Raw genomic sequence first — 226,117 nt, 5'->3', positions numbered from 1 at the left:
ACAGCCTTCTAGGTTCAGTCATGGGACGCGGCCAGGCCCAGGCGGCACCGAAAAGCCGCTTTAACAACTCTTACGGCGCAAACGTCGTCATTACCGACGGCGATCTGCCGTACGATACGGCCGCCGAAGTCTATGGCGCTATGGGCGCCGCCGGCGCCGGCTTTTTCCAGATATGGCGAAAGACCGTCCTGGCACAGCGCGGTATCCGTTGGGGATCCGGCAACGCTTTAACCCCGTATAATCAAGGTTATATGTGGTTTGCTTTGCTCGACAAGACCACGGATTTCGCAACTGGCGTCGTTAGGCTTGGGATCGCGGACGCGGCCGAGCAGTACGTTTTAGTCGTCAAGGAAATGGACGACACCAACAGACTGCACACCACGACAAACACCACGATCACCACGGCACAGCCGACAGATATGGCCCAAATGATCGCTCTCCCCGAACAGATTCAAAAACCGATCGTGGGCGAGGATTCAAAAATCCATATTAAGTACGCGGCCATTTCTCGGCCAGCCGCCGAGGACTCCGCCGGCTTCTCGATCCCCGTTACCAACTACACACTCTAAGGACTGCCGGCGGGCCTGGATCCCAGGCCCGCCGGAGCCTTAATTAAGGGAAAATTTAGATTATGACAATGCTTTTTAGCAATTCGATCGCCAGGACTCAAGCCGAGCGCGAGTACCGCGCTAAAACGCGCGGCTCCCCCGATTTTACGTACACGCCAGGCGCCATAGATCCGGCGGCGATCGTCGAGATCAATATTAACAAACAATTCCCAGGCGCCCGAAAATACGAGCCGCTAGACTCGATCGAAATTATAAACAACGAGGCGGCCAATCCCGTTACAGTCTCGATCAATGATCGGCCCGCTTACGCCGATCGGACGTTTCCGATCCCCGCCAGGACTAGCCGGATCGTTGACGATGGAGTGTATATCGGAACTGTCCACGTAAGGAATGATGGCGCCGTTGCTACAACGGCCGGTAACATCGTAATCCGGCTCAAAAAGAAGCCGTACGACGCTAACGACGCGGCCAGGCGGGCGCTATGAAAACCGGCGAGACGATTCTATTGATCGGCGGCGGCGCCCTGGCCGCCTATATGCTTATTCCAAAGGCCAAAGAGGAAACGGACAAAGCGCTTTCCGGCCTGGGCGGCGGCTCGACGATGATAGATCTCTCCGGACTACTCGGCGGCCTTAACCTGGGCGGCGGCTCCGGATCCGGCGGCCTGGGCGGCTTAACCGGCGGCCTGGGCGGCGGCCTTAATGGCTTACTCGATCAGCTAACCGGCTATGTTGACGACGCCATAAAGGGCGTAACCGACGCCACAAACACGGCCCTAACCGACGCCGGCAAAGGTACCGATAATGCTTTCAAGGGCATTTTAGATCTAATCACCGGCCTAACGGATAAGGTCACTAACATTAAACTACCTGGCGGCGACGGCCCGACACAGAACGACGACGGAACGACGATCGTTAATCGAGATTGGGGATTGATCGCTAAAGATATCGGCTCCGGAGTGATCTCCGCCGGCATAGGCATAGCCGGCACATACGGCGCGATTAAGTTAATCCCGCCGATCGCAACGGGAGGCGGCGCCGTGATTAAAGCTACCGGCAATTTTGCGAGTGATCTAATTAGCGCGGCCCGAGGTCCGTTATCTACGGCAACCGAGCGCGGTTTGCTTAACCTGGGACGCGGCTTCTCGCTCGCCGGCGGCGCCCTGGGCGCTCCGGCGGCCTTTACAGTACCGACAGTATTAGCCGGCGCGGGAGCCTTTGCCGGCGGCTACGGGTTAGGCACTCTCTTTGTGGAGCATACGAGCGCCGGCCAGGCTATGACGGCATGGAGCGGGCGCCAGGGCGCGGCTACGGCCGCCGCCGTGAATAATGGTTCTGCCAACTGGCTACAAAGCACGATCGGCCGCGCGGCGGGTTGGAACGTGGCCCAGGCAACGCCGGAGGCGTACGCGATAGTAGCGAACAAGGAAAAAATGGACAATTATAACGCCGCCAATGGTACCAATTTCAATTTTGGCGGCGTAAATGTTAGTCAAATTGCTAGTACGCCCGCATTAACGCCCACGCAATCGGCACAGGTTGTAGCCGATTGGAAAAAATCACACGGCGGGAGTTTCTAATTGAGCGGAGAACTATTAGCCGCGATCATCGGCGGCTCGATCGTTGGCTTTTTGAACCTTTTAGCCTTTGCCTTTACTTACGGCAAGCTAACGCAAAAAGTTGATAACGACGATCGCCGGCTCAACCGGCTAGAATGTAAAGTTTTTGGAGAAGTGGACAAATGACGGATAAAGTAACAATCATTCCGAGTGTGCGCCAGGCGTACTATAACACCTTTGCCAATTTGCCCACGGCCGGCCTAACGGCCGGCGATTTTGGTTATGCCACGGATCGCCTAACGCTCTATCGTTGGAGCGGCTCCGCCTGGCAATCCATAAGTATTTACTCTAGCGCCGGAACCTATGCCACTATACCGGCGGCGGCGGATCTGCCGGCCGGATCCGTGTATTTTGCCACGGATCGGCTCGTTGTATATCAGCAACAGGGCGGCGCCTGGGTTGCTATTACGATCTACTCCGGATCCGGAACCTTTGCCGCAATACCGGCGGCGGCCAATCTGCCGGCCGGATCCCTTTACAAAGCCACAGACAACGGCAACCTATATCAAGTTCAAGCCGGCGCCTGGGCGGCGATCGTTAGCTCCGGAGTGAATTATCAATCCTTTACGGCTAACGGCACATGGAATAAGCCAGGCAATACAACGCTTGCCTATGTTGAAGTTATCGGCGGCGGCGGCGGTGGCGCCGGTGGTGGTAACGCGAACCCCGCTTCCGGCGGCGGTGGTGGCGGTGGCGGCGCTCGCGCCTGGCGGATTATCCCGATCTCCGTTTTAGGCGCTACGGAGTCCGTAACAGTTGGCGGAGTCGCAAACGGCGGCGCTGGAACTAGTTCAAATATGACGAGTGGCTCCCCAGGAACGGCCGGTAACTATTCCAGTTTTGGCGCCTGGCTCCGAGCTAACGGCGGCTATGGCGGATTAGGCGGATATAGCGGAGCCGTCGGCGGCGCCGGCGGCCATGTAGGAACTACGCAACCGACAAAAACGGCGGCGATCTCCCAGGCCGGCGGCCTGGGTGGCATAGCAAGCGCAACCGGCTACGGCGCGGAGTTTGGCGGCGGCGCGGGCGGAACGTCTACAACTGCAGCCGGCGTAAATGGTCAAAGTTCAGTATTCGGCGCCGGCGGCGGCGGATCCGGCGGATCCGCGACAGGCGGGCCGGCTTACACCAACGGCGGAGCCGGCGGCGGCGTAGGCGATTGGGGAAACGGCGGCGGGCCGGCGGGCGGCGCGGGCGCCGGTACAGCCGGTACGGCCGGTAATGCCTGTATCTGTGGAACGGGCGGCGCCGGCGGCGGCGGCGGTACGAATATAGGCGGCGCCGGCGGAGCGCCAGGCGGCGGCGGTGGTGGTGGTGGCGCGGGTATAGTTGCTATTAGCGGAGCCGGCGGCCAGGGCGCTCGCGGAGAGGTTAGAGTATGGTCATTCTAAATAGAGCCTTGATCGAAACGGCAACCGGCAAAGTATTAAACGTATGCGCCATAGATCCGGCCAAAGCCTGGGCGGCTCCGGCCGGCACTACTCTTTTATCGGAGTTTGACAGCGCCGGCGCGGAGATCGGCGCAACCTGGGACGGAACGAAGTTTACACGGGCCGCCGTTGTCGTAACCGACATACGGGCCGAGTTTGCCGCCCTGGGAACTGTGGCGGCTAAGATTGATTTTATCGCTAATAGGCTCGGTTTACGATGATCGCCAGGCTAAAGCTAATTGCCCAGGTTGCGATCGGCCGCGCCTATTACTGGTTTTGGCATGATCTACTCTGCCGGCAAGAGCCTTTTACTTATCAACTCGCTCGCAATATCCGGCGGAACGGCGCCTTTTTTTGGGCCGCGTTTATCCTGGCCCAATGGGCGGCCTACTGGCATTTTATGCCGGCCTGGCCCTATGCCCTGGCCTGGCTCGCTTCCGATTGTTGGCTCATTGACCATCTAATTGACTACCTAATAGATCACAGATCGGAGATCTCCGGACTATGAAACAAGATTTTAGACTCGACAACGCGGAGTATATCGAGAGCGAGGCCGGTAACATCGGCCTACGCTGTAAATGTGGCGCCGGCGCCGGCAAGGTTGTTTATATCGTAACGGCCAGGATCCCGCCGGCCCGTAATCCGATCACGCGCCGCGAGTGTGCCAGTATTGAAACGGGCGCCTATTGTTACCGATGTCTAAAGGCCGCCGTCCTGGGCGCCGGCCGGATCCCAACGCCAATGAGCGAGGATCTATACGACAAATTACGGGCGGATCTTACCGGCACGCTCTACCCTGGCCGGCCGCTAAAGACCTTGATAACGATCTAAAGCTAAATACGATTGATAAAAGCCGCGCAAGATCCCGCGCGGCTTTTTTGTTGTCCGGATCCAAAAAGCCAGGCGCTACAATGCCCAACGCGGCCCGCTCCGGCGCCCGCCTGGCATTTTACCCGAGACGATATCGGTACCGATCAGTTTAGATCTAAACATATCGGTACCGCTCCCGTTGCCGGCAACGGCTCCGGTACCGATCCGGCCGGATCCATTTGTTATTAGCCGGTTAAAAAAAGTATTGACAAGCCTTTTTAGATAGTGATAACATGATAACAGTTATGAGCGACGAAACGACAACAATGATCCGGATCCCGATCTCGATCCATAAAGCGCTAAAGGTTGCGGCCGCCGCCGCCGGCAAATCAACGGCTCAATATGTGGCGGACGTGCTAACTCCAACTCTAAAAACGTCCGCCGGCGCTCCCTATCTGCCAAACGATCGTACTAAATAGGATACCGGAGATATATGTTATGGTAATTAGGGAGTGCTCAGAGCACGGTCTTTACATAACGATAGCTGGATTTTGTCAGGAAAGGCTACCGGGATTTACTCCTGCCAACCGTGCCCCTCCAGGACGATAATTTAGAAAGACCTTTAACGAGACTGGCGTCAGAAAGGGTTAATGACAGCCTTACATAGCCTTCACCTTCGGCGCCGTAACCGGTACCCGGCGTAACAACAACGCCAACCTGGTCCAGCATTTCCGTGGCAAAACTGGCTGAAGTAAAACCCCTGGGTACTTTTGCCCATACATACAGGCTGGCTTTCGGCGTCTGCACTTCAAGTCCCATGTCCTGAAGTGTCTCAACAACCAGGTCGCGCCGCCGCTGGTAGATCGCATTATGTCGTGCAATCTCGTCCTGGGGACCTGTTAGAGCTTCGATTGCCGCAAGTTGTATCGCCTGGGGTACGCCGGAGTCGATATTAGATTTGAACCTTTTGAGCGCATCGATCATTTTGGCGTTACCAACCGCCATTCCGACGCGCCAACCCGTCATGTTGTAGCTTTTGGACAACGAATGGAACTCGATGCCGATGTCCTTGGCGCCGGCAGCCTGCAGGAAACTTGGCGGTTTGTATCCGTCATAAGACACTTCGGTGTACGGACCGTCATGGCATACCGCTATGTCGTGAGCCTTGGCAAATGCCACGACTTTATCGAAGAATCCTATATCGGCGATTGCTCCGGTGGGATTGTTCGGATAGCAGATCCACAGCAGTTTTGCCTTCTCAAGTATCTCGTGTGGAATTGAATCTAAATCTAGTAGAAAATTATTGGCTGCAGTCAATGGCATGTGATACGGAACGGCATCCGCCAGCGAGGTGCTTATACCGTACACCGGGTAAGCCGGATCGGGAATTAATGCCACATCGCCGGGGTCCAGCATGCACCAGGTAATGTGCCCGATGCCTTCCTTTGATCCGATTAGCGGCAAAACCTCCGAATCCGGGTCTAAGGTGACATCAAACCGTCGCTGGTACCAGGTTGAGATAGCTTTTCGCAATTCCGGCATGCCCTCGGATTCTGGATAACGATGGTTCGCCGGATCATGGGCGGCCAGGCACAGTTTGTCGATTACGTTTTTGGGTGTTGGAAGATCGGGATCGCCGATGCCGAAGCTGATCACCTCTTCGCCGCGTGCCCGTTTTTCAGCTATCTTTTTGCTTATGGTAACAAATAGATAAGGCGGCAGATTTTCAATTCTCCGGGCGATTTTCATAGGTTAAACCTTTCAGAGCCTTAGTTATTTAAGCCACGCGCCGGTAAACACAATTTCAGCCTCACCGGTCAAGAACACGTCTCCCTGCCCGGACCATTCGGCGGTCAATTTCCCACCGGGTAACGTTATGTCAACTGTATCACCAGTGTAGCCCATTATCCAGCTTGCGACAGCCACGGCACAGGCGCCTGAACCGCAGGCGAGCGTCTCTCCAACGCCCCGTTCCCAAACCCTCATCTCGATGGAACGACTGCTCCTAACACGTGCGACCTCGAAGTTGGTCTTCCTGGGGAAAATCGGCGCCTTTTCAACTTCCGGACCGATCTCGGCTAGGGAAAATTCATTCACCGGTTTATCCGTGAAATAAACAGCATGCGGGTTCCCCATGGAAACAAAACCGAGTTTGAGAGGTACATTTCCGGCTTGAAATGGGTAATTTACCGTCATACCGCAAACAAGGCCGCCTTTACCCAATTCGGTATTCACCGGAATTGAGTGCGGTTCAAATATCGGGGCGCCCATTCCTATGCGAATCCTTGATTTCCCGGAATCGCCCGAGATTTCAGCTTTCCTGACCCCGCCAAGAGTCTCGATTGTTAGGTTTTTGGCATCTGACACATTCTTGGCATTTATATAATGGACAAGGCAACGCAAGCCGTTGCCGCAGGCTTCAGCTTCTGAACCGTCGGTGTTGAAAATGCGCATCCGAAAATCGGCCTTGTCCGAAGGCATGAGCAGCAATAGCCCGTCGGCACCGACGCCGAAATGCCTGTTGCAGACTGCACCGGCAAGAATTGACCAATCACTCTTGGTATCAGCCGTCTCGATTAGCACAAAATCATTGCCGACGCTCTGGACCTTAGTAAAATCCATAATTCGAATCAGCCTCTTTCACAAATTCACAGACCAATCGTTTTACTTTTTCCAAATATTCAGTCCCGATATCAAACCAATGAATGCGTTCGTCGTTCAGATGAAACCAATTGTATTGGTGTCTTACCAGGCGATGGGTTTCAACCTTAATGCGTTCAACTGTTTCTCTGAGGTTAAGTTCACCCTTTAAATAGCTTACAACTTCTTTGTACCCTACGCTTCTGAACCCAGCGGCATCGGGCGCATACCCTCTGTCAAGCAGGGCTCTTACTTCCTCAACCAGGCCCATTTCTATCATTTTATCGACGCGAGCGTCAATCCTCCGGTACAGTTCCTCTCGGTCGGCCGTGAGGCCAATAACCAGAATCCGGTACGCAGGTTCCTGTTTGGTTGGCCGATCGCCAGAACTGGATGTTCCTGCTATCCTGGTCTCAAGAGCCCGAATTATCCGTCGGGTGTTCTTAGGGTCAATCCTGGAGGCTGCTTCAGGGTCCATAAGTTTAAGCCGTTTGTAAAGGACTTCATTTCCTGCGGCCTTAGCCCTGCCCTCGAGTTCTTTCCGTAAATTCATGTCCGGGGCAATCTTGGGTATCTGCCAGCCCTCCAAAACAGTCCAGACATACAGACCGCTGCCCCCGACCAATATGGGCAAACGCTTCCTGGATTGAATCTCGTCGAAGGCGGAATACGCCAGTCTTTGAAAATCAGCCAGGTTGAAATCTGTTTCGGGAGTAATTATGTCAAATAAATGACTTGGTACTCCGGCGAGATCCTCAGGTGTCTGTTTTGCGGTCCCGATGTCCAGGTATCTTAAAAGCTGGCGGCTGTCTGCGTTGACGATTTCTCCGCAGAAGGTTTTCGCCAGTTTGACGGCGAGATCGCTTTTGCCGCTTCCCGTCGGACCCACGATGGCGATGAGCTTATTCAAGCGGTTGCCACCGGGCGGTTAGGAACAGCTCAATTCGCCGGCCTGTTTCAAAATACTTAAGAATTGGTCGGCCTTAAGGCTTGCCCCGCCAACCAACGCCCCATCGACTTCCGGTTGGGATAATAGTTCGGTGATATTTGAGGCATTGACGCTCCCGCCATAAAGCAATGGAATATTCAAAGCAGCCTCGCTCCCGAAAAGCCCTTTGAGCAAATTCCGGATAAGGCCCATTATGTTGTTGGCATAGGCCGCGGTGGCCGCTTTGCCAGTTCCGATCGCCCAGATGGGTTCATAGGCTATCAATAACTCGGCAGATTCGATTCCCTTTAAACCTTCCTTGATCTGCCGGCTGATAACCGACTCAGCGTTGCTGCTCTCGTTTTCGGTCAAATTTTCTCCGACGCACATGATCGGCCTGAGCCCGTGTTTGATGGAGGCCTTCAATTTCCTGTTTACGGTCTCGTCGGTCTCGCAGAAATACATTCGCCGTTCGGAATGTCCGACAATGACATAACGGCAGAGGCCGGAAAGCATGCCCGGTGAGATTTCACCGGTATAGGCGCCAATTTCTTCGTAAAAAACATCCTGGGCGCCTAGCTCGATCGGCGTACCGGCGGTGAGTTCTTTCAATTTTGCGAGGGAAATGAACGGAGGGCAGACAATTGTTTCTACACGCCACCCCTTATCCGTCCCCTGCCCTATCTTAGTCACGAGATCTACAGCCTCAGAAAGCGTAGTATGCATCTTCCAATTGCCGGCGATTACTGGTGTCTTGTTTCCCATTTCACGCACCGTATTTTTCCAATTTCAACGCGTTGGCCATCGCCAAGGGCATAATGTGACACGCAGGTATGTGTCCCAGCCCGCCTGAGATGCAGGCGGTTTCATTGAAAGCGGATACGGTATCAGGTCTGCAGAATTTCCCGTTAACCACTACGGGTACCGCGTGCCAGCCGTGACCGCCAAGGGTCGCGGGAGTAGAGTGATCTCCGGTGACGACCATGACATCTGGTTTTAGTCCGATGATCAAAGGCAAACGCCTGTCAAAATCTTCAAGAACCGAGACTTTCCTGCCAAAATCGCCGTCCTCACCCGCGGCATCTGTGGCTTTAACATGTAAGAAGAAGAAATCGTACTTGTTGAAATTCTCTTTTAGCGTTTTAATCTCGTCGTCCAATGTTGCGCCTGTCTTTACGACGGTCATTCCGACCACTTTGGCCAATCCCCGATACATCGGATACGAAGCAATGGCGCAGGCGTCAAGTTTATATACATCCTTGAAACCTGGAAAATGGGGCATCCGCGAAAATCCTCGCAACAGCAACCCGTTTGCCGGGTGATGACCGGCGAGAATCTTGGAAGCCTGAGTAAGAAAAACGTTGGCTATCCTGGCCATTTTGGTGGAGTCATCGTTACCTGCAAAAACAGGTTGGGGCGCAAGACCAACGCGTTGAGGATCCGAATCGGTCACGGAATCGGAGAGCCCTTCTCCCCGGAATACCACTACCACCCTGTGGTCTTTGACCGCTTCTACAATCACCCTGACACCCTCGATCTCGATCCCATCCAACTGCGAAGCGATTATCCGGCTTTTTTCGGTATCGACCCTACCTGCCCGTCTATCGGTAATTATTCCTTGGTCGTCAAGAGTGCAAAGATTTCCTCTCGCTGCGACATCCCCGGGCTTCAGGTCGAAATCTATGCCGAGGGCTTCGAGAATCCCGCGACCGATCATACATTGTAACGGGTCATACCCAAACAAGGCCAGGTGCCCAGGGCCACTACCGGGGGTAATGCCGGGTAACACAGGATCAGATAGTCCGCAGATACTCTGTGAGGCTAAAGCGTCTAAATTGGGAACGTGTGCCGTTTCAAGCTCGGTTTTACCCGCATCGTTTGGCAAACCACCGAGGCCATCCAGTACCACCAAAACGATCTTCGTCTCGGTTTTCAGGCAGAGCTGGCGCATTAGACCGATCTGATCCATGCTAACCCGATTTCCCGCTCTTTTTTAGGAGGGCTTCTACCCCAGGGAGTTTTTCGCCCGAAAGAAATAACATCGATGAGCCGCCTCCGGTAGAAACGAAACTCATCTTGTCGGCCAACTTGAGTTCGGCGACTATTTCGGCGGTTGAACCGCCGCCGATAATGGTGGTGGCGTGAAGCCGGCTGATGACGTCGGCCATGGATTTCGTGCCTTCCGCAAACTGGGGCATTTCGTATATCCCCATCGGCCCGTTCCAGAAAACGGTCTTGGCCCGTTCAAGTTCTTTGGTAAACAGATTGATCGTCAGCAGCCCGATATCGACCACCCGACCCAGCGGCGGGATTTTCTCCACGGGTACGCAGATACCTCTCGCATCCGGAGTCAGATCGCCGGTGACGATGACATCTTTTGGTAGTAGGAACTTGATGTTGTACTTCTTAGCTTTGGCCATGAGTTTAACGGCGACATCGAGTTTGTCATCGACAATCGACTTGCCCACCTCGTAGTTGTCGGCTTTAAGAAAAGTCGCCGCCATGCCACCACCCACGAGGATGGTATCGACCTTATCCATGACATTTTCCAGTAATTTGACCTTGTCAGCGATTTTCGCTCCGCCGAAAAGGACGCAAAAAGGTCGCGCCGGTGTTTCGAGAATATGTCCTAGGGAGATCAGTTCTTTCTCAAGGAGCAGACCAGCTACGGCAGGAAGGTACCTTGTCACCCCCACGATAGAAGCGTGAGCCCGGTGCGCGGTGCCGAAGGCATCATCAACGAAGATTTCACCCAACCGGGCCAGTTTTTCAGCAAAGTCTGGATCGTTTGCCTCCTCTTCGGGGTGGAAACGAAGGTTCTCCAGGACGAGAATGTCACCGTCTCCAAGCCCAGCTGCCGCTTCCTCTACCTTAGGTCCGACACACTCATCGACAAAGCCAACCGGATGGCGCATCAGTTCGGCCAGCCTCTCGGCCGTAACTTTTAATGACAACGAAGGCACGACGTTACCATCAGGCCTTCCCATGTGAGACATGATGATGACTTTAGCCCCATTCTCAACCAGGTATTCAATGGTCGGAATAGCAGCTTTGATGCGCCCGTCGTCGGTGATGTGCCCGTCCGGGCCGAGAGGGACATTGAAATCGACACGTACAAGCACTTTCTTGTCCCTAACATCAATGTCGCGTACCGTCATCCTGTCCATTCAAACTCCAGCTAAGTCAGTACAAAAAAGAGCGCTTCGTGAAAGAGCACGGGATAATGGCTAACTCGAAACCAGGAATTGCTTCGAAAATTCAGCGTCTTCGGCGAATGCCGCTACCTCCCCGGCAATGCCTTCAGCATCCAGATGATAATTAGCCCTGAGCCTTGACTGGGTGCCGTGAGTAACAAATTCGTCCGGGATGCCAAGTGACTTCAATCTAACGTCGTTCAGGTCGGTTCTTTTTAGGAGGGATGCGACCCTGCTCCCCAGTCCTCCGGCGAGAACGTTCTCTTCGACCGTGACAAAACTCTTGATGTCTTTGGCGATCTCGAGTATCAAATTATCGTCCAATGGACTGATATACCGCACGTTGACAACCGTCGCCTTGATCCCCTTCGTTTCCAAGAGTTCGGCGGCTTCCAGAGCTGCGGCAACGCTGGCTCCGGCCGCTAAAACAGCCACATCGTGTCCCTGACGCACTATTTCGGCGCTACCTATCGGAATTTCTCTAAATTCGTTATCCAATTCCACACCGGTGCCTGCACCCCTGGGGTACCTTACCGCCATGGGCCTGCCGCACCTGGTAGCGGTGTAAAGCATATGTTGCAATTCGTTTTCATCTTTGGGTGCGGCGACTATAAGATCTGGAATCAGAGACAGGTATGAAAGGTCGAAGATCCCCTGGTGAGTTTTACCGTCTTCCCCAACAATACCGCCCCGGTCCAGAGCAAAAACCACCGGTAGTTTTTGCAACGCAACGTCATGGATTATCTGATCAAAAGCACGCTGTAAAAATGTTGAATAAACGGCAACGACCGGAGTCATGCCTTGTGCTGCCATTCCCGCTGCAAATGTTACCGCATGTTGTTCGCAAATGCCGACGTCAAAGATGCGGTCAGGCATCGTCGATTGCATGTGACCCAGACTGTACCCATCCGGCATCGCAGCGGTGATAACCACGATTCTTGGGTTGTCCCGGGCTATCTTTTCTACCGTCCTGGCAAAAATCTCACTATATGATGGGACTTTGTGGCTGTTACCGTTCTTTTTGGGACTGCCTTTGGGAGAAATCCCGTGGAAATTGATCGCGTCACTTTCAGCCGGTTCGTAGCCCTTGCCTTTGGTAGTCACCACATGGATCAAGGCAGGCTTGTGGGAATAGTTCTTGGCCTGTTCGAGCGCTGACATTAGGTCAGCTATATTATGGCCGTCAATTGGTCCGGTATAAGCAAACCCAAACTCTTCCCATAAAGTGGTCGGCATGATCATTTTCTTCATGCTGCCTTTTACTCGCTGACCGAGTTCCCAGATACGGTTGCCTATTCCAAATTTAGAAAGAAGCCTTTTACTGTTTTCAGAGGTCTTGTAATAGCGCTTATCGAATCGGACTTTGCCGAGCAGGCGGGACATCGCCCCGACAGTCGGTGAAATCGACATACCGTTATCGTTTAAAATAACAATCAGGCGCCTGCCAAGATGCCCTGCATTGTTGAGGGCTTCCAACGCCATACCACCCGTAATCGCGCCGTCACCGATGACGGCTATCACATTGTAATCATCATTTGCAAAATCTCTGGCGACCGCCATTCCCACCGCGGCCGAGATCGAGGTACTGGCATGACCGGCGGTAAAGGCATCGTACGGGCTCTCGTCCCTGCAGGTGAACCCTGATAACCCGCCGAATTGCCGCAGGGTCGCGAATTGCTCTCTACGGCCGGTCAACAACTTATGGGCGTAGGATTGATGCCCCACGTCCCAAACAATCTTGTCTCTTGGACAATCGAAAACCCGGTGCAGCGCAATGCTTAATTCCACCGCTCCCAGGCTTGAAGCAAGATGACCGCCGTTGGCGGTCACTCGGGAGACCATCTCTTCCCGTAATTCGACCGCCAATTTGTTCAGGTCGGCCAAAGACAGGGGTTTGAGGTCAGCTGGGGAATTAATACTGTCTAGAATTTTAGGCATGGTTGATTTTTCAGGGTCGTTTGGCACGGACTTAATACTAACAGCGGCTATCTATCGTGTCAAGGTAAAGTATTCGTAAATTACGATTGATGAATATCTGCTTTCTCCACCATGCCGAGTTCTTGACCCCTTCCGAATCACGATGCTACTATTAGCCCATGTCCCAGTAGCTCAGCTGGATAGAGCGGCTGCCTTCTAAGCAGCGGGCCGTGGGTTCGAATCCCGCCTGGGACGCTCTTCCCCCTATTGACCTCACTATCCTGTTTCTATTCATGGTGTTCAATTGTATTTCAGATACTGTGAATATCCATTGAAACAACTCGGGTTTTGCGTTCAAAACATTGGGAAAAACAACGACACGCGGAAAACAAATCCCTATTATATCCAGGGCTTCGCCCTCCCCCGACGATGCCCGGTTACCTACTCCGCGCGGGTGAGAATTTTCGGTCAATTGTATGCTGAAATTGCGATCCTGGAGTATACCGCATTGGTGAAGGCGCAACTGTCCAGTATATATCGCTTGTTATTATAGCCCTGGTGTTCTTTTGGTCGTCAAGCGAATCATGTCGCATTTGGTGTCATTTTGAAAATATATTTATGCCCCAAGGTCTAAAGCCTTTTTAGCACACTACTAGCTCAAGAGGTAATGGTTGTCTCAGCAAGCGGTGAAATTGGAGGCAACGCCGGCATTTTTGGAATTGGCGGTTGTATGGCGAGGACGATCCCGAAGCCCGGCCCGCTGGTACGCAGTTTGTTTTAGCAAGACTGAAAATATTATGTTAATTGCCGTAAACGGTTTATTTAGCGCATTTTCTACGGCAAATACCGCACCTTCAACCAAGGAGATTGAACGGCGGAGGTTTATAAGGATTACAGAAAGAAATAATGAATAAAGCGGCGGGTAAGCCGATGACTAACTCTTTTTGCGGCCTTTAAAAATGAAAAATACCAAGACAATGATTACCAGGATCAGAACAATTTCCGTAGGACCTAAGCTCACTTGATTTTACCTCGCTGACTGATGTTTTCATTGTATAGTATAAAACCCCCTGGAAGTTAATCCAGGGGGCTATCGAGCGTTTACGGGTATCTTAACTAACTGCTGTTTTGACGAGATCGGCGAAAGCTTGCGGTTGAGACACCGCCATATCCGCCAGGACTTTGCGGTCAAGTTCAATGCCCGACTTTGCCAAGCCGTCGATCAACCGACCGTAAGTCGTCCCGTTGAGACGCGCCGCGGCGTTAATCCGTGCGATCCACAACTTCCGGAAATCACCTTTCCGGTCTCTGCGGTGGGCAAAGGCATAGGCCAGGGCATGAGTCATGCTCTCATGAGCGCGGCGCCAAATATGATTGCGCTGGCCGCGATGGCCTTTAGTCAAGGCCAAGATATTTTTGTGTCTCTTATGGGTAGCTACACCACCCTTGATGCGTGCCATGTATTTTCTCCTAAATCCAGTCTAAATAAGTTGTACAAATTGAACTAAGGCGTACCGTAAGGAATGAGACGGCTGAGACGCTGGACGTCAGCCTTAGCTACCGGGATCATCTCATCGAACTGTCTCCGTGCTCTTTTCGACTTGTTGCGCCGCAAGTGGCTCTTCAGGCCTTTCATGCGCATCATCTTACCGTTACCGGTAAGCTTGAAGCGGTTCTGTGCACCTTTATGGGTTTTTAGCTTGGGCATTTTCAGGTTGACCTTCCTTTGTTTTCACTTTGGCGCCAGGCTTAGGCACCAGCATCAAATGAATTCTCGAACCCAGAAGCGTAGGCTGACCTTCAACAATCGAAACATCCGCCAACTCTTCGGCGATTCGCCTCAATATCTTAATACCCAGATCCGAATGAGTAATTTCCCGGCCACGGAACATGATGGTCACTTTTACCTTGTCCCCGGCTTCCAGTTGTTTCTGGATGCTGCGGACCTTAGCCTCGTAATCATGCTCGCCGATTTTGGGGCGAAGGCGAACCTCTTTGAGAAGCGACATCTTCTGACCTTTTTTAGCTTCTCGCTCTTTCTTGGTTTGTTCGTAGCGATATTTGCCGTAGTCCATGAGACGGCAAACAGGAGGTATTGATGTCGGGGCTACTTCAACCAGGTCGAGGCTGTTGCGACGGGCTAGTTCCTTGGCAGCCGCTACGGTCATAACACCCAGTTGTTCGGCGTTCTCACCGAGCACCCGAACTTCGCGGCCCAGGATTTTCTCGTTGACTCGGAGTTCTTTAACTATGTGCCAGCTACCTCCAGGGTAAAAATAAAGACCATCGAAAACTATATCATAATTACGTTGAAATGTTCAAATATACATACCGGAGGCAATCGATACATAATTACCACCGGTGATGATCAACAATCGTCTGTATCAGGCTAAATCCAGAACCTGCCCGCGGATGCCAATGGTCGTCTCCTGGATAGGTACACTGACCCCGGACTCAAGAGATGCCTGTCGCACCAGCTGTGTTAAACCGCCACAGCAGGGAACCTCCATGCGTAAGACGGTGACGCTTCGAGGCTGGGCATTCCGGAATATCTGGATCAGTTTATCGAGATATGCCTCGCAGTCGTCAAGCTTGGGGCAGGCAATCAGCAGGCTCTTGCCCTGGAGGAAATCCCGGTGGAAGTTGGGATAAGCAAAAGGAACGCAGTCTGCCGTCAGCAAAATATCAGCGCCCTTCAAAAAAGGGGCGTGAGGAGGCACCAGGGTCAATTGGACGGGCCAATTTGATAACATCGACCGATCGGGGGTTTCTGCCGGTCTTTTTTCGGGAGCCCCCAACGGTCGATCGAACGACATCATACGGGTTGAAGGGCAAGAATGCACCGCTTGCTTCATTGTTTTTCGGGCAGAGTGTTCGACAGCCGCCGCCTCATCAAACTCAGGAGCTTCTCTCTCCTCAATGGAAATGGCATCCATCGGGCATTCGCCCAGGCAGGCTCCAAGGCCGTCGCAGTAGGTTTCGGAAACTAATCTGGCTTTACCGTCTATAATATGGATGGCCCCTTCGACGCAGGACGGGACGCATTCGCCACAACCGTTGCATTTCTCTTCGTCGATTTTAACTATCTTTCGGACCGGCATCTAACGTAACCTCCCCTTATTGACCCTGGATTTTTTGCCATTCTTCTTCACCCACGCACTGTCTTGCCGCAGAACACCAATCGGCACACGACGGCACCTTACGCCGGTTGGTGAAAAAACCGCATCTATTGCATTTGACCCGAACCTCATCGGAGAAGATTTCCAGCTCAGATCCGCACCGTGCACAGAGCAGAATCTCCGACGTGAGTTTTCGAGAACTTTGACCCGGGCACCTGGCGTTCAAAGTGGTATCCTCAACTTTTAGGATGATTATACCAGTGCCCGTTTGCGTGGAATATGATCTATATCAATGTGTGATGAGCTTAGCTGAAGCTCAACCTTCAGCTAACACCGCAAGCTTGGGTCCGTCCCCGATCACGACCAGTCCCCGTTTAGATGTGATTATCCCCTCTTGTTTAAGCCGGCTTAAGTAGCGGACTGTCGTTTCCAGTGTTGTCCCGGACATATCAGCCAGGTCCTGCCGGGTAAACGGGAGTTCCGGACCGAGTTTCGAATACAGGCGATAAAGCGTCCTCGACAGCCTCTGTTCAACGCGTTCCCCCGCCAGGTCGTGAAGGCGGCTCTGGGCTTCCCGTAAACGCCCGGAAAGGATGCCGATCATTGCCAGTGTCACCTCCGGGTGTCTCCGGACAAAATCCCGAAATGCCTGACGGTTTATGGATAGAGCGGCCGAGGTTTCGAGAGCGACGGCTGATGCGGGATACGGCTTATCTTCGAGAACGGCTACCTCGCCGAAGATTTCTCCCGGACTAAAAAAGGCGACTGCGGTTTCCCGGCCCTGGGACCCGTGCTTGATCACCTTCACCCTGCCGGAAATGAGTAAAAAGAAGTTGTCCGGCGCGCCGCCCTCCCAGAAAAAATATTCCCCCTGGACGAATTGTTTTTCCTCAGCGCGCGCCAATAAATCCGCCAGATCTTGATCCGAAATAGATGAGAAAAGAAAACTGCTCTTGAGGGCAGACGATGCCGTTTGATAGTCCATCAGGCCGGCTCACCCGATTTTTCCAGCAACAGCCTGAGGTTTCGCGGCAATATGGAATAGAACGGGGCCAAATGAAAATAACGCAGTTTATCACGGGTGGATTGGTTCAATTTATCTAAATCAACCCCGGATAAGATGGCAAGTGTTTCCGCTTCGGAAAACTCGGCGACATTGGCTGCGCTATTGATGACGTCATGGTTCATCGGACACACCTGCTGGCACACCCGGCAGCCGATGAGAGAATTATGCCACCTTTTTTTAACCCAATCCGGGAAATCCGATGGTTCTTTGGATAATAGGGAAAGGCAGCGGCTGACGTCGTAAACTTCCTGGCTGATACATTGTGTCGGGCAAGCTTCAATGCAGAGCCCGCATTCACGGCACGAAGGCGCGACCCGGTGCTGTTCACCCCAGGTATCGTCGACAGCCGGCAAATCGGAAAAAAAGGACGTCAACCTGAAAAAGCTGCCCATCCCCTCGATATACCCCATGTTGTTGATACCATTTTGGAGTAAACCGGTATGGCTCGCCAGGACCTTCGTCGGCAGGTTTGAATCAGCAAGACGATAACCGTGAGTGCCGATAGCGTCTGTTATGATTTTGATGATCCGCGCGACAACCCGGTCGTAATCCCCGGAAAGTGGAGGGGCTTCGAACGAATGGTGAATCCCACGATAGATAAATCCCAATCTAACCGGGGTCACCGGAGCGGCTATGACGATTATCGACCGGGCGGGGAAATCAATCGGAGGAGCGAAGTCGAAGCGGTGCTGCGAAAGGTGCGGCGACCGGCGCCAGACATCCCGAGCTGTAATCATTTTATATTCGGCTTCCAGGTCAGCCAACCGCTCTATCGGAGCGATACAAGCGCGGTACCCTGCTTCGGCCAGGTTATTTATAACTTCGGTTGATGGTGTCATTCCTTGCTCAACTCCCGGCGCCATCGCTCAACCCAACAAGCGTCCATTTTGATCAAACGATTCTTCGACAAATTGTCTTTCATTATACGTCGAATGTCCGGTTCAAGCTTTACAAGCCATTTTTCCATCGCGCTCTTGCCTCGCAGGGGCACAGCAGCCACCGCGACACTCCAGCAGTATCCAAGTGCTTGCCTCAGGACCTTGAAGCTCTCCTCTCGGCGGTCGGTGGCGGTAACCATCGTGCCGGTTATCGTGTCCAGGATGTCGATTACTTTCCCGGCGACATCAGGTCGTTGAAGTAACCTCGGCTCGCAAAGAGTAGCAGCCGCCGCCCGTTGTTGGTAACGATTCCCCCCGGCCCAAACCTCCACCTTGGCAGTAAGATCATCAATGTCTCTGTCTCCATAACTCTGGAGCGCCATAGCCACAGCTTCCCGGGTCCTCCACCATGGATCACTGGCAAAAGTTTTCAGTTGCTCCCAGATGGAATCGTTAGTCTTCGAAAGATATTTCCCCAATCCATAAACTCCGCAGAAATGCAGAAATTCTCCGGGCGAATTGGCGGGCGCTTTATCCGGAGTGAATGAAAGAAAACCATCGAAAAGGGCTTCATCCCCTTCTTCAAAAACAGCGCGGGCTAGTTCAAGGTTACCGCGCGGCCCGGGTAACCCCGAATGAGCCAGGAGATACGGCTCCCAGTGCCGCAATTTTTTCAATTCTTCGCGATAAGCGCCGATCTTGGAAACAGTCATGATCGCAGGCACCTGCGAGGAAGAGGAATACTGGAAAGCAATAAGAAACTCATATATCTATGGCAAATGGTGGGGAAGCGGGGACTCGAACCCCGACGCCTTGCGGCACATGATCCTAAGTCATGCCCGTCTGCCAATTCCGGCACTCCCCCAAGGCTAGATATTCTAACACAGCAACATCACTGCCGCACCTGATATTGACAACATGCGATCCGATAAGATTATATTCATTTGTCATGGTATTCATATTTGGCAATAAAGGTTATGGCGATCCGCTGGGTTATATTGTCACCAGGTGTCAGAAATGCAAAACGGACCGCATCTTCTTCGTGCACCAGGTCCGGGAAAAACTCACCCTGTATTTTGTGCCTACCGTCCAGTACAAGGTCAAGCAGTACATGACCTGCCTCAACTGCAACGAACGGTATGAGATAGCCGACGGACTCAAGCCACAGGTCGCCGAACGGCTTATGACCGAGGAACAGTTGAAAACGACGCTGGGTGAAATTGCGGCTCAGACCATGCTGCCTCCCCTCCACTGCTCAACCTGCGCCTCCCCGATAGATCACGGCATGAAATTCTGCCCTTACTGCGGCGCAAAAACCTCATAAGATGTACCAACAAATTCGGGACAATGTGCTCCGCCTGAGGACTGAAATCCCATCTGGTGTTTCGATCCTCGCCGCCGTTAAAGGCCGCACGGTCGGGGAGATTGCCGCCGCTGCAGATGCCGGAATCACCATCCTGGGCGGGAATTACATCCAGGAAACTGAAGCCGCGAGATCTCTCCTGCCATCCCGGGGCGAGTGGCATTTTATCGGTCACCTGCAGTTGAACAAGGTGAAAAAAGCCGTTGAGCTTTTTGATCTGATACAGACGGTTGATTCTGCCGCTTTGGCGGAGTCTATCAACAGGCACGCGGGCGGCTTTAACAAGGTAATACCGTTGTTGATCGAGGTAAATATCGGCAGGGAACCTCAGAAGAATGGAGTCTTACCTGAAAATGTTATCGCCTTAGCCCGGCTTATCTCAGGACTTCCCAACCTCCGTCTTTCCGGGTTGATGACGATGGGGCCGAACATTCCGCAACCGGAACTCAGAACTTTTTTCGCGGCGACCCGTGCCATCTACGAAGATCTTAAAGCCTTGTGTCTTCCGGGCGCCGATATCCGTTTTTTATCCATGGGTATGAGCGATTCCTACCGAGTTGCTATCGGAGAAGGCGCCAATATGGTGCGACTGGGGACGGCAATTTTCGGGCCGAGGCCTTAATTCAGCTTTTCCAATCCTTCAACGATATCACGAAGATCGGAAAACGGGGTGTGCGCCAATTTTTCACGGCGGTAATAATCAAGCAAAGAATCGGTGGCAAAGGTGTGTTCCGCCAGGCGGGAGGCCGGGACGTCCGATACTCCGTTACCGGCGTAAAGCACACGGTACCCCTGGTTCAAAAACCGGCGGGTGTGATAGGCTTTGAATTCGTCGACCAGTTCGTGATTGTCGATGTCGTAATATCGCGCGTCCAGGCCGTTCGGCGTGAATAGTGTCCTTGAGGCGGCAATCTCAACTTGGCCGAAGCCATTGTGCCCAAGTAGCGTTTGGACATAGAAATCGAGACCGTTTGAAACCACCCTGAACTCGATGCCCTTCGCGCGACAATAATCGAGAAGTTCGCGCACCCCCGGACGCAGCCTGGCTTCTTTCCTGACCAGCTTTTCCAGGGTGGCCCGGTTTTGCTTGACCAGCTTGAAAGCGCGGTAATTGAACTGACCTACCGGAATTCTGCCTTCCTGGTAATCCTTGAGAATTGATTTCCAGTCTCCCTCGGCGAACCGATCGAGGATCAGAAAGCTGACATCTTCCTCGGTCAGGGTGCCGTCGAAATCACATTGAAGGAGTATCCTGGTCACTGCGAGGCAGCCAGGTCGGCGGCGGCGTCTTTAGCTTCGACTTCGACCGGTTTTTCTTTCTTGAACAGTTTATCTGGCGATTCAACCCTATCTATGAATAAAACGCCATTGAGATGATCAATTTCATGTTCGAGAGCCTGGCAGAGCAATTCCTTGCCGCGGACCCGGATTGGTTTCCCCTGGCGATCCAGGCCTTTGACAATAACGGATATCGATCGCTTAACATGGCCGCCGAGGTCAGGCACCGAAAGGCAGCCTTCCTCGATTTCACGTTCGCCGACGCGTTTGACGAACTCAGGATTGATGATGGCGAAAGGCTCTTCCTCGGGCATGCCGAGGACGATGCAGCGGAGCGACACGCCCACCTGGGGCGCCGCCAGACCGCAACCGGATCCGGCCTTCATCGTTTCGATCATATCGTCAATCAGGGTCTTGATGCTCTTATCAACGACTGGAACGGTTTTCGCTTTTTGCCGGAGGACCTGATCGGGGTATTTTATTATCGGTCTAACGCTCATCGAGCCTCACTCGTTAATAGTTATGTAAATATTATATCTAATCCACTCATTCGGGACAACCGCTTGCGATAGACTATCGTCTATGCTAACATCTTTAGGCTCATTTCGGCGGGGTGTAGCGCAGCCTGGTAGCGCACCTGAATGGGGTTCAGGTGGCCGACGGTTCAAATCCGTCCACCCCGACCACTACGATTGAAGTGGTTCTATCACCGCACCTGAATCATTAGGGCTGCAAAGGTAGGCTGGACATCGTTCAGCGCACCTGATTCGATAAATGGCGAGTCCGCACAATCGAATATGGATACCGAGCTTAAAGTGGGAGTCCCTTTGGGGCAATCGCTCAAATCACTAGCGGCCTACTTTGTCATCACCAAACAATCCGAAGGAAAAAGTCCAAAGACCGTCTCGTATTACCATGATAATTTACGCCGTTTTCTCTGGTACTGCGACCAACAACAGTTCAGCGACGACATCAGGCTCATCACCCAATGGCAAGTTAAGCAGTTCTTAGCCTATGTCGGTTCCGCTAAAGACCGCTGGGGTCTGACAGGAACTGAAAGTCAGACATCCAAACTCCCCGCTAGTCAAGCAACTGTCAGACATTATTATGTCGTATTGTCCTGTTTTTTCAACTGGGTGGTGGCTGAAGGGTTTCTTTCAGAATCACCGATGGCCAAAATCAAGGTAAACAAACCCAAGCCGAAGGTCATTACCCCCTATTCACCCGAGGAAATGAATCATATGTTGGCAGTCTGTGACCAGGATTTTGGTTGTGGAGCTAAATTCCTTGGAAGTCGCAATAGGGCACTATTGTTGGTATTTCTCGACTCTGGTATTAGGCTTTCTGAAATGGCTGGAATGCGCCTAGATGATGTGAATTCGCAAACCGGTGAATTCAAGGTGACTGGCAAGGGTGATAAACAACGCTTTTGCCATCTGGGAGTTACTGCTAGAAAAGCCTTGTGGAAATATCTAATGTTTCGCCCCGGCGTCCAATGCACGGACCTTTGGCTTACTGAAGAGAGTCAGCCCATGGCTCTCAGGGGTATTCAAAGTGCGATTGAAAGCCTCAAAAAGAGGGCTGGTGTGAAAGGTTCAGGGAACGTGCACCGCTTCCGGCATTCGTTTGCCCTGAATTTCCTCCGTGCCGACAAAAATGTTTTTAACCTTCAATATCTGCTCGGTCACTCTGACTTAGATATGGTAAGACGCTATACCTCGGCTTTGGGGATGCAAGATGCGATTGAGGCGCATCGAAAATCAAGCCCGGCAGATATGATGAAACTCAAGTGAATTTTGTGTTTGGCAAGCTCGAGCGGCCATTTCGGTAAAAGCGCCGTCGAGGGGGGTTGAAAATGGGAACTTCACAGGAAGAGCAACCAGAGCCAAAACCTGAACCTGAATATTTCTTGCCCGGTGTAAAAGAGGCTGTGGAACTTGTTGTTGAGTTAAGCGACGTGTTCGCGTGGAATCAACTATTGGAAGAAGCAGGAAAAGGGGAATTCGGAAAGAAAGCCAAGGCTTATATCGAGAACGAGGAACTTGAACTCGATAACCTGCTCAAATTCAAAAAGGTTGGCGTTTGTTTCGGGGATTATCAAGATACTTGGCTTGAAGAACTAGCGGGTATTGCTGGACCCATGATAGCTCAGATATGGGGCCTGACCGAATCATCCGGTTACGCTTTACAAATACAAATATACTGGGGAGATGAACCGGGTGAATTGCCATTTTTCTTTGTTTTCAAAAAAGGCATACCCGAACCACCACCTGATGCGAGTGTGCATACTGCGATGAACGAGAACCGGTTGTACTTGGACGTAACTGACCTCTCTTACAAGAGGTTCGTGCGAGCGTACAAGACAATCGCGGATTGCCGAAAATCTATTGGCTGGACCGGAAAAGAGTTGCTTGAAGGAACCCACCGTCACATTGATGCCGAAAAAGCGCTTGAAATGGTTGAATCCAAAATCGCGGGCATGAAAATTAAAAAAATAGCGGCCGATTATCAATTCAAAATCTACACATCCGATAATACAGCAGGTTCTTACCCACTAGCTAGATGGTATCTCAAAAAGGGTGAAGGCATATATCAAAAACTAGTGTTGCTTGAGGGTCGTATCTGGGAATGGTACAAAAACCAAATGGTAAAACAGCAGCCTGAAAGGAACTCCTGAGTAGTTCTTAGACTTACAACCAAGCCCTGGCTGCCTTTTATAATACCCTCGGGATGAAATCCGAGGGTATTTTTATGAAACCGAGAAAGTTCATGGACGTTACCGAAGCGGGTCGGCTAGGAGGCCTGAGGACGCTTGAAACAAGGGGCGTTCATCATTTCTCTGTTATTGGACGCAGAGGGCAAGAGGTTATGCGAGCCAGGCATCCGGGTCAGGCCTCTGAGTGGGGTAAGCATGGCGGACGCCCCAAGAAACCAGCACAGACGCCAATGGGCACTCTGAAAGACGGAAAGGAGAACGCGGACTCGCCGTGAGTTGCCCTGGCTCTCTGTAAATAAACCCGGGGGTTCGGTGGACAACTTGCAGCAGGCTACCGAACCCCCAGAAAGGACACAGATTGCGTCACCAATCTGTTTCCAAATCTATTATACCCCCTGAATTCAAAGAAGTTAAGGTCCGGCTTGTTCCCGATTTGGCAGCAGCGGCGCTGAAACGCGGCCAGCACAAAACATACGCCACCTGGTCAGTTTTTCGTGCTATCAGCAGCGATGGATTCGTCGATTATAAATCAGCGGTCCGTACTCTCTTGATACTCGGATTATCAAGAGCCGGGGCGTATGCTCGATTAGCACAACACCACGGATTCTGGTCTGTGATACTCAAAAACGGCAAGCGTCGTCTGTTGATTCTGGGTTTACTGCGCGTTGCGAAATTACTCGAAGCCAAAGTTACCTCCACCCGGTTCATCGAAGTTCCATTAGCTGACTTTACAATCAAATGCCAAAAAGGCGTCCTATTAGCATCGGTCATTCCCACAAACCGTTGCCAGCTCATCAGCCGCGCTACAATCGAGCAAAAAACGGGGGTTTCCCGAAGAACCCAAATCCGGCTTTTCCAGAAGGTAGGCGTCACCTCTGTCTCCCATTTATTAGTCGATGACACTGGCTTTCAGATACGCCGCCAAGTGACACCAGAGTTTTGCAAATCACAGCCCTTCTATACCGCTAGGCTTCCCAACTCTTTCAGGACTCCTAGCCAGTTTGGCGTCAAACATATGCATCGCCGATTGGTTCGCGAGTTGCGCCGAGGTGGTGGTGCTGAAAATGGGAGGGGCACCCAACCACCTCGGCGTCATTTCTTCAACAATCTGAAAGGATTATGTAAAGCTAGGGCGAAAGGCGCAACCGGTTTCATGTGCTATAAAAAATCGCCTGGGGAATTTGTGTTGTTTGACAGAGAGCGTCCAGATTTTGGCGCATATTAGGGGAGGATACGGAGGGGTTGGGAAGTGTTCCAAACAACCGACATAAACCCATTTAAGGGGGTGACGCTCGAATTTCACTGAAATAACTAGTGCGCATAAGTGTTTCCGATGACCACCGCAAACGCGGACTCTAGGTTTGCGCCACCCTGGTAGTTTTTCAGCTCTGGTTCGGAAGTTAAAAACAGAATGTATCTTAAAATAATGTTGAAGGAGTGTAACCAGATGGTCAAATGTGGAATCTGCGGCAAGGAAGTAAAAACACCTCAAGCATTAACGGGGCACCTAAGACTGGCTCATAAAATCAAAGATTCTAGTGGTGAGCACTCAGCGGTGAGTACTCAGCACTCCGGACCGCTAAACGACGATGCCGAGCTGGCTGTGCTCAAGCATGAAGTTAAGGTAGCCGAGTATCAAGCCGAACTTACAAAATTCAAAGCGGTGAATGAGAAATGGGAAGTCCGGTTTACCAAGGTCGAAAACGAACTAATGGTGTTGAAAAGCCTCATCTTATCTTCTGTTGACACCGCACTTGGGCAAGCCATGAGTCATGCCATCGGCCAAGTTGATTGGCACCATCCCGAAGGGTTCATCGCGGAATATGCAAGTTCTTTTGCTGAGAACATCGAAAAAACCGTAAGAGCAAGATACCAATAAAGTGCCATAGGAAGCGTGTTGCCATCTCCCGTGACTGGGAGCAGAAGAGGACTATTCCGGAAGCGCATCGGCTTGGCAAGGTGGCTGCAGACGGCGGCGAGCCGGGGGAGGATAACAAACCGCGAAAAGGCGGTGGCTAAAGGACCCGAGAAAATCTAGCTTCTGGCACTCAATCGTAAGGGGCTAAAAAAGAAATGACACCATTTAGCGCGGCTTCATCGGCTATGGCTGGAATACCACCATCTGCATGGGAAGCCCCGTGGAATCCGATGCTGGTGCTTCTGGGATTGTGCTTAACCGCCCTTGGCTAGTCAAACCTGTGATAGCTCCAACAAGAGCATCGATAATATCATCCTTTGCGATTTTCCAACCGGGTTGGGCAAGAGCGCAGGTAATAATGTCGTCGGCTTTAGGATAATGCCGTTTCAAGATTTCCGAACGTTCTTTGAATCCAAATTCCGTTTTCTTATTGTGTTTCATGGGCGTGGAATTGTTCAAACCCCAAAAGCATAACTCAGGATGGATTTCCAGGATTATCTCCCGCGCTTGAGTCTTCGCTTGCAGGAACTCATCAACTTCTCGGATTCTTGGCATAATGGCATACGTCTGCTTGGACATTCGCCGCCCGGTTTTACTACTGTTGATTTCACAAGCCTCCTCCCAGGAGTTGGCCATCAATGCTGCCCTACAAGGGACCTGAAATACCGAGAATTGGCGGTCTCCCAGGAGAGAGCGAGCCATCGTATCACAAGCCCGCTGCGCTCCTTCATCGATTAAACCGATGGGGATATCAACAAGAATCCATTTCGCTTCTTGGTAACTTTCCCAGAGTTCTGTGAAGGTTGGGAAAAGGTCGACGTCCCAAGATGCATCGTCAAAAAGTTGAACTGCTAACCAACGGCCTTTACTGACATCGACTCCAACCCAACTGTCCATGTGCATATTTCCTTCTACGTTTTTGGTATTCTACTGTATGCACGTTCGAGCATGGATTCCATTCCAAGGTTCAGGAATATATCGATGAAGCTGAAGGCTGCCCAAAGATAATAAAATGCCTCGCACAGGCACATCGCGCATTCATCAGCTTGCGGTTCACGGTTAAGCCGGACACCTGATTCGCTGAATTTCAGATATTTATTGGACGAGATAATATTCGAGTGACTGACGTCTGAGTAGGTTTTGTATAAAAAATCGTAGCGTTCTAGCCATCCAATCTCCTTACACATGGTTTTTAGGCTCAGACCCGACCAGTGTTCATAAGACTTGAAGCCGAATTCGTCTCCGATTTGTTTTGCTTCTTTTTTAAGGTGTTCAAACTCTTGCTCGATTCGCTGCCGGTCCTCTGCACTCAGATGGGACATGGCGTCCCATTTTTGTGAGGCATCTCGATACTTCTGTGAGTCAAACGCGAGAAAGGCCACGAATCTGGTGAGTCGCGGTGCCGGGTCTTTGGATATCCAGAGTAGGTTGGCAGTCGCTTCAAACATACTTCTCAGGATTATTCCGCCTTCGCTACCGAAGTCCCTCAAAGCGAGGACTTCGAGAGCTTCTTGGTGTCGAGCTATTTTCACAGCCAAATACAACAACGGCCAACAATGAGGAGGAAATGGGCTGGCTCGTTCCAATCCAATCTCAAGGGATTTCCGGAAGTCTCGATTTAGGTAAATTAACTCATGGACTGTCGACATCGCGTTTTACTTTATCCGAAGTTCTTTTTTGGATTCAACCTACCCGGCTAATATTTCGTTCAGCTGCTCCTAAATGTGTACTTGAGGTCTGGTCAAACGTGTCTCAGGTGTGCCAAATCGTTTTCAAAAAAGGATAACCCTTTAAGGTGCCACTGTCTAGTGGTAGAATTGCCTAACTTCTTTAACCGAGGAAAGTCCAGCTATATCGCAATGCTACGCAGGAGCTTTTGAATGAATGAGTGGGAATTTACCGGGGAAGCCGCCGGATGGTTTAACGAACGCATCCATAAAAACCCCTCGTCATTGTTTTCCGGAGTTAGAGTTGAACAGAGGGGTGAAGGTTCTTCCAAACGGCGAGACTTAACATTCCTCGATAAAAACAAAATTCCAATCCTCACTGGCGAAGTAAAGCTCCCGTACGCCAAAGATGGAAGTACTCCCTACAATGACACTGTTGTCACTGACGCTCGGGCTAAAGCACTTAAAGCCGGAGCCAGTTTCTTTTTCACCTGGAATGTTAATGAATTTGTTCTATGGGAAACTACGCCAGGTAAGACAACATCTTATGGCGAAAAGTATCGCTCATGGCTGGTCACCGCCGTTTACAAAGAGAGCAGACTTGATATTGAACCAACACGGATGGAAATCCAAACCTGGATAGACCGATTTCTTGTTGAATTCACGGATATTATCAGGGGCACAGCTCCAATCGGATTCAAACCACCAGATGAAAGGTTCATCGATTTACTTGAGTCTGCCCTGTTTACGCCAATAATGATGACGTTTGAGGTGCTACTGTCTCGTTACCCCAATCACACTTTCAAAAAAGACCTCGATGAATGGATGCGCGAAGAAGGATGGACAATCCTGGACGACCAGGAAGGAATCAATGACAACCTTGAACGCGCCTCCAAATATGCCTGTTACGCTTTGGTCAATAAACTAGTCTTCCACGAAGCCCTCTTGAAACGATACAGCTCCAGATTAACGAGGTTGGTCGTTCCTGACCACATTGACACGGGAGAACAGCTAAGACTTCACCTGGAGACTTATTTTGCGCAAGCCAAGACCATTACAGGGGATTACGAGACTGTTTTTGGTGAAGACCACAAGGCTATTGAGAATCGGATTCCTTTTTATTCTGACAGCGCCACAGTCCATTGGCGTGAACTTATCAACCAGATACACAAGTTTGATTTCTCCAAGATTGACTATGAGGTTATAGGTCGTATCTTCGAGAGACTGATATCGCCGGAAGAACGGCATAAATACGGGAAATATTATACCCGCGCCGAGGTGGTTGACCTAATAAACAGCTTTTGTATAAGAGATGGTACAGAAACGGTCATGGACCCAGCTTGTGGTGGCGGTACATTCCTAGTACGGGCTTACGCTCGTAAGAAGGAGTTAGCACCTGCTCGAAAACATGTCCAACTTCTAGCAGACCTTTTTGGTATCGATATTTCTCATTTTGCCACACACTTAACCACCATCAACCTTGCGACACGCGACCTCATCGATGAGGAAAACTATCCTCAGATTGCCCGAAGCGACTTTTTCGATGTCGCGGCGCAAAAGACTTTTATTTCGCTTCCAAAACGAGTTGAAGCAAAAACTCTCGGAAAACGTCGAGACGTTATAATACCGCCCCTTGATGCCGTCATAAGTAATCCGCCCTATGTCAGACAGGAAGACATTCCTAAAACCAAAAAAGAATCCAAAAGCGGACCACGGCCGGGGACGAAAGAGTACTACCAACAAGTCGTGAAGAACGAGGTTGGTATTACTCTTTCGGGTCGAGCCGACCTTCACTGTTATTTTTGGCCTCATTCAGCCTCTTTTCTCAAGCAAAATGGCTTCCTGTGCTTATTAACATCATCGCAATGGCTTGACGTGGAATACGGGTTCCGTCTTCAGGAATGGATACTACAGAATTTTCGCATTTTGGCAATCTTCGAGAGCCTAGATGAGCCTTGGTTTGTGGGTGCGAGAGTAGCTACGGCTATTACCTGTCTCCAAGCTGAAGTTGATGAAACCGAACGGATAAACAACTTCGTCCGTTTTATTCAGCTGCGCCGACCAATCGGTGAGATATTGGCGCATGATGGTACATCTGCAGGAGTTGTCACTAGTGTCGACCGGTTTCGCGACGAAATCATGTCTCTCACAGAAAACGGCGTAAACGAAAGATACCGCGCGAGGCTGGTAAAGCAACATGACCTTTGGAAACAAGGCGTCGAACTTGGGGCATTAATGAGTAATCTCGATTCATCCGATGGTGAAGATGAAGACGAAGAACAAAAAAACCAAGCCGGATTTTCCAACAACAAGTATTACGGCGGCAAATGGGGGATTCATGTTCGGGCACCGGATTTATGGTTCAATCTCATTGATTCTTATGGCAAACTGTTTACTCCCCTCGGTAACATGAGTACTGTACATAGAGGGATAACGAGCGGCAAAGATAGCTTCTTTTTCCCGGTCGATTGTAGCATTGATTGTCTTAAAAAATATGACAATCCACCAGAATTCATCCGAAATTACGGAGTCCCGCGTGAACGGGTGGAGTCTGGACATATACGTCTAGTTAAATGTGGTGACCATCGGGGTGAAATCCATCCCATAGAAGCACAGTATACTGAACCTGAACTCCATAATATTATGGGAGTTGAACGATTTACTATCGCCCCCACTGATTGTTCCAGACTGGTTGTATTATTAGCAAAACATAAGTCCGACTTAAAAGGAACAGCCGCTCTGAAGTACGTTCTTTGGGGGGAATCAAAGAATATTCATAAAGAACCAACTTGCGCAGGTAGAACGACTTCCGAAAGCACTTGGTATGACTTAACAAGAACAAAGCGGGCGGATATTATCTTGCCAAAAATCCAACAGTACCGACTGTTATCAATATTGAATCCCTCCCAGGTTCATATTGGTAGTTCACTTCTAGGTTTGTACAACGTACCTGCAGAACAGGTTATCCCTTTATGTGCTGTATTGAATAGCACGATATCAATTCTAAGTCGCATACTTTTTGCCCGAATTCTTGGTAACGAGGGTAATATTCAACTGGATGTTTATTCTGCAAAAATGATGCTTGTTCCCGATATCAGAGTTGCTAGCAGGAGCCAACTCCAAAGAATTAGCCAGGCGTTTGCATCTATGAAAGACCGTAAATCACTTACCTTCGTATCAGAAAAGCGGTTGCGCACTATGGCCTTTACCGGGGCGGGGAAGGTCAAGGAACTTGATAGTCTATCCGATGCAACTGAACTCGATATGCCTGACCGAAGGGACCTTGATGACGCTGTTCTTGAAATGGTGGGGGTTAAGTCGCCAAAGCAACGCGATAAGATTATTGACGAGCTATACACTTATCTTAGACACTTCTTTGAAGCTACTCGGCAAAAAGAAGAGAAAGCTATTATCAACAAGAATACCGCCCGAAGGCGAGAGCGTATCCGACCAGCCGATATTGCATCTCAAATCTATGAAGATATCTCGAAAAATGACCCGGAACTTCTCCGCCGTTATGAAGTGGATTTCCTGGATAACTCCCAACCCTTCGATTCGTATGACTTGCCTACCGAGGGGGATGCCATAAAATACTCTGACCTGCTGGTCCCCCAGGGAGTCAAATTCACGAAAGGGACCAAGTCCCAAGTTAACCTTATACCTACGCTGACTGCGTCACAAGCAGAATTAATTGTGCTACTTACTAAGACAGGCAGGCGTGGTCTAGTACGTGTTCCACACGATGACCTTGAATGCGCGAGAACACTAGCCTCCTTCCAGTCGTTTATCGAGGGGCGGGACGCAAGATTACTCGAACTTGTACAGGAACGCACCTCGGACGAAGAGACTCAAGAAAAAACGCTAGTAGCATTAGCTTCGCTGTTGAACCGTTGACAAAATAAGCGCTTCGCTAATTAGCACAGAGGATACGATTGATGGAAATAGATGCAAAAGCGTTTCAACAAACTATCACCGAGGAGTTAGACGTACTTAAAAATCGAGTTAGATTTCTCATTGGAGATGCTAATTGGGGCGAAGAGGGAAGGTATAAGGAAGCGATTCTGAGAAGTGTAATTAAACGGTTTCTGCCCGGGACGGTGGACTTGGGCACAGGTTTTGTTGTGCGTGAAGGGAACCAAGGTGCTCTTGATATCTCAAATCAGATAGATATTATAGTGTACGATAACCATTCCTCAGTCCTTTTCCGTGAAGGAGATTTTATTGTAACGACGCCAAGTAATGTGCGTGGCATCATTGAGGTCAAAACTAGCATCAACTCCTCCAATGTCCAAAATATAATTGATAAATCGTCTGAAAATGGACGCTTGCTTAAACCAGGTTCTTTTAATGGAATTTTTGTATTTGAAGAAAATAACGAGGAAGGTTTCAAATCCAGGTTAAAAACCCACTTGGAAATCAATAATGGAATCATTAACCATTTTTGTTTTGGAAGAGATACCTTTATTAAATATTGGGAGAGTCGGTGGGGAGCTGAAAATTCGTCGCCAGGATATAGGCGTTACCACTTGGAGTCCTTATCCTATTCATTCTTCATATCAAACTTATGCGATTACATTTCCGGGGTCAAAGAAGAAAATGATAGACGCTGGTTCCTATTCCCTACGGACAAAGAACGGCACGTTATCGACGCAATTATTTGTAGAAACGCCCAAGACTTCGTTTAACAGGCTTTATAGACATTCCAAGCACAAGGAGCGATAAATGGTAACTAGAAAAGAAACCATCCAAGCTGCATCACTAGAGATTATTAAAACTAATCCAGATGGAATTAGATATTCGTCGTTGGTAAATGAACTCCATAAAAAACTGCCTGAATATCCCATTAATACCATCCACGGCACTGTGTGGGACTTGGAAGTTCAGTTGCCAGATAAAATATATAAACCGGAACGGGGGGTATACAAGTTAGTAGCGTTTAGGGAAGAAATCTTACCAAGAACACCTGAAACCCAACAGCGGTGCGTTAGACCAACACAGGATGAAAGTAAGTTTTATGGACCCTTCGCAGACTGGCTCATAGGGATGGATGAGTGCAGCAGGGCAATCTCGTTGGGCGGTAAGAAATTCAAAGACAAGTGGGGCACTCCAGATGTGATTGGTATCAGGGAACCATCGAGAAGCGATATTATCAAACTGCCAACCGAGATAGTTACCGCGGAAATAAAAGTCGATACCAATGATTTAATCACAGCTTTTGGGCAGGCTTGTGCGTATAGAGTCTTCAGCCATAAAAGTTATATCGTCATACCGAAGAATTCTAGCGGAGGTGATATTAGTAGGTTAGATGCTTTGTGCATGATATTTGGACTTGGCCTTGTTTTGTTTGATAAGGCGAACATTGAAGCGCCGGAATTTGAGATAAGAACGCGACCACAAAAGCACGAACCAGATATGTTTTACGCAAATAGTTATCTCAAACTAATTGAAAAGGAGCTATTTCAATAGCCAAATCAGTCTACTATAAAATCCTCACCTCGTTCACGACGCGAGGGATTACTACTTTGTGGGGAGGTATGCCTCAGTTAAAGGCGGGTGTCTATACAGATGACTGGTAAATTCCAAGTTTACAAAGATAAATCTGGCGAGTATCGATTCCGATTAATTGCTGGTAACGGTCGCATCATCGCAGTATCTGAGGGATACGAAACTGAACCGAGTGCCATGGCTGGGATTGAAGCTGTCAGGGAGTATTCGAGCAAAGCCAATGTTTGGTTTTTAGCTGGAGAGGTTGAGAAGGAGTGTGAGTCCGAAGGAACGTATAAAATGCCCGAGAATAATTCTTCCGACCTGGATAAACTCGTCGCTTCCCTCGACGCAGACGAAGCGGAACAAGCCTACACCCATTCCATGGAATTACTAATCCATGAATTCAGGACATTAAGTGAACGGAATACCATTTTTATAGCGGTTCAGACAATCCTGGTTGGAATATCTGGAACCCTTGCTTATTTTATTTCGGGTGATACTTTGAATCCATTATTGATTTTTATCGTCAGTGGCTTCGGTCTAGCCTTCATTATGATTAACTATTATTCAGGGAAGAATGGTTCCGAACAAGCCAAGTTTTGGCGCGACTATATGAATGCTCTCGAAAATAGAATCACCTTACGCGGAAAGGGACTGCCATGGCATTCATTGTTTACCCTTTTAGCAACTGACCATAAACATCGTTTTGTCGGTAAGTGGTTATGCGGTGCGTGCCTAATTAAAAGAAACCCCTATCCATTCGCCTGGCTTTTTTATCCAATGTTGTTTTTGTTTGGTTATGCATCGGCAATAGCCGTAGTTATTTGGAACAAGTTTCATTGGGAATGGCTAATTGTGCTTGCAGGCTCCGTAATTGGAGTCTGTTTGGTAGCACTCAAAGAATGGTGGCAGAGCGACAACCGGTAAACCTTCGGGAGTAAGGCAAGGTGACTATGGTCAAATCTATCCATTACCCGATGGCAAAAGACGCCGATGGCACATGGATTCACATTGGCGAAATCACTGAAACCAACGCAAAGAATCCAGTCTTCTGCCCCGAGTGTGATGCGCGGTTTGTTCCCCGACTAGGCGATATCAATAAACATCATTTCGCACATAAATCAGGGTCCCAAGGTGTCTGCTCTGGGGAGAGCGGGTACCACGCACTTGCCAAACACCTGCTCGCTTATCACTTTGAAAAGGAAGCGAAAATTACATTACAAGCGACTTGTCAGTCTTGTCATTATACCCAAGAGGTAACTAAAACCGTCGCCCGAGTTGAGGTAGAGAAAGGCGACGTCGAACACCGGCCTGACGCCAGAATAAGGCTTGAAAACGATGAGATAATTGAATGTGAGGTCGTATATCGGAATCCTCTAGGAGATAAGTTAAAGAGGTATAAGAGGGACAAGACAGCAGCTCTTATTTGGTTCATAGGGGGTTCTATTGAAGAGGTGCCGAGTATATGTCAACCGAATTGGGACGAAGATGACTACAACGAGGCAGACCTCAAGAAATATTTCGGGGAATCTTTGATTTTACTAGCTTCGTTCGCTCCCGCTAACCATGTATGTAAGCCATGGGGGACGGCTTCGATTGGGAAATATACGTGCATTCGTTGTAAGCAGGAAACACAGGTTGCTTTGTTCTCGACATGGTTCCCATGTTGGGTTGGTTTGCAGGAGATAGGTTATGCCGAGTTTGGACTAGGTCCAATTCATAATAACATCTCGATAGCCTATATACCTGCTGGCTTCTGGCAAGAATTAAACAAGCAGCATGGCACTCATCTTGCCAACGATTTTTCCTCCACACCTTCAGGATATAAACGATTCTACATTATGAACCACTGTCATTGCGGCTGTAAGATTCCAGATGCTTTCATTAAACAAAGCATAATGGAATACGAGAGTGACCTGGATGATTTCAAGACCGTCACCGTCCATTTTGAACTTACTCATTGGGAAGAACAATCCATTAATAACGCAGTGAACAATGGGTACAAGCTCGGCTCAACACTCCACCAACTCATGCGGGACAGAAACACTAAAATTCAATGACACGTTCGTAGAAATAGGGGGATTGTATTGTATGGACATTAAACTAAGTGAGCTAATACCTATTGAGAATCCAGACGAGTACAAAGTCCATCTTGCGAGCTGGGATGGGAATGACGAACCCCTTGATGTGTTTGTCAGGAGCAAAGAGGAGTGGAAAGGCTGGAACTCTTATAGAAAAATTAATGATTGCTTTAATAGAAAGTATATTTATTCCTTGGCTAAGTTCTACCACGAACAAAATTCTTGGCTATTTGGTGGAATTTACGAAGTACTATCGAAAAACAAGAAGGGATACGAAGTTAGACTTCTTGAATATTGTGGAGGGTTGGTCGGGAGACTGAAAATCAACTTCCATCGGCCGGGTATGGCCAAGGCGATTAATCTTGAGAACTACTATGACCAGTTTATCGTTTCGGAAATTCTCAAGGAAAGTTATTCAGGGGAAGAGTTTTGTGGATACGAGAGTCTCAATCGGCCCTTCACATTCATTGAGAATATGATTGAAAACGGTAAGGCTAGTTGGAAACAAGCATTGAAGTACCAAAAGGGAGTCTACCTCATTACCGATAAGAGTAATGGGAAAAAATATATCGGTTCCGCCTATGGGAAGGTCGGAATTTGGGCACGATGGAAAAGTTATGCCGAAAATGGTCATGGGGGAAATGCTGAACTTAAAGCGGTCATCGACGAACAAGGAATCGATTATGCCAGGTCCAACTTTATTTTTACACTTCTTGAACATAATTCAATGCTAACTAACGATGATGTGATTATTGGTCGCGAAAACTACTGGAAAAGTGTCCTTTTTACCAGAGTACCGAATGGATATAACAGAAAATGAACTCCACAAGATTGAGGTGTAATGGCGTTATAGGGTTAAAGGAGGAGCCATGAAAAAAACTGACACTGATGAAATCTGGCCACAGTCTGAAGGGGGACCCAAGAAGCCATGGAATCAACGGGAGGTCTCTCCACACGAAAATAGAAGTAAGGGTCCGAGAATGCCCACACCTAATGAAGTCGGGGATTCTCCGGACCCATTGAAATTAGCTCAAAAGATTGATGAACACACATTAACTAATACTTACAAACACTCCCGCAACAAAGGTAAGGGCTTCGGGGGAATGAATCGTTTAAGTCCGTAATAACTAAACACAGGTCCCAGGCACTCGAATTAGTCGTTTCAGAGTCAAGCTGTTTCGACCCCCATTAGGAAGGTGACCAAATGGCTGGCAAATTCCAAGTCTACAAAGACAAATCTGGGGAATTTCGGTTCAGATTGGTCGCGACTAACGGTCAAGTTATTGCGATATCAGAAGGATACAAAACCAAAGCTAGTGCGTTAGCTGGGATTGAATCTGTCAAAGAAAATGCTCCCAAGGCAAAAGTGTTTTCAATAGTTGGAGAATTGGGGGCAGAGCTTGAAATAAAAGGAGACGATGCGCAAATGGAAAGCCGATGGAATATGCAAGATGGACCTTGGCTCTACACACATATGGAATTTGAGTATGTCACGGCCGGAGAGCTAGGCAACATTCTGGTCCGGTTGCAAGCGGCGCTCAGAGGTTTGATGGATTTGAAGGCTGGTCCAGATTATAGTGGACCTCATTTCATCGTAAAATCTATCCATACGGAACATTCGGTTGAATTCATCTTGGGAGTAGCTTCGCTCGTCGCCCAAGTAAGCCAACCCGTTTGGTATCCTTTTGCTGAGGTCGCATGGCGGCGGATATTATCCGCTATCTACCTTATTGCCACTGGGAAATATGTTGCCGATATTGGGGTTGTGCCGAGAGGTACGGAAGTTGAAATCACTCAAGGGAGTGAAAGTGACTTAGAGTTGAATATAAAAGAAGAATATCTGACTGAAGACAATGCGAAAAAAATACTTGCCGTAGTTAAGTCGATTCTCACAGCATCTAACACAACCACTTTAGGGAATGGGAAAGTTCAAATCTTAATTAAACGGAATCGCTGAATTAAAACCACCGACGTTCGTATTATGGCAGAACTTCAACTGCCGTTAATTTGGCGTTGTTGCCACTTGAGTGTTTTTTCGGCCAGGTTCAAAATCCCCAAACCAAAAATAACACGCATACCCCATTTTGAAGCTAATCCACCGGGTGTTATATTGTTGTCGAGAATTAGGAAACCGTTGCCCCTACCGCTCTGTTTGAAGCAACCATACGACTGACACTCTAAGAGCTTGTGCGAGCGCAATAATCTCTTTATCGTTCACCGGACGTTGCCCGTGTTCTATTTTGCTCAATGCGCTCTGTTCAAGGTTCACACCCAGAGTTTGCAGCCTAGCTATTAGGTCGGTTTGGGTAACTCTAGGCTTCGCGTTTCGCCTAGCCTCTACGACCCGACTACCAACGACGTTCTTTGCTTCCACAGCTTAATCATAAAAAATATTCCTTCAGCATATATTCCTGAGGAGAATAATTAGGTGTATAATTCCTTGAGTCACGTCAAAGTCAAGACGTTGAGCAGGTGGACAAACAATGAAACTCAGCAAGACGGACTTAGCCGAGGTCGCCGCCTATTATTCGACCTGGTTGGGAGGGCGCGGTAAAAAACGATTCGTTCGCACCGAGGATGGAGGCGCCATCCAGCTTAGATACCATCCGGATTTGCCTGATATCGATTTAACCCTCTTCACTATTGGGGAGAAACTGACAGACGAACAGATTACAAAGCTCGTTAAGAACGATTCGCTGTTCGTTGTCTTACCCTACGATAGGTTAAGCTCAGATGTGTTCGCCCTTCTCTCCAAAATATTAAGGAGATGGGACGAAGCCCACGGCAATCTGAATGATGGCAATAAACCCAATCTATTGAAAGGTTGTCAGATTTTCGTTGTGGCCGACATCGGTAAAGACCTAGTAAACGGTGAATCGCAATATGTGAGCGAGGGATTTGATGACGAAGCCGCTTTAGCAGGTGCAATACATAGGACCTTGTCCCTACCGGGGAAATTATCCAGTTTGAATCCGTACACACTACCAAGCAAAGATTTAAGAGCCGTATTGAGAGTGTATTTCCTCCAACACAAGACAGGCCATACCATTCTGGAGATAAAACAGTCTGTTCATAATGGTAAGGGAGTTGGTGGATAGGTTGGATTATTGGCGATGGTAGCAAGTGTCACCATGACCTCACGGCGCGACCCCTGAAGGTTATTACTTCACCGAGATTTTCAATCCTTGGTCGCGACGCTTTGGGAGCCGAATCTAGGGCGCAGTGAATCGATTTGGAGCCTCATCCTCTACCAAAGGCCGAATATCGCCTTCTTTGAGGCAGGTCGGCAGGTTTTGAAAATCTCCTCTGTTTTAGCTAGAATGTAACAAAGGAGGCAAGCGGCCTCCGCCTTTTATCGACCCTGAATGGGGTTCAGGTGGCCGACGGTTCAAATCCGTCCACCCCGACCAAACCCTCCCCTCCCACAATATTCGGCTACTCATCCTCCAGAAGTCATGCGGTTTCTACGTCTTGTCTCCTTAGGCATAGTTGGCATTAATGATCCTTACTCCTATTAAAACACCCTTTGACTAAACGTTATGATGAGTTTATAATCCTTAACAAATTTGCGAAGGAGGATCATTGATGGAGCTGGCCGAACTGGTAAAAAAGATCTTCAGCAGCGAGGAAACCAAGAAGGAATTTCAGGCTGATCCCGAGAAGTTCATTTCTGCGATGAATTTGACGGAGACCGAGAAACGCGCGGTTCTTTCTCTTCAGGCAAAGACCGGCTTGGTTACAGCAGATGGTGTTTCCCTGCAGTCCAGTGTGGGTCCGATGGCCGGGTGGTTTTAAACTAGAAGATAATTAAAGGCAATGGAATCATTGTCATCAAATCACGATAAGAAAACAGGTTTGCTCAGAAAGGAGCTAGAAGAGATTCTAGCTCCTTTGGTTAATATGCCAGATATGTTTATACCAATCAAGAAGGCACTTTCTACACGGTTAAACGATCTTATTATCACAACATCACAAAAACCTTGGCCGATACTGCCATTAACGGTGGCTGAATCAATTTCTGGGAAATATGAACATGTCGCGCCAGCAGCTATGGCGATTCAACTACTAATGGCTGCCGGGGATGTGTTTGACGACATTGAAGACTCTGATGCAATAGACTCAATACCGTTTACTTATGGGATCCCCCTTGCAATCAACCTAGCGACAACCATGTTGATTTTAGGCGAGACGGCATTGACCTCCTTGAAAACAAAAGGGAATGATCCTTTGGATGTATCAAAAGTAATAAAGCAAATCAACTCCTATTTTACAAAGTCCTGCATCGGCCAGCATTTTGATTTATCAAACACATCCATGGATAGCACCGAAAAAACATACTTCGATATGATAGACCTCAAGTCGGCATCTCAAATTGAATGCTGTTGCTACGCGGGTGCCGCTTTGTCCACTGCAGACGAAAGGATAATCGATTTGTTATGTCTCTTTGGGCGGAACCTGGGGATAGCAGCACAGATCAGCAACGACATAAAGGGAATAACTAATAACAATGATATTATCAAACGTAAAATTACACTTCCATTGTTATTTGCCCTGCGCCATTCTGATAAAGAATCTATCGCAACGTTGAAAAATGCGTACATCACGGAATCGTCGAACAATAGTGATTGCGAAATGATCAAGGCCATTTTATTCAATTCTGGGGCGATGCAGTATACTTCCATCCAAATGAGCTTATATCAAGAAAATGCCAAAGAAATAATTCCTAAACTCCAAAACCTCGGAATTTCAACTTCACCTCTGAGTTGTTTCATAAATTGAGGGCTCGAATGACAATTACGGCTTCAATAAATATGAATAAAAAAGTAAAGTCCAATCGTTCTTTTCATACCACTATAGTTCTGATATCTTTTATCATTCTAGCGTTGTCCCTTACTTTTTTTACGCTCTCCATCACTAAACCGTATATGGGTGTAGTTATATCGCACTCCCAAAATAAATGGGTTGTGGAGAGTGTCGATACCCATGGTGCAGCGTTTTCGGCTGGGATTAAGCCCGGAGATGTGCCCTTACAAATCAATGGTCAACCGATCCAAGCATTATCGGAAAAATACCAAGCAATAAATACACTCAGGCTTGTTGAGCAACTTCAAGTGATAAACCCGAGTGGTCAGATAATTTCCTCAAATGTAAATACAGATCCTCAGCCTGGGATATCTTATTTCGAAACCGCCACCTGGTTCGCGTTGAGCGCAGCATTTTTTGTAACCGGGATATATATTTTCGCAAAGAGTTCACGTAACAACGCGACGCTTATACTTCTTCTGTGCGGTGTCGTCCTGTCTCTGGCGCTCGGTTCAACTCTAGCCGCGGAACGTTTAATCCCATCTGCATTGCACTTCAGTGTAATCGCACCACTCGTTGGCCCATGGTTGTTACTTCACTTTTTCGTTGTTTTACCGGAAGAAAGGACTCCGATTCGTAATGACCCACGTTTGCTACTTATATATGTGATTCCATTGATTGCGATCATTGCTTACCCGTTAATTGGGTACTCTAATGGTCAGCCCCTACCCGAATTCCGAATGTTTAGGCTCTTTAGTTATGGTTTGGGTTTTCTTGGAGTTGTTGGCGTCGCAATATATAACTATGTCCGCGCTCGCCTGCCTCGGACCCGCCAACAAATGAAAATCGTGCTAATCGGCAGCATTTTTGGCTTGGTGCCTTTCATAGCCTTGAACGCGATTCCGGCAGCCGTGACGGGAGCGATAGTCCTGCCTTCAGACATTGGGTTGGCTTTCCTTTCGTTCATCCCCTTATCACTGGGTTACGCTGTGGTTGCCAAGCAATTATTGGATATCGATATCGTAATACGCCGCAGTTTCGTCTACGCTGCCGTAACCATTGCGCTGACCGTGGTGCTTTGGGGGGCTTTCGCATTAGTGTTTTCCAGAGGGGTAGCCTCGGGGGCATTTGAACGCTTCCTTTTGGCTTTAGGGCTCTCCACGCTGGCAGTGTTCTTGCTCGGCCCGACAAAGAACCTCGCCGAGAACATAATAGATAAGGCATTTTATGAAGACCGCTTCGATTATCGAAAAACGATTCAAAACCTGAGCACATCACTGAGCGCTACGAACGATAAAGAAGTAGCGTCTTCTCTGATCGTCGAAGCACCGGTGAGTGCGCTCAATCTGGCCGGGGCTTGCCTTTTCGTTGCCACCGAAAATGGTTCCTTTGAGGTCGGGGCGGCGAGGGGAATATTTTCAACTGATTCCAGCCAAAAGGAACTGCTTGGACTTATTGTGCGCCGGAACGTCGGAAAGGAATTCCCAAATCTCGGGGAAAACCCGAATCCGGAAATAGCTTTCGTGATACCGCTGGTCGCAGCCGACAAAGAAGTGGGCGTACTGTTCATTTCGGGAAAGACATCGCGCCAGGAATTCAGCGGCTCTGATTTTTACCTGATTCAAGGCTTGGCATCGGTTGCCGCCGTTTCATTACACGGCATATTAATCGCCGAGCGAGATATATCCGAGCGCAGGCGCCATGAACAGGCCATACTCAATGCAAAGCAGGAGTGGGAGAGCACCTTCGACTCTATCCCGGACTTAATCTGTATTTTAGATGCCAATCACAACATAATCAGGGTCAACCGCGCCATGGCTGACAAATTGGGATTGTCTCCGGCTCAGACCATCGGTAAAAAATGTTACGAACTGATGCACAACACCGAGGCGCCGCCGATCAACTGTCCCGGTCTTTCGGTGGGCAAAGGTTGCAGCCCCGGGAGTGAGATGGCAAGATGCGGGAGCGTATATCAGATTAACATCTCCACGCTTAACACTGACGGAAAATCGTCCGGCAGGTATGTACATATTGCCCGAGATGTCACCGCGGTCAAGAATGCCGAGGCCGAACAAAAGAGATTAAAGGAAAAGGCGGAATTGTCGAGCCGGTTGGCCGCGGTTGGGGAGATGGCCGCGGGCATCGCCCATGAAATCAACAACCCGCTCACCGGCGTTCTGGGCTACGCCGAATTGATGCTATCCGAAGACCTTCCCGATGAATTGAGGGAGGAAGTCAAAGTCATTGCCGATGGCAGTAAACGAGTAGCGGAGATCGTTAAGCGGATGTTGACGTTTGCCCGCCAGACCAAACCCTTCAAAACGAGCCTGAGCGTGACCGAACTTATCGATAATACCCTCGAACTGAGAAATTACGTCCTTCGAACAGCCGGCATAGATGTCGTCAAAAAATACCAGGCGGATCTTCCCTGGGTTGTAGCCGATCCCGGCCAACTGCAGCAGGTGCTCTTGAATTTAATCGTCAATGCCGAACATGCGATCAAGAAGACCGGGCATCCCGGGGTGATAACAATCACCGCAGAGAAAACAACGGATCATTTACGTGTTAAGGTAAGTGATAACGGGCCAGGAATCGATCCCGAACTCCTGCCCAAGCTGTTCCAGCCATTTTTCACCACCAAGGACCCCGGGGAAGGAACCGGACTGGGCCTTTCAATTTCGAGATCCATCATCCTGGAACACGGCGGGACCATCGATATTGCCAGCGAATTGGGGCACGGCGCGACATTTACCATTGAACTGCCTCTGAACGCGGAATCTGAAAACGCCCTGTTCGAATCAACAAATGCCCTCCCCCAACACGCCAGCTCGCATGCCAGGGTATTGGTTGTCGATGACGAAATTTCGATTCAACGATTATTAAGGCAGTCGCTGTCCGATCAAAACCATTATGCCGATATAGCCGGCAATTCCCAGCAGGCACTCGAACTCCTAAGGTCAAACAAATATGACATCATTCTCATGGACTTGAGGATGCCCGGTACCAGCGGCATGGCATTATATCGTGAAATTATCTCGCAACGGCCTGAATTCGAAGGCAGGGTGGTTGTCATTACCGGCGACGCGCTGGGGGATGATATCCAAACCTTCATTGACCGCCATCGTTTGAAGGTACTTGTCAAACCCTTCGATCAGGCGTCTATTCAAGGGATGATTGACCGGGTGCTTTTTCCGACTCAAAGCTAATTATCGAATTCGCGCAAATAAAACACCCGAGGGCAGTTACTCCGCCCTCGGGTGAAACAGATCAAACCAGATCAATTAGCTTTTGGCGGGCTTTTTTTCCTCAGGCTTTTTCAGGATATCGTCTATCAGACCATATTCTTTGGCGCCCTCGGGATTAAGGTAGAAGTCCCGGTCGGTGTCATGGGCGATCTTTTCAAGCGACTGTCCGGTCCGCTTGGAGAGGATGTCGCGAATGATATCCTGCATCCTGGTGATTTCCCGGGCGGCGATGACGATATCGGCGGCCTGCCCCCTCGCCCCGCCCAATGCCTGATGCATGTGAATCGTCGCGTTCGGCAGCGCGAAGCGCTTGCCCTTGGCGCCGGCGGTTAGAAGGACGGTCGCCATCGACGCCGCCATGCCGACACAAATGGTGGAGACAGCGGGTCTTATCAGTTGCATCGTATCATAAATGGCCAGACCGGCTGAGATGACCCCTCCAGGAGAATGGATGTAAAGGCTGATATCCTTGTCCGGATCCTCCCGGTCAAGGAACAACAATTGAGCGATGATAATGTTGGCAACCTGATCGTTAATCTCGGTGCCGAGGAAAACAATTCGTTCTTTCAGCAGCAGCGAGTAAATATCAAAAGCTCGCTCACCGCGGGCGCTGCTCTCGATAACCATGGGAATTATGTTGGATGGGTTCATTGTCATTGTGCAACCTCCTCTTTGTTTTCAATTTGGGTCTCGGCAGCGGGTGATTGTTCGTTGGATTCGGCAGATTGCGCCTGTCCGGATGCTATCTGTTTCAACCGTTCCATCGTTTTGCGCGACAAGAGAACCTGGACGATCTGCTCCCGTGCCTCTTTAGACGCCAGTTGCTGCTGTTGGGCGGCGCGTTGTTCTTCTGGAACAGGCTCAAGCATCCTGGCAACCTCGGCATCGACATCGGCATCGGTCACCTTGATATCTTCAGCGGAAGCAAGTTTGCCCAGGGCAAGGGATATTTTGATGCGCTCTTCAGCCATCGGCCGCAACTGCTTGGCAAGTTCCTCCGGGTTCACCCGGGCAAGCAGTTCTTCCAGTTCAGCCTCAGAGTTAACCTGGGACCTCCAGCGGTCCATCTGGTTATTGACCAGCCTTTCGTATTCCATGTCGACCAGGTTGGCTGGATATTCCACTTTGCTTATTTTAATAAGTTCGGCCACCAGGCGATTTTCGTAATCCTGGACGGCCTGCTGTTCAACGCGCTTTCGATAGTTTTCGGTAAGCCGGGTTTTCAGCGCATCGAAAGTCGGCATTTCCACATCTAAAGACATCGCAAAATCGTCGTCGGTGGGAGGGAGTTTCTCCTCCTTGACTTCATTGATTTTGATTTTGAATTCCGGTTCCTTGCCGGCCAATTCCGGTTTGCCGAAATCGTCGGGATATCTTAGTTTGAACTCCTTTGATTGACCGGAGGCAAGGCCGATGATTTCCTGGGAAAATCCGGGGGCGGGATACTTTGACTGTTCGTCGATACCGATTTGGAGACCCTTTTGATTAATAAAAGGCGCCCCATCGATGGTGCTCTCTAAATCCATGACAACCAGGTCGCCGGATTTTACCGGCCGCTCGACCAATTCCCACGTGGCTTTTTCATGTTGAAGCTGCCTGATCATGCCATCGATGATTTCGTCTTTAACTTCAACTTTTTCGGGTTCTAACCTGATGCCTAGATAGTCACCCAGTTCCACCTTGGGAGGTAGCGGTACCCTTGCTTTAAATATCAGGGGCTCGTTCTGGAGGACTTCGACGCCGGGAGTGCCGAAGCTCTGCAGTTTTTCTTCCTTGATTGCTTCGGCGCAGGCATGCGGAAGCACTTCGTCAAGGGATTCATCGATAAGCCGTTCCCGACCGACGAAATTTTCCAGAATGGCCCGAGGAGCTTTGCCCTTTCGGAATCCCGGGACATCCACCTTTTTTACCAGCCTCTGGTAGGCGTGATCAAGCGCCCCCTCCGTGGCGGCGCTGTCCATTTCTATAGTGAGCAGGGCTTCGCAGCCTTCGATCTTTTTCTCGGTAACTTTCATCAAATCCCCTATCTAAAATTATTATAGACTATTCCGGCAACTTCACCGAAATGTGTACGGCATCGATTTGGGTTTGAGTAACCTCTGAGGGCGAACCAAAAAGCAGGTCCAGCCCGGCTTGATTTTTGGGGAATGCGATTACTTCTCTGATGGTAGGTTCACCGGCCAGAATAGCAACCACACGGTCAATGCCGGGGGCCACTCCGCCGTGAGGCGGCGCGCCGTATTCAAAAGCGTCGAGTAGCTGACCGAACAAAGTTTGGATCCGTTCCTCACTGTGGCCGAGGATCCGGAACACCTGGCGCTGAAGTTCAGGTTGATGAATGCGAATACTGCCTCCGGCAATCTCGTAACCGTTCAATACCAGATCATAATGGCGTCCGTGTACCTTCCCGGGTTGTTCTATGAGGAGCGGCATATCTTCCGGCCTGGGGGCGGTAAAGGGGTGGTGCGTGGCCTGCCAGCGATTATCCTCTTCGTTCCAGGTAAAGAGCGGAAAATCGACGACGAAGGCGAAGGCTAACTCGTTAGGGTCGGCCAGATTGAGCCTGGCTCCCAGTTCATTGCGTAACTGACCGAGTACGGCGTTGGTTCGCTCGCGCTCCCCGGCGACAACCAGGATGAGGTCGCCTGCCCCGGCTCCGGTCCGCGAGGCGATCGCTTTAACCTGATCGAGGGTAAGATATTTGGCGGCTACCGATTTGACTTTGTCCATCGACAGCTGCCCAAGTTCAACGCCTTCCCCGCCCAAAGCGATCGGCACAAGCCCTGCGGCGCCCAACTTTTTGGAAAGCTCGATCAACTCTTCAATTTGACTCTTGTTGTAAGCGCCGCAACCAGGCGCGGAAATCGCCTTGACTACCCCACCCCTGGCGACGGTGTTTGAGAACACGCCGAAACCGCAGCCGGCCACGATATCCGAAATATCGGCCAATTCCATTCCGAAACGGAGATCCGGCTTATCGCAGCCATAACGATCCATGATATCGTGGAACGACAGGCGAGGGAACGGTTTGCGGAAGGTCTTTCCCGGAGTGACCGTTTCGACGAGACTGGAGAATAAACCCTCCAGAAGTTGCATCATATCGTCTTCGTCGACGAAACTCATTTCGAGATCAAGCTGGGTGAATTCCATCTGCCGGTCCGCCCGGAGGTCTTCATCCCGGAAACAGCGGGCTATCTGGTAATATTTTTCGACGCCGGCGACCATAAGAAGCTGTTTCAGCTGTTGCGGCGACTGAGCCAGGGCGTAGAACTTCCCGGGATAAAGCCTCGAAGGAACCAGGTAGTCCCGTGCCCCTTCGGGGGTGCTTTTCAACAAAATTGGCGTCTCGATTTCAAGGAATCCGCGGTCATTCAGGTATTGCCGCATAAAGGTGACTACCTTATGCCGCAGAATGATATTATCTCTCATGCGCTCGCGCCGGATATCAAGATAACGGAATTTCAGGCGCAGGCTCTCATCGACTTCTACTTCTTCATTGACGTAAAAAGGCGGGGTCTTTGACTCGTTCAAGATCTCCAGAGTCTCGGCCAGAATCTCCACCGCACCGGTCGGCATTTTTTTGTTTTCAGTGCCTTCAGGGCGAGGCATCGCCTTGCCGGTTAACCGGATAACGAATTCCGAGCGTAGAGCCTCGGCGGCATGATGGGCTTCCCTGGCGTTTTCAGGATTAAAAACAACTTGTACGATGCCTGACCGGTCGCGCACATCGATAAAGATCAAATTGCCATGATCGCGACGGCGATGTACCCACCCTGCCAGCGTGACCTTCTCTCCGACATTATTTGCCGTCAATTCTCCGCACAGGTGGTCTTTTAGCAATGATGGGCTCCTTGAATTGAAAATGTTAACATTGAATTATAGCTCAGGCGCACTGTTTGTTCAAAGAATCAGCTTTAATATCGGTGTAAACCCTGTGTCGTTTAAAAACTGAGAGGGGATTTTCACCCCTCTCAGTTAGCTCGTTTGGCGTAGCTTTGGCTCATGACTTACGTTTGTCAAAATCTTCGAGGTCTAAATTGTCGATAAAATCCCGAAAGGCACTCATCTTCTTGATTTCGTCCTCGCTGGTCTTCTTGCGTTTCTCGGAAATTTCGCCGGCCCCATCCACGCTTTCGATGATTTCGGGGCTTTCCCCTTCGCGTTCGAGGACGATGCCCGCTTTGTCTAACACCGATTCGTCGGCGTATATCGGGACCTCTACACGCACCGCCAACGCCAGCGCATCCGATGGGCGAGAATCGATTTCTATTTGGTTGCCGCCCACATTTAACAGGATTTTGGCATAGAATGTATCATTTTTTAAATCGTTGACAATGACATGTTCTACCTGGGCTCCCAGAACTTCAATCGTGGTTGCCAGAAGATCATGGGTCATCGGCCTTTGGACCTGGATGCCTTCCTGGAGCCTGATTGCGATCGCCTGCGCCTCGGCGGAACCGATCCATATCGGCAAGTAACGCAGGGTGTTCTTCTCCTTAAGCATTACCACCCGCTGATAATTCACTAAACTTACACGGATGCTTTCTATAGTCATTTCGATCATTGAGATGAGGAGCCTCCCCACTGCTGAGACATCGGCGAATGTGTTCAATTCTACCTTTATGACAACAGGGTGTCAATGAAATTAGGTACGGAAAGTAACGTATTAGACAGTGTTCAGGCTGTCTGGATGATCGTTGGCTTGTTAATCCGGATTTCTGTAAAATACTCTCATCAGCTTATTGAGGTTTTATGGAAACGAAAGGCTGCGCCGTCACCCTGGCTGCTCAGAAATACCCCTTCCCGGTCATGACCGTCGGTATCATGGGTTCCGCTGGAGGGTTCATCGCCGAGGAAATCAAAGCCAAGCTGAGGGAGTTGGGGCGTTGTGTAGCCCGGCGGGGGTACGTGCTGATAACCGGCGCCGCTCCGGGGATGCCTCATGAAACGGTGCTCGGAGCATTTGAATCTGACGGAATCGTGGTCGGCGTCTCGCCGGCGCTCAACCTGGAAGAACACGTCACCAAATACCTGTCTCCCACCAGGGGCTACCGGGCCATTGTTTTTACCGGCAGCGGTCTGATGGGCCGCGAAATAGAAAACATTCGGTCATGCGATGTCGTGATCTTCGCCGGCGGCCGTTCGGGGACGTTAGGCGAATTTTCCATCGCCTTCGATGAAGGTAAGATCATCGGTATTCTGAAAGGCACCGGCGGCATCACCGATCATCTTTCGGACATTATCCGGATGATCGACAAAAATACCGGAGCCATCGTCACATACGATACCGATCCGGAAAACCTGCTCGGTAAACTGGAAGAGCTGTATAAAGAAACGCTGCTGCCCCAGTACACCCGCCTTATGGAACAGCACAACCCCGATGGAACCCCCAACCCGGAATAGTCCCGCCCCAACCGTTACTGTATCCTGACCTTTGGCGTTATAATCAGTTTTGGCAACAATAATCTAGATCAGCCGTAAAGGAAAATCATGAATAACAGCGCGCTGGACGATCTGTCGATAAACACCATCCGTTTCCTTTCCGCCGACATGGTACAAAAGGCAGTTTCAGGTCATCCAGGCGCGCCAATGGGCGCCGCGGTCATGGCTTATGTACTGTGGCAGAAATTTCTGAAACACAACCCTGCGGACCCCGCCTGGACAAACCGGGACCGTTTCGTTCTTTCGGCCGGGCACGCATCGGCGTTGTTATATTCACTACTCCACCTCACCGGTTATGACCTTTCACTGGATGAAATCAAACAATTCCGCCAGTGGGGATCAAAAACTCCCGGACATCCGGAACATGGTTTGACACCGGGTGTCGAAGCCACCACAGGACCCTTGGGCCAGGGTTTTGGCAACGGCATAGGCATGGCCATCGCAGAACGTTGGCTGGCCGCCAGGTTCAATAAGCCGGATCACACCATTGTCGATCATTACACTTACGCTATTTGTTCCGATGGCGATCTTATGGAAGGTGTTTCCGCCGAGGCGGCGTCGTTGGCCGGGACTCTTAGACTCGGAAAAATCATCTATCTTTACGACGATAACAACATCACCATAGAGGGTAATACCTCCAATTATTTCAGCGAAGATGTCGGCACTCGCTTCCGAGCTTACGGCTGGCACGTTATCGGACCAATCAACGGTATGGAAATCAACGAGGTCGAAGCCGCATTGGCTGAAGCCCATGAAGAGACAGAAAAACCGAAACTCATTATCTGCCGGACTGTCATCGGTTACGGGGCACCGACTAAAGCCAATACGGGTGCCGCGCACGGCGAAGCGCTAGGCGAAGCCGAATTGGCCGCCGCCAAGAAAAACCTTGGCTGGCCTTACACCGAGCCGTTTTTCATTCCTGAAGAGGTCAGGCGAAACATGTCTGCTGTCGAAGCTGGAAAATCGGGGCAGGCACAATGGCAAAGTATCTTCGATGCCTACACCGCCGTCTACCCTGAGGAGGCGGTAAAGTTCAAGTCTTTCATCGACGGCAAATTGCCTGAAGGATGGAATGAGGGTGTCGAGGCAATGTTCAAACCCGCCGACAAGCCCCTGGCGACCCGTGAGGCCTCCGGTAAGGCAATGAACTTGCTTGGTAAGAAGGTTGACAACCTGATCGGAGGCTCCGGCGACCTGGCGCCGTCAACCAAAACAGTCCTTGAATTCGATACCATTTTCGGAGCCGGCAACGGTGCCGGGCGGAACCTCCAGTTCGGGGTCCGCGAGCATGCCATGGGCGCCATCTGCAACGGCCTGGCGTTACACGGCGGCGTGATCCCATACTGCGCGACTTTCCTGGCTTTTTACGATTATATGCGCCCTCCGGTGCGCCTGGCGGCTCTCCAGGGTTTGCGGGTGATCTTTGTTTACACCCACGATTCCATCGGTCTGGGAGAAGACGGGCCAACCCATCAACCGGTCGAACAAATACTGGGGCTGCGTTCAGTGCCTGGTCTGGTGACCCTGCGGCCGGCCGATGCGGCTGAAACAGCTGTTTCCTGGGAGATGGCCATAGAGCGCCGTGATGGCCCGACGGCACTCGTTCTCACAAGGCAGAAAGTACCCACCATCGATCGCTCCGGAATGAGCGATGTTGGACTCATCCGTAAAGGCGGTTACATCCTTTGGCAATCAGATGCCGATCCGAGGGTGATAATTATCGGCACAGGCTCCGAAGTCCATTTGGCTCTGGAAGCAGGCAAGAAACTCAAAGACATGGGAATATCCGCCCGGGTGGTATCGCTGCCGTCCTGGGAGGTTTTCGATTCCCAGCCAGAGGCTTATCGCAACGAGGTTTTACCGCCGCAAACCTGGCGCCGGATAACCATTGAGGCTGGCAGGTCTTTGGGTTGGGAACGTTATGCCGGTCCACGGGGCGTCATCATCGGCCTGGATCATTACGGCGCTTCGGCTCCCGGAAACATCGTTATGGAAAAACTCGGTTTTACCGCAGAACATGTTATACAAACCGCTGAGTATTTATCGAGGCAGGGCGATGGTTAACCTGGTTATTGCCGCTGATCACGGCGGATTTTCGCTCAAACAGATGCTGGTGCCCCTGCTCCAGAGCGAAGGCCACAGGGTCATCGATCTCGGCGCCAATGAATTTTTGCAGGATGACGATTACCCCGACTACGCCGAAAGAGTGGCCAGGGAAATTAACTCCGGCGGTTCGCGGCGGGGCATCCTTATTTGCGGTTCGGGCGCCGGAGCCTGTATTGCGGCAAACAAGGTTCCCGGTATACGGGCGTCTGTTTGTCATGATACCTATTCGGCTCGCCAGGCAGTCGAAGACGACAACATGAACGTCCTGTGTCTGGGAGCCAGGGTGCTGGGGCTGTCGCTGGCGCTGGAAATATCGAGGACCTTCTTGTGCGCTTCCTTCCGCGATGAGCCAAGATATCGCAGGCGCCTGGACAAGGTCATGGAGATTGAACGGGCTGCCCTTAAAAACCAGCCGGGTATTTAACGTTTTGCGGCGTTCACTAACGCTTGAAGGCGCCTCCATGAACCGGCGGGGTCGCCGCTCAGGAATATCCCCGACCCAACACAGATGTCATCGACTCCGCTGGCGGTGACTTCCAGGATGTTGGCTTCTTTTATGCCTCCATCGATGCCAATCGGGATTTCCGGTCTGATCGCCCTGATCTCGCCCACCTTGTCCAGCACTTCCGGGATGAATTTTGAGCCGTAGAATCCCGGAATGACCGACATGATCAGAACACTGTCCAGTAGCGGCAGGAAGTCCACGACGGCTGAAACCGGGGTGCCGGGATTGATCGCCATGCCCACTTCGAGATCAAGCTTAACCGCCTTCTCGATGACTGTTCTTGGATCCTCTACCGCCTCGAAATGAAAGATCACCCTCCGGGCGCGCGCTGATTTGAATCCTGAAAAATAAGACTCAGGCTCCTTGACCATGAGGTGGGCTTCCCAATCAAACGGAAGCTTGGCCGCTTTGATTTCCCGCCAGCCTATGCTCTTCGACGGAACGAACTGTCCGTCCATTATGTCAACCTGAGCCCAGGGAACCTGTCCCGAGATAGATTCAACCATTTTATTGAGAGCCTGCGCTTCATCGGTTAGCAGCGCCGGCACTACTCTTGTTTGTCGTTTCAATCTTCCCCCAAGTTCGAAATATCAGACCTCGGTCTCGCGGACGAGCAGCATCGGAAGCGTTGTTGCCGAACTCACGGTGGCGGCGACGCTACCATACACCCACCGGTCAATCCCAGTGCGGGCGTGAGTAGCCATGGCGATGACATCCGCCTTGTGTTCTTCGGCAACCCTGACGATGCTCTCGGCGATGCCTCCGAAAACCACGCTTGTTTTCGCTGTCACCCCGGCCTTTTTGCAATCAGCGGCAACGCGGCCAAGATATTCCCGGGCCTGTTCCCGCACTTCTTTCATCAGAATAAGGGCATATTCCTCCCAGCTCGGCTTGGCTGCCGGCGGGCGGTCGGACGGGATTTCCGGATAGCCATTGACCGAGAGCAGCAACACTTCGGCTCTGGTAATCTGAGCCAGGCGGATCACGTGAGGAATCGCGTTCTCGGATACGATCGAACCGTCCAGCGGCAGGAGGATTTTGGTCAACTTGGGCTGGCCGCTGCCGGGCTTCACCAAAAACAGGGAACAGCGTTCCGTTACCAGGTTCTGAAGTACTTTTTCCTCCTTGCTGAGGTCCGAATGGCCCTGCCGGCAGACGACGATCAAGTCCACGCCTTCTTTGGCGACATAGTCTTTAATCCGTTCCGCCAGGTCTCCTGGTTCCGTATGACTGACGGCCTGATATCCAGCCGCCTTGAGCGCCTCGGCCTGCAGCCCAAGGTAGGCGCTGTTAAGCCGGCACAGCCGTAATTCATCCTCAGGGCAGACGCTGAACAACACCAGGGTTGATTGACCATCGGCTAGTTTTCGCGAATATGGCAACGCCAGTTCGGCCGATTCCGAACCATCAAGGGGGATGAGGATTTTGTTATAGCCCATGATAAGCTCCAACCGTAATTAATCCTGATTATACCTGAATCAAAAGTTGCGGCAAAGGCGTTGCCGGGGTTCGATTGACACTTGCGGCTTACGCCTTTTAGAATAGCGAAAACGATATCACCATTTTAATCGAGGTTTGATGAACGCGGAACTATCTGAAATCCTGGAAACGGCTATGCTCAAGGAAGTGGCGTCAGCGGCCATGTACCGCCAGGCGGTGACCCTGGCTCCTGAACCGGCGGTGGCTACATTGCTTGAAGAGCTCGCCGAGGAAGAAGGGCATCACCTGGCGGTCCTGAAAAACCTGAACTCCGAAAACGTCAGGTACACCCCGGTTTTGCCTTCAAGAATAGTTGATCTCAAATTGACCGACCATCTTAAGGGTCCCTCCGAACTGCCCGGAGCTGAACTTACCGAAGCGCTTTTATTTGCCATCAAACGGGAAGCAGATTCTGTGGGGTTCTATACCTCCCTGATGGGACTTTTCAGCGATGAAGGCGCCAAAAACCTGTGTCAGGCCCTCGCCTGGCAGGAAATGGCCCACAAGGCCAAGCTTGAATTACTCTATGACCGCATCGTGTACACCGAGGACTGATCCGCCCATTTCCATATATTCCGCTAATCAAACGCTTAAGGAGATCACATGGCCGAAGAGCTGGGAAAAATCCAACGACCGGAAGTGTCCACCTTCAAAGGTAAACGCAAATTATACGTCGTTCCTCTGCTTTACCGGTGGCCTGAGGCGCCTAAAGAATACGTTTCCCTTTTCGATAAATACTGGAAAGATGTCGAAAGCCAGTTGAAACACCTGGAACAGCGCATCGGCGCCGTAAAACAGATTTATCACGAAGGCATCGACGACACCGGTGAAGAATCGTTTAAAGCCCTCGAAGAGTACAACCCATCGAGCTACAATTTGTCTCGCGCCTTTATCGAACGTGGCGCGGTGTTGAATTCGATCGAGGAACGGGAACTTATTTCCGAAACGATGGATTGGGAACGATGTATCATGATGGGTTTTTCCAGCGCCAAAGTGGCTAAACTGGTCACCGAACAATATCGCGAGGCGATGAAAAACCGCTATGATCATATCGTCAGGCAGATCGATGAAACCTTGGATCCCGACGAAGCTGGCGTCCTGTTCATCCGCGAAGGGCATCCTATCCAATTCCCCAGGGACATAGAGATATTCAGTGTATTCCCCCCGTCGCTCGACGAGGTTCACCGGTTCATGCGTAACCGTCCGGTCGAGGAAAACGAGGCGGCAGACACCAGGGCAGACTCCGGAGACGCGGAAGCTCAAACGGAAACAGGACAACCTGCCGGTGAAGGCTAGATCAGCGCCTGGCGCACCCCTGCAGCCAGCGCGCTGGCTTCGTACTCCGTGAGGCTCAGGTTACTTTCCAGCATCGTCAGATATTTTTCAATTTCCGGTGTCGATTGCCGAACTGCTGCGATCTTTTCCCTTTGCCGCTGGGCAGATTCAGAAACGGGCTCTAAATCAACCGGGATTGCCAGCTTGTCCCTGAGCAACGAAACTACCTTCTGAGCCCCGGTTTCGTCGGTAAAAGGCGCCAGGTAGTAAGGCACCGGCTGCCACAGGGATACCGCTTCGATGCCGCGTTGCTTCGCCTCCCATGTCAGATATGTACTGATGGGCGGTTTCTGTCCCGGGGGCGAAGAGTAATCGATTGCCGTGTTTACGGCTCCGCCTGACAACCAGTCCTTCAGAAGCGGCGTAGAAAAATTCGCCAGCATTTGGCTCGGGGTATTGTGCGAGGACATCGCGGGAAATCCTGAAACTACCACAACATGTCCTACAACGAACTTTGAGGCCAGATCGAGGATATTTTTAAGAAATTGGTGAACCTCAAACGAAGGCGCATCAGACAGCAGCGTGATCAAATGGGCGGTCTCTGAATATTTAAAACGGCAATCGGGTAAACGCGCCAGGTCTTTAGAGACTTCTACCCCTGATAACTGGAAAAAGCCAACGGGTTCGATCTCCGCCAGAGGTTGGAGATCCAGTGCTTCGTTGATGAACGACACCACTCGTTCGCCGATATTTCCAGCCTCGCCGCGCCAACCCGCTACCAGGACCGGCCGTACCAGTTGAGGGGCGGCTGCGTATTTAAGCAGCCCGGTCATTGCTGCCTCCAGCCGGCCGGAACAGGTCTTCGATATGATCGGCCATCCATTTTTTGTCTTCGTCGGTAATGGCTTCTCCGTCTTCAATCTCAGCCCTGACCTGCGCCCGCTGAGAAATTTTTTCTTTCAGTTCGTCAGGGAACTGGTTGAAGAACTGGTCTATCATGTCGCCCAATTGACGGCGCATCTCGTCGAGTTCTTTTAGATCCAGGTTCAGGCCATAAAAACGCGAGATCAGTCCAAGCACCGACTGGCTCGCCGCGGGGTAAGGCATGGGTGCCCGAGCCAGGTAGTCCGGAACTTCACCCATGAGGCAGGCCGCCGGAATACCGCGCTGGGCGGCGACGCCGATCAGCAGCCCGTTCAACCCGCTGATATTCGCCTGGGCAGCTTTTCCCTGTAATTCGCTTTCGAATCGCCTGTCGCTGGCTTCTTCAATATCCTTGAGCAGGTACGCGTCATTAGCGACCGCCCAGACCCCCGGAGTGTAGTTGTGATGGATGGGTGAAACCGCGGCGCCGGAGGTCAATACCCGGCGGCAGCCGAATTTTTGCGCCACGTCGAGTACCAGGTTGGCCATCTCGTAAGCTTTTCCGCCGGAGGCATAGGTGGAACCCGTTTCCGCGGGTTGCTCATCACCGAGGAAAAGGATCAAGTCCCGTTCAGCTGTCTTCTTGTAATAAAAGCGGCTGCCCGGGAAACTTAGTGATTCCAGTACCCCGGATTTGATGACCACGCCGGAGGGATAGAAGAAAGGTTCCGGTTCGATCTCTCCGAAATACTCGGCGCCGAGTTGTCTTCGGAGGGTTTCGACCGCCATCAGACCGACATTGCCGATGCCCGGCCAGCCGACGATGAGATCAGGCGAATTGAGCTGCGGCTCTGAAGATAAACGAAAAGGCATGGGCTAATTGTATCGTGTTGTCAGCCGCCGAACAAACGGGGGTAATTTACCCCGAGGGGCTTTTTACCAGCCTGGGTTTCAGCTATTTTCCAATTGTGATATTACCGCGCTGATGTTATTGCGGAATCCCGGTAATAACTTGAGTGCCATCCGTACTATTGGGTTGGATTCCATTTTTTGCAGGTACACGATATCGGCCAATCGTTTGACGGTGGCTTCAGAATATGTCGGGAAAACGTGCTTTATGTTATGTAATCTTGAAAGAGGTTTTCCAAGGGCTTTAAGCAATTGGAGTTCCTGCGCGGCGGCCTCCGCGCCGGGGCCGAATATGTGAGCTCCCAGCAAACAACCGTTTTGGTCACAAAGATATTTGGCAAATCCCGTGGTCTCCTGTTCCAACTGGGCTCGCCCGATGTTCTTGAATTCCTGCCGATACACCGTGTATGCGAAACCATAATCCTCTTTGACCTGCTCTTCGGTTTGTCCAACATGCGCCAAAGGTGGATTGGTAAACACGGTCCATGCTATGTCATCTAAGGTGACCGACTGCTTGAATGGCAATAATGCGTTATTGGCGGCCACCAGACCCTGGTGCTCGGCGCCGCCCACCAGATGGATGCGATCAGTCACATCGCCGGAGGCAAATATGTTCGTGGTCGAGGTATTCAGGTGTTTATTGGCGATAATACCCTGCCGGTTAAAATTAACGCCTGCTTTCTCAAGGTCAAGCCCTTCGATATTGGGTTTACGCCCCGCGGCGAGCAACACCTCTTCCGCCTGAATCACCGATTCTCCCGTTTCGCCTGAAATGCTGAGCCGCGCCAACCCTTCCACTCGTTTCAATCCCGTAACCTCGTGACCGGCGTAAATAACGATGCCCTTGTCTTTAAGAAATCCGCCACATGAGCTGCCACTTCGCGGTCTTCAGAACTCAGGATCGATTCGGCGGAATCGACGACGGTTACTTCGAGTCCCAGCAATCGTAGCGCCAGGGCAATCTCGACGCCGGTCGGACCGGCGCCGACTACCATTATCGTCTTTGGCAAATGCTCAAGGTGAAACAAGGTATCGCTGGTTAGATAACCGGCACCTGATTTTTCCAGGACATCCAGTGTTGCCGGGCGGGCGCCGGTGGCGATGATGAGCTTCCTGGCGGAGACGATCCGGTTTCCAACACTGATACGGTGACGATCGATAAAAGACGCTCGGCCGGTAATATAATCGGCGCCTAGTTGAAGCAATCTGCCTGCCTTGGTAAAAACGGTCATTTCGGAAATGACCGATCGCACTTTAGGTAACACACCCTCTATGTCAATTTCTGGCGGAGAATACCCCAAACCATATTTCCGCCCGGTTTGGATGGTCTCGGCGGCGACAGCAGCCCGGATCAAGGCTTTACTCGGCAGCCCTCCCTGCAACGCCGCGTCTCTAGCCGATGACTCTTTCTCCACTACCAGAACGCGCTTACCCAACCCCGCCGCCATCGTGGCCGCCGTAAACCCGGAAACCCCGCAGCCGATTACGATGAGATCATAATCGGATTTCGACAAACTATTTACCCGTAACGACGCTGATGTTGAAGGTATCTATCTTTTCGATACCCCTCAAGCTGGAGATCATTCCCTCGGCTGTTTTCCGGACAATTTGCCGAACAAACTCATTCATAGCCACCGGTAAGCCGTTCACGGTCAGGGCGACTGAGTTGTTCGAGCCCTCAAGCATAAGTGTTTCCGCGGAACCGGTGTTTTCAAGAGATCCGATGATCCCGTCCATAACGCGGTCGAAATACGTCTGGACGAAGAAAGATAACGGTATGTTGACATCGTTGACTTTTAACGTGACCGTCTTGGAACTCATCGCTGCCCTCCGTTTCTTTCCATTTTCATTAGATGGTAGCCATAAGTCAAATCCGAGCTGTATCCTAAGTCTGCTGGTGACCGTTGAAGTATCCGTATCAAATAAAAAAGCCCAGCTTTCAACTTTGGGCTTTGGATGCATTCAGGAATTGAGGCATTGCGAATTCGGGGTTGGGTGGAAAGGTGGGGAAAATCGGGGTGAGAGGTCTCGAACCTCCGACCTCAGCGTCCCAAACGCTGCGCGCTACCAACTGCGCTACACCCCGGAGAACAAACCCCGAACACCAACGACCAACTTCCGTACGGGACAGTTTATCAGGCTCGGTTCGTTTGGATATTGTATCTTGTAAAATAGTGTTTCGACAAGGGTTAGTCGAGTTTGCGGCAATCGGGGCAGAGTTCGAACTCGGTCGGCGACAGCCCTGAACTCTCGATCATATATTCAACCTGTCGGACCGGGGCATAATGGGAGCCGCAGCGGGTGCACTGCTTCATCTGGAAATCAACGGTGCCATTCGGCCAGGAAATGATCCGTTTGCTGCCGGCGTCTACCAGGCTGATAGCGCCGGTGGGGCAGATATAGGCGCAGGAGCCGCAGGCGATACATGAACTGGCCTCGTCGTAGAAAGGCAAGGCTACTTCACGCGCCGTACCGCGATTGACCAGGCTTATGGCTGATGCTCCGACAACTTCGGAGCAAACACGGGTGCACAGGCCGCACAGGATGCAACTGCCGGTTTCAGCCTTTTCTTCCAGCGCGAAACGCGATTCGGTCACGCCCATGTTCTCCGCCATTTCCCTGATGGCTTGAGAGTCCGGGCAACGTGCCAGGAGGAGTTCTATGATCGTCTTCCTGACTTTTTTCACTCGCTCGGAATCAGTGGTAACCTTGATGCCTTCTTCCACGGGGTACAGGCAGGAGGTCACCAGGCGCTTGCGCCCGCGTCTTTCCACCTCGACCAGGCATATGCGGCAGGCGCCGTAATCAGCGACAGCCTCAGTGTGGCACAGGGTAGGAATATCGATGCCAGCCGACTGGGCGACTGAAAGCACCGTCTGGCAGGGCTCGGCCTCGAAGTCGCGGCCGTTGATATTTATTTTGACCATCTGATTATCGTACCTCCACGGCGTTCAGGCGGCAGACGTCGAAGCAGGCGCCGCACTTGGTGCACTTGGATTGATCCAGCACCACCGGCACCTTTTTACCCCTCCCAGTGATGGCGCCAGCCGGGCAAGCCTTGATGCACAGGGTGCAGTTGGGGCAATTGGCCTCGACGATATTGTATGTGATCAAGGGCTTACAAACACCGGCGGGGCAACGTTTTTCCCGGATATGGGATTCGTATTCATCTCGGAAATAACGCAGGGTGGACATGATCGGATTGGCGGCGCCGCTGCCAAGGCCGCACAGGGCGCCCCAGGTGAGAGTTTCGGACAGGTCTTCCAGGAGTTCGATATCCCCGTCTTCACCGCGGCCGGAAATGATGCGGTCCAGTATCTGGCGCATCCGCTTCAAGCCTTCGCGGCAGGGAACGCATTTGCCGCAGGATTCGCCTTCAAGGAACGACAGGAAATACCGGGCGATGTCCACCATGCAGTTGTCTTCGTCCATGACGATCATGGCGCCGGAACCCATCATCGAACCGGCCCGGGTCAGTTCATCGAAATCGACAGGCATATCGAGCCTGGATTCCGGCAGACAGCCACCGGACGGACCGCCTGTCTGGATGGCTTTGAATTTCTTATTCTTGGGGATACCGCCGCCGATATCATAGATGATCTCGCGCAGGGTAATGCCCATCGGGACCTCAATGAGGCCGGTGTTGTTTACCTTGCCAACCAGCGAAAAAATCTTGGTGCCCTTGCTGTTGGCGGTCCCGATGCCGGAGTACCATTGGGACCCCTTATTGATGATCAGAGGCACATTAGCCAGGGTCTCGACGTTGTTGAGCACCGTCGGCTGGTCCCACAAGCCGCGCTCTGAAGTGTGGATGTATTTGGCCCGCGGCTCTCCGACCCTGCCTTCGAGAGAGGCCATCAGCGCGGTGGATTCGCCGCAGACGAAGGCGCCGCCGCCGCGGTTGATCTTTACGGTAAAATCGAACCCGGAGCCCAGGATGTTCCGTCCCAGCAGCCCCATTGCCTCCGCCTGGGCGATAGCCCTTTCGGCGTGCTTGACCGCCACCGGGTATTCATTCCGGATGTAGATATAGCCTTCATGGGCGCCTACGGCAAATGCGGCAATGACCATACCTTCAAGTATGGCATGGGGGTTGCCCTCCATGAGCGACCGGTCCATGAACGCCCCCGGGTCGCCTTCGTCGCAGTTGCAGATGACATACTTGGTATCGCCATGGGCTTCCTGAGTGCTCTGCCATTTGGCTCCGGTGGCAAAACCGCCGCCGCCGCGGCCCCTGAGGCCGGACTTCTTGACCTCGGAAATGACCTCGTCGGGGGTCATGGAATAGAGAGTCTTGGCCAGTGCGGTATAACCGCCGCAGCCGATATAATCTTCAATGGAGGTGGGATCGATGTAGCCGTTGGCGCCGAAGACCAGTCGCATCTGCTTTTTATAAAATGGGACATCATGCTCATGAGCTACCTTTGTTTTCGTCCCGGGGATGGTATAAAGTAGCCGGTCGACGATATTGCCGTCTTTGACGGTGTCAACGATTTCGCCGATATCAGTGGGTTTGACCCGTTGATACAGGACGTTTTCCGGCCGGATGACCACCAGCGGGCCACGCTCGCAAAAACCGTGGCATCCGGTGGTTTTGACCTCGATCTCGTTTTCCAGGCCGCGGGCCTTGATCTCATCCTTGAAGCCCTGGGCTACCTTGGCGCCCCCGTAGGCCAGGCAGCCGGTGCCGCAGCAGATGGTTATGGTCTTGGATTTGGCCGATGACGCGCGTTGCAGTTCCTGGCGCAAAGCTTCCAGTTCTTGCGGCGAATTCAACCGTTTGAGGGTTTTTTCTTCGATGTCCATTATTTACAACCCTCTAAGATGGATTTGACCTTATCGGTGGTGACCTGCCCGGCATATTCGCCGTCGACGACTACCACCGGCCCCAGGGCGCAGGCGCCGACGCAGTTGACCGTCTCAAGGGTGAATTTCATGTCCGGCGAGGTCTCCCCGGCGCACAGGCAGAGTTCCGTCTGCAGCTTGTCAAGAACCTTCTCGGCGCCGCGAACATGGCAGGCGGTGCCCATGCAGACGTGCAGGCTGTGGCGCCCGCGCGGTTTCAGGCTGAACGCCTTGAAAAAAGTGGATACGCTGTAGACTCGTGAAAGCGGGATATCGAGCCCCTCGCTGACCATCACCAGGCACTCCCTGGGCAGATAGTTCAATTCGGATTGAATATCCTGCAAGATGCCGACCAGCATGGCCGCGTCGTTTTCGTATTTGGCCAGGATGGTATTGACCACCTCGGCGAAAGATTTGGTGTCCAGCGTCATACCGCTTTCTCCAGTAGTTTCTCGTATTCCTCGGTCACCCGCGACTGAATGGCTTCAATGGCATCGGGTTTCAAATGCCGGAAACGCCTCTGCAGCTTGAGGTAATCCTTGACCGGCTTCAATTTCTCCGGCACCAGGCTCATCTTGTATTTGCCGTTTTCAACTTCGTACAACGGGAAGACGCCGGTCTCGGTAGCCAGCCGACCGAGCATGATGCTGATCTCGGTATCGCAGCGCCAGCCGGTGGGGCAGACGGAAAGAACGTGAATATAGGCTGGCCCTTTGGTCGCCAGGCCCTTTTTGACCTTCTCGATCAGGTCAAAAGGATAACTGGGGCAGGCTGTGGCCACGTATGGAATATTGTGGGCCACGGCGATCTCCGGCATATTTTTCTTCCAGGACATCTGCCCGGCCTTGGCCCGGCCGGCTGGAGAGGTCGTGGTCGAGGCGCCGAAAGGGGTCGCCGACGAGCGCTGAATGCCGGTGTTCATATAGGCTTCGTTGTCGAAGCAGATGTACAGAAAGTCATGGCCGCGTTCAAAAGCGCCGGAAATGGCCTGCAGGCCGATGTCCACTGTGGCGCCGTCGCCGCCGATGGCAACCGTTTTGATGTCTTCCTGGGGGATCTTACCCTTGCGCATCTGGACCTTCAGCGCCGATTCAACACCTGAGGCGACCGCGGCGGAGTTTTCAAACAGCGTATGGATCCAGGGCAATTTCCAAGAGGTATAGGGCAATTGGGACGCCACGATTTCCATACAGCCGGTGGCGTTGACCACGATGGTGTTCTTGCCGAAAGCCTTGGCCGCCAGCCTGACCGCCAGTGCCTCGCCGCAACCGATACAGGCGCGGTGTCCCGGCACAAAATTCTCTTCTTTGGTCACCAGTCGTGAGGCGTAAACCCCTAAGTTTTGCATTATTCCCTCACCCCCACGATCTCATACTCCCTTTCCTGACCTTTGGCTGCCAGCTCCAGACCGTCGAGTATAATCTTTTCAAATCCGGCGACAGTGATGTCTCTGCCGCCCAGTCCGCCGACGAAACTGACCACCTTGGGCTTCTTTTCTTCATTGTAGAGGGCGGCCTTGAGTTCCGATGCAACCGGTCCGCCGGGACCGCCGGAGGAGATGCAGCGGTCGAGGACGAGCAAGGTTTCGGCATTCTTGACCGCGGCGCGGAATTCCTCGAAAGGGAACGGCCGCCACAGGCGCAGCCGGATGAGGCCGATGTCCACCCCGGCGTCTCTCAGCTTGTCGACCGCGGTCATCGCCGTCTCGGAGAAACTACCCATGGTAAACAACAGGTTCTTGGCGCCGTCGCATTTGTAACATTCGACAGGCTTGTATTCCCGGCCGAATTTCTTGGCAAAATCATCCCAGATATCAAGGATAGTCGGCTTTACCGCCATCATCGCCTGTTCCTGCGCCCATTTGGCTTCAGTGTAAACCACCGGCGGAGCGAAATCGCCCATGGCCACCGGCTTGGATGGATGCAGCGTCAGGGGGTTGCGCCGGACCGGAAGGAAATCGCAAACTTCCTCTTCGGTCGGCATTTCGATAGGCTCGATAACATGGGACAGATTGAACCCGTCGAGATGAACCATCACCGGCAAAAGCACATTGGGGTCTTCCGCGATTCTGAAGGCGCAGATAATTTGATCGACTACTTCCTGGCCGTTTTCGGTAAAGATCTGGATCCAGCCGGTGTCCCTCACCGCCATGGCATCGGAATGGTCGCCCCAAACCGACAACGGCGACGATAATGCCCGGTTGGCAACCGCCATGATGATCGGCAGGCGCATGCCTGAGGCAACGTAAAGTACTTCGTGCATCAACTCAAGGCCTTGCCCGGCCGTCGCTGTGAAAGTTCGGGCGCCGGCTGCCGCAGAGCCAAGGCAAGCAGAGAGAGCGGAATGCTCGGATTCGACCGGGATATATTCGGCGTCCAGTTCGCCTTCAGCCACCAGTTCCGCCAGGTGCTCCACAATGTGGGTCTGGGGAGTAATGGGATAGGCGGCGATGACGTCGGCATCAGCCAGTTTAACCGCATCAGCCAGGGCAATGGAGACCTCAACCCCAACGCGTTTCCCCATTTATTTCTCCTCCTCTTCCCGCATGACGATTACCCTGGTGGGGCATTCGTATGCGCAGATGCCACAGCCCTTGCAGTAGTATGGATTAGCCTCAAAATGTCCCTTCTGGTTCTGACGGACACAACCTTCGGGGCAAAAAACGTAACAGATGCCGCACTTCAGGCACCGGCTGAAATCATAGGTAGGCCGCTGGGATTTCCAGTCGCCTGTCTTATAAGCCGCTGCGCTGCCGGGTTCGGTGACGGCGGCGCCGATCTCGATATCCTGCCAGGTCAATTCGAATTCCGATTTAGCCAACGGTTTTCAGCTCCTTTACCTGGGTTTCTTCGAATGCCCGCTTGAGCGCTTTGATATTTTTATCGGCCAATCTACCGAAACGGCCTTTAAGCGGTTCGGTCATGGCTGAAATGTCGATGGCACCGGTCGCCTTCAGGAGTGCGCCTAGCATGGTGGTGTTGACAATCGGGACCCCAAGTTCTTCCCGGGCAATGCGGGTGGCATCGATAATGGCCACGTTCCATCGCTCGGAAAGTTCCGGGAAAGCCTCGATGGCCTTGGAGGTGTTTATGACAACCGTACCTCCATCTTTCAATCCGGAAGTCACCTTGCCGATGGCCAAAAGGCTTGGATCGAGCACAACCACCACGTCCGGCTGGGTGATGCCGGCGCGGTTTCTTATGGGATGATGTTGATTGATCCGGTTGTAAGCCATGACCGGCGCGCCGCGCCGTTCCGGACCAAAACTGGGAAATCCCTGGGCGAATTTGCCTTCGGCGATTGCCGCCTGGGCGATAAGTTCGGCTGATGTGACGGCGCCTTGACCGCCGCGGCCGTGCCACCTGATCTCGATAAGCTCGCTGTCGATAGTAGCTCCTCCCCCTCTTGAAAAAAGTTACTACGCAGGAAATGCCCCTGGAGCGACTCGAACGCTCGCTACCAGCTTCGGAGGCTGGTGCTCTATCCACCTGAGCTACAGGGGCAAATGGGATAGACGTCTATTTTAACTTATTTAATGCTAACGTGACAAATAATGAACCGCGTTCCGTTGAGGCGGAACGCATATTAGTGACTTGAAGAGGCCGCGCTTGGTGTTTTGGCCGAGGTTTGTTTTTTGAAGAAAGGCTTGATTAAGGAAGGTCCTATCAATGTTGTTACCAGGCTCACCGCCACGGCGACACCGAAAATATCGCGACTGATGGCGCCTACCAGGAGACCGGCTCCGGCGACGATCAGTCCCACTTCACCCCGGGGCACCATGCCCATGCCGACCACCAAGGCTCCCCGGGTATCGCACTTACCTATATAGCGCGCCGGAAGGTAGCAGCCGACTATTTTGCCTATGACGGCAAGGATGATGATGATCGCCGCGGGAACGATGACCACTGCGATCTCCTTGAGATCGACCTGCATGCCCAGGTAGGCGAAGAAAAACGGCGCCAAAAACAGCATGATCGGCCTGGTCTGCGCCACGATTTCTTCCCTTTCGCCCGTTGAAGCAAACATCAGGCCCGCGACGTAAGCACCCACCACCGGATGCAGTCCCACCAGGGTGACGGCATAAGAGATGATCACGCCGATGATTAGAGCCGTGATCGGCATCAGACCGGATTCTTTGAAAGGCGTCAGGAGATATTTGGAGATGTACTTATGCCCGAAATACCCCAAAAACAGGATCGCCAGCCACACTCCGAATCCGATCGCGCCGGTCATTGCCGCGGAGGTAAGGGAAAGTTCCCCGGTCTTGGCCATGGAGACTACCACGGAAAGGATAACCAGCCCGAGGATGTCGTCGATGACCGCGGCCACCAGGATGATCGTGCCTTCCCGGGTGCCGAGTTTACCCATATCCATCAGGATGCGGACGGTGATCCCGATGCTGGTGGCTGTCAGCACCGCCCCGGTGAATAGCCAGCCGATGGTGCCGATGTCAGGGAAAAAATACCGAGCGGCGAAGAAACCGAGAATGAACGGCAGGGTGACGCCGCCCACCGCCACCAGTGCGCCGGTAAGGGCGTTCTTCACAAATGCCCGGACGTCGGTTTCCAGACCCGCCACGAACAGGAGGGCAATGACCGCTATCTCTGAAACGATCTGCAGTGGATTGAACCCATCCACCTCCAGCCCCCCGTCGACCAGGTGCCCGCTTATGGTCGCGAAATTGAGGATGACCGGATCGTGCAGCAGACCGCCGAGCAGAAAGGGGGAAATGATAATGCCCGCTGCCAATTCACCGATGACGGCCGGTTGCTTGAAATAGCGTTCGGCGATCTCACCACCCAAACGGGCGGCCAACAGCACCAGCCCGAAGGTGAGGATCAATTTAAAGACAAGAGCTTCGGTTTCCATGCCGGTGGCAACTTTATCAGATTACGCCGGCTGCTGCCAAATTAAAACGGTTGGTCAACCCGCCTCAATAAAGGCATTCCGTGATGCCCGACATCCGGGAATCAACCCACCGCGGGTGAGTTCGCGCCGGTGCCGGAAACTCCGGTTCCTCCCGGGACCGGCATCGTCGGTGGCAGAATGCTATCGGGAGGCGTGGCGCTTGACGGCGGCCTGGTGATGGGCGGTGCAGTTGTTGGAGTCGGGCTCGTTGTCGGGTTTGGTTTTCTGTCCACATTAAATTGCTGCGACAGTCCGTTGACTCTCAAGGTGTAGGTTTGTCCCGCGACGAAATCAGAACCCAGTGGGACGGTGGTGCTGAAATAGGAGATCACCTGGGCGCAGACTGCGTCTTTCGGCCGCTGGGTGGTTACCGTTATGTCGATGACGTTTCCCTGGCGCCTGGTGTCGACGCCGTTCAGGGTGGTGCAGGAATCCGTCAGCAGCCCCTGGATGTCGATAAAAACCTGGGGCGGAAACGACTCAGCGATGCGCACTTCGACTTTGGTGATGATCGCGGGTTTGATGACCGTGTCCGGGTTAGTGCCGGATTCGGGAATGGTGACGGAATGATCCTCTCCATTAACCCTGATGGTGTAGGTATTTCCGGGGCTGAATTTCTTGCCAAGGTCAACGGCAGTCGTTCCGATAGTGAACACGGTATCGCAGGCCTGGGCGTTGGCCGGTTTTTTAATCCAGACGCCGATATCGAAGCCGCCGGTGATCTCGACCGTCTTCGTTTTGTCGAAAGAATAGCAGCCGTCCGGCAAACCGTATTCGATGTTGACGGTTAAGTTAGCCAGGGGATCGGCGTCCGAAATTGCGAAGGACACGCTCTGGATGGGAGCGAGAGAACGTTCGAAATTCTGGCAGGCTGCTACCGGGAACATCAGCCCGATAATCGCGCACAAAACTACCAGCGTCTTCATATGCCCATTATAACGTCCGGTAGCGACCAGAAGTTAGTTTCACTTTCGTGGCTTATTCCGCTAAAATACCCGGCGGAGAGGTGTCCGAGCGGTTTATGGTGTCGCTCTCGAAAAGCGATCTCCGTTTTTGCGGAGCGCGGGTTCGAATCCCGCCCTCTCCGCCATCCAGAAGAAGGACCATGGAAATTAGATAGCAGCGGATCGCCCAAATCTATTTCCCATCTTCGATTTTCACCTATCCGGCTATGAGACTTGATCTGATCTTCGTTTGACTATTAACCGCACTTTTATTATCATTGGCGGGCTCTACAGGCAGCATATCGCTCTCGCGGAGAGGTGCTGGAGTGGTCTATCAGGCACGCCTGGAGAGCGTGAGTCGGGGTAACCCGACCGTGGGTTCGAATCCCACCCTCTCCGCCATTTCCCTTACGAAAGCCACAGCTACGGCTGCCGGAATATCTCCAAACATCTGGCGATAAACGCCAAACGGTTCATAGAAACACTTGCGGCCAGTCAATTTCAGAACCCCTTCCGATATTCTTGGTCTACACAACCTGGACGATTTTCGGAAAGGTTACCGGGATAATATCCTGGAGTATGCAGGTACCGGTCAACTCCGATTCTTAAAGCAGTTTATTGCCCATTGTTTATGCCAGCGTCGCTATCCGTTCTCCCATAGGAACCGCAATCAAACGGTAGCCCCAAATAATTCCGTCTTTGCGAGGACTGCCTTGAATGGCAGTCCGTGGCAATCGTCCTCGATTGTCCGACATCTAATTCCGGTGCCCCAAATAATTCCGTCTTTGCGAGGACTGCCTTGAATGGCAGTCCGTGGCAATCTCCCCCGAATTGTCCGGTATCAAAAGGGAGAGGGCTGCGCATCGTCAATCACGACTCCTGGACCGGACTCCCCTACACCGTCCTCCTGCATAAGATCGCCGACGTCGCCAAAGGCTGGGATTTGAAGCGGTTCGTCGCGGGTGCCACCGGCCTGGGCGGCCCCCTGTGCTCCTCCCTCAAGCAATCGATGGGCCATCGTATAATTTCCTTTGTATTTACAACTTCTTCCAAGAGCAACCTCGGCTACGAACTCCTGGCTGCGGTTGGGACGGGACGTCTGCATCTCTACTCCCGCGACGCCTCGCCGGAAAGCGACGAGTGCTGGCAAGAGTTGGAGAGCGATGGATTCGGCTTTGACTAGCCCCGGTTTATAGACTACAGTAACCTTAATTCGAAGGTGTTGCTATGAATATCGGCGTCCTGCAGTTCAGCCTCCGGCTCCCCGAGAGCCACTCGCTCAAGGAAAAACGCATGGTCGTCAAATCCCTGGTGGCCCAGCTTCACAACCGCTTCAACGTCTCCGCGGCCGAGGTCGAGGACCAGGACCTGTGGCAGTCGGCGGTCATCGGCGTCGCTTGCGTCTCCAACGATAAGCAGCACACCAACGAGGTACTGAACAAGGCCCTGGCCTTCGCCACCACCTTCGACCTCGAATTGGTCGAATCCAATATTGAGATCATCGACTACTGACGTGGACACCTCCGAGTTCGTCGATTACCTCCGGGCGACTTCCGAGATGGTGGGGCAGATCGCCCACCTCGAGGTTATCCCCCCGCGCGACGCCGTTTTCGGCAGTGTCGATAAACCTCTCGATGCCAGGCTGGAAACCTGCCTCAAGGAGAACCATCTCTGGCCGCTCTACAGCCACCAGGCCGATGCCGTCAATGCCGCCATCCGGGGCGAGAACGTCTTCATCGCCACGCCCGCCGCTTCCGGCAAGAGCCTGACTTTCTACATCCCTATCTTCGAGTCGCTGTTGGCCGACCCGAAGGCCACCGCCCTGTACCTGGCGCCGACCAAGGCCCTGGCCCAGGACCAGAAGAAGCACATCAGGGAGCTGTTTTCATCCTATGTCATCAGCCGCGGCGATTTCGACACCTTCGACGGCGACACTCCGTCATCGGACAGGGCGGCTATCCGGCGAGATGCGAGGCTCATCCTGTCCAATCCCGACATGCTCCACGTCGGCATCCTGCCCAACCATGAGAATTGGCGGCGGTTCTTCGCCAACCTCAAATTCGTCGTCATCGACGAGGCGCACTATTACCGGGGCGTCTTCGGCTCTCACCTGGGACTGGTACTCAGGCGGCTCCGGCGCATCTGCAGCCGGTACGGCTCCAGGCCGCAGTTCATCCTGGCCTCGGCCACCATCGGCAACCCGAAAGAGTTCGCCCAGCTGCTGACCGGCCTGGAATTCACCGTCGTCGACAAGGACGGCTCACCCTACGGCGGCAAAGACTTCATTTTCTGGAACCCTCCTTTTACCGATCCTTCCAAGTCGACCCGCCGGAGCGCCTCTGCGGAGGCGACGTCGCTCTTCGCCGAGCTCATCGCCCACGAAATCCGCACCCTGGTCTTCGCCCGCACCCGCCGCCTGGCAGAGGTCATCTTCGTCCACGCCCGGGAACGGCTGCAGAAACTGGCGCCCGACAAGGCTGACCGGATCAAGCCCTACCGGGCGGGTTATCTGCCGGAGGACCGGCGCAGGATAGAAAAGGAGCTCTTCGGGGGGCGGCTTGACGGCGCGGTGGCCACCTCAGCCCTCGAACTCGGCGTGGACATCGGTTCGCTGGATGCCACCGTTCTTACCGGCTATCCCGGTTCGACGGCCAGCGTCTGGCAGCAGGCGGGAAGATCGGGACGGCGTCGGCGCAGGTCGCTTTCGATTCTTATCGCCAGAAACGACCCCCTGGACCAGTATTTCATGCGCCACCCGGATTTCTTCTTCAAGGGTTCGGGCGACGCCGCCCTGGTGAACCCCGAGAACAAGTATATCGCCGGCCTTCACCTACTGTGCGCCGCCTGGGAAGCGCCGCTCTCCATCGCCGATGAGCAGTATTTCTGCCTGTCCTACGGCGAACGGCTGGCCGACCTCATCTGCCGCGGCTTGCTCAAGGAGAGAAAGGGGCACTACTTCCTTTCCGCCAGCCTGACCTACCCGGCCCAGGAGGTCAGCATCAGGGGCATGTCCGGCAGCGAGTTCGAGGTCATTGACGCGTCGTCCGGGGCTCTCCTCGAAGTGCTGGACTCCTCGACCGCCCTGTTCCAGCTTTACCCCGGGGCGATCTATCTCCACCAGGGCGAGAGCTATTTCATCCGGTCGCTCGACACCGACACTCGCATCGCCAAAGCCGAGATCACCGATAATACCTATTACACCGAAACCAAGGATATCACCGAGCTGGAGGTCAAGAAGACCCTGCGTTCGGTCTTCATCCGGGGCGTTCCCGTTCATCTCGGCGAGGTCGAGGTGACGGTGACCGTCATCGGCTTCAAGCGAAAGGCCCAATTCACCGAGGAGGTCTTGGGTGAAGAGCCGCTGTCTTTGCCGCCGCAGAAATTCGAAACGGTGGCCGTCTGGTTCGAGGTGCCGGAACACCTGACTCAGAAGATCACCGGGGCGCTCGACCTGGCCGGAGGCCTTCACGCCGTCGAGCACGCCGCCATCGGCATCCTACCGCTTTACGCCCTGTGCGACCGGAACGACATCGGCGGGTTGTCGACTCCCCTGCACCCGGATACCGGCTCGGCCACCATCTTTATCTACGACGCCCACGCCGGCGGTGTCGGCATCGCCGAGAAGGGCTACGAGATTATCATCCAGCTATGGGAAGCCACTCTGAAAACCATAGAGGAGTGCCCCTGCGAGTCCGGCTGCCCGGCCTGTATCCAGTCCCCGAAGTGCGGCAACAACAACGAACCGCTGGATAAACGGGCCGCTGCGGTGTTGCTGAGGAGCCTGCTGGGGATGCACCCGGCGGAAAAAATGGTTGATTAGATGCGCTTGGGTTGGTATACTTTAATTATCTTTAAGTTATCTTTTTACCAACATTCGTCAACCTCCAGCAACCCGGCTGAAGCTCTCAGCAACGATTCCCATTATTGTTTTACTTAATACTCTTTGTGTGATTAAATGCTAGCCTATATCCGTTCGGGAGTCCCTGTGAAACTGTATCGCAAACGGGAATTTTGGCTTGTTCTCTTACTCGGCGTGCTGTTTGTGGTCACGGTCTACGCCGATTTCATCCGCGGCAGCGCCGCCCTCTCCGTCGACGAGTTCCAGTTGACCCTGTTTGCCCTACAGCAGGTGCTCTACCTGTCCGTCATTGCCCTCGCCACTTGGCGTTTCGGCTTCTCGCTCGGGTTGTTCTTCTGGGGAATCCTCGGCGCGGTAACAATCCCGTACTCGGTGGTCTATCTTTCGGCCAACTGGCACCCGAACCTGCTTCTGGAAATGATCATCATCGGCCTTATCGGCCTGGCCGAGGTATTTCTGATCAACGCCTACGAAAATGGCAAGAAACGCCTCATCGAATACCAGCACACCCTGGAAGACAAGGTGAAGGACAGGACTATGGACCTCACCAAATCCAACCTTGCTCTGGAGAAGGACATCGTCGAGCGGCGCAAGGTAGAGGGCGAACTGAGAGAGGCCCTGGCCCAGGTGAAGATGCTATCCGGCCTCCTCCCCATCTGCGCCAACTGCAAGAAGATCCGTGACGACAACGGCTACTGGAGTTCCGTGGAGAAATATATCAGCACCCACTCCGAGGCGGAGTTCACCCACGGTATCTGTCCGGAATGCCTTGAGAAACTTTATCCCAGTTACTACGGACCGGGGAAGAAGAAATCTTCAGGAACGCAAGGCTAGCGCCTGTCCCGCAGGCTCTTCCGGAAGATAGCGTCTTTCAGGCTGGTTGATTTCTCCCCGATCTGCTTGACCCTGACGATGTATTGGAAGCCGGGAATGGCCAGCAACACCGCCGGATAGATCACGAACACCACCGAGTGGTAGATCAACCAGCCGATAACCGGGAAAATCACAAACGCGGCGCTGTAGCTGAAGGTGGGGAACCGGGTGATGAGAAGGAACAAGCCAAAAGCCGCCGCGTAGATCGGGACCCCCCAGGGCATGAGGAACACCAGCGCCCCGATACACGTCGCCCCGCCTTTGCCGCCCTTGAACTTCAGCCATACGGGCAGCACGTGCCCCAGAACGGCAAAGACCCCGGCCAGCAGTTCCACAAGCTGGGGGGTGTCGAGCGCCCTTGCGATGGCGATTGCCACGGCTCCCTTGCCGATGTCGAAAGTCATGACCAGAAGACCGGGCAGGAATCCGACCTCGTAAAAGGTATTCATCGTGCCCATGTTTTTGGAGCCCACCTGACGGATGTCGATGTGCTTTATCCATCGACCCATGAGATAGGCAAGCGGGACGCTGCCAACCAGATAGGCTGCCGCCAGGGCAAGTATTATTGCCATCGTATTATCCATAAAGGACTATTTTGTCTCAGCTCGCCGGCGCGAAATCCACGATATTCAGTCGAAGTGTTTCCCGGCCGTTGAACTTGTCAAGTTCCAGATTATATACCACATCCACCGGATCGGGAAGAACTTTTTTCAACTCCTCGGCTTGGCGGAAGGCTACCGCCTCCCATACCGCGCCACCCTGGGTGAGACGCATTTTGATATGTTCCTGGTTGGCACCCATGGTCCTGTAATCGGTGACAGTGACGCATTTCGACACGAACAGCGGCGGTCGGTTGCCTTCGCCGAACGGCGCAAGCCGGTTCAGTACCTGGTACATGTTGCCGCCCAGTTCATGCAGCCGGGCTTCGGCGTCGATCATGAGTATGGGCTGAAGATCGACGCTCGCCATCTGCTTGGCCGCGATTTCGGAGATGAGCCGTGAGAGTTCCGGCAATTTTTCGGAGCCCAAGCTAAAACCCGCGGCCTGGGCGTGACCGCCGTAATGGCTTAGAAGGTGACCGCAGCGGTCGATGGCTTCGGTGATGTTGAAACCGGGAATTGAGCGGCAGCTGGCGATAGCCGCCCCGTCTTCGCGGCGGACGACGATACTGGGGCGATAGAATTCATCGGTCAGCCGCCCGGCGACCAGGCCCAGGATGCCGGGGGGACACTCTTCGTCCTCAACGAAAAGCAGCAGTGGCAGCGGACCGGACAGGACCTTTTCCCGTGCCCGGGTGACAAACTTTGCGGTCAGCCGCTGGCGTTCAGCGTTGCGGTCTTCGAGCATCGCAGCCAGGTCACCCGCCTCGGCGGCGGATGGCGCCATCAACAGTTCGTATCCGGCCATGGCATGTTCCAGCCGGCCGGCGGCGTTGAGCCTGGGAGCTACCGTCCAGGAAATGCTCTCCGAGTTCAGTTGCCCGGCGCGGAGGTGGGAGAGGTTGATGATTTGCTGCAGCCCGGGCGACGGATGATCGTTGAGGTGTTTCAATCCCTCTTTGACCAGATAACGGTTCTCGCCTGTCAGCGGCATGATATCGGCGATGGTGCCTATCGCGGTCAACTCGAGGAAATGCTCTTTCGGCAGGGGTCTGCCCATCCCCGCGAAAAGGGCTTCGACGACCTTGAAAGCGACGCCGACACCCGCGAGTTCCTGAAAAGGGTAGGAAGAATCAGCGCGTTTGGGGTCGATAACCGCCACCGCGGGAGGCAGCGCTTCCAAAGGTAAATGGTGATCGGTGACGACAATGTCCAATCCCAGTCCCCTGGCAGCCTTGACCTCGTTTACCGCGGTGATACCGCAGTCAACGCTGACCACCAGGGTAACGCCTTCGTCGGCAAGCTTCTTTAAAGCCTCGGTTTTCAAGCCGTAGCCCTCAGTAAGCCGATGCGGAATGTACGGTTTGACCTCAGCGCCGAGACACCTGAGCCCGGTGACCATGAGCGCCGTCGCCGTGATGCCGTCGGTGTCGAAGTCTCCATAGACGGCGATGCGTTCTCCCGTCAGGATAGCCCGGTAAATCCGGGCCATCGCCGGATGAATATCAGGCAAGAGCATCGGGTCATGGGACAACCGGGCATCCCCGGCGAGGAACAATTCAGCAGCTTCAAGGGTCCTGATGCCGCGGCCGGCCATGATCCGGACCATCAGCGCCGGGTAGCGCCCGGCAAGTTCGGGAGGCACTTCGGTTGAAGCTACCTGCCAGCGGGCGCCGCGCAAAGAAAACCCCTACTCGTATTTTCGCAGAATGAGCACGGAGTTGTGGCCGCCGAACCCGAAGGAGTTCGACAGGGTCGTCCGCACCTCTTTATGCTTAGCCACATTGGGCGTGTAATCAAGATCGCAATCCGGATCGGGTGTTGTGTAGTTGATCGTCGGCGGGATTATACCATTTTTTATGGTAAGCGCGCAGATGGCGCATTCAATAGCGCCGGCGCCGCCGATCAGGTGACCCAGCATCGACTTGGTTGAAGATATGGAGACTTTATAGGCGTGATCGCCTAATACTTGCTTTATAGCCGATGTCTCCATTTTGTCGTTCAATTGCGTCGACGTGCCGTGCGCGTTGATGTAGTCGATTTCGGTCGGATCGATACCGGCCCGCTTGATCGCCATTCTCATTGCCCTGGCAGCGCCTTCCCCGGTTTCGATGGGCTGGACGATATGGAAGGCGTCGCAGGAAGAACCATAACCAATAACCTCGGCATAGATGTTTGCGCCGCGGGCAAGCGCGGTATTGAGTTCCTCGAGGACGACCACCGTGGCGCCCTCGCTCATGACGAATCCGGTTCGGCCGGCATCGAAAGGCCGGGAGGCGTGATGCGGGTCGTCATTGGCCGTCGAAAGGGCATTCAGGGCGTTGAAGGCGGCAAAAGCCAGCAGGTTCATACCGCTCTCGCTGCCGCCGGCCAGCATGGTATCGGCTCGGCCTTCTCGGATGCTTTCGTAGGCGGTGCCGATGGCGTCGGAGCCGGAAGAACAAGCCGAGGTTGTGCAGAAGTTAGGACCTTTAAGACCCATTGAAATGGCGATCTGCGCCGCGGCAATATCGGAGATCATCATCGGGATAAGGAAAGGGCTGACTTTGGAAGGTCCTTTCTCGATGTAAACGCGAGCCTGATCGAACAGGGTGGTCAGTCCGCCGATTCCGGAACCGACGATAACGCCGATCTCATCGCCCCTGGCGGCGACGTCGATCTTCGATTCGTCGACCGCCATCCTCGCCGCGGCAACGGCCAGTTGCGCGAACCGGTCCATGCGGCGAACGTCTTTCTTGTTGATATAGTTTCCCGGCTCAAAACCCTTGCACTCCCCGCCAAAATGGGTCTCGAGAGGCGACGCGTCGAAAAGCGTCAGGTTCTCGATGCCGTTTTTACCGTTGGTAAGACCGTCCCAGGTAGTAGCGGTATCCAGTCCCAGCGGGCTGACCATGCCGATTCCGGTAATGACAACCCGGCGGGCGTAATCAGGTTTTAGACGATTATCGGTCATTGCGCTTACGTTCACCTCAAGCTCAAATTAGTCAGTGTTATAGCACTTTTTGAATGATTATTCAACGGAATGTTCGCAGACCCGGCTACTTTTTCTATTTTCTTTCCCCGTGCTAGAATTGCGCCGCTTTGAGCGAGCTGTCTTTAACCGCCTGCCATGTAGGGTTTAGTCTCATCCCGGGTATCGGGCGGGTACGCTTATCTCTATTGGAAAACCACTTTGGTGATCTGGCAACCGCCTGGCGGGCCGAGGTGCCGGAACTGGCAATGTCCGGCATCGATTCCGGCACCCTCAAGGCTATCGCCTACTGGCGTCCGAGGATCGATCCTGAGCGTGAACTGGAAAAAGCGGCTAACTCCGGCGTTCAGGTGTTGACCGTCGCTGACAAAGGCTACCCTTCCCGCCTCAAAGAGATTTACGATTATCCCCCGGTACTTTATGTAAAGGGCGGGATTTTGCCGGAGGATGAACTGTCGGTGGCCGTTGTCGGCACCAGAAAACCCACCGTCTACGGCCGCCAGGTTACCGAAGAACTTGTGACTGAACTGACCCGCAACCGTATCACTATCGCCAGCGGACTGGCCCGGGGCATAGACACCATCGCTCATCAGACCGCTATTAAAAACGGCGGCCGCACCATCGCGGTCATGGGAAGCGGCGTTAATATCATCTACCCTTCGGAAAACGCCGCGCTGGCCAAACAAATATTGGAAAACGGGGCTCTGATTTCAGAGTGTGCTATTGACGCGGGGCCGCGCCCGGAGAATTTTCCCCGTCGCAACCGGATACTTTCCGGACTAACCCTAGGCACACTGGTCACTGAAGCCGGCGAAGGTTCCGGCGCCCTCATCACCGCGGATTATGCCCTTGAACAGGACCGTGAGGTCTTTGCGGTACCGGGCAGCATCCTGTCGCCCCAAAGCTCGGGAACCAACCGGCTGATCCAGCAGGGCGCCAAGCTGGTCCGCAGGGCTGGAGATGTGTTGGAGGAACTCAATGTCAGAGCTGTTGCCGGCCAGCTTGAATTCAAAGAAGTCTTGCCGGAAAATGACACTGAGCAACAACTTATAAAGTACCTGGGCGTCGAGCCGGTCCATATCGATGAAATCTGCCGTTCTTCCGGAATGCCAACTCCCTTGGTAAGCAGTACTCTTGCGATGATGGAACTCAAAGGCATGGTCAAACAAACTGGCGGTATGAACTACTGCCGGACGCGCCAGATTAAGGAGAACTTGAGTTAATATATGGCAACCGATAAGAAGCTGGTAATCGTGGAGTCCCCGGCGAAAGCGCGGACGCTCGCGAAATTTCTCGGGTCAGGATACACTCTCAAAGCATCGATGGGCCATGTCCGCGATCTGCCCAAGAGCAAACTCGGCGTGGACGTCGATCATGACTTTAACCCGCAATATCTCAACATGCGGGACAAGCTCGCTATCCTCAAAGAACTCAAGGAAGCGGCTAAAAAAGCCGGAGCGGTATACCTGGCTACAGACCCCGACCGTGAAGGCGAAGCCATTGCCTGGCACCTGAAAGAGGCCGCCTGCACCCCATCGGTGCCCTGCCGGAGAGTCACCTTCCACGAAATCACCAGGGAAGCCATCGCGGCCGCCTTCAAATCGCCGCGTGAGGTCAACATGAACCTGGTTAACGCCCAGCAGGCGCGCCGGATCCTCGATCGTTTGGTGGGCTACAAGTTATCGCCGCTCCTTTGGCAGAAAGTGCGCCGGGGTCTGTCGGCGGGACGGGTCCAATCCGTGGCGTTGAGGATTATCGTTGATCGAGAACGCGAGATCCTGGGCTTTAAGGCCGACGAATATTGGACCATCGAGGCCGAGCTTTCAAAGCTGGTTCCTTCCACGCCGAAAAGTTTCAAAGCCATCCTCATCGGATCAGGTGATAAGAAAAAGATTTCCATAGGCACCGGGACTGCGGCTTCAGACATCGTGGCAGACTTGAAACCGGCGGAGTACTCTGTGGCCAGGGTGACCTCCAAGGATTCGCCCCGCCAACCGGCGCCGCCCTTCATTACCAGCAGCTTGCAGCAGGAAGCCTACCGCAAGCTGCGGTTTTCCGCCAGGCAGACGATGGCCGTGGCCCAGCAGCTTTATGAAGGTCTTCCCGTAGGCGCCGAGGGCAGCGTCGGCCTGATCACCTACATGCGTACCGACTCAACCCACGTGGCGGCTTCGGCCATCGCGGAGACCCGGGATTTTATCGCCGAAAAATTCGGTTCCGGCTTTCTCCCGAAGACCGCGCGCCTTTTCGCCCGCCAGGTCAAGGGCGCGCAGGAAGCCCATGAAGCCATTCGCCCCACCAGCACCCGGCGGGAACCGGCAGCCATTAAAGAATACCTGGAACCCAATCAGTTCAAACTCTATCAGCTGATCTGGCAGCGCATGGTCGCCTCGCAGATGGCCGCCGCCGTTTTTGAAAACGTCACCATCGATATCGATGCCAGAAAAACGCCGTCCAAAACCCGCTACACCCTTAGAGCGCAGAGCTCCAGGAACACCTTTCCGGGTTTTATGGCGCTCTACACCGAAGGCCGTGACGAAGAAGAGGAAGCCAAAACGCCGCCGCTGCCGCCGCTGTCTGAGGGCGAGTTATTAAAACTGCTTGACCCGAAGGCAAGCGTCAGCCCGGAACAGCATTTCACCCAACCCCCGCCCCGGTTCACCGAGGCGACCCTGGTGAAAACGCTGGAACAATTCGGCATCGGGCGGCCTTCTACCTATGCCCCCATTCTCGGTGTCGTCCAGGAAAGAGAGTACGTCACCAAGGAAAAAGGCGCTTTCAAGCCGACCGAACTGGGCATGGCGGTCAGTGATCTCCTGGTTCAGCAATTCCCTGAAGTGATCGACACCGGATTCACCGCCCAGATGGAAGATCGGCTGGATAAAGTCGCCGATGAAGGCTTGGATTGGGTCAAGGTCGTTCGCGATTTTTATGTTCCATTCGAAAAGGACCTGTCCACCGCGGAGGAACAACTCGAGCGGGTACCCATGCCGGTCGAGGTATCCGAGGATTGCTGCCCCCAGTGCGCCAAAGAAAAGTTGCTGATCAAGATAGGCCGCTTTGGCAAATACATGGAATGTCCTGCCTGCGGTTTCCGCCAGTCTTTCCGTATCCGGACAGGCGTCATGTGCCCGAACTGCCCTGAAAAAGGCGAGATTATCGGCCGCTACACCAAGAAGGGCAAACTGTTTTACGGCTGCAGCGCCTTCCCCAAGCATTCTTTCGCCATGAACGCCCGCCCCCTGCCGGAACCCTGCCCCAAATGCGGCGGTTTGATGGGAGAATTGAAACCGGGTCAAAAAAGCTGCCAGAACCCGGAGTGCGCTGACTACAAGGGTAAAAGATTTTTGCGTAGATCAAAGACTGCCTCCACCAGTCCGCGGTCCAGGTCAGTTTCGACCGGATCAAAGACAGCGGCCGCGGTTAAACGGACCAAGGCCGGCCAGAACAAAAGTCGTCCTGAAGAGAAATAGCTTCAAATGACGCTACCGGATGGCTGGTTCGACGGTTTCATGAACTTTCTGCAGGCGGAACAAAATCTTTCGCCCAGGACAGTGCGTAATTATGTCGCGGATCTCAAAGGTAACCTGGTAGGTGGCGACCCCAAGGGATTTTTCCAGTACCTCGACATGAAAAAACTGAACTTCCCGGACGGTGTGGATAAACACGTGGTGCGCGGCTATATGGCCTGGGTCCTTGACCATGGCATCGTTAAATCATCGGTGGCCAGGAAATTGTCGGCCGTACGCTCGATGTACAAGTATTTATTGCGTGAGGAACTTATTGCCGAAAGCCCTCTGCCATTGAACCGCCACCGGGGCAGCCGGTTATCGGCTTTTTCGTTGAAACTCGATAAGCGTCTTCCCGGATTTTTGACGACCGATGAAATGGCGAAATTACTTGAAGCCCCTGATCCCACCACACCCCAGGGCCTTCGCGACCGGGCGGTCATGGAACTGTTTTATGCCGCCGGTCTCCGGATCTCCGAACTGGTAAGTCTCCAGGTGAACCAGGTCGATCTTTATAGCCGCGAGCTCAGGGTCATCGGCAAGGGTTCGAAGGAAAGGCTGGTGCTTATCGGCCAGCCCGCCGCCGCCGCGATCAAAGTATACCTCAAGCATGGACGACCGAAGCTTCTTGGCAAACGAAAATGCGATGCGTTGTTTTTAAACTACCAGGGTAGCCGCCTGACCGCCCGCTGGATCCAGGAGCAGGTCTTGCATTATGCCAAAGCCGCCGGCCTCCGCCAGGAGGTACACCCGCACCTGCTCCGGCACAGTTTTGCTACCCACCTCCTGGACGGCGGAGCCGACCTTCGGGTCGTACAGGAACTGCTCGGCCACGCCTCGCTGCAAACGACACAGATCTATACCCACGTCAGCCGCAACCAGGCCCGCAAAGTGTATTTGTCCTCTCACCCCATGGCACATGAAGATGAAAAGGAAACCTGATGTCTGAAACTCGAATAAATAACCTCCGCTCCAAATTTGAATCGCTTGCTATCGACGGGGTGTTCGTTTACCAGCCGGAGAACCGGAAATACCTTACCGGATTTGACGGCAGCACCGGTTACGTATTGGTATCGGCTGCGGACGCTGTCCTGGCTACCGACTTCCGTTATGTCGAGCAGGCCCAGGGGGAAGTCTCCGGATGCCGCGTACAGCGCATCGAAGGTCCTATAAAGAATTGGTTTCCCGGACTGGTTTCCGATTCGGGCTTAAAGAGATTAGGTATCGAGGCCGGGTACGCAACCCTATCCGATTTCGACAGGTTCAAGACCGCACTCGAAACCGCCGGCGTAAAAACCGAGCTGGTTCCCATCACCGATGCCGTCGAAAACCTTCGTGTCATCAAGGACGCCGATGAGATAAAGGCGCTGGAAACCGCCGCCCGGATTACTGACGAGGCATTGGTATACATTACCGAAAAATACCTCCGGCCCGGTGTCAGCGAGATCAAGCTGGCCTGGGAGCTGGAGAAATATGTCCGCGAATCGGGCGGCGAATTGTCCTTCCCAACCATCGTTGCCGCCGGTCCGGCCTCGGCTATGGCCCATTCCAAACCTTCGGACCGGTTGTTGGAAGTGAAAGGTCCGGTGGTAATCGATATGGGGGTCAAACTTAATGGATATTGCGCCGACCTCACAAGGACCTTCTGGCTGGCCGACGTCAACTCCAGGTTCGCGGAAATTTATCGGATTGTCCTTCAGGCTCAAAAAGCGGCGATAGAGGGCATCCGGCCGGGAATGACCGGCGCCGAAGCAGACAAACTCGCCCGGGATTACATCGCCGAGGCCGGTTACGCCGATGCCTTCGGCCACAGCCTCGGTCACGGCCTGGGTATGGTGGTCCATGAAAACCCGCGTCTCGGACAGAATTCCTCGGACGTCCTTGTGGAAGGTATGGTCTTCACCATCGAACCCGGCATCTATATCTCCGGCTGGGGCGGCATCCGCATTGAAGACGACGCGGTACTGGAAAATGGTAAAATAAGGCTGCTGACCTCTTCGCTAAAATAAACAAATCATTTTCCTCTCCCCGGCGCGGGAGAGGAACCAAAGAAGGGACATTGTTTTCAATTTTGGATTTTGTGCTTTGGATTTGTTTAGGATTTAGAATTTTAGGATTTAGGATTTTACGTTGAAAGTCGACCTCCACGTCCACACCTTCCATTCAATGGATGCCTCAACTACGTTTGAGCAGCTTCTTGCCCGCTGCAACGAAGTTGGCCTCAGTGCTATCGCCATCGCCGACCACGGTACGGTTGACGGTGCCCTGGAGTTCCAGAAGATCGCCCCTTTTCCCGTCATCGTCGCCGAAGAAGTGTTGACTCCTTTCGGCGAGATTATGGGCATGTTCCTGAAGGAAACCATCCCCAGCGGAACGTCGGTGGAAGACACCGTCGCCGCCATCAAGGAACAAGGAGGTCTAGTCTGCATCCCCCATCCTTTCGACCCCCTGCGCAGTTCGGCGCTCGAAAGCAAAGTCGTCGAAGCTCTGGCTGAAAAAGGTCAGATCGATGTTCTCGAGGTGCTGAACGCCCGAATCCTTTTAGAGTCCGCGGTCCGTCGCGCCGATAAATTCGCTAAAAAATACGGCTTACTGCGCTCTGCGGGTTCCGATGCCCACGGTCCCGAGGAACTCGGCAACGCTTTTTTGGATATGCTTCCCTTCCGAACTCGCGATGAATTCCTGGAGTCTCTGAAAACAGCTGAGATCTGCGGCCGCCGCAATTCACCGCTGGTGCATTTTCATTCCACCGCCCAACGCCTGAAGAAGAAACTGAAGAAAGCCTAGATGTACTCGATCGGTTGGTTCACCACCGCCAAGGGTCAGGGCTCACGCAACCTGTTGAGCGCCGTCCAGGACCGGATCGCCCGCGGCGAAATCGACGCTAAAATCGAATTTGTCTTCCTCTCCCGTGAGCCGGGTGAGTCTCCCGAGACCGACAAATTCATCGACCTGGCCAATTCGTATGGCATCCCGCTGGTCTGTTTTTCGTATAAGAAATACCGGGAATTCAGGGGCGCCCAAAAGGGCACCAAGGTCGACGACCTGCCGGACTGGCGCCTGGATTATGACCGGGAGGTTATCAAACGGCTGAGCGCGTTCCCACACCCCGAGCTTTCGGTCATGGCCGGTTACATGCTGGTTGTCGGCCCGGAGCTCTGTGGTCAATACAACATTATCAACCTTCACCCGGCGGCTCCCGGCGGCCCCGCGGGCACCTGGCAGGAAGTCATTTGGAAGCTCATCGATCAACGAGCCGAGGCTTCCGGCGTCATGATGCACCTGGTGACCCCCGAATTGGATAAAGGCCCGGTCGTAAGTTATTGCCGATATCCTGTTCGTGGGCCCGCGTTCGACGCCCTTTGGGGTAAAATTGACGGGAAAACCTCGATTGAGATCAAATCCGAAGATGGCGAGGCGAACCCGCTTTTCAGAGAAATCCGGCGTCATGGCGCCAGCCGCGAATTACCCCTCATTGGAAATACCGTCAAAGCCTTCAGCAGCGGCCGTGTATCGATTAAAAACGGCGTCATCGTCGACTGCTCCGGCAAGGCCATCGGAGGCTATGACCTTACCACTGAGATTGACGCTGAAGTCCAAAATATCCTGTAACGAGTCAATCGTCACACCTGCCTCATCCTTTTGGACGTGAGAATGGTCTCAGACTGACGCAGCTATTCAGATTGGCGTTTTTTCTACGCCCGGTGTTTGAAGGCGTTCACCATTATCGCGGTCGCAATCCCTGCCAGTATCCCGGCGGCCACGATATTTTCGTTGAGTTCCGTGAACTCACCCAGTCCGATGGCAAGGAAAATGAACCCCAGGATCAAGCGAAACATCACTCCGCGGCGGGATCCGGGGCCCGCGAGTATCGCCAATGCGGAAATCAACAATATCGCGCCGGCCCCCAGACTAAAAATGACTCCTCCGTCCAAAGCCGAATTGTTGACCGAAGGTATCGTATCTAATAGCACAGAGACGGCACCCCAGAACAATACCGCCGCCCAGGTAATAGCAGGGTTCTTGCTTCTAAAGAACCGTTCTTCGAACCTTTCTCGTCTTGTGAAAACGCCATTCTCTGATGTATCCATTGAATTTCTCCTTCACCTGCTTGTTTGGCCATAATACATTCAGCCACGCTTTATGGCATCAGGCGAAATGAGGGTTTTGTACTGTACAAAAAGCGAGGTTTTCCCGAAAAATAATTTTTTGGCAAAAACGACATGAAAGGCTTGACAGCCCATAGGAACACTGGTGCTATAATACCCCGTATGTATATTAGCACGCTTGTGCACTCCAGACGAGGGCATCTGACCGGGACTCGACCATCGGGGGTGCTTGCCATGAACGGCACCGCCGCACCCTTCGGTCGATTTGGGGTCCTGGGCGGGGACCTCGGCGTTCGGATCGGGAATCGTAATGATTTGATTTTGAAATCAATTCCTACGATTGCGCCAAAGCTAAAATTCAGGGATTCGTTTCGCAATAAAAGGTTCTGCGGAACGCCGAAAAACAAATACCATGCGCCACCCTTTGCCAATCAGAACGGATTGTTCCCTTTGTTTTTCATGCCTATTGCCTTATTGATAGTATTTGACATTGGTAGTATTCCCGAAAGGCGGGATTCATTTCATTCGTTTTTACGCGACATATGACGTGCCGCAACGGCATATGTTAATATTTATGTCCGCTACCCGCGCAGACAGAGGTGCTCATGGCTAAGACCATTGAAGAGATCAACCACAAAATCCGCTCCGGCAAAGCAGTTGTTTTCACCGCTGAAGAGATCATCGGCGTTGTCAAAGAACACGGCCTCAAGACAGCGGCGGCCATGGTCGATGTGGTCACAACAGGCACCTTTGGTCCCATGTGCTCCTCTAGCGCCTACTTCAACATCGGTCATTCAAAGCCGCGCATCAAGCTGGGCGGCGGCAAAATCTCTCTCAACGACGTCCCGGCTTACGCCGGATTCGCCGCGGTGGACGTGATGATCGGCGCCAACGCGCTGCCCGATGACGATCCCCGCAACCGCTTCCATCCCGGCGAGTTCAATTACGGCGGCGGCCATGTCATCGAGGAACTTGTAGCCGGCAAGAACATCAAGCTGGTCGCCACCGCCTACGGGACCGACTGCTACCCGCGCAAAAAGCTCGAGACCTGGATAAACATAAAAGACTTAAACGAAGCAGTGCTGTTCAACATGCGCAACTCGTACCAAAATTACAATGTTGCGGTAAACCTGTCAGATAAAGCTATCTACACCTACATGGGCACCCTGAAGCCGAACATGGGCAACGTCAACTACTGCAGCGCCGGCCAGCTTTCGCCATTGTTGAACGACCCCTATTATAAGACGATCGGCATTGGAACTAAGATATTTCTTGGCGGCGGTGAAGGCTTTATCGCCTGGCAGGGCACCCAGTTCAACCCCGGAGTGCCGCGGACCGAAACCGGAGTCCCCAAGCGAGGCTCTGGAACCCTGGCGGTCATCGGCGACTTGAAGCAGATGAATTCCCGCTACCTGATGGGAACCAGTATGTTGGGTTATGGCGTGACGATCTCGGTGGGCCTCGGGGTCCCGATACCGATTCTGGACGAGGACATTCTAAGGCATACAACCGTCACCGACGACGAAATATTTGCCGCCGTGATCGATTACTCCGGCGCTTATCCCAACGTTAAGCCTGACATCGTCGCTGAGGTCTCTTACGGTGAACTTCGCACCGGAAACGTAATGATAAACGGCCGCAAGGTGCCGTCGGCATCTCTCTCCAGTTACCCGCGCGCCCGGGAGATTGCTACGACCCTGAAGGAATGGATATCAGGCGGTAAATTCGAACTCACCCAACCGGTGGCCAGCCTGCCGGGGGTTGAAAGCGGCGTTAAATTCAAGTTGCTTAATGAACGTCCGATTAACGGTAGCGGTGGTTGACGATGACTATTACCAATAAAAAGATTTCGCTGAGGTTTCCTCGACACTTGGTCGACCGGCCGGTGGTCTATCATCTGATCAAGGATTATAACCTTGAGTTAAACATCCTGAAGGCTACCATCAGTAGCGAGGAAGGCCATATGGTCTTGGAACTTCGGGGTGAACGCGCCGATTTTGATAAAGGCATCGAATATCTGACCAAAACCGGACTGATCATCGACACTCTGTGCCGCGAGGTCACCCGTAATGAAGCTCGCTGCACGGACTGCGGGGCTTGCGTAACCATTTGCCCGGCCCAGGCTTTTTCCGTCGATTCCATCAGCCGAGACATCACTTTCGACGAGGAAAAATGTGTTGTCTGCGGCATGTGCATTCTCTCCTGTCCTTCGAGGTCGATGGAACTGCACTTTTAGGATTTCTTCCCGCCGTTTCATACCCATATTGGATTAGGAAAATCGCTTGTACCAGCCTCGCACGTACCGTAAGTGCCATGAAAGCGCCGATCTGGTTTCTTTCACCGTCAGCGTCAAAGAAACCAACCTGTTCATCAGCGCCAAAAGTGATTTAGAACGCAAAGCCCGGAAGCTGGTACTGAAATATCGTTCGATTCTCGAGAAGTACGTTGACGGCCACCCGACATTCCTGACATCCTTGAAGCCGGTCGAGGTCGAAGCAGATGCCCCGCTGATTATCCGGGACATGGCGGCGGCCGCCGGTAAAGCCGGCGTTGGTCCCATGGCATCGGTGGCCGGCGCCGTTGCCGAATACGTCGGCGAAGAACTCTCGAAATATTCCCCCGACGTGATCATCGAAAACGGCGGCGATATCTATCTCAGATCGACACAGGAACGGCTGATCGGCATTTACGCCGGCCTTTCGCCGCTTTCGGGCAAGCTGGGGATCCAAATTGCTCCGAACGATTATCCGTGCGGCGTCTGCACTTCCTCGGGCACCGTAGGCCATTCGCTGTCCTTTGGAAAAGCCGATGCCGTGACTATTATCGCCCCTTCGGCAACCCTCGCAGACGCGGTAGCAACAGCCTGCGCCAATATCGTTCAAACTGCAGCCGATATCGAAAAGGGGTTGGAACTAGCTTCCGAGGTTGACGGGGTAACTGGCGCTATAATCATTGTCGGGGACCGCGTCGGCGTTCAAGGTACGGTACGACTAAAACACCTTTAGTACTATCGGTCATGCCTGACATGACTATATACCCATTTACGAGAGTTGTATCCTGCGCTAAAGTATACCCGAATATAGCCGTGCAGGTTTTGAATTATGTCACTTCAATTAAAAGGCACCACATACTACCGCACCGCTGAAGTTTGCGAATTGGCAGGCATCAGCCGGACAACCCTGTTCCGCTGGTTGAAAAACGACCTGCTCGGGGCAGCGGTTGCCCGTGATAGACGCGGATGGCGGCTGTTTACTGAAGCCGAAGCCGAACTTCTTAAAGCGGAAGCTAACCGGGTCGACGGCGCCTCAGCCGGCGATTAAGGTATTTGGGGAGAAACGCCATGTCTCAAATTGACGAATGGTTAAAATTGCTGGTTGACCTCGGTGGTTCTGACTTGCACCTGAGAGTCCCCAGTCCGCCGGTTCTGCGAATCGATGGTGAATTGGTTATCCGTGATGAGTTTCCTCCTCTAAAAACCTCCGATCTTGAAGGCGTCCTGGACGAGATCACCAAACCGGAACAGAAAGAGACCTTTCTTCGTGAAAAGGAACTCGATTTTGCCTACAGCGTCGTCGGATTAGCCCGCTTCCGGGTGAGTGTGATGCGCCAGAGAGGCACCCTCTCTATGGCTTTCCGGCAGGTTCCGTTTCAGATTTTATCGATGGAAAAACTCGGCGTTCCTATGATCTGCAAAGAGCTTATTGTGAAACCCCGCGGCATGATACTGGTCTGCGGCCCCACCGGATCAGGCAAGTCCACCACTATGGCCGCGATGGTAGATTACCTTAACCAGAACGCTTCCAGAAACGTGATAACTATCGAAGATCCCATTGAATACCTCCATTCCAACAAAAGGTGCCTGATAGCGCAACGTGATCTTGGCGATGATACCAAAGCCTTTGCTGTCGCCCTGAAACATGCCCTCCGGCACGATCCGGACGTTATCGTGGTTGGCGAAATGCGAGATCTGGAGACAATATCGACTGCCATTGCCGCGGCGGAGACCGGCCACCTGGTAGTCGGCACTCTGCATACCACCGATGCGGCTCAGACAGTCGACCGCGTTATTGATATCTTTCCGCCCAATCAACAACAACAGATTCGGCTCCAATTCAGCCAGGTTATTGAGGCGGTGCTTGTCCAGACCCTCGTTCCCCGGCTGAACGCCAAAGGGCGTGTGCCCGCATTTGAAGTAATGACGGCAACCCCCGCCGTCCGCAACCTGATCCGTGAACAAAAAACCCACGAAATCACCAACGTCATCCAATTATCCGGCAAGGATGGGATGCAAACTCTGGATCAGTCGCTGACCGAGCTTTTACGTAAGAACTTGATATCCAAGGAAGAGGCCCTGCTCAAGAGCAGTCATCCTGAAAAACTCCAGAAATTGCTTCAGTACCAGGCAACCGCGGGAATGAGGTAATCAGCCACTCAAGAATTATCGTCATTCCGGTGGGTTAAACCATTCGGTCCATTCCGTCCTATTGCTTCAGGGCTCTATAACAGGTATGCTAATGCAATAAAGCATAGTTACCTGGAGCCGTTTAGCTCTGCGTTCTAAAACCTATCGCAAAGAATATTGCTCGATATTGCCTGGATAAGATATACTGTCTTAATACTTTAGTCTTAGTACTAGTTATCCCGGAGGTCGAAGGCCTGTGCTAACTCAATTCAGCTACGTCGGGCTCTTCCTCATAATCGGGGCGGCTTTTATTCTGGTAACCCTGGGTATCCCCATTGTTTTGACGCGTCTTGGGGTCGTTCCTAAGAAACCATCTAAGGTCAAACAGGAAACATACGAATGCGGCATGGAAACTACCGGCCGCAGCTGGGTCCAATTCAATTTCCGCTACTATATCTTCGCTTTGATGCTCATAGTCGTCGACGTTTTGGCTGTCTTCCTGTATCCGTGGGCGGCGAACCTCGGCGAACTGGGCGCGCCGGCCTTTTTTGTTATCGTTTTCTTTCTGTTTATCATTACGGTCGGCTACGTATACGCCTGGAAAAAGAAGGCACTGGAATGGCAATAGACCCCACTCATCGCGGGATATATTCAGCAATGGATATGGACATCCGGGAGGGTGGCGAGATCGAAGCATTCTACGCCGGCCACCAGGAACCGATTGCGGATCCTATTGATTGGATAAACGCGCCGCCCCTGCCTCAGAATGTCCTGCTCACCAGCGTTGATAAAATTATCAATTGGTCTCGGCGTTCTTCGGTCTGGCCGGTGACCTTCGGGTTGGCCTGTTGCGCCATCGAAATGATGTGTACAGCCGCATCCAGATTCGACCTCGCCCGGTTCGGGATGGAGATTTTCCGGGCCTCGCCAAGGCAAGCCGACCTCATGATTGTGGCGGGAACGTTGACCTGGAAAATGGCCCCCTGGCTCCGGCGTATCTACGACCAGATGCCTGAACCCAAATGGGTGCTGGCCATGGGCGCTTGCGGCACCTCGGGAGGAATTTTTAAGGGGTCGTATTCGGTATTACCGGGTTTCAATAAGGTCGTCCCTATCGATGTTTATGTCCCCGGTTGCCCGCCCCGGCCGGAAGCGCTGATCAAAGCCGTTACCGACATCCACGATAAGATCGAGAAGATGCATCCTACCAGGAAGGCCGGGGAATAGTGAAAAACCTGGATTTCATTCCCGTCTCCCGGCGGATTATCGAGCGTTTCGGTGAGGGTTCGGTTGCAGCGGACGACAAAAGGCTGATGGTTCATCGTGAACATCTTGCGGATATCGCTTTATTTCTTAAAGAGGATCCAGATCTTTCACTGGATTACCTGAATTCGATAACAGGAATAGATCATAAAACTCATTTCACAGTTGTTTATCACCTGACTTCCCTGGCTAAAAAGCACCGGCTTACCTTCAGAACTGATCTGGACGACCGGAATACTCCATCGCTGCCATCCGTCACCTCGGTATGGCGAGGTGCCGACTTTCAAGAGCGTGAAATTTTTGACCTGATGGGAATTGAATTCACCGGCCACCCCAATCTTAAGCGCATATTTCTCTGGGAGGGTTTCCCCGGTTACCCCCTTCGAAAGGACTGGGTAAACCGTGACGCTTAAGACCGAACAATATGTCATTAATATCGGCCCGCAACACCCGAGTACCCATGGAGTGTTCCGTTTCCGGTTGACTCTAGATGGCGAGGTGATAACCGACGTCGAACCAATCTTCGGGTACCTTCACAGGGGCATGGAAAAAATCGCCGAAGGACGAAACTACACTAAAAACATTCCGCTCACCGACCGGCTTGATTATCTGTCTTCAATGATCAATAACCATGCCTATTGCATGGCTGTCGAGAACCTGATGGGGGTCAAGGTCCCCGAAAGAGCCGAATACATCAGGGTTATCATGTCTGAACTTCAGCGGATTGCCAGTCACCTGGCTGGCATAGGTTTCTTCCTTAACGATATCGGCGCATTCATGACCCCTCTTCTCTATATGTTCAGGGAACGCGAGAAGATCGTTGAGCTTTTCGATATGGTCTGCGGCCAGCGGCTCAACTACAACTACATGCGTTTCGGCGGCGTATCGATGGACCTTCCAAGAGATTTCCTGCCGGCTTTGAACAAACTCCTGGGCCAGTTGCCCGGCTATGTTGACGAATATGACAAGCTCATTTCAACCAATGAGATTGCCCTGGTCAGGGCCAAAGGCGTCGGCATCCTGCCGCGGGAATTGGCCATCAACGCTTCGGCTGCCGGTCCCGTGCTTCGGGGCAGCGGCGTGAGATGGGACCTTCGCAAAGATCAACCATACTCCATATATGAACGGTTCGAGTTCGATATCCCGACCGGTGAAACGGGCGACACATACGACCGTTACATTGTACGGCTGGAAGAAATCCGCCAAAGCGTCCGGATATTGAAACAGGCTGTCAGCCAATTGCCTGAGGGCGAGACTCTTGCTAAGGTATCCAAACTTGTGAGACCTCCGGCAGGATCGGAAACGTACGCCGCCGTTGAGGGTCCTAAAGGCGAACTGGGTTTCTTCGTTGCCTCTGACGGCACCGAGAATCCGTACCGCTGGCACGTCCGCGCTCCAAGCCTGATAAACTTGACGGTCATCCGGGAGATGCTCCTCGGTTGGAAGGTCGCCGACCTGATGGCCATTTTCGGCAGCATCGATATTGTTATGGGCGAGGTGGACAGGTAACATGGACTGGCTCCACTTTGCCGTGTTCACCGTGATTATTTTCATCTTTGTCATCAGCGGAGTGCTGTTTTTCATCTGGTACGAGCGCCGCGGCCTGGGACGCTTTCAGATCCGCCCCGGACCGAACAGGGCGGGTCCGTTTGGGTTGCTCCAACCGGTGGCTGACGCCGTTAAGGTACTTCTTAAAGAAGATATAGTGCCGGCGCTGGCGGATAAGCCGGTCCATTTCCTCGCTCCCCTCATCGCGTTCGTTCCAGCGCTGGCGGTATTCGCCGTCATCCCGTTTGGTGATGGAGCATTACTGGCAAACCTCAACATCGGCATTTTGTATATCATGTCGGTAAGCTCAATTGTAGTCATCGGGATCTTCATGGCCGGCTGGTCTTCTTCCAACAAATATTCCCTTCTGGGCGCCATGCGCACCATAGCCCAGGAAGTCAGCTATGAGATCCCCCTGGTGCTTTCGATATTAGGAGCTGTGATGCTGGCCGGCTCTCTTTCGTTAAATGATATCGTCAAAGCCCAGAACGTCCCGTTTATCTTGCTGCAGCCCCTGGGCTTTTTGATCTATATGACCGCCGCCATGGCTGAGATAAATCGTACTCCCTTCGATCTCCTGGAGGCGGACTCGGAAATCATCGCGGGGTTCCAGACCGAATATTCGGGGATGAAGTTCGGCCTTTTCTACCTCACGGAATATGCAGAAACCCTATCGGTTTCGGCTATCGCCAGCACCCTGTTCTTGGGAGGCTGGGCAGGACCGTTATTGCCTGGTTTCGTCTGGCTGTTGATCAAGATCGTCGCCGTTTTTACGTTCATAATGTGGGTCCGGGCAACCTTTCCCCGGCTTAGGATCGACCAGGTCATGGCTTTCGGCTGGAAATTTCTGTTACCGCTAGCTATGCTCAACCTGGTGCTGACCGCCATCCTTGTGTTGACCGGGCTCAACGACAAGGTTTGGCTGGCGGTACCTTTGAATTTTGCTCTCGCTTTTATACTTATCATCGGCGCCAGCCGTCAGTTCCGGACCGGAGGCGGCCATGTCATCGTTTAAACACTTTGGCGAGGGGCTCCTCCGTGGCCTTGATGTAACCGCTAAGCACCTGGGACGCAAGTGGATCACGGTTCAGTATCCTGAGCAGAAATTGGTCATGTCGCAACGGTTAAGGGGCACGGATATTATCTGGGACCGCTCAAGCTGCATCTCCTGCCGGGCTTGCGAGCGCGCATGCCCCGTGGGGTGCATATCCATGGCAGTCTCCCGAGGTGAAGATAAAAAGCTCAAGACCGATGATTTTACAATTGATTTCGGTTTGTGCATATTCTGCGGTTTGTGCATCGAGGCTTGCCCCACCGGAATCTCGATTTACCTCGGTTATAATTACGCAAATACAACCTATCACTGTTCATCGGCAAAAGAATCGAAAACGGGCAGCACCCCGTCGGATGGTCGCTGTATCGAACTGGTCAGATCTAATGATGCGTTGCTGGTGGATGATGTTGCCCGCCCCCGCTCCGGGTACTACCGTCCTGAAGTCGAAGCCAACCTCAAGCAGCAAACTCTGTTGATCAACCAGACAAGCTACCTGGAAGACCTGAAACGGAAGGGCGAAAGATAATGGTTGCCGCTTTTCTGCTTTTTTCGGTTGGCATTATCGTCAGCGCTTTAGCTGTGGTTCTACTTAAAAATATTTTTCGCGCATCGCTCATGCTGGTCTTTTGCTTCTTCCTGATTGCCGGACTGTTTGCCAGTCTATCGGCAGACTTCCTCGCTGCGATCCAGGTGCTGATATATGTCGGGGCGATTTCGGTGCTTATCATTCTGGCGATCATGCTGACACGGGAAATAACTTTGGGTAGCCTGACCAATAAACTTGGGATACCTGCCCTGGTAGCCAGCGGTTTTGTTTCCGTTTCACTCATCGTTACCGCTATCAATACGGATTGGCCGGTATCACAAGCGCCTCCCGCAGACCCCACAACTCCGTTGTTGGCGAACCTGCTCTTTTCACCCGAACATTTCATGCTTCCCCTTGAGATGGCGGCGGTGCTCCTTTTAACCACCATCATCGGCGCGATTATTTTGGTGAGGGACAAATAGTGGAAATTGGACTGAACCATTATCTTGTCCTTTCGGCGGTGCTTTTCGGTATCGGCCTCTGGGGCGCACTTTCCAAGAAAAGTGCCGTCGTCATTCTCATGTGCATCGAATTGATGCTGAATGCGGCAGCCATCGCCATGGTAGCCTTCTCGCGTTTCGTAGCGCCCGACCTGCTGACCGGCCAAGTTTTTGCGATCTTCATCATCGTGGTCGCGGCGGCGGAAGCCACTGTCGCCCTGGCGATAATTATGTCGATCTACCGCAGCAGGGATAGCATCGACGCCACGAAGATCGATCTAATGAAATGGTGAAATTGGAGCCGGCGGTTTGATCACACCGTTCTTTATTTGGGCGATCTTTGGGCTGCCTCTGTTGGCGTTCGCATTGATCGCGCTCATCGTTAAACCGTTTTTAAAAACCCGGCCTGAGGTCAGCGGTTACATTGGTATTCTGGCGGCCGGAATATGCCTGGCTCTTTCGGCCTGGGCACTCGCCGGAGTAATACAATCTCCTCATCATGAGATCACCATGTCCCCGTTGAACTGGCTCTCCATCGGGAGTCTCCAGATTCAGCCCGGCATTATCCTCGACAGCCTGACCGCCGTCATGCTGGTAGTCATTACCGCGGTCGCCCTAATGGTCAATATCTACTCAATGGGATACATGGCTGAAGACCCAGGATTCGAGCGATATTTCGCCGTCCTTTCTCTTTTCAGCGCCTCGATGATAGGTCTGGTCTTGTCGGACAACCTCTTCGTCACCTTCATGTTCTGGGAATTGGTGGGCTTGTGTTCATACCTGCTTATCGGATTCTGGTTTCAGCGCCCCGCCGCGGCGGCAGCGGCTAAAAAAGCCTTCATTGTCACCAGGATCGGCGATTTCGGTTTTCTGGCGGCGATTCTCGTCCTTTTTGCCAACGCCGGAACGCTGGATATTCGGGAGCTAAATAACTTAGCAATCGCGGGCGTTCTGGCCGGAGGGATTATCACCTGGGCGGCTCTGGGTATTTTCCTCGGCGCCATGGGTAAAAGCGCCCAGTTCCCGCTTCACGTCTGGCTGCCGGATGCCATGGAAGGTCCGACACCCGTTTCAGCTCTGATCCACGCGGCTACGATGGTCGCGGCCGGGGTATTTCTGGTAGCCCGGACGTACCCGTTGTTCGAACACTCCGCCACCGCATTGATGACAGTTGCGGTGATTGGCGGAATCACCGCCATTTTCGCGGCCAGCATGGGACTCGTTATGCACGACATGAAACGGGTCCTGGCTTATTCAACAATCTCGCAACTCGGATACATGATGCTCGGATTGGGCACCGGCGGCATTGCCATCGCCATGTTCCACCTGATGAACCACGCCTTCTTCAAAAGCCTGCTGTTTCTCGGTTCCGGCTCTGTCAATCACTCCACTGGGACGTTCGATCTCCGTCAGATGGGCGGTCTGAAAAGCAAATTGCCAAAGACGTATTGGACAATGGTCGTCGCCTCCCTCTCAATGGCAGGTATTTGGCCATTATCCGGTTTTTTCAGCAAGGACGAGATAGTCGCCGGGTCTTCAACGCAGCCCATTCTGATGATTTTCGCGCTCGTAACCGTATTCCTGACCGCCTTCTACATGTTCCGTCTGATCTTCCTGGCTTTCCACGGCACGTACCGGGGGCAGGGTCATCCGCACAAACCCCCAGCGGTGATGACCACACCGCTTATCATCCTGGCGGTTCCAGCGGCATTCTCCGGCTTTATAAACCTTACCGGAGGTTTCGACGGGCTTTTCGGTCACGGTGAGACGTATAGCCCTCTGGAAGGATTGTTCGGCGTGTTCAAAGAACCGGTCACCTGGATTTCGTTGCTCCTTGCGGTTTCGGGCATCTTTCTCGCTTATTCGATTTACCTCAAGGGTTGGCTGTCAGCCGAGAATATCTCCCGGAGATTCGGAGCGCTGTACGAGCTGGTCCGGCGCAAATACTTCTTCGATGAGCTATACGAGAAGATCATAGGTGAGTTGCTGCTTCTGCGGGGTGTTTTCACGGGTTTCCAATATTTCGACTCCCGGTTGTTAGACAATGGGTTGAACACGATCATTGTTGAAAACGTGATTACCCGTTCGCTTTTCGGGCGGTTCAAGTACTTCGACGAGAAGGCGGTAGATGGCGCGGTAGATGCCGTGGCTGACAATACCATCGCTGCCGGCTCAAGGTTGAGGCGCCTACAAACAGGCCGTCTCCAGACCTACGGATTATTCATCGCTTTCGGCATCATGGCAATAGTCGTCGTCGTATTTCTTGCCGGCTAAAGAGGAGGTAGCATTTGCATATCCCATTATTGACACTTACCATCGCTATCCCGATCGCCGGGATGCTTCTGATAGCTTTTTGGCCTCGACTTTCTCCAAGAACCATCAAATGGGTGTCTCTCGTCGCCACCGCAATTCCTCTGCTCGTTTCACTGTTCGTCTTTGCCGGCTTCGATCGCTCGGATTCGATGAGTGGCGTCATGCAGTTCACTGAAAAACTATCGTGGATTCCGCTCATCAACGCCAATTATTCTCTGGGAGTCGACGGGCTGTCACTTCCTTTCCTGCTGTTGACGACATTTATTGGTTTCCTGGTAATCCTGATTTCATGGAAAATCGATCTCAGGGTCAGGGAATATTTCGCCTGGGTGCTGCTCCTGCAGGCCGCCATCACCGGAGTCTTTATCGCCACCGATTTCCTTCTGTTCTTCATCTTCTGGGAGCTTGAATTGATCCCCATGTACTTCCTGATCGCCATCTGGGGCGCCGGGCGGAGGGAGTATTCGGCTCTCAAGTACGTTCTTTACACCTTGCTGGGCGGCGCTTTTATCCTCGCTGGCATTTTGATCCTTTATTTCGCAACAGGTTCTCTGGACATGGTGAACCTGATCAACACCGATCTGACCGGGGTCATGAAATCCGGCATGTTGGCGCTCACATTCGTCTTTTTCTTCCTTGGGTTCGCCATCAAGTTACCGGTCTTTCCATTCCATACCTGGCTGCCGGACGCACATACGGATGCTCCGACGGCGGTTTCAGTGATCCTTGCCGGCACGCTCCTGAAAATGGGCGGCTACGCCATGATCCGCATCAATGCCGCCATGTTCCCGGATGAAGCGCTTAAATTCGCGCCGGTTATTCTTGTGCTGGCCGTAATCAACGTCATTTACGGCGGCGCGATTACACTCAAGCAAACGGATATCAAGCGCCTGATTGCGTACTCTTCCATCAGTCATATGGGATTTGTCCTGCTCGGCATCTTTGCGCTTGGTCAAATATCGATGGTCGGAGCTTCGCTCCAGATGGTCTCCCACGGTATTATCACCGGGCTTTTATTCGCCATCGTGGGCGTGGTGATGCACAACAGCCACGAACGCAGCATTCCGAAGCTCGGAGGTCTGGCTAACCAAATGCCGCGGACGGCGGTTATCTTTATCCTGGGCGGCTTGGGCGCTATGGCTGTACCAGCGACCTCGGGCTTCATCGCAGAAGTTACAGTGTTCCTGGGCTCCTTCAGCAGCGGGGTCGTCGGGGGTATCCAGGTCTTCACCCTGCTATGCTTGTTGGGTATTCTATTAGCCGCGGCGTACATTTTGTGGACTGTTCAGCGCGTGTTCTTTGGCCTGCCGCACCCCAAATTCGAAGGTGTCCATGACGCGGACAGGGTTGAGCAGACATTCTCCATCATATTCATCGCGGCAATGTTCGTCATTGGCTTGTACCCCCGCGTTATCACCGACATCATCGATAGCGGGATACGTCCGATCGCGGCCGTTTTCGGAGGTTCATAGTTGAACTACAGCCTCCTGGCACCCGAGTTCATCGTTCTTGGAACGGCTGTTGCCGTAATCCTGGTCGACCTGTTTGCCTCTAACAAGAAGACACTGGTTGGCCTTTCTGTTGCCGGGCTGATTGCGTCGATCGTCGTGGCCGCCTTTCAATGGCCTTCCACTCCGCAGAGCCTCTTCGGCGGCATGATCGCCCACGATTCACTCGCCGGTTTTTTCAAGATATTTTTCCCGATAATGGCCGGCCTTGTAGTCCTCGCTTCAGCGGACTACGTTGAAAACTTTAAAAAATTCCAGGGCGAATATCACGCCCTTGTCTTATTGGCTGCCCTGGGCATGATGCTTATCGCTCAATCTTCCAATTTGATTACGTTGTATCTTTCATTGGAGATCACCGCTGTCTCTTTTTACGTGCTGGTAGGCATCCAGAAAGATAAGAAATCGACTGAGTCGGCGCTGAAATACGTTCTGCTCTCAGGCGTCGCCTCGGCGGTGCTGGTTTACGGCATGGCCCTGGTTTTCGGGTTCACCGGGTTCACCGGGCTGTCCGAAATCGCCGGGGCACTCCAATCTATGCCACCTTCCCATATTTTAGGCAGTCCGGGTTTATTAATGGGATTGATATTCGTCATCGCCGGTTTGGGGTTCAAGATTGCCGCCGTCCCGTTTCAATTCTGGGTCCCGGACGTTTATGAAGGCGCACCGACGCCCATTACGATGTATCTTTCCGTGGCTTCCAAGGCGGCTGGTTTCGCACTGGTAATCAGAGTGCTAAGCAGCGCGTTCATCGAGCCGTCTGCGCTGGCTAACCAGTGGGCGCCGGTTGTTGCCGTGATAGCAGCGATAGGGATGACCGCCGGCAACCTGATGGCAATTCCTCAAAGGAACATCAAACGCCTGCTCGGTTATTCGACCATTGCCCACGCTGGTTACATGCTAGTTGGTTTGGCGGCTTTGGGCAGCCAACCATCAAACTCGAGCCTGGCGATTGGAAGTGTTCTTTTTTATCTTATTTGCTTCGCGGTGAGCGATCTGGCGGCTTTTATCTGCATCATCGCCGTTTCAAGACAACTAAAGAGCGATGACTTCCCAGCCTATGCGGGGTTGGCTCGTACCTCTCCAATTATAGCCGGCGCCCTGACGTTGGCACTGCTTTCCCTTACCGGATTTCCGCCTACGGCTGGATTCTTGGCCAAATTTTATGTTTTCAATGCCGGTGTCCAGGCGGATCTGTTGTGGCTTGTGGTTATCGCTGCGATCAATACGGTGATCTCGGCTTACTACTATTTTGGCGTCATCAAGGTTCTCTGGTTAAGAGCACCCGCCGCCCCTGCCACCGTCCCAGCCTCGAACCCGCTGAAGACTGCTCTTGCCATATCGACGATCGGCATCCTGATCCTTGGCATAGTGCCAGCGGCAGCGTTGAAATTGTCTGAGGCGGCGGCAGCGATATTTGTACCTTAATGCCGCTGAACTTGATCGATAGCCATGCTCACCTCGATCTGCCGGATTTCAACCCGGATTTCGGTGATGTTCTAAACCGCGCCAAATGGGCGGGAATCCAGGTCATAATTACCATCGGAATAGATTTGCCATCGAGTAAAAAAGCGGTCGAACTGGCGAAGCATTATCAAAATATCTATGCCACCGTCGGCATCCATCCTACTGAAACCGCCGCGTTCACTGATAATTCACGAAATGAAATCACAGAATTAGCGAAAAGCCCAAAAGTAGTTGCGATTGGCGAGACAGGACTGGATTTTTACCACAAACCGTTTTCCGAAAGCCAGCAGCTCGAAATCTTGAAATTCCAACTCGAACTTGCGGTGGAAACCGGCAAACCGGTCGTCGTACACTGTCGGGAGGCCGATTCTGTGTTGGTACCGATTCTCATTGATTGGGCTAAAACCTGTCACCGCCACCCCAAGGGAGTCATCCACTGCTTTAACGGATCGATCGATACAGCACGGAAATATTTGGATGCCGGCTTCTTCATCTCGCTTGGCGGCTATGTGACTTATCCCTCGTCGCGGAAGAATCATGAAGTTTACCGGTTTGTCCCCCAGGATCGGCTATTATTGGAAACTGACTGCCCGTTTCTTCCGCCGCAAACTCAACGGGGAAAGCGCAATGAACCCTCTTATCTTATCCAAACTGCTCAGGCTCTAGCTGAAATCAGAGGTGTTCCGATCGAAAATATTGCGGAAAATACCACCCGGAACACAGGGAATTTGTTTAGATTAGGGTAATTGCTTCAAAAGGCCGATACGTTGTCCCCGAGCCTCAATAACCGGCTAAACTTTGAAAGCGGACGGACAAATATCGTTCAAAAGGCATCCCGCGCAATTTGGTTTCCGCGCGGTACAGACCGCCCGGCCATGGTCTTGAAGCCAGTGTGAGAACCTGCCCCAATCACCATGGGGCACTAGCTTCATCAAGTCCTTCTCGATCTTCACAGGATCGTCTTCTTGAGTAAAACCCAAGCGCTTGGACAACCTGGCGACATGAGTGTCGACAGCGATTCCCTCGATCTTCCCGAATGCATTCCACAACACTATATTGGCAGTTTTCCGTCCGACACCGGGTATTTCCGTCAAGTCAGCCATGGTTGAAGGAACTTGCCCGTTGAATCTTTCAACCAGGATTTTCCCCATGCCCATGAGACTCTTGGCTTTTGCGTGGTAAAAACCCGATCGCTTTATCAAACCTTCAAGTTCCTGCGCGTCGGCAGCGGCGTAATCCTGAGCGCTCTTATATCTGTCGAAAAGGGCCGGGGTGAGAGAGTTGATCGCCACATCGGTGGTTTGGGCCGACAAGATTACGGCGGCCAACAGTTCCAGGGGACTCTTGAAATTCAGAGCAATTCGGGACGCGGGGTAAGCGGACTTCAGGCGTTTTATCGTTTCATGAATGTCAGCGGGTTTATCAGTCATAGGTTAAGTTTAACATACCCGGATAACTGACGAATATCTTACAAATATATTTTCAATGTCTATTGACTTCTCCCGAAAGATTGAGACTATACTTAACTGATTCTCCCACCGCTTTCTTTCGTCGGTCGGAGGTGTGATGAAACCCGAGAATTTGGAAAGAGCCCACGGCGACTCATCCACAATTCACGCACTCATTCTGAGCTTACACTCCGATGGAGCCGCCAGATTTCGAGCCGCCAAGGAATTGAACCTCATCGCCCGGGATAACCCTGACCTTCTTTATCCCAGGTTTGAGATATTCGCGGACCTTCTTGATAGCCGGTCGAGTGTTTTATTGTGGAACGGATTGCTTACGTTAGGTTATTTGGCGCGTGTCGACCATCTGCACCGGCTAGATGGTATCATGGATAAATACATCTCGCACCTCTGGGATAGCAAGCTGGTGACAGCCGCGAATGTCGTGGTCGGAGCAGGGCAAATTTTGAGATTCCGCCCGGACCTAAGGGAAATAATCTTACCGCAGTTACTAAGGGTTGATGAAATTCCGCTGCCCACTGACGAATGCCACCAGGTCATTCGGGGGCATGTCCTTTCAGCTTTAACCGGCTGTTTGGATTCGGTGAAGGACGACAACCGGATCGTCGAATTTGCCCTGAGGTGCAGCCAAAGCAATCGGTTATCAACGAAGAAAAAAGCTGAAGAACTTGTCCGGAAGTTGCAGTGGTGAGCCGCACAGGCTTCGAACCTGTAACCTGCTGATTAAGAGTCAGCTGCTCTGCCAATTGAGCTAGCGGCCCGTTTGAGACAACCTTGTTATCATAGCAAAAGAGACCCACAGCGGCAAGTTGAACCGCCAAACCGATTTATTCTGTCAGCCCGCAGGCGGTTTTGGCGATGTCCCACGCGTAGTCGTAAAGATGCATGCCTTTGCTTATTGCGATCGTCTCACCGGGTTCAACGCCGATCTCCGCTGCCATGTATTCCTTTAGGATTTGCAGCGCCGCCAGGTTCGACGGGAATCCCGCCCACAAGTCCCAAGACCGGAAATAGACGATAAAATGAAGCTTCCCGTAGCGGATGCGGGTATCTACACTTCGCAGGCATGGCGGATCGGTTAAATATATTGCCTCGGGATTACCGACGGTCATGAAAGCCTGGTTGGTGTTATAGCCTTCTTCCCTGTACATCCGGATTACTTCGGCTATCTGGCCTTCAAGATATTGCCCATACGTATACTGCTCGCCTTCCGCGCGCTGCCCGGTCATGAGGTACGGCAGATAATGGTCCAGGTACTCCATGGTGGAAGGCGGGGGGACTCCCGGCGGAACATCGGGAATGATTGGTCGGTTTTCCGGATTAGTTATCTGGACCGTTACCATGTCCAGCTCTTTTCGCTTTTGCCCCGCATAACTGCCACGATCGATCTTGTATTCGTAGCCGTGGCTTAACACTTCTCGCAAGCAAAAGAACCACGCTTCAGACAGGTCACGGGCGGTAATGCTCGATGCTCTCATTACGATCCTTTCAAACGCGAGGTGAGTTCAGCGCCGGCGACGGACTACTTCGAAGAACCTGTCCTGGTACTCGTCGAAAAGTTCCCAGCGGTCCAATTCCGCTTTCAGTGTTGCGGGATCACATCCCCCCATCCCAACTTCCCAAAATAATTGCTCTATTCTCATCCGGGCTTCCGCTGGCAGACCGCGTTCGTCTATGCCCATCAGCCCGTGCTGATGCAGTTCTGAAACATTTTGCCCTATCGATCTCTCGGTGAGTTCATAAATGAACTTGAAAAGTGACACATCCCACATCTCATCAAGTCCCCTGATGATCGTGGCGCCTTTTTCATCTCTGCCGTTAAGATCGTCATTGATCCTCTGAGCCACCGAAGGCAGGTTGCCGCTCAAAATGCTAGTGTCTTTGGGCTCATTCTTATAGGTATAGAGCAAACCGGGAGCGTTTGGGCCGTGACGCTGCATCATCATATCGAAATACCGGCGGGCGTCATCGCCGAAACCTTCAAGTTTCTTCAAGTAAAGAGGAGTCACAAGTTTCGGCCGTTCGGCGATGACCCGACCCTCGCGCAACACCGTCTCCGGCTGGCCGGATTCATCTATCTCTTTGTAAACCGGTTCCGTCAATAGATAATAGTGGATGTTAGTCTGGCCGAATGTGGCGAGCAACTGTTGCGGCGGTCTTATCACCTGAGTATGGACCGCAGCCCTCCAAACCCGTTCCCAATGATTCATCGGGTAAATCCGACGTTACTGAATCTGCGCAAGGTGTTTCTTGATTTCATCGAGCGATTTGACATATTGCTGTTCCATCTGGGCTAGTGTCCGGCGCCATTCTTCCTCGAATTGGGGGAACTGTTCCACGTTCACCTGATCCGGGTATGCTTTGCCCTGAGCCCTAAGCGCCTGTTTCAGGCTTTGCTCAAACTTGTTCTTTAGCGTCTGTTTAGCCTGGGCGCGTTGAGCTTCACCCTGCTGGGCATAATGTTCGAAAACCCGTTGTAGTTGACCGAGTGCCGTAGCGGCCGATTGCTTATCTTCTTTGATCTGCATCAGCCCTTCCATGACCTTATAATTCCGCGTTTCGATAGTCTCATTGCGCGGCAGGTCGAGGTATATCAGCAGCGACTGGGTCATGCCCTGTTTCACGAAAGGCAGCTGCTTATCATCGAACGTAGCCAGTTCGCCTTCGATATCGAGACGTTCTGACATGTATCTTTGGCCGAGTTTTTCACCGGCGGGAACAAATTTCCAGCGGAGCCGGTCTTCTTCGGTAATTTCACCGATGTCTTTTAAACGCTCGGCGGCAATTTCTTTTGCGGAACGTATTTCGCCCATAATTTTCTCCCGATTCGGTTGGTCTCAATTATACAAAATAGGCGGTAAGGACTTAAAGAATTATTTGCCACGACTACAATTGTGCGATGGTATAATGACGCCGATGGATTCCTATACGCCCGAGATCAGATTGCCAGCTCCGAGAACTACGGGCATAACGAGCGTCGAAGAAGCCATCGCCGCGCGCCGTTCCGTCCGGGTGTTCTCCGATCAACCTTTGACTCTGGAGGTTTTGTCACAGCTGCTGTGGTCCCTCCAGGGAATGACCGGCAAGCGCTTCCGTACCGTTCCCAGCGCAGGAGCGACATATCCCCTTCAAATAATCGCTGCCGTCGGGACCTTTGGCATAACTAACCTTGCGGCAGGATGCTACCTATACCTGTCTGAACCGCACACGCTTAGAGCCTTCAAAAGCGGCGATCTGAGAACCCAGCTGGCCAAGGCATCATTGGGACAACAGGCAATCTCTACAGCTCCACTCAATCTGGTCATAGCGGCAGATTACGAACGCACCCGGAGCCGTTACCGCAACAGGACCGAGCGCTATGTACACATGGAAGCGGGGCACGCCGCTCAGAATCTTTACTTGCAGGCGGCTGCGCTGGGACTCGGGACGGCTGCCATCGGCGCTTTCGACGACACGGGCATGAAGGATATTCTCTCCGTGCCCGGAGACTTCCGGCATCTGTACATTATACCCGTTGGTGTTCCCGCCAAAACTATTTTTTGATCAGGAAATATTCCAGGCTGTCTACCAGCGCCAACCACGAAGCTTCGATAAGGTTGGCTGAAGCACCGACTGTATGCCATTCATCCGTGCCGTCAGTTGATTCGATAAGTACGCGGACCAAAGATTCCGTACCGGTGCTCTCTTCGAGAATACGAACCTTGAAATCAGTAAGTTTTACGGTATCGAGAGCCGGGTAGGAAGGCAGGAGGGCTTTTCGCATCGCAGCGTCGAGCGCGTTCACCGGGCCGCTGCCTTCGGCGGCGGTGTGCATGATCTCACCGCCGACACGGACCTTTACCACCGCTTCACTCATCATTTCTTCTTCTTCGCAGGCCACAATCGGTGGCCTCCGGCGCTTTTCGACAATCACCATGAAATCGACGAGATGAAACGGCGGTACGTAGCCGGGATTGGCCCGGTGCACGAGTAGATCGAACGATGCTTCTGCGTTCTCGTATTGAAAGCCCATGCTTTCCAGTTTTTTCACGCGTTCCAGCAATTCCTGGGATTCATGGCTTTTGGGCGACAGGTTGACGCCGATCTCCTGAGCTCGCTGAATTATATTAGTTCGCCCTGCAAGTTCGGAAACAAGCGTCCTCGGTTTGTTACCGACAGACGCCGGATCGATATGTTGATAGGCAAAGACCCAGCGGGATAATCCGGAAACGTGGAGCCCGGCTTTGTGGGTGAAAGCGCTGTGACCCACGTAGGGCAGGAACGGGTCCGGCGATAAATTGGCGACCTCCGAAATAAAATGGGACAAATCCGCCAATCGCGTCAGTTCCAGATCACCGATCACATCGATGCCCATTTTTAGTTTGAGAGCCGGAACGATAGAACACAGGTTGGCGTTACCGCAGCGCTCGCCGTAGCCGTTGATGGTGCCCTGTACCTGCGTCGCACCTGCTTTTACTGCGGCGAGACTGTTGGCAACGGCCAGTTCAGCATCGTTGTGGGCATGGATTCCCACGGGGACTTCGATTGCCGCGACGACAGTTTTAACCGCCTCAGCCACTTCATCGGGAAGACTGCCGCCGTTGGTATCACAGAGCACCAGGCAATCTGCCCCAGCTTCAGCAGCTTCTTTAAGTACCTTTAAAGAATATTCCCTGTCAGCTTTGAAGCCATCAAAGAAATGCTCGGCATCAAGAAATACGGTGCGACCGAGCGATTTCAAATACCGAATGGAATCAGCCACCATGCCGATGTTTTCATCCAGGCTGGTTGCCAGGACTTTCTCGACCTGCGGGGCTGAACTCTTGCCCACCAGGGTGATCACCGGCGCCCCGGATTCGACGAGGGCCTTGATATTGGCATCGGACTCGACGGCTACGCCAGCCTTCCGGGTGCTTCCGAAAGCGACCAGTCTCGCCTTTTTGAAACCTAAACCGGCGGCGCGCTGGAAAAATTCGTTGTCCTTGGGATTGGCCCCCGGCCATCCGCCTTCAATATAATCGAAACCGAACTCATCAAGTTTTTGGGCGATGTGAAGTTTGTCCAGGACCGAAAAGGAAATTCCTTCCCGCTGGGCGCCGTCGCGCAAGGTAGTATCGTATAGTTCGATTCTTGCCATCGTCAGACCTCGGCGGCTATCAAGTCCCCCATTTGCCTGGTGCCGACACGGGTATTGCCGTCTGCCATTATATCATCGGTACGGTAACCCTGTTTCAAAACAACTTCGACCGCCTTTTCGACCGATGCTGCTTCCTTTTCCAAGGCCAGCGAGTAACGAAGCATCATTGCAACCGTTAGAATTGTAGCGATCGGATTGGCGATGTCCTTACCGGCGATGGAAGGGGCGCTGCCGTGGATGGGTTCAAATAGACCGAAGGTCGGTTTCCCGGATTGGGGAATACCCGCCAGGCTGGCAGACGGCAACATGCCCATGGACCCTGCCAACTGCGCCGACTCATCGGTCAGGATATCACCAAAAAGGTTTTCGGTGACGATGACATCAAATGCGGTTGGAGTCCTGATAAGTTGCATGGCGCAGGCGTCCACCAGGACGTGGGACAGGGCGACATCGGGATAGTCTTTCGACACCTCTATTGCCACCTGCCGCCAGAGCCGCGACGATTTGAGGACGTTGGCTTTATCGACAGACACCAATCTTTTCTTCCGGGAACGCGCCAATTCAAAACCGACGCGAACGATGCGCTCGATTTCCTGTTCCGAATAGGTCATGGAATCAGTGGCCTTGCGTCCTTTGGTGGTCAACCATTCTTTTTTAGGTTTGGCGAAGTAAACGCCGCCGGTCAATTCACGAACGAAGATAAAATCGGTGCCTTTGAGCACTTCCGCTTTCAAAGTCGAAGCATTGACGAGCTCGTCGAAGACCTTTACCGGGCGGATGTTGGCGAACAAACCTAGCCCTTTTCGCAAAGCGAGCAATCCGTCTTCGGGATGTACCGGAAGTTTCGGGTCATCGTAGCGGGGATCGCCGACCGCCGCCAGCATCACGGCGTCGCTCTTTTTGCACATCTTGAGCGTTTCTTCCGGTAAAGCAAAGTCAGTCTTATCGATGGCGACGGCACCGATCAGTTCGTATTCCAGTTTGAAAGTGTGGCCGAATTTCTTAGCTACTGCCTCGAGGACTTTCATGCCCTCCGCCATGACTTCAGGTCCCACCCCATCCCCGGGAAGAACTGTGATGCGATAATTCAACTTACAAGCTCCTTATTTTTGGGCATTTAGATTTGATTTTGTTTTTTAAACACATAAAGATTTTTTAAGAAACGAAAACCGTAATCCTACGTTCAACCCAAACACGGGATTCGTTCCGAAAACAAACTGGTTTTTTCATCATCTGGCTAAAATTCAATACCCTTATTCTTCCGGTAGCTAACCTTAACACTCTGACGAAGCTGATATTATAGCACGTCTGTTCCTTGGAGTTGTCAAGCGTCTCGTGTCGTTTTTGCCGGAATATTTTTTATTTCTTCAAACGCTCCCGGGTGTAATCTATCAACCCTCCGGCATTAATGATGCCGCTCATGAACTCCGGGTATGGCGCGGCTTTGAACGTTTTGCCTTTGGTCAGGTTCCTTATGGTTCCCGTCTCAAGATCAATCTCCAGCTCGTCGCCGATATCGGTAGCATCGACCGCCTCCGGACTTTCCAAGAGCGGCAGACCGATGTTGATGGCGTTCCTGAAAAAGATCCGGGCGAAACTCTTGGCGACGACCGCCGAAACCCCCGATGCCTTGATAGCGATGGGCGCGTGCTCCCGGGATGAACCGCAACCGAAATTGGTAGTGGCGACGATGATATCTCCCGGTTTCACCCGCTTGACGAAATCCAGGTCGATGTCCTCCATGCAGTGGCGCGACAACTCGTACGGGTCGGAAACATTAAGGTAGCGCGCCGGGATGATGGCATCGGTGTCTACATTGGCGCCGTATTTAAAGACGTGGCCCTTGAGCATATTATTTAACCTCTCGGACTGAGCGTGTTTGAGATTCTTCGCTGCGCTCAGAATGACAATTTAACTAAATCTCGGGCGGGACAATCTTTCCGGCGATGGCGCTGGCGGCGGCAACGGCCGGTCCCGCAAGGTAAACCTCGCTCCTGGGGCTGCCCATGCGGCCGATAAAGTTGCGGTTGGTCGTCGCCAGGCATTTTTCGCCCGCCGCGAGGATGCCCATGTGACCGCCGAGGCACGGGCCGCAGGTGGGAGTCGAAACGGCGCATCCGGCTTCGATGAATGCTTCGATATACCCGGCCCGCAGGGCATCCATGTAGACCTGCTGCGACCCCGGAATGATGATACAGCGAAGGTTGGAATTGACCTTCTTCCCCTTCAGGATGCCCGCTGCCATCTGCAGGTCCTCAAACCGGCCGTTGGTGCATGAGCCGATGACCACCTGGTCGAGGGATATATCGCCGACCTGGCTGACCGGCCGGACATTGGATGGAAGATGAGGTAAAGCTACCTGGGGTTCCAGCTTCGAGACATCATATTCGTGCATAGCCTGGTACTCGGCATCGGCGTCCGGTTCAAAGACAACCGGTTTACGGTGGCTGTGATTTCTGGCGTATTCCACCGCTTTTTTGTCGGCCAGGAACAATCCGGCTTTACCGCCGGCTTCGATCGCCATGTTCGCCATGGTAAACCGGCCTTCCATCGACAGTTCGTCGATCGCCTCGCCGGAGAACTGCATAGCGGCGTACAGAGCCCCATCGACTCCTATCTGGCCGATGGTGTAAAGGATCAGGTCCTTACCGCCGACGTATTTCGGCAATTTGCCGTGGTAAACGAATTTTATGGTCGGGGGCACTTTCATCCAGACATCGCCGGTAGCCATGGCTGCGCCGATATCGGTCGATCCCATACCGGTAGCAAAAGCGCCGAGGGCGCCGTAAGTGCAGGTGTGCGAATCAGCGCCAACCACCAGGTCGCCGGGCACGACTAGCCCCTTTTCATGCAGGATGACGTGCTCGATACCCATCTGGCCGCACTCGAAAAAGTTCACTCCCTGTTCCCGGGCAAAATCGCGCAGCATCTTGGCTTGTTCCGCGGAGGCGATATCCTTGTTCGGCACGAAATGATCGGGCACCAGCACTATCTTTTTCGGATCGAATACCTTTTCGACGCCAAGCTTCCGGAACTCACGGATGGCGATGGGCGCGGTGATGTCGTTAGCCAAAACAACATCGACCTTAGCGCTGATAAATTCACCCGGCGCTACGTGAGGTTTACCGGAATGGGCTGCCAGTATTTTTTCAGCTAAATTCACTCTTTTTTACTCCCGTTCCCATTGATATGGGGCAGAACCAGCACCAGCAGTACGATCACCACCGCGGCGCCGGAGACCAGGTAAAGCCCCACGCCGATGGCCACCCCGATGGCGGCCATCACCCAGATGGTAGCCGCTGTGGTCATCCCTTCCACTATACCCTGGTCCCGCCTCAGGATGATTGCCCCGGCGCCTAAAAAGCCGATGCCGGTAACGATGTTAGCGGCGAGGCGGGCGGGGTCAGCGGTCTCGAAAGCGAAGACCGATAACATCGTAAACAATGCCGCTCCGATGGTGATCAGTGCCAGGGTGCGGATGCCCGCCGGCTTTCCCACTTTCTCACGCTGGAAACCGACCAGGGCGCCCAATCCGCCGGCGAGGATCAGGCGGATGATCATCACCATTTCGTCAGGCATGGTGATCCTGCGGCATAGCGGATTTGCCGTTGCCGTTCTTCCTCACCGCCAGCAGCCGGTTGAGGGCGTTCATATAAGCTTTTGCAGAAGAGACGACAATGTCGGTGTCGGCGCCGCGTCCGGAATACGATACTCCCTCACTATCGATGCGGATAAATACCTCCCCGATGGCATCGATACCTGCGGTGATCGAGGTAACCGAGAATTCTGTCAAACGGTTCGGGACGCCAACGAGACGGTTGATAGCCTTATAAACGGCGTCCACCGGGCCTGTTCCCAGCGCCGCGTCTTCAAGGACCTTGCCATTAGGGTCGATCAATCTGACGGCCGCCGTCGGTAAGCCGCAATCCCCGCAGGTCACCTGCAGGCGGTCAAGGTGAAAAGCTTCGACCAGGGTGCGCTGCTCTTCAGCTACCAGCGACTCGATGTCCCGGTCGGCAACCTCTTTTTTCTTGTCGGCGAGTTCCTTGAAAGCGTTGAAGGCACGGTCAAAGTCAGCCTCTGAAAGGTTGTAGCCCAGTTCAGCCAGGCGCTCTTTGAAAGCGTGGCGTCCCGACGATTTCCCCAAAACCAGCGACGAAGCGGGAACGCCAACGGTGCGCGGGTCCATGATCTCATAGGTCTTGGGCATCTTGATGACGCCGTCCTGGTGGATCCCGGACTGGTGGCGGAAGGCGTTGCCGCCGACTACCGCTTTGTTTGGCTGTACCGAAAACCCGGTGCGCTGGCTGACCAGCCTGGAGGTTGGATAGATGAGTTCGGAATTTATCGAAGTCGTAACATCGTAATAGTCAGGCCGCGTCCGGATGGCCATGATGACTTCTTCCAGGGCGGCATTGCCTGCCCTCTCCCCTATGCCGTTCATGGTGCATTCAACCTGCCGCGCGCCGCGCCTGACCGCTTCGAGGCTGTTGGCAACCGACAACCCCAGGTCGTCGTGGCAGTGGACGGAGATGACCGCTTTATCGATGTTCGGCACATTCTTGAAGATGCCCTCGATGAGCCCGCCGAATTCACCGGGCATGGCGTAGCCTACGGTATCGGGAATATTCAAGGTTGTCGCCCCAGCCTCGATAACCGCCTGCAATAATTCATAAAGAAATTGCGGATCCGAGCGGGAGGCGTCCATCGGCGAAAATTCGATGTTCGAGAGGTAGGTCCTGGCGTGAGCGACCATGTCCCGGGCGAGCTGCAAGACTTCAGCCCGGCTCTTTTTGAGTTGGTGCACCATGTGCACATCGGAGGCCGAGATAAAGACATGGATGCGGGGGTCGGCGGCACCCTGTAAGGCTTCCCAGGCCCGATCGATGTCTTTAGGGTTGGCGCGGGCCAGTCCGCAGATGGAGCAACCCTTAACTTCCGAGGCGATCTTCTTGACCGCCTCAAAATCACCAGGGGAACTGATGGGGAAGCCGGCTTCGATAACGTCAACGCCCAGGGCTTCCAGGGCGCGAGCGATCTCCAGCTTTTCCTGAATGTTGAGTGAGGCGCCGGCTGCCTGTTCGCCGTCGCGCAGAGTGGTGTCGAAGATTATCAGTTTATTCATTTGTCCGGGAAACTCTCCTTAACGTTATTCTAAAAATAACGGCTACCCCTCCTCCTACCAGGAAGAGGGGCTAATAAGGATGAGAATCCTCCGGGACAAGTGAATCATGCGCTTATGTTACCTGAAACCTTTGTCTTATTTCAAACTTGAACACTGGACATTTTCGAGAGGGTGGCTTTCCGCCCTCTCCTTTAAATTCCTCTCCCATCGAGTGAGAGGAAACCTGGGGAGACCCTCACCCTCTTATCCCTCTCCCGCTCTGGGGAGAGGGATGTTGGAGTCAAGGGTTATTTCTTAGGTTTTTTGAGCCAGCTCATCATGCCACGGAGTCCTTCACCGACTTCTTCGATGGGGTGGCCGGCTTCGATGCGGCGTATGGCATTGAAGTGAGGCTTGCCGGCCTGGTTCTCCAGGATCCATTCCCGGGCAAAACTGCCATCCTTGATCTCTTTCAAAATGGCACTCATTGATTCTTTGGTTTCTTTCGTTACTATGCGCGGGCCACGGCTGTAATCGCCGTACTCAGCGGTGTCGCTTATCGAATACCGCATGAATTTGAGACCGCCTTGGTAGATGAGATCGACGATGAGTTTAAGCTCATGGCAGCACTCGAAATATGCTACCTCTGGCTGATAACCGGCTTTGACAAGCGTCTCAAAACCTGCCTTGATCAACGCAGATGCACCTCCGCAGAGGACTGCCTGTTCACCGAACAGATCAGTTTCCGTCTCTTCGGCAAAGGTGGTCTCGAGCACCGCAGCTCTTGCCGCGCCGATGCCCGAGGCATAAGCGAGCGCTAAATCCTTGGCTTTGCCGGTGGCATTCTGGTAAACGGCGATAAGAGCCGGAACGCCGCCGCCCTCGGTGTAGACCTGGCGCACCATGTGGCCGGGGCCTTTGGGGGCGATCATGGTGATGTCGACATCGGCGGGAGGAAGTATCTGGCCGAAATGGATATTGAAGCCATGAGCGAACATCAGCATCATGCCGGGGCGCAGGTTGGGAGCGATATCCTCGCGGTAGATCTTGGCCTGTACCTGGTCCGGCGCCAGGATCATAATGACATCGGCTTTTTTAGCCATTTCCGCCGTCGAGAAGACCTCGAATTTATCTTCAGCGGCGCGGATGCCCGACGGCGAGCCGGGTACGCCGCCGATGATCACCTTGAAACCGCTGTCCCGAAGGTTTTGGGCATGAGCATGCCCCTGGCTGCCATAGCCAACGATACCGATGGTTTTTCCATCCAAGAGTTTCGGGTTGCAGTCTTTTTCGTAGTAGATGACAGCCATCAATTATTCTCCTGTTATTATTCAGCCGCTTCTTCGCGGCGGGCGACCTGACCACCCCGGGCCATGGCGATCCGGCCAGTGCGGGTCATTTCTTTGATACCGAAAGGTTTCAGCAGATTATACAGGGAACTAAGTTTTTCCTCATCTCCGGTGGCTTCGACCATCACCGAATCAGTGGAGACGTCAACAATTTTGGCGCGGAATATATCTACTATCTGCATGATCTCGGAGCGTGTCTCGGCGCTGGCTTTGACCTTGATAAGCGCCAATTCCCGGGAGACGATATCCAACCCCGAGATATCCTGAACCCGGATGACGTCGATGATCTTTTCAACCTGTTTCCTTATCTGTTCCACCTGGCTGTCGGAGCCTTCCGCCACGATGGTCATGCGGGAAAGGTGGGGAGTCTCTGAATGGCCGACGGCGATGGAATCGATATTGAACCCACGGCGCCGGAAAAGGCTGGCCATGCGGTTCAAAACACCGGGACGATCCGCCACCAGGGCGACGATGGTATGTTTGTTGCTTGCCATCTAACACGCCTCCTTCAGCGGTTCATGGAGTATCTGATCGATGCCGGCTCCCGGAGGTACCATGGGATAGACGTTCTCTTCCGGTTCAACGACGAAGTTCAGGATGTACGGCCCCTCGGTTTCCATGGCTTTCTTAATAGCCGCGCCGACGTCTTCTTTCCTGGTCACGTTTTGTGCCGGAATGCCGTAGGCTTCGGCGATCTTGATGAAATCCGGGCACCACAGCGGAGTCGAAGAGTAATTGTGCTGGTAGAAAAGTTCCTGCCATTGCCTCACCATACCCAGGAAGCCGTTATTGAGAATAGCGATCTTGACCGGCGAATTCTCCTGCCGGATGGTGCCGAGTTCCTGGATGGTCATCTGGATCGAACCATCGCCGGCGATGCACCAGATCGTTTCATCGGGCAGGCCGACCTGGGCGCCGAAGGCGGCGGGGAGTTCGAAGCCCATTGTCCCCAGTCCGCCCGAGGTGATGTAACTATTGGGTTTGTCATAGTAATAATGCAACGCCGCGAACATCTGGTGCTGGCCGACGCCGGTGACCACGGTAGCGTTCCCCTTGGTCGCCTCCCAGATTTTTCTGATGACGTACTGAGGTAAAATGGTTTCGGATTCCCGGATGTCGATGCCCGAGGGATATTGCTTCTTCCAATCAGACAACTGGGTGAGCCATTCGTCGTGACGGACGGGACCGATTTCTTTGTTGAGTTCGACCAGCACTGTCTTGACATCGCCGACGATGGGCACGTCCACGGCGACGTTTTTACCGATCTCGGCTGGGTCGATATCGATGTGAATCACCTTCGCGTGAGGCGCGAAACTCGAAATCTTTCCCGTCGCCCGATCATCAAAACGCATCCCGATGGCGACCACCAGATCCGAATTGGTGATGGCCATGTTGGCCGGGGCGAGTCCGTGCATACCTATCATGCCAAATGACAGCGGGTTGCTCTCCGGAAAACCGGAAATTCCCAGCAGCGTCGTGAGCACCGGTATCTGGAGAGTTTCCGCCAGGAACTTGAGTTCTTTATAAGCTCGGGAAATCCTGACCCCGTGTCCGGCGATAATGACCGGCTTTTTGGCTTCACCCAGAAGTTTGACCGCCTTTTTGATCTGCAGCGGGTTGCCGCCAAGAGTGGGTTTGTACCCGGGCAGATTCACCCTGGCCGGGAAGTGGAATTCGGCGCATTCCTGCTGGATGTCTCGCGGCAGGTCTATAAGTACCGGTCCGGGGCGCCCGGTGCTGGCAATGTAAAAGGCTTCCTTGACGGTCTTGGCCAGGTCAGCCACGTCCATCACCAGGTAATTGTGCTTGGTGATGGGGATGGTGATGCCGGTGATGTCGGATTCCTGAAAAGCGTCCCGGCCGATCATGGCCCGCGGTACCTGGCCGGTGACGGCGACCATCGGGATCGAGTCCATGTAGGCATTGGCCAGACCGGTGATCAGGTTGGTGGCACCGGGGCCGGAGGTGGCAAAGCAAACCCCGACCCGGCCGGTGACCCGGGCGTAGGCATCCGCGGCGTGGACCGCGCCCTGCTCGTGGCGCACCAGGATGTGGCGCAACTGGGGATACTGGGTCAGGGTATGGTAGAGCGGCAAAACCTGCCCGCCGGGATAGCCGAACACCACGTCCACACCTTCCTTGAGGAGGCTTTCGCACAAAATCTGAGCGCCGGTCAGTTTCATAAGACTCTCCTAAGTTTCAAAAACCGCGCCACGGCTGGCAGAAGTGACCTGCAGGGCGTAACGCTTCAAATAGCCCGTCTTGATTTTGGGCTGGAAAGCGGGAACCTTTTCCATCCTAGCCTTGATCTCGGCGTCCGAGAGGCGGACGCTCAGGACGTGATTGGGGATGTCGATGTCGATAATGTCGCCTTCGTTCAATGCCGCTATCGGCCCGCCAAGAGCTGCTTCAGGCGCGACGTGACCGATGGAGGCGCCGCGGGTGGCTCCCGAGAACCTGCCGTCGGTGATAAGGGCTACGGACTTATCCAGACCCATGCCCGCCAGAATCGACGTCGGCGTCAGCATTTCCCGCATGCCGGGACCGCCGCGCGGCCCTTCATAGCGGATGACGACGACATCTCCGGCTTTGATCTGGTTGTCTATGATCCCCCTGGTGGCTTCTTCCTCGGAATTGAAAATCCGGGCCGGTCCGGTATGAACCATCATCTCCGGGGCGACGGCGGAGCGCTTGACCACCGACCCTTCCGGCGCCAGGTTGCCGAACAGAATGGCGATACCGCCCTTGGAGGTTACCGGATCGTTCAAATGCCTGATTACGGTCCCATCGGCAGGAAGCGCCGATTTGACGACGTCTCCGATAAGACCGCCGAAGACGCTGCGGGCATCCAATTTCAAGAGCGAGGAAAGCTCACGCATTACCGCAGGGATGCCCCCGGCTTTGTCCAGGTCCTCAATATGGTGTTCCCCGGCAGGCCGGATGCGGCACAGGCAGGGGGTTTTGTCGCTTATTTCATTGATCTTCGTCAGCGGAAATTCTATACCGGCTTCATGGGCGATGGCTTCAAGGTGGAGAACCGAATTGGAACTCCCCCCAAGCGCCACATCGACGACGAAGGCATTATGGATGGCTTTGGGCGTGATGATGTCGCGGGGTTTCAAATCCTCAGCCACCACGCGCATGATGGTCTCGCCGGCTTTCCGCGCCAGGGAACTTCTACGGGCGTCGACGGCGGGAATGGTGCCGTTGCCGGGCAGGCCCATGCCCAGCGCTTCGGTAAGGCAGTTCATGGTATTGGCAGTGAACAGACCGGAGCAGGAGCCGCAACCGGGACAGGCCGCGCCTTCGATCTCTTCGAGCTTTTCGGGTGAAAGGTCGCCTTTAACAAATTGGCCGACGGCTTCGAACACCGAATTCAGATCGATGGCCTTCATTTTGCCGTCCACTGGCAGATGCCCCGCCAGCATCGGGCCGCCGCTGACAAACACCGCCGGAATGTTCAAGCGGACCGCCGCCATCAGCATGCCGGGAATGACTTTATCGCAGTTGGGGATGAATACCAGGCCATCGAAAGAATGGGCCATCGCCATGACTTCAACGGTATCGGCAATGAGTTCGCGTGAAGCCAGCGAATACTTCATCCCGGTGTGGTTCATAGCCAGGCCGTCACATACGGCAATGGTATTGAACTCAAATGGGACTCCCCCCGCCTGCCTGATGCCGAACTTGACCGCATCGGCAATCGCGCGGAGGTGCTGATGCCCCGGGACGATCTCTGTGAAGCTGTTAACGACGCCGATAAACGGCTTGTTGAAATCTGAGGGACTAACCCCGAGCGACCGGAGCAAGGCGCGGTGAGGGGCTCTCTCGGCGCCTTTCTTGATGGAGTCGCTTCTCATTAGTCCCCCTAACTAAAATCCGTCCGCAAAGGGACGGATAGGCGAGCAGTGCCTAAACATAGCACAGACGAATTGATTTTTCAAGAAATTACGATTGAAAAACCCCTAACAACAGCAGCCGGAGATCTTATCGACACGCCGTTGATGGCGCCCGCCCTCGAATTCGGTGCTCATGAAGATTTTTAACACTTCCATGTTGAGGTCGTCGCCGTTCATTTCTCCCAGGCACAGGATGTTGGCGTCGTTGTGCATGCGGGTCAAGGCGGCATATTCCGGTTTGTAGACCAGTGCCGCCCTGATGCCGGGCATCTTGTTGGCCGAGATGCTCATGCCGATACCGGTGCCGCAGATCAGGATGCCGCGCGCCGCCTCACCGTCAGCCACCATCCTGGCGACCTTACCGGCGAAGTCCGGGTAGTCAGCCGATTCCTCGGAAAAAGCGCCGACGTCCTCGACTTTATGTTTACTGGCTTTGAGCCATTCGATGATTTTCAATTTCAACTTGTAGCCGCGGTGGTCGTTACCTATCGCAATGTTCATTTAAACCTCTATTTGAAATAATATGATTCCAGTTCCACTCTCGGGATGGCGCCCTCCCGGACGATAACCGGTTCCGGTCTTGTCAGGTCCAGTATTGTGGATTCAACGCCGCCCGGGCACCTGCCTCCATCCAATATGGCGTCCACCCGTTCACCGAGTTGATCGGCTACCCCGGAGGCTTCGCACACGCTGCCCGATCCGGAGATGTTGGCGGATGTGCCCGTTAAAGGCTCACCCACCGCCTTGATGATATAGAGAGCCAGGGTATGCCCGGGGATCCGGACCGCGACGCTGGGCTTGCCGCCGGTCACAACATCGGGGACGACGGGCTTCTTCGGTAATATCAGGGTAAGCCCGCCCGGCATGAAACGCCGCACCAGAACCTCAGCCAGCGGGTTCATCTCCGCTACCTGCCGCATCTGGATCACGTCAGCCACCAGTACCGGGAGCGCCTTGGTCGTCACCCGGCCCTTGATGTCGAAAATCCTGGAGATGGCGCCGGTGTGGGAAAGGCCGGCGGCGAGGCAATAGACTGTATCCGTCGGCATGGCGACCACGCCGCCGTTTTTAAGTATTTCGATCGCCCCGGCTGGGTCGCCGGGAGGTTGAGATGGTCTGTTTGTGTACAGCGTCATTATGTCAACTTAATCTGAAATTCTTGACGGTAGTATATCAGAATGGTAATCTTTAACACTACACCAATGACCGAAAAAAGAGACGAAACTACTCCATCAGAGACTCTCCGCGTAGCGACTTCCGGTGACATCGAGGTCGCCACCTACCTGGAAATCGCGAAACAAGCCATCGAAAAACCGGCCAAGGGCGAAGCCGTTTCCGGCGCCTCCCGGGAATCGATCGTCATATTCGATTTTGGCTCCCAGTACAGCCTGCTGATCGCCCGTCGGATCCGTGAGCTTAACGTCTACTGCGAGCTGGTTTCTCACGATACGCCGTGGGAAAAGATCGCCCACCTGAACCCCAAGGGCTTCATCCTGTCAGGCGGCCCTGCCAGCGTTTATACCCCGGGAGCGCCGATGGCTCCGGCTTACATCTACGAAAGCAAACTGCCGATCCTCGGCATCTGCTACGGCATGCAGCTGATTACCCAGCAATTGGGCGGCATTGTCGCCCGGGGGCAGGCGCGGGAATATGGCCATGCCATCCTGCACCTTTCGGATTTAAAATCACCGTTATTCAAAGAAATACCGGAATCGTCAGCCGCCTGGATGAGCCATGGCGACCGAGTGGAGCAACTTCCCCAGGGCTTCCGGTCTCTAGCGTACACCGAGAATTCGCCGCTGGCGGTCATGGGCAATGACGCCAACATCTTCGGGCTGCAGTTCCATCCCGAGGTGGCGCATACGCCTTTCGGCAAAACCCTCCTTAAAAATTTCGTGACCGGCATCTGCGGCTGCCAGGCCACCTGGACGCCCGGCCATTTCATCTCCGAGAGCATCGAAAGCATCAGGAACCAGGTAGGCAAAGGCAAGGTCATTGCCGCGCTATCCGGCGGGGTGGATTCAGCCATTGTGGCGACCCTGATCCATAAAGCCGTCGGCGACCAGTTGACCTGCATCTTCGTCAATAACGGCCTGTTGCGCCGCGAGGAAGCCGAGCGCACCCTCAAGGTATTTGAACAGAACCTGGGCATGAAGATAATCTTCATCGACGCCACCGACCGCTTCCTCGACCGCCTGGCCGGGGTTATCGACCCGGAACAAAAACGGAAGGCTATCGGCGTCGAGTTCATCAGGGTCTTCGAGGAAGAAGCCTTGAAATTGGGCAAGGTCGATTTCCTGGCCCAGGGCACGCTCTACCCGGACGTCATCGAAAGCGTCTCCTCAGTTTCCAGCGCCTCCGCCAAGATCAAGAGCCACCACAACGTCGGCGGCCTGCCGGCCAACATGGCCCTCAAATTGCTCGAGCCGGTGCGCTATCTCTTCAAGGACGAAGTGAGGCAGGTGGGCGTCGAACTCGGACTGCCCGAGGAGATGGTCTGGCGCCAGCCGTTCCCCGGTCCGGGACTGGCCATCCGCGTCATCGGCGAGGTTACCAGGGAAAAACTGGAGATGTTGAGAGCTTCCGACTGGATCGTGATGCACGAGATCAAAAAAGCCGGACTGTACCGCCAGCTTTGGCAGAGTTTCGCCATCATCACCGATGTCCGGAGCGTGGGAGTCATGGGTGATTTCCGCACCTACGGCCACCTTGTGGCCATACGCGCCGTGACCTCCGACGACGCCATGACGGCGGATTGGGCCCGGCTGCCGTATGACCTGCTGGCCAGGATTTCCAACCGGATCGTCAATGAGGTCGCCGGCGTCAACCGGGTCGTCTACGACATCACCTCCAAACCGCCCGGCACCATCGAGTGGGAATAAACTCCGGAAAAGGAGTGTTTGCATTATGGGACTTTTTGACAGGAACAAGATCCAGGGTGATGAACTGCTGACCTACATCGATTACATCGGCGATGAATGGATCCTGAGGGCTTTCCAGGAAAAGGGCGCCGAAGTATATACCGCCGCCGCGGCTGAATTCGATCCCGGCGCCGCCGCTAAAAACCCCGCCGCTTATGAAAACATCTACGTCGCCGCCAACCAGTTGGCGCAGTCCGCGGCTGAACTTCTCCGGCGCAAGGACGCGCTGAAATCGGTGCCTGACAAAGCTACTTCCAACTACTTTGCCTGGCATGCGGCTTATTCCGACTATCTCTCATGGGCTAACGCCCAGGCGGATTATCTCGGCGCCAAGTTCATGGGCGCCACCGCCAACGAGGCTGCTTCGTCTGAAGGCCCGACTCTGAAGGACCTGCAGGCCAAAAGCGAAGAATCGAGGGCTGCCGCCGAGGCCGAAGAGCAAAGACTGCTTAAGAAACTCAAATTGACCCCCGGCGATATCGATCAGCTCCGTGACCGCGCTTCAAATGCCATCGCCCAGGATAAGTGGAAGCCGAGGACCGTCGCCACCAAACCCAAAGAACAATCCAAGCGGCGATAGGTTGCCCGCCTTAAAAGGATATTGCGCTGAGAGTATTAGTTATCGGCAGCGGCGGGCGGGAGCACGCCCTCGTCTGGAAATTGAAACAAAGCCCCCGGGTCACCGCTATTTTTGCCGCTCCGGGCAACGGCGGCACGGCTTCGCTTGCCCGGAATCTGGATATTGAGCCGACCGATTTTCCCCGCCTGCTTGAGGCGGTTAACGGCAACGATATCGACCTGGTGGTCGTCGGCCCGGAGGGTCCGCTAGCCGCCGGCATTGCCGATGAATTCAAGTCCAGGATGATCCCGGTGTTCGGGCCTTCGAAAATAGCGGCGCAACTCGAATCCAGCAAGACCTTTGCTCGGGATCTGATGGAAAAATACGCCATTCCATGCGCCCGGGGAAAATCTTTCACCGATTATGCCAGGGCAAAAGCCTACCTGGCCGAACAGACCCTGCCGGTCGTCGTAAAAGCCGACGGCCTGGCGTCGGGAAAAGGCGTATCCGTATGCTCCAGCCGTGCCGAAGCGGAAACTGCCCTGGCAAACATGATGGAAGCCCGGATCTTCGGGGAAGCCGGTTCGAAGGTGATTATCGAGGAATGCCTGACCGGCCAGGAAATGAGCTACCTTGCCTTCACCGACGGCAAGACTTTTGTACCGATGCCTCCGGCCTGTGATTACAAACGCGTTTTCGACGGCAACCAGGGCCCCAACACCGGGGGCATGGGCGCCTATTCGCCTCCGCCGTTTTTCGACCGCCAGATGGCGGCCATGATCGATGCCACCATCATGGGACCGATCGTCTGCGGCCTGGCGGCTGAAGGCATAGATTACCGCGGCATAATTTACGCCGGACTGATGCTTACCCCCGAAGGTCCCAAGGTCCTGGAATTCAACGCCCGGTTTGGGGATCCAGAGACCCAGGTGATCCTGCCGCAAATGAAAACCGACCTTATCGACGTTTTGTTGAGTGTCATCGACGGCAACCTGGACAAGACGGAAATTGAATGGCAGAAGCAATCCTGCGTCACCGTTGTTTTGGCCTCCGGCGGATATCCCGGCGACTATAAAAAAGGGCTGCCTATCGGGGGACTTGAGTACGTTGACACCGACGTCCACCTGTTTCACGCCGGAACCAGGATAACCGGCGACCAGCTGGTGACATCGGGAGGCCGGGTAATGGCCGTGACTGCCTGCGGCAATAATTTTGCCGATGCCCGGGGACAGGTTTATTACAATGCCGCGAAGATCCGGTTCGAAGGCGCCCATTATCGCCAGGACATCGCTCTTTTCAAATAATGACGACAGGTCGAGGTATCGATATGCCTAAAGTCGCCGTAGTCATGGGCTCAAGGTCCGATATGGAAGTCATGCAGGCTGCCGTCGACGCTTTGGCGAAGATGGGACTTGAATCGGAAATCCTGGTCATGTCGGCTCATCGGCAACCGGAAAAGGTCCACGCTTTTTGCACTTCGGCCCGTGACAAGGGCTTCGAGGTGATCATCGCCGGCGCCGGAGCCGCCGCCCATTTGCCCGGAGTCATCGCCTCCTGGACGACGCTTCCGGTCATCGGCGTGCCGATCCCCTCAAGCGACCTTAAGGGCGTCGATTCGCTTTACGCCATCGTCCAGATGCCCGCCGGCGTCCCGGTGGCGACTGTCGCCATCGGCACCCCCGGAGCCAAGAACGCCGGATACCTCGCGGCGCAGATACTGGGCTTGAAATACCCGGACGTCGCCCGGGCATATGAAAATCTACGCACCGAATTTAAAGGGAACTAGCCATGATCGAACGTTACAGCCGGCCCCAGATGAAAAAGGTCTGGAGCGAAGAGAACAAATTCGCCAAGTGGCTCGATGTTGAAATCGCCGTCAGCGAAGCCTGGGTGAAGCAGGGCGTCATCCCGCGGGAGGCGTTGCCCAAGATCAAGCTAGCCCGGATCAATTTCAAGCGCATGGAGGAACTTCTCAAGGAAACCCACCATGACATGACCGCCTTCCTGGGCGCGGTGGCCGAGAGCGTGGGAGAAGATGCCCGGTTTATCCATCTGGGCCTCACCTCCTCCGACGTCATGGATACCGCCACCAGCCTCCAACTGGTAGAGGCGTCGGCGATCCTGGCTGAGGACATCAAGGAGCTTATCGCCGCCCTGGGTAAAAGAGCCCTCGAGTACAAATACACCGTCATGGCCGGGCGCACCCACGGGGTTCACGCGGAACCGATCACCTTCGGCTTGAAGCTGGCGCTGTGGATGGAAGAGATGCAGCGCAACCGCCAGCGCCTTTCAGAAGCCGCCAAAGGCATTACCGTCGGCATGATCTCCGGGGCGGTGGGAACCTTTGCCACCGTGCCGCCGGAAGTGGAAGAGTTCGCCTGCGCCAAGCTCGGACTGGCTCCCGATCCGGTTTCCAACCAGGTCATCCAGCGGGACCGGCATGCCCATTTTATGAGCACCCTGGCCGTTATCGGCGGCTCCCTGGAGAAATTCGCCACCGAAATCCGCGCCCTTCAAAAGACCGAGGTTCGGGAAGTCGAGGAGCCCTTCGGCTCCGGGCAAACCGGTTCATCATCCATGCCTCACAAGAAAAATCCCGAGTTATGCGAACGCATCTGCGGTATCTCGCGGCTTATCCGGGGCTACGCCCTGACGTCCCTTGAAAACATCGCGCTGTGGCATGAACGGGACATTTCCCACTCCTCCACCGAACGGGTCATTTTTCCGGATGCCTGCCTGGTGCTTGATTACGCCATGAACATCTTTACCGGCATCATAAAGGGAATGACCGTTTACCCCCAGCGGATGCGCCAGAATATGGAATTAACCCGCGGCCTATTATTCTCACAGCGGGTACTCCTTGCCTTGATCGATAAAGGTTTGCCCCGGCAGGGAGAGCACAGCGCCTACAAGATCGTCCAGCGCAACGCCATGGCCACCTGGTCCGGCACCGGCCAGTTCATCGACCTGCTCAAAGCCGATCCCGAGGTACAGGCGGTGCTCAAGCCGGAGGAACTGGACAATCTCTTCGATTATAAGTATTACACGCGACACGTGGACGACATTTTCAAGAGGGTCGGGCTGACCGCCGCCCAGTGGAAAGGCAGCGCCGAGACCCCTCCCGAAAAGCTTTCGCCGCAGTCGCTTTGAAATGACCAATAACCAAGAGACAAAAACCAAACAAATCCCAAGGTTCAAAATCCAATATACAAACCGTTTGGTAATTTGAATTTGGTGATTGGTACTTGTTTGGTCATTGTATCTTGTATCTTGGTTATTCAATCGAATTCTGATCGAGGTAAATAATATGACCACCACTGCCGTCGTCCTTAAAACGGATCTCCCGCTAAACCGGTTTATCTCCGGTAAAGTCCGAGACACCTACGACCTCGGCGAATACCTTCTGATTGTCGTCACCGACCGTATTTCCGCGTTCGACGTGGTCTTGCCGGCCGGCATCCCCGACAAGGGCAAAGTACTGAACCAGATTTCGGCTTTCTGGTTCGATCAGACGAGGAAGATTATCCCCAACCACGTCGTCGCTGTCATCAACGACGTTAAACAACTCGGCCAATACGTTCCTGAAAAACAGCGTTTCGATTACCCCAAATACCTCGAAGGCCGGTCGATGGTGGTCAAAAAGGTCAAGCGCCTGCCGGTGGAATGCGTTGTCCGCGGCTACCTGGCGGGTTCGGGCTGGGCTGAGTACAAAACTCGGCAATCCGTCTGCGGCGTGCCGCTGCCTGCCGGGCTTCGGCAGAGTGAGATCCTTACAGAACCGATCTTCACCCCGACCACCAAGGGCGACAACACCCACGACTTGCCGATGACCTACGCCGAAGTCGAAAATACCGTCGGCAAGGATCTGGCCTTGAAGCTCAAAACTATGAGCATCGCGCTCTACGCTTTCGCCCGTGACTATGCCCGCCACCACGGCATCATCATCGCCGACACCAAGTTCGAGTTCGGGCTGGACGGAGACAAGCTCATAGTGATCGACGAGGCATTGACGCCGGATTCATCCCGCTTTTGGGATGAAAAACTGTATAAGGTGGGCGAACCCCAGGACTCTTACGATAAGCAGCCCCTGCGAGACTGGCTGGAGAAATCCGGCTGGAACAAAGAGCCGCCGGCCCCCGCTCTGCCGCTTGACGTCATCGAGAGCACCCGGCGGCGATACGTTCATGCGTATGAGGTATTGACGGGGAAAACGCTGGCCTAGCACTTTGTCATTCTGAGCGCAGCGAAGAATCTCACTTCGCCCTGAGAAGGAGGCTTAGAGATTCTTCACCGATGCTTCGCTCGGTTCAGAAAGACAAGTCTTTAGCATCAGATCAAATATAATGTCATTCTGAGCGTAGCGAAGAATCTCAATGCCTCTCCGGAGATGAGGCTGTGAACTCAAAACAATATTAGATATACATTATGACCAACGCCGCAAAAACGGTGACTTACACTGGCGTCACTAGCGACCTGATCAAACGCGTCTGGCAACACAAGAACAACTTGGTGGAAGGTTTCACCAAAAGGTATGCAATACATTCCTTGATATACTTTGAAGAAACGAACAACGCCTACTCTGCTATCTCACGGGAAAAGGAAATCAAGGGTTGGCGGCGATCTAAGAAAGTCGCCTTGATCAACGAGTTCAATCCAAATTGGTCAGACCTTTATGACGGTATTTGCGGCAGGGAGGCATAGAGATTCTTCCCCGATGCTTCGCTCGGTTCAGAAAGACAAGTCTTTGGCGTGAGACCAAATTTACTGTGATTCTGAGCGAAGCGAAGAATCTCAATTTCGCCCTGAGAGGGAAACTTAAAAGATTCTTCCCCGATGCTTCGCTCGGTTCAGAAAGACAAATGAGGGGAAGTTACTCCACCCACTCCTTGGTACTTGGAACCCGGTCAGCGATCCGCGGATCAATCCGTGTCGCCTTATCCAGCGCCCGTCCAAGAGCTTTGAACACCGCTTCAACCTTGTGGTGATCATTGGTGCCGTAGCAGACGGAGGCGTGAAGATTCATCCGGCCCTCCGCGGCGAAGCTTTCCAGGAAATGGCGTACCATATCGACCGGGAAACCAGCGAGGTCGTTTTTCTCAAAGTCCATGTGGATGACGGAGTATCCCCGCCCGCCCAGATCCAAAATGACCACGCCCAAAGCCTCATCCATCGGAACCTGGGATTCGGCGGTGCGAACCAATCCCTTCTTATCCCCCAGGGCTTCGTTGAAGGCTTTACCCAGGCAGATACCGACATCCTCGACGAGATGATGGATATCATCGCCAGTAGCGGACACCTTTATGTCAAATACCCCGTGCCTGGCGATCTGGGAGAGCATGTGGTCGAACAACCGGTTGCCGGTGCACATCTCGTCCTTGCAGGTGCCATCCAGGTTGACCGTGACCGAAATTGTCGTCTCTTTAGTTTCCCGTTTGACGGTGGCTTTGCGTTCGGCCATGTTACATCTCCCCTATTTTCTGGAGTTCGGCGATCAGCCGGTCGGTGTCTTCCGGGCGTCCGATACTGAACCGCAGGCAATTTTCCATCTGCGGCGAGTTGAAATAGCGTACCAGTATCCCCCGGCGCTCCAAAACCACCTGGATTTGCAGCGCTATCCTGGCTTTAACCTTGCAGAGGATAAAATTAGCCGCGGAGGGATAAGGCTTCAGGTACTTGATCGATGACAGGGCGTTGAAGAGCCGGTCCCTTTCAGAGATCATAAGCTTAACGTTGCCCATAAGGTAGTCCACGTCATTCAGCGACTCGCGCGCCGCCGTCACAGCCGCGGCGTTGACGCAATACGGGTCTTTGATGGCGTCAAGCTTTTCGGCGACATTTACCGGTAACAGGCCATATCCGACACGAAGGCCCGCCAGCCCCGCCCATTTACTGAAGGTGCGTAGGATCATCAAATTCGGGTATTTATCTAGTTCGGGCGCCAGGGTCTGGCCGGTGAACTCATAATACGCTTCATCCACAACCACCGGAACGCCGGTGTCGATTATCTTTTTCACCGCGTCGACGCTTATCTGGGTGCCGGTCGGGTTGTTCGGCATGGCGATGAAAATCAGCTTTGTCTTTTTTGAGATCGCTTTAATCAGTTTTTCGGGCACGAGGTTGAATTCGTCGTCTCGTGATACGGTCACAAACTTCCCGCCGGCCAGCTCGGTGAAAAACTTGTACATGGCAAAGGTCGGCGTCGCGGTCAGGACCTCATCGCCTGGGTTAACGAACAACCTTATCAGCAAATCGATAAGCTGGTCCGAGCCGGATCCGGCGACGATATGTTCGGCGGCAACACCGGTGTAAACCGCCAGCGCTTTCCTTAACTCGGTCTGGCAGGAATCGGGGTAGATGTGGGCGTCGTCAAAAGACGCCAAAGCCGCTTTTACCCTGGGAGAAGGCCCGTAAACGTTTTCGTTGGCGTCGAGCTTGAGGATCCCCATTGCCCTCGTTTCCCGGTCGAGGGCTTCCGGCGATTTGCAGGCGGCATAGCCGACAAACTTGTCAAGCTCCCGCCTCATGAACCTGTTTATGTCGGTCACGCGGCCTCCATTCTCAAGCGAACGGCATCTCTATGTGCGCTTAATCCCTCAGCCTCCGCGATTGCCGCGGCGGCGGCGCCCAAGCTATTTACCATCGTGTCGTCGACACGGACGGCGTCTGTTATCTTCAGGAAATCGAGCACATTCAACGGCGAGGCGAACCGCGCCGTGCCGCCGGTAGGCAGGGCATGCGAAGGACCAGCGACATAATCGCCGAAGGCTACCGAAGCCTTTTCTCCGATAAAGGCGCATCCTGCATTTTTGATCTTTTTTAAATCTGCATCGGCATCGGCGGTGAATACCAGTAAATGTTCCGGCGCATACAGATTGGCCAGTTCGATCGCCTGGTCGAGGTTATCCACCACGGCAACGATGCCCCAGTCCCCAAGGGATTCAGCAACGGCTTGACGCCTCGCCGACCCCTCCGATTTCGCCTGGAGGATAGCGATCACCTTGTCCGCCACTGGCTTCGAGGTGGTTACCAGCACTGACTGGGCCAGCGGGTCGTGCTCCGCCTGGGCCAGCATGTCGGACGCGATGAAATCCGGGTTGGCGGTTTCATCGGCAATGATCAGCACTTCGCTCGGACCCTGCAACCCGTCTATACCCACAGCTCCGTATACCAGGCGCTTGGCGGTCATGACGTAGATATTTCCCGGTCCGCAGATCTTATCCACTTTAGGCACCGATTCCGTGCCGTAGGCCAGAGCGGCGATGGCCTGAGCCCCGCCGATGCTGAAAACCCGGTCAACACCGGAAATGGCGGCGGCGGCTAGGGTTGGCGCCGGGATTTTCCCGTCCGGACCCGGCGGTGTCGCCAGGATGACTTCAGCCACCCCGGCAGCCTTGGCCGGGATGGCGGTCATCAACACGGTTGAGGGGTAATAGGCCTTGCCGCCGGGAGCGTAGACGCCCACCCGTTCAAGCGGCCGGAAGATCTGTCGCCCATCCATCGCCAATTGCATGGCTGAAATTGCTTGACGCTGGTCCTGATGATAAGAACCGATACGCCCGGCGGCGGTTTTAAGGGCTGCCAGCAGTTCGGGCGAGATTGCGGACATCGCCGCCTTGATGTGCTCCCCGGGTACCTCGAACGTTTGTAATTCAACCCGGTCGAATCTGGCAGTTAAACGCTTGAGCGCTGCGTCGCCCTCCCGGATTACATCATCTATGACCGCCCTGACCGATTGCTCGACCCCAGCGTTGCCAGTGGACACATTCACCCGGCGCTCAAGCAGCTCCCTTGCCGCGTTGAAACCGGTCACCAAACGCATCAGACTTTCTCCAGGGCTTTGCCCAGCCGCTCCACCAAAGCTTCCATTCGCGCCCGTTTAACCGGATTATCAGCCGCCCGGGTGTTGCCGATGACGCAGGCTGTAGATTCAAAGAGCGTATCGATGATGCGCAGGTTATGCCTGGCGATGGTACCACCGGTCTCGGTGTTTTCGATTAAAAGGTCGGCGTCCTCAGGCAGATAGGCCTCGGTAGAGCCCCAGGTCGGAGCGATACGGTAGCGGCCGAAATGGTTCCTCCGGGCGTAGTCGTCGGCGATATTGATGTATTCGGAGGCCACCCGCAGGTTCTTGTTCCGGAAATAGGCCTTCAGTTCCGCGGAATTGTTCACCGGGACATCGTTGGCGACCACCGCCACGATGCGCACCCAGCCATATTTGAGATCCAGCAGCCGCTTCACCGGGCTGGTGGGAAACTGGTGCAGGTGATCCGTCAGCCAGTCCCAGCCGGTGATCGCCAGGTCGAAATTGCCGTTGGCCACCTGGACCGGCATATCCTGGGGGCGGATAGTCTTGATGGTGAAACCTTCGATATCGCTTTTGGGACGGCGCAGCCCTTTATCGGATGGGTAATCTTCGATGTGAATTCCAGCGGCGTCCAGAATCTTGCGGACGTGCGGCTGCTGGTGACCGTCAGGTAAAGCCAGGCGCACCACGTCGGGAGCATATTCATGGTAGGCTTCCAGCGGAGATGCCGTCCCTGATTTTGCCTCCTCGACGTCGGGACTTGGCTGAAGGTTGGCCATGATCGAACTTATGGCTCCGGAAAGGTCTTTCGATGCCAGGCTCTCCCGGTTGGCGATGAGCACCGCTTTGAAATCCAGCACCTTTGAGAGCACCTTGAGACCCTTGCCTTCCAGTTCCCCGGCCGTCTTGCGCGGCAAGATGACTACCTCGGCCGTTTCAGGCGGATAGGCTTCGGCGCTGCCCCACAGCGGGTAAACGGCGTAGTTTTTCAGGCGAAGCTGCATCGCCAGCTGTTCCGCCAGGTTGGGATATTCGGATGCCAGTCGGATCTTGTCGGAACGCTGCGACAGGTCGGACAGCGACGCAATGCCGTCGCCCGCCGCCGCGGCGGCAAACAGGGCGCCGTGACCGTAGCCCAGGTTTTTGACCTTGACCAGGGAGGTAAGCCGGTAGCGCGACACCAGTTCTTCCACCCAGTCCGCGCCGCAAATACCCAGGTCGTAGTTGCCGATAGCCACCTGGATGGGGATATCTTTCTCATGCAGCATCTTGGCTGACATTTCAGGAAATTTGGCGCTCTTCAGGCGGTACAGCCTGGCTTTGGGCTGGTAGTCGTTGAGCTGCCAGCCGGCGCGCTCCAAAAGCGCCGCCGTGTCTGCCAGTAGCCTTCCCTTGGGTAACGCGACCCTCATTCTTCCGAAGCCTCCCCGCCCAACATCTCCACCAGTTCATCGACGGTTTCGAACTCGAATTCCTCGTCGGTCTCGGTGTCCGAAAGGACAAGAAGGCCCTCATCGGTGATATTGAGCACCCAGTCATAATCCATCACGTCCGGGTCGCCGAGCTTGATTTCAGCGGTGTAGTCGGCGTCGCGCAGGTCGGTGGCCACGGCAAAGGCGCGGGCTTCATCGCCGGGCTGGAAACTGACCAGGAAGCGGTCGGGTTCTTCCATCTCATATTCGCCCATGTCGATGAGCCTGGTCAGTTCGTCGAGGTAAAGGGCGTAACCGGCCGCCGGTTTGGCAGGCCCGCCCATCAGCTCTACAAGGTTATCGTAGCGTCCGCCGCCGCCGACGGTCTTGCCATCGACGGACAGGTGGAAAATGATGCCGGTGTAGTATTCGAAACCCCGACCGGACGCCAAGTCTATCTCGTACGGGAGGCCGATATCGTCGAGCATATCAAGGGTGGAGGCAAAATTAGCCGCGGCGGCCTCGAGTTCGGCCGAATAACCGAACAGCGACCGGAGATTGGATAAGTAAGCGGAAGACGTCCCGGTGACATCGAGCAGCGTCTTCAAACCGGCCATCAGTTCAGGTTTGGCTTCGGCCAGGCGGGCCATGATACTTTCGTTGCCGTCAAGGATTTCATCGAACAGCTTGTGCCTCGATTCGGTTGAAGGCTCCAGCTGGGCCAGCACGGCCTGGATGACGCCTGAATGGGAGACTTTGACGCGTGATTCCAGACCGAGAAGCTCAAGCGCCTCCAGAGACATCCGGACAAGTTCAACGTCCGCCAGCGCCGAATTGCCGCCGATCAGCTCGGCGCCGCACTGCCAGCGCTCGCGACCCGTGGCGGGCTCATTTCCAAAACGGAAAACGTTGACAACGTAGAACAGCCGGGCGACGTCGCGGCCGGCCATCGAATCGACGTAAAGTCGGGCGATCGGGATGGTGCCGTCCGGGCGCATGACTACCCTTTCGCCGCTCCAGCCGTCCCAATCAAGGAAGGAGAACACCTGGCCGAGCATTCCGGGCGTCAGGGTTCCGGTGGCGGTGAACAGGTGCAGGTATTCCAGTGTGGGGGTCCGCACCTCTTCATAGCCCCACTTGAGGGCGGTGTCGATGAAAACAGATTCAGCCAGGCGGAACTTCAGCATTTCCTGGGGAACAAGGTCGCGACAGCCGCGACAACGCTCTTGCGTCATAAAATCTCCTGATATCTTGAATACGGAGATTGTACACTAGCCCCATTTCACGTTCAAATTGAAGAGCTGACCCGTTTCGCCTCTTCATTTATTTGTGTTAAGATTTCCCGCGGGGTCCCGTTCCCAAGCAGTCCCGATTTGTTAAAAGAGGTCTGATGGACAACTACGCCATTCTGCTGCTTGACGAGGGCGGCATCATCGAGGGCAACAAAAAAGCCGGGGAGATGTTCGGCGTCCCCCGCAAGTCGCTCGTGGGTAAAACCCCGTATGAATTCTCGCCCGACGTTCAACCCGACGGCAGGCTGTCAAAAGAAAAGGCACTGGAAAAAATCAGGTTGGCTTTTTCCGGCCAACCCCAGGTTTTCGAGTGGAAGCATCGCAAAGCCGGCGGAGAGTTGTTTGACACCGAAATCAGCCTAGATCTGATCAAGATCGATAAACATCCGATGCTGGTGGCCATTCTTCGCGACATCTCGGCCACCAAAAAGGCCGAAGAGGAACGCCAGGAACTTGACCAGATGTTCCGTTCCATTGTCGAAAACTCCCATTCCAGCATCTTCACCATCGATGAGCATTTCAAGATCACTTACGCCAACGACATGACTACCATCCTGCTCGGATTTCCCAATGACAAAATCGTCGGCCGTGATTTCCGCGATTTCCTCGATGCAGAGAGCGCCGCCATCGTCGGCGACAACTACGTCCGGCGGCAGCGCGGAGAGAACCCTCCCTCGAGGTATGAGTTCAATATCGTGAACCAGAGTGGCGAGAAACGCAGGGTGGAAATCAGCTCGACCATGTTCCGCGACCCCAGCGGGAGGCTCAGGACCGTCGGACAGGTACTGGACGTCACCGAGCGCCGCCAGACGGAGGAAGATCTGCGGCTCGCCAGGGAGAGTCTGGAGCGCCGCGTCATCGAGCGCACCGCCGCCCTGACCGGGGCTAACGCTCAACTGGAAGACGAGATCGAGCGGCGTGAAAAGGTTGAACGGGCGCTCCGCCGGAGCGAAACCAAATACCGCCATCTGGTGGAGAGCGGCAATACCATCATCCTGGAAATGGACACCGAAGGAAGAGTGGCCTTTTTCAACCAGTTCGCCGAGCGCTTCTTCGGTTTCAGCCAGGCAGAGATCATGGGCAAGAGCGTCATCGGCACCATCGTGCCCGCCCGGGATTCCTCAAACGCGGACCTGGAGGAGATGATCAGAGGTATCGTCTCCCACCCCGAGGAATACCGCCTGAACGAAAATGAAAATATGAAGAAGAGCGGCGAGCGGGTGTGGGTGGTATGGACCAACCAGCCCGTCTTCGACGAATCCGGTCAGTTGCGTGAGGTTCTATGCGTTGGCATCGACCGTTCTGAACTTAAAAAGAGCGAACAGACGCTGGCCGCCCAGGCGCTCCAGCAGGCAACCGTTGAAGAGCGGGCGCGCCTCGCCCGGGACCTCCATGACGCGGTGAGCCAGACCCTCTTTTCGGCCTCGATCATCGCTGAGGTGCTACCGCGGATCTGGGAACACAATCCGTCTGAAGGCCGGCGCCGGCTGGAAGAAGTCCGGCAGTTGACCCGGGGAGCGCTGGCGGAGATGCGGACGCTGCTCTTTGAATTGAGACCGGCCACCCTGGCAGAGGCTGACCTGGGTCCGCTGCTTCATCAGCTCGCCGAATCTGTCACCGGCAGGGCAAGGATACCCGTCGAGGTGACGGTCACCGGTGACTGCGACGTGCCCACGGATGTGAAGATCGGGCTTTACCGGATCGCCCAGGAGGCTCTTAATAACGTTGGCAAACACTCCGGGGCAGCCCAGGCAAAAGTGGAACTGACCTGTTTCGAAAAAGCCGTCTCCGTTTCCATCTCCGACAACGGAAAAGGGTTCGACCCGGCTGACAAAACGGCAGGCAGCCTGGGCATGGGCATCATGAACGAGCGCGCCAGGGCTATCGGCGCCGAACTAAAGATCAACAGTAAAACCGGTCAAGGGACGACGGTGACCGTTAAATGGCAAAAGCCGGTTAAGGAGGTAACAAATGGCGGAAACTGAACCAATTCGGGTCATGCTGGTTGACGATCACGGCGTGGTGCGGTCGGGCCTTAAGGCGATGCTGGCCGCCGAGGATGACCTGGAACTGGCCGGGGAGGCCGCCGACGGCAGCGAGGCCGTCAGGTTCGTCGAGCGCTTCAAGCCCGACGTCATCCTGATGGACCTCTTGATGCCGGTGATGGACGGCGTGGCCGCCACCAAAGCCATCCATGACCGCTGGCCGGACATCCGGATCATCGTCCTAACCAGTTTCAAGGAGCGGGAGCAGGTGGACGGCGCCCTCAAGGCCGGGGCCATGAGCTACCTCCTGAAAACCGTCTCCGCCTCGGAACTGGTCTCAGCCATAAGGGGCGCCATGGCCGGGCAGTCCAAGCTGTCCTCCGAGGCTACCCAGGTGCTCATCCAGGAGATGAGGAGCCCCGCCGCCCGGGACTATGACCTGACCGCCCGTGAAAAGGAGATCTTAAAGCTCATGGTGGACGGCCTGCCCAACACCGAGATCGCCGACAAATTGGGGGTGAGCCCCTCCACCGCCAAGTTCCATGTCTCCAACGTCCTTTCCAAGCTGGGCGTATCAAGCCGCACCGAGGCCGTTTCCCTGGCCTTGAAACAGAAACTGGTCAAATGACGGGTAAAAAACTAGCCGAAAGGCCAGGTTGAAATCCCCCCTGACGCCTGATGTAATTGTCACCGGTTGGTAGTATCATCAGTAAAATGCGGGATTCGAGTCTTTCAAAGGATCGGAACTATGCGCTTTGTTGTAGCCGACAGGCAACCAAGCACCCGTTCGGCGCTTAAGCTTTTAGTCGAGCAGTATCCGGACATGGAATATGCCGGCGGCGCAGGGGACACTGAAAGCCTGGTGAAACTTGCCCGGTCGGTTAAACCGGACCTCACCCTGGTTGAATGGGAATTACTGGGTGTCTGGCCCAAGGGAACCCTGGCGGACCTCAAAAATTCCGTGGTCGTGGTTTTAAGTTGTTGCCTGGACCGCTCGGTGCCCCTTGAAGCCGGGGCTGATTACTATGTTTCCAAGGTCGACAAGCCTGAACGCCTCATCGGAGTTATCGAAGATATCCGAACACGTTTCAATGCCGGCGTCGCCGCCCCCGCCCCTTCCGTTCCTCCCAATCCCTGAGTTCCCCTTTCCTCCTCCCCGCCGCGCCTTCCCGTGGTCCTGCCGCCAGTTGACCCAACCCGTTCCATTGCGTAACATCAGATCGGGAATAATCAAGGAGCAAGCCCATGACGAGCAAGCGGGAAAGAATTCAGGCGGCGCTTACCGGTCAGACCGTCGACCGGGTCCCCGTGGGATTCTGGCGGCACTGGCCCGGCGACGACCAAAATCCGGACTCGCTGGCCGCGGTGACTCTCGCGTATCAACGCAAATACGATCTCGACTTCATCAAGCTGCCGGTGTCCTCAACTTATTGCGTCGAGGATTACGGCATCACTCATGCCTACCGCGGCAGCATCATGGGAGACAGGGAATATTTATCCCGAATCATCCATTGTCCCGATGATTGGGCGGCTGTCGGTCCCCTCGACATCCGGCGCGGCACCTATGGCTGGCACCTGGATTCCCTGGGGAAGATCGTAAAAGAGAAGGACCAGGACACCCCGGTCATCGTAACGATGTTCCATCCCCTGGCCATAGCCGCGTACCTGGCGGGCGATGAACTTTTCCTGGCCCACCTCCGTGAATACCCGGAAAAAGTGCTGCCAGCCCTACACACCCTGGCGGAAACAAGCGCCAGATTTGCGTCCGCCTGTATCGAGGCGGGAGCCGACGGTATCTTCCTTTCCACCCGTTTTGCCAGCCACGAGCTGTTGAGCCGGGACGAGTTTGACCAGTTCGGCAGGCCAACTGATTTAATGGTTCTTGAAGCCGCCTCAGCCGGCTGGTTCAACGTGCTTCACCTCCACGGCCAGCACCCCATGTTCAAAGAAACCGCCGCATACCCGGTCCAGGCGGTAAATTGGCACGACCGGACCTCGGGGATAGATCTGCAGACAGCGGCCCGGCTTTCCCCCAAGGCGGTAATGGGCGGCGTGGAACAGATGCGCCTGCTTCAGGATGGATCGCCCCGGGAGGTCATGGATCAAGCCAGGGAGGCTATTCAGAAAATGAACTCCCGGCGGCTCATCCTGACGACCGGCTGCACCTACCCCCTCGCCGTCCCCGAGGCCAATTTGATGGCAATGCGCCGAGCGGTCGAGAATGCTATCGGCTAAGCCTCCGCAGCCGCGATCTGGGAGAGAGTCCTTCCCGTAAGGGCGGAATCAGGGGACTCTTCAAGGATATCCCCGGCTTTCACGAATTCATCGTTCATCTTGAAGAAGAGCCAACCTTTGGCGGTCCGGATCAGGGCAAAAAGGCCTCGCAACTTTTTTCCTTCGAGAAATACCTCGATCCTGCCCTTATCGTAGGCCTCCGCCATCGTTTCCGGTTCCGGTTTATCGGCTTTGATGTTCCGGTATGTGCCCGTGTCCCAGACCATCACCGTGCCGCCGCCGTATTCCCCCTGGGGGATGGTTCCTTCAAATCCGCCGTACGCCATGGGGTGGTCCTCGGTCGGCACCGCCAGGTGCTTGGCTTGGGGATCAAGGGAGGGACCTTTCGGTACCGCCCAGCTTTTCAAAACCCCATCGACTTCCAGCCTGAGGTCATAGTGAAGGCGGGAAGCATCGTGTTTTTGGATGACGAACATCGGCTTGGCTGAAGGCAGCTTTACTTCAGGCGGAGGTTCGGCGGTCTTTTTAAAGTTGCGCTTTTCGGTGTATTCTCTTAATTTTTCTTCAGCCATTTCAGCCACCTCAAAACCATTATTGGTTCAGAACGCGCTTGTGTCAATGGCGGATCAGCAGGCTGGATGTTATACTTCTTCGATGCATTCCCTTGATTTCCGGAGCGTAGAAAATGCCCTTGCGGGCTGCCGCTGGGGGCATACCCTTTTTACCTATGATTCCATCGGCTCGACGATGGACCGTGCCCGGGAATTAGCCCAAAAAGGCGCCCGCGAAGGCACGCTGGTGATCGCCGCGGAGCAAACCGAGGGGCGGGGACGCCTTAACCGTGCCTGGATATCCCCGGCGGGTTCGCTGTATCTTTCCATTCTGTTGTATCCCGACGCTGAAAAGCTGCCCTACTTGACCGTTCTGGCCGGGCTGGCGGTCGCCGAGGCGATAGAAGAAGTTACATCGATCCATACCGATCTCAAATGGCCGAACGACGTATTGATCCGCGGCAAGAAAGTCGCCGGCATCCTGGTTGAGAGCGGCGTTTCCAAGACAAGGAACTATACCGTAATTGGCATGGGCATAAACGTCAATATCCAGACCGGTTCATGTCTCGAGATCGCAGGAATCGCCACCAGTCTTTCAGATCACATCGGCAGGCCGGTGGATCCGTTGGCGTTATTACGCGCCCTGATCGACCGGCTGGAATTTCTCTATTCCTCTTTTGACCAGAACGCGATCTTGAAGCTTTGGAAAAGCCGGCTCATCACCCTGGGACGCCGGGTTAAAGCCACCAGCGGAACATCGGTTTTTGAAGGCGCGGCAATCGACGTTAATAGCGATGGCGCCCTCATAATCCGCCGGGACGACGGTACTGAATGCGCCGTGGTCGCCGGGGATGTCACCCTCGGCTGAGCGCTATTTCTGCTCCTTGCCGTCGCTGCCGAATCGTTTCATGAACATGCTTATCAGATCGATCGGCACGGGGAAGATAACCGTCGAGTTCTTCTCCGAGGCGATCTCGGTTAACGTCTGCAGATACCTCAATTGAAGGGTGACCGGCTCTTTGGCGATGACGTCCGCGGCCTGGGCCAGCTTGGTAGAAGCCTGGAATTCGCCTTCAGCGTGAATGATTTTGGCGCGGCGCTCGCGCTCAGCTTCAGCCTGAGCGGCCATCGAGCGGCGCATCGTCTCCGGCAGTTCCACCTCTTTGATCTCGACAGTCGAGACCTTGATGCCCCACGGGTCTGTTTGCTTGTCGATGATACCCTGGAGAATATCATTCAACTTTTCCCGGTTAGCCAGGAGTTCATCGAGTTCGGACTGGCCGAGCACATTCCGGAGGGTGGTCTGGGCGATCTGGCTGGTAGCCCGGATGTGGTCGGCGACTTTGACCACCGCCGACTGCGGATCGACAACACGGAAATATATGACGGCATTGACCCGGACGGTCACGTTATCCCGGGTAATAACTTCCTGGGACGGCACGTCCATGACCACCACGCGCAGGTCCATTTTGACCATTCGATCGATGAACGGAATGAGGAGGAAGATGCCTGGCCCCTTGGCGCCTATGAGCCTTCCCAACCGGAAAATGACGCCCCGTTCGTATTCGGCCACCACCCTGACGGACATGGCCAGTAGAACGATCAGGAAAAACAGGACGACGAGCCACGGGATCAGGGCGTTGATGGTTGATTCAGGCATTTGTTATGCTCCTTCCTGGATTTTGGCGACATATAGGTTCAGACCGTCGATGCCGGTGACGACGACTTCCTCCCCAACCTCGGCTCTCCCCTCTTTTACTTGCGCTGACCAGATTTCCCCATCGATAAAGACGGTGCCCGACGGATTCAATTGAGCGCGTACCGTGGCTTTCTTGCCGATCAGTTCCTCGTGCCCGGTGGCGACTTTCTGCTTTTGAGCTTCGGCCACGCGCCGAAAAACGAGTACCGTAGCGGTGAAAGCAAACACCAGCATGAGAACAAACAGGGTGACGGTCACCCAAACGGGTACCGTAAAGTCAAAAATCAGGATCAGGCCCAGAATCAGCGCGAAAAGTCCTGCCGCCCCGAAAAGGGCGTACCCCGAAGTAAAAAATTCGGCGATAAAAAGGGCGATGCCCAAAAGGACGAGGAGAATGCCGACCAAGTTCATTATGCCCTCGATTCGTAATTGATTATAACACGCGGGGCAAGCTCCAGTCCCTCTCTCGGTGTCCCGTACGCCTTTGTAGTTGACCCTCGCCGCCCAGTACCCGATAATAACTGAATATCATCGGTGATTTTCATCACAGACCAGGCGATTTCTGGTGCCGCATAATTAATACCCCGGAGGTAAATATGGCTGCCGAAAAACTGCTGGAAATTAAAGATCTAAAAGTTGAAGTGGAAGGCAAGGAGATACTCCACGGCATCAACCTTTCAATCAATGCCGGTGAAACGCACGTGATCTACGGCCCCAACGGCAGCGGCAAAACCACCCTGCTGATGACTATCATGGGCTTTCCCCGCTACAAGATCACCGGCGGCAAGATTATTTTCGAAGGCAAAGACGTCACCCGCGCCACTCTCGATGAACGGGCGCGCATCGGGATCGGCTTGTCTTTCCAGAGGCCGCCCATCGTCCGGGGCGTCAAGACCCGCGACATGGTAACGGCGTGCTTCCGGGGTCGGGAGAGCGTCGACGTCATACCCGGCCTGGCTGAAAAAACCAATATGGTAGATTTCCTGGACAGGGATATCAACTACGGTTTTTCAGGTGGCGAAACCAAAAGATCGGAACTTCTCCAGCTCCTGGCCCAGAGCCCGGACCTGGTATTGCTCGACGAACCGGAATCCGGCGTTGACCTGGAAAACATCGCCCTCATCGGCGAGCTCATCAATGACCTCCTGAAAAAATCTCACCCGATGCGTTCGCGGACGCGGAGCGGCCTCATCATCTCGCATACCGGACACATCCTTGAGTATGTCAACGCCCGTACCGGTTACGTCATGTTTGAAGGCAGGATAATCTGCGAGGGCGATCCCCATGAAATCCTTGAAACCATCAAAATTAAAGGCTATGGAGAGTGTGCCTCATGCCAGATATGCAAAAGGTAGAAACCGACCTTATCGAACGCGCCAAAGCCGCTGCGGCTAAAAAAGCCGCCGCCGGGCCTGACATTGACCTGGAGCAATTCGTCGTCCCTAAAAAGGGCGAGAAGAAATATGTCGAAAAACTCGAGACCATTGCCGAGGTGGACAAGTCTCGGATGCTGGAGTCCGGCGTCATGCTGGATGACCGCACCGCCCGCTCCGGCACATTTGTCCAGATGGACAACACCCCCGTTCATTTCGGCGCCGCCCAGGACGGCATCGAGGTCATGAGCATATCGGAAGCCAGGAAGAAATATGACTGGCTCAAGGACTACTGGTGGAAAGCGGTCCAGGTCGATGCCGACAAATACACCGCCCACGTCGAACTCAACGACGCCGACGGCTATTTCATCCGCGCCCTCCCCGGCGTCAAGACGGACTATCCGGTGCAGGCCTGCCTGTACCTGCAGCACGACCAGGCCGTCCAGGACGTCCACAACATCATCATCGCCGAAGAAGGATCGGAACTTCACATCATCACCGGCTGCGCCGTCGCCCACCGCCAATCGATGGGACTGCACGTCGGTGTTTCGGAGTTCTATATCAAGAAAGGCGCCAAGATCACCTTCAGCATGATCCACACCTGGTCCCCGGAGACCGAAGTGCGGCCTCGTACGGGAGCGATTATCGAAGAAGACGGCCTGTACCTTTCCAATTACGTCATCATGAAGCCGGTACACTCAATCCAGGCTTCGCCCATCGCCCGCTGCGTCGGCAAGAACGCCACCGTAAGATTCAATACGATAATGGTCGCCACCCCCGGTTCTCACATGGACCTTGGCACCAGGGCGTTTCTGGACGCTCCCGGCGCCCGGACTGAAATGATAGCCCGGGCCATCACCGCCGGCGGCGAGATCATCTCCCGCGGCTACATGGAAGGCAACGCCGTCGATATCAAAGGCCATCTCGAATGCCGCGGCCTGATCCTCAAGGAGCAGGGCAGCATCCATGCCATTCCGGAACTTAAAGCAACCGTGCCCAACGTCGACCTGTCACATGAGGCGGCAGTGGGCAAGATCGCCGAGGATGAGGTCGAATACCTCATGGCCCGCGGGCTGACCCGTGATGAAGCCACGGCGGCGATCATCCGGGGTTTCTTGAAAGTGGATATCGAGGGACTGCCCAAGATGCTGAACGATGAACTTCGGAAGGCGGTTGAAGCTTCGGAAAACGAAGCCCTCTAACGTTGAAAGAGGTTAAATAAAAAAAAGGCCACCTTCGCGGTGGCCTTTTTTAATGCACGTTCCCTAAGATTGGCGCCATTGGGGAGGCGTTTCGACCTTGCCCTTGTAAGTCGAGGTAAAAGTGGACATCTTTCGCCGGGTATCAGCTGAGCCGCACCTGGGACAAATGGCTGGCGATGTGTCCGACATTGACCGGAGAAGCTCGAACTTTTTCCTGCATCCGGCGCAAACATATTCATAAATTGGCATCGGTTTTACCTCTTCTTCTAGTTTACCAAAATGATCCCTGTATTAAAACCAAAAGCCCCGCACGCGGTGAGGGGCTGGAAACTTTAATAGTGCTTCCCGTATTCAGGTATAAAGCCAGGGAGATTTGCCCTTGGGAGTCTTGGACAGCCCCAGATTATCGGTGGTGATAAAGGTTGCGGGCTTCTTTTCACACTCGGTGGAACCGCACTTTGGGCAAGTCACCGGACCGGTATCCGAAAAACGGCGTAATTCCTCGAATTTTTTCTTGCAGGAGCGGCATACGTAATCGTAAAGCGGCAAGCTGACCTCCATCGATGTATTTGGTGAACCACGGACACTTCGATGATAAACGGTGATGTTCATGGGAGCCGAACCGGCTCCTCTGTATCTACCCTCAGGAAGAAACGCGGCCGCCTCCGCCGGACCCGCAACCGGATCCGCTGTACGACCCGCCGCCTGAAGAGCCACAGCTAAATGACGAAATCTTCCTCTCGACCTCGGTCGAACCGCACTTGGGGCAGGTTACCTCGGCGGTGTCGGAAAATCGGCGCAGAAGTTCGAATCTTTTGGCGCATTTCTTACAGTTGTACTCGTAAATCGGCATTGACAGCCTCCAGTAAACAGATAAAGCATTATACCAAAAAACATGTATTACCTTAAGTGTCTTAAGTCACAAACGGCTGAAAGACCGATTTGGTATAATTCAAATCATGGCTAAAGTATTTGAGAATCTTGGGATTGCGGACACCGATCTCTCGGAGGCGAGGAAAATTGTCACCAGGCACCTTAATTCCGACTTCGGTGAAAAATACGAACGGTATATCGCCACGGTTGGAGCCGCTCTCTTAAAAGTATATCCGCCGGCCAGGAATTTCTCACCCTCCGAACTTGTAGACATTGTTTCGATCACCGATATCATCGGTCCGGAGTCCAGGGCAATAATGAAACGCATGAAAGAGGCCTGTACCGGTTGCGGCTGGTGCTGCTCTCAAACCCGGCGCATCGTGGTTGACGAAGCGGATACAATCCGCATCAGCCGGAAACTGAAGCGCAAACGCGAAGATATTTTTGCCCTCGACGGCAAGGACTGGGTGATCAAACAAGCCCACCCGTGCGGCTGGTGGAACCCCAAAAACGGGCGCTGCCAGATCTACGGTGAACGTCCCAGGACCTGCCGGGTCTGGCCTCTGGGAATCAACGAACTGAACCAGCAGACGGTACAAGCCGTGGCTCAGTGTAATTACGCCGTCATGGTTCTCGCCAATAAGGTGATCTGGATGCTGCAAAGCGCCGAAAAAGCCGCCGGGGCTCAGGTCCAACCAGGTTAAATGTTTCTGCCCACGACCAAACAGGAAATCGATTCTCTCGGGTGGGACAGGCCGGATATCGTTCTGGTTACCGGAGATTCCTACATCGATAGTCCTTTTGTCGGTATCTCCGTGATCGGCAAGATGCTGGCAAAGGCTGGTTTCCGGGTGGGCGTCATCGCCCAACCTGACATCCATTCACCCGCCGACATTACCCGCCTCGGAGAACCGCGCCTATTCTGGGGCGTTACCGGCGGCTGTATCGACAGCATGATAGCCAATTACACCTCGCTCAAGAAAAAACGCAAAAGCGACGACTACACGCCCGGCTGCCAGAACACCCGCCGCCCGGACCGCGCTTCGATCGTGTACACCAACCTGATCCGCCAGCATTTCAAAAAAACTGTCCCGATTGTCCTTGGCGGACTTGAAGCGAGCCTGCGGCGGGTGGCCCATTACGACTACTGGGACGACCGCGTCCGGGGCTCGATACTATTTGACGCCAAGGCCGACTATCTCCTCTACGGCATGGCCGAAAAAGCCGCCGTAGAACTGGCTGTTGCCCTCGACAGGGATAGCGATCCCCGCCGGGTCCGGGGATTGTGCTACATCTCCGTCGAGGCCGACATGCCCTTGGTACGTGAAAACTATCTTGAATTGCCGCCGCTCGACGTTGTTGAGAAGGATAAAACAGCCTTCACTGACATGTTCCACGCCTTTTACCGGAACAACGATCCCATTACCGCCAAAGGCCTCTATCAAAAACATGGCAATCGCTACCTTGTGCAAAACCCGCCACAACCTTCGATGACCCAGGCAGAACTCGATTCCGTATTTGCCGTCGGTTACGAACGCACCCAACACCCTTACTACGAACGTCAGGGCAAGGTCAAAGCCCTCGAAACGATCAAATTCTCGATACTGTCCCACCGCGGTTGTTATGGTGAATGCAATTTTTGCGCCATCGCCGTCCACGAAGGCCGCACCGTCCAGTGGCGGAGCGAGGAATCGATCCTCGCCGAGGCCCGGGAACTGACCAAATACCCGGATTTTACAGGCTATATCCGGGACGTCGGCGGCCCGACAGCCAACATGTACGGCTTCGAATGCGATCGAAAACTGAAAAAGGGAGTTTGCGTCGCCAAGCGCTGCCTCTTCCCTAATGTTTGCCCGACTCTTAAACCAGATCACTCCAAACAGATCGAGCTGCTTAAGAAACTTCGTAAAGTCCCCGGCATGAAAAAAGTGTTTGTCGCCTCCGGCATCCGGTATGACGCGGTTCTGGCTGATAACCAGTACGGCGAACCCTACCTCGAAGAAGTCGTCAGGCACCACGTCTCCGGACAGATGAAGGTGGCGCCGGAACACTCCGAGCCTTCTGTCCTCAAGACCATGGGCAAACCCGGAACGGAATCATTGCTCAATTTCAAGGCAAGTTTTGATCGGATCTCCAAAGCCGCCGGCAAAGCGCAGTTCCTGACCTACTACCTGATCGCCGCCCACCCCGGCTGCACCGCCGCGGACATGGGCAAATTGCAACAATTCACCGCCAAGAATTTGAGAATAAGCCCGGAGCAGGTACAGATATTCCTGCCCGCGCCGTCAACATACTCCAGCCTGATGTACTATACCGGCATCGATCCATTTATTGGCAAGAGCCTGTTTGTGGAAAAAGTGCTGCCAAAAAAAGAATTCCAGAAGCGGATCGTAACCGGAAACACCAACCCCCGGCGATAGCGCCGAATGTGACCATGGGCTATAATCAGTCCGATGAAAACTGATCTCTCCTCCCTGAAAACAGCCGTCAAAGAATCGATTGATTCCCAGGCTGCCGCCCTTAAAAAGATCGCTCTCGGTATTCACGATAATCCCGAATTGGGTTTTCATGAAAAACAAGCTGCCAAATGGCTTACCGACCACCTGGTACAGAACGGTTTTACGGTGGAAATGGGCATCGCCGACCTGCCCACTGCCTGGAAAGCCACCTACGGGTCCGGCAAGCCGGTCATCGCCTTCGTCGGCGAATACGACGCCCTGCCGGAGGTAGGCCACGCCTGCGGCCACAACCTAATCGGAACAGCTTCAGTGGGTGCCGCCGTTGCTGCGAAGATATTGGCGGATAAGTTCGGCGGCACTATCGTTATGATCGGCACCCCGGCCGAGGAGCTTTACGGCGGCAAGATCCCCATGGTCAAAAAGGGCATTTTCAACGGATTGGACGCCGCCATGCTTGTCCATCCAGGTTCTGAATCTATCGCCATGACCCAGGCTCTGGCGGTTGTGACTCTTTATGTCGAATATTTCGGCCGTGAAGCCCATGCCTCCGCTCATCCGGAACAAGGCATCAACGCCCTCGATGCAATGGTCATCGGTTATAATGCCGTCGCAGCCTTGCGGCAACATATTCGTTCATCGGCACGCATTCATGGCGTGATCTCCGACGGAGGCAAAGCAGCGAATGTTGTGCCGGGACACTCCGCCGGGAATTTTTTGGTCCGCGCGATGGACCTGAAATACCTTGAGGAGTTGAAGGAACGGGTACTCAACTGCTTCCGTGCCGGCGCGCTGGCAACCGGCGCCGAGCTTTCCTATCATTGGGACGAGCACGCCTATGAGCCTTTGAAAGCAAACGTCAAACTGGCACAACTTTTTACCAACAATATTCAGAGTCTGGGCCGCGATATCGCCCTTGAGGACCCGTCATACGAGTTCGGCTCCACCGATATGGGTAACGTCAGCCAGGTCGCTCCCGCTCTCCATGGCTTCCTGGCAATCGCGCCGAAAGATGTTTCCGGCCACACCAAAGAATTTGCCATGTACGCGGCGTCGGATGAGGGCATCAAAGCCATGCTGGACGCCGCCGCCGGAATGGCCATGACCGCCGCCGACCTTTTGTCCAGTCCTGAGATACTGGCCAGGGTTAAGGCTGAATTCGAGAAATCGTTCTAAGCCGGCGGTTAATACGTTATGACCTGTATATTTCTCGGCCTTGACGCCGGTTCCGTTTCCACAAAGGCAGTTGCCCTATCGGAAAATTGCGATATATTAGCCTCCGCCTACCTCCCCACCGCCGCCGACCCCCTGGCGGCATCGCGGCAGGTCCTTGCTCAAATTAAATCATCGATAAACGGCGAAATTCTTGGGATTGCCGTCACCGGCAGCGCCAGGGAACTCGTCGGCGAAAAACTTGAGGCGACAATCGTCAAAAATGAGATCACCTGCCAGGCGCTGGCCGCCGCCCATCTCGTCCCCACCGCCCGAACGGTCATCGAGATCGGCGGACAGGACTCGAAACTGATCGTCCTCCGCGATGGCCTGGTAAACGATTTCGCCATGAACACCATCTGCGCCGCAGGCACCGGCAGCTTCCTGGAGCACCAGGCGCGGCGACTGAACCTCACGATGGAAGAATTCGCCTCCGAGGCTCTACTGAGCATCCAACCGATCAAGGTTACCGGCCGCTGCACCGTTTTTGCCGAATCCGATATGGTCCACGCCCAGCAGACCGGAGCCAAACGCCCGGACATAATCTACGGGCTTTGCCTGGCCCTCGTTCGCAACTTCCTGGCCGACGCCGGACGCAATCGCCAGATCGAACCCCCCGTCGTTTTTCAGGGCGGAGTCGCCAAAAACAAGGGCATGGTAAGGGCGTTTCGAGAGATGCTCAGCTTTGAAATAACCGTACCGCCAAGTCCCGAGCTCTCCGGAGCGCTGGGCGCCGCCTTGCTACTAAAGAGGGACTTGACGCATAATATGAACCGGCATTTTCAGGGAACAGCAGGTCTGGACTCAGGCCGCTGACAAAGGGAAGGGAAGAGTATGCGGATCGCTGTCGATGCCTCCGGCGGAGACTATGCCCCCTACGAAATCGTCAAAGGCGCCATCAAGGCTGCCCAGAGCCTCAAGGACAAGGGTGTTGAGATTATCCTTATCGGCAAACGGCCGGTCCTCCACGTCCAGGCCGGCAAGCACCTCAAGAAGTTGAACCTCTCTATCGTTCATGCCCCTCAGAACATCGAATTTCACGAGCACCCGGTCGAAGCCCTCAAGAACAAGCCCAAGTCATCCATTGTCATCGGCACGATGATGGTCAAGGAAGGCACAGCAGATGCTTTCGTTTCCGCCGGTTCCACCGGCGCCATGCTCTGCGCCGCCTACCTCCTGCTGGGCAAGATCGAAGGCATCGAGCGGCCGGCGCTCGGCAGCATCATCAAACTGACGCCCCACGCCCCGGCCCTCCTCCTGGACGCGGGAGCCAACGCCGATTGCCGCCCCCAGCACCTGGTGGAATTTGCCCGCCTGGGCAACATCTATTCCAAATATGTTATCGGCGTCGACAAACCGCGCGTCGCCCTGATGAGCAACGGTGAGGAAGAGACCAAGGGCAACAAGCTCGTCATCGAGACCCACCAGATGCTCAAGACCGTGCCCGGACTAAATTTCATCGGCAATATGGAAGGTCATGACCTGGTCCATAACAAAGCCGATGTCATCGTTACCGACGGCTTTACCGGAAACGTCCTGATCAAGGCCTTCGAGGGTCTGGGTGACTCCATCATCAAGATCCGCCAGGTCGGCCAGGCGGTTAACTCTGCTTCCCACCTGCGGGGCCGCGCCCTTCTGGCCGACGTCGGCATGGGCCACATGGTCAAGGGCATGGACTTCCGCGAAGTCGGCGGCGCCTGTCTCCTGGGAGTCAAGGGCACCATAATCGTGTCCCACGGCCGCTCTCGCGCCAAAGCCATGATGAACGCCATTTTAATGGCCAAGCGCACCGTTGAGCAGCGCATCCCCCAGCTTATCGCCGAGGAGGTAAAAGAGAATGTCAGCAGCGTCACGGTTTGACGTCATAATTGTAGGCGGCGGACCTGCCGGTCTGACCGCGGCTCTATATTCCGCCCGCGCCAAGATGAAAACGCTGCTTATCGAAGGCAGCGCTATCGGCGGCCGCATGGCCGAGGCCTGGGAGATCGAGAACTATCCCGGCTTTACCGAGGCGATTCACGGCTATGACCTTGGCCAGAAGATGTTCGAACAGGCCAACAAGTTCGGCGTCGAGCATGCCCAAACCAGCGTCATCGGGATTAAAATCGATGGTACCGACAAAACTGTAACAACCGGCATTGGAGATTATATCGCCCCCGCGGTCATCATCGCCGGCGGTTCGGAGCGCCGGAAGCTAGGCGTTCCCGGCGAAAAGGAACTCACCGGCCGCGGCGTCTCCTTCTGCGCCACCTGCGACGGCCCCTTTTTCCGGGACAAAGTCGTCGCCGTCATCGGCGGCGGCAATGGCGCGCTGAACGAGGCCACCCACATCAGCCATTTCGCCAGTAAGGTTTACGTCATCCACCGCCGGGACTCGATGAGGGCCACGAAGGTCCTCCAGGACAAGGCCTTCGCCGATCCCAAGATTTCCTTCATCTGGGACACCGAGGTGAAGGCGGTCGAAGGCGCGGATGCCGTCGAACGGCTGAAACTTAAAAACGTGAAGACCGGCGCCGAATCGGTGCTGGAACTCCAGGGCGTTTTCATCGCGGTGGGACTGGTGCCGAACACGGATTATTTGAAAGGTCTTGTCGACATCGATCCTTACGGCGCGGTGATCACCAACGACAAGATGGAAACCAACTCCCCCGGCATCTATGCTGCCGGCGATGTCCGCGCCAACTCGGTCCGCCAAGTGGTAACCGCCGCCGGCGACGGGGCGACGGCAGCCATTTACGCCCAAAAGTACATTTCCGAGAAATAACCGTCATTCTGAGCGTAGCGAAGAATCCGCTCTTTCAGAATGACGACGTCGCCTCAACCGGTGGGATGGTATTGGATAATTGGTATTATTGGAAATTGGTATTATTGGGATTATTTAACTCACACAAAGGTTGATAAATGAAAGTCGTACTGCTTAAAGACGTCCCCACTATCGGTAAAACCGGCCAGATCAAGGAAGTGCCGGATGGGTACGCCCGTAACTACCTGCTGAAATCAGGGCTGGCCTCACCCGCCACCAAAGAAGCCACTACCATGACCAAGTCAAAGTTGGAAGCGGAGTCTAAGAAGCAGGCCAAGATCGACGCCGAGCTGGCCACCGCCGCCAAAATGCTGGACGGCTTGACCGTGGCCATCCCCGGCAAGACCGGTGCCGGCTCCAAGCTTTACGGTTCGGTTACCTCCGCCGATATCGCCGGGGCGGTCCAAAAGGTCACCGGATATGAATTGGACAAGCGCAAGATAGAACTGCCTGAACCGATCCGTTCGTTGGGTGACTACAATGTCACCGTCCGCCTGTCTTCATCCCTCTCGCCCGTGGTCAAAGTCAAAGTGGTGCCCCAGGGGAGCTGACCGGTGGTGGAAACCAGGCTGCCGCCTTTCGATCCGGCCGCTGAAGAAGCGGTCAACGGTTCGTTGTTGATCGACGATAAGGTCATCTACGATCTGGCGCCTTTCCTGAAACCGCAGGATTTCTACACCGAACCGGGACGGCTGGTATACGAAGCCGCCTTGACCCTGTTTCAGCGGGGCGAACCCATCGACCAGATAACCGTCGCCCAGGAACTTGAGCGCCAGCAGCGGCTGGAGCGCATCGGCGGCGCCGCCTATATCGCCCACCTCCTGAGCGTCGTCCCCACCTCCCTGGACGCCGTCTACTACGCCAATATCGTCAGCAACCTGTCGATCTCGCGCCAACTTATCGTCGCCGGCACCCAGATCGCCAACCTGGGCTACACCCCGGATCCAGATCCCACCGCCGCCATCGCCAAAGCCGAGACCTTCCTGTTCAAGGTCAGAAGCGAGCGCTCGTCCCAGGACTTCATCCACATCAAGAATATCCTTGATAAGTACCTTGAACCGGTCCAGCTTAAAGAACAACTGGAGAGCGTTCCCACGGGCTTCTATGGCTTGAACGACTACATCGGCGGCATGAAACGCGGCGACCTCATCATCGTTGCCGGCCGGCCTTCCATGGGCAAGACTTCGCTCGGTCTCAATATCGCCCGCAATTCGGCGGTGGACCACCACGCCTGTGTCGCCATGTTCTCCCTGGAAATGTCGTCGGAATCGCTCGTTCAGCGGTTGCTTTCTTCGGAAGCCGGCATCAACACCCGTTATTTCCAGCCGGGCCTGGCGACGCCGGAGGATGAAAACCGCATTATGCACGCCATCGGCAACCTCTCCGAAGCGCCGATCTTTATCGATGACAGCCCCCAGCTCAGGGTCTCGGAACTGCGGGCCAAAGCCCAGCGGCTGAACTTCGAACACAAGCTCGATCTCCTCATCGTTGACTACCTGCAACTCCTCCAGGGCGAATCGGCCTCGGGGCGTGACAACCGCGTCCAGGAAATTTCATACATTTCCCGCTCGCTCAAGGGCATCGCCCGCGAACTCAACGTCCCGGTCGTCGCTCTTTCCCAGCTTTCCCGCGCCGTTGAATGGCGTTCCACCCACGTTCCCCAGCTTTCCGACCTCCGTGAAAGCGGCTCCATCGAGCAGGACGCCGATATCGTGATTTTCATTTATAGGGATGAAGTCTATTTCAAGGAAGAGGAATGGGCGGCCCAGTTCCCGGACAAAGAATACCCGCGCGAGATCGCCGACATCATCATCGCCAAGCACCGCAACGGCCCGACGGGCACCGTCAAAGTGCGCTTCCGCCACGCCCTCACCAAGTTCGAGAATCTGGAGTCTATCACCGAAATCGCATAGGTATGGTGTAGGGGCGGGTTTTTAACCCGCCCGCGACGAGGGGGCGGTGCATTGGATAACTGGTATTATTTGAGAATTGGTATTATTGGTATTTATTCCCCCGGACGGGACTGGTGGTAAACCACGTTGGGGCGGGTTTTTAACCCGCCCGCGACGAGGGGGGCGGGCATTGGATAATTGGTATTATTTGAGAATTGGTATTATTGGTATTTATTCCCCCGGACGGGTAATTGGGTTATCTGAATGAAATTCACCGGCTTCCCTGAAAAATTCGAATTCGCCGCGGTGCCCAAGCCCTTCCTGGCTTACGTACTGCCGGCGATTGATGACCTTGAAGAACTCAAGGCCACCCTGGTGTTCTTCCAGCTCTTGTACCAGAAGAAAGGTTTCCCGGTGTGGGTAACCGCCGCGGAGGTAGCTGATTCCGGTTCTGGCTTCGATGAAGCCTCGGCTGAACGCTCTCTGAACAAGGCTGTAGCTCGGAGCGTCCTGATGCGCCTGGCGGTGACCGTGGGTGGGCGGGCAACCGCCCTGTACCTGCTGAACGATGACAAAAACCGGGAAGCGGCGCGAAAGATCATCGGCGGCGACATCAAAATCAAGGACCTGGCGCCATCGCCGGCATCCGAGTTGCCTCCGGTCCCGGAGCTTCCCGACATCTTTTCGCTCTACGAGCAGAACGTCGGCCTGCTGACTCCGATGATTGCCGATGAGTTGAAGGAAGCCCTGAAACTCTACCCGGAAGCCTGGATCAAGGACGCCATCAAGGAAGCCGTCAGCCTCAATAAGCGGAGCTGGCGATACATCAGCAAAATATTGGATAATTGGAACGCCGGCGGCAGAGACGATGGAACATATCAGAGATATCCTAAAGAAGACCGCGACAAATACATCAAAGGCAAATACGGCAAGTTCGTCCAGCGATAAACCTGGGGAAGCCGCCATGCCAGAGTGCCCGCTTTGCCGCGGCGCCCGCTTCGTCTATGCCCGGACGCCGGAAGGCAAGCCGGACTATTCGAAGACCCTACCCTGCCGCTGCGTCGATGCCGCCCTGGACCTGGAAAAGCAGCGCCGTCTGATCGATTATTCCCGGCTGGGGATGCTTCGCTCGCTGACCTTCGACAACCTGTTGCCCGAAGGCCGTCATGGCTCGCCCCAGCACCGTGCCGCCTTCAAGCAGGCTTACGAGGCGGCGCTGGCTTTCGCGGAAGATCCAAAGGGCTTCCTGGTGTTGAGCGGCTCTTCCGGTTCCGGCAAAACCCATCTGGCTGCCGCCATCACCAACCGGCGGATAGAATTGGGGCACACCGTCTTGTACCGCTCGGCGCCTGATCTCCTGGATGACCTGAAATCCGGATTTACCGCCAGCGCCGAAAACCCGTTTCCGGAGGTTTTCGAGCAGGTAAAAAACGTGCCTCTGCTGGTCATTGACGATCTTGGCATCCAGTCCGAGACCGCCTGGGCCAGGGAAAAGCTGGATCAGCTGGTCACCTACCGCTTCAACCACGAAATGCCCACCGTCCTGGCCACCTCCCTGCCGGTTGAAGCCCTCGACGAGCGCCTGAAAACCCGTTTGCTTGACCCGCGCCAGGCCAGGGTGTTGCGGTTGGCCGGCCAGGGCGCCGCCGATACGGATTGGCCGGAAGGCCTGGCCCTCCAGCGGGGCATGAATTTCCTGTCTTTCGATCGCGAGCGCCTCAACCTGCCCCCTGAAGACCGGGACAACCTGTCGCGCGCCTTCCAGGTGGCTTCCGACTTCGCCCGCGCCCCGGAAGGCTGGCTCATCCTCCAGGGAGTCACCGGCTGCGGCAAGACCCACCTGGCCTCGGCCATCGTCAATTATCGCTACCAGGCCGGGCTGCCCGCTTTGTTCGTCGTCGTACCGGAATTTCTGGACCACCTCAGGTCTGCCTTCTCGCCGGACGCCAAGGTCTCTTACGACGAGCTTTTCGACCGGGTGAAAACTACGTCGTTCCTCGTTCTGGATGACTTCGGTGAACAGGCGACAACACCCTGGGCTCAGGAAAAGCTCTACCAGGTCATTAGCTACCGCTACAATGCCCGCCTGCCTACTGTGGTGACCACCAGAGCCAGCCTGGAACAGATCGAACCGGCGATTTCGTCTCGCTTTTTCGACCACCAGTTCAGCATGGTCTTCAACGTCACCGCCCCCGATTACCGCGGCGACGCGTCGCACTCCAAGAACCGGCGGATAACACCCCGTGTCAATCGCGTAAATTATAAAAAATAGCTAACAAATCCGTTCGTGGTGCCCGAGCCTGAACCATGACCGGGAGCGTAGGGACACGGCATGCCGTGTCCTATTCAGCCCATGAAATGGATTCTCGACCTCCAGGAGTAAAATGAAAGTTCTGTTAGTCAACGGCAGTCCCCACCCCCATGGCTGCACCTACACCGCCCTTGAAGAGGTAGCGAAGGCTCTGAACACCGAGGGCATCGACACTCAGATTTTCCAGATCGGCACCGAACCGATATCGGGTTGTATCGCCTGCAAGACCTGCGCCAAAAAAGGGCGCTGCAATTTTGATGACTGCGTCAATGATTTTATGGATCTGGCACAGGGCGCCGATGGCTTTATTTTCGGCTCTCCGGTGCACTACGCTGCTTCCAGCGGAGCGATTACCTCTTTCATGGACCGGGCCTTTTATTCCGATTCGAACGCTGGAAGGAAATCGTTTTATTTGAAGCCAGCTGCCGCGGTCGTCTCAGCAAGGAGGGCAGGGACCACCTCTGCCTTCGATCAAATAAACAAATACTTCACCATAGCCGAGATGCCGGTGATCTCATCCCAGTACTGGAATATCGTTCACGGCACTGTGCCGGAAGATGTAAAAAAGGATCTGGAAGGCTTGCAGACTATGAGGGTACTGGGCAGAAATATGGCCTGGTTCCTCAAGTGCAAAGAAGCTGGAATAAAGGCAGGCATTCCCTTCCCCTTGAAGGAGCCAAAGGTTCGCACCAATTTTATCCAGTAGCAGGTTCGCCGGTGGCGCCGTGCTTCGATGCCTTGGCTGGGATTTCCGGCCAGACCCGGTTAAGGACTACCCATTGATCGGAGTCCTTGCGGATGTATCTCTCCATCACCCTGACCACTCTTTCGACATTCCCGGCCAATCCCTCTGAGCTTCCGTTTCCCGCCAGGTCGACGGCGGGTTCGAAGTTTATTTCGTAGCCTTTACCGGCGCGCCGGCTGAAGACCGGCACCAGGGCTGCCCCGGTTTTGAGCGCGAACCGCACGGCAATGGTCGGCATGGTGGTCTCCTCGCCGAAAAATTTGACGCCGATGCCGTTCTGATCGATGTCGCGGTCGCTGGCAAAGAGCAGCGCCTCCCCCCGGTGAAGGCATTTGAAGAGTTTGCCCAGTGTGTCGGTCTGAGGTGACAGGAAACTGATCCCGTGACTCTGCCGCAGGCTGGTAACGTGGTTCAGGAGTTTCGGCGGATTGATGGGTTCCACCAGCACCGTCGTTTTGACAGATTGCAGGGTAAGCCATTGGATGGCCATGTCGTAACCGCTCATATGAGCCGTCACCAGCACCACCCCTTTGCCCCTGCCAAGCGCCGCGTCGAGGTATTCTTTCCCGTTCACCTTGAACAGGCGCCCCAGTTCATGGCGTTTCAGACGGGGCAGTTTGACCAGGTCGAAATAATTGCGGGCAGTGTTGGCTAAGACACCCTTGACCAGGCGCCGCACTTCCTTGTCATCGTTGCCCAAACCTGAAGACCGGCGCTGATTGTCGGCGATACTCCTCCGAAGCCCGGGGGCTGCCAGGTAAATAAACCCGGCCAGAAAGCCGGCTACAAAGTAACCGGCTTTCCTCGGAAGAAACGCCAGGCTGAAACCGGCTATCCTAAAAGCGTAATACTGCCACACATCATCCCTCAAGCTTCTATCCGGAAAGTCCAGGGTGACGTTTGCACCCGGCTGAGCCGGAGGTTCATTATAGCTTTTTCTGCCAAGGAGTAACCAATTTCCGGACGGCTGCAAACTTGCGCGCCTTAACCCAATCTCCTACAATTGGCCCACCAGGGAACGACTGATATGCTCAATCACCCGGTACTGGTGCTGAACCAGAATTACGAGCCCATCCACGTCTGCCAGATCAGGCGCGCCATCCTCCTCTGCTACCAGGGCAAAGCCGAAATGCTGGAAGACGGCCTCGGTATGCTTCACACCGTCCAACTCTCCGTGCCCATGCCGTCCGTCATTCGGCTGCAGCACCAGGTCAAACGTCCCCGCCCCCGCCATAAACTGACGCGGTGGGAGATCTTCCACCGCGATGATTTTACCTGCCAGTATTGCGGCAAAAAGGTTCAACCTTTGACCATCGACCACGTCGTGCCCCGCTTCCAGAACGGCCGTCACTCCTGGGAGAACCTGGTAACCGCCTGTGTTCCCTGTAACCGCCACAAGGCCGGCCGCACCCCGGAACAGGCTAATATGAAACTGCTCAAAAAGCTCGGACCGCCGGACAGCCGCCCCATGGTCGTCTTCACTCACCGCTACCAGGAACGCATGCCTGTCTGGCGGAAGTATCTGCCGGAAAAGTCCTGACCGGCTTCCTGAACAAAAACCCAAAACCTTCGGCGTTTTGAGCCTTTGAATTTTGGGTTTAGAATTTGTTTCGGATTTCGATATTCGTGCTTCGAGCTTACCGCCGCCTTCGGCGGCGCCTCTTGTGCCCGGTACCCGCTTCAGCGGCGGGGGCTTGGCCTGGCGCCACCTGGTCGTCGGCTTCGGTGATCGGCGTCACCCCTATTTTGTCTTCGGGTTCCGGCGACACCGGTCTGTTTGAAGGAGCGACGGCTCCCCTGGCCGCCATCGCGGCGGCTTCGGCCTGGGCAGCCCGCGCCCGTTCCTCGTTCATGCATTTGTAGGTTTCGTATTCATGCCCCAGGCAGCACAGGAGCCTGCCGCAAACGCCTGAAATCTTCACCGGGTTGAGCGGCAGGTTCTGTTCCTTGGCCATCTTGATTGAAACAGGGGCGAAATCGACCAGGTAGTTGACGCAGCACAGTTCGCGGCCGCAGCGCCCGTAGCCGCCAAGGAGCTTGGTCTCGTCCCTGGGTCCCACCTGGCGCAACTCCACCCGGATACGCAACTTCCGTCCCAGTTCCCTGACCAGTTCGCGGAAATCGACCCGCCCCTCGGAACTGAAATAGATGGTGACGTGGCTTTCGTCGAGGTTGTACTCCGCCGCCAGGCACTTCATCGGCAGGTTCAGCTTGACCACCAGTTCCTGGCATTCCACCATCGCCTGGGCTTCGGCGCGGCAGACGGTATGCCGGTGCTCGATGTCTTCCTCGGTGGCCATGCGGACTACCGGTTTCAGCGGCGCCTCCAGCTTGTCCTCGGCGATTTCCCTGGGACCGTTGACCACCCTGCCGACTTCCAGTCCCCTGGCCGTCTCCACGACCACGTTGTGGCCGGGTTCCAGGGTAAAGTCAACGGGGTCGAACTGATATAATTTACCCGCCTTTTTCAGGCGGATCTCAACAACGTTAACCACTCTTTTTTAGACTCCCTCCGAGTAATGGCAAGCCGAGCATCAGGACTTCCAGGGCCAGGCGCGGCGAGGCGTTCTGTTCCAGGTATTGCCGGGTATTCGAAAGCGATCCGATGATCGACCGGGCTTCAGCCGTACCCAATCGGGATGACAGCGTTTCCAGCGCGGACATATAGTCAGTATTGACCACTTCATCTTTTATGTCAAGTTTAACCAGCAATAAATCGCGGCAGAATGACAGCCACTGATCCAGCATCCGGTAGATCTCAGCTCTCGATTTGCCGAAGCGGGTCGCCAGCCTTGAGGCCAGTTCGAACCTGAAATCGAATCCGGATTCCAGGGCTTCGGCGAACCGGTCGAGGTTGTCCTTTCTTTCAGCCAGCACCACATCGTCAGCGGCGGCGATAATCGCCCAGCCCGCCCTGCCCTGGCTCAGTCGAGCCAGCAGCCCGGCACGCTCGGCGGAAAAACCAAGGTCCTTCTCCAGGTACCGGGAGATCTCGGTCCTCGGCGCGGAGGCCAGCTTCAGTTTGACGCAGCGCGACCTCACCGTCTCCGGCACCAGGTTCTCTCTCGAGGTCGTCAGCACGAAGACGACGTTCGGCGGCGGTTCTTCGAGGGTTTTGAGCAGCGCGTTGGCGGCGCCGGTAGACATCCGGTCCGCCTCTTCGATGATGAAAACCCGGCATTTGCCTTCGTAAGGCGGCATGGAGGCGGCATGGTTGATCGCCCGGATCTGTTCGATGGTCACCTCGGTCTTGCTCTTGCCATCGTCGTTGACTGCCAGCCCAATAACCTGGACGTCAGCGTGAATGCCGGCAGAGATTCGACGGCAGGGCTCGCACCCGCCGCATGGAGGCTCGTTTCCGGTGCAGTTGAGCGTTTGGGCCAGCTTCAACGCCAGGGCGGTCTTCCCGGAGTGTTCCGGCGCCGAGAACAAATAGGCGTGACAGAGGCTGCCTCTTTCCAGGCTTCTTGCGAGGAAAGCGACCACATTATCCTGCCCTATCAAGCGCCAATTACTCATGGCAAATCCGAAGCACGAAATCCGAAATCCGAAACGATTCAAACAAACAGAGTTCCGTTCGTGGTGAGCTTGTCGAACCATGGACGGAGATTAGAGGCAAATCTATCTTTTCGGTCATTCGATATTGTTTCGTATTTCGAAATTCGGATTTCGAATTTTCTATCCCAGATCCGTCCTTAGCAGATCCTCGACAGTCTCGCGCCGCTTGATAATTCTCGCTTGCCCGTCCTTGACCATGACCACCGCCGGCCGGCAAAAAGCGTTGTAGTTGCTGGACATCGGGATGGAGTAAGCGCCGCTCACCGGCATCACCAGGATGTCGCCGGGTTTCACCTCGGGCAACTTGACATCGTTTGCCAGGATGTCGCCGGATTCGCAGAAACGCCCGGCGATGGTATACGTCTGATCGGCGTAATCCGCCATCCGGTTGGCCAGGTAAGGCTCGTACTGTGAGCAATACAGCGCCGGCCGGATGTTGTCGGCCATGCCGCCGTCGACGCAGGCGTAGCATCGGACGCCGGGGATATCCTTGATGGCGCCGACGGTATACAGGGCAACGGCCGACCTTGCCACCGTTGCCCTCCCCGGTTCGACGGACAGTTTGGGCAGCGCCAGCCCCAGGCGATGGCATTCGGACCTCAACAGGCTTACGATCGCCTCGGCATATTCGCCGATGGCTGGCGGTTGGGCGCCGGACAGGTATTGGACGGCATATCCGCCGCCGGCATCCAGTTCCTCGGTAATAAAACCGAGTTCTCGTTTCATCCGGGCCATGAACTCAAGGGTCGTTTTCAAGGCGTCGAGGAACGGCTGGATCTCGAAGATCTGGGAACCGATGTGATAGTGGAAGCCGGTCAGTTTCAAATTTCCGCACTTCATCGCCCGCGCCACGGCATCGGCGGCGTCATCGAGGCCGAAACCGAACTTGGAGTCAATATTGCCGGTCGTGATCTTGGCGTGGGTATGGGGATCGATCCCCGGCTTGATGCGGAACATGATGTCGGCTTTTACCCCGCGCCTCGCGGCCATCGCGTCGAGGCGGCTGAGTTCGTAAAAATTATCGACAACGATGCGCCCGACTTTGTACTCAAGCGCCATTTCGAGTTCGGCGTCTGACTTGTTGTTGCCGTGGAAGTAAATCTGGTTGGTGGGGAATCCCGCGGAGCGGGCGATCTCGAGCTCGCCGCCGGAGACGACATCCAGTCCGAAGCCCTCCGAGGCGACTACTTTAGCTATGGCTTTGTTGAGGCATGCTTTACCGGCAAAGGCGATATGGGTGGCCGGGTAACGGCCGGCGAACTCCCGCTTGAATTCACGGCATCGCTCCCGGATGTCATTCTCATCGAACACGTATAACGGAGTGCCGTATTCTTTGGCCAATTCGACGGCATCGAGACCGCCTATCCGGAGATGCCCGTTGTCATCGATGGTCGAACCCAAAGGGAAGAAAAGAGGAGCGTTTTTCATACCGCCCATGATAGCAATACCGCATGACGCGGTCAAAAGGTCTTTCCTCGTTGTAGACCCGTAGGGGCGACCTGCCGGTCGCCCGCCTGGTCGTCCATCATTGACAATTATTCCCTCTTTTTATCTCCACCTGTCGCCGTAGCCGCACGGTATGCCGTGCCCTTCCCGGCAAACCCGCGTTGGGGCGGGTTTTTAACCCGCCCGCCTTATCCTTCGCTGCCGATCAGGCCGATGATTGCTAGCCGCTGAGGGTTCATCCAATTTGTCTTTCTGAGTCCGCGACATAGTCGGGACGAAGAATCTCGGTGCCACCCATTTTTGCCGACTGTTTACTGACAACTGTAAACTGTGAACTCTCAAAAAATATTCCCCCAAAAACGACATGAAACGCTTGACAACCCTAACGAACCCATGTGCTATAATATCGCTCGCCCAACAAATCCTACCCTTCACTGTCTTTGCGGGCCCCCGATGAAATCGGCCCTTCTCGCGACGCAGTCGGAGGATGCTTGTCCTCGATGGAATCGAGACCTGTCCTCGACGGAGTCGGGATGGCAATCTCTTATTGAAATTATGTCTTTGCGAGCCCCCGATGAAATCGGGGGCGTGGCAATCTCCTCCCCACGAAATTGTCCACCGATCCCGGGAAATGCCGGAATCTATTGGGTGGGCAGGGGTAGGGGCGAGTGCCCGCTCGCCCGCCTCGTACTGTCAACTGACAACTGAAAACTGATAACTGTCGACTTGTTCGAATTGAAAGGATTGAATGAATTGAACGGGCCATACGACTTCACGATTAAAACCCTCACAACCCAATCGTGTCGTTTCCCAAAAATGCGTCATCCGCGCCCAAACAATTCAATTCCGGGGCAGGGCGGTGAAATCGGACATTGATATTATCTGGAATTGGCATTATCGGTATTATTTCCTCCGGGAGGGGTTCGTTGCATTCGTTTTCATACCCTTCACCAGCATGGGATATAGCATAAGGGAGAAGGTCGATAGTGCACCGGTGCATCGGGCAAGTGGATAATGATCTTCCCTTTGCGCCTCACCCTCCCCTCCGCTAGAATTAACATCGTTCATCTTTAAGGAGTTCAATTGATCAAAGCAGTCTTTTTCGACCTGTACCAGACTCTCGTGGGCTATGACCCGCCCCGCGAGGAATGGGAATCCCAGGCCCTCGACAGCCTCGGCATCAAGGCGCCGGCCAAGGCTTTCGCCAAGGCGTTCATCATCGCCGACGAGTATTTCTACACCGAAAACGCCAAAAAGCCGATGAGCAAGCGTTCCCCTGAAGACGTGAAAGCTGTCTACGCCAGGCACCAGGCGATAGTGCTCAAAGAGGGCGGCATCGAACCCAATCCGGACATCATCCGCGCCATGCTGGTGCGCTTCCGCGACGCTAAGCTCAAGCAAGTTCTCTTCGACGATGTTATAGCGACATTGTCCGAACTCAAGCGCCGCAACAGGATCATCGGCGTCGTATCCAATGTGGACAAGGATATCAAGCCGCTCATGGATGAACTTGGCGTCAGCCCGTTCCTGACGACGGTGGTAACCTCCCAGGAGACAGGCTTTACCAAGCCCCACCCGGAGATTTTCCTTGAAGCCATCAGGCGGGTCGACCTTCCCCCGGAGCAGATAATATTCGTGGGAGACCAATACCAGATCGATGTCGTGGGCTCTTCAGCCGTCGGGATGAAGGCGGTTCTGCTCGACCGGGGCGGTTTTTCCGAGGTACCGGCGGACTGCCCCAGGGTCAGGACGCTATACCAACTGACCAATATGATAGATGGGTAAGGAGTCTTCCATGGAAGTGGTTTTTGAAGGCCTCATCGACGGTGAAAAAGTCCCTGAGCGCTATACCTGCGACGGACCCGGCATTTCCCCTGAAATAGACTGGCGGGGCGCACCTAAGGGGACACAGAGTTTTGCCGTCGTCATGGACGACCCCGACGCCCCCAGGGGCCTGTTCACCCACTGGCTGGTCTGGGGCATCCCGGCCAAGTCGACCAGGCTCCCGGCCAACCTGGCTCGCCAGCGCGAGCTGCCTAACGGCATCAAGCAGGGTGTCAACTCCGGGGGCGCCTACGGCTATTACCCGTGCTGTCCGCCTCCGGGTAAAGCCCACCATTACACTTTCAGTTTCCTGGCGCTGGACATCGAACCGGACCTGCCAGCCGGCGTCAACCGTGAGCGCTTCGATAAAGCCCTCAAGGGGCATGTCCTGGAGGAAGTCTCGGTAACCGGGCTATACGAACGTTTCTAGGCCCGGGTGCCGGCAACCGGCCCCAGCAGCACCGGCACCGGTGATTGCCGGAGCACCTTTTCGGCCACGCTGCCGAAAGCCCAGCGGCTGATGCCGCTCCGGCCGTGGGTGGCCATGATGATCAGATCGACGGCATGGGTCGTGGCGTACTGGATGATCGCGTCGGAGGCCTTCCCCTTACCCAGGACGATTTCAGCTTTGATGCCCTGGTTGGCCAGATCGCCGGCGATTTTATCAAGGTATCCCTGAGCCTCCTCACGGGTAACCGTGTCCAGCTTGACAGCGATGTCCTCCCCCATGACCTCGCGGATCGATGGCTCTATGGGTGCATGGGCCTGGAACAGGACGACGGTTGCGTTGGAAGGTTTGGTGACGCTGACCACCTGGGGGATGATGGATTCCGATACGTCAGAACCGTCAAGCGGTACCATGACTCTTTTGTACACTTTCAACCTCCTCGACAAATTAGAAGGGCTACATTAAAAGTCTACCTGACCATCGGCCGTTCACCAAATGGAAGTCCGGTGGCTGGCGGGGAACAGGTCACCCGAATCTCGGATCATAGATTTGCTGTCTGATTTTAAGGTATAGTTTGCCACATGAAAAAGACTTCTCGAACCGTTGTTGAGCTCGCCGATAATTCGCCTGAGGTTTTGAGTTTGGTCAACCAGCTTGCTCAACGCGGCTGGAACGTTCACCTGATCTGCCGGAACGCGCCAGAGGTCCAAGCCCTGGATCCCCGGGTCAGGGTGCACAAATTGCCGGTCACCGCGGCTTACCCCATGACCTACGCCGCGTTTTTGGCGGCGGCGCCGGTTATCCTCGGGATCAAACCGGGCATTATCCATGCCCACTGTTTGACCAGATACGGCATTTTAGCCGCGGTTTACCGCCGGTTCTTGCGCTTCAAGCCGATGATGGTAACCGTGGCGGGTCCCGAGGTCCATCCTGAGTGCTGTAGAGGAATGACCAGGTGGTCGGCGGAACACGCCCTTCACATGTTCGAGGTGATAATAAGCCCTGACGCCCAAACCATCGAAACGTTACGAGATCTGCGGGCCCCGGCTGAAAAAATCGAGCAGATCAAGGTTCTGCCCAATGCTGGGGAAATTCCGCCAGCAGTGATCGACCGTCTGGAAATGATCTATTCGCGGTTGATCGAGAGCACAACCCGGCCGGTTTAGGATCAGATCAGGCTGCCGCCGAGTTGTTTCTGCTTATCCTGAAACCGTTTGCGGGAGGCGTAGACCGCTTTAATGGCTGAATCCCGGTCTTCCCAGCCTTCGATACCAGTCTTTTTCTTCTCGAGTTCTTTATAGATCATGAAAAAGTGCTCGATTTCCTTCAAGAGGTGGGGCGGTACGTCGGAGAGTTCCTGGATGAAGTTCCAGTGGGGATCGCCCATGGGCACGCACAGGATTTTCTCGTCAGGGCCTTTTTCATCCCGCATGCGGAACAGGCCGATCGGCTTGGCATCGATTAGACAGCCCGGGAACGTCGGTTCCGAGACCAGGACCAGGGCGTCCAGAGGGTCGGTGTCCTCGGCCAGGGTGTCGAGGATAAAACCATAATCTGACGGATAGTGGACAGCAGAGAACAACATCCTATCGAATTTGATGATCTTGCGTTCCTTATCCCATTCGTATTTATTCTGGCTGCCCTTGGGAATTTCGATGAGTATGGTCAGGACCATATCCTCGTCTTCAGCCCGGCGCGCTGGCCTGGCTTTCGGCTGGCAGACAACCTCGTCGCCGGTAATTATCCTGATTTCGCTTGAATTCCTGTCCAATGGTTTTTCGGGTGACATTCTTTCTCCTTATTAGTTACTCGCATTTTAGCAGAGCTATTTGGGGAATTGAAATTCGCCGGGGTGTGACCGAGATGGCGCTAACGGTCAAGGCGCGATATATTTGAATAAAAGATCATTGGGAGGCGATATGCCAAAGGCTTTCTGGAAAGGCGCCATCAGCTTCGGCCTGGTGGTCATCCCGGTCTCGATGTCGGTGGCGGTCAGGGAGCGGCCGCTGCGGTTCAGCTACCTGCACAAGCGGGACCTGGTCAAACCCAATCAGGTGCTGCATTGTCCCGAAGACGGGGAGTATTTCAGCATCAAGGACACGGTCAGGGGATACGAATACTCCAAGGGGCAGTATATCGTCATGACCGATAAGGATTTTGAGGCTGTTCCCCTGCGTACTACCAGGACGATCGACATCCAGTCCTTCGTCGACACGGAAGGTATAGATCCGATCTACTTCTTCGACAGCCATTACCTGGAGCCCCAGCCGCTGGGTGAGAAACCATTCAGACTGTTGCGTCAGGCGATGCTGGAGGTTGGAAAGGTTGCCATTGCCAAGGTTGCCTTCGCCAGAAAAGAGCATCTCACGTGCCTTCGACCTTACAAGGACACGCTTGTTTTACACACGATGCACTACCCGGGGGAAATAACAACCCCGCCGGAACTGGCGGAAGCGAAGTCGCCGCCCACCAAGGCGGAGGTCAACATGGCCGTATCGCTCATCAAGAGCATGGAAGAGAAATATGACCCTGAGCAATATCACGACGAATACCGTTTAGCCCTGGAAAAAATCATTGCCGCCAAATTGAAAGGCAAGAAGATCACCGTCGCCAAGGCGGCGCCTGAAAAAGAAACCGAAGACCTGATGGCTGCCCTGGAAGCGAGCCTGGCCAAGACTAAGGCCACGACGGGCAAGGGGAAATAGTGGTTTCCGTGACACCCGCTGTTGATCTCAACGATACTACCGGTGCGAGGCGCTCGGAAATGCCCGAACGGCTGGCGCCGATGCTGGCGACTCTGACGGAGAAACCGTTTACCGATCCGGATTGGTATTTCGAGCCTAAACTCGACGGGTACAGGATCGTGGTGTTTGTCCGTAATGGCGAATCCAGGCTCCAATCCCGGCATTTTCAGGATTACACCGGTCATTTCCCCTCCATTGCGAAAGAAATGTCCCAACAGCCGGTCAAGGAAGCCATTTTCGACGGGGAGCTGGTGGCGCTTGATGAAAACGGCAAGCCGTGCTTCCAGTGTCTTCAACAACACCTGATCCAGCAGAGGGAAAATATCGTTTCGGGCTATTTGGTTCTTTATTACGCCTTCGATCTTCTGTATCTCGACGGATTCGACTTGACGGCATTAGCTCAATCCGAACGGGCTGGCCTGTTAAAAACGGCGCTCAGGCCGGGTAAGTCCGTTAAAGCTATATCAAGGTTTGAAGGCGATGGAGCCGAAATTTTCAAAGCGGCTATCGAGGCCGGATTCGAGGGAATTATCGCCAAGAGGCGTGACGCGCCCTATCAGGAGGGCAAACGGTCAAACGACTGGCTGAAGATCAAAGGGACCCTGGCAGATGAATTTATTATCGCCGGATATACCTCGGGTCAAGGAGCGCGTTCAGGCGCCTTCGGTTCACTTGTCCTTGCTCAATACGACGATAACAAACGGCTGGCCCATGCGGGAAACGTGGGAACCGGATTCGATGAACGGCTCCTCGAGGATCTGAAGGCGAAGATGGATAAGCTGACAACCGGTAAATCTCCTTTCGACGCCAGGATTCCCTTTGAAAACAAAACCACCTGGCTCAAACCGGAACTGGTCGCCGAGGTAAAATACGCCGAACGCACCCGTGACGGCATATTGCGGCACCCGGTTTTTTTAAGGTTGAGGGATGATAAGCCGGCAACGGATGTAAAAGCTCAGAAAATCCTGAGGTCGGAAAAATGAGGTTGGCATATGAGAAAGATAATCACCACCACATTTGTCACCCTTGACGGCGTAATGCAGGCGCCGGGCGGACCGACTGAAGATACCACCGGCGGTTTCGCTTTTGGCGGTTGGTCTGCCAACTATTGGGACAGCCTTATGGGCGAGATCATGAACGGTTTTATGGCTCTACCGTTCGAAATGCTCCTCGGTCAGACCACTTACGACATTTTTGCTGCTTACTGGCCGACCGCCAAAGCGGATCTGGTCATAGCCGAGAAGTTTAACTGCACCAAAAAATGGGTTGTATCCGACAAAGCCGTGGCGCTTTCCTGGCAGAACTCGGAATTGATCACAGGGGATGTGGTGAATCAGATCAAGAAATTGAAAACAAAGGATGGACCGGACCTTTGGGTGCACGGAAGCGGTAATCTGATCCAGACTCTACTCAAAAATCATCTGATCGATCGAATGTACATCTGGACCTTCCCGGTCACCGTTGGAGGCAGTGGTAAAAGACTGTTCTCAGACGGAACCTTGGCGCAGGATTTCAAATTGATCGATTCTAAGACGTCAACAACCGGTGTGATAATCGCCACTTACGAACCAAGGGGCGAATTGAAGACCGGGACATTGTAGCTGGAGACCCATTGTCCAGCTAATATTCGATGCCGCGCCGTGCCGGTATGCCGCGGTCGTAGGGATGCTTGACCTTGACCATCTCGGTGACTAGATCGGCGGCATCGATAACTTCCTGAGGAGCCAGGCGCCCGGTGAGGACTAACTCAACATGCTCCGGGCGATCTTTAATCAGCTGTACCACGTCGCGAGTCTCCAGCCAGCCCCAACCAGTAACGATGTTGACTTCATCCATGATGACGACATCCCAATCACCCGAAAGCATGGCTCTTCGTGCCTCAGCGAGGGCTTGCCCGGCTTTGGCTTTTACCTCCGGCGTGGGCGACTCCGGGTGTCTGACCAGGCCAGGACCGAAGGCCGCCCATTTCACACCCGGCAGGCAATGCAGCACTTCCTGCTCGCCGGAGTCATAATTCTGGTTCATGAAATAGACGATATAGACGCGATAACCCCGCCCTGAAGCTCTCACAGCGGTACCGATGCCCGCTGAAGTCTTGCCCTTCCCCCCGCCAGTAAAAACCTGGGTTAAGCCCCGCTTCAGCGGTTCATAAGTCAATGCCGCGGAATGGCAATAATCAGCGACCTGTTTTTCGTTTTCCATTGTTACACACATGAACGGGTGACATTACCAGGGTTTTTGACGACCATCACGGAGGTAAGGCGGTAGTCTGTATCCTTGACTTCCGCAAGGGTAACCGAATAAACGCGCTCGTCTTCCATGGTCATGTATTCGCACACCAGCACCGGGGTTTCCGGCGCAAGACCATGTTCCAGCAGGTATGAAGCGGTCTGCCGGGGCACCTGAGTTTCATTGGTTAAGGCCAGGAGATGCCGGCCCATATTGAAGCTATCGACGAGGAATTTCAGCTTGCGTTTTTTCTCCGCTTCTCGCCCGTCATGGAAGGACACCAGCACCGCCTCATCGAGGCATATCTGCGCCCGGGCGGCGGCGAACTGCGCGGCGCCTGCCGAAGGGACAATCCTGACATCGAAATCCTTGAACACTTCAAGCACCTGCGCCAGGCTCGAGGAAACACACGGGTCCCCCACCCTGAGGACGGCAACTGTTTCACCAGTCGTTCTAGCGCGTTCCGCGGCTTCAATTTCTCTTTGGAGATAGTTCCTTGTTTCCTGAAAATACAAGGTCTTGCCCGCCGCCAGATCTTTTACCGGCTTTAACGACCAGTCCCAGGCGAGGATGATGTCGGATTCCTTGATGGCATCTTCCGCGGCGTGGGTCAGCCATTTGGGCGAGCCGCCCGGCCCGATACCGACAATGTAACAGATTGGTTTATGATGGCTATTGTCATGGCCGAAACCCGAGTTCAATCGTTCCCCTTGTTGCATAGACTTGATCGGTCCTCCGATGTCAAAAAGGTTTAGAATTCTGTTTTGAGTACCGAGAGGAAAGCTTCTTTCGGCACTTCGACCTGGCCGATAGACTTCATCTTCTTCTTGCCTTCCTTCTGTTTCTCCAGAAGCTTGCGTTTGCGCGTAATGTCGCCGCCGTAGCATTTGGCCAGGACATCCTTGCGGCGGGCGGGGATATCGGCTCTGGCGACGATACGGCCGCCGATAGCTGCCTGGATGGGCACGGCAAAAAGCTGACGTGGAATAGCTTCTTTCAGCTTCTGCACCAACGCCTTGCCAACGTCGTGAGCCTGTTGAGGCGGAACGATACGGCTGAAGGCGTCAACCAGCGTGCTGTTCACCAGGACGTCGATCCTGGCAAGCTGGGCGTCACGGTAGCCCTCGAACTCATAGTCCAGGGAGGCATACCCGTTGGACCTGCTTTTCAGCTGGTCGTAAAAAGTGGTGAGCATCGACCGCAGCGGCATGTCGTAATCCAGCTGCACCCGCTGGGTGCCCTCGGTACCGGCCGCCGAACCTAAGAATTCGGTATGGCGGTGAATGCCGCCGCTGTTTTGTTCAAGCTCCATAATGGGGCCGATATATTTGGAAGGCGTAAGAATCCTGACCTTAACCCAGGGCTCTTCCATCCGGTCTATTTCCGTCGGCATCGGCAGCTCGGAAGGATTGACCACTGTCAGGACTTCGCCGTTGGTCTTGGTAATGACGTAACTCACCCCCGGGGCGGTAACCACCAGGGATAAGCCGAATTCCCGCTCGAGCCGTTCATAAACAATGTCCATGTGGAGCAGCCCGAGAAAGCCGCAGCGAAAACCGTGACCCAATAACGGAGAGTTTTCCATTTCATAGGAAAGGGAAGCGTCATTCAGTTTGAGCTTTTCCATGGCTTCCCGCAGTTCCTGGTAATCCGAAGCCGTTGTCGGATAAATCCCGGCAAAGACCATCGGTTTGGCCGGACGGTAACCCACCAGGGGTTCCACGGCCGGATTGGCTAGCGACGTCACCGTATCCCCGACCGAACAATCACCGACAGTCTTAAGGCCTGTGGCGATGTAACCAACCTCGCCGGACGATAAAAATTCAACCGGGTGTTCCGCCGGGTCGAAGTAACCGACCTCGAGCACTTCCAGGGTGGTACCTTGACCCATGAGTTTCAGTTTATCGCCCTTATGAATATTTCCGTCGGTGACCCGGAGATAAGCAATAACCCCTTTGTAGGGGTCGTAATGAGAATCGAATATCAGGGCTCGAAGCGGGCTGGCGGGGCTGCCGCTTGGCGGAGGTACGCGGGCTACCACCGCTTCCAGGAGCTCCGGGACGCCCAGACCGGTTTTGCCCGAAATCTTGAGGGTTTCAACCTCCGAGTATCCCAGGACGCCTTTAACCTCTGACATGACCCGTTCGGGTTCGCCGCTGGGAAGGTCGACCTTGTTCAACGCCGGGATCACTTCCAGGTTGTGCTCCATGGCCAGGTAAACGTTGGCCAGGGTTTGGGCTTGAATACCCTGGGTGACGTCGATGAGCAGCACCGCGCCCTCGCAGGCGGCCAGTGTGCGCGAGACTTCATATGAAAAATCAACATGGCCGGGGGTATCGATCAAATTGAGCAGGTATTCCTGACCGTTGGACGCGGTGTATTTGAGGCGGATAGCCTTGGCCTTTATGGTAATGCCGCGTTCCCGCTCCAGTTCCATGCGGTCCATGACCTGCTCGCTCATCTCTTCCCGGCGCATGGCTCCGGTACTCTCGATGAGACGGTCGGCTAACGTCGATTTACCGTGGTCGATGTGGGCAATGATGCAAAAATTACGAATGAAGCACTGTTCCATATATTCCTTATGATTAAGACGGTAGAAATCGAAGGAAAACCTCGTTGCCGAGAAGCCGGCCCCGGGGCGTCAGTTTAAGGTTGCCGCCCGATACCTCAACCAGACCCAAAGCGGATAATTCGGCGATTTCCCGGACGTACCGGCCCGGTAAGTCTATACTAAATTGCCGTCCGATGTCATCCATCGATATCCCGTCTTCAAGCCTGAGTCCCAGGAAAATCGTCTCCGACAACGCTAATTCCGGGTTGATGGCCTCAATTTCGTCCCGAGGTAGCTCACCTTTACTGAGCGTTTCCAAATATCCGTCCAGACTCACGGTGTTAGAGATTCTCGACCCGTTTATGAATGAATGGGCCGCAACCCCCAGACCAAGGTATTCCCCGCGCTTCCAATATACGGTATTGTGGCGGCTCTCGAACCCTGGCCGGGCCCAGTTCGATATCTCGTAATGGCGGTAACCAGCCTCTGCCAGTTTTCGGGAGGTTATTTCATATTCCTCGGCAGCCTGATCGGGATCGGGTGCCGGCGTTCTGCCGCTGGCGACCGCCCGGCCCAGCGGCGTGTCCGGATCGAGGGTTAGGCCGTATAGCGAAAGGTGGTCCGCGCTGAGGCCGATAATCTCATCGAGCATCCCCCGCCAGACGGAGGTGGTCCTATTCGGCAAGCCATAGATGAAATCAAGGCTCAGATTATTAAAACCCGCCAGGCGGGCTTCGTGGATCGCGCGCAGGGAATCTTTTGCCGAGTGGCACCGCCCCAAAAAGACCAGGTCTTTTTCGCTCAGGCTTTGGACGCCCAAACTCAGCCGATTGAAGCCCAATTTTCTCACTGATTGAAGATATTTCCCGTCAACCGTGCCTGGATTGGCCTCCAGGGTTATTTCGGCGTCCTCACTCACCGTGTATAGTTGATGAATCCTTTCCAGAATTGCATTGATCTGGCGCTCGGACATCAGACTGGGGGTACCGCCGCCAAAATATATGGTACTCACGGTGAAGCCGTCCTGCCGGCTGAGGGTGATCTCCCGGGTCAAAGCATCGGTATATTTTTGCCTCGTCTCATCCCGGTCCGGGAACGAAACAAAAGAACAATAGCCGCATTTTCTCAGGCAAAACGGAACATGAACGTATAGAGAGAGCTGGGGCATGATATTATGTCAATTATATCAAAAAAACTCAGTGTTTACACAAACGAAGAAAACCGCCGGGGGAGGAGGAGCCCGGCGGTTTTCTTCTGTATTGTATGAGGCGGAAACAGCGAATTAAGGAACGCTCTCCAGGTTTGCCATCTGCCGATAATCGAGGGCTGCGGTCTTGGTAATCAGGTCTCGCCAGGCCTCGTTTTCGGTTAGGGCATAGAGGGCTTTATCTTTGGATTCGAAGGTACGCACTAAGCCCTTTTCCTGGAGGCGGTTTATGGTCCGGCCGAGGTCCTTTGGCTTCATACCAAGACTGTCGGCCAGGGCCTGAAGATTAAAGCGACAGTACGGATGTCGGCCAAGGAGACGCAACATCTCCTTGCTCTCGTAGTCATCCGCGAACTCCCGCATGAATAATTCAATTTCAACTTTTGTCATAGAGCATTCCATATCAAGCTCCAGCCGGGGTGGCGGTAACCAACCGCCACCCCATGTCTAAGGGAATAACCGGGTCTACCACCGTTTGGAACTATATGAAGCGGGCGAGGCCTGGCGAGCCGGTTCTGGCCGGCGGACGCCAGCAAGGCCCCGCTGCCGCAGGAAAGCTGGGATCTCCAGTTCCTTTTCGGTCTTGATGTTGCGCAGGAGTCTGGTGATTTCTTTATCGCGGGAGCCGACGGAGGTATTCTTATCGGCAAACCCGGTGGCGATAAGGGTCAGGCGGACCTCGTCCCTGAGGCTTTCGTCGGTGCCGACACCGAAGATGACGTTGGCTTCGGGATCGACAGCCTGGCGGATGACATCGGCAGCTTCGTTGACTTCGAACAGGGTCAGGTTCTCAGGACCGACGACGTTGAAAATGCAGCCGGTGGAACCATCTACCGACACATCGAGGAGCGGGCTGCTGAGGGCTTCTTTGGCCGCCATGGCGGCGCGGTTGTTGCCTTTGCCGTGGCCGATGCTCATCCATGCCGGGCCGGCGTCTTTCATCACGGCGCGGACATCAGCATAGTCCAGGTTGATAATACCGGGTACGGTGATTACTTCAGCGATAGCCTGGACGCCATGGTGCAGAACTTCGTCGGCCATGCGGAAAGCGCCGTCAACGCCGGTCTTGTTATCGCAAATTTCGAATAGCCTGTCATTTGGAATAAGGATCATGGTGTCGACGTTGGGCATGAGCTCGGCGATGCCTTCCTCGGCGACCTTCATGCGATGGGTGCCTTCAAAGCCGAAAGGCTTGGTGACTACACCGATGGTGAGAGCGCCGGTGGCCTTGGCCGCGGCGGCAACCACTGCCGCAGAACCGGTGCCGGTGCCGCCGCCCATACCGGCGGTCACGAAAACCATATCGGAACCTTCGACAACCTTCAAAATATCTTCGCGGCTTTCCTCGGCGGCCTTGCGGCCCATCTTGTTGTCGCCGCCGGCGCCCAAACCGCGGGTGCATTTCTCACCCAGTTGAATCCGCAGAGGTGCTTCGGTGATCGCCAGGGCCTGGGCATCCGTGTTCATGGCTATGAACTCAACACCACGGATCTGCTCGCGGACCATGCGGGTTATAGCGTTACAGCCGGCGCCGCCGCACCCGATAACTTTGATTTTCGCGCCGCTTGGGACATAGATCGTTCTAGCCATAATACTCCTCGTTTTTCTCTTTCTTTTTTATTTTTGCGATATTCTTTTTATTTTTTTCTGAACAGGCCAAACAATCCGCCGCCTTCGGAAGGCGAGGTGCTTGGGGCAGCCTGCATTTCGTTCCGGGTCTTGGCCTTCCACATGATCAGGCCAAGGCTGGTGGCGAATGAAGGATCGTTTAATTTTTCGGACACGCCGTACATGGCGGGGGGCATGCCGATTCGGACCGGCAGGTGAGCCACCTCGGCCCCGAGTTCGGCAATGCCGGGCAGGTTGCAGGTGCCGCCGGTGAGGACAACGCCGCCCCTGAGCAGGCTCTGGTAATCCTCACCCGGAACTTCGAGGAGGGCTAGACGAACCATTTCCTCAACGCGGGAGCGGATGATTTCGCTTACCTGGGACAGCGGGAAGGTATGGCCGCCCTCGGTCACTTCCTGGTCTGAAGATTTTTCGTCTACCGGGTAGACGTTGCCGTACCGGAGCTTGATCTCTTCAGCCAATTCCCAGCTGACCCCGAGGCCAACCGAGATATCGTGGGTAACTTGGTAACCGGCTACCGGTAACACTGAGGTGTGAATGGGTTTACCGTCCTTGAAAACAGCGATGTCGGTCGTGCCGCCGCCGATATCGGCGAGAATGACTCCATCCTGGAGTTCATCGGCCGAAAGGACCGCCTCGGCACAGGCCAGGGGGCTGAACACCATTTCGTCGATCACTATGCCGGCAGCCTTGACACATTTGCTGAGATTCTCAACGGCGGTGGCGGAACCGGTAACCATGTGAGTCTCGACTTCGAGTTTAAAACCGTGCATTCCAACCGGGCTCTTCACACCTTCCTGGCCGTCCACGGTAAAGTCGAGCGGCAGGAGATGAAGGAGGCGGCGGTCGGCGGGGATCGCTGTGTTTTTGGCCACTTCCAGGGCCCGGTTAACATCGGCCTGGCGGATGATCTCGTCTTTACGGGAGATGGCGATAACGCCGCGGTTGTTGGATGAATGGATGTGTCTGCCGGTGATGTTGATAACCGCGGATTCGATCCGGTACCCGGCTGATTGCTCCGCCATTGTTACGGATCGCTTGATCGCATCCCTGGCTTCATTTAGATTAACAACCATGCCCTTTTGCAGGCCCAGCGACGGGACGGTACCGACACCCATGATACGGATGCCGGAATCGTCGGCATCGCCCATGATGGTAGTGATTTTGGTCGTACCGACATCGATGGCGGCAAGTCTTTTTTTCATAATTTCCTCTTCCTTATCTTGCGCCTGTCGGCCTATTTTCCTTCGCGATAGCGAACATTCCACTTGACGCAGAGGCTGTCGATGAAAGCCCTCTGAGCAGCGTCTGAACCGGTCCGAAGTTCAGCCAGAAAACCATGCAGGAGCTCGCCGCCGCTCATACCCGGGGTCGGTTCCTGCGGACCGGGAAGGTTGATGTACACGATTTCGGTCATCACCTTTTGATAGTCGATTGCCGTACCCATTTTTGTTTCCCCCTCTTTCTTTGCGTTGAAATTTGCAGCTATCTTAAACGCCTCAAAAAGTAACCGTCAATTGTTGTCCAAGTTTGTCCGGACTGATTCCAAGAATCAAAATTTTTTGTCCATAGCGGGGTTAAATATCTGTCCGGTGATGCTTGTCATTTTTGTCCCCCTGGCCTAAAATAAACCTGAATAAGCCATGACAACATCTAATTCCAAGACGCTTCCTCCTTACGTGTCCTACCGGACATTTTGGAATTTTCTGGACGGACTTCAGGCGGTTGTACCGGCTCGAATCGATAGAAGTTTTTGGGGTGAAAAATTTTCAGGTTCCACCGGCGGACAGTTGATCGGCACACTGAAGTACCTTAAGATGATCGACGCCAACGGGGTCCCTACTCTCCGGCTAAAGCAGATTGTACTTACAAAGGGCGTTCAGCGAGCGAACCTGCTCAGGCAGCTCACCCAGGAAGCTTATCCGTTCTTCCTCACAGAACTCGACCCGGCAAACGCCACTTATGCCCAGATGGAAGAAAAACTCAAAGAGCACTTCCAGATTGCCGCCGATGTGGGCCGGAAATGCATCAAGTTCTATATCGGTTTGGCCCAGGATGGGGGCATATCGCTTTCTCCTTTTGTAACGCGGAAATCGAAGGCCATTCACATCACGACCTCCAATCGTAAGACCAAACGTAATGTTTCCAGGGCAAATGATGGCGCCAATGAAAATCCATCGGACCCTCCCGCGCCATTGAACGAACAGCTGGCTTTCCCGCCAAGCCCTCCGGCGCAATCACTCGGCCAAATGCTGATGGCCAAATTCCCCGATTTCGACCCCACCTGGACCGATGAAGTCAAACTCCGGTGGTTCCAGGCGTTCGACGAATTGATCCAGAAATTCCCCGGCGTCAAGCGCTGATCGGTTCTTTTCTGCTTTCCTTTATATCCGTTCCAGCATGTTTTACACCCTAAAAGTGGTTCGTAATAAATATTCCCCTATTCGCAAATAGCAAAATATTATGTCTTGTAAGCCTGTGGTGGTGATTTTGGTATAATGGGACAAAACATGACCGGAAAATGTGAAGCCTACCTGGATATAGAGACCACCGGATTATCGCCGGAACACTGCCCTATCACTGTCGTCGGCATCCACCGGTGCACCGGCAACTTCGAAGAGTTCATTCAACTGGTGGGTGATCAGATTACCCCGGAAAATTTACTGCAAGCGTTGGACGAGGTTGAAACCATCTATACTTTCAATGGGGAGCGGTTCGATCTCCCCTACATCAAGACCCGCTTGGGCGTTGACCTGGTGGAAGAAGGCTTCACCCATTGCGACCTGATGCACCGCTGTCACCGCAAAGGCTTGCGCGGCGGTTTGAAAAAAATCGAGGTTGCGCTGGGTATCGGGCGCAATCTCCCCGGGGTAAACGGCTACCACGCCGTCAGGTTATGGTGGCAATACGTCAACGACTATGATCAGGAGGCTCTAAACAGCCTGTTGGAATATAACAAGGAAGATACCATCAACCTTAAAACACTGCGGCTCCTTATCGAATAGCCATCCGAAACACGCCAGATCGGTTTGGTGCTCCCGATTTTCTCCCTGGCGGCATGACTTGATTGTCGGCCTTACTCCGGTTCATCGATGCGGTGTCTCCGGCATCTGAAGTTTCGGATTTGTGCTCCCTTTCTTTTTTATGACACAATTACGGGCATTTCCGGAAACGTCAAGCACGAAACGGGTCAACATTTTGCTAGTACGCCTACTAGTCAAAAACTTCGGCATCATCGATGAGATCGACTGGTCGCCCGGTGAAAAGTTAAACATCATCACCGGAGAGACTGGCGCGGGCAAGTCATTGGTGATCGACGCCATCTCAGCCCTGCTTTCCGGTAAATTGGATGAAACCGACATCCGCCATGGCGCCGGTGACTGCCGGGTCGAGGGAGTGTTCGATCTCTCGGGTCGCACGGACCTCGCGGATGCTCTCGCCGCGCAGGGCATAGAACTGGAAGACGGTACACTGACCGTTTCCCTGTCGCTAAAACGGGGCAGCCGGCCGGCCGTGCGGCTCAACGGGGCTATAGCCCAACGCTCTTTCGCCCGGGAACTCGGGCCGAAACTGGTCGAGTTACATGGCCAGAGCCAACACCTTTCCCTGCTGGAGCCGTCAAGCCACCTCGATTACCTGGACAGTTACGCCGGAACCTTAAGCCTGAGACATGATTTCTCCCGGGCGGCTCAGAACCTTTCAAACCTGAAAAATAAAATCACAAACATCGCTGTCAAAGAGGCTGAGATGGCCCGGCAGCAAGATTTCCTTAATTTCCAGCTCCAGGAAATCGAGCGCGCGGCATTAGCCGAAAACGAGGACTCCCTTCTGGAGGAAGAACGCACGATTCTCGCCTCAGCCGAAAGACTCAAGGCTCTCGCCCAGGAAGCGGAATACGCCCTCGACGGAGAAGGCTTCGAGACCCCGGTGATGCATAATCTCTCCAGGGCCGCCGCAGCTCTTGAAAAACTGGCGGCGATCGACGGTCGGGCGAAACCCCAGGCCGAGGTTGTCAGGAACACCCTGCTTGAATTGACTGAGGCAGTTAGAGAAGTCAGGTCTTACGCCTTGAATTTAGACGCTGATCCATCCCGATTGGAAGAACTCGAAGCCCGGATCGGACTAATCCGGGATCTTAAACGAAAATACGGCGGCAGCATCCCGTCCATTCTGGGTTTTGCCGACAAAATCCGCCGGGAACTTGAAGCTTCTTCTCTTCTGGATGACCGGAAAAATGGCCTGGTGAAAGAAGCCGAGGCTACTCGCCGGGAGCTGGTCATGCTTGGAATTTCCCTCTCGGAAAAAAGGCACGCCGGCGCTATTAAGCTGTCCCAAGCCGTCAACCTCGAATTGAAGGACCTGGGGATGGGCAATGCGCGGTTCAGTGTCTCGATCAGGTTTGAAGATTCGGCGGATGGTTTGCCCCTGCCCAATTCCCCCAGCGTCAAATACGACCTTACGGGTGCCGATAAAGTTGAGTTTCTGGTCTCCACCAACCCGGGGGAGCCCTTTCTGCCCCTGATACGAATTGCATCCACCGGGGAATTGTCCCGCTTCACTCTGGCGGTGAAAACAGCTTTAGCCGAGTCAGACAGGGTTCCGGTGCTCATCTTTGATGAGATCGATATTGGCGTCGGCGGCAGGTCCGGTGAAATCATCGGCCGCAAACTGTCAGCGCTGTCGCTTTCGCACCAGGTCATCTGTGTCACCCATCTCCCCCAGATAGCCTGCTATGGATCCCGCCATTTTAAGATTATTAAAGTACACGATGGAGAGCGGGTGACCAGCGCTCTGTCGGAATTAACGGGAAATGACTTGTTGACCGAACTGGCTGCCATGCTGTCCGGTCAAAACAGCCGGGCGGCAGCCGATGCGGCCAGGGAATTGATTGAAAAGGCTGCGGCCTTCACTGAATCACTGAGGAATTGACTTTGAAACTTTCGACTGGCGTGGATAAACGCGCTCTGTTGGCTATTGGAATTGTTACCGTTTTGTGGGCTTCATCCTTTGCGGGAATCAGAGCCGGGTTGCAGGCGTTCACCCCTGGAGCGCTGGTGCTGTTCCGGTTTTTGGTAGCCTCTGCGACATTACTTGTTTGGGTCCTGTTGCGGCAACGGATTCGATTACCCAAAAAAGCGGACCTGCCATGGATCGTCCTCGGAGGAGTTATCGGGATAACCGCCTATCATATCTCCCTGGCTTATGGAGAGCTGACGGTTACCGCCGCCTCAGCAAGTTTCATCATCGGGGCAGTGCCCATCTTCACCGCTATCCTGGCCACACTGACCCTTAAAGAACGCCTCGGCCTAAGGCAGTGGCTGGGTATCGGGGCTAGTTTCGGCGGGATCGGTCTTATCTCGTTGGGCGAATCCGGGCACCTGAGATTCGAAAGTGGCGCTTTGATAATACTGGCGGCTGCCGTTTTCACCTCGATCTACTTCATAATCCAAAAGCGTCTGCTCAAGAGTTATACGCCGCTGGAGATCACCTGTTATGCTTTTTGGGCGGGAACTATCGGCATGCTGGTTTTCCTGCCCGACCTCATTTCGGAATTGCCGCGGGCGCCGGTCGGTCCCACTCTTGCCGTTGTGTATTTGGGCGTCTTCCCCGCGGCGATTGCTTACGTAGTCTGGAATTTTGTCTTTTCCCGCACCACGGCATCTATCGCTACTAGTTTCATGTATTTGAACCCTATCGTAGCTACGATAATCGCCTGGTTTTGGCTCGGCGAGGTCCCCTCGGCCCTGGCTGGAATCGGCGGTCTCATTGCACTGAGCGGCGTCATCGTAACGTCTAGAAGCGTCCGATAAAACACGCATCGCGAGTTTCCGAAAATATAAAAGGGGGGATGGTTCGCCATCCCCCCTTTTATGAATGCCTGTTGTGTTATTTTTCGGGCATTACGGGCATCGCGCCTTTAACTTGCTTACCTTGCGCGGCCTCAGCCTGATGGGCGAAGGTAGTAGTTTCATCCGTGATATCGACGTCTTTCGTCTCCCTCACGAAAATCATTCCGAAAATGAAACACGTTGCAGCGATTGCCATTGGCCACCAAAGTCCAGCAAAGTTATTACCCGTGGCATTAATCCATGCCAGACCCAAAATCGGGACAAGGCCGCCGAAGACGCCATTTCCGAGGTGATATGGCAACGACATCGAGGTATAGCGAATCTTGGTGGGGAATAACTCCACCAGGAAAGCAGCGATGGGGCCATAAACCATGGTAACGTAGACAACCTGGATGAAAACCAGGAAGGTCAAGGCAACCTGATTATATCCCTGGTAAGCGAATAGGAAGTGCTGCCCCGGATCGGTAGGCGCAAAGGCAGCCATTGCCCCGTAGATCGGGTAGTAAGTCAGCACTGCCAGCAACATGCCGGCCATCATGATCGGTTTGCGCCCGATGCGGTCGGAAAGCCAGCCAAAGAAGATAAACAGCGGCGTAGCCAGCAGTACCGCGGCGCCGACAATGAAGTTAGAGTCGACCAAGGTGACTTTAAAGATCTTCTGCAGGTAGAAGAGAGCGTAGAACTGTCCGGTGTACCACACCACGCCCTGCCCCATGGTCGCGCCGAAAAGGGCAATCAAAACCCACTTCCGATTGAATTTATTTGCAAAACTCTCTTTGAGCGGGTTTTTGGAAACCGTCTTTGTAGCTTTCATCTGAGTGAATAAGGGGGATTCTTTCAACGAAGAGCGTATCCACAGTGAAAGGAATACGAGGGCGACGGAGAATAGGAACGGTATGCGCCAACCCCATTCGGAGAAATCGGCTTCACCGACAATTTTTCGGGTAGCCAGAATGATTCCCAGGGACAGAAACAGACCTAATGTGGCCGTAGTTTGGATCCATGAGGTATAGAAACCGCGTTTACCGTGCGGGGCATGTTCGGCCACGAAGGTTGCGGCGCCGCCATACTGACCTCCCAGCGCCAAACCTTGAAGAATACGTAGGGTTATAAGGATTATGCCGGCGAAAGCGCCCAGCGTGTCAGCGGTCGGCAACAAACCGACGCCCATCGTAGAACCGGCCATGATGCTGATGGTCAAAAGGTAGGTGAATTTACGGCCGACCAGATCGCCGATGCGCCCGAAGAAAAGTGCCCCGAACGGGCGCACCATGAAACCGATGGCAAAAGTTGAAAGCCAGGCGATAAGATCGCCGATGTCGGTTCCGGTGTGATAGAACTTGGAAGCCATGACCGTGGAAAGGCTTCCGAAGATGTAGAAGTCGTACCATTCGATGACGGTGCCCGCGGATGAGGCAAAGATGACTTTTCTGATACTTTGAACACTATTGGAAACAGCTTGTGTTACGCTGGCCATGTTCCCCCCTTCAAAAAATAATGATTCCCCTCATTTGAGACTTGATCTGAAAACAACGGAAGACCTGGGAGAAATTCGAAGTGCTAATCTTCCGATGCGCGGATCATCATCACCGGAATTTTGGAATGGCGGACAACGCGTTCGGCGACGCTTCCGATAAGCCAGTGAGCCGGCCCGGACCTGCCGTGCGTCGACATCGCTATCACATCGACTCCGAGGTCTTCGGCCACTTTCAGAATCATGCTCGCGGCGCCGCCCTGCCGGACCATACAGGTGACCTTGAATCCTGCAGTCCGTAATTGGCCGCATACGGCATCCATGTATTTCCCGGCTTTTTCTTCTTCATCTTCGACAGTAGCGCCGGCGATTGCCGGATCTTCGAACGCGAACGACTGCGCCGGGTTGCTTGCTACATTCAATAAAATGATTTCAGCACCCTCGGAGTAGGCAAGCGCCTTGGCATGAGGTAAAACGCCTTCCGCGGTCTTAGATCCATCGAGTGGTACCAGGATTTTTTTATACATTCCCCCCTCGCTTTCTTCTAAAGATTTTCTTGGTTTTACTACCCTCAATTTGACTGAGGTTGCGTCTGCTTTAACGTTAGTGGGGAGCGGGATGCAGGAAAAAATGGCGCCAACTGGATTTTCGACCCGTTTAGGAAAGCTTCGCCTCCATCGAAGATGTTTGCGTAATATCATACAAGGTACTAGTACCCAATTGCAAGTGCCATTTTCAACTTATTTTTCCTTATTACCTTTTTTGTCCTTTTATTACCCTATTATTCCTTTGTATGGCTTATTGCAATGCTTTGGAGGAGCCGCGTCACGTTTGGAGCTCAAGCGAGGGTGGCTTAAAATAGTAAAGTGGCTGGTAAACATAAAAAAATATTTTTAGGGGGTTGACATGTCCGCCTTCACTGAGTTGGCAAAGGGTGTCTATTGGGTGGGAGTTGTGGATTGGTCACTCAGGCAGTTCCACGGTCACGAACTTTCAACCACTCATGGTACCAGTTATAACTCTTACCTGATCATTGATGAGAAGTGTGTGCTCATCGATACCGTCCCTATCGGATTTCAAAGCCCTTTGATCGAAAATATCTCTCGCATCATCGATCCGGGGAAAATCGATCTGATTGTCGCCGCCCATGCTGAGCCGGATCATTCCGGAGCGCTACCGGAGATTATGAAGCGCTGCCCGTCTGCCGAGGTGGTTGTGTCTCCCCGAGGCATCGAGACGTTTTCCAGGCACTATCATCAACCCTGGAATTTCCGTGCCGTCAAAACAGGAGATACCTATTCAATCGGTCAAAAAACCCTTACCTTTATTGAGGCACCGATGCTTCACTGGCCCGATAATCTATTTACCTATCTGGGCGGTGACGCCATCCTCTTCAGCAGTGACGCCTTCGGCCAGCATTATGCCTCAACCGGACGGTTCGACACCGACGTTGACCCGGACATTCTAGACTGGGAAACTGTGAAGTATTACACCAATATCCTCAACCCGCTGAGCCCGATGATTGCCCGGAAAATCGATGAGGTGGTCAATCTTAAACTTGCTCTGAATATGATAGCCCCTTCTCACGGTATCATCTGGAAAAAGGACCCGATGCAAATCATCCAAAAGTATCGGGAATGGACAGAACAAAGATCCGTTTGCTGTGCCGTGATTGTTTACGATTCGATGTGGCAGGGCACCCGCCTGATGGCCGAGGCGATCGGAGAGGGTATGACGGAGGTAGGTCTACCCTTCAAATTGTTCAATGCGGCTTCGGATGACCGTAATGATATCCTCACTGAGATACTCCTGGCGCGGGCGGTAGTACTTGGATCGCCGACATTCAATCAGGGAATTTTGCCCACTCTATCGCCGGTGCTGACCGGTATGAAAGGGCTCAAGTTCAAAAATAAAGTGGGCGCCGCCTTTGGAACCTGGGGTTGGAGCGGTGAAGGCGTGGGAATATTGGAAGATCATCTTAGAGCCAGTCAGATCGAGGTTACCGCCCCTGGCGTGAAAGCCAAATGGCGCCCTGATCCCGAAGATCTGGAAAAGTGTAAGGAGCTTGGCAGGTCAGTAGCAGGTACTTGTTTTTTGAAAGAGTGATTGCGACAATAGATCCATCCTCGACAAGTTGACAAGGGTGAATATGTTAACAGTGCAAGGTTCCGTTCTGGTAGTGATTGACGTTCAGGAGAAATTATTCCCAGCGATGTTTGAAACGGAGACACTCCTGTCGAACCTCCACAAAATGATCAAGGGATCCGGATTACTTGGCGTACCGGTAATCTTCACCGAGCAGAATCCTGCCGGACTCGGCAAGACGCTGCCGGAGCTATCCGGATTAAATCTGCAGAATGAACCGATCACAAAATTCGATTTTAACTGCTGCTCGGAATCCTCGTTTATTGAAGCCTTAAATTGTTTAAATCGGCGAAACGTTATGGTGTGCGGTATCGAAGCCCACATCTGCGTCTATCAGACGTCGATGGACCTGCTCTTACGAGGCTTTCAGGTGCACCTGGTCGGTGACTGTGTCTCGTCCCGAACATCAAAGAATCGGGAACTCGCTTTACGAAGATTGGAATCTGAAGGCGTCAAATTGACCGGGGTTGAGATGGCGCTCTTCGAATTATTACGATCTTCAAAATCGCCCCAATTTAAAGCCATCAGTTCATTAATCAAATGAGCCGTGGATAAAATGAGAGGGAACGGAAGCTAGATCGTTCCTGGTTTTGAAGTTTTGTCCGGGACGCTTACGATTTTTTCAGCCGTAAAAGGCGTATAACCGGTGCCGATGGGTTTACCCTCTTCGGTGATGATCAAGCCGCTGCCGCAACGGGCGCAGGCCTGGTGGCGTGGAAAACGAAGTCCCCATCCAACACACTCATAACCGCATTTGGGACATTTACCCTCTAGCATAGCTCTATGATACACCAAAAGTACTGGGTAGCAAATAGAAATTTGACCAAATTTTCTGATAAATCTTTCTCAAAGGAAAATCCAGTGACCCTGGGCCGGTTGAAAAGAATATTACTGCGGGAGTTGGTATTCAGGAAATATTTTGAACACAGCAACCCGGCCAGCCACCGTAATCTTCCATACGAGTGACAGCTATTTTCCAGCCAACTTCACGCCTTGTATTCGCATTCGTACGCTGATACGGCTGGCGGTGACACAGTTCCTATTTGGAATCTGCCTGCCGTGATCCCCTTTTCGGTGTTCGGCCGAAAACCCTTTGAATTTTCGCTACCCATGATTCGTTGCCATTAGCCGTATCGAAAATTGCGTTCAAATAGTTTTTAATCAGGTAGGTCAGAGAACCGAAAAATTGCCTGGGTTCTTTGAACGCCGTCAGAAAGTAACCCGGGTGGTGCCTGAGCATGAAGCTAAAACGTCTGCTCGCAAATGTAGAGCGGAAACTGGCTAAAGCCTCGTCCATCATTTCCTGCGGGACTTTGGACACATTGCCCCGGGTGGCATAGTGAAGCTGAAATCCAGACCAGTCAGCCAGCTTTTCAGGCACAGTTATGAGCCGCTCATTCGCGCACCGATCAAAGAGTATCGTATTGGGATAGGGTACGAACTTCATAAAGAGAAAGGGTGGGTTGTTCAGGCGCTTGATAAACTCGAGAGTTTCCTTGAAGTCTTCAGCAGTTTCGGTCGGGAAGCCGTATTGGATGAAAAGGGTCGGAATAATTTTATGTTTAACCAGGTTCCAAAATGTTTTTTCGAATTCCTGAACATTACCTTTCGTTAACAGGTCGAGGATCTTCTGACTGCCGCTCTCGGTCCCTAAAATAACTGCGGTGCATCCAGCCTTAGCCATTAACCGCGCATCTTCCTCGGTAACGTAGCCGGAAATCTGACAGTTCCACTTCAATTTCAATTTTTTCTGAATCATTATGCGGCAGAACTGGTGAAGCCGCTCCTTGTTGATGCCGAAGTTATCTCCGGTGTACATGATGTAATTTATGCCGTACTCTTTATGTAATCGTTCCGATTGGGAAGCAATACGTTCCGCCGACAGGTCACTGACGTTACCCTTGTAGAAAGTGGCATCAGCGCAAAAAGTGCAACTGAAAGGGCAGCCACGGCTGGTGATAATGGAAACATCCCAGTATTTTTTCGGGACTATAAGGTGCCAGGCAGGGTCGGGTAGTTCGTCCAGATTCTTGAGAAAAGCCCGGGGTTCGTTGACGATGATATCTTTGCCTTTTTTCCAGGCCAACCCTTTGATCTCGGAAAGACTGCCCTTAGCATGTTCGAGATATTCTAAGAGTTCGACAAGGGTATACTCTCCGGCCCCGATCACAACATAATCAACATAATCCTCTGCCAGAGTCTGCTCGGGAAGAGCCGATGGATGACGGAAGCCCCAAACCGTCTTGATTCCCGGGAACTTTGTTTTGAACTCGATAGCCTTTTTGATGGAATCGGCCACGCAACCCGTAGCTACAGAAAAACCGACGATATCAGGATTAAAATCCTCGAAGGATTCGGCAGAACGGTCTCCGAGATTGGCATCATGGACCATGACCCTGTGACCATTCTTTTCAAGCACCGCTGCGATTGACAACACTTCGTCGGGGAACTTGGTATACATGCCGTCGCGTAGAGGTATGCTTAAAAGTATTCTCAATGATGCCCCCTTCCCTTGGGGTCGATAATCGATCGAAACCACCCCGGTAAAATTAGACTGTGCTTTTTATCCGGAACAACAAAAACTATTGGGTCAGGTGGCACGGATATTTTATGGTGAGTTGGTGACTGCCATAGTATAACAATTCCATTTCCCTCGGTATATCGGTTTAATGACCGGCGTTGATACGTGAACAATTCCGCTTGGAGCCGGGCAGATTCCTCACCCTTATTTTGCGCGTACGCGAAATGATTCTTTGGGGGCAGATTTTACGCCTTGGGTGCCTCTCAGGCGAAAACCTCACCTTGCCCGCGTCAAGAAAAGCAGTGACTCGGAAACTATAAATGAAAATAAGCCTTTCGGTAGGACTCAATGAAGCTTGTCAACCGAGCCTGATATAATATTCCTGGCTGTCAGTTTGTTTCGTAAAACATCATTCAACCAAAATGCACTTCTTGATTAAGGGTAATGAGGTTCATGTCTCTCCACGCTGATGTCATCGTCGTCGGTGCCGGACCGGCTGGGTCCAGGACAGCCGCCCGCTTGGCGGCTGCCGGTTACGATGTCATCGTGCTGGAACGTCGCCTTGAGCTCGGGCACCCTGTCTGTTGCACCGGGATCATCAGCGTCCCCTGCCTGGAGAAATTCGGCGTCACCCCCGATCTGGTCTTTCGTCAATATCGCGGAGCCTGTGTTCACTCTCCGGGCGGCGCCACCGTCAATTTTGATCGTCCGTCCGTTCAGGCTGTCGCCATCGATCGGGCACGATTCGACAAAGTAATGGCGGAATCCGCGGTATCAGCGGGAGCCCGACTTTTGCTTGGCGCCGCCGTAACCGATATCGAGATAATGGAAAGCCAGGCTTTGGTGCGCTTTACCCACGGTGGATCACCCCGCACCGCCTCCGCACGCTGCGTGATTATCGCAGCCGGCGTGTCGCCGAGGTTAACCGGAAAGCTGGGCATGGGCACAATCAGCCATGCGGCTCTCGGCTTACAGACTGAGGTGGCGACTATACGGCCGGTTGGTGTCGAACTGTTCATCGATAGAACTTATGCTCCAGGATATTTTGCCTGGATGGCTCCGATATCCGACACAAAGGCCAAGATCGGTCTTATCGCCCGCCGCCGGGAGAAAACTGGCCTTCAATTGTTAATCGACAAACTACGGTCGGAAGGTCGGCTCGGAGATGAACTGGATAAAGTTAGCTGCAGGCCGATACCCCTATCCACCCTGCCCCGCACCTACTCCAATCGCGTGATCGCCGTCGGCGATTCAGCCGGCCAGGTCAAGCCGACCACCGGGGGAGGGCTTTATTACGGTCTTTTATGCGCTGACATCGCGTCCGATACCATTTGCACCGCTCTGGCGGCCGGAGATGTTACCGCCGGTTCGCTAAAGAAATATGAACAGGGTTGGCGGGCAGCGATCGGCCGTGATCTGTTTCTCGGGCGGCTGGGAAGATCCTTGTTTCAGCGCATGCCCGACCCCATTATCGATCGGCTGATATCGAAAGCCAGGGACTCGGGGGCAGTTGAACGCCTGATGAGGGACGACGATTTTTCTTTCGACTGGCATGGAAAGGCCCTTCTAAAAGCTGCCGGCGCGCTGCTGACTTCGATCTTTTAGCCGGGCTCGCCGGTCGTAGACTTCGTCCGCCGGGTAGGACCGGCACCAAAAGAATACAGCCCTGGTATTCAGGGCTGTAATGATCGTTTAACTCAAGAGGATGAACTAACCGCTACGCATCATCACCGGCTTGGGGAGGCGCCGGAGGAGGCGGTTGAGTATTCACCGGCTCGGCGGATTTTGCCTTGGCTGCTGGCTTCCCTTCCACGGACGCGTTAATTGATTTGACCTCAGTGTTGACTTCATCCTGTGCTTGCTTGAATGAACGCAACCCTTCGCCCAGGGATTTCCCAATCTGGGGAAGTTTACCAACGCCGAAAATCAGGATGACCACTATTAGAATGAGGATGATTTCTGGAGGTCCGAGTCTCATACGACCAACTCCATTTCCAATATATTACTGTAATTATACCATGACGCGACTACTTTTATACTTTGCGTGTTCTGCTTGACCCCGAGTTTGTTGATTAGGTGTGCTTAGCAATCTGAAATAAGTAGACCTACGTATTGTCGCGGCCGTCCGCGATTCAGACATAATGTGGCAAATAATTCAAAGGGGGATGTTTATGGGCCAGTTCAAGCAGATCACCGCCGCGGAACTCTCCAAACTTCAGAGCCTTGAGAAAGAATTCGGGGGCAAGCGGATTATCGCCTATGAGAATGCGCCCAAATTCGCCAAGATTTCGCCCAAAGAGTTGGACGAAGTGAGATCCACTGAAAAAGAAATGGATGCGACACTGGTAGTTTACGCTGAAAAGTAATACCCTTACCCGGAAAAGACCGGCCGACCGCCGAGGTGTTCCAACTTTTGGAAACCCTTCGGCGGCCTGACCTATGCGCAAAAATGAGTGGAATTTAAGGAGCGCCGAATGACATCATGGCATGAACAGCGTTTGACTTCCCTTAGGTCGGAACTTGGAGGCGGCAGAAAAGTAATCGCCTTTCCACGCAGCCTCAAACCCGCCTCGGTTACCCCCAAGGAGTTGGAAGTCCTGAAAACCGTTGAAGAAGAACTCAAGGACACTTTTCTGTTGGTTTACGAACCGGATATGTCTTTGGAGTTGTCACGAAAAGACGAGGACGAAGCAAAGGCATTCAATAAGCTGACCCCTGAGGAAGAGCGGATCCTCATCCATAAAGGCACGGAACCTCCGGGTACCGGAAAATATAATGATTTCTTCAAAGAAGGCACCTACCGGTGCAAGCGCTGCAATACTCCCCTGTTCTCATCGGACACTAAATTCGATTCTGGTTGCGGCTGGCCGAGTTTTGACGACGCGCTGCCGGGTGCGGTTAAAGAGATACCGGATGCCGACGGGCGCCGTACGGAGATTGTCTGCGCCGCCTGCGGTGGTCATCTCGGACACGTTTTTCGCGGCGAACACAAAACTCCCAGGGATACCAGGATGTGCGTCAATTCACTTTCAATCGACTTCAAATCTGAGAAGGAACAAAAGAAATGATCGAGAGCGCGGTCTTCGGAGGCGGCTGCTTCTGGTGCGTTCAGGCCATCTTCAGCCGGTTGAATGGTGTCAACAAAGTTACTTCCGGTTACGCCGGCGGCCAGGCACCCAACCCAACATATGAACAGGTTTGCACCGGCCGGACAGGCCATGCCGAGGTCGTCAAGATTGAGTTCGATCCGGCGGTAATTTCGTACCATGATTTGCTCCAGGTGTTTTACAAGGCTCACGATCCCACCACTCCGAATCGGCAGGGAGCCGATATCGGAACCCAGTATCGCTCGGTGATTTTCTATTCAACTGAGCGTCAGAAAACTGTAGCTGAAGATTATATCGCTCAACTGACCGCACAAAAGGCATACCCGCAGCAGATAGTCACAGAGGTCAAACCGATGGAAGCCTTTTATCCCGCCGAGGACTACCACCAGGACTATTATCAGCTTCACCCGGAAAAAGGCTACTGCCAGGCGGTCATCGCTCCCAAGCTCATGAAGCTTTTCAAACATTGATCCCTGCCAAAAATGGAACCAGCCCTGGTCTGATACCTCGTACTATCGAAATTAAGGGGCTTGAGCGGGAGAATTAAGTAGTTTCACCTATTTCTTTCAACAAGATTCAACGAGTACAGTTAAACATGTGTCCCGATTCGTTGAAAATGAAGGACGTGGTGAGTTGAACCTGGGAAAAGTCATAGATACGGTGCACGGTGCTTCGAGTCCGGCCATCCCTGCCGAGATCGGATTCCGGTATACCTCGGGAACGTACGCCCGTTGCCCTGTCTGCGGAGGCGAAGGCTTCATCACCCGGCAGGAATACGGACCTGAAGCCATCTTTCGATGCAGTTCCTGCTTTCATCAGTTCGAACCCGCGGGCAAAACGATCCTTTGGGTTTAGCTTCACGTAAGACCTTCGATGAGGACAATTTGTGGCTAATTGGCGGATCCTCAGCCGTAGCAGCGAGACATTTGCCGACAGGACTGAAGCCGGCTACCTGCTGGCGCGTGAACTGAAGGCATTCGCGGGGGAGAACACCGTCGTCCTGGGGGTTCCCCGCGGTGGCATGGCGGTCGCTGGTGAGATCGCCCGGGAGCTTAATGCCAGGTTGGACATCGTCTTATCGCGTAAACTGCGCAGCCCGGGACAACCTGAATTGGCTTTTGGCGCTATTTCCGAAGACGGTCACGTCTCACTCAACCAGGAAGTAGTCCGCCTGCTCGACGTCAGTGATGCCTACATTGAACAGGAAACAGCCTTCCAGTTAGCCGAGATCAAGCGGCGAAACCGTATTTTCCGCGAAATAAGTCCGAAAGTGCCGCTGGATGGGCAGGTTGCCATTATCACCGATGACGGTGTTGCGACCGGTGCGACCTTTGCAGCGGCCCTGGCCGCGGCCCGGAATGAGCGCCCGGGCAAACTGATCGCTGCCCTCCCGGTCAGTCCGGAAGATACGGTCAAATCTCTGGCCAGGCTCGCCGACGAACTGATCTGCCTGAGGGCTCCGGCTGTATTTGGCGCCGTCGGCCAGTTTTACCGGGACTTCCAACAGCTTGACGACGATGATGTTTTGAATATTCTGCGCGAAGGCAAATCGCGATAATGAACGTCTCGTCGGGGTGAATCCCGGCACGATGGTGTTTTAGGGCATAAATAAGGGGATGGTTTCGACCATCCCCTTCTCTTTTATCCTTTTAATCAGATCTATTTGGATTGGTTCTGTTTCTTAGCCACGGGTTTGGACTCTTTGGCTTTAGCCTCGATGACTTTCCCGCCGCCCTTCTCGGATTTTTTGGATGTCGTGGCGATCTTCTTGGGAGTGACCGCCCCGGCTTTGGGCAAACTGATCTCCAGGATCCCATCATCGCAGGAAGCTGAAATCTTGTCGACGTCTATGCTCGAGGGCAGCCGTATTGAACGCACGAACGAGCCGTAGGACAATTCGCGGCGATAAAAGTCTTCTTCGTGTGTTTCTGATTCATCCTTCTTCTCGCCTTTGAGAGTCAGCAGGTCACCGGTAATTGAGATATCGATATCTTCAGCCTTGATGCCGGGCACTTCAGCCTTGACGACGTATTTGTCTTCCTTTTCGAAAATATCCATTTTGGGCATCATTTCTTCTGCCCGGCCGCCATCTCCGCCTGTTATCGGCCAAAAACTCCGCCCGAATATATCATCGAACTCTTTTTCGATCTGGTCCAGCGCCCTGAAAGGTTGCCATACCGCCAAAGGGTGCCTTGATTGCCATCGCTCCATTGCCATCTTTCCGCCTCGCTTCTTCTTCATTTCACAATGGACAGATTATCCAACCAGTATCGGACCGTAATTTTTCTAGCGGCGGCCGCGGCGATGGAGTTGTTCAGCCCGGGCTTGCTCAAGTGAGAGAATCTTGCCGGGATAGCCGACATAGCCGCATTGGAAGCATTGGGCGTAAACGCCGTACTCGTCGCTATCCTCGAAGAGGTCGCCTTTTCCACATCTGGGGCAGCTTTTGAAGTGATACATTTACTCCTCCAAAATTCTTCGGTTTTCGACTCTATTCTCTGGGATCAGTATTTGCTCGTTTTACCGTTTGTAATGCCGGCGCTGACCTGTTTTCACGGTCGAAATCGGTTTCCAACCGCCAGGCGCCGACAACAGCCGCAATCAATAGCAGGATTATCGATATCATCACGCCCATTGTCTGTTCCTCCGGCGCTTTTTTCTTGACAATATTCAACCCCAAATCCAATCGCATGGATATACGTAAAAACCCCTAGTCTTGACGAAAAATGCCCTCATTTTTTTAAAATATATTTGTGAGATTTCACTCGGAGTGAGGTTTTGCCCATAGGCAGGGAACCATAAACGTGGAGAATCTTCTTTTGAGCATCTCGGTAGATGCGTTATAATCGATCTGAGATTAGTGATGAAATTCAATATTTTGGAAAACATCCGGTCGCGGGCATTGGAGATAGAAATATGACCATTACCATTTTCCTGGCTGACGATCACCGTGTCGTGCGGAGTGGTATCCGGGCTCTCCTCGAAGCCCAACCGGATTTTGAAGTCATCGGTGAATCAGAAGACGGTCTCGACACCGTCCAGCAGGTCGAAAAGCTCCACCCTGACGTGCTTATCGTTGATCTGATGCTCCATGGCATCTCAGGCATAGAAGTTTGCCGCCAGGTGATAAAACACTCGAACAGAACCGTGGTCGTCCTGTTGTCCATGTACGGCAACGAGAGTTATGTTCAAGGAGCGCTGCGCGCCGGAGCCAGGGGCTATCTCCTCAAGGAATCCACCGTGGATGAACTGACCAGCGCCGTCCGCGAAGTCATGAAAGGCCGCCATTATTTATCGGCGGCGCTATCCCAGCGGGCAATCGAGTCTTACATCAAGCAAACCGAAAGCGATGCCGTCGCCGACCCTTACGAGCAATTATCGACCAGGGAACGCGAAGTTTTACATATGGTGGTCCGGGGTTATACCGGCGCCGATATCGCGAAGAGGCTTTTTATCAGTCCCCGGACCGTCGAAGCCCACCGGGCCAACCTCATGCGTAAACTCAATCTTCGGAACCACAGTCAGCTCCTCCGTTACGCTCTCCAAAAGGGATTCGTGCCTCCGGAGCCGGAAGCTTTGAAAAATGCGGCAATGGCAGACGAACCGGGCGAAGACGCTGCTCCTGACTAACACGCGGCATACGATTGCCAGGCATTAAATAATTGATCCGAAGTATTAAGGAGTAACCGTGACAGAAGAGTTTCGCGACGATCGTTTTCGTGGCACCACACCGGTGGTCTATTCGACCGACTGGCGGCATCCCGAAGCCGGACGGACGTTTGTCTGGGCGTGGACGCAATGGTTCGAACGTGAAGAAGGCGACACCGGCGCGGTTGCTTTTGATCCGGTCGCTGACTGGGAGGACGAACTTCGGCGCTGGATCGCCCGGCAAGGTATTGACGACATCACGGACATCAGCGACACGGAATTCGGACGTCGGGTTTTGGAGGAGTTCCTGGATCAATCCCCGTTGTACCCCGAGGCTCCGGTGCTGGCCGACGAAAACCCCCTGAGCGAACAGGGCCCTGGCGAGGACCTGGAACACTACTAAGCCGTCCGGATAACGCTCCCGAAATCCTGTTATTTAACGATCGAATAGATTTTTTCGATCGTATTCCAATTCCTTGTCGTGTTATTTTTCCCGAAATTCTTGTCCAGGGCGCTCATCAGATCAGGCGTAATCCCCCGGTCAAGATCCACGATGCTCCGGATAACTCCCCGCTCAAAACTCAGTATCTGGAATCCTTTGGCCGCGTCTTTGAGCGGCAGAGCCAAACCAGGGGCTATTAATGCCTTTGTAAACGTGATGTAGAGCCTGGTCTGCGGAGTGACCTCGATTCCTTCAAAAGGCTTTGAATCTATCAAACGCGCAATTTCCGCTGACGACAATATGATAGCCGGCACTCTGTAGCCGAGTTTCGCCTCAAGCTCTTTTTCAATGACTTTTTCGAGGGTATCCCCACCTTGATCAGTCTCAAAAACGACGTTGCCGCTCGCCAATACCGTTTTTACAGACCGGAAACCGGCGTCTTCAAAGATTTTTCGAAGCGTCTCCATTTTTAAGGAGGGGTTCGAGCCGCTGTTGATGCCTCTCAGGAAGGCAATATACCTGCCTATTGGAGCAGTCCCCGAGGCGGCCATATTAGTCAATTTACCTGCTCCTGGCCGCAGTCAGGTATTTCAAAAACCATGACGCCGCCAGTCGCTCGACCTCCTCCATCGCCCCCGGTTCTTCGAAAAGGTGGGTCGCCCCCGGCACCACCACCAGCTCTTTGGCCGTCTCCAATCGTTCCATGGCTCGTTTGTTCATCTGGAGCACCTCGGTATCCGCGCCGCCCACGATCAATAAAGTCGGGGCTTTAACCTCTTTCAGCCGTCTCATTGCCAGGTCGAGCCGCCCGCCCCGCGACACCACGGCAGACACGTACTTCGGGAGTACCGCGGCGGCTGCCAGCGCGGCGGCGGCGCCGGTCGATGCCCCAAAATAACCGATTGGCAGGTCGGGCACCTCAGGTTGTTTTTCGAGCCACTCGGTGACAGCCACCAGCCTTTCGGCCAGGAACGGAATGTTGAATCTCAGTTCGCCGGTTATATTATCGACTGACTCCTCATCCTCCGTCAGCAGGTCGAATAATAGCGTCCCAAGCCCGGCGTTCCTGAGTGCCGAGGCTACTCTCCTGTTGCGGGGGCTGAGCCGGCTGGATCCGCTGCCGTGGGCAAACACCACCAGCCCGTCAGCGCCTTTGGGAAGACACAAATCACCGTTAAGGATAACGTGATTGACCGGAATCTTTACCGGACAGACGCCGTCGTTCGCCATGAAGCCTCCGGATACACTGAAACTCTAAGAGAATTATCGTCCTTCCGTGGTGTTAGCGCCAATAAAATAAACATCCTTGCCATTCTCGGAAATCGGTGGATTTCCGGTTGTTGGGACGTATTGGGGATTATTCGGACGATGATGTATAATTCTCGTTCAATTTTACCGATTGGTGTTGAATGTTCGATAATCTGAAATCTTCATCCAGGCTTGCCATAGGGGCATTAGTCGCCGTTACCGCGGCATGGGGCGCTACTTTCATAGTGGTTCAGGATGCCGTTTCCCGCATGCCGGTTATGGATTTCCTGGCGGTGCGGTTTTGCCTCGCGGCGCTGGTCATGATCGCCATCCGCCCGCAAAGTCTCCGGGGAATGGGTTCGCCAGGTTTCAAAAGAGCGGCTGTTTTAGGTCTGGCCTTGGGACTCGGTTATATTACCCAAACCTTTGGACTCCAGCACGCTTCGGCGGCCGTTTCAGGCTTCATCACTGGAATGTTTGTTGTTTTGACGCCGGTCGTTTCGTGGCTGGTGTTAAAAAGAAAGACCGGCGCCAACGTCTGGTGGGCGGTGATACTCGCCACCATCGGATTAGCAGTCCTCTCGTTGAATGGTTGGTCCATCGGCATCGGGGAACTGCTTACTTTGCTGTGCGCTATTTTCTTTGCCTTCCACATTGTGGGGTTGGGAGAATGGTCATCGAAGCACGATGTTTACGGTTTGGCGGTCTTGCAGATATCGTTCGTAGGCATACTTAGCCTGGTCGCCGCTTTACCCGGTGGCTTGACCCTTCCGCCTGATTCTGGTGTCTGGGGAGCTGTGGTTATCACTGCCCTGGTCGCCACGGCATTTGCTTTTGTTATCCAGACCTGGGCTCAATCCCTTGTCTCGGCGACAAGGGCAGCCGTCATCATGACCATGGAACCGGTATTTGCGGGTTTCTTTGCGGTAGTATTGGCTGGAGATAGACTGACTCTGAGGATCGTAATCGGCGGCGCGCTTGTGCTGGCAGCCATGCTGCTGACCGAACTCAAATCCAAACCCAAGCCCGGGCAAATGCTCGCGTCCAGTGTCCCGAACGTTGCCGGCGGTTTGGAAGTCGGGAACGCGGTCAGTACCACGGAAAACTGATCGCCAGCCGGTTTATGGCTTCTCAGGCCTCTCAACTCCTTTTTCTGCAGGCTTGATCGACCCGGCTCCGGCAATTTCTATCACTTAAGGGGCGCCGATCAAACGCTCCGCTGGAATCTGTTCGGTAAATTACCTAGCTGGTCTCGGATAGAATAAGTCCCGGATTTTCCTTCTGGAAATATTCGAGTTCCCATTTCGAATTGTAAAGGACGACTATGCCGTCGTTCTTGTCCCGGCACCGCCGCATCCCGGTTGATAAAGACATCCGGGGAATGGCGCCGTCGGACGCTCTTATCCATCTGGCTCCGCAGAAACCCAACCGTTGAACCCTGGCTTTTACGCCGTATTCCTCTTCCAGCCGTGAAAGCACCACGTCGAATTGGAGTTCTCCCACCGCCGCCACAATCGGTTCCCGCCTCAACGCGTCCTCCGAGTTCAGAACCTGGATGGCGCCTTCCTCCTCGAGCTGTTCGAGTCCCTTGTTGAATTGTTTGAATCGGGTTACGTCGTCATTGACCAAGATGGCAAAATGCTCCGGAGGAAACACCGGGATTTTGGCGAAATCGATCGGTTTTCCGGTGGTGACGGTATCGCCAATGCTCAGCAACCCCGGGCTTACAACGCCGATGACATCCCCCGGAAAAGCCTCATCGACGCTCACCCGTTCCCGGCCAAACAGCTTGAAGGCTCTTGAAAGGCGAATCTCCTGTTTCAGCCTGGGGTTTAACACCAGCATGTCTTTTTCGAACTTCCCGGAACACACCCTGACAAAGGCCATCCGGTCCCTGTGCCTGGGATCGATATTGGCCTGGAGTTTGAAGACGAAACCCCGGAAGGTATCGCTGGCCGGGTCGATAACGCCCTGTTCCGTTTCTCTGGCAACCGGCGCCGGGGCGAGTTCCAGGACCGCGTTCAAAAAAGCCTCGACCCCGAAGTTATTGAGCGCGCTGCCGAAAAATACCGGCGTCATCGTTCCGTTCAGAAATCGTACCAAGTCGAACTCGGCCACTGCCCCCGAAAGGAGCGACGCGTCTTCGACAAGTTTGTCGTAGGCGGCCTGGCCCAGCAATTCCGGCAGCGCCGGATCGTCGATGCCCGAAACCTGCACCGGCGCCCGGAACCGGTTGTGTTCCGTCCTCTGAAAACGCAGCATCTTATTGCCCCGTAGGTCGTACACCCCCTGAAACGACGGGGCTTCGCCGACCGGCCAGTTCATCGGTACGGCGGCGATACCTAGAATCCGTTCTATCTCGTCGAGAAGCGCCAGCGGGTCACGGCCGGGGTGATCCATCTTGTTGATGAAAGTCAGGATCGGGACGCCCCTCATCCGGCAGACCCGGAATAACTTTTCGGTTTGTGCCTCGATACCCTTGGCTGAATCCAGCACCATGACGGCGCTGTCGGCGGCCATCAGCGTCCGGTAGGTGTCCTCGCTGAAATCCTGGTGCCCTGGCGTATCGAGCAGATTGATACGGAAACCCTGGTACTCCATCTCAAGCGCGGTCGCCGAAATGGAGATGCCCCGTTGGCGCTCCATGGTCATCCAGTCCGAGGCGGTATGTTGCTGGCTTGCCCGGGCTCTAACCGATCCCGCCAGTTCTACCGCCCCGGCATAGAGCAGAAATTTCTCGGTCAGCGTCGTTTTGCCCGCGTCAGGGTGAGAAATGATCGCGAAGGTGCGTCTCCTCGATACCTCTTTTTTTAACCCTTTATTATCCGGTTTGGTTTCTTGAGCAGCGTTCAACAGTTACCCCTTGTGTGAAAAGTTACGGGAAGAATAAGCAAACGGAGGCGGTGTTTGAGTAGTTACAGGCGGGTGTATTTGATGATGGGTGACATGTATTCTAATAATACCAGAGTTAACCTGGGCGGTCACGTTCTAAACCGGCGACCCGCCCAGGTCGTAAACCATCGCGTCGTCGATATGAACCTGAATCATTTTTCCCGGCGAGACTTGGCCTTTGACGATCACCAGTCCGTCGACTTCCGGGGCGTCGCGATAGCTTCGCCCGATCGAGACCCCGTCGCCGCTGCCCTCCACCAGTACCTTCAACTCGCGCCCGATAAAATCCTGGTTGCGTTCGAGAGATATCGGCTGCTGTTTTTCCATAAGCCGTTTCAACCGCTCTTCTTTCAAATCATCTGATATCGGGTCGCCGAGCGCTTCCGCCGGCGTGCCTTTTTCAAAAGAGAACTTGAAAGTGCCGAGCCTGTCGAAACGGATGTCCCCGATAAAATCCAGAAGATATTGGAATTCGGATTCGGTTTCACCCGGATATCCGACGATGAAAGTGCTCCGGAGCGCCAGGTCGGGGATAGATTTGCGCATTATTTCGAGTGTTTTATATACCCAGTCAATATCGGCGGGGCGTCCCATGCGCCGCAGTACATCCGGATGAGCGTGCTGCAGCGGCAGGTCGATGTAAGGGACGATTTGTTTGTGCGTCGCCATGACTTCGATAAGCTCATCGGTCACCCCGCCCGGAAAAGCGTACATGATCCTGATCCAGTCCACCCCCGGGGCTGCGGCGGTCATTTTCCGGAGCAGCCGCGCCAGGCCGTTTTTCAAACCGAGGTCGAGCCCGTAATCCGTGCTGTTCTGGGCCAGCAGGACAATTTCCCTGACTCCCCGTTCTTGCAGGAAAACAGCTTCCGATACGATCGATTCTATCGGCCGGCTCGCGGTCGGCCCTTTGATCAGCGGGATGGCGCAGAAGGCACACTGTCGTGAGCAGCCGTCGGCGATCTTGAGATAAGCGCTCGCACCCTGCACCGTCACCCGTTTGACACCACCACTACCGGCGCCGGTTGGGCCGTCTCCCGGATTAGTCGTCACGTCAAAGCTGGGAGTCTGGGATTTGGTAAGGCCGCGGACCAGATCCGCGATGTCCATCCAGCGTCGCGTACCAAGGACGGCATCGACGCCGGGTACCCGGGAGTTGATGCCATCCCCGTAGCGCTCTGCCAGGCATCCGGCGGCTATTAGGATTTGCCCCTGCTTCTTGCGCGATGCCAGCTTGGCTAACTCCGCGTATGATTCCTCGGAAGCGGAGGTCATGAAGCCGCAGGTATTGACGATAATGACTTTGGCCCTTTTCCGGGAATCGACATGCTGAAACCCGGCCGCTGTCAGCAGTTGCGCCATGGAATCCGCGTCGACCGTGTTTTTGGCACAGCCCAAAGAGACAATTTTAAAAGTATTTTGGTTCATATTGACACGGGAATATCCGCCTGACTCTGCGGAAAGCAATCACCCCTCCACCCCGCCGGTTCCGCCAGTATACAGGGTTTTCAATTACTCTGGCTAATTATGTCATCTAGAACATAAAAACAATGTTCGGAATACATGGAAAATATTTGACTTAAGGTTCTCCGGGACTTAAACTTTAGCCCGTCTCGCAAACGCAACAAACCTTGCGCTGGCGTTTCAATCCGTGGCTATTAAAGGGGAGGATAATAATGGGCACTTCAATCGATTATCAAAAGGTGATGAACGAGATCGTCTGGGTTAATTTACCCGGACCTGCCGAACCCACTGCCGGCATGAGCGGCGGCGAACTGCTGCACGGCTTCCTGGCCGAACTCGGCACCTCGGAAATCCCCGAGATTAAAAAGTTCGTCGGGGAACTCTCCTACCGTTGGAACGTCCACTTCCGCACTAAATAATCGAATATCGCAAAATCCGCCTTGGAGAAAAATGTCAGGGTAAGTTGTTTTATCCTGGCATTTTTTCATTTAACCGCCGGCCGAATCTCGCGCAGGTGTCCTTGATTAAGGTATAATTATTCAATTATGTCATGCCAGGTTTTCTATCGAAAATGGCGCCCCCAGAGGCTCTCGGAGGTCGTCGGTCAGGAGCCGATAACCACCACCCTGCTGTCCGCGCTCAAGCAGCGCAGGGTGGCGCAGGCGTATCTCTTCTGCGGTCCCCGGGGCACCGGCAAGACATCCACCGGCCGCATCCTGGCCAAGGCGGTCAACTGCCTCACCAATGAGGGCCTGGGTGAGCCCTGCAACGTTTGCGACATGTGCCGCGGCATCACCGATGGCCGGGCGATGGACGTCATCGAGATCGATGCCGCTTCCAACACCGGCGTCGATGACATCCGTGAACTCAAGGAACGGGTCAATTACGCCCCCGCCGAGGCTCGATACAAGGTCTATATCATAGATGAAGTCCATATGCTGTCGACCAGCGCCTCCAATGCTCTTTTGAAAACCCTCGAGGAACCGCCGCCGCGAGTCATTTTCATCCTGGCGACGACGGAACTGCACAAGATCCTGCCCACCATCATGTCCCGCTGCCAGCGCTTCGATTTCCGGCGGCTGACCGTCAAGGACATCGCCGAAAAGCTGGCCGACATCGCCAAAGCGGAGGCTATCGGCATTGAAAAGAACGCCGTGGCCTTACTGGCCCGCAGCGCCGGCGGCAGTCTTCGTGACGCCGAGAACCTCCTCCAGCAGATCGCCACTGTAAACTCCGGGATTATCGGGCTCCGGCAGGTCCAATCCGGTCTCGGGCTAACCGGTGACGACCGGTCGAGCCAGTTGGTAAAACTGATCGCCGCCGGAGACATCGCCGGCGGTTTGAAGCTGTTATCTGGGGTTGCCGCCGACGGGGTAGACCTGAAGCAGTTCAACCGGGAGCTTATTGAAAGTCTGAGACAACTGCTCATGGTCAAAGCCGGTTCCGCTGACTCGGCCGGCTTAAGCGCCGAAGAATTAGCCGAATTTAAGAGCGTCGCCGAAAACGCTTCCCTGGAACAGATTATGAAAGCCCTCAAGGGATTCTCTGCCCTTTCCTCGGGTGCTGATATGACGACCCCCCTGGCCATGGAAATGGCGCTTGTCGATGCCGCGCTGAAACCGGCGGCCGCTGAAAAAACCGCCGCAGCGCCGGCCGAACCGGTAAAGGGGCTGAAAACAACCTTCGAACCGGCTGCCAGAGCCCCCGTTTCACCGGCTAAATCGGTGGAAGGCGGCCCAAAAACCCAATTCCGATCGGTGGATGGCGTTCAAAGCCAGGCTGCGTCGAAACCGGCGGAGCCACAATCCGAACCCGCCCGGCAGGAATCAGCCGCGCCGGAGAAGCCCGAACCCGCCCAGGCACCCAGGCCCGCAAGCGGCCCCGTCACGACCCTGGAAGATTTGCTGCGCCAGTGGCCGGGCATCCTGGCGGCGGCGCCGCCCGCCTTGAGGCGTTCGACCGCCCTGGCCATTCTTCGCAGCGCCGGCGCCCAGCCGGTGGGTTACGCCGGGGGCGTCGTCACCCTGTCCTTTAAGTTCCCCATTCATATGAACAAGATCAATGAACCGGAAAATAAAAGGGTTACCGCGGAAATACTCTCAGCCTGTATCGGAACGCCGTGCCAGGTGGCGTGCGTCCATGAACAGGTCAGCAACCATCTGGTCAAAGAGGCGCAAAAACGCGGCGCCGAGATAATAAACGTGGAGGATAAATGGATTTCTCAAAAGTAAAGCAGGCAATGGAGCTCAAATCACAACTGGACAAGATCCAGAAAGAACTGGCCAAGATCGTTGTCGAGGGCGAGAAAGGCCCGGTCAAAGTCAGCGTCAACGGCCAGCAGAAGCTCCTTTCTATAAGCATCAGCCCGGATGCGGTCAACCCGGCTAAAACCAAGCAACTGGAAGATAACATCCTGAAAGCGGTCAACGACGCCATGGAAAAAGCCAAGAAGGAATCATCCAAGCAGATGGCCGGCATGATGGGGGGAATGGGTCTGCCCGGTCTGGGGTAAACCCGGAGACCGAAGGGCAAGTAATACCCGCAGGCAATCATTTCTCTGGTGTTTAGTGGATTATTGGTAGTATTGGTATTATTCGATTATTGGTATTATTTGACCATCGGCATTATTGAACACGCTTTTCCATCGTAAAGAGAAAATAATGAAAGAAGCCCCCAAATCCACCGCCGCCGCCGTCAACCGCCTGACCGAGGTGTTGACGCGCCTGCCGGGCATCGGACCCAAGAGCGCCCAGCGCCTGGCCTACCACCTGCTGAAAGCCAGCGACGAGCAGGTGAAGGACCTGGCCGAGGCGCTGGTGGCGGTGAAGCAGAAGACCCAGCGCTGCCGGATCTGCTGCAATATCACCGACGCCGAAATCTGCAGCATCTGCTCAAGCCCGGTCCGGGACCAGAGTCGCATTTGCGTGGTGGAACAGCCCCAGGACATGCTGACGCTGGAACATACCGGCATTTACAAGGGCGTTTATCACGTCCTTCACGGCGCCATCTCACCCGCTGAGGGCGTCGGCAGCGCCGATATCCGTATCGCCGAACTGATGACCCGCCTTGAAAGCGGCGCCGTCGCCGAGATCATCCTGGCCACCAATGCCAATGTCGAAGGCGAAACGACGGCCATGTACCTGCAGCGTTTGATCGCCCCGCTTGGCGTCAAAGTGACGCGGCTGGCCCGGGGCCTGCCGTTCGGCGGTGAGATCGAATATGCAGACGACGTCACCCTGTCCCGCGCCATGGAAAACCGGCAGGAATTCTAAAGTCGAGAAAATATGGCTCGCAGAGTCAAACGGTCGGAAAAAACGGGGCTGCCGCCGGGCACCCTGATTCACATCGGCGAACGCCGGTCTGAAAAAACCCGTTTGCGCCTTTTCGATTACAACGAGTCCCAGCTTTTGGAAAAAGACCTCGGCGGCGTCGAAGAGGCGTTCCCCTTTCGCGACACGGCCAGCGTCACCTGGATCAACGTTGACGGCCTCCAGGAAACCGCGACGATCGAACAACTTGGGAAACATTTCGGTCTTCACCCGTTGGTCCTTGAGGATATCGTCAACACCGAGCAGCGGCCCAAGGTCGAGGACTTCGAGACCTATATTTACGTCGTCCTCAAGATGCTGTACCGGGACCCGCAGGGCGAGATCGAGGCCGAACAGGTCAGCCTGATCCTTGGCAACAACTTCGTCCTGTCATTTCAGGAAGGCGGCGGCGATGCTTTCGAGTCCATCCGGGAGCGCCTCCGCAAAAACAAGGGCATGCTCCGCAAACTCGGGGCTGATTACCTTCTTTACGGTCTTATCGATGCCATTGTCGACAACTACTTCGGGGTCTTGGAAAGCTTCGGCGAGGTTACCGACTCTCTGGAAGAAGACGTATTGGTCTCGCCGACGACGGAGACGCTGTCGACAATAAAGACATTGAAGAGCGAATTGTTGTTTTTACGCCGGAGCATCTGGCCAATGCGGGAGGTGGTCAGCGGCCTGAGAAATTCGGAGTCGACGCTTGTCAAGGCCAACACTCGAGTCTATTTCCAGGATATTTACGACCATGTCATCCAGGTGATGGACGGCGTCGACAACTCGCGGGAGATCCTATCCGATCTTTTGGACATCTACCTTTCGAGCGTCTCGAACCGACTGAATGAAGTGATCAAGGTGCTTACGATCATCGCCACGATTTTTATTCCGTTGACGTTCATCGCCGGGGTTTATGGCATGAATTTTGATTTCATGCCGGAACTGCATTGGCATTGGGGTTATTTCATTGTCCTGGGCATCATGGCCACCGCGGCCATAAACCTGCTACTGTTCTTCCGTCGCAAGAAATGGATTTAAGCCCTTGGCATCGATTTCTTACGCCGACTTTGAGAAAGTCGAAATCCGCTCCGGCCGCATCGTCAGGGTTGAACCATTTCCAAAAGCCAAAAAACCGGCCTACAGGTTGTGGATCGACTTCGGTGAATTTGGCCTGAAACAGTCCAGCGCCCAGATTACCCGCCGGTACGACTGCCCGGACCTGTTAGGCCGCACCGTCCTGGCGGTGACCAATTTCCCGCCTCGGCAGGTTGCCGATTTCATCTCGGAGGTCCTGGTTCTTGGAGTCGTGGGACCGGAAAACGATGTAGTGCTGATTAAGCCGGATTTCGAAGTAGCCCTGGGAAGCCGCGTGTTATGACCGCGTTCGAAACGATCGTCGCCCAACTGAAATCGCTGGCCAACCCGGTAAACGTCGCCGGCATGGCCCGGTTCGGCATCAAGGCCGATAACACGCTTGGCATTTCCATGCCGATCCTGCGGGCAATGGCCAGACCGCATCGCAAAAACCATGAACTGGCCCTGGAACTTTGGCAATCCGGAATTCATGAAGCCCGCATCCTGGCCAGCCTGGTCGACGACCCCAAGAAGGTCACCGTAGAGCAGATGGAGACCTGGACGGTTGATTTCGACTCGTGGGACATCTGCGACCAGGTCTGCTCCAACCTTTGGGAAAAGACCCCGTATGCTTATGACAAAGCCGTCGAGTGGGCCCGCCGGGATGAGGAATTCGTCAAACGGGCCGGATTCGTGCTGATGGCGCGGTCCGTCGTCGGGGGTAAGAAACGGCTCGACCCCACCCAAATGGGAGTCATCTTCTCAGAGATCGAACGCGGCGCTGCCGACGGTCGGAATTATGTCAAGAAAGCGGTCAGCTGGGCGCTGCGGCAGATTGGCAAGAGTTCCCTCGAACTCAACCGGCAGGCAATCGACACGGCGACAAAAATAGCCGCTTTCGACGCACCCTCCGCCCGCTGGATCGCCGCGGACGCACTTCGAGAGCTAAAAAGCGATGCCGTCCGGCAGCGCCTGTCAGCGAGGGCCAAATGAGCGCCCCGCGAGAGGTCAAGACCGAGGCCGTGGTCATCAGAAGAGCCCGCCTCCGCGAGGCCGACCGGGTCATCACCCTGTTCACAAGGGAACTGGGCAAAATTTCGGCGGTGGCCAAGGGAGTGCGCAAAGCCAAGGCCAGGCTGGCCGGACACCTTGAACTGCTGACTCATACTGACGTCACCCTGGCGCGCGGCAAGAACCTGGATACCGTGATCGGCAGTCAGACGCTGTCTCCAAATCTGTCAATCAGGAATTCGTTGGAGCGCACCGCCTACGCCTTGTATTTCGCCGAACTGGTCTCTCACTTCGCCCCGGAGGAACAGGCCAACAGGAGCCTCTTCGACCTTTTCGTCGAATCGCTGGGAAATCTGGGTGAGGCGGCCAATGCCGAGCTTTTGTCGCGCTATTTTGAACTTAATCTCCTTAAAAACCTCGGTTACCGGCCTGAACTCCGGCGCTGTCCAGGGTGCGGCTCTGAACTGAAAGCGCAGACCAATTATTTTTCGCCATCATCGGGTGGCGTTCTCTGTCCGGACTGCGCCGATGTGTCGGCCACCTACCCCGTTTCGGTCAGCGCCCTGAAGGTCATGCGTTTTATCCTGGAAAACCGCTACGATGCCGTCGCCAGGCTGAAACTGGATCCGGAATTAAACCTGGAGATCGCCTCACTCGTCCGCGCCTATATCCACTTCCACCTGGAAAAGGGCCTCCGGAGCTCCGCCTGGATAGACGAGCTAAGAACCCAACTACAAGCTTAAGCCCTCCCCATCTAGAGTAGCTTTCCTCTCCCTTGATGGGAGAGGAAGTGAAGGAGAGGGTGAAAAGCCGCAAGCCCTTCCCAGTCCTGTCTTTGCGAATAGCTTTCCTCTCCCTTGATGGGAGAGGAAGTGAAGGAGAGGGTAAAAAGCCGCCAGGACTTCCACTTCTGTCTTTGCGAGGAGCCCTGCGACGGGCAGGGCGACGCGGCAATCTCCGGTTGGTCATCACCCTTTGTCATTCCCGCGAAGGCGGGAATCTATCCCCCAAAGTCTTTCCGACGAGCTTTCCCTCTCCCTCGAAGCCTGTCCTGAGCGGAGTCGAAGGAGGAGAGGAAGTGAAGGAGAGGGTGAAAAGCCGCCAGGACTTCCCCCTTCTGTCTTTGCGAGGAACCCTGCGACGGGCAGGGCGACGCGGCAATCTCCGGTTGGTCCTCGGGGAATAATCATCTCGCATTCAATGATCTCATTTCGCGTTGGATCTAGTTGCGCCCCGCCTGTAAATATATTTTTCCAAATGGCGCCAAAAACGACACGAAACGCTTGACAGCTTGAGAGTACTCCTGTGCTATAATTACGCCATGAATCAGAACACAGGTGCTGCCACACAATTGAATATAACCGCTCCAACTCCCACTGGCTCACAAAGCCTGCCTGCCAGAAAGCGGGGAGGTCAGCCCGGCAACAGGAACGCCCGCAAGCACGGTCTCTATGCCAGGTATCTGTCGCCCAAACAGCTTGAGGATTACAACGAAGCCTGCGGCGTCAGGGGCGTCGAGGCTGAACTCGATCTGTTTCGCTGCAAGCTGGCCGAGATGCTGGAAACGGAACCGTGGAATCTGGCCCTATTGAATCGGATCACCAACACTATCCTCAGGCTGGAGGCTTCGCTTCCCCTCGAACCGGAGGAACGCGAACCCACTCAGAGAGCCCTGAACATCATGGGACCCTTCTTCTCCCATTTACTGGCTAAGGGCGATGAGGAGGTCACCCGGGCCTTTGATAAATGGATGGAAAACAACCAAGGAAGAGGACTCGTTTCTGAAAATGTTCATTGCGGTGAAAGTGAAGCTGATTCTCGGTGACTCGTTTTAATAAAGCCTCCCATCAGCGACGAAATCAATCGTCCCATTGCGCCCGTTTGGAATTTGATATTTGTAATTTGTTTAGGAATTGGAGCTTCGGATTTGGCGCTTGGCGGCAGGGCAGCCGGGCTGTGTCACTAAATGGATGGCAGAAAATCATTCGAAAGGGTTCATCGGCGAAAACGAATCCCACGTTCAAACTGAAGCTAAAATTTGATGATTCGTTCCAGAAAAAACGTTTTTGGAAAAGTGCAAAAAACAAATCCCGGTCTAGCCTGAGTGGGAATACCGGTCGCTTGTCGGGGTAGCCAGCAGGTACGAGTCCTGGGCGGCGGTGGGGAAGAGTGTTGTAGGGGCGATCGCGAATGTGTCGCCCTCCAAAACCAAATTGCTATGACCCCATTCATCACCTATAATTACCAAACTGGAACAAAAAGATTCCCTCTAGGTAGTACAGGCATCTTGCCTGTACAGCTTGCGGCGGGATAAATGCCGCAATTAGTAAGGTGTCAGAACTCAAAAGAATAAAAGGGCGATATGACCTCAAGAATCGACAATATTACCCGCGAGCGCCTCGATAAACTTGCCCGCCTCAAAGAGTTGGGCGTCGAGGCTTACCCCAACACCTTTCACCGCAGCCACACCAATGTCGAAGCCGCCTCGCTGGCTAAGCAACTGGACGGAAGCGGAAACGAACCAACCGTTACCGTTGCCGGCCGGCTGATCGCTCGACGTGGTATGGGCAAGATCAACTTCTTCGATATCCTCGACGGCAGCGGCAAGATCCAGCTGCTGTGCGGTCAGAACCACGTCGAGCAGGGCTGGGACCTGCTCCCGAGTCTCGATATCGGGGATTTCATCGGTGCCACCGGCAATCTCAAGCTCTCGAAATCCGGCGAGCCTACCGTCTTCGTCAAGACGCTGTCGCTGCTCACCAAGTCACTCCAGCCACTGCCCGAAAAATGGCACGGATTGCAGGACACCGAGACCCGCTTCCGCCAGAGGTACCTTGACCTCATCTCCAACCCGGAGGTCCGCGACACCTTCCGCACCCGGGCCAGGATCATCTCAGGCATCCGGAAATACCTCGATAGCCACAACTTTATCGAGGTCGAAACCCCAGTGCTGCAGCCTGCCGCCGGCGGCGCCGCCGCCCGGCCGTTCATAACCCACCACAACGCCCTCGACCGGGATTTCTACCTCCGCATCGCCCTTGAACTCCATCTGAAACGCCTCATCGTCGGCGGTTTTGACGGCGTCTACGAGATCGGCCGCATCTTCCGCAACGAGGGCATTTCCTTCAAGCACAACCCCGAGTTCACCATGCTGGAGTCCTACCAGGCCTACGCCGATTACCGCGACGTCATGAAACTGGTGGAGGAAATGGTTTCCGGCATCGTCAAGGACATCACCGGCAGCTACACCGTCAAATACGGCGAACACACCCTCGATTTCACCCCGCCGTGGCCGCGTGTCGATTTCCGGGCCGAACTACTCGCCAAGAGCGGCGTCGATTTCCTGGCTTATTCCGATATCGAAGCGCTCCGGCAGAAGATGCGGGAACTCGGCATCGCCATCGACCCGAAAAAAGACAAGGGCAAGCTCCTTGATGAGCTGCTTTCGACCTACATCGAGCCGAACCTGGTGCAACCGTGCTTCCTCATCGACTACCCCATCGAGATGTCGCCGCTGGCCAAAACCAGGCCGGACGAGCCGCGCATCGTCGAGCGGTTCGAGGGCTTTGCCGCCGGCATGGAGATCGCCAACGCTTTTTCGGAACTTAACGACCCTCTGGAGCAGGAGAAACGCTTCAAGCTCCAGATACTTTACCGCAACACCGAGGCCCAGCTCGCCCTCTTGACCGGGGAACTTATCGCCGAAATGGACGCCCAGGTGGCCGGGATGGCCCACTGCGACCCCGTAAAGGTCGAGCAGATGGCGGCGCGCGCCGGGGCGTTGTCTTCGGAGATCGAAGGTCAGGCGGGCGACAACCCGGCCGTCCTCAAGGCGCTTCGTGAGTTCCGGGAATACATCCACGAAGTCGAGCACAAGGCGAAATCTCTAAGCGATAAGATTGTCCTCAGTCTTTCCGAAAAATTGCGCCTCGGGCAGGAAAAGATCAAGGAAGCCCGGGGTGAAGAAGAACAGGAGACGATCGACGAGGATTTCATCACCGCCCTGGAATACGGCATGCCGCCCACCGGAGGCCTGGGTGTCGGCATCGACCGCCTGACGATGATCCTGACCGATAACCAGACCATCCGCGAGGTGATTTTCTTCCCGGCGCTCAAGGATAAGGAGTAACTTCCATGATCGATCTTAAGCTCATCCGCGACAATCCCGAACTGGTGCATAAAGCCGTCGATTCCCGGCAGACGAAAGCGCCCATCGATGAGATACAGGAAACGGACCGCCTGCGCCGTGAGAAGACCGCCGAGCTTGATGAGCTCCGCCGCCAGCGCAAGGAACAGTCCAAGCAGCGCGTCGATCCGGAAGCGGGACGCGCGCTCAGGGAACGTATTGCCGTCCTGGAAGAAACCCTGCGGACGCTGGACGAGCAGTTACAGACCTACCTTCTACAGGTGCCCAATATCCCCCAGGCCGACATCCCGTACGGCACCAGCGAAGAAGACAATATCGTACTCAGGTACTGCGGCGATGTTCGTGAATTCGATTTTGAAGCCAAACCGCACTGGGAGCTCGGCGAAAACCTGGGCTTGATCGATTTCGAGCGCGGTGTGAAATTGTCCGGAACCCGCTTCTATGTGTTGAAGGAAATGGGCGCCAGGCTGCAGCGTTCCCTCATCAGCCTGTTCCTTGACCTCCACACGCGCAAGCACGGGTACCGGGAAATGTACCTGCCCTTCCTGGTTAAAAAGGAGATCCTCTACGGTTCCGGTAACCTGCCTAAATTCGCCGATAACCTGTACCGCGACGCCATCGACGACCTGTGGCTGGTGCCCACCGCCGAGGTCCCTCTGACCAGCCTGCATAGCGGCGAGATCCTGACCAACGACCAACTGCCCATCAAGTATTGCGCCTACACCGCCTGTTTCCGCCGCGAAAAGATGAGCGCCGGCAAGGACACCCGCGGCATCAAGCGCGGCCACCAGTTCGACAAGGTCGAGCTTTACAAGTTCACCGAACCGGAGAAATCCAACGAGGAACTGGAAAAACTGCTGGATGACGCCGAGGACATCGCCAGGGCGTTAGGGTTGCCCTACCGCATCAAGCAACTCTGCACCGCCGACATCGGCTTCGCTTCGTCCAAAAGCTACGATATCGAGATCTGGGCGCCCGGCATCAAGGAATGGCTCGAAGTTTCATCTTGCTCTAACTGCTGGGATTTCCAGGCGCGGCGGGCTAATATCCGTTACCGCCGGGCCTCCGACGGCAAGGTGGATTTCGTCCATACCCTGAACGGCTCGGGGCTGGCTCTGCCCAGGGTCCTTATCGCTGTCCTGGAAAACTACCAGCAGGCGGACGGCTCGATCAAGGTCCCTGAGGCGTTGTGGCCGTACATGGGCACCGACGTCATAAAATAGGAAACGTTTTACTCGAAGCAAGCATCGAGATACCGATAATGCTCGCCGGTAGTACAGGCATCCTGCCTGTACAGGCCGTCAGTATGAATGATTCACGCTCGGCGGTGAGCCAGGTAATCCCTGGCGCCCTTGACCACCAGTCCAACGAATTCAGCCAACGAAGGGCTGATGCCGATGGTCTCAAGGGCTTGTTTAGGGAAAAAGAGATCGCCTGAAGACAGCGGGTTTCCCGCCATGAGCCGGTTCAGGATATTGGCTTCCTTGATCATGTATGAAAACCGCTGGAGGACGTCAGCCTGGTATTCGCCGGGAGAATCCCAATGGTCGACCAGCATTTTTGCCGATGTCATCGCCGGGATGATGCCGGCGCCGGTAACCGGATCCACCAGGCCGATCGATTCGCCGATACCCCAGACTGACCCAGCGTTCAAGGGCAGGATAGGTCCATGGCAACGGATTTTCCCGCGGCAACTGCAAACGACCTTGCTCTTGCTGCCGGACATCATTTTCTTGAGTTCTTCCCTGGCTTTATCGAATCCCCCGGGTGACAGAGACCCAAGGTGAACTTCGTCCGCTCCGATGGGAAACAGCCAGCTGTAACCTCCGCCGGGATTGAAAACCGCGGTCGGTGCGTCCGGCGCCCTGGCCTTAAGCCTGACCTGGACTGCCGAGACTACCGGCTGGGCGTCAGTCGGCGGCATAAACGCCCGCTCCGAACCCGTGGCATCGATGATTCGATCAAAGACGCTGACATCGGCCGTTCCCGGATCAAGCGGCTGGGCGTCTCCGAGAAAATTCTTTACCAATGCCGGTTTATTGATGATCGCCAGGTCGGCTTTCAACCGCTGCCCGTTGATCACCACGTGATCATATCTTGAGATGACGAACTGTTCAGAGTTGACACCGGCCTCGGCGCATAACTTCGAGAATAGCGGACGGGAGACTCCCCAGGCGCAGCACTTGATACCGCAGGCGTTGGCGGTGGGCGGGTCAAAAAGCGTGATATCCGAATCCGGATTACGGCGACGCAACAGGCGGTAGAGGTAACTGCCGCCGCTGCCGCATCCCATGATAGCTATTCGCTCAGGTGCAGACATGGCATCATTATATCATCACCGCCGGTGATTTCGGCCTCCCGAATAATTCCCCGCGGTCAGGGCGCGGTTAGATGGAGCGGCCTACGGCCGATGCCACAAGCCTCAGTTCGCCTATCAACCGGGAGAAATCAGATGGTGTCAGGGATTGCAAGCCGTCCACCAGCGCTTCCTTAGGGTTGGGGTGGACCTCGATAAGCAGCCCGTCCGCGCCGGCGGCAACCGCGGCCTTTGCGATTGCCGGAACCAGCGCATAATGCCCTGCGGCATGGCTCGGGTCGACCACGATCGGCAAGTGGCTGAAGCGCTTGATCACCGGAATCGATGAAATATCGAGGGAAAAACGCGTACTCGTTTCGAACGTCCTGATGCCTCGCTCGCACAGAATGACCTGATTGTTGCCGCCGGCCAGCAGATAATCTGCCGCGGTCAGCCATTCATCAATAGTGGAGGAAAGTCCGCGTTTTAAAAGCACCGGCCGTTTCTGTTTACCCACCTCGGTAAGCAGGGCATAATTCTGCATGTTGCGCGCCCCGATCTGGATAATGTCGACCGTTTCGGCCAGGTTCTCGACGTCGCGGGGATCCACCACTTCGGAAATTATGGGCATGTCAAATTCTTTCCTGGCTCCGGCCAAAAACCCCAGACCTATCTTTTCGAGTCCCTGGAAGCTGAACGGCGATGTCCTGGGCTTATAGGCGCCGCCGCGTAGAACGGCTGCGCCCGCATTCTTAACAACCCTTGCGGCTTCGAAAAGTTGGGCTTCACTTTCCACGGCGCATGGACCGGCCATCACCGCGATTCTATTACCGCCGATCTCGACTCCGCCGACAGTGACTGTTGAAGGCGTTGTTTTGAACTCCTTTGATGCCAGTTTATAGGGCTTCATAATCCGGGTCACCGACTCGACTTCAGGCAAAACGGCAAAAATGTCAGGCGACAACTGGCCGGTATTGCTGCCCAGCAGCGCCACTACCGTTTTATCTGTCCCGAGGTTCATTTGGACGCCCAGACCGAGCGATTTCGCTCTGGCCACCACAGCATCGACCGATATTTTAGCGGCCCCTTTTTTCATTTCGACGATCATCGTTACCGGGTCTCCTCACGTTCCAGGTTATGACTTCAAGATATTCGCGCGACACGGAAAAAGCCCACAACTTATAAAAAACGCCTCCGGAGGATGGCATCCTCGGGAGGCGTTTGATTGATCAAGGATTTGCCTACGCCGGTCGGCGGGTAGCCGTGCGGCGGGCGGCTTTAATAGCGGCGCGGCGGGTAGCTGTCTCTTTGCGTTTGCGTCGGGTCAGGGGTTTTTCGAAACGAGCGCGGCGGCGGGCTTCACGGATGACGCCATCGAGTTGTACCTTGCGGTTGAACCGCTTGAGCATGCCCTCGAAGCTCTCGTTATATTCGGGTCTAACTTCAGTCAAAAAAATCACCCCTTCCCGTCTGGATTAACCATGCGCGAATATATATTCTGGCCTATCTCACTTTTGGTGTCAAGTCAGAAATGGTTGAATAACGTAACTTTGTGATATAGACTTGAATCGAAGTAAATTAGGAGAAAAGAAATGATCCAAACCGCAACCCCCTACCCCGCAACCCTCTCCATCGACTACCCGGAAAAGGCTAGAGATCGGGTCAGCGTTGCTTTCAGGTTGTTATTGATGATTCCCATCGCGATCATTGTTTCGATACTGAGAGGAAGCACGCTGTTTATTGCTGCGTTACTCATGATTCTTTTCAGGCAAAAATATCCCCGGTGGTGGTTTGACTGGAACCTCAACCTAACCAGGTTCAATACCCGGGTAATGTCGTTCGTCGCCTTGCTCAGGGATGAGTATCCGTCGACAGATGAAGAGCAGTCGGTTCACCTTGATCTTGTATATCCGGACGCCAAACAGGACCTGGGTCAAGGAATGCCTCTGGTCAAATGGTTCCTCGCCATACCCCACTATTTTATTCTGGTGTTCCTCGGCCTTGCCGCTGTTGTTTGCGCCATCATCTCCTGGTTCGCCATCCTGTTTACCGGTAAAATGCCCAGATCTCTATTTGATTTTATTCTCGGTGTTATGCGCTGGGCGCTCAGGGTCAGCGCCTACGCTTTCCTTCTGATAACCGATAAATACCCTCCGTTTAGCTTGGAACCATAAGCCCCGATCGACGAATGAGAGCCGGCAATCTATGCGGGCTCTCGTTCTATTCGATTATTAGATTCCCTATTTGACCTCCATTAAAAAATAAGTCACTATATTATGAGCCGGTGGTATCGATCGGTGCGTTGTGGTTTTATTTATCATCATGAAAGGCATCCTTTGCATTGAACTATATCAAGTCGGCGTTTAACTGGTTCGTGCGATTATTCAGTTCCGTCAGGTTTGCCCTCTGGATTATCTTGCTTCTCGCCATCGTCAGCCTTGCCGGTACCCTCCTCAGGCAGATCCCCGCCCAATTGCTCGGCGACCCGGCGTTAAAGCAAGCGTGGATGGAACAAGTTGCCCAACCGCATTACGGCTCTTTCTGGTCTGCCGTATTTAACGGTTTGGGTTTATTCGACGTGTTCCATTCAGCCATATTCCTGATTCTCGGAAGCCTTCTTATCATCGCCATCGCTGTTTGCTCTCTAAAACGGATGCCCAGCCTCATCAAGACCAGCCGGGGCGTTGATTTGGAGAGCGCGACCCGCCTCCTTGAAAAAGGCAGCGCAACCCGTTCTTCCAGCAAAATTCCCGCCCCGGAGAATGTCGCCAACGTCCGCGGGTTCCTGACGAAACGTGGCTACCGTATAAGAACCCAGGAAACACCGGAAGGCAAAGTATTTGTCGCCGATAAAAACCGTTTTGCCCCATGGGGCACCTACGCCATCCATCTTAGCTTGATCCTTTTAACCGCAGGGTACCTCGTCGGAAGCGCCAAAGGATATTCCAATGACGCCTTTATCGTTACCGAAGGGGAGACCAGGGCAATCGGGTCGCCCTATGACGCGTCTATCAAACTTGTCGACTTCCAGGCTGATTTTTACGAAGACGGCAGCCCTAAAGACTATCGGAGCGATGTTCAAATCATAGTCGCCGGCCAAATAGTCAAAGAAGGCACGATACGCGTTAACTACCCTTTGAGTTACGGCAATCTGAATATCTACCAATCTTTTTATGGACCCGCCATAACCCTGGGGGTATCAGACTCAAACGGTAACCAGATTTTCAATGGGTTTATCGATCTGTCTGACCCATTCACCGTTGAAGGCATCACCCGTAACTCCGGGACCATCGATCTCACAGCCAATGGTGTTTTCGTTTTTGTCATCAGCTCGGCTGGACCCGGAGACCCGATCGTCCCCGATGGAAGCGTGCGCCTCGAATTTTACACCGCCTCGCCGGATACCGGGGGCGAGTTCCTTGACTCCATGGACATTCAGATCGGCAGCACCACCGAATTTCAGGGACTGGAATTCTCCCCGAGCGCCTTGATCGAATTCTCCGGTTTCCAATTACGCGAGGATCCCGGATTGAATCTCATCTGGGCATCTTTTATCTTGTTCATGCTGGGGTTGGGACTGGTTTTCTACTTCCCCCATCGCCAGATGGTCGTGGGTATCTATAGCGATCCCAAAGGGAGCCGTACCGCGTATCACATCCTCGGTAAGAAAAACCAGGCAGCCGTCGACGAGATGGAGACTTTTGCTAAAGTGATCGGAGCCACCGGCCAGATCCAACCCAAAAATACGGAGAGAAAAAAATAGATGGATGCAATGCAGGCAATTTTCTTTTGGGCTTCTTTGCTGTCGCTCGGCCTGATAACTATCGGCCTCATCGTTTATATAGCTAATCTGGCGGCAGCCCGCAAAAATCAGGACGCCGGTAAAACCGTCCGCCAGATCCTGGTTTTCATGATGTGGCTGGCATTCGCCCTTTTGTCGGGCGCTATCGCTGCCCGCTGGGTCGCCACGGGTCACGGCCCATTCTCAAGTATGTTCGAATTCGCCTTGGCCTTTGCTTGGGGCATCGTTGGCTTGGGCATCCTGTACTGGATGCGCTACAAAACGCTACTTGTTTCCGGAGCTTCATCCATCCTGGCGCTGGCTCTCATTGTGTTCGCCGCCTTCAGCACCGGATTCAATCCCACTCAATCCTCGGAGTTGGTCCCGGCGCTCCAGCAAAACTTCCTTCTTTCCACCCATGTCGCCGCGGCGGCATTGTCGTATGGAGCATTTGCCATTGGGTTTGTCACCTCGATAATGTTCCTGATGCAGCGTAAGAGAATCATCCCATGGATGCCACCTCCCGATAAGCTCGATCGGATCAGCTACAATACCGTCATCGTTGGTTTTCCATTACTTACACTGGTGATCATTCTCGGTGCCTTGTGGGCACACGTAGCCTGGGGTCGATACTGGTCTTGGGATCCCAAGGAAACCGCCGCACTTGTCACCTGGTTCTTCTATGCTGCCTATTTGCACACCAGAGTCGTCGTCGGCTGGCAGGGCGCCAGGTCTGCCGCACTCCTGGTGGTCGCGTTTCTGGCGGTGGTTTTCACTTTCTTTGGAAACTATTTCTTCTCCGGTCTTCACGCTTTTGAAACCGGCGGCTAGTCCTCCCCGTCCAAAATATCAAAGGTCGATGGCTTAAAAGCCATCGACCTTTTTCTTTAATCGTTGAAAGGATAAAAAAGATCGCTTAGTGGGTGGCGCCGGTGAAAGCGGCATGAGCCTTGGCGATGCATTTGTCCATGATGACGATCAAGCCGGCCTGCCTGGCTTTTTCCGCCGCTTCCTCATTGATCACGCCTTCTTGAAACCAAACGACTTTGGCTCCGATGCCTATCGCTTCATCAACTGTAGGCATCACCTTGTCTGACGCCCGGAATACATCCACCACCTCTATCTTCTCTGGTACCGAGGGCAAATCCGGATAGGTTTTTCTCCCCAGGACGGATTCAACCGTCGGATTGATCGGAATAACCTTGTATCCCGAGGCGATCAAATAGGCCATGACCGCGTTGGAATGGCGCTCTGGATCAGGCGATGCCCCGACAACGGCGACCGTCTTATATTTGGAGAGAATTTCTTTCTCGGTCTTGGTTACCCGCATCAAATTACTCCTTGATGCGGCATTTTCGAATATTCAATACCTATTGTCAATCTTTGGAGAATCAGGTAAAAGCTTCGAACAACTTCTCGACAGCCAGAGGATCGATAGATTGTCTAACCAACGGAGTCTGCTGGCTGACACCTACATAATCTTCAAATATCTCACGCTCGTGTTTATAAATGACCCCTATCGGTATTCGGTCACCCCATTCGAGCGCTTTCTGAAACGCGGCAGCCGAATCAGTGGGGTCGTATTTGGTTTCCCCTAGCTTGTAAACCCTGTCCTGGTACCACTCATAGGTGTTCTTTTTATTGAAGCTCACGCATGGTTGGAGCACCTCGATGAGGGCGAAGCCCTTATGCCTCACTCCTTGTTCGATCAACTGCGCCAGGTGATCAATTTCGCCGGCAAACCCGCGCGCCACGAACGAGCAATCACACGCCACCGCTACCGCCAACGGTCTAAGCGCGTGAAAGGCGCCCTCGGGGTTAAGTTTGCTGGTGACTCCCGCGTCGGTGGTTGGCGATACCTGGCCCTTGGTCAAACCGTAAACCTGGTTATTGTGCACCAGATAAGTCAGATCGGGATTGCGGTTCATAGCATGCATAAAATGGTTGCCGCCCTCGCCGTAGCCATCGCCATCGCCGGAGATGACAAGGACGTTGAGTTCACGATTAGCCATTTTTGCCCCGATCGCGGCGGGCATCGGCCTGCCATGAAGCCCGTTGAACACGTTAGCCGTCGTATAATGCGGCATCTTGCCCGACTGCCCGATCCCCGATACGAGCAACACCTGATGCGGGTGCAGACCCAAACCGACCAGAGCTTTGTTCACTGAGCGTAAAATTCCAAAATTCCCGCAACCCGGGCACCAGGCGCTTTCCGAACCAGGAGCATATTCCTTTATGTCAACTTTCACCCGGGTATTCACAGCAAGCCCTCCTCTTTCAGGGCGTTAACGATATACTCTGCGGTGAAAGCCCGGCCATCGTATTTGTGAATCCGTGCGTCAGCCGCAATACCGGTCTCTGACCGAATCAGTTTTTCCAATTGTCCGGTATAGTTGTTCTCGATAACGATGTTCTTATTTGCTCCCCCGAGAACCTTGGTCACTGCTTCAGCCGGGAATGGCCAAAGCTCATTGAACTGAACCACGGATGCATTGACCCCCATGGTTTCGAGAATTCCGCCCGCCTCGGCGATAGCGCCCGCCGTGCTTCCCCAGCCAATAAGATTCAACTTGGCATTTTCCCGGCGCCGGATAGTCGGCCCTTCGATCTCTTTCGCAAGACCTGTGTTTTTGCGCATGCGTTTGTCCATCATCTTGACCCGCTCTTCTCCGGCCTCGACGATGTGACCCCGTTCGTTATGTTCATCGGAGTCGGCGACAACCAGGGCTTTACCTTGTCCCGGGAACGCCCTCGGCGAAATACCGGCTTTGGTGAAGGCATACCGCCGGTAGTCTTCAGCTTTCTCCGCTTCTTCATCAGAAAGGATATCACCTCTGTCGATAACGACTTTCGATAAATCCGGTTTTGTCATCAGGTATGAGGAATTGCCCAAATCATGATCGGTCATAATCAACACGGGAGTCTGGTACTTTTCAGCCAGGTTAAACGCTTTAACGGCGGCCCAAAACGCCCCTTCGGCATCGACGGGAGCCAGGATAGCCCTGGGAAACTCACCCTGCCCGGCATGAAGGGCAAATAGTAGATCTCCCTGCTCGGTTCTCGTCGGCAGTCCTGTAGACGGGCCTGAACGCTGTCCCAAAACGACCACCATCGGCGTTTCGGTCATTCCTGCCAATGAGAGGGCTTCTACCATCAAGCAAAAACCGCCTCCGGAGGTCCCCGTCATCGCCCGAACCCCCGCATATGCCGCCCCCACAACCATGTTGGCAGCTGATATCTCGTCTTCCGCCTGGATGACGTGGAGGCCAAATTCGCGACCCCTGGAGGCCAGAAATTCAAGTATCGGAGTCGTCGGCGTCATGGGGTAACCGGCTACAAATTTACATCCCGCGGCCAGAACGCCCAAAGCCAACGCCTCATGCCCGGTAACCAGCATCTTGCCTGAAGGCTTGCCTTCTTTGAGGCGAAGTTGGAAGCCGGCAGGCCGGTTGACAGTCCCGAAGTCATACCCGGCTTGTCCGGCTTTGATATTGTCATCCACCATCTTGACACCATGGCGTCCGTATTCCTGGCGGAGGACATCGGCCAAGACATCGAAACTGTACCCCAGCAAACCGAGCGTTGCCGCTGCTGCAACCGTATTGCTCATCAGGACGTTGCCGGAAGTGTCGGCAGCGATTGTTTCGAGAGGAATGTCGAGGGCGATGATGGAGTTCTGTGGTTTTAAGCCCGTCTTTGCGCCGTCATAAATAATAACTCCTCCCGGCTGCAGATCTTTCCGATGAATTTCTACCGTCTCGGCATTCAGAGCCACCAGGATATCGATAGGGTCAATTGCCGAAGCTACAGGGTGCCCGCTTACCCTAACCCTGGTAAAGGAATGTCCGCCGCGAATCCTGGATTCAAAATCCTGATCGGCAAATATTTCGTAGCCGCCGCGCAACATGGTTCGGGCGACAACAGATCCTATTGATTGAACCCCCTGTCCCGCCTCCCCGCCGATCAATATATTCAGATCAACAACCATTTCGCCTCCAGTCGCAAGATGAAACTCCGATTACGCCTTGACGAACAGGTCCTTGGTAGCGCCACACACCGGACAAGCCCAGCTATCCGGTATATCCTCAAAGGGCGTACCCGGCTTTATGCCGCCATCGGGATCACCGGCGGCGGGATCATACGTATATCCGCAGATTGTGCATCGATATTTGGTCATCTTGGCAACCCTCCTTTTTCTCAGGATATATTGCCGGCAGGCTTAAGTCAAAAGAAGGTTTAACAATGTTCGCCTTGTTATTCGGCAATAATTTGTATCGTTTTATTACGCCATTATTCAGTAATATAATCAAAACAAATCTACACTTTCAGAAATAATTATCATTGTTCCGGGAGGGTTTCCGGGTTTATTGTCGCGGCCACAAAATATTCGAATGAGATACGTTTGAGCTTGTTTTGCGAAAAGATAATTTCGGCTTTACCATTTTTGATCTTATCTTATATATTCCTCTTTACATTTATTTAAATAATTGGTTATAATATATTCTGAAGTTAGTAATTGTTTAAGGAGTAAATATGACTGAAGCCAGAGTGTTCATTGACTTGAAAGAAGGCGTGATTGAACTCGAGGGTCCTATCGAATTTGTTGAAAAATACATCGCCAAATACGCCCCGGGAGGTGCCGCGGTTCAGACCGCCGTTGAAAAACCCGCCGCCAGGCGGGGCCCCGGCCGGCCCCCCAAGGCTGGAAAACCAGTCCGGAAGAAAAAGGTTTCCTGTGACAAGATCGTGGCTGATTTAACCGCAGCAGGTTTTTTCGGTCAGGAACGCGGCTTCGGAGCCATCAAATCCGAAATGACCGCCATAGACCCGGGTTGCTCAGATAACAAGATCCGCAAAGCGCTCAAGAATGCCATCGCCGCCGGTAAACTCGCCTCTAGCGGCGCCGGGCGCGGTATGAAATACGCTGAGCCTGCCGCCATCTAATAAATTTCAACAAATCTGTCAAAAGCCTGGAATAAATTCCAGGCTTTTTTGTTTCAGTATACAGGCCAGCATCCTGGTTCACTCGATTGAAGTATTAAGTCTGCCAGATTAAGCCAAATTTGCCTTTGTTAAATCAGGTCGCCGATCTGTACAGCTTTCTTTTTCATTTAGGCAGGGCGAGCCTTTCCGTCGAGCCTAATCGAATTCTAGCGTCGAGCACCGCATAGCCGCGTCCCTCTCCAAAAACCCTGACGGGGTTCAAGTCCATTTCTTTTATCCGTGGCACATCCTCCACCAGCGCCGATAACCTGAGTAATAATTCCTCGATTGCAGGTACATCCGCGGGAGGCGCCCCGCGAAATCCCTCCAGAAGCCTGTAGGCCTTGACCGAACGGACCATTTCCTTTGCATCCGCATCCGTCAAAGGGGTAATCCTGACTGTCGAATCCTGAAACAATTCTGTGTAAATACCGCCCAACCCGAAAAGTATCAGCGGCCCGAATATTGCGTCGTGGTTGATTCCGGCGATAACTTCGGTGCCTGTCTCCGCCATCTTTTGAACATAGACCCCCCTGATGCCTTTTATAAGCCCGGCAATTCGCATTTTCTCCATCATGTCGTCATACGCTTGCTTAAGCTCTTCGGGTGACCCGATCTCCAAAGAGACGCCGCCTGCTTCCGTTTTGTGCAAGATAGCAGTGGAATCGATTTTAAGGGCAACAGGAAAGCCGATCTCTTGCGCCGCATCGATAGCCCGCTCAAGGTTTTCTGCGGCACGGATTTCCTGGGTCATTATGCCATAGGCCTGGAGCAGCGAAAATGCGGTATCAGGTTCAAGCCATCCGTCTAGAGCGGAATCAATGATCTTCTTAGCCCGTTCCCGGTCGATATCGAGAAACTCAGGCGCTGTTCCCTTCGGTTTCTGCCTTTGTCGGCTATACTCCAGTGCCTTCGCCAGAGCATGGACAGCAGCTTCAGGAAACGCGAACGACGGTACCCCGGCCGTCCCCGCCGGTAAGGTTGTGCCTGGCACGCACCCTCGCTGCCCCATGAACGAAGCGATCAGGGGTTTGCCGCGCCGGCGGAATTCCGGAGCCAGATCCCTGATCACCGTCGCCACTTCTTCAGGGCAGGCGAAAACCGGGGGGATGAAGATAACGATGACCGAATCTATATTGTTATCACCCGCCAACAAAGATAGCGCACCCCGATACTCCGCCGCCCCGACATCGGTGATGTCTATCGGGTTTCCCAGTGATGCCCGTACCGGCAATAATGCCCTGAGCCCAGCCACTGTTTCGGCCGAAAGGTGAGTCAACTCAAGCCCCGCCGCCGAACAGGCATCGGCGGCCAGCGCACCCGGGCCGCCGCCGTTGGTCAAAATAGCTATCCGGTTACCTTTGGGAAGGGGCTGCCTCGAAAGGACGTCCGAAACGTCGAAAAGCTGTTCCAGATCGTCCACCCTGATTATCCCGGTCTGGGCAAATAAAGCGTCAACCGCTACGTCGACCGTTGCCAGCGCCCCGGTGTGAGAGGCTGCCGCCTTGGATCCCTGCGCCGTTCTCCCGCTCTTGACGGCGACTATCGGTTTGTGGGGTGAAATCGATCTGGCCAGCCGGGCAAATTTCCTGGGATTGCCGAACGATTCCAGGTAAAGCATGATGACCGAGGTGTCAGGATCATCCCGCCAGTACTCCATAAGGTCGTTTGAGGATACGTCCGCCCGGTTGCCCACGCTGGCAAAGGTCGAGAGCCCGATATTGAGGTTTTTAGCATACTCCAGTATCACCAGTCCCAGTGCCCCGCTCTGGGTTGCCATGGCTATGTCTCCCCGAGGTGGAAAGACGTGGCTGAAGGTGGCATTGAGGGAAACGTCGGGGTCGGTATTCAAAACCCCCATACAGTTTGGTCCGACCAGCCTCATCCCGTGGTGGCGACAGATGGATGCCAGGTCCCGCTGCCGGTTGACGCCTTCCTTGCCGTTTTCGGCGAATCCGGCAGATATCACCACCAGGGACTTAACCCCTTTCAAGCCGCATTGCTCAGCCGCTTCAAGAACGAATTCAGCCGGCACGGCGATTACCGCCAGTTCGACCGGTTCTGGAACATCGAAAATCGACGGATACGCCTTGATCGACGCTATTTCTTTGGCATTAGGGTTGATTGGAAATACCGGACCTTTAAATGAGCTTTCCAGTAAATTATCGAAGATTTTTTTTCCAAGACTCCCATCATGCCGTGACGCCCCGATTACGGCAACGGACCTGGGTTTGAGGAGAGATTCCAGCGAACGCCTTTTTTCATTCATCTGATCACCGCATGCAATCTTATCAGGTATCACAGTTCCGATTGTAATTCAGGCTGAACAGTTGGGCAAAATTTAAGACGCTGGTATAATCGCAACGGTCCATTGGATTCCATACAGTCATGGAGCGCAGGATGACCCTTTTCTCCGTAATCATCCCAACTTTGAACGAACAAAGCATTATCGGTCAGTGTATAGATGGTGTCCGCAAACTCGGTCCGGACGTTGAAATCATCGTTGCCGACAGCGGCTCCACCGATTCTACGACCGAGATTGCCCGCGGCAGGGGCGCTAAAGTTATTTCCTCTTCGCCTGGCCGCGGCGGTCAGATGAATGCCGGCGCAGCGGTAGCCGGGGGTGATATCCTCGTCTTTTTGCATGCCGATACCTTCTTGCCCGAAGGCGCCTTTGCCCGGTTGGCAGCCTTTTTCCGGGACCCCCAAACAGAAATCGGCGTGTTCCATCTTAAGTTCGATTCCCGCCACTGGCTGCTAAAGTTATTGGAACGGCTTTCCGGGGTGAGGCCGTACTGGTTCCGGTTCGGGGATTCATCGATTACCGTCCGCCGCACCGTTTTCATGGAGCTGGGCGGTTTTCCCGATCAGCCTCTTTTTGAGGACCTTGAATTCTTGCGTAAAGCTAACCGTAAGACCCGGGTAATACTCTTCCCGTTATATGTGACCACATCGGCGCGCCGGTTCACGCATACCGGAATCTGCCGCCAAACGTTTCGAAACATCCTGTTAACGCTGCACTATCTGGCCGGTGCCGCGCCCAAAGGTTTGTCCCTCGCCTACGAGCGTACCTCCGATCGCGCCAGTAAGTGTTTTCTGATGATGATGGTGCGTTATCCGGAACCCGGGAAGGTCAAATCCAGACTAGCTTCAGGTGTGGGTGAGAAGTCCGCGGCAAAAATCTACCGCTTTTGCGCGGAGTCTCTTTTTGGCGCTGCCGCCGCGCTGCCCGATGCTATCGCCAGGTACCTTTATTGTGCCGAAGCCTCCGATTGCGGCCGCATTTCATCTTGGGCGGGCGGCAGATTCGAAAGCCTTGCCCAACCAGAGGGGGACCTTGCGGTCCGGCTTACCGCTGGATTCGACATGGCTTTTGCCAAAAGTGCGGCCATGGTAGTGATCATCGCCAGCGATATCCCGGACCTCAGACCACGCCACATAAAGACCGCGTTCGCTGCTTTAGAGGAAAAAGATGTTGTGCTTGGCCCGTCTCCGGATGGCGGCTTCTACTTGATTGGCCTGAAACGGTCTTCACCTTTTTTGTTCAAGAACATCGCCTGGAGTTCATCCTCGGTTTTGGCCCAGATGCAGGGTAATATAAGGGCAGCGGGGCTTTCGGTCGAAATTCTGCCAGAGCTGCTAGATATAGATACTTTAGAAGACTGGATCATGTGGAAGGCTGGCCGGGACGGGAATAACCGTCAACCGGAAATCGGAGATACCTTTGGGCACGACTATGCTGCGGCTTGATACACCGGATACGGCGTTCGTCCATTGGCTGAACTCACGGCACTTAAATCCGTCACCGAAGACGGTCGATTCCCTGTGGCTGAATATCACTAGCCTCTGCAATCAACGCTGCGCCCACTGCCATGTCCGGGCTTCGCCAGACTCCGGAATCCACATGACAGATGACATCATTCAGCAGTGCCTTAGGGTTCTCGAAAAATTCCAACAGATCAGAACCGTGGATCTCACCGGCGGCGCCCCGGAACTTCATCCCGGATTCGAACGGATTGTCGGTGCGCTCACGGAGATGGGTAAAAAGGTGGTTGTCCGTCATAATCTGACTGTTACCCTCGATGGCAATCCGGTTACGGGCGAATCAAAGCTGGCGCTGCCGCAGTTTTTCGCTGACAACCAGGTGGAGATTTTAGCGTCCCTGCCGTATTTGGAGGCGGGACCGACCGATGCCGTCAGGGGGCGCGGGGTTTTCCGAAAAAGCATCGAGTCCCTGCGGCTGCTGAACGCGGCCGGCTACGGAACTCGTGGATTGGCTCTGATCTTGGTTGTGAACTCGGACCAGCCGCTGACCCTCTCCGGCAGAATTGAGCTCGAACAGCTTTTCAAAAGTAGGCTGGGCGAATTTGGCATCATGATTGATGGAATCTTGACCGTGACCAACCTGATTATCGGGCGGCATGCCGTCTCCCTTCGGCGCCGGGGCAGACTACGTAATACTGAAAATAGCCTGCGCCGGTCAGCCATTGAATTGTCAATTGAACGCGCCCTGTGCCGGTCGCGCTTGAGCGTCGGGATCGATGGCCGGCTTTATGACTGTGATTTCAACTTCGCGCTCGGATTACCCGTAGGAGACATTTTCGCCTTCGACCTCGATCGGCTATTGGCCCGCGATATCAGATTTGGGGAGCATTGCTATGGCTGTATTGCAGGGGCAGGCAGTGGTTGAGCGGGCGAAAATCCACTGCCCGTGCCGGCAGTTTGAATCGATGCCCATAAAAAATCGGGGTTGGATCGCCGGGAGCTTCGTTTAACGGAAATCCAATTGAAGCGCCGGCAGCCATGCGTGGCCGAAGTATGCTTTTCATAACCTTGGCCTAATTATTTTTTTCAAATATACCATGGATTTTTACCATGAAACTATTGTCAACCTGCGCCTAAAACGTTACAATAGCTTCAAATCATTAAGAAAAAAGGCACACCCTTGGCGATGGCGATGCTCCATTCAGGACAGACACTGGAAACCGCCTACAAGTTTCTTGCGATCGCTAACCGGCATGTCGAGATCAGACCACTGCTGGTTGAATTCCTTGCAGAGTTCAAAGGACTGACCGGTTGCTCTGCGGTTGGAATCTTGGTGCTGGATGGAGAGCAGAACACCGAATGCGCCGTTTTCGAAGGATTCTGCCAGGATTCCTTCAAACTCGAAAACTTTCCGGTGACTGGTATTGACCGGCGCATATGCACCGATGTTATCGCCGGCACTACTGATCCTTCGAAACCGTTTTATACCGAAATAGGCTCTTTCTTCATAAACCGGAGGAGCGATTTTCGGGCCACGGTTTCGGATGATGAAAAGGGTCAGCCCCGCAATGACTGCAATGCTCACGGCTATGAATCTGTCGCTCTGATTCCGATAAGATCGGGGACATCGATATTTGGCCTGATCCACGTGGCAGACATGCGTGAAAACATGGTCCCGGCCAGTCTGGTCGGCGAGCTTGAAAAGATCGGCCTCGTGCTGGGCAATGCCATCCAGAGGGTGCGTCTTACCCAGTCGCTCCGCGATAGCGAACAGCGCTTCCGTGCCCTCTTCGATAACACTGGCGATGCCATCATCCTCTGGGAGGTTCCTGATTCCGGCGGTGAAACCCGGGTTATCGAGTCAAACCAGGTCGCCTGCGATAGATACGGTTACACCCGCGATGAGATGCTTCGGTTGACGGCTCGCGACCTCAACACGCCTGAAAGTTATGCAAAGACCAACGTCAGCTCCGAGACGTTCCAGAGGACCGGGCATTTGACCGTCCAACTCGTTCACCGCACCAAATCGGGACAACCCATACCGTCGGAGGTGGCCGCCCATAGGTTCGAACTGAACGGCAAACCGGTAATATTATCTGTAATTCGCGACATCAGAAAAAGATTGGAACAGGAAGCCGAGATCCGCAGTTTAGCCGCTTTTGCGCTGTCCAACCCAAGCCCGATCCTTCGGCTTTCAAATAAAGGAGTGATCCTTTTTGCGAATCCTGCCGCGGTACCGCTTCTCCGGGAGTGGCGAGTCAGTATTGGCGATGTCCTTCCTTCTCCGTGGCCTGAACGGGCCTCAAACAATTGGAAAACCGGAGAAGAATTCGAAACGGAGATTGAGATCGGCGGTACGGCCTACGCCCTGACTCTGTTTCCGGACAAAGAAAACGGTTTCCTGAACCTCTACGGTCTTGACATCACCAGCCGAAAAACGGTTGAGCGGCAACTTAAGGAGAGCCTGGACCGGCTGGAAAAATTGAACAATTCCTTGCCCGATGCTATTTTTGTCGTCCGGCGGCCGGGGAATCGCATTGAATACGTCAATCGCCGGGTGATAGAAATGTATGGTTATGCCGCCGAGCAGTGCCTCGGACGGACTCCCGGCTTCCTGTTTCCAGATCGTGCTTCGTACCTGGCTCAATCGCGCCGCCTTTCTGTGGCGATTCGCGGTGGAAAAGCTGCCGAAGGACTTCGCACTGAGACGTTTCAGCGCCGAGAGAGTGGAGAGGTTTTCCCTTGCGAATTGATCCAAACCTTTCAAAGTCACCCCGACGGTTCGCTCTCAACCATTAACATCGTCCGTGACACCACGGAGCAAAGAAACTCCCAGGCAGAGATAGAGCGCTACCAGCACCGGCTTGAGGATATGGTTGCGGTTAGGACACAGGCATTAGGTTCGGAGATAATCCAGCGGCAGAAAGCCGAGAATGATTTACGCCTGCTCTTCGACAGGGAACAAACCCTCTCAAGCGCCCTCAGGCAGCAGATTGAAGAGCGTTCGCTCTACACCCGGGCGCTGGTGCATGAGCTCAAAACCCCCTTAACTCCGCTCTTGACCGCTTCCGATTATCTTGAGGCCAGCCTGACTGATGAAACAGCCCGCCGCTTTGCCCACAACATCAAAGCCGGCGCCCGGAATATGGAAAAACGGATCAACGAACTGCTGGACCTCGCGCGAGGTGAAGTCGGCACGCTTCGTCTCACCTATCGTTCTTTCGATCTTGTAGGCCTCCTGGCAAAGATCGCGGAATACGTCCAGCCTGAAGCCGCTCACCGCGGGATCCATCTTGAACTGGACTTACCCCAGACGCCGATCCAGATCAGCGCCGATCCCGACCGTTTGCGCCAGGTGGTATCTAATCTCCTGTCTAACGCGTTCAAGTTCTGCCGCAAAGGCGGCCATGTCAAAATATCGGTCCGCCCAGAGGCTGACGGACCCTTAATCGCGGTAGCCGATGACGGCACCGGTATATCGACCGCTGACCTTCCCCATATTTTCGAGGCGTATCATCGCGGACAGAATACCGATAAAAAACGCCTCGGCGGTCTTGGGTTGGGCCTTGCCCTGGCGAAAATGTTCGTGGAATTGCACGGCGGTCAGATCTGGCTGAAAAGCGCCATAGGTAAAGGCAGCACTTTTTATTTCAAGGTACCCTGTAGTAAATCGTAAAGGAGAGAATGGCATGAAAATCTTGATCGTGGAAGATGACGGCGCCATCGTCGAACTGGTGAGTCTGTGCCTGCGGGTGAGTTGGCCTGATTCCCGGATTGTGTTTACCGGGCTCGCCCAGGAGGGCATCGAACTTGCCGACAAGGAAAACCCCGACCTGATCATTCTTGACCTCGGTCTGCCTGATAAAAGCGGCCTGGAGATGTTGAAAGAGGTCCGCGCCCATTCGAGTGTTCCGGTAATAATCCTTACCGTACGTGACGAAGAGTCGGATGTGGTTCGGGGATTGGAGCTGGGAGCCGACGATTACATCACCAAACCGTTCCGCCAGATGGAATTTGTCTCCCGCGCCAAGGCTCTGCTGCGCCGCCAGCGGGCAGGTGACAGCGGCTCACCGATTTCTCTGGGACAGTTCCATTTTTCTGCCTCACGCCGGCAGATCACCTGTGGCGAGCAGAGCGTTAAGCTGACCACCACCGAAGGCAAAATGCTGTATTGCCTGGCCCAGAACATGGGCAAACCCGTTTCCCATAACGACCTTTCGATGTCTATCTGGGGTGAGATTCCGGCGGATGCCGCCAATTCCATCCGGGTACACATGCGCAATCTTCGGCAGAAACTCGGAGCTATCGGTATGCAGGGCTCCATCATGACCAAATCCGGTACCGGTTACCTGATAAAAAAATGATCTGATGGTTGGTGCCTATCGAAAACGAGTTGGGACTTTGAATCCCAACTCGTTTTCGATTTTCGAACTAGTCCTGAGTTGCCATTGCGCCGGCAGCCGAAGGCCTCAATTTCTTACCCCAGGCGTAAAAAGCCAGGCCGGCGAACATGATAACCGAAGCGATAGGCAGCCAGACCGACAACCGCCCGTCTGGCGCCGTTGAATCGAGCAAGAACCCGCCGAGCGTCGGTCCCAGAGATACCCCCAGGGTCTCCGATAACCCGTAAAAACCCTGGTAGCGTCCCCGCCAGCTCTTCGGCGACAACTCACCTACCACCGCCATCGACATCGGAGAAAACAAAACCTCGCCCACGGTGATGATAGCCATCGCACCCAGGGCCATTCCGTAGGGGCCGACGAAACCCATTGAAAGATATCCCAGGGTGTACACGGACATACCCAGAAGCAGCGCCGTCGCTTTGTCCAGTTTGCCTATCCATCTGGTGGCGGGATACTGCAGCAGCACCACCATTATCGCGTTCAAAGTCAAAAGAGAGCCGTACTGGACGGTAGAAAAACCGACTCGTTCCACCGTATAAACGGACATCGTACTAATGAACTGGCCGAGACCCATGAAAGCGATGACACTGATGATGGTGAAGACCAAAAACGTCCTGTCCTTGGCCGTGGACAGGGCGGCAGCAAAACTAACCTGTTCGGTCCCGCCGCCAACGTGACTTTCTTTGAGATGGGTAACGGTGACAAAAAGGCAGATGCCGCTGATAACCGCGGCGCCGACGAACAGCCAGGCGTAAGATGTAATCGCCCAGAAATATCCCCCGATCGCCGGGCCGAATCCGAAGCCCAGGTTTTGCCCCATGCGAAGGATGCCGTAACCTTCGGCTAACCGGGCTTTCGGCATCAGATCAACAATTAGTGCTTGCGTAGCCGGCCGTGCCGCCATAAGCCCGCAGCGCACCAGGAAATAGACGGCAACGATAGCCCATACCGGGGCGACCGCGTTGATCAGAATCGCCATGACCACGAACAGCGACCCCGCCAGTGCCATACTCACCAGGATGATCGGTCTCCTGCCGATTCTGTCCGACATCATACCGGCCGCCATCTGGGCTGCCGAGGCTATCAAGCCACTCCCGAGGATGATCAATCCCACCATCACCATCGACACGCCGCGTTGAGTATTGAGGTAGAGCGACAGGAACGGGAGTGAAAGAGAAAAACTGGCCGAGTTCAGCACGCCGATGATCGTAACCATCCACACGCCCGGCGGAAAACGCCTGAATATCGGGTTTGAAAACAGCCCTTTTTGGGGTAATTTATATTGAGGGTATGGAGAATCCGTCAATTGATTAGTTCCAAGTATTTCTTTTGTATCGAAAAATGCTACCCAGTGTACTCCCAGCAAACGCATTTAGCAACGCCCGGAAAGCCAGTTTATTTTGTACTTCAGATATATATCATGCTACCCCGGGTGTATTTCCGGCGCCCTGATTCTGGTCGGTGAAGGTGAAACCTGTGAGTCATGAGTCTGCGCTTAGCCTTTTTGCTGGACAAATCAACCGCGCCCGGCGAATTTTGAATTTTATACCGAAGTATGCACCTTAATTGCTAAAGCGTTTATAATGATGCGGCAACCTAGGAGTCAATGGAGCGCGATATTGGCTGAACCGGAAATGACGACACATAACGGCACTGCCTGGCTTCAAAACATCGGGCGAACCTTCCTTGCCGGCCTGGTAGTCATTTTGCCTGGCGCGCTGATTTTCCTCGGAATTGTCTGGCTATTCGATATTGCCGACGGTATCCTCCGGCCCCTGGTTAACCTCATTTTCGGTCGTAGCTTCCCCGGCCTCGGCATTTTGCTGACGCTAATACTGATCCTCATTGTGGGGGTTGTAACATCAAATACCATCGGGGACAGCATTGTCAGGTTCGGTGAATATCTGGTTCAACGGCTTCCGGTGCTGGGACAGATTTATTCCGGAGCCAAACAGGCGGTTCAGGCCATCTCAGTCCCCGGGGCCTTCAGAGGCGGCTTCCGGAAGGTCATTATTCTTGAATATCCCCGGAAAGGGGTTTTCACCCTGGGGTTCATCACCAATAAGGTCAAGGATCTTGACGGTAGCCCGTTCGTGACCGTATTCCTGCCCACCACCCCTTTACCCCACACCGGAATGTGGATTCTTGCCTCCAGGGATCAGATCCTCGATACTGACGTATCGTTTCTTAAAGCGATCGAAATGACCATTTCCTGGGGAATATTATCGCCAAAGCAGATCTCGATGCGTAGATCGGGCGATGTCAGATCACCGGGAATGAGATAAGTTAATATTCATTAACGCTGTATTGTTCCCCAACAAATATCGATAAATTCCTGAGTGCTCCTAGCTCAAAGGAAGCGAACTGAGAAAATAGTCATTCGGAGTTTCCCATTAGGCTGACGGGCATGTCCGGTTTCTGCCATTATTTTATTTAATTTTTGTAACTTTTTTTCACCATCTTACCACAATACTGTAACCGTTATGGGAGATCGGCCGTAACTTTCAGTAACTATTTTTTCGGCCAAAATTCACTTAGCTCAACTAAACTTATAGCTAATGAAAGTATGGGCGGCAACCTGTGATTCAGCGGTCCTTGATCTTCTTAACACCGCCGTAAGAATGCGTTGGCCCAGTTCCGGGCGATTGATCGTCCCCAGTTCGTTTACCCGGGAATCATGGACCGGCGCCCGGGATTGCGATCTGGCTGTCGTCGATACCAGCATAGCAAGTATCGACCCGTGCTGTCTCATTCAATCGGTAAAGAACGATACCAATATACCAATTCTTGTTTTGTCCGACCCTAAAAGTGATCAAACACTTACCGCTAGGGCGCTGGCGAGCGGGGCAGAGGATTATTTATTTAAGCCTGTCGAGATAATCGACATGATTTTTCACATGGAAGCCGCCGCCCAGATAAGGCTGGCCAAATGACCAGAGAAGACATTCTATGATAGTCATGCTTGCGTTAACCGCGTTCATCCTGGCCGTGTCAATTATCGCTGCCGCCAAGATCAGGAACGAGTCTTCCGGCTGAAGGGCGTAGAAAATATTTATGGTTTCAAGAATGGTTAGGCTGCAAAGACCGATTTCTTGGGTCAACGCCAAACCCGTTTCCACTCCTGCCGGAAAAACGGTGGTGAATTCGGACGCCATCGCGCTTTTCCTCAATGGTTTGACTTTTCCGGCTACTAAGCCGGAGGTCCTGGCCAACGCCGAGAAAAATGCCGCGCCGGATAATGTTATGGCCTTTTTCAATAACCGTTTGCCCCTCCGTAATTTCCGATCTGTCGGAGATGTGAGTTTCACCGTGTTTACCAGTTCGTACTTTTTTGGACAGGATTGAAGCTTTTTTAACAAAGGAATATTCCTTGAAGGCAAGCCTCTCGGTGGGGGAAACCAGGGCCGCCGGGCTGTTGCGACCAGTCCGGCTTAATAGTGCTGTGAAACCCCTCCCGTGGGCCTCCCTGGGTGTAATCGGGGTTCACCGCGAGGCTTGCCGGATTTAATGAGTGCTCCCTTTTAAGGAGAATAAATGGTCCTGGCAACACAAAAAGATATCACGCCGACGCTCGAACCCAATGCCCTGCGGGTACTGGAGAAGCGTTATTTGCGCCGCGACCGGACAGGTAGCATCATCGAGTCGCCGGCGCAGATGTTCCGCCGGGTCGCCGGTTTTGTGGCATCGGCTGAGCGCGGTTATAACCCTAAAGCGGATGTCGATGGCGTTGCGGATGAATTTTACCGGGTCATGGCCTCTCTTGAATTCCTGCCCAATTCCCCCACCCTTCTGAACGCCGGAACCGAAGCCGGTCAGCTTGCATCGTGTTTTGTTCTGCCGGTACCAGATTCGCTGGAAGAAACCTTCGATGCCGTGAAATACACCGCCATGATCCACAAAAGCGGCGGCGGCATCGGCTTCAACGTGTCTCATATCAGGCCGACAGGCAGCGCCGTGGGTGAACATCTGGATGCTGCCGGTGGACCGGTCGCGCTTATCCATGTATTCGCCGGGGCGGCAGACTATATCCGGCAGGGTGGAGTAAGGCGCGGCTGCAATTCAGTTGTGATGAGTGTCACTCATCCTGACATCCTCCATTTCATTAGCGCCAAGAGCAACCCCAACACCTTGACCAATTTCTATAACTCAGTTTCGGTCACCGATGAGTTTATGGCCAGGGTTAGGTCAGGCGAGGATTATACGCTGGTTGCCCCTAATACCGGCGAACCAGTCGGGAAACTGAACGCGGCTGAAGTCTTCAATCGCATCGTCGACCAGGCCTGGTTTACCGGCGATCCCGGTCTTGTCTTCATCGATCGCATCAACCGCGACAACCCCACCCCGGAGCTCGGAAGGTTGGAAACAATCACAGGCTGCGGCGAACAGGCCTTGTTGCCTTACGAATCATGCAACCTCGGCTCCATTAACCTTGCCGCCATGCTGAAGATAGAAAATGGCTCGCTCTGCATTGATTACGAACGCCTTGGGCAATTGGTGCCGGTGGCCGTCCGTTTCCTTGATGACGTCATCGATGTCAACAGGTTCCCGATTCCCCTGGTCGAACAGATCACCAGGAAGACCAGGAAGATTGGGCTTGGAGTCATGGGTTTTGCCGATATGCTTATCAGGTTGGGTGTTCCGTACAACTCCACCAAAGCTATCGGGATCGCTGAAGAACTCATGGAGTTCATTTCCCGGCGAGCCCGGGAAGCTTCACACCAGTTAGCCCAGGAGCGCGGCGTCTTCCCTGCCTGGTCCGGCAGCATCTATGAAAAACGCGGCCTCCCCATGAGGAATGCCGCCTGTACCACTATCGCCCCGACCGGCACCATCTCCATTATTGCCGGAGTGTCTTCCGGCATCGAGCCGATCTTTGCGGCAGTCTTCGTCCGGAACATTCTCGACGGTGAAAACCTGCTGGAGATCAACCCGTATTTTGAGAGAGTGGCCCGCGAGCGCGGCTTCTACACCCGGGAACTTATCGAGCAATTGGTGACCTCAAACCACCTCCACATTCGGAAAGAGGTCCCCGAGGACGTACGAAAAGTCTTCGTCACCGCCCATCGGGTTTCGCCCGACTGGCACGTCCGCATCCAGGCGGCGTTCCAAAGGCACATCGATAATGCTGTCAGTAAGACGGTCAATTTCCCCAAAAGTGCCACCCGGGAGGACATCGCCCGCGTTTTTATGATGGCTTTCGAGCAGGGTTTAAAGGGCATTACCGTTTACCGGGACCAGAGCCGGGACCTTCAACCACTATGCACCAGTGAAGAAGGCATGCAACTCGTCGACCGAATGTTCGTTGGGTAATGAGTGCTGATATCGGGTTCTTGACATGAGGATTTTGGAGGCAGGATGAGTCTGACGCCCGGGAGAGACCGGGCGGCACCGGGAAAGACCGGAAAGGCAATCGGGATAGACCGGTAAATAATTAGAACAGGAGAATCACATGTCTATATTCCACGGAACCGTATCCCGCCGTGATTTCATGAAAAATCTCGGCCTGGCCGGGGCTGGAATCGGCGCCGCCGCTTTAGTCGCGCCCACCTTCCATGACCTCGACGAACTTGCTGCTTCCAGCGGTGCCGCCCCCAAACGTCCCTGGTATGTTAAGGAACGCCCGTTGCTGAACCCGACTACAGAGATCGACCAGTCGCTCCTCAAGCGGTATGACCGGCGTTACCAGTCCCAGACCACCCTCTGCAAATCATACTATACCGAAACCTGGGCCCGCAGGGACGCGGCTGCCGCCAAAGGCAAGGCTATCTCCGACGCTCGTACCTTCGAGACCCCGGGCTACACCCTGCGGTCGAGAGTCATGTCCAGCGCAGCTCTGATGCGCCTCGACTGGGCGAAGAGCTGGACTGGTCCCAAAGCTACAACCACAGGAACCTATTCACCCTCCAAAACTCCCTCTGACCTCGGCACCACCAAGTGGACCGGCACCCCGGAAGAAGCCTCCAAGATGATGAACGCGGCTCTTCGGTATTACGGCGCCTCCCATACCGGTTACGCCGAATTCGATGACTTCTGGCAGGGCAAGATGTTGACTGCCTACACCACCAAGGGTGCTACTGCCGAGTACAAGGGCGGTACCTATGAGAGCAACCTTCCCACGGAGAAGAATTCCCTGAAGTACACCGTTGAGAATGTGCCCGCTCCCGT

At 54.1% G+C, this 226,117-nt stretch carries 235 protein-coding genes, 8 tRNA genes and 3 pseudogenes (2 of these 246 running past the window's edge); 136 read left to right on the top strand and 110 right to left on the bottom strand.

All coding sequences use genetic code 11. From position 1 onward, the window contains the following. Positions 1–22, bottom strand: the 5' portion of a protein-coding gene (locus tag Dform_RS11215) for a hypothetical protein (protein WP_145925531.1). 248 nt of this gene lie to the left of the window's left edge; 22 of the gene's 270 nt are visible here — the first part of the coding sequence; its start codon is at positions 20–22; the stop codon falls past the left edge of the window. On the opposite strand from Dform_RS11215, the gene Dform_RS04240 reads away from it, so the two are divergent. From Dform_RS04240 to Dform_RS11005, 8 genes are all read left to right on the top strand, one after another. Then, the gene (locus tag Dform_RS04240) at positions 21–569 is read left to right on the top strand and encodes a hypothetical protein (protein ID WP_145925530.1); all 549 of its coding nucleotides are present in this window, start codon (positions 21–23) and stop codon (positions 567–569) included. The two genes, Dform_RS11215 and Dform_RS04240, sit on opposite strands and share 2 nt — an antisense overlap. Before the next feature lie 68 nt (positions 570–637). Continuing rightward, positions 638–1,054 (top strand): hypothetical protein, encoded by a 417-nt coding sequence (locus Dform_RS04235; protein WP_158513466.1) that lies wholly within the window; start codon positions 638–640, stop codon positions 1,052–1,054. After that, the gene (locus Dform_RS04230) at positions 1,051–2,148 is read left to right on the top strand and encodes a hypothetical protein (RefSeq protein WP_076003921.1); all 1,098 of its coding nucleotides are present in this window, start codon (positions 1,051–1,053) and stop codon (positions 2,146–2,148) included. Before Dform_RS04235 ends, Dform_RS04230 begins: the two co-directional genes overlap by 4 nt. Continuing rightward, positions 2,149–2,313, top strand: a complete 165-nt coding sequence (locus Dform_RS11360; RefSeq protein WP_158513465.1) for a hypothetical protein — start codon at positions 2,149–2,151, stop codon at positions 2,311–2,313. It abuts the gene before it with no gap. Then, positions 2,310–3,578: a hypothetical protein gene (locus Dform_RS11355; protein WP_158513464.1), complete on the top strand. Its 1,269-nt coding sequence runs from the start codon at positions 2,310–2,312 to the stop codon at positions 3,576–3,578. Before Dform_RS11360 ends, Dform_RS11355 begins: the two co-directional genes overlap by 4 nt. Continuing rightward, positions 3,566–3,838 (top strand): hypothetical protein, encoded by a 273-nt coding sequence (locus Dform_RS04220; protein WP_076003920.1) that lies wholly within the window; start codon positions 3,566–3,568, stop codon positions 3,836–3,838. Before Dform_RS11355 ends, Dform_RS04220 begins: the two co-directional genes overlap by 13 nt. Before the next feature lie 283 nt (positions 3,839–4,121). After that, on the top strand, positions 4,122–4,448 hold the full coding sequence (locus Dform_RS04210; protein ID WP_076003918.1) for a hypothetical protein: 327 nt from the start codon (positions 4,122–4,124) through the stop codon (positions 4,446–4,448). Between the two features lie 284 nt (positions 4,449–4,732). Further along, positions 4,733–4,906, top strand: a complete 174-nt coding sequence (locus Dform_RS11005; protein WP_158513463.1) for a toxin-antitoxin system HicB family antitoxin — start codon at positions 4,733–4,735, stop codon at positions 4,904–4,906. An 85-nt stretch (positions 4,907–4,991) separates the two neighbouring features. Here the strand turns inward: Dform_RS11005 and Dform_RS04205 are convergent, their stop codons facing one another. From Dform_RS04205 to dxs, 7 genes are read right to left on the bottom strand one after another with little or no spacing between them, the layout of a single operon-like run. After that, positions 4,992–6,176, bottom strand: coding sequence for an LL-diaminopimelate aminotransferase (locus Dform_RS04205; protein ID WP_076003917.1), 1,185 nt, complete (start codon positions 6,174–6,176; stop codon positions 4,992–4,994). A 24-nt stretch (positions 6,177–6,200) separates the two neighbouring features. Continuing rightward, the gene (dapF, locus tag Dform_RS04200; RefSeq protein WP_076003916.1) at positions 6,201–7,049 is read right to left on the bottom strand and encodes a diaminopimelate epimerase; all 849 of its coding nucleotides are present in this window, start codon (positions 7,047–7,049) and stop codon (positions 6,201–6,203) included. Further along, positions 7,036–7,977: a tRNA (adenosine(37)-N6)-dimethylallyltransferase MiaA gene (miaA, locus tag Dform_RS04195; protein WP_076003915.1), complete on the bottom strand. Its 942-nt coding sequence runs from the start codon at positions 7,975–7,977 to the stop codon at positions 7,036–7,038. Before miaA ends, dapF begins: the two co-directional genes overlap by 14 nt. 18 nt (positions 7,978–7,995) lie before the next feature. Then, entirely contained in the window at positions 7,996–8,760 is a 765-nt protein-coding gene (gene tpiA, locus Dform_RS04190; RefSeq protein WP_076003914.1) for a triose-phosphate isomerase, read from the bottom strand. 1 nt (position 8,761) lies between these two features. After that, a complete protein-coding gene (locus Dform_RS04185; protein ID WP_076003913.1) occupies positions 8,762–9,964 on the bottom strand; it encodes a 2,3-bisphosphoglycerate-independent phosphoglycerate mutase in 1,203 nt (400 codons plus the stop codon). A 1-nt stretch (position 9,965) separates the two neighbouring features. Continuing rightward, on the bottom strand, positions 9,966–11,162 hold the full coding sequence (locus Dform_RS04180) for a phosphoglycerate kinase (protein ID WP_076003912.1): 1,197 nt from the start codon (positions 11,160–11,162) through the stop codon (positions 9,966–9,968). Between the two features lie 60 nt (positions 11,163–11,222). Then, positions 11,223–13,127 carry a 1-deoxy-D-xylulose-5-phosphate synthase gene (gene dxs / locus Dform_RS04175; protein WP_076005059.1) on the bottom strand — a complete coding sequence of 635 codons (1,905 nt, stop codon included), beginning with the start codon at positions 13,125–13,127 and terminating at the stop codon, positions 11,223–11,225. 160 nt (positions 13,128–13,287) lie between these two features. Between dxs and Dform_RS04170 the strand changes: the two genes are divergently transcribed. Then, positions 13,288–13,361: transfer RNA gene (locus tag Dform_RS04170), tRNA-Arg, on the top strand. An 857-nt stretch (positions 13,362–14,218) separates the two neighbouring features. On the opposite strand, the gene rplT is transcribed toward Dform_RS04170, so the two are convergent. The 8 genes from rplT to Dform_RS04125 all read right to left on the bottom strand — a co-directional run bounded on the left by rplT (position 14,219) and on the right by Dform_RS04125 (position 19,034). Further along, complete coding sequence (gene rplT, locus Dform_RS04165) at positions 14,219–14,566, bottom strand: 50S ribosomal protein L20 (protein WP_076003911.1); 348 nt, start codon at positions 14,564–14,566, stop codon at positions 14,219–14,221. 44 nt (positions 14,567–14,610) lie between these two features. Beyond that, entirely contained in the window at positions 14,611–14,814 is a 204-nt protein-coding gene (gene rpmI, locus Dform_RS04160) for a 50S ribosomal protein L35 (protein WP_076003910.1), read from the bottom strand. Continuing rightward, entirely contained in the window at positions 14,792–15,358 is a 567-nt protein-coding gene (gene infC, locus Dform_RS04155) for a translation initiation factor IF-3 (RefSeq protein ID WP_076003909.1), read from the bottom strand. The genes rpmI and infC overlap by 23 nt, the downstream gene beginning before the upstream one ends. Positions 15,359–15,490: 132 nt before the next feature. Then, on the bottom strand, positions 15,491–16,207 hold the full coding sequence (locus tag Dform_RS04150; RefSeq protein ID WP_076003908.1) for an ATP-binding protein: 717 nt from the start codon (positions 16,205–16,207) through the stop codon (positions 15,491–15,493). 334 nt (positions 16,208–16,541) lie between these two features. Beyond that, entirely contained in the window at positions 16,542–17,210 is a 669-nt protein-coding gene (locus tag Dform_RS04140; protein WP_076003906.1) for a Crp/Fnr family transcriptional regulator, read from the bottom strand. Continuing rightward, positions 17,210–18,130 carry a 4Fe-4S double cluster binding domain-containing protein gene (locus Dform_RS04135; protein WP_076003905.1) on the bottom strand — a complete coding sequence of 307 codons (921 nt, stop codon included), beginning with the start codon at positions 18,128–18,130 and terminating at the stop codon, positions 17,210–17,212. The genes Dform_RS04140 and Dform_RS04135 overlap by 1 nt, the downstream gene beginning before the upstream one ends. Continuing rightward, a complete protein-coding gene (locus Dform_RS04130) occupies positions 18,127–18,882 on the bottom strand; it encodes a hypothetical protein (protein ID WP_076003904.1) in 756 nt (251 codons plus the stop codon). The genes Dform_RS04135 and Dform_RS04130 overlap by 4 nt, the downstream gene beginning before the upstream one ends. Before the next feature lie 67 nt (positions 18,883–18,949). Beyond that, a tRNA-Leu gene (locus Dform_RS04125) sits at positions 18,950–19,034 on the bottom strand. A gap of 84 nt (positions 19,035–19,118) precedes the next feature. Between Dform_RS04125 and Dform_RS04120 the strand changes: the two genes are divergently transcribed. Together Dform_RS04120 and Dform_RS04115 are read left to right on the top strand one after the other, a co-directional pair. Beyond that, on the top strand, positions 19,119–19,493 hold the full coding sequence (locus Dform_RS04120) for a zinc-ribbon domain-containing protein (RefSeq protein ID WP_076003903.1): 375 nt from the start codon (positions 19,119–19,121) through the stop codon (positions 19,491–19,493). A 1-nt stretch (position 19,494) separates the two neighbouring features. Beyond that, a complete protein-coding gene (locus Dform_RS04115; protein WP_076003902.1) occupies positions 19,495–20,154 on the top strand; it encodes a YggS family pyridoxal phosphate-dependent enzyme in 660 nt (219 codons plus the stop codon). Here the strand turns inward: Dform_RS04115 and Dform_RS04110 are convergent. Together Dform_RS04110 and def are read right to left on the bottom strand one after the other, a co-directional pair. Beyond that, positions 20,151–20,792 carry an MtnX-like HAD-IB family phosphatase gene (locus tag Dform_RS04110; protein ID WP_076003901.1) on the bottom strand — a complete coding sequence of 214 codons (642 nt, stop codon included), beginning with the start codon at positions 20,790–20,792 and terminating at the stop codon, positions 20,151–20,153. The genes Dform_RS04115 and Dform_RS04110 overlap by 4 nt on opposite strands. Next, complete coding sequence (gene def, locus Dform_RS04105; protein ID WP_076003900.1) at positions 20,789–21,310, bottom strand: peptide deformylase; 522 nt, start codon at positions 21,308–21,310, stop codon at positions 20,789–20,791. The genes Dform_RS04110 and def overlap by 4 nt, the downstream gene beginning before the upstream one ends. 109 nt (positions 21,311–21,419) lie before the next feature. Between def and Dform_RS04100 the strand changes: the two genes are divergently transcribed. The 5 genes from Dform_RS04100 to Dform_RS04075 all read left to right on the top strand — a co-directional run bounded on the left by Dform_RS04100 (position 21,420) and on the right by Dform_RS04075 (position 25,405). Beyond that, positions 21,420–21,496: transfer RNA gene (locus tag Dform_RS04100), tRNA-Pro, on the top strand. 111 nt (positions 21,497–21,607) lie between these two features. Beyond that, positions 21,608–22,603 carry a tyrosine-type recombinase/integrase gene (locus Dform_RS04095; protein WP_076003899.1) on the top strand — a complete coding sequence of 332 codons (996 nt, stop codon included), beginning with the start codon at positions 21,608–21,610 and terminating at the stop codon, positions 22,601–22,603. 62 nt (positions 22,604–22,665) lie between these two features. Then, positions 22,666–23,487 (top strand): hypothetical protein, encoded by an 822-nt coding sequence (locus Dform_RS04090; RefSeq protein ID WP_076003898.1) that lies wholly within the window; start codon positions 22,666–22,668, stop codon positions 23,485–23,487. A 397-nt stretch (positions 23,488–23,884) separates the two neighbouring features. Further along, positions 23,885–24,751: a hypothetical protein gene (locus Dform_RS04080; RefSeq protein WP_076003896.1), complete on the top strand. Its 867-nt coding sequence runs from the start codon at positions 23,885–23,887 to the stop codon at positions 24,749–24,751. 222 nt (positions 24,752–24,973) lie between these two features. Beyond that, on the top strand, positions 24,974–25,405 hold the full coding sequence (locus Dform_RS04075; protein WP_145925529.1) for a hypothetical protein: 432 nt from the start codon (positions 24,974–24,976) through the stop codon (positions 25,403–25,405). A 222-nt stretch (positions 25,406–25,627) separates the two neighbouring features. On the opposite strand, the gene Dform_RS04070 is transcribed toward Dform_RS04075, so the two are convergent. Both Dform_RS04070 and Dform_RS04065 read right to left on the bottom strand, forming a co-directional pair. Continuing rightward, positions 25,628–26,341 carry a DUF429 domain-containing protein gene (locus Dform_RS04070; protein WP_158513462.1) on the bottom strand — a complete coding sequence of 238 codons (714 nt, stop codon included), beginning with the start codon at positions 26,339–26,341 and terminating at the stop codon, positions 25,628–25,630. Positions 26,342–26,355: 14 nt separating this feature from the next. Next, a complete protein-coding gene (locus Dform_RS04065) occupies positions 26,356–27,093 on the bottom strand; it encodes a DUF5677 domain-containing protein (RefSeq protein ID WP_076003893.1) in 738 nt (245 codons plus the stop codon). A 231-nt stretch (positions 27,094–27,324) separates the two neighbouring features. On the opposite strand from Dform_RS04065, the gene Dform_RS04060 reads away from it, so the two are divergent. The 8 genes and pseudogenes from Dform_RS04060 to Dform_RS11740 all read left to right on the top strand — a co-directional run. Next, positions 27,325–31,005, top strand: a complete 3,681-nt coding sequence (locus Dform_RS04060) for an HsdM family class I SAM-dependent methyltransferase (protein WP_076003892.1) — start codon at positions 27,325–27,327, stop codon at positions 31,003–31,005. A 41-nt stretch (positions 31,006–31,046) separates the two neighbouring features. After that, positions 31,047–31,796, top strand: a complete 750-nt coding sequence (locus Dform_RS04055) for a DUF6602 domain-containing protein (RefSeq protein WP_076003891.1) — start codon at positions 31,047–31,049, stop codon at positions 31,794–31,796. 37 nt (positions 31,797–31,833) lie between these two features. Beyond that, positions 31,834–32,577 carry a hypothetical protein gene (locus Dform_RS04050; RefSeq protein ID WP_076003890.1) on the top strand — a complete coding sequence of 248 codons (744 nt, stop codon included), beginning with the start codon at positions 31,834–31,836 and terminating at the stop codon, positions 32,575–32,577. 99 nt (positions 32,578–32,676) lie between these two features. Next, positions 32,677–32,841: pseudogene (locus Dform_RS11555) on the top strand (YegP family protein); the annotation flags it as partial. 710 nt (positions 32,842–33,551) lie between these two features. After that, a complete protein-coding gene (locus Dform_RS04040; protein ID WP_076003888.1) occupies positions 33,552–34,658 on the top strand; it encodes a competence protein CoiA family protein in 1,107 nt (368 codons plus the stop codon). Between the two features lie 31 nt (positions 34,659–34,689). Beyond that, positions 34,690–35,499 (top strand): GIY-YIG nuclease family protein, encoded by an 810-nt coding sequence (locus tag Dform_RS04035; RefSeq protein ID WP_076003887.1) that lies wholly within the window; start codon positions 34,690–34,692, stop codon positions 35,497–35,499. Between the two features lie 49 nt (positions 35,500–35,548). After that, positions 35,549–35,803, top strand: coding sequence for a hypothetical protein (locus Dform_RS11210; RefSeq protein ID WP_145925527.1), 255 nt, complete (start codon positions 35,549–35,551; stop codon positions 35,801–35,803). A gap of 80 nt (positions 35,804–35,883) precedes the next feature. Then, a pseudogene (locus Dform_RS11740) lies at positions 35,884–36,057 on the top strand (YegP family protein); the annotation flags it as partial. A gap of 762 nt (positions 36,058–36,819) precedes the next feature. On the opposite strand, the gene Dform_RS11735 reads toward Dform_RS11740, so the two are convergent. Next, the gene (locus tag Dform_RS11735) at positions 36,820–36,948 is read right to left on the bottom strand and encodes a helix-turn-helix domain-containing protein (protein ID WP_335583014.1); all 129 of its coding nucleotides are present in this window, start codon (positions 36,946–36,948) and stop codon (positions 36,820–36,822) included. 214 nt (positions 36,949–37,162) lie between these two features. Here Dform_RS11735 and Dform_RS04020 point away from each other — a divergent pair, with 214 nt between their 5' ends. The 4 genes from Dform_RS04020 (at position 37,163) to Dform_RS04005 (ending at position 42,688) form a co-directional block, all read left to right on the top strand. Then, positions 37,163–37,777 (top strand): hypothetical protein, encoded by a 615-nt coding sequence (locus Dform_RS04020; protein WP_076003885.1) that lies wholly within the window; start codon positions 37,163–37,165, stop codon positions 37,775–37,777. Between the two features lie 487 nt (positions 37,778–38,264). Then, positions 38,265–38,474 carry a hypothetical protein gene (locus tag Dform_RS04015; protein WP_076003884.1) on the top strand — a complete coding sequence of 70 codons (210 nt, stop codon included), beginning with the start codon at positions 38,265–38,267 and terminating at the stop codon, positions 38,472–38,474. Positions 38,475–38,495: 21 nt separating this feature from the next. Then, complete coding sequence (locus Dform_RS04010) at positions 38,496–39,458, top strand: polyprenyl synthetase family protein (protein WP_076003883.1); 963 nt, start codon at positions 38,496–38,498, stop codon at positions 39,456–39,458. Positions 39,459–40,321: 863 nt separating this feature from the next. Next, positions 40,322–42,688, top strand: a complete 2,367-nt coding sequence (locus Dform_RS04005; RefSeq protein WP_076003882.1) for an ATP-binding protein — start codon at positions 40,322–40,324, stop codon at positions 42,686–42,688. Positions 42,689–42,763: 75 nt separating this feature from the next. Here the strand turns inward: Dform_RS04005 and Dform_RS04000 are convergent, their stop codons facing one another. The 4 genes from Dform_RS04000 to Dform_RS03985 all read right to left on the bottom strand — a co-directional run bounded on the left by Dform_RS04000 (position 42,764) and on the right by Dform_RS03985 (position 47,291). Further along, positions 42,764–43,384, bottom strand: a complete 621-nt coding sequence (locus Dform_RS04000) for an ATP-dependent Clp protease proteolytic subunit (RefSeq protein WP_076003881.1) — start codon at positions 43,382–43,384, stop codon at positions 42,764–42,766. Beyond that, complete coding sequence (gene tig / locus Dform_RS03995; protein ID WP_076003880.1) at positions 43,381–44,742, bottom strand: trigger factor; 1,362 nt, start codon at positions 44,740–44,742, stop codon at positions 43,381–43,383. Before tig ends, Dform_RS04000 begins: the two co-directional genes overlap by 4 nt. A 28-nt stretch (positions 44,743–44,770) precedes the next feature. Beyond that, positions 44,771–46,567: an aspartate--tRNA ligase gene (aspS, locus tag Dform_RS03990; protein WP_076003879.1), complete on the bottom strand. Its 1,797-nt coding sequence runs from the start codon at positions 46,565–46,567 to the stop codon at positions 44,771–44,773. A 160-nt stretch (positions 46,568–46,727) separates the two neighbouring features. Next, positions 46,728–47,291 (bottom strand): bifunctional nuclease family protein, encoded by a 564-nt coding sequence (locus Dform_RS03985; protein ID WP_076003878.1) that lies wholly within the window; start codon positions 47,289–47,291, stop codon positions 46,728–46,730. 188 nt (positions 47,292–47,479) lie between these two features. Between Dform_RS03985 and Dform_RS03980 the strand changes: the two genes are divergently transcribed. From Dform_RS03980 to Dform_RS03970, 3 genes are all read left to right on the top strand, one after another. Then, positions 47,480–48,130 (top strand): SLOG cluster 4 domain-containing protein, encoded by a 651-nt coding sequence (locus Dform_RS03980; RefSeq protein ID WP_076003877.1) that lies wholly within the window; start codon positions 47,480–47,482, stop codon positions 48,128–48,130. A gap of 87 nt (positions 48,131–48,217) precedes the next feature. Beyond that, complete coding sequence (gene tkt / locus Dform_RS03975) at positions 48,218–50,233, top strand: transketolase (protein ID WP_076003876.1); 2,016 nt, start codon at positions 48,218–48,220, stop codon at positions 50,231–50,233. Next, on the top strand, positions 50,226–50,699 hold the full coding sequence (locus Dform_RS03970; protein WP_083635344.1) for an RpiB/LacA/LacB family sugar-phosphate isomerase: 474 nt from the start codon (positions 50,226–50,228) through the stop codon (positions 50,697–50,699). Before tkt ends, Dform_RS03970 begins: the two co-directional genes overlap by 8 nt. Here the strand turns inward: Dform_RS03970 and Dform_RS03965 are convergent. Together Dform_RS03965 and Dform_RS03960 are read right to left on the bottom strand one after the other, a co-directional pair. Then, entirely contained in the window at positions 50,696–51,349 is a 654-nt protein-coding gene (locus Dform_RS03965) for a ribulose-phosphate 3-epimerase (RefSeq protein WP_076003874.1), read from the bottom strand. The genes Dform_RS03970 and Dform_RS03965 overlap by 4 nt on opposite strands. Before the next feature lie 21 nt (positions 51,350–51,370). After that, positions 51,371–52,219, bottom strand: a complete 849-nt coding sequence (locus Dform_RS03960; RefSeq protein ID WP_145925526.1) for a universal stress protein — start codon at positions 52,217–52,219, stop codon at positions 51,371–51,373. A 139-nt stretch (positions 52,220–52,358) separates the two neighbouring features. Here Dform_RS03960 and Dform_RS03955 point away from each other — a divergent pair, with 139 nt between their 5' ends. Then, positions 52,359–52,814 carry a ferritin family protein gene (locus tag Dform_RS03955; RefSeq protein ID WP_076003872.1) on the top strand — a complete coding sequence of 152 codons (456 nt, stop codon included), beginning with the start codon at positions 52,359–52,361 and terminating at the stop codon, positions 52,812–52,814. A gap of 48 nt (positions 52,815–52,862) precedes the next feature. Then, positions 52,863–53,555, top strand: a complete 693-nt coding sequence (locus Dform_RS03950) for a hypothetical protein (protein WP_076003871.1) — start codon at positions 52,863–52,865, stop codon at positions 53,553–53,555. Here the strand turns inward: Dform_RS03950 and Dform_RS03945 are convergent. From Dform_RS03945 to Dform_RS03870, 15 genes and pseudogenes are all read right to left on the bottom strand, one after another. After that, on the bottom strand, positions 53,552–54,367 hold the full coding sequence (locus tag Dform_RS03945) for a PAC2 family protein (RefSeq protein ID WP_076003870.1): 816 nt from the start codon (positions 54,365–54,367) through the stop codon (positions 53,552–53,554). The two genes, Dform_RS03950 and Dform_RS03945, sit on opposite strands and share 4 nt — an antisense overlap. After that, positions 54,351–55,271 (bottom strand): PAC2 family protein, encoded by a 921-nt coding sequence (locus Dform_RS03940; RefSeq protein ID WP_076003869.1) that lies wholly within the window; start codon positions 55,269–55,271, stop codon positions 54,351–54,353. Before Dform_RS03940 ends, Dform_RS03945 begins: the two co-directional genes overlap by 17 nt. A gap of 78 nt (positions 55,272–55,349) precedes the next feature. Continuing rightward, positions 55,350–56,791 (bottom strand): annotated as a pseudogene (locus Dform_RS11760) (dihydrolipoyl dehydrogenase family protein). Positions 56,792–56,822: 31 nt separating this feature from the next. Next, a complete protein-coding gene (locus tag Dform_RS03925; RefSeq protein ID WP_076003866.1) occupies positions 56,823–57,128 on the bottom strand; it encodes a hypothetical protein in 306 nt (101 codons plus the stop codon). A 192-nt stretch (positions 57,129–57,320) separates the two neighbouring features. Then, positions 57,321–57,393: transfer RNA gene (locus Dform_RS03920), tRNA-Pro, on the bottom strand. A gap of 103 nt (positions 57,394–57,496) precedes the next feature. Continuing rightward, the gene (locus tag Dform_RS03915; RefSeq protein WP_076003865.1) at positions 57,497–58,234 is read right to left on the bottom strand and encodes a 2Fe-2S iron-sulfur cluster-binding protein; all 738 of its coding nucleotides are present in this window, start codon (positions 58,232–58,234) and stop codon (positions 57,497–57,499) included. 4 nt (positions 58,235–58,238) lie between these two features. After that, positions 58,239–60,113, bottom strand: a complete 1,875-nt coding sequence (locus tag Dform_RS03910; protein ID WP_076003864.1) for an NADH-quinone oxidoreductase subunit NuoF — start codon at positions 60,111–60,113, stop codon at positions 58,239–58,241. Further along, entirely contained in the window at positions 60,113–60,583 is a 471-nt protein-coding gene (locus Dform_RS03905; RefSeq protein ID WP_076003863.1) for an NADH-quinone oxidoreductase subunit NuoE family protein, read from the bottom strand. The genes Dform_RS03910 and Dform_RS03905 overlap by 1 nt, the downstream gene beginning before the upstream one ends. Then, positions 60,580–61,500 (bottom strand): pyruvate synthase subunit PorB, encoded by a 921-nt coding sequence (gene porB, locus Dform_RS03900; RefSeq protein WP_076003862.1) that lies wholly within the window; start codon positions 61,498–61,500, stop codon positions 60,580–60,582. Before porB ends, Dform_RS03905 begins: the two co-directional genes overlap by 4 nt. Then, the gene (locus Dform_RS03895) at positions 61,500–62,675 is read right to left on the bottom strand and encodes a transketolase C-terminal domain-containing protein (RefSeq protein WP_076003861.1); all 1,176 of its coding nucleotides are present in this window, start codon (positions 62,673–62,675) and stop codon (positions 61,500–61,502) included. Before Dform_RS03895 ends, porB begins: the two co-directional genes overlap by 1 nt. Continuing rightward, positions 62,676–62,972, bottom strand: a complete 297-nt coding sequence (locus Dform_RS03890; RefSeq protein WP_076003860.1) for a 4Fe-4S binding protein — start codon at positions 62,970–62,972, stop codon at positions 62,676–62,678. It lies immediately after the preceding gene. After that, complete coding sequence (locus Dform_RS03885; RefSeq protein ID WP_076003859.1) at positions 62,965–63,540, bottom strand: 2-oxoacid:acceptor oxidoreductase subunit gamma family protein; 576 nt, start codon at positions 63,538–63,540, stop codon at positions 62,965–62,967. Before Dform_RS03885 ends, Dform_RS03890 begins: the two co-directional genes overlap by 8 nt. 42 nt (positions 63,541–63,582) lie before the next feature. Next, positions 63,583–63,655, bottom strand: a tRNA-Arg gene (locus Dform_RS03880). 82 nt (positions 63,656–63,737) lie between these two features. Further along, positions 63,738–65,021, bottom strand: coding sequence for a cation:proton antiporter (locus Dform_RS03875; protein WP_076003858.1), 1,284 nt, complete (start codon positions 65,019–65,021; stop codon positions 63,738–63,740). A gap of 101 nt (positions 65,022–65,122) precedes the next feature. Next, positions 65,123–65,986, bottom strand: coding sequence for a hypothetical protein (locus Dform_RS03870; protein ID WP_076003857.1), 864 nt, complete (start codon positions 65,984–65,986; stop codon positions 65,123–65,125). A gap of 74 nt (positions 65,987–66,060) precedes the next feature. Here Dform_RS03870 and Dform_RS03865 point away from each other — a divergent pair. The 6 genes from Dform_RS03865 to Dform_RS03840 all read left to right on the top strand — a co-directional run bounded on the left by Dform_RS03865 (position 66,061) and on the right by Dform_RS03840 (position 70,697). Beyond that, a tRNA-Ser gene (locus tag Dform_RS03865) sits at positions 66,061–66,150 on the top strand. Between the two features lie 166 nt (positions 66,151–66,316). Then, positions 66,317–66,406 (top strand) — tRNA-Ser (locus Dform_RS03860). 397 nt (positions 66,407–66,803) lie between these two features. Continuing rightward, entirely contained in the window at positions 66,804–67,187 is a 384-nt protein-coding gene (locus Dform_RS11205; RefSeq protein WP_145925525.1) for a hypothetical protein, read from the top strand. 44 nt (positions 67,188–67,231) lie between these two features. Beyond that, positions 67,232–67,516 carry a DUF503 domain-containing protein gene (locus Dform_RS03850; protein ID WP_076003855.1) on the top strand — a complete coding sequence of 95 codons (285 nt, stop codon included), beginning with the start codon at positions 67,232–67,234 and terminating at the stop codon, positions 67,514–67,516. Then, on the top strand, positions 67,497–69,824 hold the full coding sequence (locus tag Dform_RS03845; RefSeq protein ID WP_225973731.1) for a DEAD/DEAH box helicase: 2,328 nt from the start codon (positions 67,497–67,499) through the stop codon (positions 69,822–69,824). The genes Dform_RS03850 and Dform_RS03845 overlap by 20 nt, the downstream gene beginning before the upstream one ends. Positions 69,825–69,989: 165 nt before the next feature. Beyond that, positions 69,990–70,697, top strand: coding sequence for a hypothetical protein (locus Dform_RS03840; protein ID WP_076003853.1), 708 nt, complete (start codon positions 69,990–69,992; stop codon positions 70,695–70,697). On the opposite strand, the gene Dform_RS03835 is transcribed toward Dform_RS03840, so the two are convergent. Genes Dform_RS03835 through fabF form a run of 3 tightly spaced genes read right to left on the bottom strand, consistent with a single transcriptional unit; the run spans position 70,694 to position 74,288 of the window. Further along, positions 70,694–71,308 (bottom strand): glycerol-3-phosphate acyltransferase, encoded by a 615-nt coding sequence (locus tag Dform_RS03835; protein ID WP_225973730.1) that lies wholly within the window; start codon positions 71,306–71,308, stop codon positions 70,694–70,696. The genes Dform_RS03840 and Dform_RS03835 overlap by 4 nt on opposite strands. A gap of 28 nt (positions 71,309–71,336) precedes the next feature. Then, entirely contained in the window at positions 71,337–73,016 is a 1,680-nt protein-coding gene (gene recJ / locus Dform_RS03830; RefSeq protein ID WP_076003851.1) for a single-stranded-DNA-specific exonuclease RecJ, read from the bottom strand. Between the two features lie 9 nt (positions 73,017–73,025). Next, positions 73,026–74,288, bottom strand: coding sequence for a beta-ketoacyl-ACP synthase II (gene fabF, locus Dform_RS03825; protein ID WP_076003850.1), 1,263 nt, complete (start codon positions 74,286–74,288; stop codon positions 73,026–73,028). Between the two features lie 128 nt (positions 74,289–74,416). Between fabF and dprA the strand changes: the two genes are divergently transcribed. From dprA to purN, 6 genes are all read left to right on the top strand, one after another. Beyond that, positions 74,417–75,529 (top strand): DNA-processing protein DprA, encoded by a 1,113-nt coding sequence (gene dprA, locus Dform_RS03820; RefSeq protein ID WP_225973729.1) that lies wholly within the window; start codon positions 74,417–74,419, stop codon positions 75,527–75,529. Positions 75,530–75,532: 3 nt separating this feature from the next. Next, a complete protein-coding gene (gene topA / locus Dform_RS03815) occupies positions 75,533–77,779 on the top strand; it encodes a type I DNA topoisomerase (protein ID WP_076003849.1) in 2,247 nt (748 codons plus the stop codon). Positions 77,780–77,785: 6 nt separating this feature from the next. Further along, positions 77,786–78,757 carry a tyrosine recombinase XerC gene (locus tag Dform_RS03810; protein ID WP_076003848.1) on the top strand — a complete coding sequence of 324 codons (972 nt, stop codon included), beginning with the start codon at positions 77,786–77,788 and terminating at the stop codon, positions 78,755–78,757. Then, positions 78,757–79,824, top strand: a complete 1,068-nt coding sequence (locus Dform_RS03805; RefSeq protein WP_076003847.1) for a M24 family metallopeptidase — start codon at positions 78,757–78,759, stop codon at positions 79,822–79,824. The genes Dform_RS03810 and Dform_RS03805 overlap by 1 nt, the downstream gene beginning before the upstream one ends. Positions 79,825–79,945: 121 nt before the next feature. After that, positions 79,946–80,602, top strand: a complete 657-nt coding sequence (locus Dform_RS03800) for a PHP domain-containing protein (RefSeq protein ID WP_076003846.1) — start codon at positions 79,946–79,948, stop codon at positions 80,600–80,602. Further along, positions 80,603–81,427, top strand: a complete 825-nt coding sequence (purN, locus tag Dform_RS03795; RefSeq protein WP_076003845.1) for a phosphoribosylglycinamide formyltransferase — start codon at positions 80,603–80,605, stop codon at positions 81,425–81,427. 83 nt (positions 81,428–81,510) lie between these two features. Here purN and Dform_RS03790 read toward each other — a convergent pair whose 3' ends face one another. After that, on the bottom strand, positions 81,511–81,906 hold the full coding sequence (locus Dform_RS03790; RefSeq protein ID WP_076003844.1) for a hypothetical protein: 396 nt from the start codon (positions 81,904–81,906) through the stop codon (positions 81,511–81,513). Between the two features lie 252 nt (positions 81,907–82,158). On the opposite strand from Dform_RS03790, the gene Dform_RS03785 reads away from it, so the two are divergent. From Dform_RS03785 to Dform_RS03700, 18 genes are all read left to right on the top strand, one after another. Continuing rightward, positions 82,159–82,470 carry a hypothetical protein gene (locus Dform_RS03785; protein WP_076003843.1) on the top strand — a complete coding sequence of 104 codons (312 nt, stop codon included), beginning with the start codon at positions 82,159–82,161 and terminating at the stop codon, positions 82,468–82,470. Positions 82,471–82,529: 59 nt separating this feature from the next. Next, positions 82,530–83,747 carry a homocysteine biosynthesis protein gene (locus Dform_RS03780; protein ID WP_076003842.1) on the top strand — a complete coding sequence of 406 codons (1,218 nt, stop codon included), beginning with the start codon at positions 82,530–82,532 and terminating at the stop codon, positions 83,745–83,747. Positions 83,748–83,749: 2 nt separating this feature from the next. Then, a complete protein-coding gene (locus Dform_RS03775) occupies positions 83,750–84,160 on the top strand; it encodes an NIL domain-containing protein (protein ID WP_076003841.1) in 411 nt (136 codons plus the stop codon). A 46-nt stretch (positions 84,161–84,206) separates the two neighbouring features. Continuing rightward, complete coding sequence (locus tag Dform_RS03770; protein WP_076003840.1) at positions 84,207–84,929, top strand: UPF0280 family protein; 723 nt, start codon at positions 84,207–84,209, stop codon at positions 84,927–84,929. Positions 84,930–85,025: 96 nt separating this feature from the next. Next, positions 85,026–85,244, top strand: coding sequence for a MerR family transcriptional regulator (locus Dform_RS03765; RefSeq protein ID WP_076003839.1), 219 nt, complete (start codon positions 85,026–85,028; stop codon positions 85,242–85,244). Positions 85,245–85,264: 20 nt separating this feature from the next. Next, positions 85,265–86,347 carry a type IV pilus twitching motility protein PilT gene (locus Dform_RS03760; RefSeq protein WP_076003838.1) on the top strand — a complete coding sequence of 361 codons (1,083 nt, stop codon included), beginning with the start codon at positions 85,265–85,267 and terminating at the stop codon, positions 86,345–86,347. A 235-nt stretch (positions 86,348–86,582) separates the two neighbouring features. Further along, positions 86,583–86,954: an NADH-quinone oxidoreductase subunit A gene (locus Dform_RS03755; protein WP_076003837.1), complete on the top strand. Its 372-nt coding sequence runs from the start codon at positions 86,583–86,585 to the stop codon at positions 86,952–86,954. Further along, on the top strand, positions 86,945–87,553 hold the full coding sequence (locus Dform_RS03750; protein WP_076003836.1) for an NADH-quinone oxidoreductase subunit B: 609 nt from the start codon (positions 86,945–86,947) through the stop codon (positions 87,551–87,553). The genes Dform_RS03755 and Dform_RS03750 overlap by 10 nt, the downstream gene beginning before the upstream one ends. After that, the gene (locus Dform_RS03745) at positions 87,553–88,002 is read left to right on the top strand and encodes an NADH-quinone oxidoreductase subunit C (protein WP_083635342.1); all 450 of its coding nucleotides are present in this window, start codon (positions 87,553–87,555) and stop codon (positions 88,000–88,002) included. Before Dform_RS03750 ends, Dform_RS03745 begins: the two co-directional genes overlap by 1 nt. Then, positions 87,992–89,098: an NADH-quinone oxidoreductase subunit D gene (locus tag Dform_RS03740; RefSeq protein WP_076003834.1), complete on the top strand. Its 1,107-nt coding sequence runs from the start codon at positions 87,992–87,994 to the stop codon at positions 89,096–89,098. Before Dform_RS03745 ends, Dform_RS03740 begins: the two co-directional genes overlap by 11 nt. Position 89,099: 1 nt before the next feature. Beyond that, positions 89,100–90,152 carry an NADH-quinone oxidoreductase subunit NuoH gene (gene nuoH, locus Dform_RS03735; RefSeq protein WP_076003833.1) on the top strand — a complete coding sequence of 351 codons (1,053 nt, stop codon included), beginning with the start codon at positions 89,100–89,102 and terminating at the stop codon, positions 90,150–90,152. Beyond that, complete coding sequence (locus tag Dform_RS03730; RefSeq protein WP_076003832.1) at positions 90,139–90,717, top strand: NuoI/complex I 23 kDa subunit family protein; 579 nt, start codon at positions 90,139–90,141, stop codon at positions 90,715–90,717. The genes nuoH and Dform_RS03730 overlap by 14 nt, the downstream gene beginning before the upstream one ends. Next, entirely contained in the window at positions 90,717–91,199 is a 483-nt protein-coding gene (locus tag Dform_RS03725; protein WP_076003831.1) for an NADH-quinone oxidoreductase subunit J family protein, read from the top strand. The genes Dform_RS03730 and Dform_RS03725 overlap by 1 nt, the downstream gene beginning before the upstream one ends. A gap of 5 nt (positions 91,200–91,204) precedes the next feature. Then, positions 91,205–91,510, top strand: coding sequence for an NADH-quinone oxidoreductase subunit NuoK (nuoK, locus tag Dform_RS03720; RefSeq protein ID WP_076005057.1), 306 nt, complete (start codon positions 91,205–91,207; stop codon positions 91,508–91,510). A 16-nt stretch (positions 91,511–91,526) separates the two neighbouring features. After that, complete coding sequence (gene nuoL, locus Dform_RS03715; protein ID WP_225973728.1) at positions 91,527–93,491, top strand: NADH-quinone oxidoreductase subunit L; 1,965 nt, start codon at positions 91,527–91,529, stop codon at positions 93,489–93,491. Positions 93,492–93,505: 14 nt separating this feature from the next. After that, positions 93,506–95,002 carry a complex I subunit 4 family protein gene (locus Dform_RS03710; protein WP_076003830.1) on the top strand — a complete coding sequence of 499 codons (1,497 nt, stop codon included), beginning with the start codon at positions 93,506–93,508 and terminating at the stop codon, positions 95,000–95,002. Continuing rightward, entirely contained in the window at positions 95,003–96,463 is a 1,461-nt protein-coding gene (locus Dform_RS03705; protein WP_083635341.1) for an NADH-quinone oxidoreductase subunit N, read from the top strand. Beyond that, positions 96,463–97,248, top strand: coding sequence for a TatD family hydrolase (locus Dform_RS03700; RefSeq protein WP_076003829.1), 786 nt, complete (start codon positions 96,463–96,465; stop codon positions 97,246–97,248). The genes Dform_RS03705 and Dform_RS03700 overlap by 1 nt, the downstream gene beginning before the upstream one ends. 45 nt (positions 97,249–97,293) lie before the next feature. Here the strand turns inward: Dform_RS03700 and nth are convergent, their stop codons facing one another. Then, entirely contained in the window at positions 97,294–97,932 is a 639-nt protein-coding gene (gene nth, locus Dform_RS03695; RefSeq protein WP_076003828.1) for an endonuclease III, read from the bottom strand. Positions 97,933–98,068: 136 nt separating this feature from the next. Here nth and Dform_RS03690 point away from each other — a divergent pair, with 136 nt between their 5' ends. After that, positions 98,069–98,659, top strand: coding sequence for a hypothetical protein (locus Dform_RS03690; RefSeq protein ID WP_076003827.1), 591 nt, complete (start codon positions 98,069–98,071; stop codon positions 98,657–98,659). Here Dform_RS03690 and Dform_RS03685 read toward each other — a convergent pair. The 4 genes from Dform_RS03685 to Dform_RS03670 form a co-directional block, all read right to left on the bottom strand. Further along, positions 98,654–98,729: transfer RNA gene (locus Dform_RS03685), tRNA-Lys, on the bottom strand. The two genes, Dform_RS03690 and Dform_RS03685, sit on opposite strands and share 6 nt — an antisense overlap. Positions 98,730–98,795: 66 nt before the next feature. After that, complete coding sequence (locus Dform_RS03680) at positions 98,796–99,446, bottom strand: thymidylate synthase (protein ID WP_076003826.1); 651 nt, start codon at positions 99,444–99,446, stop codon at positions 98,796–98,798. A 27-nt stretch (positions 99,447–99,473) separates the two neighbouring features. Continuing rightward, complete coding sequence (locus tag Dform_RS03675; RefSeq protein ID WP_076003825.1) at positions 99,474–100,178, bottom strand: hypothetical protein; 705 nt, start codon at positions 100,176–100,178, stop codon at positions 99,474–99,476. A gap of 15 nt (positions 100,179–100,193) precedes the next feature. Next, entirely contained in the window at positions 100,194–100,781 is a 588-nt protein-coding gene (locus Dform_RS03670) for a hypothetical protein (protein WP_076003824.1), read from the bottom strand. A gap of 130 nt (positions 100,782–100,911) precedes the next feature. Here Dform_RS03670 and Dform_RS03665 point away from each other — a divergent pair, with 130 nt between their 5' ends. Then, the gene (locus tag Dform_RS03665) at positions 100,912–101,511 is read left to right on the top strand and encodes a SagB/ThcOx family dehydrogenase (protein WP_225973727.1); all 600 of its coding nucleotides are present in this window, start codon (positions 100,912–100,914) and stop codon (positions 101,509–101,511) included. Here the strand turns inward: Dform_RS03665 and cimA are convergent. From cimA to Dform_RS03605, 12 genes are all read right to left on the bottom strand, one after another. Beyond that, positions 101,501–103,084, bottom strand: coding sequence for a citramalate synthase (gene cimA / locus Dform_RS03660; RefSeq protein ID WP_076003822.1), 1,584 nt, complete (start codon positions 103,082–103,084; stop codon positions 101,501–101,503). The genes Dform_RS03665 and cimA overlap by 11 nt on opposite strands. A gap of 2 nt (positions 103,085–103,086) precedes the next feature. After that, entirely contained in the window at positions 103,087–104,175 is a 1,089-nt protein-coding gene (leuB, locus tag Dform_RS03655) for a 3-isopropylmalate dehydrogenase (RefSeq protein WP_076003821.1), read from the bottom strand. Between the two features lie 268 nt (positions 104,176–104,443). Then, a complete protein-coding gene (gene leuD / locus Dform_RS03650; RefSeq protein ID WP_076003820.1) occupies positions 104,444–104,935 on the bottom strand; it encodes a 3-isopropylmalate dehydratase small subunit in 492 nt (163 codons plus the stop codon). A 64-nt stretch (positions 104,936–104,999) separates the two neighbouring features. Continuing rightward, the gene (gene leuC / locus Dform_RS03645; RefSeq protein WP_076003819.1) at positions 105,000–106,247 is read right to left on the bottom strand and encodes a 3-isopropylmalate dehydratase large subunit; all 1,248 of its coding nucleotides are present in this window, start codon (positions 106,245–106,247) and stop codon (positions 105,000–105,002) included. Beyond that, positions 106,244–106,663 carry an MgtC/SapB family protein gene (locus tag Dform_RS03640; RefSeq protein WP_076003818.1) on the bottom strand — a complete coding sequence of 140 codons (420 nt, stop codon included), beginning with the start codon at positions 106,661–106,663 and terminating at the stop codon, positions 106,244–106,246. The genes leuC and Dform_RS03640 overlap by 4 nt, the downstream gene beginning before the upstream one ends. Next, positions 106,656–108,209, bottom strand: coding sequence for a 2-isopropylmalate synthase (locus Dform_RS03635; protein ID WP_076003817.1), 1,554 nt, complete (start codon positions 108,207–108,209; stop codon positions 106,656–106,658). Before Dform_RS03635 ends, Dform_RS03640 begins: the two co-directional genes overlap by 8 nt. Positions 108,210–108,496: 287 nt before the next feature. Beyond that, the gene (gene ilvC, locus Dform_RS03630; RefSeq protein ID WP_076003816.1) at positions 108,497–109,498 is read right to left on the bottom strand and encodes a ketol-acid reductoisomerase; all 1,002 of its coding nucleotides are present in this window, start codon (positions 109,496–109,498) and stop codon (positions 108,497–108,499) included. A 17-nt stretch (positions 109,499–109,515) separates the two neighbouring features. Next, positions 109,516–110,031, bottom strand: coding sequence for an acetolactate synthase small subunit (gene ilvN, locus Dform_RS03625; protein WP_076003815.1), 516 nt, complete (start codon positions 110,029–110,031; stop codon positions 109,516–109,518). Then, entirely contained in the window at positions 110,032–111,720 is a 1,689-nt protein-coding gene (gene ilvB, locus Dform_RS03620; RefSeq protein WP_076003814.1) for a biosynthetic-type acetolactate synthase large subunit, read from the bottom strand. A 9-nt stretch (positions 111,721–111,729) separates the two neighbouring features. Next, positions 111,730–113,397 carry a dihydroxy-acid dehydratase gene (ilvD, locus tag Dform_RS03615; RefSeq protein ID WP_076003813.1) on the bottom strand — a complete coding sequence of 556 codons (1,668 nt, stop codon included), beginning with the start codon at positions 113,395–113,397 and terminating at the stop codon, positions 111,730–111,732. A 105-nt stretch (positions 113,398–113,502) separates the two neighbouring features. Beyond that, positions 113,503–113,937, bottom strand: coding sequence for a ribose 5-phosphate isomerase B (gene rpiB, locus Dform_RS03610; protein ID WP_076003812.1), 435 nt, complete (start codon positions 113,935–113,937; stop codon positions 113,503–113,505). A gap of 8 nt (positions 113,938–113,945) precedes the next feature. Continuing rightward, positions 113,946–114,572 carry an L-threonylcarbamoyladenylate synthase gene (locus Dform_RS03605; protein ID WP_076003811.1) on the bottom strand — a complete coding sequence of 209 codons (627 nt, stop codon included), beginning with the start codon at positions 114,570–114,572 and terminating at the stop codon, positions 113,946–113,948. Positions 114,573–114,719: 147 nt separating this feature from the next. Between Dform_RS03605 and guaA the strand changes: the two genes are divergently transcribed. The 7 genes from guaA to Dform_RS03570 all read left to right on the top strand — a co-directional run bounded on the left by guaA (position 114,720) and on the right by Dform_RS03570 (position 121,617). Beyond that, positions 114,720–116,318, top strand: a complete 1,599-nt coding sequence (gene guaA / locus Dform_RS03600) for a glutamine-hydrolyzing GMP synthase (RefSeq protein ID WP_425481072.1) — start codon at positions 114,720–114,722, stop codon at positions 116,316–116,318. A gap of 25 nt (positions 116,319–116,343) precedes the next feature. Continuing rightward, positions 116,344–116,937 (top strand): hypothetical protein, encoded by a 594-nt coding sequence (locus tag Dform_RS03595; protein ID WP_076003809.1) that lies wholly within the window; start codon positions 116,344–116,346, stop codon positions 116,935–116,937. 26 nt (positions 116,938–116,963) lie between these two features. Next, on the top strand, positions 116,964–118,220 hold the full coding sequence (purD, locus tag Dform_RS03590) for a phosphoribosylamine--glycine ligase (protein ID WP_076003808.1): 1,257 nt from the start codon (positions 116,964–116,966) through the stop codon (positions 118,218–118,220). A gap of 23 nt (positions 118,221–118,243) precedes the next feature. Next, entirely contained in the window at positions 118,244–118,702 is a 459-nt protein-coding gene (gene purE, locus Dform_RS03585) for a 5-(carboxyamino)imidazole ribonucleotide mutase (RefSeq protein WP_076003807.1), read from the top strand. Positions 118,703–118,704: 2 nt separating this feature from the next. Continuing rightward, positions 118,705–120,066 carry an adenylosuccinate lyase gene (purB, locus tag Dform_RS03580; protein WP_076003806.1) on the top strand — a complete coding sequence of 454 codons (1,362 nt, stop codon included), beginning with the start codon at positions 118,705–118,707 and terminating at the stop codon, positions 120,064–120,066. 157 nt (positions 120,067–120,223) lie between these two features. Continuing rightward, positions 120,224–121,138: a phosphoribosylaminoimidazolesuccinocarboxamide synthase gene (locus tag Dform_RS03575; RefSeq protein ID WP_076003805.1), complete on the top strand. Its 915-nt coding sequence runs from the start codon at positions 120,224–120,226 to the stop codon at positions 121,136–121,138. 203 nt (positions 121,139–121,341) lie between these two features. Continuing rightward, positions 121,342–121,617: a GIY-YIG nuclease family protein gene (locus tag Dform_RS03570; protein ID WP_076003804.1), complete on the top strand. Its 276-nt coding sequence runs from the start codon at positions 121,342–121,344 to the stop codon at positions 121,615–121,617. Between the two features lie 169 nt (positions 121,618–121,786). On the opposite strand, the gene hisB is transcribed toward Dform_RS03570, so the two are convergent. From hisB to Dform_RS03545, 5 genes are read right to left on the bottom strand one after another with little or no spacing between them, the layout of a single operon-like run. Then, positions 121,787–122,374, bottom strand: coding sequence for an imidazoleglycerol-phosphate dehydratase HisB (gene hisB / locus Dform_RS03565; RefSeq protein WP_076003803.1), 588 nt, complete (start codon positions 122,372–122,374; stop codon positions 121,787–121,789). A 1-nt stretch (position 122,375) separates the two neighbouring features. After that, positions 122,376–123,440, bottom strand: a complete 1,065-nt coding sequence (gene hisC, locus Dform_RS03560; RefSeq protein ID WP_076005054.1) for a histidinol-phosphate transaminase — start codon at positions 123,438–123,440, stop codon at positions 122,376–122,378. A gap of 17 nt (positions 123,441–123,457) precedes the next feature. Next, positions 123,458–124,735 carry a histidinol dehydrogenase gene (gene hisD, locus Dform_RS03555; protein ID WP_076003802.1) on the bottom strand — a complete coding sequence of 426 codons (1,278 nt, stop codon included), beginning with the start codon at positions 124,733–124,735 and terminating at the stop codon, positions 123,458–123,460. Beyond that, on the bottom strand, positions 124,735–126,132 hold the full coding sequence (gene hisG, locus Dform_RS03550; protein ID WP_076003801.1) for an ATP phosphoribosyltransferase: 1,398 nt from the start codon (positions 126,130–126,132) through the stop codon (positions 124,735–124,737). The genes hisD and hisG overlap by 1 nt, the downstream gene beginning before the upstream one ends. Further along, positions 126,129–127,367 (bottom strand): ATP phosphoribosyltransferase regulatory subunit, encoded by a 1,239-nt coding sequence (locus Dform_RS03545; protein ID WP_076003800.1) that lies wholly within the window; start codon positions 127,365–127,367, stop codon positions 126,129–126,131. Before Dform_RS03545 ends, hisG begins: the two co-directional genes overlap by 4 nt. 155 nt (positions 127,368–127,522) lie before the next feature. Here Dform_RS03545 and Dform_RS03540 point away from each other — a divergent pair, with 155 nt between their 5' ends. The 4 genes from Dform_RS03540 (at position 127,523) to Dform_RS03525 (ending at position 131,644) form a co-directional block, all read left to right on the top strand. Continuing rightward, complete coding sequence (locus tag Dform_RS03540; protein WP_076003799.1) at positions 127,523–129,409, top strand: PAS domain-containing sensor histidine kinase; 1,887 nt, start codon at positions 127,523–127,525, stop codon at positions 129,407–129,409. Further along, positions 129,396–130,037: a response regulator gene (locus tag Dform_RS03535; protein WP_076003798.1), complete on the top strand. Its 642-nt coding sequence runs from the start codon at positions 129,396–129,398 to the stop codon at positions 130,035–130,037. Before Dform_RS03540 ends, Dform_RS03535 begins: the two co-directional genes overlap by 14 nt. Positions 130,038–130,157: 120 nt before the next feature. After that, positions 130,158–130,547, top strand: a complete 390-nt coding sequence (locus tag Dform_RS03530; RefSeq protein WP_076003797.1) for a response regulator — start codon at positions 130,158–130,160, stop codon at positions 130,545–130,547. A gap of 107 nt (positions 130,548–130,654) precedes the next feature. Beyond that, entirely contained in the window at positions 130,655–131,644 is a 990-nt protein-coding gene (locus Dform_RS03525) for a uroporphyrinogen decarboxylase family protein (protein WP_076003796.1), read from the top strand. On the opposite strand, the gene Dform_RS03520 is transcribed toward Dform_RS03525, so the two are convergent. Continuing rightward, positions 131,641–132,216 (bottom strand): DNA polymerase ligase N-terminal domain-containing protein, encoded by a 576-nt coding sequence (locus Dform_RS03520; protein WP_076003795.1) that lies wholly within the window; start codon positions 132,214–132,216, stop codon positions 131,641–131,643. The two genes, Dform_RS03525 and Dform_RS03520, sit on opposite strands and share 4 nt — an antisense overlap. Positions 132,217–132,262: 46 nt before the next feature. Here Dform_RS03520 and Dform_RS03515 point away from each other — a divergent pair, with 46 nt between their 5' ends. Next, positions 132,263–133,063, top strand: a complete 801-nt coding sequence (locus Dform_RS03515) for a biotin--[acetyl-CoA-carboxylase] ligase (RefSeq protein WP_158513461.1) — start codon at positions 132,263–132,265, stop codon at positions 133,061–133,063. 3 nt (positions 133,064–133,066) lie between these two features. Here Dform_RS03515 and Dform_RS03510 read toward each other — a convergent pair whose 3' ends face one another. Together Dform_RS03510 and Dform_RS03505 are read right to left on the bottom strand one after the other, a co-directional pair. Beyond that, on the bottom strand, positions 133,067–133,855 hold the full coding sequence (locus Dform_RS03510) for a slipin family protein (RefSeq protein ID WP_076003793.1): 789 nt from the start codon (positions 133,853–133,855) through the stop codon (positions 133,067–133,069). 3 nt (positions 133,856–133,858) lie between these two features. Then, positions 133,859–134,305, bottom strand: a complete 447-nt coding sequence (locus Dform_RS03505) for an NfeD family protein (RefSeq protein WP_076003792.1) — start codon at positions 134,303–134,305, stop codon at positions 133,859–133,861. Between the two features lie 185 nt (positions 134,306–134,490). Between Dform_RS03505 and Dform_RS03500 the strand changes: the two genes are divergently transcribed. Both Dform_RS03500 and Dform_RS03495 read left to right on the top strand, forming a co-directional pair. Further along, on the top strand, positions 134,491–135,249 hold the full coding sequence (locus tag Dform_RS03500; protein ID WP_076003791.1) for an ABC transporter ATP-binding protein: 759 nt from the start codon (positions 134,491–134,493) through the stop codon (positions 135,247–135,249). Next, positions 135,237–136,469: a SufB/SufD family protein gene (locus Dform_RS03495; RefSeq protein WP_076003790.1), complete on the top strand. Its 1,233-nt coding sequence runs from the start codon at positions 135,237–135,239 to the stop codon at positions 136,467–136,469. Before Dform_RS03500 ends, Dform_RS03495 begins: the two co-directional genes overlap by 13 nt. 63 nt (positions 136,470–136,532) lie before the next feature. Here the strand turns inward: Dform_RS03495 and Dform_RS11795 are convergent, their stop codons facing one another. From Dform_RS11795 to Dform_RS03480, 3 genes are all read right to left on the bottom strand, one after another. Next, positions 136,533–136,718 carry an FmdB family zinc ribbon protein gene (locus tag Dform_RS11795; protein ID WP_076003789.1) on the bottom strand — a complete coding sequence of 62 codons (186 nt, stop codon included), beginning with the start codon at positions 136,716–136,718 and terminating at the stop codon, positions 136,533–136,535. A 102-nt stretch (positions 136,719–136,820) separates the two neighbouring features. Continuing rightward, positions 136,821–137,081, bottom strand: coding sequence for an FmdB family zinc ribbon protein (locus tag Dform_RS03485; protein ID WP_225973725.1), 261 nt, complete (start codon positions 137,079–137,081; stop codon positions 136,821–136,823). Positions 137,082–137,112: 31 nt separating this feature from the next. Further along, on the bottom strand, positions 137,113–137,322 hold the full coding sequence (locus tag Dform_RS03480) for an FmdB family zinc ribbon protein (RefSeq protein WP_076003787.1): 210 nt from the start codon (positions 137,320–137,322) through the stop codon (positions 137,113–137,115). A gap of 106 nt (positions 137,323–137,428) precedes the next feature. Between Dform_RS03480 and Dform_RS03475 the strand changes: the two genes are divergently transcribed. The 11 genes from Dform_RS03475 (at position 137,429) to Dform_RS03425 (ending at position 148,722) form a co-directional block, all read left to right on the top strand. Continuing rightward, positions 137,429–138,046 (top strand): YkgJ family cysteine cluster protein, encoded by a 618-nt coding sequence (locus Dform_RS03475; protein ID WP_076003786.1) that lies wholly within the window; start codon positions 137,429–137,431, stop codon positions 138,044–138,046. After that, on the top strand, positions 138,047–139,762 hold the full coding sequence (locus Dform_RS03470; RefSeq protein WP_076003785.1) for a YgiQ family radical SAM protein: 1,716 nt from the start codon (positions 138,047–138,049) through the stop codon (positions 139,760–139,762). It abuts the gene before it with no gap. 33 nt (positions 139,763–139,795) lie between these two features. Continuing rightward, complete coding sequence (locus Dform_RS03465; protein WP_076003784.1) at positions 139,796–140,974, top strand: M20 family metallopeptidase; 1,179 nt, start codon at positions 139,796–139,798, stop codon at positions 140,972–140,974. An 18-nt stretch (positions 140,975–140,992) separates the two neighbouring features. Continuing rightward, entirely contained in the window at positions 140,993–141,826 is an 834-nt protein-coding gene (locus tag Dform_RS03460; RefSeq protein WP_076003783.1) for an acyl-CoA dehydratase activase, read from the top strand. A gap of 18 nt (positions 141,827–141,844) precedes the next feature. Further along, complete coding sequence (gene plsX, locus Dform_RS03455; protein ID WP_076003782.1) at positions 141,845–142,870, top strand: phosphate acyltransferase PlsX; 1,026 nt, start codon at positions 141,845–141,847, stop codon at positions 142,868–142,870. Further along, positions 142,848–143,774, top strand: coding sequence for a thioredoxin-disulfide reductase (gene trxB, locus Dform_RS03450; protein WP_076003781.1), 927 nt, complete (start codon positions 142,848–142,850; stop codon positions 143,772–143,774). Before plsX ends, trxB begins: the two co-directional genes overlap by 23 nt. Positions 143,775–143,911: 137 nt before the next feature. Then, a complete protein-coding gene (gene rplI, locus Dform_RS03445) occupies positions 143,912–144,364 on the top strand; it encodes a 50S ribosomal protein L9 (protein ID WP_076003780.1) in 453 nt (150 codons plus the stop codon). Positions 144,365–144,370: 6 nt separating this feature from the next. After that, entirely contained in the window at positions 144,371–145,726 is a 1,356-nt protein-coding gene (gene dnaB / locus Dform_RS03440) for a replicative DNA helicase (RefSeq protein WP_425481069.1), read from the top strand. Positions 145,727–145,969: 243 nt separating this feature from the next. Further along, positions 145,970–146,653, top strand: a complete 684-nt coding sequence (locus tag Dform_RS03435; RefSeq protein ID WP_076003778.1) for a DnaD domain-containing protein — start codon at positions 145,970–145,972, stop codon at positions 146,651–146,653. Further along, entirely contained in the window at positions 146,574–147,977 is a 1,404-nt protein-coding gene (locus Dform_RS03430; protein ID WP_076003777.1) for an ATP-binding protein, read from the top strand. The genes Dform_RS03435 and Dform_RS03430 overlap by 80 nt, the downstream gene beginning before the upstream one ends. A 112-nt stretch (positions 147,978–148,089) precedes the next feature. Further along, on the top strand, positions 148,090–148,722 hold the full coding sequence (locus Dform_RS03425; RefSeq protein ID WP_076003776.1) for a flavodoxin family protein: 633 nt from the start codon (positions 148,090–148,092) through the stop codon (positions 148,720–148,722). Here Dform_RS03425 and Dform_RS03420 read toward each other — a convergent pair. Further along, positions 148,712–149,620 carry a lysophospholipid acyltransferase family protein gene (locus Dform_RS03420; protein ID WP_158513460.1) on the bottom strand — a complete coding sequence of 303 codons (909 nt, stop codon included), beginning with the start codon at positions 149,618–149,620 and terminating at the stop codon, positions 148,712–148,714. The genes Dform_RS03425 and Dform_RS03420 overlap by 11 nt on opposite strands. 168 nt (positions 149,621–149,788) lie before the next feature. On the opposite strand from Dform_RS03420, the gene Dform_RS03415 reads away from it, so the two are divergent. Then, positions 149,789–150,301: an HNH endonuclease gene (locus Dform_RS03415; protein ID WP_076003774.1), complete on the top strand. Its 513-nt coding sequence runs from the start codon at positions 149,789–149,791 to the stop codon at positions 150,299–150,301. 97 nt (positions 150,302–150,398) lie between these two features. Here Dform_RS03415 and Dform_RS03410 read toward each other — a convergent pair whose 3' ends face one another. From Dform_RS03410 to lysA, 3 genes are all read right to left on the bottom strand, one after another. Next, entirely contained in the window at positions 150,399–151,256 is an 858-nt protein-coding gene (locus Dform_RS03410) for a PSP1 domain-containing protein (protein WP_076003773.1), read from the bottom strand. Next, the gene (locus Dform_RS03405; protein ID WP_076003772.1) at positions 151,249–152,280 is read right to left on the bottom strand and encodes a DNA polymerase III subunit; all 1,032 of its coding nucleotides are present in this window, start codon (positions 152,278–152,280) and stop codon (positions 151,249–151,251) included. The genes Dform_RS03410 and Dform_RS03405 overlap by 8 nt, the downstream gene beginning before the upstream one ends. Before the next feature lie 159 nt (positions 152,281–152,439). Next, on the bottom strand, positions 152,440–153,747 hold the full coding sequence (lysA, locus tag Dform_RS03400) for a diaminopimelate decarboxylase (RefSeq protein WP_076005053.1): 1,308 nt from the start codon (positions 153,745–153,747) through the stop codon (positions 152,440–152,442). A 1,101-nt stretch (positions 153,748–154,848) separates the two neighbouring features. Between lysA and Dform_RS03395 the strand changes: the two genes are divergently transcribed. Further along, complete coding sequence (locus Dform_RS03395) at positions 154,849–155,550, top strand: HAD family hydrolase (protein ID WP_076003771.1); 702 nt, start codon at positions 154,849–154,851, stop codon at positions 155,548–155,550. Positions 155,551–155,560: 10 nt separating this feature from the next. Next, positions 155,561–156,019 carry a YbhB/YbcL family Raf kinase inhibitor-like protein gene (locus tag Dform_RS03390; RefSeq protein ID WP_076003770.1) on the top strand — a complete coding sequence of 153 codons (459 nt, stop codon included), beginning with the start codon at positions 155,561–155,563 and terminating at the stop codon, positions 156,017–156,019. Here Dform_RS03390 and Dform_RS03385 read toward each other — a convergent pair. Beyond that, positions 156,016–156,465 (bottom strand): universal stress protein, encoded by a 450-nt coding sequence (locus tag Dform_RS03385; RefSeq protein ID WP_076003769.1) that lies wholly within the window; start codon positions 156,463–156,465, stop codon positions 156,016–156,018. The two genes, Dform_RS03390 and Dform_RS03385, sit on opposite strands and share 4 nt — an antisense overlap. A 153-nt stretch (positions 156,466–156,618) precedes the next feature. Here Dform_RS03385 and Dform_RS03380 point away from each other — a divergent pair, with 153 nt between their 5' ends. Then, positions 156,619–157,203, top strand: coding sequence for a glycosyltransferase (locus Dform_RS03380; RefSeq protein WP_076003768.1), 585 nt, complete (start codon positions 156,619–156,621; stop codon positions 157,201–157,203). A gap of 2 nt (positions 157,204–157,205) precedes the next feature. Here the strand turns inward: Dform_RS03380 and Dform_RS03375 are convergent, their stop codons facing one another. Then, the gene (locus Dform_RS03375; RefSeq protein WP_425481071.1) at positions 157,206–157,712 is read right to left on the bottom strand and encodes an inorganic diphosphatase; all 507 of its coding nucleotides are present in this window, start codon (positions 157,710–157,712) and stop codon (positions 157,206–157,208) included. Between the two features lie 244 nt (positions 157,713–157,956). Between Dform_RS03375 and ku the strand changes: the two genes are divergently transcribed. From ku to Dform_RS03360, 3 genes are read left to right on the top strand one after another with little or no spacing between them, the layout of a single operon-like run. Further along, positions 157,957–158,742 carry a non-homologous end joining protein Ku gene (gene ku / locus Dform_RS03370; protein ID WP_076003766.1) on the top strand — a complete coding sequence of 262 codons (786 nt, stop codon included), beginning with the start codon at positions 157,957–157,959 and terminating at the stop codon, positions 158,740–158,742. A gap of 59 nt (positions 158,743–158,801) precedes the next feature. Beyond that, positions 158,802–159,764, top strand: a complete 963-nt coding sequence (gene ligD / locus Dform_RS03365) for a non-homologous end-joining DNA ligase (protein WP_076005052.1) — start codon at positions 158,802–158,804, stop codon at positions 159,762–159,764. Positions 159,765–159,773: 9 nt separating this feature from the next. Then, positions 159,774–160,382, top strand: a complete 609-nt coding sequence (locus Dform_RS03360) for a dihydrofolate reductase family protein (protein ID WP_076003765.1) — start codon at positions 159,774–159,776, stop codon at positions 160,380–160,382. Positions 160,383–160,401: 19 nt separating this feature from the next. On the opposite strand, the gene cobO is transcribed toward Dform_RS03360, so the two are convergent. From cobO to Dform_RS03320, 8 genes are all read right to left on the bottom strand, one after another. After that, positions 160,402–160,983, bottom strand: coding sequence for a cob(I)yrinic acid a,c-diamide adenosyltransferase (cobO, locus tag Dform_RS03355; RefSeq protein WP_083635335.1), 582 nt, complete (start codon positions 160,981–160,983; stop codon positions 160,402–160,404). Between the two features lie 2 nt (positions 160,984–160,985). Next, the gene (gene cbiE, locus Dform_RS03350) at positions 160,986–161,729 is read right to left on the bottom strand and encodes a precorrin-6y C5,15-methyltransferase (decarboxylating) subunit CbiE (protein ID WP_083635334.1); all 744 of its coding nucleotides are present in this window, start codon (positions 161,727–161,729) and stop codon (positions 160,986–160,988) included. Between the two features lie 32 nt (positions 161,730–161,761). Further along, positions 161,762–163,582 carry a translation elongation factor 4 gene (lepA, locus tag Dform_RS03345; RefSeq protein WP_076003763.1) on the bottom strand — a complete coding sequence of 607 codons (1,821 nt, stop codon included), beginning with the start codon at positions 163,580–163,582 and terminating at the stop codon, positions 161,762–161,764. A 13-nt stretch (positions 163,583–163,595) separates the two neighbouring features. Next, positions 163,596–164,729, bottom strand: a complete 1,134-nt coding sequence (gene hemW, locus Dform_RS03340; RefSeq protein ID WP_076003762.1) for a radical SAM family heme chaperone HemW — start codon at positions 164,727–164,729, stop codon at positions 163,596–163,598. Positions 164,730–164,843: 114 nt separating this feature from the next. Then, positions 164,844–165,158, bottom strand: a complete 315-nt coding sequence (locus Dform_RS03335) for a helix-turn-helix domain-containing protein (RefSeq protein WP_076003761.1) — start codon at positions 165,156–165,158, stop codon at positions 164,844–164,846. A 75-nt stretch (positions 165,159–165,233) separates the two neighbouring features. Then, positions 165,234–166,358 carry a cell division protein FtsZ gene (ftsZ, locus tag Dform_RS03330; RefSeq protein ID WP_076003760.1) on the bottom strand — a complete coding sequence of 375 codons (1,125 nt, stop codon included), beginning with the start codon at positions 166,356–166,358 and terminating at the stop codon, positions 165,234–165,236. A 47-nt stretch (positions 166,359–166,405) separates the two neighbouring features. Continuing rightward, a complete protein-coding gene (gene ftsA, locus Dform_RS03325; RefSeq protein ID WP_076003759.1) occupies positions 166,406–167,602 on the bottom strand; it encodes a cell division protein FtsA in 1,197 nt (398 codons plus the stop codon). A 32-nt stretch (positions 167,603–167,634) separates the two neighbouring features. Then, on the bottom strand, positions 167,635–167,844 hold the full coding sequence (locus tag Dform_RS03320; protein WP_076003758.1) for a hypothetical protein: 210 nt from the start codon (positions 167,842–167,844) through the stop codon (positions 167,635–167,637). 196 nt (positions 167,845–168,040) lie between these two features. Here Dform_RS03320 and Dform_RS03315 point away from each other — a divergent pair, with 196 nt between their 5' ends. From Dform_RS03315 to Dform_RS03300, 4 genes are all read left to right on the top strand, one after another. Then, positions 168,041–168,760: a DUF5343 domain-containing protein gene (locus tag Dform_RS03315; RefSeq protein WP_076003757.1), complete on the top strand. Its 720-nt coding sequence runs from the start codon at positions 168,041–168,043 to the stop codon at positions 168,758–168,760. 135 nt (positions 168,761–168,895) lie between these two features. Further along, positions 168,896–169,402: a ribonuclease H-like domain-containing protein gene (locus Dform_RS03310; RefSeq protein WP_225973724.1), complete on the top strand. Its 507-nt coding sequence runs from the start codon at positions 168,896–168,898 to the stop codon at positions 169,400–169,402. A 193-nt stretch (positions 169,403–169,595) separates the two neighbouring features. Further along, a complete protein-coding gene (gene recN, locus Dform_RS03305) occupies positions 169,596–171,326 on the top strand; it encodes a DNA repair protein RecN (protein WP_076003755.1) in 1,731 nt (576 codons plus the stop codon). 2 nt (positions 171,327–171,328) lie between these two features. After that, positions 171,329–172,207: a DMT family transporter gene (locus Dform_RS03300; protein ID WP_225973723.1), complete on the top strand. Its 879-nt coding sequence runs from the start codon at positions 171,329–171,331 to the stop codon at positions 172,205–172,207. A 76-nt stretch (positions 172,208–172,283) separates the two neighbouring features. On the opposite strand, the gene Dform_RS03295 is transcribed toward Dform_RS03300, so the two are convergent. Next, positions 172,284–173,723: an MFS transporter gene (locus Dform_RS03295; protein ID WP_076003754.1), complete on the bottom strand. Its 1,440-nt coding sequence runs from the start codon at positions 173,721–173,723 to the stop codon at positions 172,284–172,286. 83 nt (positions 173,724–173,806) lie between these two features. Continuing rightward, positions 173,807–174,247: a universal stress protein gene (locus tag Dform_RS03290; RefSeq protein ID WP_076003753.1), complete on the bottom strand. Its 441-nt coding sequence runs from the start codon at positions 174,245–174,247 to the stop codon at positions 173,807–173,809. Positions 174,248–174,626: 379 nt separating this feature from the next. Here Dform_RS03290 and Dform_RS03285 point away from each other — a divergent pair, with 379 nt between their 5' ends. Together Dform_RS03285 and Dform_RS03280 are read left to right on the top strand one after the other, a co-directional pair. Beyond that, positions 174,627–175,826, top strand: coding sequence for an oxygen-binding di-iron domain-containing protein (locus tag Dform_RS03285; protein WP_076003752.1), 1,200 nt, complete (start codon positions 174,627–174,629; stop codon positions 175,824–175,826). Between the two features lie 43 nt (positions 175,827–175,869). Then, on the top strand, positions 175,870–176,409 hold the full coding sequence (locus tag Dform_RS03280) for a hydrolase (RefSeq protein ID WP_076003751.1): 540 nt from the start codon (positions 175,870–175,872) through the stop codon (positions 176,407–176,409). 29 nt (positions 176,410–176,438) lie between these two features. On the opposite strand, the gene Dform_RS11200 is transcribed toward Dform_RS03280, so the two are convergent. After that, a complete protein-coding gene (locus Dform_RS11200) occupies positions 176,439–176,642 on the bottom strand; it encodes a hypothetical protein (RefSeq protein WP_076003750.1) in 204 nt (67 codons plus the stop codon). A 262-nt stretch (positions 176,643–176,904) separates the two neighbouring features. After that, positions 176,905–178,362 (bottom strand): B12-binding domain-containing radical SAM protein, encoded by a 1,458-nt coding sequence (locus tag Dform_RS03270; RefSeq protein WP_145925524.1) that lies wholly within the window; start codon positions 178,360–178,362, stop codon positions 176,905–176,907. Positions 178,363–178,839: 477 nt separating this feature from the next. Here Dform_RS03270 and Dform_RS03265 point away from each other — a divergent pair, with 477 nt between their 5' ends. Beyond that, positions 178,840–179,991 (top strand): NAD(P)/FAD-dependent oxidoreductase, encoded by a 1,152-nt coding sequence (locus tag Dform_RS03265; RefSeq protein WP_158513459.1) that lies wholly within the window; start codon positions 178,840–178,842, stop codon positions 179,989–179,991. 112 nt (positions 179,992–180,103) lie between these two features. Here the strand turns inward: Dform_RS03265 and tatA are convergent, their stop codons facing one another. Further along, complete coding sequence (gene tatA / locus Dform_RS03260) at positions 180,104–180,364, bottom strand: twin-arginine translocase TatA/TatE family subunit (RefSeq protein WP_076003747.1); 261 nt, start codon at positions 180,362–180,364, stop codon at positions 180,104–180,106. 193 nt (positions 180,365–180,557) lie between these two features. On the opposite strand from tatA, the gene Dform_RS03255 reads away from it, so the two are divergent. The 5 genes from Dform_RS03255 (at position 180,558) to Dform_RS03235 (ending at position 183,051) form a co-directional block, all read left to right on the top strand. Then, the gene (locus Dform_RS03255) at positions 180,558–180,752 is read left to right on the top strand and encodes a hypothetical protein (RefSeq protein WP_076003746.1); all 195 of its coding nucleotides are present in this window, start codon (positions 180,558–180,560) and stop codon (positions 180,750–180,752) included. Positions 180,753–180,860: 108 nt separating this feature from the next. After that, positions 180,861–181,454 carry a methionine-R-sulfoxide reductase gene (locus Dform_RS03250; RefSeq protein ID WP_335583013.1) on the top strand — a complete coding sequence of 198 codons (594 nt, stop codon included), beginning with the start codon at positions 180,861–180,863 and terminating at the stop codon, positions 181,452–181,454. Beyond that, the gene (msrA, locus tag Dform_RS03245) at positions 181,451–181,963 is read left to right on the top strand and encodes a peptide-methionine (S)-S-oxide reductase MsrA (protein WP_076003745.1); all 513 of its coding nucleotides are present in this window, start codon (positions 181,451–181,453) and stop codon (positions 181,961–181,963) included. Before Dform_RS03250 ends, msrA begins: the two co-directional genes overlap by 4 nt. 163 nt (positions 181,964–182,126) lie before the next feature. Beyond that, on the top strand, positions 182,127–182,348 hold the full coding sequence (locus Dform_RS03240) for a hypothetical protein (RefSeq protein WP_076003744.1): 222 nt from the start codon (positions 182,127–182,129) through the stop codon (positions 182,346–182,348). A 31-nt stretch (positions 182,349–182,379) separates the two neighbouring features. Continuing rightward, a complete protein-coding gene (locus tag Dform_RS03235) occupies positions 182,380–183,051 on the top strand; it encodes a phosphoribosyltransferase (RefSeq protein WP_076003743.1) in 672 nt (223 codons plus the stop codon). Positions 183,052–183,152: 101 nt separating this feature from the next. On the opposite strand, the gene Dform_RS03230 is transcribed toward Dform_RS03235, so the two are convergent. From Dform_RS03230 to Dform_RS03225, 3 genes are all read right to left on the bottom strand, one after another. Further along, on the bottom strand, positions 183,153–183,710 hold the full coding sequence (locus Dform_RS03230; protein WP_225973722.1) for an Hsp20/alpha crystallin family protein: 558 nt from the start codon (positions 183,708–183,710) through the stop codon (positions 183,153–183,155). A gap of 69 nt (positions 183,711–183,779) precedes the next feature. Further along, a complete protein-coding gene (locus Dform_RS11350) occupies positions 183,780–183,953 on the bottom strand; it encodes a hypothetical protein (RefSeq protein WP_158513458.1) in 174 nt (57 codons plus the stop codon). A 31-nt stretch (positions 183,954–183,984) separates the two neighbouring features. Next, positions 183,985–184,167 carry a hypothetical protein gene (locus Dform_RS03225; RefSeq protein WP_145925523.1) on the bottom strand — a complete coding sequence of 61 codons (183 nt, stop codon included), beginning with the start codon at positions 184,165–184,167 and terminating at the stop codon, positions 183,985–183,987. Between the two features lie 242 nt (positions 184,168–184,409). Here Dform_RS03225 and Dform_RS03220 point away from each other — a divergent pair, with 242 nt between their 5' ends. After that, positions 184,410–185,123, top strand: coding sequence for a response regulator (locus Dform_RS03220; RefSeq protein WP_076003740.1), 714 nt, complete (start codon positions 184,410–184,412; stop codon positions 185,121–185,123). A gap of 58 nt (positions 185,124–185,181) precedes the next feature. Then, positions 185,182–185,544: a hypothetical protein gene (locus tag Dform_RS03215; protein ID WP_076003739.1), complete on the top strand. Its 363-nt coding sequence runs from the start codon at positions 185,182–185,184 to the stop codon at positions 185,542–185,544. 29 nt (positions 185,545–185,573) lie between these two features. On the opposite strand, the gene Dform_RS03210 is transcribed toward Dform_RS03215, so the two are convergent. Both Dform_RS03210 and Dform_RS03205 read right to left on the bottom strand, forming a co-directional pair. After that, positions 185,574–186,134 carry a DUF1697 domain-containing protein gene (locus tag Dform_RS03210; protein ID WP_076005048.1) on the bottom strand — a complete coding sequence of 187 codons (561 nt, stop codon included), beginning with the start codon at positions 186,132–186,134 and terminating at the stop codon, positions 185,574–185,576. Between the two features lie 10 nt (positions 186,135–186,144). Next, complete coding sequence (locus tag Dform_RS03205; protein WP_076003738.1) at positions 186,145–186,813, bottom strand: dienelactone hydrolase family protein; 669 nt, start codon at positions 186,811–186,813, stop codon at positions 186,145–186,147. A 179-nt stretch (positions 186,814–186,992) separates the two neighbouring features. On the opposite strand from Dform_RS03205, the gene Dform_RS03200 reads away from it, so the two are divergent. Further along, positions 186,993–187,940 carry a DMT family transporter gene (locus tag Dform_RS03200; protein WP_076003737.1) on the top strand — a complete coding sequence of 316 codons (948 nt, stop codon included), beginning with the start codon at positions 186,993–186,995 and terminating at the stop codon, positions 187,938–187,940. 133 nt (positions 187,941–188,073) lie between these two features. On the opposite strand, the gene Dform_RS03195 is transcribed toward Dform_RS03200, so the two are convergent. Continuing rightward, a complete protein-coding gene (locus tag Dform_RS03195; RefSeq protein WP_076003736.1) occupies positions 188,074–189,684 on the bottom strand; it encodes a peptide chain release factor 3 in 1,611 nt (536 codons plus the stop codon). Between the two features lie 135 nt (positions 189,685–189,819). Next, positions 189,820–191,151 carry a 30S ribosomal protein S12 methylthiotransferase RimO gene (gene rimO / locus Dform_RS03190; protein WP_076005047.1) on the bottom strand — a complete coding sequence of 444 codons (1,332 nt, stop codon included), beginning with the start codon at positions 191,149–191,151 and terminating at the stop codon, positions 189,820–189,822. A 248-nt stretch (positions 191,152–191,399) separates the two neighbouring features. Here rimO and Dform_RS03185 point away from each other — a divergent pair, with 248 nt between their 5' ends. The 11 genes from Dform_RS03185 to serS all read left to right on the top strand — a co-directional run bounded on the left by Dform_RS03185 (position 191,400) and on the right by serS (position 201,947). Further along, entirely contained in the window at positions 191,400–191,606 is a 207-nt protein-coding gene (locus tag Dform_RS03185; protein WP_076003735.1) for a hypothetical protein, read from the top strand. Between the two features lie 126 nt (positions 191,607–191,732). Continuing rightward, entirely contained in the window at positions 191,733–193,418 is a 1,686-nt protein-coding gene (dnaX, locus tag Dform_RS03180; RefSeq protein ID WP_076003734.1) for a DNA polymerase III subunit gamma/tau, read from the top strand. Beyond that, the gene (locus tag Dform_RS03175) at positions 193,400–193,699 is read left to right on the top strand and encodes a YbaB/EbfC family nucleoid-associated protein (protein ID WP_076003733.1); all 300 of its coding nucleotides are present in this window, start codon (positions 193,400–193,402) and stop codon (positions 193,697–193,699) included. The genes dnaX and Dform_RS03175 overlap by 19 nt, the downstream gene beginning before the upstream one ends. Positions 193,700–193,847: 148 nt before the next feature. Next, a complete protein-coding gene (gene recR, locus Dform_RS03170) occupies positions 193,848–194,459 on the top strand; it encodes a recombination mediator RecR (RefSeq protein WP_076003732.1) in 612 nt (203 codons plus the stop codon). A 12-nt stretch (positions 194,460–194,471) separates the two neighbouring features. Further along, on the top strand, positions 194,472–195,530 hold the full coding sequence (corA, locus tag Dform_RS03165) for a magnesium/cobalt transporter CorA (RefSeq protein ID WP_076003731.1): 1,059 nt from the start codon (positions 194,472–194,474) through the stop codon (positions 195,528–195,530). Positions 195,531–195,534: 4 nt separating this feature from the next. Continuing rightward, positions 195,535–195,870, top strand: coding sequence for a tRNA-binding protein (locus tag Dform_RS03160; protein WP_076003730.1), 336 nt, complete (start codon positions 195,535–195,537; stop codon positions 195,868–195,870). Beyond that, positions 195,867–196,559, top strand: a complete 693-nt coding sequence (locus Dform_RS03155) for a DNA alkylation repair protein (RefSeq protein ID WP_076003729.1) — start codon at positions 195,867–195,869, stop codon at positions 196,557–196,559. The genes Dform_RS03160 and Dform_RS03155 overlap by 4 nt, the downstream gene beginning before the upstream one ends. Next, positions 196,556–197,320, top strand: a complete 765-nt coding sequence (gene recO, locus Dform_RS03150; protein WP_076003728.1) for a DNA repair protein RecO — start codon at positions 196,556–196,558, stop codon at positions 197,318–197,320. The genes Dform_RS03155 and recO overlap by 4 nt, the downstream gene beginning before the upstream one ends. A 578-nt stretch (positions 197,321–197,898) precedes the next feature. Next, positions 197,899–198,402, top strand: a complete 504-nt coding sequence (locus tag Dform_RS03145; protein WP_076003727.1) for a hypothetical protein — start codon at positions 197,899–197,901, stop codon at positions 198,400–198,402. A 537-nt stretch (positions 198,403–198,939) separates the two neighbouring features. After that, complete coding sequence (gene lysS / locus Dform_RS03140) at positions 198,940–200,706, top strand: lysine--tRNA ligase (protein WP_076003726.1); 1,767 nt, start codon at positions 198,940–198,942, stop codon at positions 200,704–200,706. 5 nt (positions 200,707–200,711) lie between these two features. Then, positions 200,712–201,947 (top strand): serine--tRNA ligase, encoded by a 1,236-nt coding sequence (serS, locus tag Dform_RS03135; RefSeq protein WP_076003725.1) that lies wholly within the window; start codon positions 200,712–200,714, stop codon positions 201,945–201,947. 92 nt (positions 201,948–202,039) lie between these two features. On the opposite strand, the gene Dform_RS03130 is transcribed toward serS, so the two are convergent. The 3 genes from Dform_RS03130 to rpsU form a co-directional block, all read right to left on the bottom strand. Next, positions 202,040–203,044 carry an NAD(P)/FAD-dependent oxidoreductase gene (locus Dform_RS03130; RefSeq protein WP_145925522.1) on the bottom strand — a complete coding sequence of 335 codons (1,005 nt, stop codon included), beginning with the start codon at positions 203,042–203,044 and terminating at the stop codon, positions 202,040–202,042. Positions 203,045–203,111: 67 nt separating this feature from the next. Then, a complete protein-coding gene (aroF, locus tag Dform_RS03125) occupies positions 203,112–204,128 on the bottom strand; it encodes a 3-deoxy-7-phosphoheptulonate synthase (protein WP_076003723.1) in 1,017 nt (338 codons plus the stop codon). A 133-nt stretch (positions 204,129–204,261) separates the two neighbouring features. Then, a complete protein-coding gene (gene rpsU, locus Dform_RS03120) occupies positions 204,262–204,471 on the bottom strand; it encodes a 30S ribosomal protein S21 (protein WP_076005046.1) in 210 nt (69 codons plus the stop codon). Positions 204,472–204,612: 141 nt separating this feature from the next. Here rpsU and Dform_RS03115 point away from each other — a divergent pair, with 141 nt between their 5' ends. From Dform_RS03115 to ccsB, 3 genes are all read left to right on the top strand, one after another. Then, the gene (locus Dform_RS03115) at positions 204,613–205,194 is read left to right on the top strand and encodes a DUF4389 domain-containing protein (protein ID WP_076003722.1); all 582 of its coding nucleotides are present in this window, start codon (positions 204,613–204,615) and stop codon (positions 205,192–205,194) included. Between the two features lie 167 nt (positions 205,195–205,361). Next, on the top strand, positions 205,362–206,783 hold the full coding sequence (gene resB, locus Dform_RS03110; RefSeq protein WP_076003721.1) for a cytochrome c biogenesis protein ResB: 1,422 nt from the start codon (positions 205,362–205,364) through the stop codon (positions 206,781–206,783). After that, positions 206,784–207,632, top strand: coding sequence for a c-type cytochrome biogenesis protein CcsB (ccsB, locus tag Dform_RS03105; protein WP_076003720.1), 849 nt, complete (start codon positions 206,784–206,786; stop codon positions 207,630–207,632). It begins immediately after the preceding gene. 85 nt (positions 207,633–207,717) lie between these two features. Here ccsB and Dform_RS03100 read toward each other — a convergent pair whose 3' ends face one another. From Dform_RS03100 to rd, 4 genes are all read right to left on the bottom strand, one after another. Further along, positions 207,718–208,131, bottom strand: a complete 414-nt coding sequence (locus Dform_RS03100; RefSeq protein WP_076003719.1) for a CoA-binding protein — start codon at positions 208,129–208,131, stop codon at positions 207,718–207,720. A gap of 61 nt (positions 208,132–208,192) precedes the next feature. Continuing rightward, positions 208,193–209,050, bottom strand: coding sequence for a thiamine pyrophosphate-dependent enzyme (locus Dform_RS03095; protein WP_076005045.1), 858 nt, complete (start codon positions 209,048–209,050; stop codon positions 208,193–208,195). Positions 209,051–209,058: 8 nt separating this feature from the next. Beyond that, complete coding sequence (locus tag Dform_RS03090) at positions 209,059–210,789, bottom strand: 2-oxoacid:acceptor oxidoreductase subunit alpha (protein ID WP_076003718.1); 1,731 nt, start codon at positions 210,787–210,789, stop codon at positions 209,059–209,061. A 30-nt stretch (positions 210,790–210,819) separates the two neighbouring features. Continuing rightward, positions 210,820–210,978 carry a rubredoxin gene (gene rd / locus Dform_RS03085; RefSeq protein WP_076003717.1) on the bottom strand — a complete coding sequence of 53 codons (159 nt, stop codon included), beginning with the start codon at positions 210,976–210,978 and terminating at the stop codon, positions 210,820–210,822. Positions 210,979–211,334: 356 nt separating this feature from the next. On the opposite strand from rd, the gene Dform_RS03080 reads away from it, so the two are divergent. Beyond that, a complete protein-coding gene (locus tag Dform_RS03080) occupies positions 211,335–211,745 on the top strand; it encodes a hypothetical protein (protein WP_076003716.1) in 411 nt (136 codons plus the stop codon). 163 nt (positions 211,746–211,908) lie between these two features. On the opposite strand, the gene Dform_RS03075 is transcribed toward Dform_RS03080, so the two are convergent. Beyond that, positions 211,909–214,053 carry an acetate--CoA ligase family protein gene (locus Dform_RS03075; RefSeq protein WP_076003715.1) on the bottom strand — a complete coding sequence of 715 codons (2,145 nt, stop codon included), beginning with the start codon at positions 214,051–214,053 and terminating at the stop codon, positions 211,909–211,911. A 131-nt stretch (positions 214,054–214,184) separates the two neighbouring features. On the opposite strand from Dform_RS03075, the gene Dform_RS03070 reads away from it, so the two are divergent. From Dform_RS03070 to Dform_RS03055, 4 genes are all read left to right on the top strand, one after another. Continuing rightward, positions 214,185–215,534: a TIGR04283 family arsenosugar biosynthesis glycosyltransferase gene (locus tag Dform_RS03070; protein ID WP_076003714.1), complete on the top strand. Its 1,350-nt coding sequence runs from the start codon at positions 214,185–214,187 to the stop codon at positions 215,532–215,534. Then, positions 215,509–216,474 carry a DUF3641 domain-containing protein gene (locus Dform_RS03065; RefSeq protein ID WP_145925521.1) on the top strand — a complete coding sequence of 322 codons (966 nt, stop codon included), beginning with the start codon at positions 215,509–215,511 and terminating at the stop codon, positions 216,472–216,474. Before Dform_RS03070 ends, Dform_RS03065 begins: the two co-directional genes overlap by 26 nt. 267 nt (positions 216,475–216,741) lie before the next feature. Next, on the top strand, positions 216,742–219,225 hold the full coding sequence (locus Dform_RS03060) for a PAS domain-containing sensor histidine kinase (RefSeq protein WP_076003712.1): 2,484 nt from the start codon (positions 216,742–216,744) through the stop codon (positions 219,223–219,225). A gap of 13 nt (positions 219,226–219,238) precedes the next feature. Beyond that, the gene (locus Dform_RS03055) at positions 219,239–219,913 is read left to right on the top strand and encodes a response regulator transcription factor (RefSeq protein ID WP_076003711.1); all 675 of its coding nucleotides are present in this window, start codon (positions 219,239–219,241) and stop codon (positions 219,911–219,913) included. Positions 219,914–219,980: 67 nt separating this feature from the next. On the opposite strand, the gene Dform_RS03050 is transcribed toward Dform_RS03055, so the two are convergent. After that, positions 219,981–221,168 (bottom strand): MDR family MFS transporter, encoded by a 1,188-nt coding sequence (locus Dform_RS03050; RefSeq protein WP_076003710.1) that lies wholly within the window; start codon positions 221,166–221,168, stop codon positions 219,981–219,983. A 403-nt stretch (positions 221,169–221,571) separates the two neighbouring features. On the opposite strand from Dform_RS03050, the gene Dform_RS03045 reads away from it, so the two are divergent. Together Dform_RS03045 and Dform_RS11790 are read left to right on the top strand one after the other, a co-directional pair. Further along, entirely contained in the window at positions 221,572–222,237 is a 666-nt protein-coding gene (locus tag Dform_RS03045; protein ID WP_076003709.1) for a DUF502 domain-containing protein, read from the top strand. 273 nt (positions 222,238–222,510) lie between these two features. Further along, on the top strand, positions 222,511–222,885 hold the full coding sequence (locus Dform_RS11790) for a response regulator (protein WP_076003708.1): 375 nt from the start codon (positions 222,511–222,513) through the stop codon (positions 222,883–222,885). Here Dform_RS11790 and Dform_RS11545 read toward each other — a convergent pair. Continuing rightward, on the bottom strand, positions 222,811–223,209 hold the full coding sequence (locus Dform_RS11545) for a hypothetical protein (RefSeq protein WP_225973760.1): 399 nt from the start codon (positions 223,207–223,209) through the stop codon (positions 222,811–222,813). The two genes, Dform_RS11790 and Dform_RS11545, sit on opposite strands and share 75 nt — an antisense overlap. Between Dform_RS11545 and Dform_RS11785 the strand changes: the two genes are divergently transcribed. The 3 genes from Dform_RS11785 to Dform_RS03025 all read left to right on the top strand — a co-directional run. Further along, the gene (locus Dform_RS11785) at positions 223,127–223,297 is read left to right on the top strand and encodes a DUF2795 domain-containing protein (protein ID WP_225973741.1); all 171 of its coding nucleotides are present in this window, start codon (positions 223,127–223,129) and stop codon (positions 223,295–223,297) included. The two genes, Dform_RS11545 and Dform_RS11785, sit on opposite strands and share 83 nt — an antisense overlap. A gap of 189 nt (positions 223,298–223,486) precedes the next feature. Next, entirely contained in the window at positions 223,487–225,262 is a 1,776-nt protein-coding gene (locus Dform_RS03030; protein WP_076003706.1) for an adenosylcobalamin-dependent ribonucleoside-diphosphate reductase, read from the top strand. Between the two features lie 139 nt (positions 225,263–225,401). Next, positions 225,402–226,117, top strand: the beginning of a protein-coding gene (locus Dform_RS03025; RefSeq protein WP_076003705.1) for a reductive dehalogenase. Its footprint extends 829 nt past the window's final position; 716 of the gene's 1,545 nt are visible here — the first part of the coding sequence; its start codon is at positions 225,402–225,404; the stop codon falls past the right edge of the window.

This window comes from Dehalogenimonas formicexedens (genome assembly GCF_001953175.1).
In the GTDB taxonomy this organism is placed as follows: domain Bacteria; phylum Chloroflexota; class Dehalococcoidia; order Dehalococcoidales; family Dehalococcoidaceae; genus Dehalogenimonas; species Dehalogenimonas formicexedens.
This window is presented reverse-complemented; position numbering and strand designations above follow the sequence as displayed.

What these genes read in the sequence shown, in the direction of transcription:
- ilvN (WP_076003815.1), bottom strand. Translation starts at nt 110,031, where the DNA reads ATGGCAAGCAACAAACATACCATCGTCGCCCTGGTGGCGGATCGTCCC.
- Dform_RS03405 (WP_076003772.1), bottom strand. Translation starts at nt 152,280, where the DNA reads ATGAGTAATTGGCGCTTGATAGGGCAGGATAATGTGGTCGCTTTCCTC.
- Dform_RS03130 (WP_145925522.1), bottom strand. Translation starts at nt 203,044, where the DNA reads ATGTCTGCACCTGAGCGAATAGCTATCATGGGATGCGGCAGCGGCGGC.
- purB (WP_076003806.1), top strand. Translation starts at nt 118,705, where the DNA reads ATGATCGAACGTTACAGCCGGCCCCAGATGAAAAAGGTCTGGAGCGAA.
- Dform_RS04235 (WP_158513466.1), top strand. Translation starts at nt 638, where the DNA reads ATGCTTTTTAGCAATTCGATCGCCAGGACTCAAGCCGAGCGCGAGTAC.
- cbiE (WP_083635334.1), bottom strand. Translation starts at nt 161,729, where the DNA reads ATGCAACAAGGGGAACGATTGAACTCGGGTTTCGGCCATGACAATAGC.
- Dform_RS04220 (WP_076003920.1), top strand. Translation starts at nt 3,566, where the DNA reads ATGGTCATTCTAAATAGAGCCTTGATCGAAACGGCAACCGGCAAAGTA.
- Dform_RS03415 (WP_076003774.1), top strand. Translation starts at nt 149,789, where the DNA reads ATGCTCAATCACCCGGTACTGGTGCTGAACCAGAATTACGAGCCCATC.
- tig (WP_076003880.1), bottom strand. Translation starts at nt 44,742, where the DNA reads ATGAAAGTTACCGAGAAAAAGATCGAAGGCTGCGAAGCCCTGCTCACT.
- Dform_RS03690 (WP_076003827.1), top strand. Translation starts at nt 98,069, where the DNA reads ATGAAACCCGAGAATTTGGAAAGAGCCCACGGCGACTCATCCACAATT.
- Dform_RS03070 (WP_076003714.1), top strand. Translation starts at nt 214,185, where the DNA reads ATGACCCTTTTCTCCGTAATCATCCCAACTTTGAACGAACAAAGCATT.
- hisD (WP_076003802.1), bottom strand. Translation starts at nt 124,735, where the DNA reads ATGCGTTTGGTGACCGGTTTCAACGCGGCAAGGGAGCTGCTTGAGCGC.
- ilvD (WP_076003813.1), bottom strand. Translation starts at nt 113,397, where the DNA reads ATGAGAAGCGACTCCATCAAGAAAGGCGCCGAGAGAGCCCCTCACCGC.
- hisC (WP_076005054.1), bottom strand. Translation starts at nt 123,440, where the DNA reads ATGAGGCGGGAGCTTGACAAGTTTGTCGGCTATGCCGCCTGCAAATCG.
- Dform_RS03680 (WP_076003826.1), bottom strand. Translation starts at nt 99,446, where the DNA reads ATGAGAGCATCGAGCATTACCGCCCGTGACCTGTCTGAAGCGTGGTTC.
- Dform_RS04070 (WP_158513462.1), bottom strand. Translation starts at nt 26,341, where the DNA reads ATGGACAGTTGGGTTGGAGTCGATGTCAGTAAAGGCCGTTGGTTAGCA.
- corA (WP_076003731.1), top strand. Translation starts at nt 194,472, where the DNA reads ATGGCTCGCAGAGTCAAACGGTCGGAAAAAACGGGGCTGCCGCCGGGC.
- Dform_RS04090 (WP_076003898.1), top strand. Translation starts at nt 22,666, where the DNA reads ATGGGAACTTCACAGGAAGAGCAACCAGAGCCAAAACCTGAACCTGAA.
- Dform_RS03495 (WP_076003790.1), top strand. Translation starts at nt 135,237, where the DNA reads ATGCAAAAGGTAGAAACCGACCTTATCGAACGCGCCAAAGCCGCTGCG.
- Dform_RS03285 (WP_076003752.1), top strand. Translation starts at nt 174,627, where the DNA reads ATGTCCGCCTTCACTGAGTTGGCAAAGGGTGTCTATTGGGTGGGAGTT.
- Dform_RS03540 (WP_076003799.1), top strand. Translation starts at nt 127,523, where the DNA reads ATGGACAACTACGCCATTCTGCTGCTTGACGAGGGCGGCATCATCGAG.
- cobO (WP_083635335.1), bottom strand. Translation starts at nt 160,983, where the DNA reads ATGGAAAACGAAAAACAGGTCGCTGATTATTGCCATTCCGCGGCATTG.
- Dform_RS04180 (WP_076003912.1), bottom strand. Translation starts at nt 11,162, where the DNA reads ATGGACAGGATGACGGTACGCGACATTGATGTTAGGGACAAGAAAGTG.
- Dform_RS03075 (WP_076003715.1), bottom strand. Translation starts at nt 214,053, where the DNA reads ATGAATGAAAAAAGGCGTTCGCTGGAATCTCTCCTCAAACCCAGGTCC.
- Dform_RS03640 (WP_076003818.1), bottom strand. Translation starts at nt 106,663, where the DNA reads ATGCCTGACGAAATGGTGATGATCATCCGCCTGATCCTCGCCGGCGGA.
- dapF (WP_076003916.1), bottom strand. Translation starts at nt 7,049, where the DNA reads ATGGATTTTACTAAGGTCCAGAGCGTCGGCAATGATTTTGTGCTAATC.
- Dform_RS03100 (WP_076003719.1), bottom strand. Translation starts at nt 208,131, where the DNA reads ATGCGGGTAACCAAGACCGAGAAAGAAATTCTCTCCAAATATAAGACG.
- Dform_RS03915 (WP_076003865.1), bottom strand. Translation starts at nt 58,234, where the DNA reads ATGGTCAAAATAAATATCAACGGCCGCGACTTCGAGGCCGAGCCCTGC.
- porB (WP_076003862.1), bottom strand. Translation starts at nt 61,500, where the DNA reads ATGCAAAACTTAGGGGTTTACGCCTCACGACTGGTGACCAAAGAAGAG.
- Dform_RS03210 (WP_076005048.1), bottom strand. Translation starts at nt 186,134, where the DNA reads ATGGCCGCCTCGGGGACTGCTCCAATAGGCAGGTATATTGCCTTCCTG.
- Dform_RS11210 (WP_145925527.1), top strand. Translation starts at nt 35,549, where the DNA reads ATGAAAAAAACTGACACTGATGAAATCTGGCCACAGTCTGAAGGGGGA.
- dxs (WP_076005059.1), bottom strand. Translation starts at nt 13,127, where the DNA reads ATGCCTAAAATTCTAGACAGTATTAATTCCCCAGCTGACCTCAAACCC.
- Dform_RS04000 (WP_076003881.1), bottom strand. Translation starts at nt 43,384, where the DNA reads ATGACAATGAACCCATCCAACATAATTCCCATGGTTATCGAGAGCAGC.
- hisB (WP_076003803.1), bottom strand. Translation starts at nt 122,374, where the DNA reads ATGGCCGAACGCAAAGCCACCGTCAAACGGGAAACTAAAGAGACGACA.
- purN (WP_076003845.1), top strand. Translation starts at nt 80,603, where the DNA reads ATGTACTCGATCGGTTGGTTCACCACCGCCAAGGGTCAGGGCTCACGC.
- rpiB (WP_076003812.1), bottom strand. Translation starts at nt 113,937, where the DNA reads ATGAACATTGCGATAGGTAACGACCACCGCGGCTACAAGTTGAAATTG.
- ftsA (WP_076003759.1), bottom strand. Translation starts at nt 167,602, where the DNA reads ATGAAAAAAAGACTTGCCGCCATCGATGTCGGTACGACCAAAATCACT.
- Dform_RS03750 (WP_076003836.1), top strand. Translation starts at nt 86,945, where the DNA reads ATGGCAATAGACCCCACTCATCGCGGGATATATTCAGCAATGGATATG.
- Dform_RS03765 (WP_076003839.1), top strand. Translation starts at nt 85,026, where the DNA reads ATGTCACTTCAATTAAAAGGCACCACATACTACCGCACCGCTGAAGTT.
- Dform_RS03435 (WP_076003778.1), top strand. Translation starts at nt 145,970, where the DNA reads ATGAAATTCACCGGCTTCCCTGAAAAATTCGAATTCGCCGCGGTGCCC.
- Dform_RS03605 (WP_076003811.1), bottom strand. Translation starts at nt 114,572, where the DNA reads ATGACGCTGTACACAAACAGACCATCTCAACCTCCCGGCGACCCAGCC.
- rplT (WP_076003911.1), bottom strand. Translation starts at nt 14,566, where the DNA reads ATGGCACGCATCAAGGGTGGTGTAGCTACCCATAAGAGACACAAAAAT.
- Dform_RS11355 (WP_158513464.1), top strand. Translation starts at nt 2,310, where the DNA reads ATGACGGATAAAGTAACAATCATTCCGAGTGTGCGCCAGGCGTACTAT.
- Dform_RS03670 (WP_076003824.1), bottom strand. Translation starts at nt 100,781, where the DNA reads ATGGGCGAAATACGTTCCGCAAAAGAAATTGCCGCCGAGCGTTTAAAA.
- hisG (WP_076003801.1), bottom strand. Translation starts at nt 126,132, where the DNA reads ATGAGGGTCGCGTTACCCAAGGGAAGGCTACTGGCAGACACGGCGGCG.
- Dform_RS03290 (WP_076003753.1), bottom strand. Translation starts at nt 174,247, where the DNA reads ATGTATAAAAAAATCCTGGTACCACTCGATGGATCTAAGACCGCGGAA.
- ftsZ (WP_076003760.1), bottom strand. Translation starts at nt 166,358, where the DNA reads ATGGCTAGAACGATCTATGTCCCAAGCGGCGCGAAAATCAAAGTTATC.
- Dform_RS03910 (WP_076003864.1), bottom strand. Translation starts at nt 60,113, where the DNA reads ATGGACATCGAAGAAAAAACCCTCAAACGGTTGAATTCGCCGCAAGAA.
- Dform_RS04185 (WP_076003913.1), bottom strand. Translation starts at nt 9,964, where the DNA reads ATGGATCAGATCGGTCTAATGCGCCAGCTCTGCCTGAAAACCGAGACG.
- Dform_RS03250 (WP_335583013.1), top strand. Translation starts at nt 180,861, where the DNA reads ATGACATCATGGCATGAACAGCGTTTGACTTCCCTTAGGTCGGAACTT.
- Dform_RS03945 (WP_076003870.1), bottom strand. Translation starts at nt 54,367, where the DNA reads ATGACCGGGCTGCTTAAATACGCAGCCGCCCCTCAACTGGTACGGCCG.
- rimO (WP_076005047.1), bottom strand. Translation starts at nt 191,151, where the DNA reads ATGAACCAAAATACTTTTAAAATTGTCTCTTTGGGCTGTGCCAAAAAC.
- Dform_RS04240 (WP_145925530.1), top strand. Translation starts at nt 21, where the DNA reads ATGGGACGCGGCCAGGCCCAGGCGGCACCGAAAAGCCGCTTTAACAAC.
- Dform_RS04050 (WP_076003890.1), top strand. Translation starts at nt 31,834, where the DNA reads ATGGTAACTAGAAAAGAAACCATCCAAGCTGCATCACTAGAGATTATT.
- plsX (WP_076003782.1), top strand. Translation starts at nt 141,845, where the DNA reads ATGCGGATCGCTGTCGATGCCTCCGGCGGAGACTATGCCCCCTACGAA.
- Dform_RS04055 (WP_076003891.1), top strand. Translation starts at nt 31,047, where the DNA reads ATGGAAATAGATGCAAAAGCGTTTCAACAAACTATCACCGAGGAGTTA.
- ilvB (WP_076003814.1), bottom strand. Translation starts at nt 111,720, where the DNA reads ATGAAACTGACCGGCGCTCAGATTTTGTGCGAAAGCCTCCTCAAGGAA.
- Dform_RS03725 (WP_076003831.1), top strand. Translation starts at nt 90,717, where the DNA reads ATGGTTGCCGCTTTTCTGCTTTTTTCGGTTGGCATTATCGTCAGCGCT.
- serS (WP_076003725.1), top strand. Translation starts at nt 200,712, where the DNA reads ATGATCGATCTTAAGCTCATCCGCGACAATCCCGAACTGGTGCATAAA.
- Dform_RS04065 (WP_076003893.1), bottom strand. Translation starts at nt 27,093, where the DNA reads ATGTCGACAGTCCATGAGTTAATTTACCTAAATCGAGACTTCCGGAAA.
- lysA (WP_076005053.1), bottom strand. Translation starts at nt 153,747, where the DNA reads ATGAAAAACGCTCCTCTTTTCTTCCCTTTGGGTTCGACCATCGATGAC.
- Dform_RS03360 (WP_076003765.1), top strand. Translation starts at nt 159,774, where the DNA reads ATGAGAAAGATAATCACCACCACATTTGTCACCCTTGACGGCGTAATG.
- Dform_RS03870 (WP_076003857.1), bottom strand. Translation starts at nt 65,986, where the DNA reads ATGAAGACGCTGGTAGTTTTGTGCGCGATTATCGGGCTGATGTTCCCG.
- Dform_RS03425 (WP_076003776.1), top strand. Translation starts at nt 148,090, where the DNA reads ATGAAAGTTCTGTTAGTCAACGGCAGTCCCCACCCCCATGGCTGCACC.
- Dform_RS03155 (WP_076003729.1), top strand. Translation starts at nt 195,867, where the DNA reads ATGACCGCGTTCGAAACGATCGTCGCCCAACTGAAATCGCTGGCCAAC.
- Dform_RS04060 (WP_076003892.1), top strand. Translation starts at nt 27,325, where the DNA reads ATGAATGAGTGGGAATTTACCGGGGAAGCCGCCGGATGGTTTAACGAA.
- recO (WP_076003728.1), top strand. Translation starts at nt 196,556, where the DNA reads ATGAGCGCCCCGCGAGAGGTCAAGACCGAGGCCGTGGTCATCAGAAGA.
- ku (WP_076003766.1), top strand. Translation starts at nt 157,957, where the DNA reads ATGCCAAAGGCTTTCTGGAAAGGCGCCATCAGCTTCGGCCTGGTGGTC.
- Dform_RS03595 (WP_076003809.1), top strand. Translation starts at nt 116,344, where the DNA reads ATGGGACTTTTTGACAGGAACAAGATCCAGGGTGATGAACTGCTGACC.
- Dform_RS03220 (WP_076003740.1), top strand. Translation starts at nt 184,410, where the DNA reads ATGACCATTACCATTTTCCTGGCTGACGATCACCGTGTCGTGCGGAGT.
- Dform_RS03875 (WP_076003858.1), bottom strand. Translation starts at nt 65,021, where the DNA reads ATGGAAACCGAAGCTCTTGTCTTTAAATTGATCCTCACCTTCGGGCTG.
- Dform_RS04135 (WP_076003905.1), bottom strand. Translation starts at nt 18,130, where the DNA reads ATGACACCATCAACCGAAGTTATAAATAACCTGGCCGAAGCAGGGTAC.
- Dform_RS03255 (WP_076003746.1), top strand. Translation starts at nt 180,558, where the DNA reads ATGGGCCAGTTCAAGCAGATCACCGCCGCGGAACTCTCCAAACTTCAG.
- Dform_RS04130 (WP_076003904.1), bottom strand. Translation starts at nt 18,882, where the DNA reads ATGACTGTTTCCAAGATCGGCGCTTATCGCGAAGAATTGAAAAAATTG.
- tkt (WP_076003876.1), top strand. Translation starts at nt 48,218, where the DNA reads ATGAATAACAGCGCGCTGGACGATCTGTCGATAAACACCATCCGTTTC.
- Dform_RS03295 (WP_076003754.1), bottom strand. Translation starts at nt 173,723, where the DNA reads ATGGCCAGCGTAACACAAGCTGTTTCCAATAGTGTTCAAAGTATCAGA.
- Dform_RS03335 (WP_076003761.1), bottom strand. Translation starts at nt 165,158, where the DNA reads ATGACAAAAGTTGAAATTGAATTATTCATGCGGGAGTTCGCGGATGAC.
- hemW (WP_076003762.1), bottom strand. Translation starts at nt 164,729, where the DNA reads ATGCCCCAGCTCTCTCTATACGTTCATGTTCCGTTTTGCCTGAGAAAA.
- tpiA (WP_076003914.1), bottom strand. Translation starts at nt 8,760, where the DNA reads ATGGGAAACAAGACACCAGTAATCGCCGGCAATTGGAAGATGCATACT.
- def (WP_076003900.1), bottom strand. Translation starts at nt 21,310, where the DNA reads ATGAGCGTTAGACCGATAATAAAATACCCCGATCAGGTCCTCCGGCAA.
- Dform_RS03060 (WP_076003712.1), top strand. Translation starts at nt 216,742, where the DNA reads ATGCTCCATTCAGGACAGACACTGGAAACCGCCTACAAGTTTCTTGCG.
- lepA (WP_076003763.1), bottom strand. Translation starts at nt 163,582, where the DNA reads ATGGAACAGTGCTTCATTCGTAATTTTTGCATCATTGCCCACATCGAC.
- Dform_RS03985 (WP_076003878.1), bottom strand. Translation starts at nt 47,291, where the DNA reads ATGATCGAAATGACTATAGAAAGCATCCGTGTAAGTTTAGTGAATTAT.
- rpmI (WP_076003910.1), bottom strand. Translation starts at nt 14,814, where the DNA reads ATGCCCAAGCTAAAAACCCATAAAGGTGCACAGAACCGCTTCAAGCTT.
- Dform_RS03505 (WP_076003792.1), bottom strand. Translation starts at nt 134,305, where the DNA reads ATGAACTTGGTCGGCATTCTCCTCGTCCTTTTGGGCATCGCCCTTTTT.
- Dform_RS03805 (WP_076003847.1), top strand. Translation starts at nt 78,757, where the DNA reads ATGTCTGAAACTCGAATAAATAACCTCCGCTCCAAATTTGAATCGCTT.
- cimA (WP_076003822.1), bottom strand. Translation starts at nt 103,084, where the DNA reads ATGGCAAGAATCGAACTATACGATACTACCTTGCGCGACGGCGCCCAG.
- Dform_RS03835 (WP_225973730.1), bottom strand. Translation starts at nt 71,308, where the DNA reads ATGGCAATAATACTTGCCCTGGCGGCAGCCTATCTGGTTGGCAGCGTC.
- Dform_RS03465 (WP_076003784.1), top strand. Translation starts at nt 139,796, where the DNA reads ATGAAAACTGATCTCTCCTCCCTGAAAACAGCCGTCAAAGAATCGATT.
- Dform_RS03080 (WP_076003716.1), top strand. Translation starts at nt 211,335, where the DNA reads ATGACTGAAGCCAGAGTGTTCATTGACTTGAAAGAAGGCGTGATTGAA.
- Dform_RS04095 (WP_076003899.1), top strand. Translation starts at nt 21,608, where the DNA reads ATGGATACCGAGCTTAAAGTGGGAGTCCCTTTGGGGCAATCGCTCAAA.
- Dform_RS03375 (WP_425481071.1), bottom strand. Translation starts at nt 157,712, where the DNA reads ATGGTCCTGACCATACTCATCGAAATTCCCAAGGGCAGCCAGAATAAA.
- Dform_RS04140 (WP_076003906.1), bottom strand. Translation starts at nt 17,210, where the DNA reads ATGGACTATCAAACGGCATCGTCTGCCCTCAAGAGCAGTTTTCTTTTC.
- recR (WP_076003732.1), top strand. Translation starts at nt 193,848, where the DNA reads ATGAAAGAAGCCCCCAAATCCACCGCCGCCGCCGTCAACCGCCTGACC.
- Dform_RS04020 (WP_076003885.1), top strand. Translation starts at nt 37,163, where the DNA reads ATGAAACTCAGCAAGACGGACTTAGCCGAGGTCGCCGCCTATTATTCG.
- Dform_RS03700 (WP_076003829.1), top strand. Translation starts at nt 96,463, where the DNA reads ATGCCGCTGAACTTGATCGATAGCCATGCTCACCTCGATCTGCCGGAT.
- Dform_RS04120 (WP_076003903.1), top strand. Translation starts at nt 19,119, where the DNA reads ATGGTATTCATATTTGGCAATAAAGGTTATGGCGATCCGCTGGGTTAT.
- Dform_RS03030 (WP_076003706.1), top strand. Translation starts at nt 223,487, where the DNA reads ATGGTCCTGGCAACACAAAAAGATATCACGCCGACGCTCGAACCCAAT.
- Dform_RS03535 (WP_076003798.1), top strand. Translation starts at nt 129,396, where the DNA reads ATGGCGGAAACTGAACCAATTCGGGTCATGCTGGTTGACGATCACGGC.
- Dform_RS03175 (WP_076003733.1), top strand. Translation starts at nt 193,400, where the DNA reads ATGGATTTCTCAAAAGTAAAGCAGGCAATGGAGCTCAAATCACAACTG.
- Dform_RS03730 (WP_076003832.1), top strand. Translation starts at nt 90,139, where the DNA reads ATGTCATCGTTTAAACACTTTGGCGAGGGGCTCCTCCGTGGCCTTGAT.
- Dform_RS03390 (WP_076003770.1), top strand. Translation starts at nt 155,561, where the DNA reads ATGGAAGTGGTTTTTGAAGGCCTCATCGACGGTGAAAAAGTCCCTGAG.
- tatA (WP_076003747.1), bottom strand. Translation starts at nt 180,364, where the DNA reads ATGAGACTCGGACCTCCAGAAATCATCCTCATTCTAATAGTGGTCATC.
- Dform_RS03520 (WP_076003795.1), bottom strand. Translation starts at nt 132,216, where the DNA reads ATGGCTGAAGAAAAATTAAGAGAATACACCGAAAAGCGCAACTTTAAA.
- leuD (WP_076003820.1), bottom strand. Translation starts at nt 104,935, where the DNA reads ATGCTCAAGGGCCACGTCTTTAAATACGGCGCCAATGTAGACACCGAT.
- ligD (WP_076005052.1), top strand. Translation starts at nt 158,802, where the DNA reads ATGCCCGAACGGCTGGCGCCGATGCTGGCGACTCTGACGGAGAAACCG.
- ilvC (WP_076003816.1), bottom strand. Translation starts at nt 109,498, where the DNA reads ATGGCTGTCATCTACTACGAAAAAGACTGCAACCCGAAACTCTTGGAT.
- Dform_RS03635 (WP_076003817.1), bottom strand. Translation starts at nt 108,209, where the DNA reads ATGAATAAACTGATAATCTTCGACACCACTCTGCGCGACGGCGAACAG.
- Dform_RS04005 (WP_076003882.1), top strand. Translation starts at nt 40,322, where the DNA reads ATGAAAATCGTGCTAATCGGCAGCATTTTTGGCTTGGTGCCTTTCATA.
- Dform_RS03525 (WP_076003796.1), top strand. Translation starts at nt 130,655, where the DNA reads ATGACGAGCAAGCGGGAAAGAATTCAGGCGGCGCTTACCGGTCAGACC.
- fabF (WP_076003850.1), bottom strand. Translation starts at nt 74,288, where the DNA reads ATGACCGATAATCGTCTAAAACCTGATTACGCCCGCCGGGTTGTCATT.
- lysS (WP_076003726.1), top strand. Translation starts at nt 198,940, where the DNA reads ATGACCTCAAGAATCGACAATATTACCCGCGAGCGCCTCGATAAACTT.
- Dform_RS03785 (WP_076003843.1), top strand. Translation starts at nt 82,159, where the DNA reads ATGAACGGCACCGCCGCACCCTTCGGTCGATTTGGGGTCCTGGGCGGG.
- dnaX (WP_076003734.1), top strand. Translation starts at nt 191,733, where the DNA reads ATGTCATGCCAGGTTTTCTATCGAAAATGGCGCCCCCAGAGGCTCTCG.
- Dform_RS03940 (WP_076003869.1), bottom strand. Translation starts at nt 55,271, where the DNA reads ATGCCTTTTCGTTTATCTTCAGAGCCGCAGCTCAATTCGCCTGATCTC.
- nth (WP_076003828.1), bottom strand. Translation starts at nt 97,932, where the DNA reads ATGACTGATAAACCCGCTGACATTCATGAAACGATAAAACGCCTGAAG.
- Dform_RS04115 (WP_076003902.1), top strand. Translation starts at nt 19,495, where the DNA reads ATGTACCAACAAATTCGGGACAATGTGCTCCGCCTGAGGACTGAAATC.
- Dform_RS03570 (WP_076003804.1), top strand. Translation starts at nt 121,342, where the DNA reads ATGACCAACGCCGCAAAAACGGTGACTTACACTGGCGTCACTAGCGAC.
- Dform_RS03905 (WP_076003863.1), bottom strand. Translation starts at nt 60,583, where the DNA reads ATGACGCTGGACACCAAATCTTTCGCCGAGGTGGTCAATACCATCCTG.
- Dform_RS04015 (WP_076003884.1), top strand. Translation starts at nt 38,265, where the DNA reads ATGGAGCTGGCCGAACTGGTAAAAAAGATCTTCAGCAGCGAGGAAACC.
- Dform_RS03320 (WP_076003758.1), bottom strand. Translation starts at nt 167,844, where the DNA reads ATGGGTACGGCAATCGACTATCAAAAGGTGATGACCGAAATCGTGTAC.
- Dform_RS03265 (WP_158513459.1), top strand. Translation starts at nt 178,840, where the DNA reads ATGTCTCTCCACGCTGATGTCATCGTCGTCGGTGCCGGACCGGCTGGG.
- Dform_RS04150 (WP_076003908.1), bottom strand. Translation starts at nt 16,207, where the DNA reads ATGCCGGTCCGAAAGATAGTTAAAATCGACGAAGAGAAATGCAACGGT.
- msrA (WP_076003745.1), top strand. Translation starts at nt 181,451, where the DNA reads ATGATCGAGAGCGCGGTCTTCGGAGGCGGCTGCTTCTGGTGCGTTCAG.
- Dform_RS03510 (WP_076003793.1), bottom strand. Translation starts at nt 133,855, where the DNA reads ATGCCTGAATCAACCATCAACGCCCTGATCCCGTGGCTCGTCGTCCTG.
- Dform_RS03515 (WP_158513461.1), top strand. Translation starts at nt 132,263, where the DNA reads ATGGCGGATCAGCAGGCTGGATGTTATACTTCTTCGATGCATTCCCTT.
- Dform_RS04010 (WP_076003883.1), top strand. Translation starts at nt 38,496, where the DNA reads ATGGAATCATTGTCATCAAATCACGATAAGAAAACAGGTTTGCTCAGA.
- Dform_RS03950 (WP_076003871.1), top strand. Translation starts at nt 52,863, where the DNA reads ATGGCCGAAGAGCTGGGAAAAATCCAACGACCGGAAGTGTCCACCTTC.
- Dform_RS03200 (WP_076003737.1), top strand. Translation starts at nt 186,993, where the DNA reads ATGTTCGATAATCTGAAATCTTCATCCAGGCTTGCCATAGGGGCATTA.
- Dform_RS04035 (WP_076003887.1), top strand. Translation starts at nt 34,690, where the DNA reads ATGGACATTAAACTAAGTGAGCTAATACCTATTGAGAATCCAGACGAG.
- nuoH (WP_076003833.1), top strand. Translation starts at nt 89,100, where the DNA reads ATGGACTGGCTCCACTTTGCCGTGTTCACCGTGATTATTTTCATCTTT.
- Dform_RS03055 (WP_076003711.1), top strand. Translation starts at nt 219,239, where the DNA reads ATGAAAATCTTGATCGTGGAAGATGACGGCGCCATCGTCGAACTGGTG.
- Dform_RS03955 (WP_076003872.1), top strand. Translation starts at nt 52,359, where the DNA reads ATGAACGCGGAACTATCTGAAATCCTGGAAACGGCTATGCTCAAGGAA.
- aroF (WP_076003723.1), bottom strand. Translation starts at nt 204,128, where the DNA reads ATGATCGTCGAAATGAAAAAAGGGGCCGCTAAAATATCGGTCGATGCT.
- Dform_RS03810 (WP_076003848.1), top strand. Translation starts at nt 77,786, where the DNA reads ATGACGCTACCGGATGGCTGGTTCGACGGTTTCATGAACTTTCTGCAG.
- Dform_RS03430 (WP_076003777.1), top strand. Translation starts at nt 146,574, where the DNA reads ATGGAACATATCAGAGATATCCTAAAGAAGACCGCGACAAATACATCA.
- Dform_RS03460 (WP_076003783.1), top strand. Translation starts at nt 140,993, where the DNA reads ATGACCTGTATATTTCTCGGCCTTGACGCCGGTTCCGTTTCCACAAAG.
- purE (WP_076003807.1), top strand. Translation starts at nt 118,244, where the DNA reads ATGCCTAAAGTCGCCGTAGTCATGGGCTCAAGGTCCGATATGGAAGTC.
- Dform_RS03315 (WP_076003757.1), top strand. Translation starts at nt 168,041, where the DNA reads ATGACAACATCTAATTCCAAGACGCTTCCTCCTTACGTGTCCTACCGG.
- Dform_RS11795 (WP_076003789.1), bottom strand. Translation starts at nt 136,718, where the DNA reads ATGCCAATTTATGAATATGTTTGCGCCGGATGCAGGAAAAAGTTCGAG.
- Dform_RS03090 (WP_076003718.1), bottom strand. Translation starts at nt 210,789, where the DNA reads ATGGTTGTTGATCTGAATATATTGATCGGCGGGGAGGCGGGACAGGGG.
- Dform_RS03545 (WP_076003800.1), bottom strand. Translation starts at nt 127,367, where the DNA reads ATGACGCAAGAGCGTTGTCGCGGCTGTCGCGACCTTGTTCCCCAGGAA.
- ccsB (WP_076003720.1), top strand. Translation starts at nt 206,784, where the DNA reads ATGGATGCAATGCAGGCAATTTTCTTTTGGGCTTCTTTGCTGTCGCTC.
- Dform_RS11005 (WP_158513463.1), top strand. Translation starts at nt 4,733, where the DNA reads ATGAGCGACGAAACGACAACAATGATCCGGATCCCGATCTCGATCCAT.
- Dform_RS03470 (WP_076003785.1), top strand. Translation starts at nt 138,047, where the DNA reads ATGTTTCTGCCCACGACCAAACAGGAAATCGATTCTCTCGGGTGGGAC.
- Dform_RS03530 (WP_076003797.1), top strand. Translation starts at nt 130,158, where the DNA reads ATGCGCTTTGTTGTAGCCGACAGGCAACCAAGCACCCGTTCGGCGCTT.
- Dform_RS11200 (WP_076003750.1), bottom strand. Translation starts at nt 176,642, where the DNA reads ATGCTAGAGGGTAAATGTCCCAAATGCGGTTATGAGTGTGTTGGATGG.
- Dform_RS03575 (WP_076003805.1), top strand. Translation starts at nt 120,224, where the DNA reads ATGACCACCACTGCCGTCGTCCTTAAAACGGATCTCCCGCTAAACCGG.
- Dform_RS03960 (WP_145925526.1), bottom strand. Translation starts at nt 52,219, where the DNA reads ATGGGCTATAACAAAATCCTCATCCCCCTTGATGGTTCGGAATCGGCC.
- Dform_RS03970 (WP_083635344.1), top strand. Translation starts at nt 50,226, where the DNA reads ATGGTTAACCTGGTTATTGCCGCTGATCACGGCGGATTTTCGCTCAAA.
- Dform_RS03485 (WP_225973725.1), bottom strand. Translation starts at nt 137,081, where the DNA reads ATGAACATCACCGTTTATCATCGAAGTGTCCGTGGTTCACCAAATACA.
- Dform_RS03185 (WP_076003735.1), top strand. Translation starts at nt 191,400, where the DNA reads ATGGGCACTTCAATCGATTATCAAAAGGTGATGAACGAGATCGTCTGG.
- Dform_RS04075 (WP_145925529.1), top strand. Translation starts at nt 24,974, where the DNA reads ATGGTCAAATGTGGAATCTGCGGCAAGGAAGTAAAAACACCTCAAGCA.
- Dform_RS03895 (WP_076003861.1), bottom strand. Translation starts at nt 62,675, where the DNA reads ATGGGGAAACGCGTTGGGGTTGAGGTCTCCATTGCCCTGGCTGATGCG.
- trxB (WP_076003781.1), top strand. Translation starts at nt 142,848, where the DNA reads ATGTCAGCAGCGTCACGGTTTGACGTCATAATTGTAGGCGGCGGACCT.
- Dform_RS03850 (WP_076003855.1), top strand. Translation starts at nt 67,232, where the DNA reads ATGAATATCGGCGTCCTGCAGTTCAGCCTCCGGCTCCCCGAGAGCCAC.
- Dform_RS03230 (WP_225973722.1), bottom strand. Translation starts at nt 183,710, where the DNA reads ATGGCAATGGAGCGATGGCAATCAAGGCACCCTTTGGCGGTATGGCAA.
- Dform_RS04230 (WP_076003921.1), top strand. Translation starts at nt 1,051, where the DNA reads ATGAAAACCGGCGAGACGATTCTATTGATCGGCGGCGGCGCCCTGGCC.
- Dform_RS03775 (WP_076003841.1), top strand. Translation starts at nt 83,750, where the DNA reads ATGACTATTACCAATAAAAAGATTTCGCTGAGGTTTCCTCGACACTTG.
- rd (WP_076003717.1), bottom strand. Translation starts at nt 210,978, where the DNA reads ATGACCAAATATCGATGCACAATCTGCGGATATACGTATGATCCCGCC.
- Dform_RS03675 (WP_076003825.1), bottom strand. Translation starts at nt 100,178, where the DNA reads ATGAATCATTGGGAACGGGTTTGGAGGGCTGCGGTCCATACTCAGGTG.
- Dform_RS03925 (WP_076003866.1), bottom strand. Translation starts at nt 57,128, where the DNA reads ATGAGTTCCAAGACGGTCACGTTAAAAGTCAACGATGTCAACATACCG.
- rplI (WP_076003780.1), top strand. Translation starts at nt 143,912, where the DNA reads ATGAAAGTCGTACTGCTTAAAGACGTCCCCACTATCGGTAAAACCGGC.
- Dform_RS03050 (WP_076003710.1), bottom strand. Translation starts at nt 221,168, where the DNA reads ATGGTTACGATCATCGGCGTGCTGAACTCGGCCAGTTTTTCTCTTTCA.
- topA (WP_076003849.1), top strand. Translation starts at nt 75,533, where the DNA reads ATGGCAACCGATAAGAAGCTGGTAATCGTGGAGTCCCCGGCGAAAGCG.
- Dform_RS03500 (WP_076003791.1), top strand. Translation starts at nt 134,491, where the DNA reads ATGGCTGCCGAAAAACTGCTGGAAATTAAAGATCTAAAAGTTGAAGTG.
- Dform_RS11790 (WP_076003708.1), top strand. Translation starts at nt 222,511, where the DNA reads ATGAAAGTATGGGCGGCAACCTGTGATTCAGCGGTCCTTGATCTTCTT.
- Dform_RS04040 (WP_076003888.1), top strand. Translation starts at nt 33,552, where the DNA reads ATGGTCAAATCTATCCATTACCCGATGGCAAAAGACGCCGATGGCACA.
- Dform_RS03280 (WP_076003751.1), top strand. Translation starts at nt 175,870, where the DNA reads ATGTTAACAGTGCAAGGTTCCGTTCTGGTAGTGATTGACGTTCAGGAG.
- Dform_RS03145 (WP_076003727.1), top strand. Translation starts at nt 197,899, where the DNA reads ATGAATCAGAACACAGGTGCTGCCACACAATTGAATATAACCGCTCCA.
- Dform_RS03980 (WP_076003877.1), top strand. Translation starts at nt 47,480, where the DNA reads ATGGAAACGAAAGGCTGCGCCGTCACCCTGGCTGCTCAGAAATACCCC.
- Dform_RS03475 (WP_076003786.1), top strand. Translation starts at nt 137,429, where the DNA reads ATGGCTAAAGTATTTGAGAATCTTGGGATTGCGGACACCGATCTCTCG.
- Dform_RS03780 (WP_076003842.1), top strand. Translation starts at nt 82,530, where the DNA reads ATGGCTAAGACCATTGAAGAGATCAACCACAAAATCCGCTCCGGCAAA.
- Dform_RS03310 (WP_225973724.1), top strand. Translation starts at nt 168,896, where the DNA reads ATGGGACAAAACATGACCGGAAAATGTGAAGCCTACCTGGATATAGAG.
- Dform_RS03760 (WP_076003838.1), top strand. Translation starts at nt 85,265, where the DNA reads ATGTCTCAAATTGACGAATGGTTAAAATTGCTGGTTGACCTCGGTGGT.
- Dform_RS04210 (WP_076003918.1), top strand. Translation starts at nt 4,122, where the DNA reads ATGAAACAAGATTTTAGACTCGACAACGCGGAGTATATCGAGAGCGAG.
- Dform_RS03205 (WP_076003738.1), bottom strand. Translation starts at nt 186,813, where the DNA reads ATGGCGAACGACGGCGTCTGTCCGGTAAAGATTCCGGTCAATCACGTT.
- Dform_RS03790 (WP_076003844.1), bottom strand. Translation starts at nt 81,906, where the DNA reads ATGGATACATCAGAGAATGGCGTTTTCACAAGACGAGAAAGGTTCGAA.
- Dform_RS11350 (WP_158513458.1), bottom strand. Translation starts at nt 183,953, where the DNA reads ATGTATCACTTCAAAAGCTGCCCCAGATGTGGAAAAGGCGACCTCTTC.
- Dform_RS04205 (WP_076003917.1), bottom strand. Translation starts at nt 6,176, where the DNA reads ATGAAAATCGCCCGGAGAATTGAAAATCTGCCGCCTTATCTATTTGTT.
- Dform_RS03480 (WP_076003787.1), bottom strand. Translation starts at nt 137,322, where the DNA reads ATGCCGATTTACGAGTACAACTGTAAGAAATGCGCCAAAAGATTCGAA.
- Dform_RS03115 (WP_076003722.1), top strand. Translation starts at nt 204,613, where the DNA reads ATGATCCAAACCGCAACCCCCTACCCCGCAACCCTCTCCATCGACTAC.
- Dform_RS03380 (WP_076003768.1), top strand. Translation starts at nt 156,619, where the DNA reads ATGAAAAAGACTTCTCGAACCGTTGTTGAGCTCGCCGATAATTCGCCT.